The sequence below is a fragment of the Nocardioides taihuensis genome (genome assembly GCF_042657275.1).
In the GTDB taxonomy this organism is placed as follows: Bacteria; Actinomycetota; Actinomycetes; order Propionibacteriales; family Nocardioidaceae; genus Nocardioides; species Nocardioides taihuensis.
This window is the reverse complement of sequence record NZ_JBHSKD010000027.1, coordinates 565,763-790,451: the sequence shown is the minus strand read 5'-3', so window position 1 is coordinate 790,451 and position 224,689 is coordinate 565,763. Positions and strand designations below refer to the sequence as shown.

At 73.9% G+C, this 224,689-nt stretch carries 223 protein-coding genes and 4 tRNA genes (2 of these 227 cut by a window edge); 160 read left to right on the top strand and 67 right to left on the bottom strand.

Features of this window, described 5'->3' with window-relative positions:
* The 3 genes in view from ACFPGP_RS21810 to arcC are tightly spaced (at most 19 nt apart) and all read left to right on the top strand, a layout consistent with a single transcriptional unit that may run on beyond the window.
* On the top strand, nt 1-1,229 hold the 3' portion of the coding sequence (locus tag ACFPGP_RS21810; protein WP_378593377.1) for an arginine deiminase. It extends 34 nt beyond the left edge of the window; 1,229 of the gene's 1,263 nt are visible here — the last part of the coding sequence; its start codon lies off the left edge, out of view; the stop codon is at nt 1,227-1,229.
* 19 nt (nt 1,230-1,248) lie between these two features.
* Entirely contained in the window at nt 1,249-2,253 is a 1,005-nt protein-coding gene (locus ACFPGP_RS21805) for an ornithine carbamoyltransferase (RefSeq protein ID WP_378593375.1), read from the top strand.
* Between the two features lie 13 nt (nt 2,254-2,266).
* Nucleotides 2,267-3,190, top strand: a complete 924-nt coding sequence (gene arcC, locus ACFPGP_RS21800; RefSeq protein WP_378593373.1) for a carbamate kinase — start codon at nt 2,267-2,269, stop codon at nt 3,188-3,190.
* Nucleotides 3,191-3,257: 67 nt separating this feature from the next.
* Here the strand turns inward: arcC and ACFPGP_RS21795 are convergent, their stop codons facing one another.
* Both ACFPGP_RS21795 and ACFPGP_RS21790 read right to left on the bottom strand, forming a co-directional pair.
* On the bottom strand, nt 3,258-5,564 hold the full coding sequence (locus ACFPGP_RS21795; protein ID WP_378593371.1) for a putative Ig domain-containing protein: 2,307 nt from the start codon (nt 5,562-5,564) through the stop codon (nt 3,258-3,260).
* Between the two features lie 159 nt (nt 5,565-5,723).
* Nucleotides 5,724-7,169 carry an aminopeptidase P family protein gene (locus ACFPGP_RS21790; protein WP_378593369.1) on the bottom strand — a complete coding sequence of 482 codons (1,446 nt, stop codon included), beginning with the start codon at nt 7,167-7,169 and terminating at the stop codon, nt 5,724-5,726.
* Nucleotides 7,170-7,225: 56 nt separating this feature from the next.
* Here ACFPGP_RS21790 and ACFPGP_RS21785 point away from each other — a divergent pair, with 56 nt between their 5' ends.
* The 6 genes from ACFPGP_RS21785 to ACFPGP_RS21760 all read left to right on the top strand — a co-directional run bounded on the left by ACFPGP_RS21785 (nt 7,226) and on the right by ACFPGP_RS21760 (nt 15,240).
* Nucleotides 7,226-8,347, top strand: coding sequence for a PrsW family intramembrane metalloprotease (locus ACFPGP_RS21785; RefSeq protein ID WP_378593367.1), 1,122 nt, complete (start codon nt 7,226-7,228; stop codon nt 8,345-8,347).
* A complete protein-coding gene (locus tag ACFPGP_RS21780) occupies nt 8,344-10,107 on the top strand; it encodes a dynamin family protein (RefSeq protein ID WP_378593365.1) in 1,764 nt (587 codons plus the stop codon). Before ACFPGP_RS21785 ends, ACFPGP_RS21780 begins: the two co-directional genes overlap by 4 nt.
* Nucleotides 10,108-10,188: 81 nt before the next feature.
* Nucleotides 10,189-11,814 (top strand): GTPase, encoded by a 1,626-nt coding sequence (locus ACFPGP_RS21775; protein WP_417624517.1) that lies wholly within the window; start codon nt 10,189-10,191, stop codon nt 11,812-11,814.
* A gap of 176 nt (nt 11,815-11,990) precedes the next feature.
* Nucleotides 11,991-12,416, top strand: coding sequence for a single-stranded DNA-binding protein (locus tag ACFPGP_RS21770; protein WP_378593361.1), 426 nt, complete (start codon nt 11,991-11,993; stop codon nt 12,414-12,416).
* Between the two features lie 30 nt (nt 12,417-12,446).
* Nucleotides 12,447-14,129 (top strand): energy-dependent translational throttle protein EttA, encoded by a 1,683-nt coding sequence (ettA, locus tag ACFPGP_RS21765; protein ID WP_378593359.1) that lies wholly within the window; start codon nt 12,447-12,449, stop codon nt 14,127-14,129.
* Nucleotides 14,130-14,169: 40 nt separating this feature from the next.
* Complete coding sequence (locus ACFPGP_RS21760) at nt 14,170-15,240, top strand: DNA adenine methylase (RefSeq protein WP_378593357.1); 1,071 nt, start codon at nt 14,170-14,172, stop codon at nt 15,238-15,240.
* A gap of 16 nt (nt 15,241-15,256) precedes the next feature.
* On the opposite strand, the gene ACFPGP_RS21755 is transcribed toward ACFPGP_RS21760, so the two are convergent.
* From ACFPGP_RS21755 to ACFPGP_RS21720, 8 genes are all read right to left on the bottom strand, one after another.
* On the bottom strand, nt 15,257-15,751 hold the full coding sequence (locus ACFPGP_RS21755; protein WP_378593355.1) for a MarR family winged helix-turn-helix transcriptional regulator: 495 nt from the start codon (nt 15,749-15,751) through the stop codon (nt 15,257-15,259).
* A gap of 22 nt (nt 15,752-15,773) precedes the next feature.
* Nucleotides 15,774-17,462 carry an ELWxxDGT repeat protein gene (locus ACFPGP_RS21750; protein ID WP_378593354.1) on the bottom strand — a complete coding sequence of 563 codons (1,689 nt, stop codon included), beginning with the start codon at nt 17,460-17,462 and terminating at the stop codon, nt 15,774-15,776.
* A 120-nt stretch (nt 17,463-17,582) separates the two neighbouring features.
* Nucleotides 17,583-18,800, bottom strand: a complete 1,218-nt coding sequence (locus ACFPGP_RS21745) for an acetyl-CoA C-acetyltransferase (protein WP_378593352.1) — start codon at nt 18,798-18,800, stop codon at nt 17,583-17,585.
* A gap of 201 nt (nt 18,801-19,001) precedes the next feature.
* Complete coding sequence (locus tag ACFPGP_RS21740; RefSeq protein WP_378593350.1) at nt 19,002-20,252, bottom strand: HNH endonuclease signature motif containing protein; 1,251 nt, start codon at nt 20,250-20,252, stop codon at nt 19,002-19,004.
* A gap of 93 nt (nt 20,253-20,345) precedes the next feature.
* On the bottom strand, nt 20,346-21,149 hold the full coding sequence (locus ACFPGP_RS21735; RefSeq protein WP_378593348.1) for a TIGR02569 family protein: 804 nt from the start codon (nt 21,147-21,149) through the stop codon (nt 20,346-20,348).
* Between the two features lie 50 nt (nt 21,150-21,199).
* The gene (locus ACFPGP_RS21730) at nt 21,200-21,499 is read right to left on the bottom strand and encodes a hypothetical protein (protein ID WP_378593346.1); all 300 of its coding nucleotides are present in this window, start codon (nt 21,497-21,499) and stop codon (nt 21,200-21,202) included.
* A gap of 55 nt (nt 21,500-21,554) precedes the next feature.
* Nucleotides 21,555-22,169, bottom strand: coding sequence for a hypothetical protein (locus tag ACFPGP_RS21725; RefSeq protein WP_378593344.1), 615 nt, complete (start codon nt 22,167-22,169; stop codon nt 21,555-21,557).
* 79 nt (nt 22,170-22,248) lie between these two features.
* Nucleotides 22,249-22,917: a TetR/AcrR family transcriptional regulator gene (locus tag ACFPGP_RS21720; RefSeq protein ID WP_378593342.1), complete on the bottom strand. Its 669-nt coding sequence runs from the start codon at nt 22,915-22,917 to the stop codon at nt 22,249-22,251.
* A gap of 120 nt (nt 22,918-23,037) precedes the next feature.
* Here ACFPGP_RS21720 and ACFPGP_RS21715 point away from each other — a divergent pair, with 120 nt between their 5' ends.
* A complete protein-coding gene (locus tag ACFPGP_RS21715; RefSeq protein WP_378593339.1) occupies nt 23,038-23,220 on the top strand; it encodes a hypothetical protein in 183 nt (60 codons plus the stop codon).
* 77 nt (nt 23,221-23,297) lie between these two features.
* On the top strand, nt 23,298-24,161 hold the full coding sequence (locus ACFPGP_RS21710) for an acyl-CoA thioesterase (RefSeq protein ID WP_378593337.1): 864 nt from the start codon (nt 23,298-23,300) through the stop codon (nt 24,159-24,161).
* Here ACFPGP_RS21710 and ACFPGP_RS21705 read toward each other — a convergent pair.
* Together ACFPGP_RS21705 and ACFPGP_RS21700 are read right to left on the bottom strand one after the other, a co-directional pair.
* Nucleotides 24,158-24,619, bottom strand: coding sequence for a hypothetical protein (locus tag ACFPGP_RS21705; protein ID WP_378593335.1), 462 nt, complete (start codon nt 24,617-24,619; stop codon nt 24,158-24,160). The genes ACFPGP_RS21710 and ACFPGP_RS21705 overlap by 4 nt on opposite strands.
* A 44-nt stretch (nt 24,620-24,663) precedes the next feature.
* Nucleotides 24,664-25,056 (bottom strand): globin, encoded by a 393-nt coding sequence (locus tag ACFPGP_RS21700; protein WP_378593332.1) that lies wholly within the window; start codon nt 25,054-25,056, stop codon nt 24,664-24,666.
* Nucleotides 25,057-25,167: 111 nt separating this feature from the next.
* On the opposite strand from ACFPGP_RS21700, the gene ACFPGP_RS21695 reads away from it, so the two are divergent.
* Nucleotides 25,168-25,593 carry an OsmC family peroxiredoxin gene (locus ACFPGP_RS21695; protein WP_378593330.1) on the top strand — a complete coding sequence of 142 codons (426 nt, stop codon included), beginning with the start codon at nt 25,168-25,170 and terminating at the stop codon, nt 25,591-25,593.
* A 12-nt stretch (nt 25,594-25,605) separates the two neighbouring features.
* Here the strand turns inward: ACFPGP_RS21695 and ACFPGP_RS21690 are convergent, their stop codons facing one another.
* Nucleotides 25,606-26,658 (bottom strand): mechanosensitive ion channel family protein, encoded by a 1,053-nt coding sequence (locus tag ACFPGP_RS21690; RefSeq protein ID WP_378593328.1) that lies wholly within the window; start codon nt 26,656-26,658, stop codon nt 25,606-25,608.
* Nucleotides 26,659-26,759: 101 nt separating this feature from the next.
* On the opposite strand from ACFPGP_RS21690, the gene ACFPGP_RS21685 reads away from it, so the two are divergent.
* Entirely contained in the window at nt 26,760-27,131 is a 372-nt protein-coding gene (locus ACFPGP_RS21685) for a hypothetical protein (protein ID WP_378593326.1), read from the top strand.
* Entirely contained in the window at nt 27,118-27,498 is a 381-nt protein-coding gene (locus ACFPGP_RS21680; protein ID WP_378593324.1) for a DUF5130 family protein, read from the top strand. Before ACFPGP_RS21685 ends, ACFPGP_RS21680 begins: the two co-directional genes overlap by 14 nt.
* Nucleotides 27,499-27,560: 62 nt before the next feature.
* On the opposite strand, the gene pepN is transcribed toward ACFPGP_RS21680, so the two are convergent.
* Complete coding sequence (gene pepN / locus ACFPGP_RS21675; RefSeq protein ID WP_378593322.1) at nt 27,561-30,122, bottom strand: aminopeptidase N; 2,562 nt, start codon at nt 30,120-30,122, stop codon at nt 27,561-27,563.
* Between the two features lie 131 nt (nt 30,123-30,253).
* Between pepN and chrA the strand changes: the two genes are divergently transcribed.
* The 4 genes from chrA (at nt 30,254) to ACFPGP_RS21655 (ending at nt 34,929) form a co-directional block, all read left to right on the top strand.
* A complete protein-coding gene (gene chrA, locus ACFPGP_RS21670; protein WP_378593320.1) occupies nt 30,254-31,627 on the top strand; it encodes a chromate efflux transporter in 1,374 nt (457 codons plus the stop codon).
* Nucleotides 31,628-31,693: 66 nt separating this feature from the next.
* Nucleotides 31,694-32,299 (top strand): mycothiol-dependent nitroreductase Rv2466c family protein, encoded by a 606-nt coding sequence (locus tag ACFPGP_RS21665; RefSeq protein ID WP_378593318.1) that lies wholly within the window; start codon nt 31,694-31,696, stop codon nt 32,297-32,299.
* A gap of 58 nt (nt 32,300-32,357) precedes the next feature.
* Nucleotides 32,358-34,175 (top strand): methionine--tRNA ligase, encoded by a 1,818-nt coding sequence (gene metG / locus ACFPGP_RS21660; protein WP_378593316.1) that lies wholly within the window; start codon nt 32,358-32,360, stop codon nt 34,173-34,175.
* Nucleotides 34,168-34,929 (top strand): DUF3626 domain-containing protein, encoded by a 762-nt coding sequence (locus ACFPGP_RS21655; protein ID WP_378593314.1) that lies wholly within the window; start codon nt 34,168-34,170, stop codon nt 34,927-34,929. The genes metG and ACFPGP_RS21655 overlap by 8 nt, the downstream gene beginning before the upstream one ends.
* On the opposite strand, the gene ACFPGP_RS21650 is transcribed toward ACFPGP_RS21655, so the two are convergent.
* On the bottom strand, nt 34,911-35,264 hold the full coding sequence (locus tag ACFPGP_RS21650; RefSeq protein WP_378593312.1) for a YrdB family protein: 354 nt from the start codon (nt 35,262-35,264) through the stop codon (nt 34,911-34,913). The genes ACFPGP_RS21655 and ACFPGP_RS21650 overlap by 19 nt on opposite strands.
* On the bottom strand, nt 35,261-36,796 hold the full coding sequence (locus ACFPGP_RS21645; protein WP_378593310.1) for an MFS transporter: 1,536 nt from the start codon (nt 36,794-36,796) through the stop codon (nt 35,261-35,263). Before ACFPGP_RS21645 ends, ACFPGP_RS21650 begins: the two co-directional genes overlap by 4 nt.
* A 134-nt stretch (nt 36,797-36,930) precedes the next feature.
* On the opposite strand from ACFPGP_RS21645, the gene ACFPGP_RS21640 reads away from it, so the two are divergent.
* The 15 genes from ACFPGP_RS21640 (at nt 36,931) to ACFPGP_RS21570 (ending at nt 49,597) form a co-directional block, all read left to right on the top strand.
* On the top strand, nt 36,931-37,563 hold the full coding sequence (locus ACFPGP_RS21640; protein ID WP_378593308.1) for a TetR/AcrR family transcriptional regulator: 633 nt from the start codon (nt 36,931-36,933) through the stop codon (nt 37,561-37,563).
* The gene (locus ACFPGP_RS21635) at nt 37,563-38,453 is read left to right on the top strand and encodes an alpha/beta hydrolase (RefSeq protein WP_378593306.1); all 891 of its coding nucleotides are present in this window, start codon (nt 37,563-37,565) and stop codon (nt 38,451-38,453) included. Before ACFPGP_RS21640 ends, ACFPGP_RS21635 begins: the two co-directional genes overlap by 1 nt.
* Nucleotides 38,454-38,466: 13 nt before the next feature.
* Nucleotides 38,467-38,976, top strand: a complete 510-nt coding sequence (locus ACFPGP_RS21630) for a ribose-5-phosphate isomerase (protein WP_378593304.1) — start codon at nt 38,467-38,469, stop codon at nt 38,974-38,976.
* A 9-nt stretch (nt 38,977-38,985) separates the two neighbouring features.
* Nucleotides 38,986-39,840: an Fpg/Nei family DNA glycosylase gene (locus ACFPGP_RS21625; protein ID WP_378593302.1), complete on the top strand. Its 855-nt coding sequence runs from the start codon at nt 38,986-38,988 to the stop codon at nt 39,838-39,840.
* A gap of 54 nt (nt 39,841-39,894) precedes the next feature.
* Nucleotides 39,895-40,992 carry a PP2C family protein-serine/threonine phosphatase gene (locus ACFPGP_RS21620; protein ID WP_378593300.1) on the top strand — a complete coding sequence of 366 codons (1,098 nt, stop codon included), beginning with the start codon at nt 39,895-39,897 and terminating at the stop codon, nt 40,990-40,992.
* An 81-nt stretch (nt 40,993-41,073) separates the two neighbouring features.
* Nucleotides 41,074-42,192, top strand: a complete 1,119-nt coding sequence (locus tag ACFPGP_RS21615) for a PP2C family protein-serine/threonine phosphatase (RefSeq protein ID WP_378593298.1) — start codon at nt 41,074-41,076, stop codon at nt 42,190-42,192.
* A gap of 137 nt (nt 42,193-42,329) precedes the next feature.
* Nucleotides 42,330-42,403 (top strand) — tRNA-Gly (locus tag ACFPGP_RS21610).
* Between the two features lie 45 nt (nt 42,404-42,448).
* Nucleotides 42,449-42,521, top strand: a tRNA-Pro gene (locus ACFPGP_RS21605).
* Nucleotides 42,522-42,604: 83 nt separating this feature from the next.
* Nucleotides 42,605-44,017 carry a trigger factor gene (tig, locus tag ACFPGP_RS21600; RefSeq protein WP_378593296.1) on the top strand — a complete coding sequence of 471 codons (1,413 nt, stop codon included), beginning with the start codon at nt 42,605-42,607 and terminating at the stop codon, nt 44,015-44,017.
* A 59-nt stretch (nt 44,018-44,076) separates the two neighbouring features.
* Entirely contained in the window at nt 44,077-45,213 is a 1,137-nt protein-coding gene (locus ACFPGP_RS21595; protein WP_378593294.1) for an esterase/lipase family protein, read from the top strand.
* Between the two features lie 35 nt (nt 45,214-45,248).
* Nucleotides 45,249-45,734, top strand: a complete 486-nt coding sequence (locus ACFPGP_RS21590; protein WP_378593292.1) for an SRPBCC family protein — start codon at nt 45,249-45,251, stop codon at nt 45,732-45,734.
* Between the two features lie 148 nt (nt 45,735-45,882).
* Entirely contained in the window at nt 45,883-46,503 is a 621-nt protein-coding gene (locus tag ACFPGP_RS21585) for an ATP-dependent Clp protease proteolytic subunit (protein ID WP_378593585.1), read from the top strand.
* Nucleotides 46,504-46,507: 4 nt separating this feature from the next.
* Entirely contained in the window at nt 46,508-47,116 is a 609-nt protein-coding gene (locus tag ACFPGP_RS21580; protein WP_378593290.1) for an ATP-dependent Clp protease proteolytic subunit, read from the top strand.
* A 113-nt stretch (nt 47,117-47,229) separates the two neighbouring features.
* Nucleotides 47,230-48,513: an ATP-dependent Clp protease ATP-binding subunit ClpX gene (gene clpX / locus ACFPGP_RS21575; protein WP_378593288.1), complete on the top strand. Its 1,284-nt coding sequence runs from the start codon at nt 47,230-47,232 to the stop codon at nt 48,511-48,513.
* A 178-nt stretch (nt 48,514-48,691) separates the two neighbouring features.
* A complete protein-coding gene (locus ACFPGP_RS21570) occupies nt 48,692-49,597 on the top strand; it encodes a hypothetical protein (RefSeq protein WP_378593286.1) in 906 nt (301 codons plus the stop codon).
* A 15-nt stretch (nt 49,598-49,612) separates the two neighbouring features.
* Here ACFPGP_RS21570 and valS read toward each other — a convergent pair whose 3' ends face one another.
* On the bottom strand, nt 49,613-52,249 hold the full coding sequence (gene valS, locus ACFPGP_RS21565; RefSeq protein WP_378593284.1) for a valine--tRNA ligase: 2,637 nt from the start codon (nt 52,247-52,249) through the stop codon (nt 49,613-49,615).
* A 77-nt stretch (nt 52,250-52,326) separates the two neighbouring features.
* On the opposite strand from valS, the gene ACFPGP_RS21560 reads away from it, so the two are divergent.
* The 14 genes from ACFPGP_RS21560 (at nt 52,327) to ACFPGP_RS21495 (ending at nt 65,516) form a co-directional block, all read left to right on the top strand.
* Nucleotides 52,327-53,229, top strand: coding sequence for a GNAT family N-acetyltransferase (locus tag ACFPGP_RS21560; protein WP_378593282.1), 903 nt, complete (start codon nt 52,327-52,329; stop codon nt 53,227-53,229).
* 18 nt (nt 53,230-53,247) lie between these two features.
* Nucleotides 53,248-54,612 carry a bifunctional folylpolyglutamate synthase/dihydrofolate synthase gene (locus tag ACFPGP_RS21555; protein ID WP_378593280.1) on the top strand — a complete coding sequence of 455 codons (1,365 nt, stop codon included), beginning with the start codon at nt 53,248-53,250 and terminating at the stop codon, nt 54,610-54,612.
* Nucleotides 54,609-54,980, top strand: coding sequence for a DUF4233 domain-containing protein (locus tag ACFPGP_RS21550; RefSeq protein WP_378593278.1), 372 nt, complete (start codon nt 54,609-54,611; stop codon nt 54,978-54,980). Before ACFPGP_RS21555 ends, ACFPGP_RS21550 begins: the two co-directional genes overlap by 4 nt.
* Entirely contained in the window at nt 54,977-55,681 is a 705-nt protein-coding gene (locus tag ACFPGP_RS21545; RefSeq protein WP_378593276.1) for a pyridoxamine 5'-phosphate oxidase family protein, read from the top strand. Before ACFPGP_RS21550 ends, ACFPGP_RS21545 begins: the two co-directional genes overlap by 4 nt.
* A gap of 22 nt (nt 55,682-55,703) precedes the next feature.
* A complete protein-coding gene (gene ndk / locus ACFPGP_RS21540; protein WP_378593274.1) occupies nt 55,704-56,111 on the top strand; it encodes a nucleoside-diphosphate kinase in 408 nt (135 codons plus the stop codon).
* Between the two features lie 154 nt (nt 56,112-56,265).
* Nucleotides 56,266-56,787, top strand: coding sequence for a hypothetical protein (locus tag ACFPGP_RS21535; protein ID WP_378593273.1), 522 nt, complete (start codon nt 56,266-56,268; stop codon nt 56,785-56,787).
* Nucleotides 56,784-57,116 (top strand): hypothetical protein, encoded by a 333-nt coding sequence (locus ACFPGP_RS21530; protein WP_378593272.1) that lies wholly within the window; start codon nt 56,784-56,786, stop codon nt 57,114-57,116. The genes ACFPGP_RS21535 and ACFPGP_RS21530 overlap by 4 nt, the downstream gene beginning before the upstream one ends.
* Nucleotides 57,104-58,870 (top strand): alpha/beta hydrolase, encoded by a 1,767-nt coding sequence (locus tag ACFPGP_RS21525; RefSeq protein ID WP_378593271.1) that lies wholly within the window; start codon nt 57,104-57,106, stop codon nt 58,868-58,870. The genes ACFPGP_RS21530 and ACFPGP_RS21525 overlap by 13 nt, the downstream gene beginning before the upstream one ends.
* Before the next feature lie 157 nt (nt 58,871-59,027).
* Nucleotides 59,028-60,056 carry a rod shape-determining protein gene (locus ACFPGP_RS21520; protein WP_378593270.1) on the top strand — a complete coding sequence of 343 codons (1,029 nt, stop codon included), beginning with the start codon at nt 59,028-59,030 and terminating at the stop codon, nt 60,054-60,056.
* Nucleotides 60,057-61,028: a rod shape-determining protein MreC gene (mreC, locus tag ACFPGP_RS21515; RefSeq protein WP_378593269.1), complete on the top strand. Its 972-nt coding sequence runs from the start codon at nt 60,057-60,059 to the stop codon at nt 61,026-61,028.
* Nucleotides 61,025-61,546, top strand: coding sequence for a rod shape-determining protein MreD (gene mreD / locus ACFPGP_RS21510; RefSeq protein ID WP_378593268.1), 522 nt, complete (start codon nt 61,025-61,027; stop codon nt 61,544-61,546). The genes mreC and mreD overlap by 4 nt, the downstream gene beginning before the upstream one ends.
* The gene (mrdA, locus tag ACFPGP_RS21505; protein ID WP_378593266.1) at nt 61,543-63,684 is read left to right on the top strand and encodes a penicillin-binding protein 2; all 2,142 of its coding nucleotides are present in this window, start codon (nt 61,543-61,545) and stop codon (nt 63,682-63,684) included. Before mreD ends, mrdA begins: the two co-directional genes overlap by 4 nt.
* Nucleotides 63,681-64,877 carry a rod shape-determining protein RodA gene (gene rodA, locus ACFPGP_RS21500; RefSeq protein WP_378593264.1) on the top strand — a complete coding sequence of 399 codons (1,197 nt, stop codon included), beginning with the start codon at nt 63,681-63,683 and terminating at the stop codon, nt 64,875-64,877. Before mrdA ends, rodA begins: the two co-directional genes overlap by 4 nt.
* A gap of 66 nt (nt 64,878-64,943) precedes the next feature.
* The gene (locus tag ACFPGP_RS21495; RefSeq protein ID WP_378593262.1) at nt 64,944-65,516 is read left to right on the top strand and encodes a TIGR03086 family metal-binding protein; all 573 of its coding nucleotides are present in this window, start codon (nt 64,944-64,946) and stop codon (nt 65,514-65,516) included.
* Here the strand turns inward: ACFPGP_RS21495 and ACFPGP_RS21490 are convergent.
* Both ACFPGP_RS21490 and ACFPGP_RS21485 read right to left on the bottom strand, forming a co-directional pair.
* Complete coding sequence (locus ACFPGP_RS21490; protein WP_378593260.1) at nt 65,506-66,615, bottom strand: calcium:cation antiporter; 1,110 nt, start codon at nt 66,613-66,615, stop codon at nt 65,506-65,508. The two genes, ACFPGP_RS21495 and ACFPGP_RS21490, sit on opposite strands and share 11 nt — an antisense overlap.
* A gap of 49 nt (nt 66,616-66,664) precedes the next feature.
* The gene (locus tag ACFPGP_RS21485) at nt 66,665-67,876 is read right to left on the bottom strand and encodes an amidohydrolase family protein (protein ID WP_378593258.1); all 1,212 of its coding nucleotides are present in this window, start codon (nt 67,874-67,876) and stop codon (nt 66,665-66,667) included.
* Nucleotides 67,877-68,026: 150 nt separating this feature from the next.
* Here ACFPGP_RS21485 and ACFPGP_RS21480 point away from each other — a divergent pair, with 150 nt between their 5' ends.
* The 4 genes from ACFPGP_RS21480 (at nt 68,027) to ACFPGP_RS21465 (ending at nt 72,386) form a co-directional block, all read left to right on the top strand.
* On the top strand, nt 68,027-69,997 hold the full coding sequence (locus ACFPGP_RS21480) for a TIGR03960 family B12-binding radical SAM protein (protein WP_378593582.1): 1,971 nt from the start codon (nt 68,027-68,029) through the stop codon (nt 69,995-69,997).
* A gap of 35 nt (nt 69,998-70,032) precedes the next feature.
* Nucleotides 70,033-70,566 carry a GNAT family N-acetyltransferase gene (locus tag ACFPGP_RS21475; protein WP_378593256.1) on the top strand — a complete coding sequence of 178 codons (534 nt, stop codon included), beginning with the start codon at nt 70,033-70,035 and terminating at the stop codon, nt 70,564-70,566.
* A complete protein-coding gene (locus ACFPGP_RS21470) occupies nt 70,554-71,057 on the top strand; it encodes a GNAT family N-acetyltransferase (protein ID WP_378593254.1) in 504 nt (167 codons plus the stop codon). The genes ACFPGP_RS21475 and ACFPGP_RS21470 overlap by 13 nt, the downstream gene beginning before the upstream one ends.
* Nucleotides 71,058-71,126: 69 nt before the next feature.
* On the top strand, nt 71,127-72,386 hold the full coding sequence (locus ACFPGP_RS21465) for an FG-GAP repeat domain-containing protein (RefSeq protein ID WP_378593252.1): 1,260 nt from the start codon (nt 71,127-71,129) through the stop codon (nt 72,384-72,386).
* 82 nt (nt 72,387-72,468) lie between these two features.
* On the opposite strand, the gene ACFPGP_RS21460 is transcribed toward ACFPGP_RS21465, so the two are convergent.
* Nucleotides 72,469-73,305 carry a DUF4190 domain-containing protein gene (locus tag ACFPGP_RS21460; protein ID WP_378593251.1) on the bottom strand — a complete coding sequence of 279 codons (837 nt, stop codon included), beginning with the start codon at nt 73,303-73,305 and terminating at the stop codon, nt 72,469-72,471.
* Nucleotides 73,302-74,525: an MFS transporter gene (locus ACFPGP_RS21455; RefSeq protein ID WP_378593249.1), complete on the bottom strand. Its 1,224-nt coding sequence runs from the start codon at nt 74,523-74,525 to the stop codon at nt 73,302-73,304. The genes ACFPGP_RS21460 and ACFPGP_RS21455 overlap by 4 nt, the downstream gene beginning before the upstream one ends.
* Before the next feature lie 56 nt (nt 74,526-74,581).
* On the opposite strand from ACFPGP_RS21455, the gene ACFPGP_RS21450 reads away from it, so the two are divergent.
* The 13 genes from ACFPGP_RS21450 (at nt 74,582) to ACFPGP_RS21390 (ending at nt 90,653) form a co-directional block, all read left to right on the top strand.
* The gene (locus tag ACFPGP_RS21450) at nt 74,582-75,751 is read left to right on the top strand and encodes a winged helix DNA-binding domain-containing protein (protein ID WP_378593247.1); all 1,170 of its coding nucleotides are present in this window, start codon (nt 74,582-74,584) and stop codon (nt 75,749-75,751) included.
* 23 nt (nt 75,752-75,774) lie between these two features.
* Nucleotides 75,775-76,500 (top strand): TIGR03936 family radical SAM-associated protein, encoded by a 726-nt coding sequence (locus ACFPGP_RS21445; protein WP_378593245.1) that lies wholly within the window; start codon nt 75,775-75,777, stop codon nt 76,498-76,500.
* 398 nt (nt 76,501-76,898) lie between these two features.
* Nucleotides 76,899-79,880 (top strand): Rne/Rng family ribonuclease, encoded by a 2,982-nt coding sequence (locus tag ACFPGP_RS21440; protein ID WP_378593243.1) that lies wholly within the window; start codon nt 76,899-76,901, stop codon nt 79,878-79,880.
* Nucleotides 79,881-80,055: 175 nt separating this feature from the next.
* On the top strand, nt 80,056-80,358 hold the full coding sequence (rplU, locus tag ACFPGP_RS21435; RefSeq protein WP_378593242.1) for a 50S ribosomal protein L21: 303 nt from the start codon (nt 80,056-80,058) through the stop codon (nt 80,356-80,358).
* Between the two features lie 52 nt (nt 80,359-80,410).
* Entirely contained in the window at nt 80,411-80,668 is a 258-nt protein-coding gene (gene rpmA, locus ACFPGP_RS21430; RefSeq protein WP_378593240.1) for a 50S ribosomal protein L27, read from the top strand.
* A gap of 93 nt (nt 80,669-80,761) precedes the next feature.
* A complete protein-coding gene (obgE, locus tag ACFPGP_RS21425; protein WP_378593238.1) occupies nt 80,762-82,276 on the top strand; it encodes a GTPase ObgE in 1,515 nt (504 codons plus the stop codon).
* A 10-nt stretch (nt 82,277-82,286) separates the two neighbouring features.
* Nucleotides 82,287-83,372, top strand: coding sequence for a glutamate 5-kinase (proB, locus tag ACFPGP_RS21420; protein WP_378593236.1), 1,086 nt, complete (start codon nt 82,287-82,289; stop codon nt 83,370-83,372).
* A 36-nt stretch (nt 83,373-83,408) separates the two neighbouring features.
* Nucleotides 83,409-84,047: a nucleotidyltransferase domain-containing protein gene (locus ACFPGP_RS21415; protein ID WP_378593234.1), complete on the top strand. Its 639-nt coding sequence runs from the start codon at nt 83,409-83,411 to the stop codon at nt 84,045-84,047.
* 45 nt (nt 84,048-84,092) lie between these two features.
* A complete protein-coding gene (locus ACFPGP_RS21410; RefSeq protein ID WP_378593232.1) occupies nt 84,093-85,280 on the top strand; it encodes a cysteine desulfurase family protein in 1,188 nt (395 codons plus the stop codon).
* A 13-nt stretch (nt 85,281-85,293) separates the two neighbouring features.
* Nucleotides 85,294-86,418 carry a tRNA 2-thiouridine(34) synthase MnmA gene (gene mnmA, locus ACFPGP_RS21405; RefSeq protein ID WP_378593230.1) on the top strand — a complete coding sequence of 375 codons (1,125 nt, stop codon included), beginning with the start codon at nt 85,294-85,296 and terminating at the stop codon, nt 86,416-86,418.
* A 244-nt stretch (nt 86,419-86,662) separates the two neighbouring features.
* Nucleotides 86,663-88,870 (top strand): MMPL family transporter, encoded by a 2,208-nt coding sequence (locus ACFPGP_RS21400; RefSeq protein ID WP_378593229.1) that lies wholly within the window; start codon nt 86,663-86,665, stop codon nt 88,868-88,870.
* Nucleotides 88,871-88,975: 105 nt separating this feature from the next.
* Complete coding sequence (locus tag ACFPGP_RS21395; protein ID WP_378593227.1) at nt 88,976-89,629, top strand: hypothetical protein; 654 nt, start codon at nt 88,976-88,978, stop codon at nt 89,627-89,629.
* A 31-nt stretch (nt 89,630-89,660) separates the two neighbouring features.
* Nucleotides 89,661-90,653, top strand: a complete 993-nt coding sequence (locus ACFPGP_RS21390) for a uroporphyrinogen decarboxylase/cobalamine-independent methonine synthase family protein (protein ID WP_378593225.1) — start codon at nt 89,661-89,663, stop codon at nt 90,651-90,653.
* Between the two features lie 61 nt (nt 90,654-90,714).
* Here ACFPGP_RS21390 and ACFPGP_RS21385 read toward each other — a convergent pair whose 3' ends face one another.
* The 3 genes from ACFPGP_RS21385 to ACFPGP_RS21375 form a co-directional block, all read right to left on the bottom strand.
* Nucleotides 90,715-92,361, bottom strand: coding sequence for an MFS transporter (locus tag ACFPGP_RS21385; RefSeq protein WP_378593223.1), 1,647 nt, complete (start codon nt 92,359-92,361; stop codon nt 90,715-90,717).
* 14 nt (nt 92,362-92,375) lie between these two features.
* Nucleotides 92,376-92,960: a TetR/AcrR family transcriptional regulator gene (locus ACFPGP_RS21380; RefSeq protein WP_378593221.1), complete on the bottom strand. Its 585-nt coding sequence runs from the start codon at nt 92,958-92,960 to the stop codon at nt 92,376-92,378.
* Between the two features lie 99 nt (nt 92,961-93,059).
* The gene (locus tag ACFPGP_RS21375) at nt 93,060-93,761 is read right to left on the bottom strand and encodes an alpha/beta hydrolase (RefSeq protein WP_378593220.1); all 702 of its coding nucleotides are present in this window, start codon (nt 93,759-93,761) and stop codon (nt 93,060-93,062) included.
* 67 nt (nt 93,762-93,828) lie between these two features.
* Between ACFPGP_RS21375 and ligA the strand changes: the two genes are divergently transcribed.
* Both ligA and ACFPGP_RS21365 read left to right on the top strand, forming a co-directional pair.
* Entirely contained in the window at nt 93,829-95,937 is a 2,109-nt protein-coding gene (ligA, locus tag ACFPGP_RS21370; protein WP_378593579.1) for an NAD-dependent DNA ligase LigA, read from the top strand.
* 83 nt (nt 95,938-96,020) lie between these two features.
* Nucleotides 96,021-96,650, top strand: a complete 630-nt coding sequence (locus tag ACFPGP_RS21365) for a hypothetical protein (protein WP_378593218.1) — start codon at nt 96,021-96,023, stop codon at nt 96,648-96,650.
* 20 nt (nt 96,651-96,670) lie between these two features.
* On the opposite strand, the gene ACFPGP_RS21360 is transcribed toward ACFPGP_RS21365, so the two are convergent.
* Nucleotides 96,671-97,735: a WD40 repeat domain-containing protein gene (locus tag ACFPGP_RS21360; protein ID WP_378593215.1), complete on the bottom strand. Its 1,065-nt coding sequence runs from the start codon at nt 97,733-97,735 to the stop codon at nt 96,671-96,673.
* Entirely contained in the window at nt 97,732-98,250 is a 519-nt protein-coding gene (locus tag ACFPGP_RS21355) for a SigE family RNA polymerase sigma factor (protein ID WP_378593213.1), read from the bottom strand. The genes ACFPGP_RS21360 and ACFPGP_RS21355 overlap by 4 nt, the downstream gene beginning before the upstream one ends.
* Before the next feature lie 105 nt (nt 98,251-98,355).
* Here ACFPGP_RS21355 and ACFPGP_RS21350 point away from each other — a divergent pair, with 105 nt between their 5' ends.
* From ACFPGP_RS21350 to ACFPGP_RS21310, 9 genes are all read left to right on the top strand, one after another.
* Entirely contained in the window at nt 98,356-98,820 is a 465-nt protein-coding gene (locus ACFPGP_RS21350; protein WP_378593211.1) for a hypothetical protein, read from the top strand.
* Nucleotides 98,821-98,885: 65 nt separating this feature from the next.
* The gene (gene gatC, locus ACFPGP_RS21345; RefSeq protein WP_378593210.1) at nt 98,886-99,185 is read left to right on the top strand and encodes an Asp-tRNA(Asn)/Glu-tRNA(Gln) amidotransferase subunit GatC; all 300 of its coding nucleotides are present in this window, start codon (nt 98,886-98,888) and stop codon (nt 99,183-99,185) included.
* Nucleotides 99,182-100,723 carry an Asp-tRNA(Asn)/Glu-tRNA(Gln) amidotransferase subunit GatA gene (gene gatA, locus ACFPGP_RS21340; protein ID WP_378593208.1) on the top strand — a complete coding sequence of 514 codons (1,542 nt, stop codon included), beginning with the start codon at nt 99,182-99,184 and terminating at the stop codon, nt 100,721-100,723. The genes gatC and gatA overlap by 4 nt, the downstream gene beginning before the upstream one ends.
* Nucleotides 100,723-102,228 carry an Asp-tRNA(Asn)/Glu-tRNA(Gln) amidotransferase subunit GatB gene (gene gatB / locus ACFPGP_RS21335; protein WP_378593206.1) on the top strand — a complete coding sequence of 502 codons (1,506 nt, stop codon included), beginning with the start codon at nt 100,723-100,725 and terminating at the stop codon, nt 102,226-102,228. Before gatA ends, gatB begins: the two co-directional genes overlap by 1 nt.
* A gap of 267 nt (nt 102,229-102,495) precedes the next feature.
* A complete protein-coding gene (locus tag ACFPGP_RS21330) occupies nt 102,496-103,599 on the top strand; it encodes a prenyltransferase/squalene oxidase repeat-containing protein (protein WP_378593204.1) in 1,104 nt (367 codons plus the stop codon).
* Nucleotides 103,600-103,604: 5 nt separating this feature from the next.
* Nucleotides 103,605-104,525 carry a hypothetical protein gene (locus tag ACFPGP_RS21325; RefSeq protein ID WP_378593202.1) on the top strand — a complete coding sequence of 307 codons (921 nt, stop codon included), beginning with the start codon at nt 103,605-103,607 and terminating at the stop codon, nt 104,523-104,525.
* Complete coding sequence (locus ACFPGP_RS21320; protein WP_378593200.1) at nt 104,525-105,643, top strand: energy-coupling factor transporter transmembrane component T; 1,119 nt, start codon at nt 104,525-104,527, stop codon at nt 105,641-105,643. Before ACFPGP_RS21325 ends, ACFPGP_RS21320 begins: the two co-directional genes overlap by 1 nt.
* The gene (locus ACFPGP_RS21315) at nt 105,640-107,244 is read left to right on the top strand and encodes an ABC transporter ATP-binding protein (RefSeq protein WP_378593198.1); all 1,605 of its coding nucleotides are present in this window, start codon (nt 105,640-105,642) and stop codon (nt 107,242-107,244) included. The genes ACFPGP_RS21320 and ACFPGP_RS21315 overlap by 4 nt, the downstream gene beginning before the upstream one ends.
* Nucleotides 107,241-108,038 (top strand): ECF transporter S component, encoded by a 798-nt coding sequence (locus tag ACFPGP_RS21310; RefSeq protein ID WP_378593196.1) that lies wholly within the window; start codon nt 107,241-107,243, stop codon nt 108,036-108,038. The genes ACFPGP_RS21315 and ACFPGP_RS21310 overlap by 4 nt, the downstream gene beginning before the upstream one ends.
* Nucleotides 108,039-108,041: 3 nt before the next feature.
* On the opposite strand, the gene ACFPGP_RS21305 is transcribed toward ACFPGP_RS21310, so the two are convergent.
* From ACFPGP_RS21305 to ACFPGP_RS21280, 6 genes are all read right to left on the bottom strand, one after another.
* Nucleotides 108,042-108,536: an SRPBCC family protein gene (locus ACFPGP_RS21305; protein WP_378593194.1), complete on the bottom strand. Its 495-nt coding sequence runs from the start codon at nt 108,534-108,536 to the stop codon at nt 108,042-108,044.
* Nucleotides 108,533-109,174 carry a TetR/AcrR family transcriptional regulator gene (locus ACFPGP_RS21300; RefSeq protein ID WP_378593192.1) on the bottom strand — a complete coding sequence of 214 codons (642 nt, stop codon included), beginning with the start codon at nt 109,172-109,174 and terminating at the stop codon, nt 108,533-108,535. The genes ACFPGP_RS21305 and ACFPGP_RS21300 overlap by 4 nt, the downstream gene beginning before the upstream one ends.
* Nucleotides 109,171-109,860 carry a hemerythrin domain-containing protein gene (locus ACFPGP_RS21295; RefSeq protein WP_378593191.1) on the bottom strand — a complete coding sequence of 230 codons (690 nt, stop codon included), beginning with the start codon at nt 109,858-109,860 and terminating at the stop codon, nt 109,171-109,173. The genes ACFPGP_RS21300 and ACFPGP_RS21295 overlap by 4 nt, the downstream gene beginning before the upstream one ends.
* Before the next feature lie 90 nt (nt 109,861-109,950).
* Nucleotides 109,951-111,102: a PQQ-dependent sugar dehydrogenase gene (locus ACFPGP_RS21290; RefSeq protein ID WP_378593189.1), complete on the bottom strand. Its 1,152-nt coding sequence runs from the start codon at nt 111,100-111,102 to the stop codon at nt 109,951-109,953.
* Between the two features lie 200 nt (nt 111,103-111,302).
* On the bottom strand, nt 111,303-111,521 hold the full coding sequence (locus tag ACFPGP_RS21285; RefSeq protein WP_378593188.1) for a hypothetical protein: 219 nt from the start codon (nt 111,519-111,521) through the stop codon (nt 111,303-111,305).
* A gap of 94 nt (nt 111,522-111,615) precedes the next feature.
* Nucleotides 111,616-112,479: an EamA family transporter gene (locus ACFPGP_RS21280; RefSeq protein ID WP_378593577.1), complete on the bottom strand. Its 864-nt coding sequence runs from the start codon at nt 112,477-112,479 to the stop codon at nt 111,616-111,618.
* Between the two features lie 67 nt (nt 112,480-112,546).
* Here ACFPGP_RS21280 and ACFPGP_RS21275 point away from each other — a divergent pair, with 67 nt between their 5' ends.
* Genes ACFPGP_RS21275 through ACFPGP_RS21265 form a run of 3 tightly spaced genes read left to right on the top strand, consistent with a single transcriptional unit; the run spans nt 112,547 to nt 115,135 of the window.
* The gene (locus tag ACFPGP_RS21275; protein ID WP_378593186.1) at nt 112,547-113,638 is read left to right on the top strand and encodes a WD40/YVTN/BNR-like repeat-containing protein; all 1,092 of its coding nucleotides are present in this window, start codon (nt 112,547-112,549) and stop codon (nt 113,636-113,638) included.
* A 16-nt stretch (nt 113,639-113,654) separates the two neighbouring features.
* The gene (locus ACFPGP_RS21270) at nt 113,655-114,116 is read left to right on the top strand and encodes an SRPBCC family protein (RefSeq protein ID WP_378593185.1); all 462 of its coding nucleotides are present in this window, start codon (nt 113,655-113,657) and stop codon (nt 114,114-114,116) included.
* Nucleotides 114,113-115,135 carry a hypothetical protein gene (locus ACFPGP_RS21265; RefSeq protein ID WP_378593183.1) on the top strand — a complete coding sequence of 341 codons (1,023 nt, stop codon included), beginning with the start codon at nt 114,113-114,115 and terminating at the stop codon, nt 115,133-115,135. The genes ACFPGP_RS21270 and ACFPGP_RS21265 overlap by 4 nt, the downstream gene beginning before the upstream one ends.
* Nucleotide 115,136: 1 nt before the next feature.
* Here ACFPGP_RS21265 and ACFPGP_RS21260 read toward each other — a convergent pair whose 3' ends face one another.
* Complete coding sequence (locus ACFPGP_RS21260; RefSeq protein WP_378593182.1) at nt 115,137-116,081, bottom strand: phosphotransferase; 945 nt, start codon at nt 116,079-116,081, stop codon at nt 115,137-115,139.
* A gap of 31 nt (nt 116,082-116,112) precedes the next feature.
* Between ACFPGP_RS21260 and ilvD the strand changes: the two genes are divergently transcribed.
* The 9 genes from ilvD (at nt 116,113) to ilvC (ending at nt 125,129) form a co-directional block, all read left to right on the top strand.
* Nucleotides 116,113-117,795: a dihydroxy-acid dehydratase gene (ilvD, locus tag ACFPGP_RS21255; protein WP_378593180.1), complete on the top strand. Its 1,683-nt coding sequence runs from the start codon at nt 116,113-116,115 to the stop codon at nt 117,793-117,795.
* Between the two features lie 115 nt (nt 117,796-117,910).
* Entirely contained in the window at nt 117,911-118,423 is a 513-nt protein-coding gene (locus ACFPGP_RS21250; protein ID WP_378593178.1) for a GNAT family N-acetyltransferase, read from the top strand.
* Nucleotides 118,424-118,460: 37 nt separating this feature from the next.
* Nucleotides 118,461-119,669, top strand: a complete 1,209-nt coding sequence (locus tag ACFPGP_RS21245) for a kynureninase (RefSeq protein WP_378593176.1) — start codon at nt 118,461-118,463, stop codon at nt 119,667-119,669.
* Complete coding sequence (locus ACFPGP_RS21240) at nt 119,666-120,376, top strand: GNAT family N-acetyltransferase (protein WP_378593174.1); 711 nt, start codon at nt 119,666-119,668, stop codon at nt 120,374-120,376. Before ACFPGP_RS21245 ends, ACFPGP_RS21240 begins: the two co-directional genes overlap by 4 nt.
* Nucleotides 120,377-120,380: 4 nt before the next feature.
* Nucleotides 120,381-120,797, top strand: coding sequence for a VOC family protein (locus ACFPGP_RS21235; protein ID WP_378593172.1), 417 nt, complete (start codon nt 120,381-120,383; stop codon nt 120,795-120,797).
* Nucleotides 120,794-121,471: a 4a-hydroxytetrahydrobiopterin dehydratase gene (locus tag ACFPGP_RS21230; protein ID WP_378593171.1), complete on the top strand. Its 678-nt coding sequence runs from the start codon at nt 120,794-120,796 to the stop codon at nt 121,469-121,471. Before ACFPGP_RS21235 ends, ACFPGP_RS21230 begins: the two co-directional genes overlap by 4 nt.
* Nucleotides 121,472-121,720: 249 nt before the next feature.
* The gene (locus tag ACFPGP_RS21225) at nt 121,721-123,514 is read left to right on the top strand and encodes an acetolactate synthase large subunit (RefSeq protein ID WP_378593170.1); all 1,794 of its coding nucleotides are present in this window, start codon (nt 121,721-121,723) and stop codon (nt 123,512-123,514) included.
* Nucleotides 123,511-124,050 (top strand): acetolactate synthase small subunit, encoded by a 540-nt coding sequence (ilvN, locus tag ACFPGP_RS21220; RefSeq protein ID WP_378593168.1) that lies wholly within the window; start codon nt 123,511-123,513, stop codon nt 124,048-124,050. Before ACFPGP_RS21225 ends, ilvN begins: the two co-directional genes overlap by 4 nt.
* Before the next feature lie 50 nt (nt 124,051-124,100).
* On the top strand, nt 124,101-125,129 hold the full coding sequence (ilvC, locus tag ACFPGP_RS21215) for a ketol-acid reductoisomerase (protein ID WP_378593166.1): 1,029 nt from the start codon (nt 124,101-124,103) through the stop codon (nt 125,127-125,129).
* Nucleotides 125,130-125,151: 22 nt separating this feature from the next.
* Here the strand turns inward: ilvC and ACFPGP_RS21210 are convergent, their stop codons facing one another.
* Nucleotides 125,152-125,727, bottom strand: coding sequence for a YdeI/OmpD-associated family protein (locus ACFPGP_RS21210; RefSeq protein ID WP_378593164.1), 576 nt, complete (start codon nt 125,725-125,727; stop codon nt 125,152-125,154).
* A gap of 101 nt (nt 125,728-125,828) precedes the next feature.
* Here ACFPGP_RS21210 and ACFPGP_RS21205 point away from each other — a divergent pair, with 101 nt between their 5' ends.
* Nucleotides 125,829-126,548, top strand: a complete 720-nt coding sequence (locus ACFPGP_RS21205) for a DsbA family oxidoreductase (protein WP_378593162.1) — start codon at nt 125,829-125,831, stop codon at nt 126,546-126,548.
* 77 nt (nt 126,549-126,625) lie between these two features.
* Here ACFPGP_RS21205 and ACFPGP_RS21200 read toward each other — a convergent pair whose 3' ends face one another.
* Nucleotides 126,626-127,306 (bottom strand): hypothetical protein, encoded by a 681-nt coding sequence (locus ACFPGP_RS21200; protein WP_378593160.1) that lies wholly within the window; start codon nt 127,304-127,306, stop codon nt 126,626-126,628.
* Here ACFPGP_RS21200 and ACFPGP_RS21195 point away from each other — a divergent pair.
* The 3 genes from ACFPGP_RS21195 (at nt 127,296) to ACFPGP_RS21185 (ending at nt 129,185) form a co-directional block, all read left to right on the top strand.
* Complete coding sequence (locus ACFPGP_RS21195) at nt 127,296-127,457, top strand: hypothetical protein (protein WP_378593159.1); 162 nt, start codon at nt 127,296-127,298, stop codon at nt 127,455-127,457. The two genes, ACFPGP_RS21200 and ACFPGP_RS21195, sit on opposite strands and share 11 nt — an antisense overlap.
* A 114-nt stretch (nt 127,458-127,571) precedes the next feature.
* A complete protein-coding gene (locus ACFPGP_RS21190; protein WP_378593157.1) occupies nt 127,572-127,928 on the top strand; it encodes a DNA polymerase ligase N-terminal domain-containing protein in 357 nt (118 codons plus the stop codon).
* A 66-nt stretch (nt 127,929-127,994) separates the two neighbouring features.
* Entirely contained in the window at nt 127,995-129,185 is a 1,191-nt protein-coding gene (locus tag ACFPGP_RS21185) for a hypothetical protein (RefSeq protein WP_378593155.1), read from the top strand.
* A 53-nt stretch (nt 129,186-129,238) separates the two neighbouring features.
* On the opposite strand, the gene ACFPGP_RS21180 is transcribed toward ACFPGP_RS21185, so the two are convergent.
* Nucleotides 129,239-130,885 carry an ABC-F family ATP-binding cassette domain-containing protein gene (locus tag ACFPGP_RS21180; RefSeq protein WP_378593154.1) on the bottom strand — a complete coding sequence of 549 codons (1,647 nt, stop codon included), beginning with the start codon at nt 130,883-130,885 and terminating at the stop codon, nt 129,239-129,241.
* A 277-nt stretch (nt 130,886-131,162) separates the two neighbouring features.
* Here ACFPGP_RS21180 and serA point away from each other — a divergent pair, with 277 nt between their 5' ends.
* The gene (gene serA, locus ACFPGP_RS21175) at nt 131,163-132,749 is read left to right on the top strand and encodes a phosphoglycerate dehydrogenase (protein ID WP_378593152.1); all 1,587 of its coding nucleotides are present in this window, start codon (nt 131,163-131,165) and stop codon (nt 132,747-132,749) included.
* A gap of 53 nt (nt 132,750-132,802) precedes the next feature.
* Here serA and ACFPGP_RS21170 read toward each other — a convergent pair whose 3' ends face one another.
* Nucleotides 132,803-134,002: a fibronectin type III domain-containing protein gene (locus tag ACFPGP_RS21170; protein ID WP_378593151.1), complete on the bottom strand. Its 1,200-nt coding sequence runs from the start codon at nt 134,000-134,002 to the stop codon at nt 132,803-132,805.
* A gap of 93 nt (nt 134,003-134,095) precedes the next feature.
* A complete protein-coding gene (yczR, locus tag ACFPGP_RS21165; RefSeq protein ID WP_378593149.1) occupies nt 134,096-135,532 on the bottom strand; it encodes a MocR-like transcription factor YczR in 1,437 nt (478 codons plus the stop codon).
* A gap of 62 nt (nt 135,533-135,594) precedes the next feature.
* Here yczR and yczE point away from each other — a divergent pair, with 62 nt between their 5' ends.
* On the top strand, nt 135,595-136,281 hold the full coding sequence (gene yczE / locus ACFPGP_RS21160; RefSeq protein ID WP_378593147.1) for a membrane protein YczE: 687 nt from the start codon (nt 135,595-135,597) through the stop codon (nt 136,279-136,281).
* A gap of 152 nt (nt 136,282-136,433) precedes the next feature.
* Complete coding sequence (locus ACFPGP_RS21155) at nt 136,434-137,849, top strand: calcium-binding protein (RefSeq protein WP_378593145.1); 1,416 nt, start codon at nt 136,434-136,436, stop codon at nt 137,847-137,849.
* A 61-nt stretch (nt 137,850-137,910) separates the two neighbouring features.
* On the opposite strand, the gene ACFPGP_RS21150 is transcribed toward ACFPGP_RS21155, so the two are convergent.
* On the bottom strand, nt 137,911-138,477 hold the full coding sequence (locus ACFPGP_RS21150) for an O-methyltransferase (RefSeq protein WP_378593143.1): 567 nt from the start codon (nt 138,475-138,477) through the stop codon (nt 137,911-137,913).
* Nucleotides 138,478-138,853: 376 nt separating this feature from the next.
* Between ACFPGP_RS21150 and ACFPGP_RS21145 the strand changes: the two genes are divergently transcribed.
* The 4 genes from ACFPGP_RS21145 (at nt 138,854) to ACFPGP_RS21130 (ending at nt 142,865) form a co-directional block, all read left to right on the top strand.
* Nucleotides 138,854-138,979 (top strand): hypothetical protein, encoded by a 126-nt coding sequence (locus ACFPGP_RS21145; protein WP_378593141.1) that lies wholly within the window; start codon nt 138,854-138,856, stop codon nt 138,977-138,979.
* Between the two features lie 10 nt (nt 138,980-138,989).
* Nucleotides 138,990-140,066 (top strand): 3-isopropylmalate dehydrogenase, encoded by a 1,077-nt coding sequence (locus tag ACFPGP_RS21140; RefSeq protein WP_378593139.1) that lies wholly within the window; start codon nt 138,990-138,992, stop codon nt 140,064-140,066.
* Nucleotides 140,067-140,134: 68 nt separating this feature from the next.
* Nucleotides 140,135-141,208 carry a branched-chain amino acid aminotransferase gene (locus ACFPGP_RS21135; protein WP_378593137.1) on the top strand — a complete coding sequence of 358 codons (1,074 nt, stop codon included), beginning with the start codon at nt 140,135-140,137 and terminating at the stop codon, nt 141,206-141,208.
* Between the two features lie 52 nt (nt 141,209-141,260).
* Nucleotides 141,261-142,865, top strand: a complete 1,605-nt coding sequence (locus ACFPGP_RS21130; RefSeq protein ID WP_378593135.1) for a serine/threonine-protein kinase — start codon at nt 141,261-141,263, stop codon at nt 142,863-142,865.
* Between the two features lie 12 nt (nt 142,866-142,877).
* On the opposite strand, the gene ACFPGP_RS21125 is transcribed toward ACFPGP_RS21130, so the two are convergent.
* Nucleotides 142,878-143,783: a patatin-like phospholipase family protein gene (locus tag ACFPGP_RS21125; protein ID WP_378593133.1), complete on the bottom strand. Its 906-nt coding sequence runs from the start codon at nt 143,781-143,783 to the stop codon at nt 142,878-142,880.
* A 209-nt stretch (nt 143,784-143,992) separates the two neighbouring features.
* Here ACFPGP_RS21125 and cimA point away from each other — a divergent pair, with 209 nt between their 5' ends.
* Nucleotides 143,993-145,588 (top strand): citramalate synthase, encoded by a 1,596-nt coding sequence (cimA, locus tag ACFPGP_RS21120; RefSeq protein ID WP_378593131.1) that lies wholly within the window; start codon nt 143,993-143,995, stop codon nt 145,586-145,588.
* A 7-nt stretch (nt 145,589-145,595) separates the two neighbouring features.
* A complete protein-coding gene (locus ACFPGP_RS21115) occupies nt 145,596-146,405 on the top strand; it encodes a methyltransferase domain-containing protein (protein WP_378593128.1) in 810 nt (269 codons plus the stop codon).
* 87 nt (nt 146,406-146,492) lie between these two features.
* Here the strand turns inward: ACFPGP_RS21115 and ACFPGP_RS21110 are convergent, their stop codons facing one another.
* On the bottom strand, nt 146,493-147,062 hold the full coding sequence (locus ACFPGP_RS21110) for a mycothiol transferase (protein WP_378593126.1): 570 nt from the start codon (nt 147,060-147,062) through the stop codon (nt 146,493-146,495).
* 46 nt (nt 147,063-147,108) lie between these two features.
* Nucleotides 147,109-147,723, bottom strand: a complete 615-nt coding sequence (locus ACFPGP_RS21105; RefSeq protein ID WP_378593124.1) for a TetR/AcrR family transcriptional regulator — start codon at nt 147,721-147,723, stop codon at nt 147,109-147,111.
* A gap of 72 nt (nt 147,724-147,795) precedes the next feature.
* On the opposite strand from ACFPGP_RS21105, the gene ACFPGP_RS21100 reads away from it, so the two are divergent.
* From ACFPGP_RS21100 to ACFPGP_RS21090, 3 genes are all read left to right on the top strand, one after another.
* The gene (locus tag ACFPGP_RS21100; protein ID WP_378593122.1) at nt 147,796-148,347 is read left to right on the top strand and encodes an NADPH-dependent FMN reductase; all 552 of its coding nucleotides are present in this window, start codon (nt 147,796-147,798) and stop codon (nt 148,345-148,347) included.
* Nucleotides 148,348-148,369: 22 nt separating this feature from the next.
* Nucleotides 148,370-148,759: a VOC family protein gene (locus ACFPGP_RS21095; RefSeq protein ID WP_378593120.1), complete on the top strand. Its 390-nt coding sequence runs from the start codon at nt 148,370-148,372 to the stop codon at nt 148,757-148,759.
* Nucleotides 148,760-148,832: 73 nt separating this feature from the next.
* Entirely contained in the window at nt 148,833-149,888 is a 1,056-nt protein-coding gene (locus ACFPGP_RS21090) for a hypothetical protein (RefSeq protein ID WP_378593119.1), read from the top strand.
* On the opposite strand, the gene bioD is transcribed toward ACFPGP_RS21090, so the two are convergent.
* From bioD to ACFPGP_RS21075, 3 genes are read right to left on the bottom strand one after another with little or no spacing between them, the layout of a single operon-like run.
* Entirely contained in the window at nt 149,878-150,570 is a 693-nt protein-coding gene (gene bioD, locus ACFPGP_RS21085) for a dethiobiotin synthase (protein ID WP_378593118.1), read from the bottom strand. The two genes, ACFPGP_RS21090 and bioD, sit on opposite strands and share 11 nt — an antisense overlap.
* Nucleotides 150,567-151,748 (bottom strand): 8-amino-7-oxononanoate synthase, encoded by a 1,182-nt coding sequence (locus ACFPGP_RS21080; protein WP_378593117.1) that lies wholly within the window; start codon nt 151,746-151,748, stop codon nt 150,567-150,569. The genes bioD and ACFPGP_RS21080 overlap by 4 nt, the downstream gene beginning before the upstream one ends.
* Nucleotides 151,748-153,040, bottom strand: coding sequence for an adenosylmethionine--8-amino-7-oxononanoate transaminase (locus ACFPGP_RS21075; RefSeq protein ID WP_378593115.1), 1,293 nt, complete (start codon nt 153,038-153,040; stop codon nt 151,748-151,750). Before ACFPGP_RS21075 ends, ACFPGP_RS21080 begins: the two co-directional genes overlap by 1 nt.
* A gap of 66 nt (nt 153,041-153,106) precedes the next feature.
* Between ACFPGP_RS21075 and bioB the strand changes: the two genes are divergently transcribed.
* Nucleotides 153,107-154,102: a biotin synthase BioB gene (bioB, locus tag ACFPGP_RS21070; RefSeq protein ID WP_378593113.1), complete on the top strand. Its 996-nt coding sequence runs from the start codon at nt 153,107-153,109 to the stop codon at nt 154,100-154,102.
* A gap of 15 nt (nt 154,103-154,117) precedes the next feature.
* Nucleotides 154,118-154,315: a biotin synthase auxiliary protein BsaP gene (gene bsaP, locus ACFPGP_RS21065; protein ID WP_378593111.1), complete on the top strand. Its 198-nt coding sequence runs from the start codon at nt 154,118-154,120 to the stop codon at nt 154,313-154,315.
* Nucleotides 154,316-154,326: 11 nt separating this feature from the next.
* On the opposite strand, the gene ACFPGP_RS21060 is transcribed toward bsaP, so the two are convergent.
* From ACFPGP_RS21060 to ACFPGP_RS21040, 5 genes are all read right to left on the bottom strand, one after another.
* A complete protein-coding gene (locus ACFPGP_RS21060) occupies nt 154,327-154,812 on the bottom strand; it encodes a hypothetical protein (protein ID WP_378593109.1) in 486 nt (161 codons plus the stop codon).
* A gap of 71 nt (nt 154,813-154,883) precedes the next feature.
* Complete coding sequence (locus ACFPGP_RS21055; protein ID WP_378593107.1) at nt 154,884-155,588, bottom strand: M23 family metallopeptidase; 705 nt, start codon at nt 155,586-155,588, stop codon at nt 154,884-154,886.
* Entirely contained in the window at nt 155,585-156,214 is a 630-nt protein-coding gene (locus ACFPGP_RS21050) for a pentapeptide repeat-containing protein (RefSeq protein WP_378593106.1), read from the bottom strand. The genes ACFPGP_RS21055 and ACFPGP_RS21050 overlap by 4 nt, the downstream gene beginning before the upstream one ends.
* Nucleotide 156,215: 1 nt before the next feature.
* On the bottom strand, nt 156,216-156,491 hold the full coding sequence (locus ACFPGP_RS21045; protein ID WP_378593104.1) for a DUF2087 domain-containing protein: 276 nt from the start codon (nt 156,489-156,491) through the stop codon (nt 156,216-156,218).
* Between the two features lie 10 nt (nt 156,492-156,501).
* On the bottom strand, nt 156,502-156,792 hold the full coding sequence (locus tag ACFPGP_RS21040) for a DUF1905 domain-containing protein (protein ID WP_378593102.1): 291 nt from the start codon (nt 156,790-156,792) through the stop codon (nt 156,502-156,504).
* A gap of 117 nt (nt 156,793-156,909) precedes the next feature.
* On the opposite strand from ACFPGP_RS21040, the gene ACFPGP_RS21035 reads away from it, so the two are divergent.
* The 3 genes from ACFPGP_RS21035 to ACFPGP_RS21025 all read left to right on the top strand — a co-directional run bounded on the left by ACFPGP_RS21035 (nt 156,910) and on the right by ACFPGP_RS21025 (nt 158,914).
* Nucleotides 156,910-157,089 (top strand): DUF6767 domain-containing protein, encoded by a 180-nt coding sequence (locus tag ACFPGP_RS21035; RefSeq protein ID WP_378593100.1) that lies wholly within the window; start codon nt 156,910-156,912, stop codon nt 157,087-157,089.
* 80 nt (nt 157,090-157,169) lie between these two features.
* The gene (locus ACFPGP_RS21030) at nt 157,170-157,439 is read left to right on the top strand and encodes a DUF6767 domain-containing protein (RefSeq protein WP_378593098.1); all 270 of its coding nucleotides are present in this window, start codon (nt 157,170-157,172) and stop codon (nt 157,437-157,439) included.
* Nucleotides 157,436-158,914 carry a sensor histidine kinase gene (locus ACFPGP_RS21025; RefSeq protein ID WP_378593096.1) on the top strand — a complete coding sequence of 493 codons (1,479 nt, stop codon included), beginning with the start codon at nt 157,436-157,438 and terminating at the stop codon, nt 158,912-158,914. The genes ACFPGP_RS21030 and ACFPGP_RS21025 overlap by 4 nt, the downstream gene beginning before the upstream one ends.
* Here ACFPGP_RS21025 and ACFPGP_RS21020 read toward each other — a convergent pair.
* The gene (locus ACFPGP_RS21020) at nt 158,857-159,828 is read right to left on the bottom strand and encodes a 3-methyladenine DNA glycosylase (RefSeq protein ID WP_378593094.1); all 972 of its coding nucleotides are present in this window, start codon (nt 159,826-159,828) and stop codon (nt 158,857-158,859) included. The genes ACFPGP_RS21025 and ACFPGP_RS21020 overlap by 58 nt on opposite strands.
* A gap of 25 nt (nt 159,829-159,853) precedes the next feature.
* Here ACFPGP_RS21020 and ACFPGP_RS21015 point away from each other — a divergent pair, with 25 nt between their 5' ends.
* From ACFPGP_RS21015 to ACFPGP_RS20990, 6 genes are all read left to right on the top strand, one after another.
* Nucleotides 159,854-161,221 (top strand): pyridoxal phosphate-dependent decarboxylase family protein, encoded by a 1,368-nt coding sequence (locus tag ACFPGP_RS21015; RefSeq protein WP_378593092.1) that lies wholly within the window; start codon nt 159,854-159,856, stop codon nt 161,219-161,221.
* A gap of 35 nt (nt 161,222-161,256) precedes the next feature.
* A complete protein-coding gene (locus tag ACFPGP_RS21010) occupies nt 161,257-162,066 on the top strand; it encodes a fumarylacetoacetate hydrolase family protein (RefSeq protein WP_378593090.1) in 810 nt (269 codons plus the stop codon).
* Nucleotides 162,063-163,526, top strand: a complete 1,464-nt coding sequence (gltX, locus tag ACFPGP_RS21005) for a glutamate--tRNA ligase (RefSeq protein ID WP_378593088.1) — start codon at nt 162,063-162,065, stop codon at nt 163,524-163,526. The genes ACFPGP_RS21010 and gltX overlap by 4 nt, the downstream gene beginning before the upstream one ends.
* Nucleotides 163,523-164,557, top strand: a complete 1,035-nt coding sequence (locus tag ACFPGP_RS21000) for a CPBP family intramembrane glutamic endopeptidase (protein WP_378593086.1) — start codon at nt 163,523-163,525, stop codon at nt 164,555-164,557. Before gltX ends, ACFPGP_RS21000 begins: the two co-directional genes overlap by 4 nt.
* A 59-nt stretch (nt 164,558-164,616) precedes the next feature.
* Nucleotides 164,617-164,688, top strand: a tRNA-Gln gene (locus tag ACFPGP_RS20995).
* An 87-nt stretch (nt 164,689-164,775) separates the two neighbouring features.
* Nucleotides 164,776-164,851 (top strand) — tRNA-Glu (locus tag ACFPGP_RS20990).
* A 226-nt stretch (nt 164,852-165,077) separates the two neighbouring features.
* Here ACFPGP_RS20990 and ACFPGP_RS20985 read toward each other — a convergent pair.
* Entirely contained in the window at nt 165,078-165,890 is an 813-nt protein-coding gene (locus ACFPGP_RS20985) for a GNAT family N-acetyltransferase (protein ID WP_378593084.1), read from the bottom strand.
* A gap of 332 nt (nt 165,891-166,222) precedes the next feature.
* Here ACFPGP_RS20985 and ACFPGP_RS20980 point away from each other — a divergent pair, with 332 nt between their 5' ends.
* The 3 genes from ACFPGP_RS20980 (at nt 166,223) to ACFPGP_RS20970 (ending at nt 168,896) form a co-directional block, all read left to right on the top strand.
* Nucleotides 166,223-167,791: an AlkA N-terminal domain-containing protein gene (locus ACFPGP_RS20980; protein WP_378593082.1), complete on the top strand. Its 1,569-nt coding sequence runs from the start codon at nt 166,223-166,225 to the stop codon at nt 167,789-167,791.
* Between the two features lies 1 nt (nt 167,792).
* The gene (locus tag ACFPGP_RS20975; RefSeq protein ID WP_378593080.1) at nt 167,793-168,275 is read left to right on the top strand and encodes a methylated-DNA--[protein]-cysteine S-methyltransferase; all 483 of its coding nucleotides are present in this window, start codon (nt 167,793-167,795) and stop codon (nt 168,273-168,275) included.
* 231 nt (nt 168,276-168,506) lie between these two features.
* A complete protein-coding gene (locus tag ACFPGP_RS20970) occupies nt 168,507-168,896 on the top strand; it encodes a hypothetical protein (protein ID WP_378593078.1) in 390 nt (129 codons plus the stop codon).
* 10 nt (nt 168,897-168,906) lie between these two features.
* Here ACFPGP_RS20970 and ACFPGP_RS20965 read toward each other — a convergent pair whose 3' ends face one another.
* Nucleotides 168,907-169,125 (bottom strand): CarD family transcriptional regulator, encoded by a 219-nt coding sequence (locus tag ACFPGP_RS20965; protein ID WP_378593076.1) that lies wholly within the window; start codon nt 169,123-169,125, stop codon nt 168,907-168,909.
* Nucleotides 169,126-169,253: 128 nt separating this feature from the next.
* On the opposite strand from ACFPGP_RS20965, the gene ACFPGP_RS20960 reads away from it, so the two are divergent.
* Entirely contained in the window at nt 169,254-170,204 is a 951-nt protein-coding gene (locus tag ACFPGP_RS20960) for a cation diffusion facilitator family transporter (protein ID WP_378593074.1), read from the top strand.
* 10 nt (nt 170,205-170,214) lie between these two features.
* Here the strand turns inward: ACFPGP_RS20960 and ACFPGP_RS20955 are convergent, their stop codons facing one another.
* Nucleotides 170,215-170,940: an IclR family transcriptional regulator gene (locus ACFPGP_RS20955; protein WP_378593072.1), complete on the bottom strand. Its 726-nt coding sequence runs from the start codon at nt 170,938-170,940 to the stop codon at nt 170,215-170,217.
* Nucleotides 170,941-171,056: 116 nt separating this feature from the next.
* On the opposite strand from ACFPGP_RS20955, the gene leuC reads away from it, so the two are divergent.
* From leuC to ACFPGP_RS20940, 3 genes are all read left to right on the top strand, one after another.
* Complete coding sequence (leuC, locus tag ACFPGP_RS20950) at nt 171,057-172,466, top strand: 3-isopropylmalate dehydratase large subunit (RefSeq protein WP_378593070.1); 1,410 nt, start codon at nt 171,057-171,059, stop codon at nt 172,464-172,466.
* On the top strand, nt 172,466-173,071 hold the full coding sequence (gene leuD / locus ACFPGP_RS20945) for a 3-isopropylmalate dehydratase small subunit (protein ID WP_378593068.1): 606 nt from the start codon (nt 172,466-172,468) through the stop codon (nt 173,069-173,071). Before leuC ends, leuD begins: the two co-directional genes overlap by 1 nt.
* A gap of 339 nt (nt 173,072-173,410) precedes the next feature.
* Nucleotides 173,411-174,043, top strand: a complete 633-nt coding sequence (locus ACFPGP_RS20940) for an HU family DNA-binding protein (RefSeq protein ID WP_378593067.1) — start codon at nt 173,411-173,413, stop codon at nt 174,041-174,043.
* Between the two features lie 51 nt (nt 174,044-174,094).
* Here ACFPGP_RS20940 and cofC read toward each other — a convergent pair whose 3' ends face one another.
* Nucleotides 174,095-174,721, bottom strand: coding sequence for a 2-phospho-L-lactate guanylyltransferase (gene cofC / locus ACFPGP_RS20935; protein WP_378593065.1), 627 nt, complete (start codon nt 174,719-174,721; stop codon nt 174,095-174,097).
* Nucleotides 174,722-174,860: 139 nt separating this feature from the next.
* Here cofC and ACFPGP_RS20930 point away from each other — a divergent pair, with 139 nt between their 5' ends.
* Nucleotides 174,861-175,658, top strand: a complete 798-nt coding sequence (locus ACFPGP_RS20930) for a lysophospholipid acyltransferase family protein (RefSeq protein WP_378593063.1) — start codon at nt 174,861-174,863, stop codon at nt 175,656-175,658.
* Nucleotides 175,659-175,665: 7 nt separating this feature from the next.
* Nucleotides 175,666-176,670, top strand: a complete 1,005-nt coding sequence (locus tag ACFPGP_RS20925) for an NAD(P)H-dependent glycerol-3-phosphate dehydrogenase (RefSeq protein ID WP_378593062.1) — start codon at nt 175,666-175,668, stop codon at nt 176,668-176,670.
* An 88-nt stretch (nt 176,671-176,758) separates the two neighbouring features.
* Here ACFPGP_RS20925 and ACFPGP_RS20920 read toward each other — a convergent pair whose 3' ends face one another.
* On the bottom strand, nt 176,759-177,862 hold the full coding sequence (locus ACFPGP_RS20920) for a trans-sulfuration enzyme family protein (RefSeq protein WP_378593061.1): 1,104 nt from the start codon (nt 177,860-177,862) through the stop codon (nt 176,759-176,761).
* Between the two features lie 57 nt (nt 177,863-177,919).
* Between ACFPGP_RS20920 and ACFPGP_RS20915 the strand changes: the two genes are divergently transcribed.
* Entirely contained in the window at nt 177,920-179,041 is a 1,122-nt protein-coding gene (locus ACFPGP_RS20915; protein ID WP_378593060.1) for a D-alanine--D-alanine ligase family protein, read from the top strand.
* Here ACFPGP_RS20915 and ACFPGP_RS20910 read toward each other — a convergent pair.
* On the bottom strand, nt 179,004-180,137 hold the full coding sequence (locus tag ACFPGP_RS20910; protein ID WP_378593059.1) for an AAA family ATPase: 1,134 nt from the start codon (nt 180,135-180,137) through the stop codon (nt 179,004-179,006). The genes ACFPGP_RS20915 and ACFPGP_RS20910 overlap by 38 nt on opposite strands.
* Before the next feature lie 139 nt (nt 180,138-180,276).
* Between ACFPGP_RS20910 and ACFPGP_RS20905 the strand changes: the two genes are divergently transcribed.
* Nucleotides 180,277-182,442 (top strand): hypothetical protein, encoded by a 2,166-nt coding sequence (locus tag ACFPGP_RS20905; RefSeq protein WP_378593058.1) that lies wholly within the window; start codon nt 180,277-180,279, stop codon nt 182,440-182,442.
* A gap of 6 nt (nt 182,443-182,448) precedes the next feature.
* Here the strand turns inward: ACFPGP_RS20905 and ACFPGP_RS20900 are convergent, their stop codons facing one another.
* The 3 genes from ACFPGP_RS20900 to ACFPGP_RS20890 form a co-directional block, all read right to left on the bottom strand.
* A complete protein-coding gene (locus ACFPGP_RS20900; protein ID WP_378593057.1) occupies nt 182,449-183,258 on the bottom strand; it encodes an SDR family NAD(P)-dependent oxidoreductase in 810 nt (269 codons plus the stop codon).
* The gene (locus tag ACFPGP_RS20895) at nt 183,251-183,718 is read right to left on the bottom strand and encodes a DUF3515 domain-containing protein (RefSeq protein ID WP_378593575.1); all 468 of its coding nucleotides are present in this window, start codon (nt 183,716-183,718) and stop codon (nt 183,251-183,253) included. Before ACFPGP_RS20895 ends, ACFPGP_RS20900 begins: the two co-directional genes overlap by 8 nt.
* 74 nt (nt 183,719-183,792) lie before the next feature.
* Entirely contained in the window at nt 183,793-184,029 is a 237-nt protein-coding gene (locus ACFPGP_RS20890; RefSeq protein WP_378593056.1) for an Lrp/AsnC family transcriptional regulator, read from the bottom strand.
* Nucleotides 184,030-184,144: 115 nt separating this feature from the next.
* Here ACFPGP_RS20890 and ACFPGP_RS20885 point away from each other — a divergent pair, with 115 nt between their 5' ends.
* Nucleotides 184,145-185,092 carry a thiamine-phosphate kinase gene (locus ACFPGP_RS20885; protein ID WP_378593055.1) on the top strand — a complete coding sequence of 316 codons (948 nt, stop codon included), beginning with the start codon at nt 184,145-184,147 and terminating at the stop codon, nt 185,090-185,092.
* The gene (locus tag ACFPGP_RS20880; RefSeq protein WP_378593054.1) at nt 185,077-185,898 is read left to right on the top strand and encodes an LLM class flavin-dependent oxidoreductase; all 822 of its coding nucleotides are present in this window, start codon (nt 185,077-185,079) and stop codon (nt 185,896-185,898) included. Before ACFPGP_RS20885 ends, ACFPGP_RS20880 begins: the two co-directional genes overlap by 16 nt.
* Nucleotides 185,899-185,954: 56 nt before the next feature.
* Here the strand turns inward: ACFPGP_RS20880 and rpmB are convergent, their stop codons facing one another.
* Nucleotides 185,955-186,140, bottom strand: coding sequence for a 50S ribosomal protein L28 (gene rpmB, locus ACFPGP_RS20875; protein ID WP_378593053.1), 186 nt, complete (start codon nt 186,138-186,140; stop codon nt 185,955-185,957).
* 187 nt (nt 186,141-186,327) lie between these two features.
* On the opposite strand from rpmB, the gene ACFPGP_RS20870 reads away from it, so the two are divergent.
* From ACFPGP_RS20870 to smc, 13 genes are all read left to right on the top strand, one after another.
* On the top strand, nt 186,328-187,998 hold the full coding sequence (locus ACFPGP_RS20870; RefSeq protein ID WP_378593052.1) for a DAK2 domain-containing protein: 1,671 nt from the start codon (nt 186,328-186,330) through the stop codon (nt 187,996-187,998).
* Between the two features lie 13 nt (nt 187,999-188,011).
* Nucleotides 188,012-190,288, top strand: coding sequence for an ATP-dependent DNA helicase RecG (locus tag ACFPGP_RS20865; protein ID WP_378593051.1), 2,277 nt, complete (start codon nt 188,012-188,014; stop codon nt 190,286-190,288).
* 52 nt (nt 190,289-190,340) lie between these two features.
* Complete coding sequence (rsmD, locus tag ACFPGP_RS20860; protein ID WP_378593050.1) at nt 190,341-190,913, top strand: 16S rRNA (guanine(966)-N(2))-methyltransferase RsmD; 573 nt, start codon at nt 190,341-190,343, stop codon at nt 190,911-190,913.
* Between the two features lie 45 nt (nt 190,914-190,958).
* Nucleotides 190,959-191,456, top strand: a complete 498-nt coding sequence (gene coaD, locus ACFPGP_RS20855; protein WP_378593049.1) for a pantetheine-phosphate adenylyltransferase — start codon at nt 190,959-190,961, stop codon at nt 191,454-191,456.
* Nucleotides 191,457-191,585: 129 nt separating this feature from the next.
* The gene (locus ACFPGP_RS20850) at nt 191,586-192,122 is read left to right on the top strand and encodes a YceD family protein (protein ID WP_378593048.1); all 537 of its coding nucleotides are present in this window, start codon (nt 191,586-191,588) and stop codon (nt 192,120-192,122) included.
* Between the two features lie 39 nt (nt 192,123-192,161).
* Nucleotides 192,162-192,347 carry a 50S ribosomal protein L32 gene (gene rpmF, locus ACFPGP_RS20845; RefSeq protein WP_135080093.1) on the top strand — a complete coding sequence of 62 codons (186 nt, stop codon included), beginning with the start codon at nt 192,162-192,164 and terminating at the stop codon, nt 192,345-192,347.
* Nucleotides 192,348-192,363: 16 nt separating this feature from the next.
* Nucleotides 192,364-193,122 carry a ribonuclease III gene (gene rnc / locus ACFPGP_RS20840; protein ID WP_378593047.1) on the top strand — a complete coding sequence of 253 codons (759 nt, stop codon included), beginning with the start codon at nt 192,364-192,366 and terminating at the stop codon, nt 193,120-193,122.
* Nucleotides 193,123-193,133: 11 nt separating this feature from the next.
* Nucleotides 193,134-194,024 (top strand): bifunctional DNA-formamidopyrimidine glycosylase/DNA-(apurinic or apyrimidinic site) lyase, encoded by an 891-nt coding sequence (mutM, locus tag ACFPGP_RS20835; protein ID WP_378593046.1) that lies wholly within the window; start codon nt 193,134-193,136, stop codon nt 194,022-194,024.
* A 77-nt stretch (nt 194,025-194,101) separates the two neighbouring features.
* A complete protein-coding gene (locus tag ACFPGP_RS20830; RefSeq protein ID WP_378593045.1) occupies nt 194,102-194,311 on the top strand; it encodes a hypothetical protein in 210 nt (69 codons plus the stop codon).
* Between the two features lie 92 nt (nt 194,312-194,403).
* The gene (locus ACFPGP_RS20825) at nt 194,404-195,672 is read left to right on the top strand and encodes an MFS transporter (RefSeq protein ID WP_378593044.1); all 1,269 of its coding nucleotides are present in this window, start codon (nt 194,404-194,406) and stop codon (nt 195,670-195,672) included.
* An 8-nt stretch (nt 195,673-195,680) separates the two neighbouring features.
* Nucleotides 195,681-197,042 carry an FAD-binding oxidoreductase gene (locus ACFPGP_RS20820; protein WP_378593043.1) on the top strand — a complete coding sequence of 454 codons (1,362 nt, stop codon included), beginning with the start codon at nt 195,681-195,683 and terminating at the stop codon, nt 197,040-197,042.
* Nucleotides 197,043-197,097: 55 nt separating this feature from the next.
* Nucleotides 197,098-198,195: a pyridoxal-phosphate-dependent aminotransferase family protein gene (locus ACFPGP_RS20815; protein ID WP_378593042.1), complete on the top strand. Its 1,098-nt coding sequence runs from the start codon at nt 197,098-197,100 to the stop codon at nt 198,193-198,195.
* A gap of 97 nt (nt 198,196-198,292) precedes the next feature.
* Nucleotides 198,293-201,853, top strand: a complete 3,561-nt coding sequence (gene smc / locus ACFPGP_RS20810) for a chromosome segregation protein SMC (protein WP_378593041.1) — start codon at nt 198,293-198,295, stop codon at nt 201,851-201,853.
* Here smc and ACFPGP_RS20805 read toward each other — a convergent pair.
* On the bottom strand, nt 201,819-202,439 hold the full coding sequence (locus ACFPGP_RS20805) for a hypothetical protein (protein ID WP_378593039.1): 621 nt from the start codon (nt 202,437-202,439) through the stop codon (nt 201,819-201,821). The two genes, smc and ACFPGP_RS20805, sit on opposite strands and share 35 nt — an antisense overlap.
* Before the next feature lie 127 nt (nt 202,440-202,566).
* On the opposite strand from ACFPGP_RS20805, the gene ACFPGP_RS20800 reads away from it, so the two are divergent.
* From ACFPGP_RS20800 to ACFPGP_RS20775, 6 genes are all read left to right on the top strand, one after another.
* Entirely contained in the window at nt 202,567-203,022 is a 456-nt protein-coding gene (locus ACFPGP_RS20800; protein WP_378593038.1) for an acyl-CoA thioesterase, read from the top strand.
* Between the two features lie 67 nt (nt 203,023-203,089).
* The gene (locus tag ACFPGP_RS20795) at nt 203,090-203,284 is read left to right on the top strand and encodes a hypothetical protein (RefSeq protein ID WP_378593036.1); all 195 of its coding nucleotides are present in this window, start codon (nt 203,090-203,092) and stop codon (nt 203,282-203,284) included.
* 19 nt (nt 203,285-203,303) lie between these two features.
* Nucleotides 203,304-204,452: a signal recognition particle-docking protein FtsY gene (gene ftsY / locus ACFPGP_RS20790; RefSeq protein ID WP_378593034.1), complete on the top strand. Its 1,149-nt coding sequence runs from the start codon at nt 203,304-203,306 to the stop codon at nt 204,450-204,452.
* A 179-nt stretch (nt 204,453-204,631) separates the two neighbouring features.
* Entirely contained in the window at nt 204,632-205,954 is a 1,323-nt protein-coding gene (locus ACFPGP_RS20785) for an ammonium transporter (RefSeq protein ID WP_378593033.1), read from the top strand.
* Entirely contained in the window at nt 205,951-206,289 is a 339-nt protein-coding gene (locus tag ACFPGP_RS20780; RefSeq protein WP_378593032.1) for a P-II family nitrogen regulator, read from the top strand. Before ACFPGP_RS20785 ends, ACFPGP_RS20780 begins: the two co-directional genes overlap by 4 nt.
* A gap of 93 nt (nt 206,290-206,382) precedes the next feature.
* On the top strand, nt 206,383-208,596 hold the full coding sequence (locus tag ACFPGP_RS20775; RefSeq protein WP_378593030.1) for a [protein-PII] uridylyltransferase: 2,214 nt from the start codon (nt 206,383-206,385) through the stop codon (nt 208,594-208,596).
* Here the strand turns inward: ACFPGP_RS20775 and ACFPGP_RS20770 are convergent.
* The gene (locus tag ACFPGP_RS20770) at nt 208,583-208,858 is read right to left on the bottom strand and encodes a hypothetical protein (RefSeq protein ID WP_378593029.1); all 276 of its coding nucleotides are present in this window, start codon (nt 208,856-208,858) and stop codon (nt 208,583-208,585) included. The two genes, ACFPGP_RS20775 and ACFPGP_RS20770, sit on opposite strands and share 14 nt — an antisense overlap.
* Before the next feature lie 70 nt (nt 208,859-208,928).
* On the opposite strand from ACFPGP_RS20770, the gene ffh reads away from it, so the two are divergent.
* Nucleotides 208,929-210,506, top strand: a complete 1,578-nt coding sequence (ffh, locus tag ACFPGP_RS20765) for a signal recognition particle protein (protein WP_378593027.1) — start codon at nt 208,929-208,931, stop codon at nt 210,504-210,506.
* The gene (locus tag ACFPGP_RS20760) at nt 210,503-210,880 is read left to right on the top strand and encodes a hypothetical protein (RefSeq protein WP_378593025.1); all 378 of its coding nucleotides are present in this window, start codon (nt 210,503-210,505) and stop codon (nt 210,878-210,880) included. Before ffh ends, ACFPGP_RS20760 begins: the two co-directional genes overlap by 4 nt.
* A 6-nt stretch (nt 210,881-210,886) precedes the next feature.
* Here the strand turns inward: ACFPGP_RS20760 and ACFPGP_RS20755 are convergent, their stop codons facing one another.
* Nucleotides 210,887-212,062: an ROK family transcriptional regulator gene (locus ACFPGP_RS20755; protein ID WP_378593024.1), complete on the bottom strand. Its 1,176-nt coding sequence runs from the start codon at nt 212,060-212,062 to the stop codon at nt 210,887-210,889.
* Nucleotides 212,063-212,245: 183 nt separating this feature from the next.
* On the opposite strand from ACFPGP_RS20755, the gene ACFPGP_RS20750 reads away from it, so the two are divergent.
* Nucleotides 212,246-214,282: a glycoside hydrolase family 3 protein gene (locus ACFPGP_RS20750; protein WP_378593022.1), complete on the top strand. Its 2,037-nt coding sequence runs from the start codon at nt 212,246-212,248 to the stop codon at nt 214,280-214,282.
* A gap of 45 nt (nt 214,283-214,327) precedes the next feature.
* Here the strand turns inward: ACFPGP_RS20750 and ACFPGP_RS20745 are convergent, their stop codons facing one another.
* Nucleotides 214,328-215,386 carry an alpha/beta fold hydrolase gene (locus tag ACFPGP_RS20745; RefSeq protein ID WP_378593021.1) on the bottom strand — a complete coding sequence of 353 codons (1,059 nt, stop codon included), beginning with the start codon at nt 215,384-215,386 and terminating at the stop codon, nt 214,328-214,330.
* Between the two features lie 63 nt (nt 215,387-215,449).
* Nucleotides 215,450-216,598: a class I SAM-dependent methyltransferase gene (locus ACFPGP_RS20740; protein ID WP_378593019.1), complete on the bottom strand. Its 1,149-nt coding sequence runs from the start codon at nt 216,596-216,598 to the stop codon at nt 215,450-215,452.
* A 168-nt stretch (nt 216,599-216,766) separates the two neighbouring features.
* On the opposite strand from ACFPGP_RS20740, the gene ACFPGP_RS20735 reads away from it, so the two are divergent.
* Both ACFPGP_RS20735 and ACFPGP_RS20730 read left to right on the top strand, forming a co-directional pair.
* Complete coding sequence (locus ACFPGP_RS20735) at nt 216,767-217,840, top strand: amidohydrolase family protein (protein WP_378593017.1); 1,074 nt, start codon at nt 216,767-216,769, stop codon at nt 217,838-217,840.
* On the top strand, nt 217,837-218,211 hold the full coding sequence (locus tag ACFPGP_RS20730) for a VOC family protein (RefSeq protein ID WP_378593015.1): 375 nt from the start codon (nt 217,837-217,839) through the stop codon (nt 218,209-218,211). The genes ACFPGP_RS20735 and ACFPGP_RS20730 overlap by 4 nt, the downstream gene beginning before the upstream one ends.
* Here ACFPGP_RS20730 and ACFPGP_RS20725 read toward each other — a convergent pair.
* Nucleotides 218,201-218,857 (bottom strand): hypothetical protein, encoded by a 657-nt coding sequence (locus ACFPGP_RS20725; RefSeq protein ID WP_378593013.1) that lies wholly within the window; start codon nt 218,855-218,857, stop codon nt 218,201-218,203. The genes ACFPGP_RS20730 and ACFPGP_RS20725 overlap by 11 nt on opposite strands.
* A 206-nt stretch (nt 218,858-219,063) precedes the next feature.
* Here ACFPGP_RS20725 and rpsP point away from each other — a divergent pair, with 206 nt between their 5' ends.
* The 9 genes from rpsP to ACFPGP_RS20680 form a co-directional block, all read left to right on the top strand.
* A complete protein-coding gene (rpsP, locus tag ACFPGP_RS20720) occupies nt 219,064-219,633 on the top strand; it encodes a 30S ribosomal protein S16 (protein WP_378593011.1) in 570 nt (189 codons plus the stop codon).
* A gap of 5 nt (nt 219,634-219,638) precedes the next feature.
* Entirely contained in the window at nt 219,639-219,881 is a 243-nt protein-coding gene (locus ACFPGP_RS20715) for an RNA-binding protein (RefSeq protein WP_378593573.1), read from the top strand.
* Nucleotides 219,882-219,961: 80 nt separating this feature from the next.
* Entirely contained in the window at nt 219,962-220,537 is a 576-nt protein-coding gene (gene rimM, locus ACFPGP_RS20710; protein WP_378593009.1) for a ribosome maturation factor RimM, read from the top strand.
* 10 nt (nt 220,538-220,547) lie between these two features.
* The gene (trmD, locus tag ACFPGP_RS20705; protein WP_378593007.1) at nt 220,548-221,684 is read left to right on the top strand and encodes a tRNA (guanosine(37)-N1)-methyltransferase TrmD; all 1,137 of its coding nucleotides are present in this window, start codon (nt 220,548-220,550) and stop codon (nt 221,682-221,684) included.
* A gap of 193 nt (nt 221,685-221,877) precedes the next feature.
* Complete coding sequence (gene rplS, locus ACFPGP_RS20700; protein ID WP_378593005.1) at nt 221,878-222,228, top strand: 50S ribosomal protein L19; 351 nt, start codon at nt 221,878-221,880, stop codon at nt 222,226-222,228.
* Nucleotides 222,229-222,263: 35 nt separating this feature from the next.
* Nucleotides 222,264-223,127: a signal peptidase I gene (gene lepB, locus ACFPGP_RS20695; protein ID WP_378593003.1), complete on the top strand. Its 864-nt coding sequence runs from the start codon at nt 222,264-222,266 to the stop codon at nt 223,125-223,127.
* Nucleotides 223,128-223,131: 4 nt separating this feature from the next.
* Nucleotides 223,132-223,842 carry a ribonuclease HII gene (locus ACFPGP_RS20690; protein ID WP_378593001.1) on the top strand — a complete coding sequence of 237 codons (711 nt, stop codon included), beginning with the start codon at nt 223,132-223,134 and terminating at the stop codon, nt 223,840-223,842.
* Complete coding sequence (locus tag ACFPGP_RS20685; protein ID WP_378593000.1) at nt 223,839-224,147, top strand: DUF2469 domain-containing protein; 309 nt, start codon at nt 223,839-223,841, stop codon at nt 224,145-224,147. Before ACFPGP_RS20690 ends, ACFPGP_RS20685 begins: the two co-directional genes overlap by 4 nt.
* A gap of 198 nt (nt 224,148-224,345) precedes the next feature.
* Nucleotides 224,346-224,689: the 5' portion of a TadE/TadG family type IV pilus assembly protein gene (locus ACFPGP_RS20680; protein WP_378592999.1), read on the top strand. It continues 160 nt past the right edge of the window; the window shows 344 of its 504 coding nt (coding positions 1-344); the start codon lies at nt 224,346-224,348; the stop codon falls past the right edge of the window.

Sequence of the window (224,689 nt, the reverse complement as noted above, 5' to 3'; positions counted from 1 at the left end):
TCTGGTCGGAAGCCGGCCGACTCCGACGGGTGATGGTCTGCTCCCCGGGGCTCGCGCACCTGCGCCTCACCCCGGACAACTGCGACGACCTGCTCTACGACGACGTGATGTGGGTCAGCCAGGCCAAGCGCGACCACTTCGACTTCTCCACGAAGATGCGTGATCGCGGGGTCGAGGTGCTCGAGATGCTCGACCTGCTGACCGACGTCGTCCGCATGCCGCAGGGGCGCGCCTGGATCCTCGACCGCCGGATCACCGAGGCCCAGGTCGGAGCCGGCCTGGTCGAGCCGATCCGGGCCTGGCTCGACGAGATGCCGGCGGAGACGCTGGCCGAGCACCTGATCGGGGGACTCACGTTCGACGAGGTCCCCGACGACGCCGGCGGGCCGTTCCTCGCGGCACTCGGGCGCCAGGAGGAGTACCCGTTCCTGCTGCAGCCCCTGCCGAACACCCAGTTCACGCGCGACATCAGCGCGTGGGTGTTCCAGGGTGTGACCCTGAACCCGATGTTCTGGCCGGCGCGGCGGCAGGAGACGCTGCTCACCGCGGCGATCTACCGGTTCCACCCGGCGATCGCGGGCGAGGACTTCCCGGTCTGGTTCGGGGATCTCGAGCAGCACCCGATCGACTACGGGGCCGCCACGCTCGAGGGTGGCGACGTGATGCCGGTCGGTCACGGCACCGTGGTGGTCGGCCTCGGCGAGCGCAGCTCGCAGCAGGCTGCCACCCAGCTGGCCCGGTCGCTGTTCAAGGCCGACGCCGCCGAGCGGGTGGTCCTGGCGTGCATGCCGCGCTCGCGGGCCGCGATGCACCTCGACACGGTGTTCACCTTCTGCGACCGCGACCTGGTGACGTCGTTCGCGCCCGTGGTCGACCGGATCACCACCCTGGTGCTCCACCGCGACGACTCGGCCCCGCAGGGCATGGCCGTCCGCCGGGACGACCGCGCGTTCACGGACGTCCTCGGTGAGGCACTGGGCATCGAGCTGCGGGTGGTGCCGACCGGCGGTGACCGCTGGGGGGCCAGCCGCGAGCAGTGGGACGACGGCAACAACGTCCTGGCCCTCGAGCCCGGCGTCGTCGTCGGCTACGACCGCAACACCAACACCAACACGCTGCTGCGCAAGGCCGGCGTCGAGGTCATCACCATCGACGCGAGCGAGCTCGGCCGCGGCCGCGGTGGTGGCCGCTGCATGAGCTGCCCGATCCTGCGCGACCCCGTCGACTGAGTCCGGAAAGAGAGACACCATGCGCACCCCGCTCCGTGGCCGGCACCTGCTGAGCCTCGCCCACCACACCCCCGAGGAGATCCGCTACCTCGTGGACCTCTCGCGCGACCTCAAGCGCGCCAAGTACGCCGGCACCGAGCAGCAGCTGCTGCGCGGGCGCAACATCGCGCTGATCTTCGAGAAGACCTCGACCCGCACCCGCTGCGCGTTCGAGGTCGCGGCCTACGACCAGGGCGCCCACGTGACCTTCCTCGACCCCTCGTCGTCCCAGATCGGGCACAAGGAGTCGATCAAGGACACCGCCCGGGTCCTCGGCAGGATGTACGACGCGATCGAGTACCGCGGCTCCTCCCAGGAGCTCGTCGAGACGCTCGCGGCGTACGCCGGCGTGCCCGTCCTCAACGGGCTGACCGACGACTACCACCCCACGCAGATGCTGGCCGACGTGCTCACCATGACCGAGCACACCACCAAGCCGTGGCACGAGATCGCGTTCGCCTACGTCGGCGACGGCCGCAACAACGTGGCCAACTCGCTGCTCATGGTGGGCGCCAAGCTCGGCATGGACGTCCGCATCGGCGCGCCCCGCGACCTGTGGCCCGACGACGCCCTGGTCAAGCGGTGCGAGGAGTTCGCCGCCGAGTCCGGTGCGCGGGTGACCGTCACCGACGACCCGCAGGCCGCCGTGGTCGGTGTCGACTACGTGCACACCGACGTCTGGGTCTCGATGGGCGAGCCGGTCGAGAGCTGGGACCAGCGGGTCGAGAAGTGCCTGCCCTACCAGGTGAACGCCGAGCTGCTGCGGGCCACGGGCAACCCGGGCGTGCGCTTCCTGCACTGCCTGCCGTCGCTGCACAACACCGAGACCGCGCTGGGCACCAAGGTGGCCGCGCGCTTCCCGCACCTCGCGGGTGGCATCGAGGTGACCGAGGAGGTCTTCGAGTCCTCGGCGAACCTCGCGTTCGACCAGGCCGAGAACCGCATGCACACGATCAAGGCGGCGCTGGTCGCCGCCCTGGCGTGACGGGAGGAGTGAGATGCGCATCGTGATCGCGCTCGGGGGCAACGCCCTCCTGCGCCGGGGAGAGCCGCTGACCGCGGAGAACCAGCGTTCGAACGTCCGCACGGCCGCCCGCTCAATCTCCACGGTGGTGCCGGGGAACGAGGTCGTCGTCGCCCACGGCAACGGGCCCCAGGTGGGGCTGCTCGCCCTCCAGGCCCAGGCCTACCAGGCGGTGCGCCCCTACCCGCTCGACGTGCTCGGCGCGCAGACCGAGGCGATGATCGGCTACGTCATCGAGCAGGAGCTCGGCAACCTGCTGCCCAAGGACCAGCGCCTCGCCACCCTGCTGACGATGATCGAGGTCGACCCGCACGACCCGGCGTTCGACGACCCGACCAAGTTCATCGGACCGGTCTACCTCCGTGAGGAGGCGGAGCGTCTCGCCGCGGAGCTGGGCTGGACGGTGAAGCCGGACGGCGGTGCGTGGCGGCGCGTGGTCGCCTCCCCCCGGCCCCGGCGGATCTTCGAGATCGAGCCGATCCGGTGGCTGCTCGAGCAGGGCGTGATCGTGGTCTGCGCGGGCGGGGGCGGCATCCCGACGGTGCTCGACGAGGAAGGCATCCTGCACGGCGTCGAGGCCGTGATCGACAAGGACCTCGCCTCGGCACTGCTGGCCGAGGAGCTCGGCGCCGACCTGCTGGTGATCGCCACCGACGTCGACGGCGTCTACCTCGACCACGGCACCCCCCAGGCGCGCCGCCTCGGCACGGTCTCGCCGGCCGAGCTGGCCCGCCACGACTTCGCCTCGGGCTCGATGGGGCCCAAGGTGGAGGCCGCCTGCGGGTTCGTCGAGCGCACCGGCCACCAGGCGGTGATCGGCTCGCTCGAGGACATCGAGGCGATCGTCGCCGGCACGGCCGGGACGCGGGTCACGCCTGCCGCCGCCATGGTCGGCTGAGCACCGGGTCGTGTGCCCGGGACCACCCTCCAGGGTGGTCACGGGCACACGACCCTCACCCGTCGGTCTACTTCACCGCGATCTTGAAGGTCCGCGACACCGTCGTCCCGTTCCCGTCGACGACCTTCAGGGTGAACGACCACGTGCCCCTCTTGGTCGGCTGCCCCGAGATGGTCGCGGAGCGCCCGGCCACCGAGCCCAGGTTGAGGCCCGGCGGGAGCGTGCCCGACGTCAGCGACCACAGGAAGGCGGCCTGGCCCCCGGTCACCGAGACCGTCGTGGAGTAGGACTTGCGCGTGCTGGCGTTGGGCAGCGTGCTCGAGGTGGCGAACACCAGGGGAGCCGGCGCGACGTCCACGCTGACGACCGCGGTGTCCTGCATGCCGGCGCTGTCCACGGCCACCCCGAACGCGTAGCTGCCGGGGTTGGTCGGCGTGCCGGAGAGCACGCCCGCGGAGGACAGGGTCAGGCCGCCCGGCAGGCTGCCGGAGGTCACCGACCACGCGTAGGTGCCGTCGCCGCCGAGCGCGGTGAGCTGACGGCTGAGGGTGTTGGCGACCTGGGCGTCGCTGACGACCTGGTCGGGCACGTCGACCGGGGCGACGGGAGCCGGGTCGACCACGACCGCCACGGTCACCTGCGCAGTGGCGCCGGCGGCGTCGGTGACGGTGACCGTGACGTTGCTGGTGCCCGCGGTGGTCGGCGTCCCGCTGAGGGTGCCGGTGCCGGGGTCGACCCCGAGGCCGCCGGGCAGGCCGCTCGCGCTCCAGGTGTACGGCGCGACGCCGCCCGTGGCGCTCACGGGCGTGGCCGACCACGCGGTGCCGACGACGGCGTGCGCCGGGTCGGACCCGGTCGCCGCGAGCGGGTCGGTGGCCGTGACGGTGCCCGTGGCGACCTGGACCTGGTAGTTGCCGAGCGAGCCGTAGTCGGAGTACTTGCCGGCCACGAGGGGGTCTCCGGTCCCGACACCGTCGACGAGCACGGTGTACGTCGCGCCGCCCGCGGGCAGCGTGCCGCTCCAGCTCGCGCCGAGACCGGAGGCCTGGGAGGACGTGACGCGGGCCGACGCGGGGTCCACCACGGCGACCGTGGCGCCCGTCGCGTCGAGCACCGTCAGCTGCACGTCGAGGTCGGGCAGCCCCGCCGCCGGGTTGACCGTCACCGAGGTCGCGCCCGCGCCGGTGAACCGGAAGGCGTCGACGTCGGCACGCGTCGTGATCACGCCGTCGACCGTCGGGCTGGCCCCGGTCATCAGGGTTGCCGCACCCGTGGTGTCGCCGTGGTCATCGGCACGCAGCGGCGCGCCGGTCGCGATGATCGCGAGGTCGTCCTGGGTGGTGCTGGCCCCGGAGTACTCGCCCGCCGAGAACTGCGAGACCGGCTGGGAGTAGGCGACGCCCATGATCGGGGCCCAGGGCGAGGCGCCGGCGTAGTAGCTGGTGGTCGCGGTCGCGTCGTGCGACAGGCCGAAGTTGTGCCCGATCTCGTGCGAGGCGGCCTCGCCCATGTTCTTGCCGGTCTTGCCGGTGCCGGCCGAGAACACCCAGGCCGGCTGGTAGTAGAGGTGGCTCGAGCCGGAGTGGTTGAAGACGTTGACGTAGGCGATGCCGCCGCAGCCGCAGCTGGTGTAGATCGGACCGCCGTTCGTGATCACGGCCCGCGCGCCGTACTGCAGGTCCGACGACGAGGTGCGGTCGAGCGCGGCGGTGCCCGGGTCGGCGAGCACGACGTTCACGTCGAAGGGCGCGTAGTCCTCCGCCACGACCTGCCAGGCCTTCTGGATCTCGAGCAGCTCGGCGTCGCTGAAGCTGGTGTCGACCGGGTCGCTGCTCGAGTAGGGCTCGGCGGTGATGGTGCTGCCGTAGGAGCCGTTCCAGGCCGTGCCGGTGAAGGTGCCGCCCTTGAAGTCGAGCCAGATGGTCCGGTTGGCGCCGGGACGCGACTGCAGCGTGAAGGTGTCGGTCAGCGGCACCAGCGCGGTCGCGGCGGCGGTCGCCTGCGGCCCCGAGACGGTCGCGGTCGCGGCCTGCTTCTCGGCGCGGCTGGCCGCCGGGTCGACGTAGAACGCCTTGCCGCAGGTGTCGAGCCACAGGGTGCGGTCACTGCGGGCGGCAGCCGCGAGCACCGCGCCACGGCTGCCGTTGCTCTCCATGGCCGTGCGGAAGCGCTTCGGCATGGTGGTCCGGGCGATGCCGGCGACCACGGGCTCGTCGAAGACGGGCTTGACGCACCCCCCCTGGTGGCCGGGGTGGCCGTCCGGCCGGGCCGCCTCCGCGGGGCTGCCGGCCACCGCCGGCAGCACGGCCGCGAGGGCCAGGGTGAGCAGGGTGGTCAGCAGCGCCGACGGGCGTGGCGTGCGGCTTCCGGTCATCGCAGGGGTCCCTCACTGTCGGTCTCGCCCTCAGGGTGACCGAGAGGGCGACCGATTCTTGAGGAAATCTTGAAAATTGGGACTCAGGTCCTGACCACCCCCGGGCAGGTGGCCCAGTGCGGTGCCCAGTGCGGTGCCCAGTGCGGTGCCCAGTGCGGCTCAGCGGCGGGTGCGCGCCATCCAGTCCTCGAGGTCCGCGGCGGTGCGCGGGAGCGAGGCCGAGAGGTTGCGGTGGCCGTCGGCGGTGACCAGCACGTCGTCCTCGATCCGGATGCCGATGCCGCGCAGCTCCTCGGGCACCAGCAGGTCGTCCTGCTGGAAGTAGAGCCCCGGCTCGACGGTCAGGCACATGCCCTCGGCGAGGGTGCCCTGGGTGTAGGCCTCGTCGGAGGCTCGCCCGCAGTCGTGCACGTCCATCCCGAGCATGTGGCTGACGCCGTGGAGGGTCCAGCGCGAGTAGACCTTGCTGTCGGGGGAGAGCGCCTCGTCGACCGAGACCGGCAGCAGGCCCATCCGGTCGAGACCCTGCGCGAGCACCACCATCGCGGCGTCGTGCGGGTCGCGGAACTTCACGCCCGGTCGCACCACCGCGAGCGCGGCCTCCTGCGAGGCGAGCACGAGGTCGTACAGCTCGCGCTGGAGGTCGGTGAACCGGCCGTCGACCGGCAGCGTGCGGGTGACGTCGGCGGTGTAGAGGTGGTGGCCCTCGACGCCCATGTCGAGCAGGACCAGCTCGCCCGGGGTGATCGGGCCGGAGTTGTCGATCCAGTGCAGCGTGGTCGCGTGGTGGCCGCCGGCCACGATCGAGTCGTAGCCGATGTCGTTGCCCATCGCCCGGGCACGGCGGAAGAACGTGCCCTCGAGCCAGCGCTCGCCGTGGCGGACGCAGTCGTCCCACTCGCGCACGCAGTCCTCGAAGCCGAGGGTGGTGATGTCGCAGGCCTCCTGGAGCTGCTCCACCTCCCACTCGTCCTTGATCAGCCGCATCTCGGAGACCACGCGCGCGAGCTCCTCGTCGCGCGAGTCGTCGCCGGCGACCAGCCCGTCGACGTACGACGAGACCCCGCGGTGCACGCGCGTCTTGCCGCCGCCCTCCAGGGCCGCCGGCAGGTCGTCGACGTGGCGCACGGTCACGCCGAGCGAGGCCTCCATCTCGCCGACCGAGGGGCGCCGGCCGGCCCACAGCTCGCCGTACTGGCGGTCGCGGAAGAACTCGTCGGTCTCGCGCGAGGAGCGCGGGCGCGCGTAGAGCACGGCCTCGCCGTCCTCGACCACGAGCACCGCGTCGCTGGTCTGGTTGCCGCTGAAGTAGGTGTGCGCGGTGTCGGAGCGGAAGCGGTAGTCGGTGTCGTTCGAGCGGACCTTGAACGACCCGGCCGGCAGCACCAGCCGCTCGCCGGGGAACACCTCGGCCAGCCGCGCCCGGCGGGCGGCGGCCCACGGGGTGATGGAGCTGGGCGGCAGGTCGAGCTCGCGGTCGCCCCAGCCCTGGCGCATGAAGCTGCTCCACGCCTCGGGGACCTTGGGGTCGTGGGACTCCGTCTTCGGCCCGTTCGTCGGGTGGGTCTTCGGCCCGGTCGCCTCGGGCGTCGTCTGCTTGCTCACCCGGCCACTCTACGACGCGCGGCGCCCGGGGGAACCCCGGCCGATAGGCTCGCGGCATGCCCGGAGCCCGCCGCGACAGCGTCGCCTTCACCGTCGTCGTGACGGTGGCGGTGGCCCTCGGCGCGCTCCTGATGGTGCTCGTGATCGCGCTCTCCGGAGCCCCTCGCGTGATGGTCCTCGCGACCGGCCTGGCCGCCCTGCCGGTGGTGCCGCTGGTCGCCTGCTACCTGTGGCTCGACCGCTACGAGCCCGAGCCGCGGACCCTGCTCGCCCTGGGCCTGCTGTGGGGCGGGTTCGTGGCCACCGCCGCCGCCCTGCTGCTGCAGGGCATCGGCGGGCTCGTCGTCGGCTTCACCGACGACACCAGCCTCGCGGTGGTCGCGCCGATCACCGAGGAGGCCAGCAAGGGGCTGTTCCTCTTCCTCCTGCTGTGGTGGCGGCGGGCCGAGCTCGACGGCGTGCTCGACGGCATCGTCTACGCCGGGATGATCGGCATCGGCTTCGCCTTCGTGGAGAACATCCTCTACCTCGCCGCCGCCTACAACGGCACCGACGGCATGGGGCCGGGCGGCGCCACCGCGGTGACCGGCACCTTCCTGGTGCGCTGCCTGGTGAGCCCGTTCGCGCACCCGCTCTTCACCACCTTCACCGGCATCGGCGTCGGCATCGCCGTCACGAGTCGGAGCCGGGTCACCCGGGTGGTCGCCCCTCTGGCGGGGTACACCTGTGCCGTGGTCACGCACGCCCTCTGGAACGTCTCGACGCTCTACGGCTTCGAAGGGTTCGTCGGCGCGTACGTCGTGCTGATGGTCCCCGCCTTCCTCGCCGTCTCCGGGCTCGCCCTCTGGTCGCGCCGCTACGAGCAGCGCATGCTCACCACTGCGCTGCTCGACGCCTCCCGGCGCGGGCTGGTGCCCCAGACCGACATCGGCTGGCTGGTCGACCTCCGGGCCCGTCGTACGGCGCGCACGTGGGCGCGGCGGATCGGCGGCCCGTCCTCCGAGCGTGCGATGCGTGACTACCAGCAGGCCGCGATCGAGCTCGGCTTCCTGCACTACCGCTACCTGCGTGGCACCCCGCCCCCCGACTTCGCCGCCCGCGGCCACGACTACGTGGCCCGGATCAACGCGGCCCGTCCCTACGTCTCCTTCCCCGGACAGGTGGTACCCGCCCGATGACCACGACCGAGACCCAGGGCGCGCGGATGATCACCGCGCTCGTGCAGCTGCGCTCCGCGCTGCAGGAGGCGCGCCTGCCCCTGGAGACCGCCGGGGTCGAGGAGCAGCGCTCCTCCCTGCGCGCCATGGTCGACCAGCTCGAGGACTACGTGATCCCGCGGGTGATGACGCTGGAGGCCCCGCTGCTCGCGGTCGTCGGCGGCTCGACCGGTGCCGGCAAGTCGACGCTGGTCAACTCCCTGGTCGGTCGCCGCGTGACCGCGCCCGGCGTGCTGCGTCCGACCACCCGGTCGCCGGTGCTGGTGCACCACCCGGACGACCTGACGTGGTTCGGCCAGGACCGGCTGCTGCCCGACCTGGTCCGCCTCGACCGCGCCACCGACGACCCCGCCGCGCTGCAGCTCGTCGCGGCCGACAGCGTCGGCCCCGGCATCGCGATCCTCGACGCGCCCGACGTCGACTCCATCGAGGAGCAGAACCGCACGCTCGCGGCGCAGCTGCTCGCCGCCGCCGACCTCTGGCTCTTCGTCACCTCGGCGGCGCGCTACGCCGACCAGGTGCCGTGGGACTTCCTGCGCGAGGCCGCCGAGCGCAGCGCCGCGGTCGCGATCGTCCTCGACCGCACGCCCGCCGAGGCCGTCGAGACGGTCTCGACCCACCTGGCCCGGATGCTGGCCAGCCGCGGGCTCAAGGACTCGCCGCTGTTCATCGTGCACGAGGGGCCCGTCTCCGACGACGGCCTGCTCCCGGCCTACGCCGTCGCGGAGGTGCGCGGCTGGCTCGAGGCCCTGGCGAAGGACGCCGACGCCCGCGACCGCGTCGTGCAGCAGACGCTCGAGGGTGCGATCCGCACGCTGACCCGTCGTACGCACGCGGTGGCGGACGCCGCCACCGAGCAGGTCGAGACCGAGGTCCGGCTGCGCGGCGACGCCGAGCGGGCCTACGACGACGCGGTCGCGTCCGTGGCGACCGCCTGCGCCGACGGCACGCTGCTGCGGGGCGAGGTGCTGGCGCGCTGGCAGGAGTTCGTCGGTACCGGCGAGCTGATCAAGAGCCTCGAGCACAAGGTCGGACGGATGCGCGACCGCATCGTCAACGCGGTCAAGGGCAAGCCGCAGACCGCCGAGCGGGTGACGGTCGCCGTCGAGTCGGGCCTCGAGACGCTGATCCTCGAGCACGCGGAGGCCGCGGCCGAGCGGGCCGAGGCCTCGTGGCGTTCCCTGGCCTCGGGCCAGGCCCTGCTCGCCGACGCGGGGGAGGACCTCGGCCGCGCGTCGCGCGACTTCCGGCGCCGTGCCGAGCGCGCGGTGCGCGACTGGCAGCAGGACGTGCTCGACATGGTGCGCACCGAGGGTGCCGACAAGCGCGGCACCGCCCGGTTCCTGGCCTACGGCGTCAACGGGCTCGGCGTCACGCTGATGATCGTGGTCTTCGCCCACACGGGCGGGATGCTGGTCGGGGCCGAGGCCGGCATCGCCGGCGGCTCCGCGATCGTGGCGCAGAAGCTGCTCGAGGCGGTCTTCGGCGACCAGGCCGTCCGCAGCCTCGCCGACCGGGCCAGCCGCGACCTGCAGGCCCGGGTCGCGGAGCTGCTCGAGACCGAGCGGCGTCGCTACACCGACCTGCTCGACAGCCTCGGCCTCACCTCCGACCTGCCCGACCGCCTGCGCGCCGCCTCGCGCCGTGTCGACGACCTCCGGTTCGCCGCGGCGACGCGCGACGACGTACCGGGTACCGAGAGCCCGTCCCCGTCCGCCTAGGCTTGAGGCGCACTTGATGAAGCGTCGAGGTGCCGCCACCCGAGGGAGAACATGACGTCCGTGCTCGAGACGGCCAAGCGAATGGTCGGCCGGGGTTCCGACCTGGCCGACCGCCTCGACGGTCTGGCCACGGCCGTGCAGGCCTCCCGCGGGCGGCTCGACGACGCGGTCGTCGACCCCGCCCAGGAGGTCGCCGAGCGCGCCGCCAGCCGGCTGCGGCTCTCTGCCGAGCACACCGTCGTCGCGCTGGCGGGTGCCACCGGGTCGGGCAAGTCCTCGACGTTCAACGCGCTCACCGGGCTCGACCTCTCGGCCGTCGGCGTCCGCCGCCCGACCACCTCGTGGGCGACCGCGTGCGTCTGGGGGCAGGAGGGCGCCACCGAGCTGCTCGAGTGGCTCGGCATCCCCGCGCGCCACCAGGTGATGCGCGACTCGATGCTCGACTCCGGGCCGGCCGACACCTCGCTCGACGGCGTCGTCCTGCTCGACCTGCCCGACCACGACTCGACCGAGGTCTCGCACCACCTCGAGGTCGACCGGCTGGTGAAGCTCGCCGACCTGCTGGTCTGGGTGCTCGACCCGCAGAAGTACGCCGACGCCGCCGTCCACGACCGCTACCTCGCGCCCCTCGCCTCGCACCAGGACGTGATGGTGGTGGTGCTCAACCACGTCGACACGGTCCCGGCCGGGCAGCGCGACCAGATGCTGGCCGACGTCCGGCGCCTCCTCGACGCCGACGGACTGACCGGGGTGCCGGTGCTGGCCACCAGCGCCCGCGACGGCGACGGGGTCGAGGACCTCAGGCGCCTCGTCGTCGAGCGGGTGGCCGGCAAGAAGGCCACCCGCACCCGCCTCGAGGCCGACGTGAGGGCCGCCGCCGAGCGGCTGCACGCGGTCACCGGCGACGCCCGGCCGCCGCGGCTGTCGGAGGAGCGGGTCGAGGCGCTCGAGGACGCCTTCGCCGATGCGGCCGGTGTGCCGACCGTCGTGGACGCGGTCGAGGAGTCGACCCGGATGCGCGCACAGCGCGCCACGGGCTGGCCGGTGACCGCGTGGTTCTCCCGGCTGCGGCCCGACCCGCTCAAGCGGCTGCACCTCGACCTCGGCAGCTCCGGCCGCGAGCTGACCGGCCGGGCCCGCACCTCCGTGCCGCCGCCGACCCAGGTCCAGCGGGCGCGCGTCGACACCGAGGTCCGCGCGCTGGCCGACGACGTCGCCACCACGCTGCCCGCGCCCTGGGCGCACGCGGTGCGCGCCGCCTCGGTGCGCCACCTGTCCGACCTCGGCGACCGTCTCGACGGCGCGCTCGCCGACGCCGACCTCGGCGCCAGTCGGATCCCCGTCTGGGCCGGCGTGGTGCGCGTCCTGCAGTGGCTGCTGATCGGCGCCGCGCTCGCCGGCGCCGCCTGGTTGGCCCTGCTCTTCTTCCTCTCCTACCTCCAGCTGCCCGACGCCGACCCGCCGCAGGTCGGGGGCTTCCCGCTCCCGACCGTGCTCTTCGTGGGGGGCGTGCTCGCCGGCGTGCTGCTCGCCCTGGTGTGCCGGCTGCTCGTGGGGCTGACCGCCCGCAGCCGGGCACGCACGGCCGACCGGCGCCTGCGCGCGGGCATCGCCGGGGTGACCGAGGAGGTCGTGGTCGAGCCCGTGCGCACCGAGCTGGCGGCGTACGCCGCGGCGCGCGACGGCCTCCAGGCCGCCCTGCGCTGAGCCCCCACGCTGACCCGCCGTTGGTTGACGGCGGGTCAGCGCGAACAGCCCGCGAGACGTGCACAGCGGCGCCCCGCGACACGCTCGTCCACAGGTTGCTCCGTCGGCCCCTCCGGCCGTCGGCGACGCGGCGCACAGTGGTGGCGGTCCACCCACCACGCGAGGAGATGAAGCCTGTGAACGAGTCCCTGATCACCCTGCAGGGCCGGGTCGGCGGCGACGTGTCGCTGCGCCGTGCCGGCGACGCCGAGGTCGCGAGCTTCCGGCTCGCGTGCACGCCCCGGCGCTACCAGCGCAAGACCGACAGCTGGGTCGACGCCGACACCCAGTGGTTCACCGGTTTGGCCTGGCGCGGCCTCGCGGAGAACTGCGACCGCTCGCTGCGCCGCGGCGACGCCGTCGTGGTCCACGGCCGGCTCAACGCCCAGACGTGGGTCAACAAGGCCGGGGTCGAGGTCACCACGTTCGAGATCGACGCCGTGTTCGTGGGGCACGACCTGACCAAGGGCACCAGCGTGTTCACGCGCCCGGCGCGCGAGCCCGACGGGGGAGAGGAGGTGGCGGCCGCGAGCGGGACGGCCGAGGCGGGGGCCGCGGCCTGAGGTGGCCGCCCAGCCCGTAGGCTCGCGGGCATGGCGGATTACGTGTTCACCCTGCGCAACGTGCGCAAGGCCCATGGCGACAAGGTCGTCCTCGACAACGTCACCCTCTCGTTCCTGCACGGAGCCAAGATCGGCGTGGTCGGGCCCAACGGCACCGGCAAGTCGACGCTGCTCAAGATCATGGCCGGGCTCGAGCACGCGAACAACGGTGACGCCATCCTCGACCCCGACGCGACCGTCGGCATGCTCCAGCAGGAGCCCCCGCTGAGCGAGGGCAAGACCGTGCTGGAGAACGTCGAGGAGGCCGTGCACGAGACCAAGGCCAAGATGGCCCGCCTCGACGAGCTCTACATGATGATGGGCGACCCCGACGCCGACCAGGACAAGGTCGCGGCCGAGGCGGGCGACCTCCAGACCGAGCTCGACGCCGCGAACGTGTGGGACCTCGACAGCCGGCTCGACCAGGCGATGGACGCGCTGCGCTGCCCGCCGGGCGACGTGGTCGTCGACCACCTCTCCGGAGGCGAGCGCCGCCGCGTGGCCCTGTGCAAGCTGCTCCTCCAGCAGCCGGACCTGCTGCTGCTCGACGAGCCCACCAACCACCTCGACGCCGAGTCGGTGCAGTGGCTCGAGAACCACCTGGCGAGCTACCCGGGCGCCGTCCTGGCCGTGACCCACGACCGGTACTTCCTCGACAACGTCGCGCAGTGGATCCTCGAGCTCGACCGTGGCAAGACCCACCCCTACGAGGGCAACTACTCCACCTACCTGGAGACCAAGAAGGACCGCCTCAAGATCGAGGGGCAGAAGGACGCCAAGCGGGCCAAGATGCTCGAGCGCGAGCTCGAGTGGGTCCGGTCCAACGCCAAGGCCCGCCAGACCAAGAGCCGCTCGCGTCTCGCGCGGTACGAGGAGATGGCGGCCGAGGCCGACCGGATGCGCAAGATCGACACCTCCGAGATCAACATCCCGGCCGGTCCGCGCCTCGGCGACGTGGTGCTCGAGGCGAAGGGCCTCGGCAAGGGCTTCGAGGACCGCCTGCTCATGCACGACCTGTCGTTCTCGCTGCCGCGGGCCGGCATCGTCGGCGTGATCGGCCCCAACGGCGTCGGCAAGACGACGCTGTTCCGGATGATCACGGGCCAGGAGAAGCCCGACGAGGGCGAGCTGGTCGTGGGCCAGACCGTGAAGATCTCCTACGTCGACCAGAGCCGCGGCGGCATCGAGCCGAACAAGAACGTCTGGGAGGTCGTCTCCGACGGGCTCGACTTCATCAAGGTCGCCAACTTCGAGATGAACTCGCGCGCCTACGTCGCGTCGTTCGGCTTCAAGGGTCCTGACCAGCAGAAGAAGGCGGGCGTGCTGTCCGGCGGCGAGCGCAACCGCCTCAACCTCGCGCTGACGCTGAAGATGGGTGGCAACCTGCTGCTGCTCGACGAGCCCACCAACGACCTCGACGTCGAGACCCTCTCCTCGCTCGAGGACGCGCTGCTCGACTTCCCGGGCTGTGCCGTGGTCACCTCCCACGACCGGTGGTTCCTCGACCGCGTCGCCACCCACATCCTCGCCTGGGAGGGCGACGACGAGGACGACGCGAAGTGGTTCTGGTTCGAGGGCAACTTCGCCTCCTACGAGGAGAACAAGGTCGAGCGCCTCGGCTTCGAGGCAGCGCGCCCGCACCGGGTCACGCACCGCCGCCTCACCCGCGACTGAGGTCCCACCCCGAGCACGGTCGCAGCCCTAGGCTGCGACCGTGCTCAAGTACCTGGGCTCCAAGCGCACCCTGGTCCCGGTGCTCGGCGAGATCGCCACGCGGGTGGGGGCGACGACCGCGCTCGACCTGTTCACCGGCACCACCCGGGTCGCCCAGGAGCTGAAGCGGCGCGGGCTGCACGTCACCGCGCACGACCTCGCGACGTACAGCGAGGTGCTCGCGCAGTGCTACGTCGCGACCGATGCCGCGGACGTCGACCACGCCGAGCTGGCCGAGCACCTCGCCCGCCTCGACGCGCTGCCCGGACGGCGGGGGTACGTCACCGAGACCTTCTGCGAGCGCAGCCGCTACTTCCAGCCGCACAACGGCGAGCGGATCGACGCCATCCGCGACGCGCTGGATGAGTCCCACGCCGGCACGCCGCTCTACCCGGTGCTGCTGACCAGCCTGCTGCTCGCGGCCGACCGGGTCGACTCGACGACGGGTCTGCAGATGGCCTACCTCAAGCAGTGGGCGCCGCGGGCGAGCGGCCGCCTCACCCTGCGCGTGCCGGAGCTGCTGCCGGGGCTGGGTCTGGCGCTGCGCGGTGACGCGGTGGAGTCCACGCGGACGCTGCCGCCGGTCGACCTCGCCTACCTCGACCCGCCGTACAACCAGCACCGCTACTTCACCAACTACCACGTCTGGGAGACGCTCGTCCGGTGGGACGCCCCCGAGGCCTACGGCATCGCCTGCAAGCGCGTCGACGCCCGCGACCCGGCGACGATGAGCGCCTTCAACCGCAAGCGCGAGATGCCGACCGCCCTCGCGGGCGTGATCCGCGACGTCCGCGCCGAGGTGGTCGTGGTCTCCTACAACGACGAGTCGTGGGTCGGCGTGGAGGAGATGACCGGCTGGCTGCGCGACGCGGGCCACGAGGAGGTCGGCGTGCTCGCCTTCGACCGCAAGCGCTACGTCGGTGCGCAGATCGGCATCTTCAACCCGGCAGGGGAGAAGGTCGGTCGGGTCTCCCACCTGCGCAACCAGGAGTTCGTGTTCGTGGCCGGCCCGCGCGACAAGGTCGCGGAAGCGATGGCGGTCGGCGAGGGCGCGGTGCCGGTCGGCGCCTGACCGCCTTCCCGGTCGGCTAGTGACGGCCGCCGATCTCCCGCGCCGGGTGGGCGGAGACCAGGTGGTCGGCGACGGCGTTCATGACCCGGCCGAGCGCTGCGAAGTCGTCGGGGTCCGCGAGGTCGACCAGGTGGGCGCGCACGCCGCGCACGTGGGTCGGCGCCATCTCGACGAGCAGGTCGTAGCCCTTCTCGGTGAGGTGGCACACGATGCCGCGGCCGTCCTCGGGGGAGGCGGCGCGCAGCACCAGGCCGGCCTCCTCGAGCCGCTTCACCGTGTGGGTCACCCGGCTCCTGCTGTGCGCGAGCGACTCGGCCAGTTGCGCCATCCGCAGCTGGTGGTCGGGAGTCTCCGAGAGCCGCACCAGGATCTCGTACTCCGTCATCGAGATGCCGAACTTCTGGCGCAGGTCGTCGTCGAGCCGGTCCTGCAGCAGCGTCATCCCCATGATCAGCCCGCGCCAGGAGCGCTGCTGCTCGTCGTCGAGCCACGGAACCGGGGGAGTCGCCACGGGCGGGAGTCTATGTCGGGCTCTAGCCGCGGACGCGGACGACGAAGGCTTTCGACGTCGAGCGCGCGGCGTCGAAGGATCCGGAGTACGCCGCCTTCAGGCGGGTCTCCCCGACCGGCAGGCGCTTCGCGATCCGCACGCTCGCCTTCCCGCCGGTCAGCGAGGCCTTCCCGACGACCGTGCCGCCCTTCAACAGGCGCACCGTGCCCGTCAGGTCTTGTGCGCCGGTGACCCTGACGGGGACCCGGATCGCCCGCTTCCGCGCCTGCTTCGCGGAGTACGAGTCGGCCGGCGTGGCCGACGTCCGGGAGGCGATCGCGCTCAGCAGCCACGGTTCCGCGCCGAGTGATTCGGTCTCGGCGGCGAACGCCACCGTGTTGCCGACGGCGGTGGGCGGGGTGCCGCAGCACCCGCCGACAGGTCCGGACCAGATGTCCGCGGCGACGTCGGTGCCCGCCTCGGTGCCGTCGCTGCTCCACAGCTCGCTGCCGACGACGCCGTCGTCGGCCTCGAACCACAGCCGGTCACCCACCGTGACCGGGAGCGACATCGAGACGTCTCCTCCCGGCTTGATCTCGTCGACGAGCGTCGTGCCCGCCTCGGTGCCGTCGGATCGCCACAGCTGGAAGGTGGCCGACGGACCAGTGGCCCGGAAGTAGACGAAGCCGTCGAGGACCGTCAGCCCCTCGACGTTGCCGCTGAAGTCGGGGTTGACGTCGGCGACCTGCACGGTGCCGGCGTCCGTGCCGTCGGTGCGCCACAGCTCCTTGCCCGCCGCGTCGGTGGCGGCGAAGTAGGTGAGCCTGCCCAGCCTCGCCGGCCACCCGGGAGTACCGCTGGCGTCGGGAACGTCGTGGACGAGCGCGGTCCCCGCCGTGGTGCCGTCCGTGCGCCAGAGCTCCGTCCCGGCGCCGGACGAGAACGCCGAGAAGTACACCGATCCGTCGCCGGTCGGGAAGAACGCCGTGGTCCCGGTGAGCGGGCTCGGGCTCGACGTGCCGGGTTGCTCGATGTCGAGGACCTGCTGGGTGCCGGCGGCCGTGCCGTTGGTCCGCCACAGCTCCTGACCGTCCGCGTCGGCGGCGGCGAAGACGACCACGTCGCCGACGGCGCTGAAGTAGCGGGGGCCGGAGGACTCAGCGCCGAGGGCGATGTCGGCCACCTGGTGCGTGCCTGCGGCGGTGCCGTCGGAGGTCCACGGCTCGTCGCCGGTGGCGCCGCTCCCGGGGTCGGTGACGGCCGAGAACCACAGGGCGCCGCCCGCGCGAGCGAGGAAGCCCACCCGGTCGCTCCCGTCCGGGTAGGTGTCGAGCAGCACGCGCGTCCCGGCCTCGGTGCCGTCGGAGACCCACAGCTGGCTCTCCACTGTCCCGTAGACGAAGTAGAGCTTGCCCCGGAATGCCGTCAGCTGGTCGATGTACGACGAGTCGGTCCCGGGCGCGAGGTCGGCGACCAGGTGGGTCCCGGCGGCCGTGCCGTCGGACACCCAGGGCTCGTTGCCGTGGTCGGGGTCCGAGGCGATGAAGAACAGCTGGTCGCCGACCCGGGTGAAGTGGTCCGGGTCGGAAGCCGTGTCGCCCGGGTTCGCGTCGAGCAGGACGTGGGGTTGCGGAGCGAAGCCGTCGGCGGCCTGCGCAGGCAGGCCGACGAGTGCGAGCGGCACGGTCGTGGCGAGAGCCGTCACGAGGGTGACGGGAAGGCTGCGGCGCATGGCACTCCTCGGCAGGCTGATCCCCGCGCGCAGCCTCGCGGATATGCCGACAGGGGGAAATGACCCGTACGGACCAGTTCCCGCCGTCGCGGGTCAGACGTCTGTGCGGACCGGCCCGGGTCAGCGCATCCGCTCGAGGATGAGCGCCATGCCCTGGCCGCCGCCGACGCACATGGTGATCAGGCCGGTGCTCTTGTCGTGGAAGTCGAGGGAGTTGAGCATCGTGTTCTGCAGCCGGGCGCCGGTCATGCCGAACGGGTGACCGACCGCGATCGCGCCGCCGTTGACGTTGAGGCGGTCGAGGTCGATGCCGAGGTCCTGGTAGGACGGCACGACCTGAGCCGCGAACGCCTCGTTGATCTCGACGAGGTCGATGTCGCCGATGCTCATGCCGGCGTGGGCGAGCGCGCGCTTGGTCGCCTCGACCGGGCCGAGGCCCATGATCTCCGGCGACAGGCCGCTGACGCCGGTCGCCACGATCCGCGCCAGCGGGGTGAGGCCGAGCTCGCCCGCCTTGGTGTCGGACATGACCACGACGGCCGCGGCGCCGTCGTTGAGGGGGCAGCAGTTGCCGGCCGTGACCACGCCGTCGGGGCGGAAGACCGGCTGCAGCCCGGCGATGCCCTCGAGCGTCACTCCGGCCCGGGGGCCGTCGTCCGCGCTGACCACGGTGCCGTCGGGCGTGGTGACCGGGGTGATCTCACGGGCCCAGAAGCCGTCGGCGATCGCCTTCTCGGCGAGGTTCTGCGAGCGCACGCCGAACTCGTCGAGCTCCTGGCGCGAGAGCCCGCGCAGCCTCGCGACGTTCTCGGCCGTCTGGCCCATCGCGATGTAGACGTCGGGGATCTGGCCGTCCTCGCGCGGGTCGTGCCAGCCGACGCCGCCCTCGGCGGTCTTCGCCGTGCGAGCCTTGGCCTCGTCGTAGATCGGGTTCTGGGTGTCGGGCCAGTGGTCGGAGGTGCCCTTGGCGTAGCGCGACACCGTCTCCACGCCCGCGGAGACGAACACGTCGCCCTCACCGGCCTTGATGGCGTGGAAGGCCATGCGCGTGGTCTGCACCGAGGAGGCGCAGTAGCGGGTCAGCGTCGCGCCCGGCACGTCGTCCATGCCGTTGAGCACGTTGACGACGCGCGCCATGTTGTTGCCGGCCTCGCCGCCGGGCAGGCCGCAGCCGAGGTAGACGTCGTCGACGGTGTTGGGGTCGAGCCCGCCGACCTTGTCGAGGGCGGTCTTGATGATGAACGCCGCGAGGTCGTCGGGTCGGCAGTCCTTCAGCGATCCCTTGTTCGCGCGACCGATCGGCGTGCGGGCGGCAGAGACGATGACGGCCTCGGGCATGGAGGAACTCCGATCTGGCGGGGACGGGGAGGTGCGCACCGGCGCTCTCGTCACCCTAGTTGCCCCTCGCACACCCGTGGGCGAGGCCTTCGTCACGCCGGGTCTGGCCGCGCCGGCCCCTCACCACCGGCTCCTCACCACCGGCTCCTCACCACCGGCTCCTCACCACCGGCTCCTCACCACCGGCTCCTCACCACCGGCCTATCTGCGTCGGTGGAACGCCCACTCACCGTCGCTGCGTCGTCGCAGGTCCCAGCGTGCATCGTGGGCCCGCCGGTGGTGGTGACCGCAGGCGGGGATGGCGCTGGCGAGGTCGGTGCGCCCGCCGCGCGACCAGGGGCGGAGGTGGTGGATCTCGCACCAGGCAACCGGTCGGTCGCAACCGGCGATCGCGCAGGTGTCGTGGACGAGCGAGAGGGCTCGCCGCTGGTTGCCGTCGTGGAGTCGCCGGCGGCGCCCGAGGTCGAGCGGGACGGACGGGCCGCCGAGCACCGCGGGCACCAGCCCTGCCTCGCAGGCAAGGCGGCGCGCGTCGCCGGCGGTGATCCGGACACCGGTGTCGAGTCCCGCCGTACCCAGGCCGGACATGAGGGCGTCGAGCCCGACGGTCACCAGCAGCTCGGTGCTGTTGGGGCCGTGCCCCGTCGTCGGGAGGTGCTCGACGAGCTCGAGGAACGCGGCACCTCGCACCTCGTAGATGTTGGCCCCGGTGTCGGTGCCGAGGGCGGTCGGGTCGGTGACCAGGGTGCCTGCCCGGTCACGCGAGAGCCGGCGCGGGCTGGTCAGCCGGTCGAGCGCGTGGCGCAGCAGCTGGCCGTGCAGCTCCGGGATCAGGAACCTGCCGCTGAAGGTCCCGTTGCCGTTGTCGTGGAGGGCGAAGAAGGTCTCGGCCTCGGCCGAGCGCGTCTCCCGGCCCAGGAGGATCGCTTCGTGCCGGTCGGCGAGCTCGCGGTCGACCGGGTCGAACATGCGACGGGCCACCTGCCGCAGCCGCCGGGCGTCCACGGGCCGCCCCGACCGGGTGGCGTCGCCGGTGGCCCGCGCGACGAGCTGTTCCTCGGCCGCCCGCACCTGCTCGGGCGTCGCCTCGGGCGGCGCCTGCTCGGCGGCGTCGACGATCACCCGCACCTGGGGGAGTCGTAGTCGGCCGGCCGCGAAGGCCTCGCGCGTCGCGTCGTACTTCTCCTGGAGCAGGCGTGCGATCCGCAGCCCGCCGGCCAGTGCCTGCCGCGTGTCGCCGGTCAGCTGCGCCAGCCAGGCGTCGGTGCCGGTGTGGGCCGTCTCGTCGGCCACCCGGCGCGCGTCGGCCTCCGCCGACAGCGACATCCGCAGCGCCACCACCTGCGACTCGAGCGCTGCCAGGGCGGTGATCGCCTCCCCGAGCTCGTCGGTCGCCACCGTCGCGGCCGGCACGGCCGAGGCCTCGCGCACGAGGTCCTGCGCGCCCGCCACCGTCCCGGCGAGGGCCGGGGATGGAGCGCGGTGATGGACATGACGCGATCTTACTCGAACGCGTGTTCGAAGGCAACGCGATCCGACGTCGGCTCAGACGCCGATCGCCCGCGCCGCAGCGTCATAGCGGCGCGCCGCGTCCGCGACGTCGACGCGGGCGCCGTGGTTGGAGCCCGCCAGGCTGGTCGTCGCCATGCGGAAGAGCAGTGCCCGGGCGGTCGCGGCCAGCGGGACGTCGGCGCGGTCCACCAGGGACGGCGGGGTGTCGGGGCGGCAGAGCGCGTCGGCCACGACCACGCCCTCGGCGTACGCGGGCGGACGCCAGTAGGGCGCGATGTCGATCACTGCCGGAGGCAGCGTCGGACTCAGCAGGACGTTGCCGGTCAGGTCGCCGTGCACGACCTGCGCGGCGCCGAGCGGCTCGACGGCGCCCTGCAGCCGCCGACCCACGTCCGCGAGCTCGGGGTGGATCGCCAGGTCTCGTTCTCCCCAGGCCATCCGGTCCGCGACCGCCCACCGGTCGTCGCGTCGGTCGAGGCAGTCCGGTCGGCCCAGGTGCGCGACCGCCCGGTGGAAGGCGCGCCCGGCCTCGATGATCCGCAACCAGGCCGGCAACATGGTGAACGCGGGCTCGCTGCCCTCGACCCACCGGGTCGCAGACCACCCGGCCCACGACCAGGTGCCGAGGCGCGAGCGCACCGGAGCCGCCAGGCGGAAGCCGTCAGGCGTGACGTCCTCGAGCGCCTCGGCGAGCCAGTCGTGCACCGGACCGCCCGTCGGCTTGAGGACCAAGTCGCCGGAGATCCACGAGGTGCCCTGGCCACCGACCAGCGCCCGGGGCGGGTCCACCGCGCCGAAGGCGCGCACGACGCTCGCCGGTGGCGGTGTGGGAGGCATGGGTGCACCGTAGGGCGGTTCGGCGGAGCGACCGAACGCGTTTCCCCGCCTCAGGAGTAGCGGTGGCTCTTCTCGGCGTGGCCCTGCTCGCGCGTGCAGGTCTTGCCGCTGATGGCCCGGTGGCCGCAGAGCCCCTCGGTGGCCGCGGGCCCGGCGGTGGCCGCGGGCCCCTCGGCGGCCGCAGGCCCCTCGGTGGCCGCGGGCCCGGCGGCGGGTTCCGGCACCTCGGGAGCGCTCGGAGCCGGCCGGGCGGCCGGCCTGGGGGCGACGGCAGCTTTCTTGCCGGCGGCAGCGGTCGCCCGCTCGTAGCGTGCCTCGCGCATGGCGCGCAGGTTGTCCATCTTGCTCATCGTCGACTCACCTGCCGAGCGTAGGTCGGGGGACCCCGCGATCCCGGCAGGCGCGTCAGCCGAGGTCGACCCGGATCTCGTCGCCGAGGTGCGCGCCGCGCAGGAGCTCGAGCTCGTCGCCGGACCAGAAGCTGCCGGGGTCGTACCAGTTCGTGGGGCGCTCGCCGTCGAGCAGGCCCATCGCCTGGTAGGTGGCGGCCACGACCTCGGCGCAGTACGTCTCCTCGACCGGCGCCGGGCGACGGAGACGGCCGCGGGCCCAGCGGCCGGCCAGCGCGGCGGTGGCGGGGAAGGGCGTGCCGTCCAGCCGCGCGATCGTCGTCATCACGGCGTCCTCCATCTCGCGGGTCACCTCGGCGGAGAGCTGGCGCAGCCACGCCTGCTGCCCGTAGCGGTGGCCCCACTGCTCGACGGCGGCGCGGAGGTCGTGCAGCTGGACGCCGCGGTGGTGGCTGCCGGTCCACACGTCCACGAGGCCCTGCCCGAGCTCGGCGTGCCACATCAGCGGTGGCAGCTCGTCGAGCACGACCGCCATGCCGACGTGGTTGACCGGGCTGTTGGTCACCGTGCGGATAGCGTGGTCGGCGGCGGAGCGACCCCGGAAGAGCCAGAGGTCGCCGGTCCGGGTCAGGTCGACGGCCTGGTCGAGGGTCAGCACGGAATCGTCCACGGAAGGGATTCTCACCTCGTGAAGCTGTGGAAGGTGCTCGGCCTCGCCGGGCTGGCCGGCGTCGCCGCGACCGGCGCCGTCATCGCCCGCGACCAGCGCCGGCGCGCAGAGCTGACCCCGGACGAGGTCCGGGCCCGGCTGGTGCAGCGGGCCGAGGAGGCTCAGCGCGACCGGGCATCAGGAGGGCCAGCGACGTCGTGACGAAGTCCCGCCGCTCGGGGCGGGGCTTGAGCAGGGCGGCGAGCAGCACGCCGTCGAGTGCGGCCACCAGCATCTCGGCGTCCGGGGCCTGGTCCCGGGCGGTGCCACCGTGCCGGTCGGCCAGCACCGTGGCCACGGCGCCGTTCAGCTGGGCCCGGCTGGCGGCCAGCGACGTCCTGATCTGCGGGTCGCGCGCGGCCAGCAGCGTGACCTCGAGCCGGGCCAGCAGCAGGTCGGGCTGGTCGAGCCAGCGCAGGAACATCTGCGAGGTGAGCCGGACGGCTTCGTCGCCGCCGTCGCCGTCGCAGGTGCCCAGCTCCACGGCGAGCCCCTCGACGTCGGCGGTCGCCCGGGCCGCGACGTACGACGTGAGCTCGCCCAGCAGGGCCGCCCGGGTGCGCAGGTAGGCCGACGTGCTGCCCTCGGGGAGCCCGGCGCGGCGGTCGACGGCCCGGTGGGTGAGGCCGCGCAGCCCGGACTCGGCCGTCACGGCGACGGCGGCGTCGAGCAGCTCGCGACGACGCGGGCTGAGCGAGGCGAGGTCCACGGCGGTCTCCGTCGGTGCGTGTCGGTCGGGGCGGTGACTGCCACCACTGTCCCACGACTTGTCTGCGACCTTCTACAGATGTAGTGTCTGTTCTACAGACGTAGAAACAAGGAGCCCCCCATGACCTTCGAGCTGATGCCCCCCTTCATGCCGTTCGTCGTCGTCTTCTTCGCGGTCGCCCTGCTCGGCGCCGCGATCCTGACCGGCCTGGCGACCGCGGCCCTCGTGAGCAACCGCCGCCTGCGCGTGGCCCGCCAGGAGTCGATCCCCGCGTACTACGGCCGGATGGCCCACGGCCACTGAGCACCTCCCGGCAACCTCCCCGGCAACCCGACCGCGGCCCCTGACGGGGGTGGCGCCGCGTCTGGCAGAGTCGGCGCGTGCGCCACGTCTACGAGTGCCCCATGCGCTGGGCCGACCTGGACCTGCTCGGCCACGTCAACAACGTGGTGTACGTCGACTACCTCCAGGAGGCGCGCGTCGACATGCTGCGCGGCCACGGCCCGACGATGCCGTCGGGCGAGCTGGCCGAGGGCACGGTCGTGGTGCGGCACGCGGTCCACTACGAGGCGCCGCTGCCCTTCCGCTTCCGCCCGGTGACCATCGAGTGCTGGGTCACCGAGATCCGCGCCGCGTCGTTCACGATCGCCTACGAGGTCGTCCAGGACGTCGACGGCGAGCGTCGCGTCTACCTGCGCGCCTCGACCGTGCTCACGCCGTACGTCTTCTCGACCGAGCGTCCCCGCCGCATCCGTGACGAGGAGCGGGCCGTCCTCGAGACCTACCTCGAGCCCGCCGAGCGCACGCCGCGCACGCCGTGGACGACGCCCCGTCACGACGAGGTCGGGCACTACCCGGTGCACGTCCGCTTCTCCGACGTCGACGTCTACGGTCACGTCAACAACGTGAAGTACTTCGAGTTCTTCCAGGAGGCGCGGATCCTCTACACCGCGCGACTGTGGCGCGATGCCCCGCGCGAGCGGATCGCCACGGTGGTCGCCCAGACCGACGTCGACTACAAGATCCCGATCCTCTTCCGCCCCGAGCCGTACGACGGGTGGACTTGGCTCTCGCACGTCGGCCGGCGGTCGATGGTCGTCGAGTCGGAGATCTGCGACGGCGAGACCGTCCTGTCGCGCGCTCGCGTGGCGATGGTCTTCTTCGACCAGGAGACCCAGCGGGCGGTCGAGCCGCCCGAGGAGTACCGGCGCCCCCTGCTCGAGGCGCTCGGCACCTCCCGTTAGCGGTCGTCCCGACCCTGCTGCTGGCCGTGCTCGGGCCGCGCGTCGTGGTGGGCCGCCTGCATGTCGGCGATCGCCTGGTGCCGCGACTCGGGGGAGAGGTGACCGAAGGCCCAGCCGTGGCCGTGCTCCTGACCGGCCTTGCCGTGCTCCTGACCGGCCTTGCCGTGCTCCTGACCGGCCTTGCCGTCCTCGCGGTCGCTCTCGTCCGCGTCCGTGTCCACGTCCGCATCGTCGTCCGTGTCCGCGTCCTCGCCCTGGGCGCGCGCCTGCGCCGCGGTGGACTGCCCGAAGGCGGCGTGCTCGTCGACCGGGTGCCCGTTGACGTTGACCACGGTCGAGCCCGCAGTCCCGTGGCCGGCCTCGGGTCGGTCGTGCCCGGCCGCGGCAGCGGCGACGCCGCCGGCGGTCAGGGCGAGGGCGGCGGCGACGGCGACGGGGGTCCAGCGGGGGAGGCGCATGTCTCGATGGTGCGCGGTTTTACCCGCGCTGTCCCGCAGTTCGCTCAGCCCGCGGCAGGTGGCTCGTCGAAGGAGTTGACCATGAACTGCGCCGCGTGGGTCACGTAGTCCCAGAACTGCGCGTCCTGCTCGGGCGTCAGGTCGGCCGCGTCGAGCCCGGCGCGGAAGTGGGTGAGCCAGTGCTCCTTGGCCTCGGGGGTCACCGCGAACGGCGCGTGCCGCATGCGCAGCCGCGGGTGGCCGCGGGTGTCGGAGTAGGTCGTCGGACCGCCCCAGTACTGCACGAGGAAGAGCAGGAACCGCTCCTCGGCCGGGCCGAGGTCCTCCTCGGGGTAGAGCGGCCGCAGCACCTCGTCGGTCGCGACCCCCTCGTAGAACCTGCCCACGATCGTGCGGAAGGTCTCGAGGCCGCCGACCTCCTCGTAGAACGTGCTCACCCGGCCATTCTGCCGACCGCCCGATGACCGCCGGGCGGCGCCCCACCGGTGGGCGCGCGCGTGCGTGCAAGACTCGCGGGCGTCACCTGCCGTCGACGAAGGAGAGATTGCATGAGCACCACGCGCCACGCGAAGACCCGCTGGGAGGGCAGCCTCATGGACGGGGCGGGCCAGGTCACCTTGGACTCCTCCGGCATCGGGACGTACGACGTGTCGTGGCCGGCCCGTGCCGAGGAGCCGAACGGGAAGACCAGCCCCGAGGAGCTGATCGCGGCCGCGCACTCGGCGTGCTTCTCGATGGCCCTCTCGCACGCGCTGGCCGGCGCCGGCAACGCGCCCACCTCGCTCGACACCCGGGCCGAGGTCGACTTCACCCCGGGCACCGGCATCACCGCGATCCGGCTCAGCGTCGTCGGCGTGGTCGACGGCCTGACCGAGGAGCAGTTCGTCGAGGCCGCGGAGGGCGCCAAGGCCGGCTGCCCGGTCAGCCAGGCCCTCAGCGCCGTCCCGATCTCGCTGACCGCGTCGCTCGGCTGAGCCGGGCGTCGCTCAGCTGGTGGTCGCCGTCTTCGCGGCGGCGGCCACCTGCGGGGAGACCATGACCTTGGCCGGAGCGGGCACGTGGATGCCCTCGTAGTCGAAGCGCGCCTTGATCCGCACCCGCATCTCCCGGGCCACGGCCCACTGCTCCATCGGCGCGGTCTTCAGCGTCACGCGCACCGTGATCCCGTCGGGGGTCAGGCTCTCCACGCCCCAGACCTCGGGCTCCTCGATGATCAGGCCCTTGAAGTCGTCGTCCTCCCACAGGTCGTGCGCGACGTCCTGCAGCACCCCGCGGACCTTGACGAGGTCCTCGTCGTAGGCGACGACCACGTCGAGCACGGTGCGCGCCCAGTTCTGGCTCATGTTGCCCACGCGCACGATCTCGCCGTTGCGGACGTACCAGACGGTGCCGTTGACGTCGCGCAGCCGCGTCACGCGCAGGCTGACCGCTTCCACGGTGCCGCTGGCCTCACCGAGGTCGACCACGTCGCCGACGCCGTACTGGTCCTCGAAGATCATGAACGTGCCGGAGAGGAAGTCGCCCACCAGGCTCTGCGCGCCGAAGCCGAGCGCGATGCCGATGATGCCGGCGCTGGCGATGATGGGGCCGACGTCGATGCCGACCGTGGCCAGCACCATCGTGATCACGATCGCGAGCACGACGCCGGTCACGATGCTCTTGAGCAGGCTGCCCATCGCCTGGGCGCGCTGCACGCGGCGGGTGGCGGTGGCCAGGTCGCGCGGCGGCGCAGTGTCCGAGGACCTGCTGTGACCCAGGGACACCCGGCCGACCCGGTCGGGCAGGACGCCCTTCTCGGCCTTGCTGACCAGCCGGTCGATCATGCGGTGCAGCACCAGGCGCAGCACGAAGCCGACGACGAGGACGATGAGGATCGCCGTGCCGCCGCCGACGACGTGGTCGGTGAACTCCGAGACCGTCTGGTTGCCCCACCAGGCGTAGGTCTGGTCGCACACCCACCCCTGGTCGGCGCAGGGCTCGTCGGCGCTGGGCACCAGGGCGGCGGCGGAGAGCAGGGACGTGATCGGGGGGAACCACATGGGCCCCAGTATGTACAGGCCACCGGGGGCCCTTTCCAGTCGACCGTCCAGCCGACCCCGCCGGGTGTGACCCGACCCTCGCGCACCGATATCCTCCTCCCGTGACCCCGCACCCCACGCCGTCCCCGTCCGGTCGTCGTGCGCGGCTGGCCCGTCCGGCCGCCGTGCTGACCGGCGCCCTGCTCGTCCCGGTGCTCGCCGCCGGTCCGGCCTCGGCAGCGGTCCCGGAGGGGTGGGGCGACCCGCTGCCGCCGATCGACGACCTGGAGGCGATCCTGATCTTCATCGGGATCCCGGTGCTGCTCTTCGTGCTGATCGCGGCGGCCGTCTACGTGCCGGCCGTGGTGCGCGGCGAGCGCATCAACCCCAACCCGCAGGCCGACAGCGAGTGGTTCGGCGGCCCGCGCAGCGACCACGAGCTCGAGTCCGGCGCAGCGCCCGAGGGAACAGGCGGGGCCAGTGCCCGCTGGTGAGTTCAGCGCCGCCGAGCGCTACGAGATCGACCGCACGATCCGCGCCGCCGAGCAGTCCTGCCGCTTCGAGTTCTCGGTCTTCGTCGGTCACGCCGAGGGCGACCCCCACGGCTACGCGACGCGGCTGCACGCCAGCCTGGTCGCGCCCGCGCGCAGCGTCCTGGTGCTCGTCGACCCGGGCGCCCGCGCGATCGAGGTGGTCACCGGCGCCGAGGTGCGCCGCCACCTGAGCGACGTCGAGGTCGAGCACGGCGTGCTGAACATGCGCTCCGACTTCGCCGGGGGCGACCTCGTCGGTGGCCTCAAGCGCGCCATCACCTACCTCGCCGAGCACGCCCGCGCGCCCCAGACCCTCCACGCCGAGTGACGAGCCCGAGATCACGCTGACCCGCCGTTGACCAAACGGCGGGTCAGCGTGATCTCGCGGGTCTAGCGGGCGTCGCGCGCCTGCGCCGCCAGCGCGCGTGCCACGTCGGCGCGGCCCTCGCGCACGTAGCGCTTGGCGGCCGGGTTCGCCGAGCTCGACTCGAGCCACACGTCCACGCGGTCGAGCAGCTCCTGCGAGGCCAGCGGGCGGGGGAAGATGTACTCCAGCGCGGTCGAGGCGCGCTGGGTGCCCTTCTCCTCCCACATGGTGTCGGCCGCGGCGAGGTACTTCTCGACGTACGGCGCGAGCACCTCCTCCTGGCCGTGGCACTGGAAGGCGAGCACGACGGAGCGCTGTGTCTCGTTGGGCACGTCGTCGCGCACCATGGCGATCTCCCACGCGTCGGCCTTGGCCTCGGCGGTCGGGCGCGAGGCCCGGGCGGCCGCGGCGTGCTCCTGGCCCGAGATGGTGTTGTCGCGGTCGAGCTCGGCGTCGATCCGCGCGTCGTCGGCGCGGCCCGCGCGGGCCAGCGACGTCAGCAGCGCCCAGCGCAGGTCGGTGTCGACCGCGAGGCCCTCGAACGACAGCGTGCCCTCGAGCAGCGCGTCGAGCTCGCCGAGCGCGTCGTCGCTGTGCGCCGCCGCGGCGTACGCACGGGCGAAGGTGAGCTGGTGGTCGCTGCCGGGCTCGGCGTCGGCCAGCAGCTTGCGCAGGCCCTGCTCCCAGGTCGTCCGCAGCGAGGCCCGGTTGCCCGGGGCGGAGAACGTGTTGACCGCCTGCGCGCCGTACGCCGGGACCCGGCTCACGCCGAAGGCGTCGGTCTCGGTGCCGATGTTGCCGAGCACCAGCGTCGCGAAGTCGGTCGCGCTCATCTCGGCGTCGCGGGTCATGTCCCACGCGGCGCCCCAGCACAGCGCGCGGGCGAGGGAGTCCTCGAGCCGCGAGAGCCCGTTGACGACGGTGGCCAGCGACCGCTCGTCGAGGCGGATCTTGGCGTAGGTCAGGTCGCCGTCGTTGAGCAGCAGCAGGTCGGGCTGCTTCTCGCCCACGAGGGCGGGGACGTCGGTGAGCTCGCCGGCCACGTCGGTCTCGACCGACGACCGGCGGACCAGCCGCACGTCGCCGTCGGCGTTGGGGACGGCGTCGTACAGGCCGACGCCGATGCGGTGCCGGCGCAGCGTCGGGTAGTCCTCGGCCGCGGACTGCCGGACGCTGAACGATGCGTAGGTGCCGTCCTCGGCGAGCTCGAACTCCGGGGACAGGGTGTTCACCCCGGAGGTCTGCAGCCACTCGGCCGCCCAGCTCTCGAGCTCACGCCCCGAGGAGCGCTCGAGCGCGGCGAGCAGGTCGGCGAACTCGGAGTTGGCGTACTCGAAGTCGCGGAAGTACTGCCGCAGGCCGGCGAGGAAGTTGTCGAGGCCGACCCACGCGACGAGCTGCTTGAGCACCGAGGCGCCCTTGGCATAGGTGATGCCGTCGAAGTTCACCTCGACCGCGCGCAGGTCGACGTTGTCGGCCGCGATCGGGTGGGTGCTCGGCAGCTGGTCCTGGCGCAGCGCCCAGTTCTTGCGGGCGTTGGTGAAGCCGGTCCACGACTCGTCGAACTCGGTCGCCTCGACGGCCGCGTGGTAGCAGGCCCACTCGGCGAAGGACTCATTGAGCCAGAGGTCGTCCCACCACCTCATGGTCACGAGGTCGCCGAACCACATGTGCGCCATCTCGTGGAGGATCACCTCGGCGCGGAACTCGTAGAACGAGCGGTCCTGGCGGCTGCGGGGGAGGTACTCGTCGCGGAAGGTCACGCACCCGGCGTTCTCCATCGCGCCCATGTTGTACTCCGGCACGTAGAGCTGGTCGTACTTGCCGAACGGGTAGGGGTAGTCGAAGGCGTCCTCGAAGAACTCGAAGCCCTGGCGGGTGATCGTGACCAGCTGCTCGACGTCGAGGTGCTCCACCAGCGACTGGCGGCAGTAGTGGCCCAGCGGGATGGTGCCGTGCTTGCCCTCGTAGGTGTCGAGGACCTCGTGGTACTCACCGGCGACCAGTGCGGTGATGTAGGTCGACATCGGCTTGGTGGCAGGGAAGCGCCAGACCGCCACCCCCTCGTCGCCGAGCGGCTCGGGCTGCGGCGTGGGGGCGTTGGAGACGACCTTCCAGGTCGCGGGCGCGGTGACCACGAAGGTGAACGGCGCCTTGAGGTCGGGCTGCTCGAAGGTCGTGTACATCCGGCGGGCGTCGGGCACCTCGAACTGCGAGTAGAGGTAGACGCGGTCGTCGGCGGGGTCGACGAAGCGGTGCAGGCCCTCGCCGGTGCGGGAGTAGGTGCAGTCGGCGCGGACGACGAGCTCGTTCTCGGCCGCGAGGTCGGGCAGCGCGATCCGCGAGTCGGCGTACGACGTGGCGGGGTCGAGGGGGCGTCCGTTCAGCGTGATCTCGTGCACAGTCGCGTCGACCAGGTCGGCCCAGCTCTGGGCTCCCGGCTCGGCGCAGCTGAAGCGCAGCGTGGTCGTCGACCCGAAGGTGGTGGGTCCGGTCGTGAGGTCCAGCTCGATGGTGTACGAGTGGACGTCGAGGAGGGCGGCACGCGCGGCAGCCTCGTCCCTCGTGAGGTTCTTCCCGGGCATGGCAGGCATCCTCGCACCAGGCCGGGTGCCCGCCGCAATCGGGAATGGCCCCCGTCACCGGATCGAGACCTTGCCGCGCAACGCGCCCCCGGGCCGCTGTGTCGACCGAGCCGATGGACATACTGGTGACCGTGCCCGACGCCCCGGAAGGTGAGGAGCTCCGCCATCTCGTCCCCCTGCGGGAGGCGACGAAGGCGTGGTTCCTGATCTCCCTGCAGACCTTCGGCGGGCCCGCCGGCCAGATCGCGGTCATGCAGCGAACGCTCGTCGACGAGCGCCGCTGGATCGGCGAGCGACGGTTCCTCCACGCGTTGAGCTACTGCATGCTGCTGCCCGGTCCGGAGGCCCAGCAGCTGGCCGTGTACACCGGCTGGCTGCTCAACGGCGGGATCGGCGGGGTGGTCGCGGGTGTGCTGTTCGTGCTGCCCGGGCTCCTCGCGATGCTCGCGCTGTCGTGGCTGTACGTCGCGCACGGCGACACCACGCTCGTCACCGGGTTGTTCCTCGGGCTGTCGCCGGCCGTGGTGGCGATCGTCGTGCAGGCGGTGGTGCGGGTGGGCCGCCGCGCCCTCGGGCACGCGGCGATGGTCGGGCTCGCCGCGGCGGCGTTCGTGGCGCTGGCGCTGCTGCACGTGCCGTTCCCTCTCGTCGTGGTCGCCGCCGGGATCGCGGGCTGGGTGCTCGGCCGGCGCTGGCCCGCGACGACCGCCGCCCCCCCGCCCGTCGACGACGGCGGGCCATCGCCCGTCGTACCGGACGACGCCCTGCACCACGCCACGCCGTCGTGGCGCCGCAACACGCTCGTCCTCGGTGTCGGGCTGGTGCTGTGGACGGCGCCCGTCGTGCTGGCGTGGGTGCTGGCCGGCGGGCAGCGCACCGTGCTCGTCGACCAGGGGCTCTTCTTCGGCGGCATGGCGCTGGTGACCTTCGGCGGCGCCTACGCCGTGCTGACCTACGTGGCGCAGGCGGCGGTGCAGACCTACGGCTGGGTGACCGCCAGCGAGATGGTCAAGGGGCTCGGCCTCGCCGAGACCACGCCCGGCCCGCTGATCATGGTCGTGCAGTTCGTGGCGTTCCTCGGCGCCTACCGCGACCCCGGCGGCCTCGACCCGTGGGTGGCGGCCGTGCTGGCCTCGCTGCTGACGGTCTGGGTCACCTTCGTGCCGTGCTTCCTCTTCATCTTCCTGGGGGCGCCGTACGTCGAGCGGCTGCGCGGCAGCGCCACGATCGCGTCCGCGCTCTCCGGCGTGACGGCGGCCGTGGTCGGGGTGATCGCCAACCTCGCGCTCTACTTCGCGATCCACACGCTGTTCTCCTCGACCGCGACCCGCAGCCTCGGGCCGTTGCACGTCGACCTCCCGGTGTGGTCGTCGTACGTCTGGCAGGCGTGGCTCATCGCGGTGGTGGCCGCGGTCCTGCTGCTGGGGCGCGGCTGGTCGGTCCTGCGCACCCTCGGGCTGTCCGCGCTGCTGGGGCTCGCCCTGACGGTGCTCGCTCCCGTGTGACCTTTCTCGCCCCGTGGTGTGGAGGGGACCCCGTTCGGCCCGGGGCCCCCCGGGTAGAGGACCTGCATGGCAGCCACCACCGCGGACTTCTGGTTCGACCCCACGTGCCCCTTCGCCTGGATCACCTCGCGCTGGATGCTCGAGGTGGAGCGGATCCGTGACGTGCGCACCACCTGGCACGTCATGTCGCTCGCCGTGCTGAACGAGGACCGCGACATCCCCGACGACTACCGACGGCGGCTCGCCGACGCGTGGGGCCCGGTGCGCGTGCTGGTCGCCACGGAGCAGCAGCACGGCAACGAGGCGCTGCTCCCGCTCTACACCGCGCTCGGCAACCGGATCCACCGCGAGCAGCGCGACCTCGACCGCACGCTCGTCGAGGAGGCCCTGGCCGAGGCCGGGCTGCCGACCTCGCTGGCCGACGCGAAGGGCTCGACGGACTACGACGAGGACGTCCGCAAGTCCCACCAGGGTGCGGTCGACCTCGTCGGTGACGACGTGGGCACGCCGACGATCAGCTTCGAGGGGACGGCATTCTTCGGGCCGGTGCTCACCTCGATCCCGCGCGGTGAGGACGCCGGCCGCGTCTGGGACGGTGCGCTCGCCCTCGCGTCGTTCCCCCACTTCTTCGAGCTGAAGCGCAGCCGCACCGCCGAGCTCGACTTCGGCTGAGGGGCGAGAGGGGGAACTGCGTCGCGGCCGCGGACGGACCCTCCCTAGGATCCCTCCCATGAGTCATGTCCTGTCCGCCGTCGCCTGGCCGTACGCCAACGGCCCGCGCCACATCGGCCACGTGGCCGGTTTCGGCGTGCCCTCCGACGTCTTCAGCAGGTACATGCGGATGGCCGGCCACGACGTCCTGATGGTCTCGGGCACTGACGAGCACGGCACCCCGATCCTCGTCGCCGCGGACAAGGAGGGCGTCACCGCCCGCGAGCTGGCGGACAAGAACAACGCGGTCATCGTCCAGGACCTCGTCGACCTCGGCCTGTCCTACGACCTCTTCACCCGCACCACGACGGGCAACCACTACCAGGTGGTGCAGGAGATGTTCCGCACCGTGCGGCGCAACGGCTACATGGTCGAGCAGACGACCCAGGGCGCGATCAGCCCCTCGACCGGCCGCACCCTGCCGGACCGCTACATCGAGGGGACCTGCCCGATCTGCGGGTACGGCGAGGCGCGCGGCGACCAGTGCGACAACTGCGGCAACCAGCTCGACGCCACCGACCTCATCGACCCGCGGTCGAAGATCAACGGCGAGACCCCGGACTTCATCGAGACCCAGCACTGGTTCCTCGACCTCCCCGCGCTGGCCGACGCCCTCGGCGAGTGGCTCGACGGGCGTGAGGCCTCCGGCACCTGGCGGCCCAACGTCATCAAGTTCTCCCAGAACATCCTCGAGGAGATCCGCCCCCGGGCGATGACGCGCGACATCGACTGGGGCATCCCCGTGCCCGGCTGGGAGGACCAGCCGACCAAGCGCCTCTACGTGTGGTTCGACGCCGTCATCGGCTACCTCTCCGCATCGATCGAGTGGGCGCGGCGCCTCGGCGAGCCCGAGCGCTGGCGCGACTGGTGGAACGACCCGGAGGCCGTGTCCTACTACTTCATGGGCAAGGACAACATCGTCTTCCACAGCCAGATCTGGCCCGCGGAGCTGCTGGCGTACGACGGTCGCGGCGCGCGAGGCGGCGAGCCCGGCGTCTACGGCGAGCTCAACCTGCCGACCGAGGTCGTCTCCTCGGAGTTCCTCACCATGGGCGACCAGCAGTTCTCCTCCAGCCGGGGGCACGTCATCTACGTCGGCGACTTCCTGGCCCGCTACGGCCCGGACGCCCTGCGCTACTACATCTGCGCGGCCGGCCCCGAGACCTCCGACGCGGCGTTCACGTGGGCCGACTTCGTGACCCGCAACAACTCCGAGCTGGTCGCCGGCTGGGGCAACCTCGTCAACCGCACCGCCACGATGGTCGCGAAGAGCTTCGGCGAGGTCCCGGCCGCCGGCCCGCTCGAGCCGGTCGACGAGGCCGTCCTGGCTGCGGTCCGCGCTGGCTTCGGCACGGTGGGCGACCTCATCGGCCGGCACCGGCTCAGGGCCGCGATCGCCGAGGCGATGCGCGTGGTCGGGGAGGTGAACAAGTACCTGACCGTCACCGAGCCCTACAAGATGAAGGACGAGTCGCAGCGCGAGCGGCTCGGCACCGTGCTCCACGTCGCCGTCCAGTGCGTGCTCGACTGCAACACCCTGCTCTCGCCCTTCCTGCCCCACTCCGCGAACAAGGTGTGGACGACGTTCGGCGGCAAGGGCGAGTGGATGCCGATGCCGCGCATCGAGCAGGTCGAGGAGCTCGACCCCGACCAGGGGGCCGGGGCGCCGTTCTACCCCGTGATCACCGGCGACTACGCCGGGACGCCCGCATGGGCGTCCCGTCCGGTCGACGTGGGCGCCCCGGTCGCGAAGCCCGTGCCGATCTTCACCAAGCTCGACGCATCCGTCGTCGACGAGGAGCTCGCGCGCTTCGCCGGCGGACCGGCGGGTGCCTGAGCACCGCGTCGCGCTGCACTTCCACCCCGACTGGCCGTTCCGCGGCCGGCTGGTGGTGGAGGCGCTCGCCGGCGACGGCCGCTACGTCTCGCAGTTCGTGACCGGCACGTCCAACGGTGGGCTGACGGCGTACGAGGGCGGCGACCGCTGGCGCTGGGAGAGCCGGATCTTCGGCGGTCGCTACGACGACGCCGAGCCCGCCGACCGGCCGGTGTACGGCGCGCTGCTCCTCGGCGACCCGCCCGACCCGTACGGCGCGTCGGTGCGGTTCGGCTCCGCCCACCTGCGGCTGCGCCCCGAGGTCACCGCACGGTCGACCTTCTGCTGGCCCGACTCGGTCTTCGAGCCGACCGAGGTCGGCGGGCCGGACCGGGCGGCCGAGCTGGCCGCCCTGTGCGCCGGCTCCCCGGCAGCCGACCCGCTCGACCACTACGTCGAGGCGCACGTGCACGGGGGAGTGCGGCTCGACGAGGACGTGGAGGCGCTGGTCCTCGACCCGTCGCACCGCGGCGGCCCGGTGGAGGAGGCCGCCGCGCGCCTCGGGTGCCCGGTCGAGTGGCACCCGGGCTTCCGGGTGGGGACCGCCGGGCTGCCCGAGGCCTACCGCGGGCCGGAGCCGCTCGCGCTGGCCCGCGCCCTGGGCCCGGTGCTGACGCCGCCCGTCGTGACTGCGGCGGCCCGCTCCGGTGAGCACGACCCGCAGACCGTCAAGCGGGTCTGGCACCTGCTCGCGCGCTACGGGCGCGCGGGCTGACCGCCCTCGTCGAGGACCGCACGCACCGACGGCAGCTGGGCGGCGCCGTTGACGACGACCGAGAACACCAGCAGTCCCACGCCCCAGCCGGTGTGGCCGGCGGCGACCAGGCCGAGCGAGGCCAGCCCGAAGACCAGCACCTTCACCAGCGGCCGCACCACCGGCCCGCCGTACGGGGCCCTCGGCGAGGCGAAGGTCCACCACACGGCGACCACGGCCAGCGGGGCGCCGGCGGCGAGCACCCACCCGCCGGCGTGCCACCCCCACACGCCGGCGGCTACGGCGGCGAGCACCTCGTCGAGGAAGACCAGGGCCAGCACGGTCCACGCGATCACGATGCCATCACGACGACATCATCCCGCGCGACGTCCTCGGTCGGCGACGGCGCGACGAAGCGACGTCCGGGCAGCGTGGCCACGGCGACGGCCGCGGCGGCGAGGCACAGCGCCCCGACCAGCAGGCAGCCGGCCGCCAGCCCCGACAGGAAGGCGTCCTGGGCGGCCGCCAGCAGTGCCGGGTCGCCGCCGGAGGCCGCGACGGCGGCGGCCACCGAGTCCTGGGCACTGTCGAGCACCCCGGAGGGCGCCGAGCCGAAGGCGCCGTCGGCGAGCTGCGCGGCGTACACCGAGGAGAACAGGGAGCCGACGACGGCGACGCCGAGGGTGCCCCCGAGCTCGCGCGTCGCGTCGTTCACCGCCGAGCCGACGCCCGCCCGGGCCGGCGGGAGCACGAGCATGATCGACTCCGTGGCAGGCGTCGAGACGAATCCGATGCCCAGCCCCATCAGCACCATCTGCGGCACGATCGAGGTCGCGTACGACGTGTCGACCTCGGCCGTGGAGACCCAGAGCATGGCCACGCCGAAGAGCACGAGCCCCGAGGTGACCATGGCGCGGGTCCCGAGGCGCGGGGCCAGGAGGCCGCCGAGCACCGAGGCGACCGCGATGCTCGCCGCGACCGGCAGGATGCGCACCCCGGTGTCGAGCGGGCCGAGGCCGCGCACCAGCTGGAAGTACTGGGTGATCAGGAAGACGAAGCCCGCCAGCGCGAAGAACGTGACCGTCACCGAGCCGCTCGCCGCGCTGAACCGGCGGTCGGCGAAGAGGCTGACGTCGATCATCGGGTGCGCCGCCCGGCGCTCGACCGTGACGAAGAGCGCCACCAGCAGCGCCGTCACCCCGAAGCCGATCACGGTCCAGGGCGAGGTCCACCCGCGCTCCGGAGCCTCGATCACCGTCAGGGTCAGCAGCGTGAGCATGGCGGTGGACACCGCGAGGCCGGGCCGGTCGACCGGCGGGGCGGCGGGGTCGCGCGACTCGGGGACCAGTGCGAACGCCATGACGGCGGCGAGGAGGGCCACGGGCGCCAGCGCCAGGAAGACGCTGTTCCAGGCGTGGTTCTCGAGCAGGACGCCGCCCACGACCGGGCCGAGGGCGACGCCGGCGCCGACCACGGCGCCCCACCCGCCCAGCGCGGCTGCGCGCTGGCGGCGGTCGGGGAAGGCGTTGGTGATGATCGACAGCGTCGTCGGGAACACCACCGCCGCGAAGACGCCCATGCCGATCCGGGCCGCGACCAGCGCGCCCGTCGAGTCGACCAGCCCACCGACCACGCTCGTCGCGGCGAAGCCGAGCAGGCCGAGCACCAGCGCCGGGCGCCTGCCGAAGCGGTCGGAGAGGCTGCCGGCCGCGAGCACCAGCGCGGCGAAGGCGAGGCTGTAGCCGTCCACGACCCACTGCAGGCCGCGGGTGCCCGCGTCGAGCTCGCGGGCGATCGAGGGGAGCGCGACGTTCACGATCGTCACGTCGAGGTTGAGCACGAGCGCGGCCACGTAGGTCGTGGCGAGGATGCCGGCCTTGCGGGACATGGAGGGACCTCCGGAGGGATGGCGATGCGGGTGGGGCGCGACCGGAGACAATGTGGACACCGTCAACATCGCGGTGCGACGAGTGAAGCACCCAATGTGGACACTGTCAACACTGGCTGGCTAGCATGGCCCCCGTGAGCGCCTACCACCACGGCAACCTCCGCGCTGCCCTCGTCGCCAGCGGGGTCGAGCTGGCCCGCACCGAGGGCGCGGACGGGCTGGTCCTGCGCGAGGTGGCGCGCCGTACGGGTGTCTCCCACAACGCCGCCTACCGCCACTTCGCCGACCGCGCCCAGCTCGAGGCTGCGGTCGCCCTCGCCGCGCTCGGCGAGCTCGGCCGGGCGATGACCGAGGCCCTGGCCGACCTGCCCGACGGTGAGCCGGAGGAGCAGGCGCGGAGCAGGCTGCGCCTGCTGGGCGCCGCCTACGTCCACTTCGCGCTGCGCGAGCCCGGGCTGTTCCGGATCGGCTTCTCCAGCACCGCGCACAAGGAGCCGATGGACACCGGCGACGTGCCGCCGGGCACCGATCCCTACAGCCTCCTGGGCGGCGCGCTCGACGACCTGGTGGCGACCGGCGCGATGCCGGAGGAGAACCGGCCCGGTGCCGAGACCGCCTGCTGGTCGGCGGTGCACGGCTTCGCCGAGCTCCACCTCGACGGCCCCCTGGCGCACGACCCCCCGGCCCAGCGCGAGGCCGACCTCGACCTGCTCCTGCGCGCCGTCGAGCGCGCCCTCACCTCGACCCCGACGGAGGTCGGCGCCTGATGGTCCTCTTCCCCGAGTCGGTGCGTGCCCTCGAGGCGGTCGCCGGTGCCCCTCCGGTCGCGGTCCCCGATGCGGAGGTGGCGGCGGTGCAGGAGCAGCGCCGCGCCCAGGCCGCCGCAGAGCCGCGCGAGGACGTCGCGGAGGTCCGCGACGTCGACGCCGACGGCGTCCGCTGCCGGCTCCACCGGCCGGCAGGTCACCGGCACGGCACCGTCGTGCACTGGCACGGCGGCGGGTTCGTCTACAACGACATCGACGTGCACGACGCGTCGGCACGGCGCCTGGCCAACCGCTCGGGGCTGGCGGTGCTCTCGGTCGGCTACCGCCGTCCTCCGGAGCACCCGTTCCCGGCAGCGGTGGACGACTCCGACGCCGTCCTCGCCTGGCTGGCCCGCGAGGGAGCGGGGGAGGGCCTCGCCGGCCCGCTCCTCGCCCACGGCGACTCGGCCGGCGGCAACCTCGCCCTGGTCGCCGCGCTGCGCCACCCGGGCCGGTTCGCCGCGGCGGCGCTGGTCTACCCCTTCCTCGACCCGGAGATGGCCTCGGAGTCGTGGCGCACCGAGACCCAGGGGTTCGGCACCGACGAGGGGCGCTGGTACTGGGAGCGGTACGCCGGGCCGGGCGGCGACCGCACGCACCCCGACCTCGCGCCGCTCCGGTCCGACCGGCTCGGCACCCTGCCGCCCACCCTGGTGACCACCGCCGAGCACGACCCGCTCCGCGACGAGGGCGAGCTCCTGGCCCGGCGCATCGCCGCGGCGGGCGGTGAGGTGGTCGCCACCCGCTACCTCGGTCAGCTGCACGGCTTCTGGCGCCACCCCTCCGCCTTCCCGGCCGCGGAGCCGCTCATGGAGCAGGTGGCCGCGTTCCTCCGCCGGCACGCCGGCTGACACAATCCGCCGCATGCGCGTGCACCTCGGCTGCGACCACGCCGGCCTCGACCTCAAGGACCACCTCGTCGCCTGGCTGGGCGAGCACGGCTACGAGCCCGTCGACCACGGCCCCTGGGAGTACAACGCCCTCGACGACTACCCCGTCTTCTGCCTGCGGGCGGCCGAGGCCGTGGCCGCCGAGCGGGCCGCGGGCAGCGACAGCCTCGGCATCGTGATCGGGGGGTCGGGCAACGGCGAGCAGATGGCCGCCAACAAGGTGGCCGGCGTCCGCGCCGCCCTGGTCTGGTCCGAGGAGACGGCGGTGCTCGCGCGCGAGCACAACGACGCGACCGTCATCGCCGTGGGCGGCCGGCTGCACCCGGTCGACGAGCTCACCCGGCTCGTCGAGGTCTTCCTCGCCACGCCGTTCAGCGGCGACGAGCGGCACGTGCGCCGGATCGGCATGCTCGCCGACTACGAGTCCACCGGTGACCTGCCGCCGCTGCCGGACTCCGCCCTCGGCCACAGCGACGAGGCCTGACCGCGCCCGATGCCCGAGGGGCACACGCTGCACCGGCTCGCCGGTGAGCTCACCACCACGTTCGGAGGCCGCCGCGTCGCCGTGAGCAGCCCGCAGGGACGGTTCGCGACCGAGGCGGCCGAGCTGGACGGCGAGGTGCTGCTCGGCGCCGAGGCGTGGGGCAAGCACCTGTTCGCCGCCTTCCCGGGGGAGCGCCACGTCCACGTCCACCTCGGGCTCTACGGCCGCTGCGACGTCCACCCCGCCGGGCCCGCCCGCGAGGTGCCGCTGCCCGTCGGCGAGGTCCGGCTGCGCCTGGTGGCGGACGGCGACCGCGGCCCGGCCTGGGCCGACCTCCGCGGGGCCACCACCTGTGCGCTGGTCACCACCGCCCAGCGCGACGCCGTCGTCGCCCGCACCGGTCCCGACCCGCTGCGTGCCGACGCCGACCCGGCGCGCGCGTGGGAGCGGGTGCGCCGCAGCCGGGCACCGATCGGCGGCCTGCTGATGCAGCAGGAGGTCCTGGCGGGCGTCGGCAACGTCTACCGCGCGGAGGTGCTCTTCCGGCACCGGATGCACCCGCTGCGCCCGGGCCGCACCCTGCGGTCCGGCCAGTTCCGCGCGTTGTGGGACGACCTGGTCGCGCTGATGGCCGAGGGGGTCCGCACGGGACGCATCGACACCGTCCGGCCCGAGCACACGCCCGAGGCGATGGGGCGCCCCCCGCGGGTCGACGACCACGGCGGGGAGGTCTACGTCTACCGGCGCGACGGGCAGCCGTGCCTGGTCTGCGGGTCGCTCGTGCGCACCGAGGAGCTGCTCGGACGCAACCTCTTCTGGTGCGCGCGGTGTCAGCCGCCCTTCCGCTCGCGCGCCGTACAGTGATCACACCGGTCCCTCGGAGCAGGGTCCCGTGAGAGGCCCAGTGAGGACACCCGCATGACCGTAGGCAACGCGCCGACGCGCGGCGCCCCGCCGCGGCCCCGACCCGAGCGCCGGCCGGCCCGACGGCACACCCCGCACGACGTCGTCCAGCTACGGCTGCTCGTCGTGGGGGCGCTGGTCCTGGCGGTGTGCGTCTACGCCTGGCCCGACAACGTCCCGCTGACCGCGCTGGTGCTGCCGATGCTGGTCGGAAGCCTGATCCTCAGCCCCCGGCACCTCCCGTGGTTCATCGTGTTCAACCTCGTGCTGGTCGTGCTCGCCCTGACCCAACAGGCGGAGATCACCGCCCGCGTGGGCGGCGCGGTGCTGGTGCTCTTCGTCGCCGGCTTCATCATCCTGCTCACCTCCTTCCGGCGCAGCCGCCTCGGCGTCGCCGGCAACCAGGGCGAGTCGATGCTGGTCGACCTGCGCGACCGGATCCTCGGCCAGGGCCGGATCCCCGAGCTCCCCGCGGGCTGGTACGCCGAGTCCGCCCTGCGCTCGGCGGGCGGCACGCCGTTCGCCGGCGACTTCATCGTCACCGCCCGCCCCCTGGGGGGCGACCGGCTCGAGATCGCCGTCGTCGACGTGTCGGGCAAGGGGGAGGGCGCCGGCACCCGGGCCCTGCTCATGTCGGGCGCGCTCGGCGGCCTGCTGGGGGCCCTGCCCCCCGAGCAGTTCCTGCCTGCCGCCAACGACTTCCTGCTCCGGCAGAACTGGGAGGAGGGCTTCGCGACCGCGATCCACCTCTCCCTCGACCTCGCCACCGGCGACTTCGAGCTGCGCAGCGCCGGGCACCCGCCGGCGGCGCAGCGCGCCGCGGGATCCGGCCGCTGGCTCGTCCACGCCCCCGACGGCCCCGCCCTGGGGCTGCTCCCGCACGTCGCGTTCGAGCGCGTCGCCGGCCGGCTCCACCACGGCGACGCGATGGTCCTCTACACCGACGGGCTGGTGGAGTCCCGCGGCCGCGACATCGCGCTGGGCATCGACCAGCTGCTGGGTGAGGCCGAGCACCTGCTCCGCGACGACGTGGAGGCCGTCGCGCGCCGGCTCGTCGACACCGTCGGCTCCCCGAACGACGACCGCGCGCTCCTGCTCGTCCACCGCCGCTGACCCGGCCCGGCGTACCTCGTGACCGGGGGCGCCCGCTGGCCCTACAGTTGCCGTCCGGGTGACCGACCGGGAGGTTCGCTGATGACGCAGCTGCGGGACTCCGCACGCGCGCCCCACCGGCGACCGCTCGACCGGGCGCCCGACTGGCTGGTCGGGCGCGAGGCGCAGACCGATGCCCGCGAGCTGCGGCTGCTGGTCGTGCTGACCGTGGCGCTGGCCGCCTGCGTGTGGCGGTTCCCCGACGCGGTGCCGCTGGGGTCGCTCGTGGTGCCCCTGCTGCTGGCGGGGTTCCTGCTCAGCCCGCGCCGGCTGCCCTGGTTCGTGGTCTTCGTGCTGGTCCTGGTCGCGGTGCTCGCGCTGCGCCTGACCACCGACGACATCGACGAGCGCGACACACTGGCCAACGCCCGCGCCCTCGTCGTCGTGCTCGTGGCCGGGATCGTGCTGTGGCTCTCCCGGCGCCGCGCCCGGCTCGGCGTCGGTGGCGCGCTGGGGGAGTCGATGCTGGTCGACCTGCGCGACCGGATCCTGGGCCAGGGGCGGATCCCCGAGCTGCCCGAGGCCTGGTACGCCGAGACGGCGCTGCGGTCGGCCGGCGGCTCCCCGTTCGCCGGTGACTTCGTGGTGACCGCGCTCCCGCGGCGCAGCGGCCGGTTCGAGGTGGCCGTGGTCGACGTGTCGGGCAAGGGTGAGGCGGCCGGCACGCGCGCCCTCCTGCTCTCCGGTGCCCTGGGCGGCCTGCTCGGGGCGCTGCCGCCGGCCGACTTCCTCCCCGCCGCGAACGACTACCTCGTGCGCCAGGGCTGGGAGGAGGGGTTCGCGACCGCGATCCACCTCTCCCTCGACCTCGGGACGGGCGAGTTCGAGGTGCGCAGCGCCGGCCACCCGCCGGCCGTCCAGCGCATCGCCGGCAGCGGGCGCTGGGTCGCCTTCGACGACCCCGGTCCGGCGCTTGGCCTCTTCGACGACCCGGTCTTCCCCGGGGCGACCGGGCGCCTGCGGTCGGGTGACGCGATGCTGCTCTACACCGACGGCATGGTCGAGCGGAGGCGTCGCGACATCGGCCTCGGCATCGACCAGCTCCTCGGGCGCGCCGAGGACCTGCTGCGCGGCGACGTGACCGGCGGGGCTGCCCGGCTGGTCGAGCAGGTCGGCGCCCGCGACGACGACCGCGCCCTGCTGCTCGTGCACCGCCGGTGACCCGGCCGTGACCACGCAGTGACCAGCGCGGGGCCGGGCGGGCCCCTCGGTTGGGGCCTGCGACCCGCCCTGTGGCACGATGGCCCACGCGGATTTCCGCCTGCCGGCGCGCGTGCGCGGGCCGGGGGGACCGGCGCGCGGATGTAGCTCAATGGTAGAGCCCCAGTCTTCCAAACTGGCTACGCGGGTTCGATTCCCGTCATCCGCTCCAGGGGCCCGGCAGGGCGTCCGCCCGGGCGGCCGACCGGCCTTCTGGCGGGGCGTGGCGTAGTGGCTAGCGCGCCTGCTTTGGGAGCAGGAGATCGCAGGTTCGAGTCCTGTCGCCCCGACGTACGACCCGAGCACGACCTGAGCACGACCAGAGGCACCAACCGAAGCACGACCTGATGCAAGGACTGACAGGAGACAACTGGTGAAGAGCGCCGTCGAGACCTTGAGCCCGACCCGGGCCAAGCTGACCGTCGAGGTGCCCTTCGAGGAGCTCAAGCCGAGCCTCGACGCGGCGTACCAGCAGATTGCCCAGCAGATCAACGTGCCCGGCTTCCGGCGCGGCAAGGTGCCGCCGATGGTCATCGACCGCCAGGTCGGCCGCGGCGCGGTGCTCGACCAGGCCATCAACGACGTCCTGCCCAAGAAGTACGTCGAGGCGCTGCAGTCCAACTCACTCGAGCCGCTGGCCCAGCCGGAGATCGAGGTGACCCGCTTCGAGGACAACGAGGCGCTGGAGTTCACCGCCGAGGTCGACGTCAAGCCCGAGATCGAGGTGCCCGACTTCACGGGCATCGAGGCGCAGGTCGACGACGTGGAGATCACCGACGCGGACGTCGAGGAGCAGCTGCAGAACCTCCGCGAGCGCTTCGGCTCGCTGACCGACGTCGAGCGCGCGGCTGCCGACGGCGACTTCGTGGTGCTCGACCTCGTCGCCACCCAGGACGGCGAGGCCGTCGAGGGCGCCGAGGTCAGCGGCATGTCCTACCAGGTCGGCCGGGGCGGCATGCTCGACGGTCTCGACGAGGCGCTGGTCGGCATGGCCGCCGGCGAGGACAAGACCTTCACCTCCGAGCTCGTCGGCGGCGACCTGGTCGGCCAGGCGGTCGAGGTCAGGGTCACCGTCACGCAGGTGCAGGAGCAGGAGCTGCCCGAGCTCGACGACGAGTTCGCGCAGATGGCCTCGGAGTTCGACACCGTCGAGGAGCTCACCGCCGACGTGCGCGAACGCCTCGGCCGCGGCAAGCGCCTCGAGCAGGCCGCCGCCGCCCGCGACGCCGTCCTCGAGGCGCTGCTGGAGAAGGTCGAGGTGCCGCTGCCCGAGAGCCTGGTCACCGACGAGCTCAACGCCCGCCGCCAGAACATGGAGCAGCAGCTCGCCTTCGCCGGCATCACCATGGAGAAGTACCTCGAGGACGAGGGCCAGACCCAGGAGGAGTTCGAGGCCGACCTCGAGCGCCGGGTCCGCGACGCCGTGGCCGCGCAGTTCGTGCTCGACGAGATCGCCAAGCGCCAGGAGTACGGCGTCGACCAGAGCGAGCTCTCCGCGCACCTGGTCCGCCGGGCCCAGCAGTCCGGCCAGGACCCGCAGGAGTTCGCCAACCACATGTTCGAGCACAACCACGTGCCCGAGCTCGTGCAGGAGATCCTGCGCGGCAAGGCGCTGGCCGCGGTCGTCGAGTCGGCCGTCGTCACCGACGCCTCCGGCAACCACGTCGAGCTGGAGAACCTCCGCCCCGACGGCACCATCGGCGAGCCGGAGCCCGAGGCGTCGGCCGACGCCGAGACCGCTGCCGCGGGCGAGGCCGACACGGCCGCCGAGGAGCGGCAGGACTGACCCGCGCCGCGCCGTACCGGTGAGTGAACAGGCGTTCACTCACCGGGTACGGTGATGTGGTGCAGGTCACCTCGCCGCCGCCCGGGGCGCCCGACGTCTGGGACGCACTGTCCCTGCTGTCGGAGGTCGCCGACGACCTGGTGGTCGGCACCGTCCGCGACACCCACGTCGCCTGGCTCGACCGCGCCGGGGGCGGAGCGCTCCACCGGGGCGTCGCCGGCGCCGTGTACGGCGGCCTCGGCCTCGGGCTGCGCGCCGCCTCGCGCGGGCTCGCCGCCGTGGCCGGCACCGGCCCCCGCCTCGAGGCGCGCCGCGAGGGCCGCTTCGCGGTCGCGGCCGTCAACGGCCTGATCGGGGACCACCTCGCGCAGGAGCGTCCGCGGCTGGCGGTCCCGATGGCCGTGCGCCACGGTGGCTGCGACGTCGACGTCGAGCCCGCCGCGCTCGCCGCCTCCTTCCCGGACGCCCGCGGGCGTCTCGTCGTCTTCCTGCACGGCCTGTGCGAGGACGAGGAGTACTGGGGCCGCGGGCGCGAGCGGCTCGGCACGACGTACGGCGAGATGGTCGCCGGGCTCGGCTGGACCCCGGTCTTCCTGCGCGCCAACACCGGCCTCGGGCTCCGGGAGAACGGGGCGGCGCTCTCCTCGCTGCTCCAGCGGCTGGTCGGCGCGTGGCCGGTGCCCGTGACCCGGGTCGCGCTCGTGGGCCACTCGCTGGGCGGGCTGGTGCTGCGAGCCGCGGGCGCGGTGGCCCACGCCGCCACCGAGCCCTGGACCTCGCTCGTGAGCGACGTCGTCACCCTGGGCACCCCGCACCTCGGCGCCCCGCTCGCCACCGGGGTCGGTCACGGCAGCCGCGGTCTCGGACGGCTCCCGGAGACGGCGGCGTTCGGCCGGATCCTCGACCGGCGCTCCCGCGGCGTGCACGACCTCGTCGCCGGGCTGGCCGAGGACGTGCCCCCGCTGCCGCACGCCCGCTACCGCCTCGTGGTCGCGACGCTGAGCCGCTCGGCCCGGCACCCCGTGGGCCACCTGCTCGGTGACCTGCTCGTGCGTCCCGCCTCGGCGGTGGGCCGCGACCGCCACGGGCGCGAGCTGTTCCCCGGGGCCCACGTGCTCCACGTCGGTGGCACCGGTCACCTCGGCCTGCTCAACCACCGAGACGTCCATGTCGCTCTGCGAGACTGGCTCGGCTGAATCCCCCCAGCAGTTCCGCGACACCGAGGAGCCCCGTGGCCGACCCCAGCCCTCTCGCCGGCACCGTCGAGATCGCCGCGCCGCCCGACAGTGTGTGGGACGTCGTCGCCGACGTGACCCGGATGCCCGACTTCAGCCCGGAGCTGCGCCGGCTGTGGGTGGTCGGCCGCCGGCGCGGCCCCGGCGCGAGCCTGCAGGGTGCGACGCTGCTCGGCGTGAACCGTCGCGGCCTCGCCGTGTGGCCCACCACCTCCCGGGTCGTGCGCTGGGTGCCCGGGCGCGCAGTGGCGTGGAAGACCCGCGAGTCGGGCGCGACCTGGAGCTACGAGCTGGAGCCGACGCCGGCCGGGACGCGGCTGGCGGCCCGGCGCGAGCTGCCGGCGTTCACCCTCGGCACGACCCTGCTCGGCCCGCTCATCGGCGGTGCCGCGGGCCACGACCGCGAGCTGGCCGAGGGCCTGTGGACCACGCTGGAGCGGATCCGCGAGGTCGTCGAGGCCGGGGCCGCCACCCCGGCCTGAACCCGGATCGGGCGCGGCCCGTCGGCGGCCTCGCCCGCACCCCTGTCCACGGCCTCGTCTGCTGTGGGCGAACAGCGGGGGATATGTCGTGGAAGTCGCCGCGCTTGCGGCTAGGGTCGCAGACGTGAACCACACCGACAGCCCCCAGATGAACGGGCCCCAGATGAACGGGGCCGGGTCGATGTACGGCCTCGACGACCACATCTACCAGCGCCTGCTGCGCGAGCGGATCGTCTTCCTCGGCTCGGAGGTCCGCGACCAGAACGCCAACGCGATCTGCGCGCAGCTGCTGCTGCTGTCGGCCGAGGACCCCGAGGCCGACATCTTCCTCCACATCAACAGCCCGGGTGGCTCCGTCGACGCCGGCATGGCGATCTACGACACGATGAACTACATCCCCAACGACGTCGCCACGGTCGGCATGGGCCTGGCCGCGTCGATGGGCCAGTTCCTGCTCTGTGCCGGCACCAAGGGCAAGCGCTACGCCCTGCCGCACGCGCGGATCATGATGCACCAGCCGTCCTCCGGCATGGGTGGCTCCGCTTCCGACATCAAGATCCAGGCGCAGCAGTCGCTGCACATCAAGCAGGTGCTCCTCGAGCTGATCGCCGAGCACACCGGCCAGACCGTCGAGCAGATCACCACCGACGCCGACCGCGACCGGTGGTTCACCGCCGACCAGGCGCGCGAGTACGGGCTCGTCGACCAGGTCATCACCAGCGCCCGCGAAGCGGCCGACGACGGCCGCCCGGCGCGGCAGAAGGACTGAGGACATGAACTACTACATCCCCCAGTGGGAGGAGCGGACGTCCTACGGCTTCCGCCGCATCGATCCCTACGCCAAGCTGTTCGAGGACCGCATCATCTACCTCGGCACCCCGATCTCCGACGACGTCGCGAACGCGGTCATCGCCCAGCTGCTGTGCCTGCAGTCGATGAACCCCGACCAGGACATCAGCATCTACATCAACTCGCCCGGCGGCTCGTTCACCGCCCTCACGGCGATCTACGACACGATGCGGTTCATCCGTCCCGACGTGCAGACCGTGTGCATCGGCCAGGCGGCGTCGGCGGCCGCGATCCTGCTCGCGGCCGGCACGGCCGGCAAGCGGATGGCGCTGCCCAACAGCCGGATCCTCATCCACCAACCCTACACCGAGGGCACGTTCGGCCAGACCTCCGACATCGAGATCCAGGCCAACGAGATCCTCCGCATGCGCGAGCTGCTCGAGCAGATGATCAGCGAGCACTCCGGCCGGCCGGTCGAGGAGGTCAGCCGCGACATCGAGCGCGACAAGATCCTGACCGCCCAGGGGGCGGTCGAGTACGGCCTGATCGACTCGGTCCTCGAGTCGCTCAAGGGCACCCCCGCCCTGACCTGATCGAGCCCCTGACGGACTTTGCTCGTGTCCCGCGCCAAGCGGGGCCCGGGCGAGGTACCGTCAGGGAGCTTCCCAGCACCGCCTGTTGGACTCGAACCGGAGGATGATCGCCCGTGGCACGCATCGGTGACGGTGGCGACCTGCTGAAGTGCTCCTTCTGCGGGAAGAGCCAGAAGCAGGTCAAGAAGCTGATCGCGGGTCCCGGGGTCTACATCTGCGACGAGTGCATCGACCTCTGCAACGAGATCATCGAGGAGGAGCTCAACGAGGGGGCCGAGGTCACCCTCGACGAGCTGCCCAAGCCGCGCGAGATCTTCGAGTTCCTCAACTCCTACGTGATCGGCCAGGAGCACGCCAAGAAGTCGCTCGCCGTGGCGGTCTACAACCACTACAAGCGGGTCCAGGCCGGGCTGCAGACGATCGGCGGGAAGCACAGCAAGGACGAGATCGTCGAGGTCGCGAAGTCCAACATCCTCGTCATCGGCCCGACCGGCTGCGGCAAGACCTACCTCGCCCAGACCCTGGCCCGGATGCTCAACGTGCCGTTCGCGATCGCGGACGCCACCGCGCTGACCGAGGCCGGCTACGTCGGCGAGGACGTCGAGAACATCCTGCTCAAGCTGATCCAGGCGGCCGACTACGACGTCAAGAAGGCCGAGACCGGCATCATCTACATCGACGAGATCGACAAGGTCGCCCGCAAGGCGGAGAACCCCTCGATCACGCGCGACGTCTCCGGCGAGGGCGTGCAGCAGGCGCTGCTGAAGATCATCGAGGGCACCACCGCCTCGGTCCCGCCGCAGGGCGGCCGCAAGCACCCCCACCAGGAGTTCATCCAGATCGACACCACGAACATCCTGTTCGTCGTGGGCGGCGCCTTCGCCGGGCTCGAGCACATCATCGAGCAGCGCGTCGGCAAGAAGACGCTCGGCTTCACCGCGGAGGTGCGCGGCCAGGCCGAGCGTGAGTCCGAGGACCTCCTCCTGCAGGTGCGCCCGGAGGACCTCACCAAGTTCGGCCTGATCCCCGAGTTCATCGGCCGGCTCCCGCTCATCGCCAGCGTCTCCAAGCTCGACCAGGAGGCGCTCGTGCAGATCCTCACCGAGCCGCGCAACGCGCTCGTCAAGCAGTACCAGAAGCTCTTCGAGCTCGACGGCGTCGAGCTCGAGTTCACCCCCGAGGCGATCCAGGCGATCGCGGACCGGGCGCTCGAGCGCGGCACCGGTGCCCGTGGGCTGCGCGCGATCATCGAGGAGGTGCTCCTCCACGTGATGTACGACGTGCCCTCCCGCGGCGACGTCGCCAAGGTCGTGGTGACCTCCGAGGTGGTCACCGACGAGGTGGCGCCGACGCTGATCCCGCGCGAGGCCGAGGCCAAGAAGAAGAAGTCCGCCTGAGGCCTCCCTCCGCGCCCTCCGGGGCTGCGGGCGGCCCGTCCGGGCCCGCCACCCCGGGGTGACCCGTGGTTCGTCGGGCTATCCGGGGTAGTCAATTCGGACTATATTTCGTCAACCGTTCGTCAACGGACCGTCAGGCAGGCAGGATGGACGTGTCCCTCGACGGAAGGCCGGAGCCGTGAGAGCCGAGCACAAGCGACCACTCGTCGCGTTCGTGCTCGTCGGCGTGCTCTGCGCCCTGGTGTTCGCCACCGCGAGCCGCCAGACCGTGCCGAACCTCGCGGGCAACATCGCCGCCACTGCCGTGGGCGTCTGGGAGGATCCCGTCTCGTGGCCGGCCTTCGGCCCCGAGCCCAGCGAGGCGCCGGCCGAGGCGGCTCCGCCGGTCTCGCCGCAGGTGACGCCGGTCGTCCCGCCGAGCTCGCCGGCCCCCGTCGTACCCGCGCCGTCGTCCCCGTCGACCGGGCAGTCCGGCGGGGAGGGCGCGCAGGGCGGCTCGGGCACCGCCGGCGAGGACGTGAGCACGCCCGGCCACCAGGGCTCCGGCCAGCACGGCTCCGGTGGCCCGCAGGGCGGCGACACCACGGTCGACCCCCCGACCCCCGGCAACGGGAACGGCCACGGCAACGGCGTCTCGGACCCGGGCGTCGACAACGGCAACGGCGGCAAGGCCGACCAGGGCGGCCAGGCCGACCCCGGCCCGGCACCCGACAAGGGCGACGGAGCCGGTGGCCCCGGCAACGGCCAGGGCGGGCAGCCCGACAAGAACCCCCCGCCGCCGAAGAGCGACCAGGGCGGCAAGCCCGACCCGGCGCCGGGCAAGGACGGCAACCCCGGCCAGGGCCCCAAGCCCGACCAGCCGCAGCCCCCGGGCAAGAGCGACCAGGGCGGCAAGCCCGACCCTGCGCCGGGCAAGGACAACCCCGGCAAGGGCAAGGGCCAGGACAACCCGGGCCAGTCCCAGGACAACCCCGGTCAGGGCGAGGGCAAGGGCCAGGACAACCCCGGTCAGGGCAAGGGCAAGCCCGGCGCGCCGGTGGCGACGCCCGCGGCCCGCGGGCCGCTCGCGCCGGTCCGGGGCTGACCCGACCGGTCTTCCCTAGACGGGCTCGTGCCCGGTCGGGGCGGGCTCGACCGGGGCCAGCTCGGCGTCCACCGAGATCTCGGTGGCGTCCTCACGCTCGGTCAGCAGCAGCTCGCCGGTGATCTTGCCGGCCTTGCGCAGGTCGTGGGTGGCGGTGCGGACCATGGCCAGCAGCGCCGACGGCCCGGTGATCTCCACCCGGGAGAGCTCGGCGCGCATCGAGACCTTGGCCTGCGACTTGGCGCCGCGGATGCCCACCAGCGCCGCGGCGACGGCGTCGATGGTGGCCGGGTCGGCCGCAGCGGCCGAGCCGAGGTCGGCCGAGACCGGCCACGACGCGCGGTGGATCGACCCCTCCTGCCACCACGACCAGACCTCCTCGGTCACGTAGGGCAGGAAGGGCGCGAGCAGCCGGAGCTGGACGTGCAGCGCGATGGCCAGGGTGGCGCGCGCCGAGTGGGTCGGGTCGCCGCCGTCCTCGTCGTAGGCGCGCTCCTTGACCAGCTCGAGGTAGTCGTCGCAGAACTCCCAGAAGAACTTCTCGGTGACCTCGAGCGCGGTGGTGTAGTCGTAGGCGTCGAACGCGTCGGTGGCCCGGCCGACGACCACCTCGAGCCGCGCCAGCAGGGCGCAGTCGACCGGTTCGCTGACCGCGAACCTGTCGAGCGACGAAGCGCCGATGCTGCCGAGGACGAACTTCGAGGCGTTGAGCACCTTCATCGCCAGCCGGCGCCCGACCTTCATCTGCGACTCGTCGAACGGCGAGTCCATGCCGGGGCGCACGCAGGCGGCCCGCCAGCGGACGGCGTCGGCGCCGTACTTGTCGAGGATCTCGGTCGGCACGACCACGTTGCCCTTGGACTTCGACATCTTCTTGCGGTCGGGGTCGAGGATCCAGCCCGACAGCATCGCGTGGCTCCACGGCGTGACGCCGTGCTCGTAGTGGGCCCGGACCACGCGCGAGAACAGCCAGGTGCGGATGATCTCGTGGGCCTGGGTGCACAGGTCCATCGGGAACACGCGCGTGAACAGGTCGTCGTCGGTGCTCCAGCCGCCCGCGATCTGGGGGGTCAGCGAGGACGTCGCCCAGGTGTCCATCACGTCGGGGTCGCCGATGAACCCGCCGGGCCTGCCCCGCTGGTCCTCGGTGTGCCCGCGCGGGGTGTCGGTCGAGGGGTCGACCGGCAGCTCCGCCTCGCTGGGCAGGAGCGGGTGGTCGTAGTCGGGCTCGCCCTCGTCGTCGAGGGGGTACCAGACGGGGAACGGGATGCCGAAGAAGCGCTGGCGCGAGATCAGCCAGTCGCCGGTCAGCCCACCGACCCAGTTGTCGTAGCGGTGGTGCATGTGCTCGGGCAGCCAGGTGATCTCGCGGCCGTGCTCGAGCATCTCCTCGCGCAGCCCGGCGTCGCGGCCGCCGTTGCGGATGTACCACTGCCGGGTGGAGACGATCTCGAGCGGCTTGTCGCCGCGCTCGTAGAAGTTCGCCATCCGCGTGGTCGGCGTCGGCTCGCCCTCGAGGTCGCCGGACTCCCGCAGCATCGCGACCATCTCCTCGCGCGAGGAGTGCACGGTCTTGCCGGCCAGGCGCTGGTAGGCCTCGTCCGCGCCGGCGAGCCATTCGGGCGTCTCCCGGGCCAGCCGCCCGTCGCGGCCGACGACCGTGCGTACGGGCAGCGCCAGGTCGCGCCACCACTGCACGTCGGTCAGGTCGCCGAACGTGCAGCACATCGCGATGCCGGCGCCCTTGTCCATCTCCGCCGCCGGGTGGGCGAGCACCGGGATCTCGACCCCGAAGACCGGCGAGGTGACCGTCGTCCCGAACAGCGGCTGGTAGCGCTCGTCCTCCGGGTGCGCGATCAGGGCCACGGCGCTGGCGATCAGCTCGGGCCGGGTGGTCTCGACGTGGACCCGGGTGCCGTCGGGGCGGTGGTAGGCGACCCGGTGGTAGTGACCGGGGTACTCGCGCGCCTCGATCTCGGCCTGCGCCACCGCGGTCCGGTCGGTGACGTCCCAGACGGTCGGGGCGTCGTGGAGGTAGGCCTCGCCGCGGGCGAAGTTGCGCAGGAACATGCGCTGGCTGATCTCGCGGGCTCGGCTGCCGGCGGTGGTGTAGGTCTGCGTCCAGTCGACCGAGAGGCCGAGGTGGCGCCAGAGTGTCTCGAAGACCTGCTCGTCCTCGACGACGAGCTGCTCGCACAGCTCGACGAAGTTGGGCCGGCTGATCGGGAGCTGCCGCTTGGGGTCCGGATTCTCCGGCGGGGTGAAGTCGGGGTCGTAGGGCAGCGACGGGTCGCAGCGCACGCCGTAGTAGTTCTGCACCCGGCGCTCGGTGGGCAGGCCGTTGTCGTCCCAGCCCATGGGGTAGAACACGGACTTGCCGCGCATCCGCTGGTAGCGGGCGATGAGGTCGGTGTGGGTGTAGGAGAAGACGTGCCCGACGTGCAGGCTGCCGCTCACGGTCGGCGGCGGCGTGTCGATCGCGTACACGTCCTCGCGCGGCCGGGTGCGGTCGAACGCGTAGGTCTGGTCCTGGTCCCAGCGGGCGCCCCACCGGTCCTCGAGACCCTCCAGGGCCGGCTTGTCCGGTACGACGACGTCGCTGGCGGGCGGCGTCGTCGGCGGCAAGTCGTGGTGCTGCTGGGTCTCGGTCATGTGGAAATCCTAGGGGTGGGTGCTCCCGGGCCGGAAACCAGTTCGGCGGACGGCGACGACGGCTCTAACCTGCGCGGATGCCGACGCTGGACTTCCTCGACGATCCTCGGGACTTCCTCGACGCAGCGGGGGAGCACCTCGCGGCCGATCCGGTGCAGAGCACGGTGGTCGCGACGGTGACCGCACGGGCGGTCGAGGAGGACGCCGCCGGGGTGTCGCTGCCCCTCGGGCTGGACCGCTGGTGGGCGGTCGCGCGCGACGACGCGGGGCGCGTCGTCGGCACGGCCATGCGCACCGCACCGGCCCCGCCGTTCCCCGTCTTCGTCTCCTCGATGCCCGAGGACGCCGCCGCCGCCCTGGGTCGCGCGCTGCTCGCGCGCGGCGCCCTGCTCACCAGCGTCAACGGCGCGCTGCCCGCGGCGCGGACGTGTGCCGAGGAGGTCGCGCGGGCGACGGGCGGCCGGGTCGTCGTGGCCGAGCACACCCGGCTCTTCGAGCTGCGCGAGCTCCGCGAGCCGCGGCCGGTGCCGGGGCGCCTCGTCACCGCGACGGCGGACGACGTGGACCTCGCGGTCGCCTGGTTCGACGCCTTCGCCGTCGACGCCGACCGCCAGGCGGGTCGCGAGCCGGTGCCCGACCCGCTGCGCCACGACCGCCCCGCGATGGAGCGCCGGGTGGCCGCCGGCCGCGTGTGGCTCTGGGAGGACGACGAGGGACGCCGGGTGCACCTGGTCGCCGCGAACCTCCCGGCGTACGGCGTGACCCGGATCGGCCCGGTCTACACCCCCGCTGCCGAGCGCGGGCGCGGCTGGGCCGGCGCGGCGGTCGCCGAGGTCTCGCGCCGGGTGCTGGCGGCCGGGGACCGCCCGGTGCTCTACACCGACCAGGCGAACCCGGTCTCGAACCGCGTCTACGAGCGGCTCGGGTACACCGCCGTGGTGGACCAGGCCAACCTCGAGATCGTGCCCGTGGACGCCTGATCAATAGACTCGGCCCCGATGAGTGAGACCCCCGCCGCCCCGCGCCTCGCCGAGACCTTCGCCGAGGTCGAGGACGCCCTGCTCTCGCGCTGGCCCGAGACCCGGCTGGAGCCGTCGCTCGACCGGATCCGCGCGTTCACCGAGCTGCTCGGCGACCCCCAGCGCACCTACGCCGTCATCCACCTCACGGGCACCAACGGCAAGACGTCGACCTCGCGGATGGTCGACGGGCTGCTGCGGACGCTGGAGCTGCGCACCGGCCGGTTCACCTCGCCGCACGTCGAGCGGATGAACGAGCGGATCTGCGTCGACGGGGAGCCGCTGTCCGACGAGGAGTTCGTGCGCGCCTTCAACGACGTCGCGCCGTACACCCACCTCGTCGACGCCAGCGAGGCCCACCCGCTGTCGTTCTTCGAGACCGTCGTGGGGATGGCGTACGCCGCGTTCGCCGACGCGCCCGTGGACGTCGCGGTGGTCGAGGTCGGCATGGGGGGCACCTGGGACGCGACCAACGTCGCCGATGGTGTCGTGGCCGTGGTGCTGCCGATCGCGGTCGACCACGCCAAGTACCTCGGGGACACGCCGGTCGTGATCGCCGAGGAGAAGGCGGGGATCATCAAGCCGGGTGCCACCGTGGTCGTCGCCGACCAGGAGCCCGATGTCGCCGCGGTGCTGCTCGCCCGGGCGACCGAGGTGGGCGCGACGGTGGCCCGCGAGGGGCTGGACTTCGGTGTCGTCACCCGGGTGCCGGCCGTGGGCGGCCAGCTGGTCTCGCTGCAGGGGCTGCGCGCCCGCTACGACGACGTCTTCCTCCCGCTGTACGGCGCCCACCAGGCTCAGAACGCCGCGCTCGCGCTGGCAGCGGTCGAGGCCTTCGTGGGGGAGGAGCCGCTGGGCGACGAGGTGGTCCGCGCGGCGTTCGCGGCCGCGACCTCGCCCGGACGGCTCGAGGTGGTGCGGCGCAGCCCGACGATCGTGCTCGACGCCGCCCACAACCCGCACGGCGCCGAGGCCACGGCCGCGGCGCTCGAGGACTCCTTCACCTTCTCGCCGCTGATCGGCGTGATCGGAGTGATGGCCGACAAGGACCACGAGGGCGTGCTCGCCGCCTTCGAGCCGCACTTGGCCCACCTCGTCTGCACGCAGGCGTCCTCGACCGACCGGGCGCTCCCGGCCGAGCAGCTGGCCGCCCAGGCGGTCGAGATCTACGGCCCCGACCGCGTGACCGTGGCGCCCCGGCTGGCCGATGCGATCGACCAGGCCGCCGCGCTCGCGGAGGCCGGCGAGGCGCTCGGCGGCGGCCTCGGGTCGGGCGCGGTGCTGGTCACCGGGTCGGTGGTCACCGTGGGCGAGGCCCGCACGATGCTGGGGGGGCGGTCGTGAGCGAGGCTGCGACCCGGTCGCCGCGCCGGGGCATGTGTGCCGCGGTGCTGTCGCTGGAGGCGATCGTGCTCGGGCTGACCACTCCGGTGATGGTGCAGATCTCGGGGGTCGACACCGGCGTGGCCCTGGCGATCGGGCTCGGCCTGGCGGCGGCCGCGCTGGTGCTGGCCGGGATGCTGCGCTCCGAGTGGGCCTACGGCGCCGCCAGCGTGCTGCAGCTCTTCGCGGTGGCCCTGGGCCTCGTGGTGCCGCTGATGTTCCTCCTCGGCGGGATCTTCGCGCTGCTGTGGGGCACGGCGTACTTCCTGGGGCGCAAGATCGAGCGCGAGCGCGCCGAGGCGTGGGCGGCCCACGAGGCGCAGTCGTGACCGGGCCGCTCGAGCCCCTCTCGCCCACCGACCGCACGACGGTCAAGCGGGAGCAAGACCACGCCGTCACCGACCGCGCAGCCCTGCACGCGCTGCTGCGCGAGGGACTGGTCGCGCACCTCGGCGTGGTCAAGGACGACCACCCGGTGGTGCTGCCGGTCGCCTACGCGGTCGACCTCGACGGTCCCGACGACCACGGCACGCTCTACGTGCACGGGTCGGTCGCCGCCGACTGGCTGCGCCGCTCGGTCGACGCGACCGTCTGCGTGACGGTCACCGAGCTCGACGGCCTCGTGCTCGCACGGTCGGGCTTCAACAGCTCGATGAACTACCGCTCGGCGGTGGTGATCGGCACCGTCCGCCTCGTCGACGACGTCGACGAGCGCGACCACGCCCTCGACCTGATCGTCGACCACGTCGTCCCCGGTCGCGCCGCGGCACTGCGCCGCCCGACCCGCAAGGAGCTCGCGGCGACCGCGGTGCTCGCGGTGCCGCTGCGCGAGGCGTCGCTCAAGGTCAGCGAGGGCGGTCCCGACGACGAGCCCGAGGACGTCGAGGCCGGCACCTGGGGCGGGCACGTGCCCCTGCGCCGCGTGGCCGACGCCCCGGTGTCCGACCCCGCGACCCCGGGCGAGGTGCCGGAGCACGTGCTGCAGCGGGCCCGCGACCTCGGCTGGGACGGCGGGTACGACGGCGCCTGAGCGCTCCTCTAGGCTGCGCGCCATGACCCAGCGCACGCTCGTCCTGCTCAAGCCCGACGCGGTGCGTCGCGGGCTCGTGGGGGAGATCCTCGCCCGTTACGAGGCCAAGGGCCTGACCTTCGTCGCGCTGGAGCAGCGCACCATCGGCACCGACGTCGCGGACCGCCACTACGCCGAGCACCTCGAGAAGGCCTTCTACCCGCCGCTGCGCGAGTTCGTCACCAGCGGCCCGCTCGTCGCGGTGGTGCTCGAGGGGGACGAGGCGGTCGAGGTCGTGCGCGCGATCAACGGTGCGACGGACGGTCGGGTGGCCGCGCCCGGCACGATCCGCGGCGACCTGTCGCTGTCGAACCGCGAGAACCTCGTGCACGGCTCGGACTCGCCCGAGTCCGCGGCCCGCGAGATCGGGATCTGGTTCCCCGACCTCTGAGCGGTCGTCCGGGGGTGGGCCGGGTCGTGATCCGGGACTGATCCCGGCCTGACCCGACCCGCGGGGCGTCCACAGGCACGCCCCGTGACCGGGGCGTGCACAGGGACGCTGCGCGGCCGCGCTTCCCGGGGGCGGCGCGGGGCAGGCTCGCGCCATGGACCCGCACCTCGCCGCCGACCCGTTCTGGGCGTCGGTCCGCCGCCGGCACCCCGACGTCGACCTCGTCCTGCTCCCGCCGGAGCCACCCCCGGCCGGTCCCCCCACCGACCCGCGGGGGGACGACGAGGCCGCCGCCCTCGTCGCCACCGCCCGCGCGGCGGTCGAGGAGGCCGCCCGGACGCTCCGGCTGCCGCTGGTCGCCGGCGCGCCGCCGCGGGCAGTCGTGGCCTTCGGAACGGTCGAGGGCACGGTGGTGGTGCGGGTCCGCGCCTCGGCCCGGCACGTCGCCGACCCCGGGCTGCTCGCCCGGCTGCGCGAGCAGCTCGAGCAGAGGGGCTGGCACCCTCGGCGGGCCGAGGGGGAAGTCGCCCGGATCGCCGCCGGGAGCGACGGCCTGCGCATCCGCGCGTCCTACGCCGCGGCCTCGGGTGCCTTCCTCGTCGAGGTGGCCTCGGCGCCGCTCGCGGTCGGGCGCGAGCGGGCGGCGGCCCTGGCCGGGGGCGGGGGTCGGTCGTGATCGAGGTCGACCCGGCCCGCCTGACCCGCGTCGCGGGGACGTGGGACGCCGAGCGGCACGACCTCCTCGCCGCCGCCCGCCAGCTGGCCGGCGCTCCGGTCGCCGGCTTCACGCCCGCGGTGGCGGGCACGGCCGCCCGGTTCGCCGGCGCCTGGCAGCGGCACGCGGCCGGCCTGGCGGAGGCTGCCGGTGAGCGCGCCGACCGGCTGCGGCGGGTGCTGGACGACCAGCTCGACACCGACGCGGCGCAGGCCGCCGGGTTGCGCGGGCTGCCCGGGCTGCCCGGGCGGCCCCGGCGGTCCGGGCAGGTGGCGCCGTGGAGCCCTTGACGCTGCCGGCGGCCCCGCCGCCGGTCCCCGCCCTGCGCGCCGACCCGGACGGCATCCGGGCGTATGCCGGCCACCTGCTCGCGGCGTCGGTGCAGGTCGACGACCTGGCAGGCCTCGCCGCCGGTACCGCCCGGCTGGCGGACTGGCGGGGCGCGGCGGCCGACTCCTACCGGGCGGCGCTCGACCCGGTCGGGCGGCGGGCGGACGCCGCCTCGCTGGCGCTGCGTGACGTGGCCCGGCGGGTCGAGGCCCACGCCGACGCGGTGGAGCGGCTGCTCACCGGGCACGCGGACCTCACCGACCGGCGCCGCCACCTCCTCGGCACCATCGACGCGCTGCGTGGGCGGGCCGGTGCCGTCGACGCCGGCCTCGCGGCGGCGTGGCAGGCCGAGGCCGACGCGTGCGCCCGCGAGGTGGAGGTCCTCGCCGCCGACGTGGTGTCGTTCGCCCGGGCGCTGGAGGCCGAGGAGGAGGCCGTGCGTCGGGCGCTCTCAGGGGTCCTGTCGCTGGGCCAGGTGGAGCGGCGGTGGGGCGGTGTGCCCGACCCTGCGGACGCCGCCCTGGCCACGATGCCGGGTGCCGACGCCCCACCCGCGGCCGTGTCGGCCTGGTGGGCCGGTCTCGGCCGTGCCGCCCGCGCGGCAGTCGTCGCGGCGGCGCCCGACCTGGTCGGGTCGCGCGACGGCCTGCCCGCCGGCGTCCGCGACCGGGCCAATCGGCTGGCCCTCGAGCGCGACCTCGCCGACGGGGAGCTGCTGGTCGAGCTGGGCGGCGCCACGACCGAGCAGCGCGCCCGGCTCGAGAACGCCCGGGCCGCCCGCGACGCGCTCGCGGCGGCCGCGGCGACCGTCGACCCGGTCACGGGGGAGCCCGCCGGCGCCCAGCTCTACGCCTACGACCCGACCGCGTTCGGCGGAGACGGCCTGGTGGCGGTGGCGGTCGGGGACCTCGACACCGCGGACGACGTGACGGTCACCGTCCCGGGCCTGGGCACCGACGCCGGCAGCGCCCCCTACCTCGGTGCCCGGGCGAGCACCCTCTACGAGGCGGCCCGCTTCGTCGACGGGTCACGGAGCAACGCCACGCTGGCCTGGCTCGGCTACGACGCGCCCGACAACCTGCCCTGGCAGGCCGACGGCGACGCGAGCGGGGTGCTCGACGAGGGCCTGGCCACCCGGGGCGGCGAGCGGCTCGCCGACACCCTCGACGGGCTGCGGGCCGCCCGGGAGGGCCACCCGGCCCACCTGACCGCGATCGGTCACAGCTACGGGTCGACGACCCTGGGCCACGCCGCCCACGACGAGGGGGTCCCCGTCGACGACCTGGTCTTCGTCGGCAGCCCCGGCGTCGGCGGCGACACCGACGACGTCGGCGACACCGGGGTCGACCCGCAGCACGTGTGGGCCGGTGCCAACAGCCGCGACCCGGTCGCCGACCTCGCCAACCACGGTGCGGTCCACCTCGAGCTGGTCGGAGGGCTCGGCCTGGGCGACGATCCCGCGGAGGACGACTTCGGCGCCCAGCGGTTCCGCGCCGAGTCGACCACCCGGGCCGACGATGCCGACGGGCTCGACGCCCTCGCCGACCACGGCAAGTACTTCGACCACGACACCGAGTCGCTGTGGAACCTCGCCCAGATCGTCACCGACCACCCCGACCGCGTGCTGCTCGCCGAGCCGGTGCACGACCCCTGGTACGCCGGGCCGCAGGACCCCGAGGCCGACCGCCGGCCCACCGCACCGAGGACTCACTGATGCTGCACCTCGTCGTTCCCCGAGGGGTGGGCGACGGTCCGCTGAGCCCCTGCGTGTCCTCCCGGGCTCGGGGCCGAGCCCCTCCTACCCTCGTCACAGGACGTCACACGCGTCCCACCTTCCCCACACGACGCGAGACCCCTGCGAGGCACCGGGTATGGCGAACAGCTTCATCGGCCGTGACATGGCCGTGGACCTCGGCACCGCCAACACCCTCGTCTACGTGCGCCGCCGGGGCGTCGTGCTCGACGAGCCGAGCGTGGTGGCGCTCAACGAGGGCACCGGCGAGATCCTCGCCGTCGGGCACGAGGCCAAGCGGATGATCGGGCGCACGCCCGACAACATCACCGCGATCCGCCCGCTCAAGGACGGCGTCATCGCCGACTTCGAGGCGACCGAGCAGATGCTGCGCTACTTCATCCAGCAGGTGCACCGGCGCCGCTACTTCGCCAAGCCCCGGATGGTCATCTGCGTGCCGAGCGGGATCACCGCGGTCGAGCAGCGGGCGGTCAAGGAGGCCGGCTACCAGGCCGGTGCGCGCCGGGTCTACATCGTCGAGGAGCCGATGGCCGCCGCGATCGGCGCCGGCCTCCCCGTGCACCAGGCCACCGGCAACATGGTGGTCGACGTCGGGGGCGGCACGACCGAGGTGGCCGTGATCTCGCTGGGCGGCATCGTCACCAGCCTCTCCATCCGCACCGCGGGCGACGACCTCGACCAGGCGATCGTGGCCTGGATGAAGAAGGAGTACTCCCTCATGCTCGGCGAGCGCACCGCCGAGGAGGTCAAGATGACCCTCGGGTCGGCGTTCCCGCTGCCCGACGAGCCGGAGGCGGAGATCCGCGGCCGCGACATGGTCACCGGCCTGCCCCGCACGGTCGTGATCTCCAGCGCCGAGGTCCGGCAGGCCCTCGAGGAGCCGCTGCACGCGATCGTGGACGCGGTGCGTGCCACGCTCGACCAGACCCCGCCCGAGCTGGCCGGCGACATCATGGACCGCGGCATCGTGCTCACCGGCGGCGGTGCCCTGCTGCGCGGGCTCGACGAGCGGCTGCGCCACGAGACCGGCATGCCGGTCCACGTCGCCGAGGACCCCCTCACGAGCGTCGCGCTCGGCGCCGGGCGCTGCGTGGAGGAGTTCGAGGCGCTGCAGCAGGTGCTCGTGAGCGAGCCGAGGAGGTTCTAGGTGCCGCGCCTCGACCCCTCCCGCGGGCCGCTGGGCGGCCTGGCCGGGCTCGGCCGCTCCGGTCGTCGCGAGCGCCGCTGGGGCGGCGCCGACGGGGGCCAGCCCGGTGGGCGCGGCCTGCTGGTGGCGCTCGTGCTCGCGTCGCTGTGCCTCATGGTCATCGACCGCCAGGGCGACGACGCCTCGCCGCTCGAGCCGGCCCGCCGCGCCGTCGGCGAGGTGTTCGGGCCGGTGGAGACCGGGACGACCGCGGCGCTGCGTCCGTTCCTGGCGGTGCCCGACTGGTTCCAGACCCACGACGACCTCGAGCAGCAGGTCGACGAGCTCGAGGCCGAGAACGCCCGCCTGCGGGCCCGCGAGGCCACCACCGACTACGACCGCAACCGGCTCGCGGCCTACGAGGGACTGACCACGGCCGCCGGCGACCTCGGCTACGCGCTGGTCCCGGCCCGGGTGGTCGGGGTCGGCCCCGCGCAGTCGTTCTCGCAGACCGTGACCATCGACGCCGGCTCCTCGGCCGGCGTGCAGCCCGACATGACGGTGCTGGACAACGACGGCCTCGTCGGGCGGGTGGTGCGGGTGACCTCGTCGACCGCCACCGTGCTGCTGATCATCGACGCCGACTCCACGGTGGGTGGCCGGCTCGGCAGCAGCATGCAGCTCGGCTTCCTGCACGGGCGCGGCACGCTCGGCGACGACGGTCGCCTCGACCTCGAGCTGCTCGACGAGTCCGTGGTGCCCGCCCGCAACGACACCGTGGTGACGTGGGGGAGCGACGGCGGCGCGCCGTACGTCTCCGGCGTCCCGGTCGGCAAGGTCACCTCCGTCTACAGCAGCGTCCGCGAGTCCACCCAGCGTGCGGTCATCGAGCCGTTCGTCGACTTCGGCAGCCTCGACCTCGTCGGCGTCGTGGTGCCCTCGGGCACCCGCAGCGACCGCGGGGTCATCGAGGCCGACGGGAGCCTGAGATGACCTCCCTCCGGGTCCCCGCCGCCGTCGCGGCGGTCGCGCTCGCCCTGGTCCTCCAGGTCACGCTCTTCCCCCACCTCGCCTGGCAGGGCGTGGTGCCCAACCTCTGCCTGCTGGTCGTGGTGGGGGCCGCGCTCACGCGCGGCCCCCAGTTCGCCGCCGTGCTCGGCTTCGCCGCCGGCGTGGTGCTCGACCTCGCCCCTCCGGCCGACCACGCGGCCGGCCGCTGGGCGCTCGCCCTCGTCGTGGTGGGGTACGTCGCCGGCCGGGTGCGGCCCGAGCACGGCCAGCGCCCGAGCGCCACCACCGTCGTGGCCACGGTCGCGGCGTCGTCGTTCGTCGGCACCTCGGTCTACGCCCTGACCGGCCTGATGCTGCAGGACCCCGCGGTCGGCGTGGGCGACCTGCTGCAGGTGATCGCGATCTCCGTGGTCTGGGACGTGCTGCTCACCCCGCTGGTGCTGCCGCTGGTGATGGGCATGTTCCGCCGCCTCGAGCCCGACCGGGTGGCCCTCTCGTGAGCCGACCCGCCCGCGGCCCCAGCGGCGAGCGCCGGGGCCGGCTCCGGCTCGTCGTGATCCAGGCGCTCGTCTTCTCGCTGTTCGCCACGCTCTTCGTGCGCCTCTACTACCTGCAGGTGGTCAGCGGCGACAGCTACCACGCCCAGGCCGCGTCGCAGTCGGTCCGCGAGGTCGTCGTGCAGCCCCAGCGGGGGCTGATCGTCGACGCCCAGGGCCGCCCGCTGGTCACCAACCGCCCGTCGTGGGTGGTCTCGGTCGACCGCACGCTGCTCGACAAGCTCACCGACCACCAGCGCGACGTGCTGCTCGACCGCCTCGCGGGCGCGGTCGACCTGTCCCGCGCAGCGATCGAGAAGCGGCTGGTCACCTGCGGCGACGCCGGCAGTGCGCCGGGCGTGTGCTGGAACGGCTCCCCCTACCAGCCCGTGCCGGTCGCGCACGACGTGCGGCAGCAGGTCGCGCTCCGGATCCTCGAGCAGCCCGAGGACTACCCGGCGGTGGTGGCCGACCAGCAGAGCGTGCGCGCCTACCCCGAGCCCTTCGGCGTCAACCTCGCCCACGTGCTCGGCTACCTGAGCCCGATCACCGAGGACGAGTACGACACGGCCAAGGAGGACGGCGACCACTCGGTCAACGGCGCCTCCTACGTCGGCCGCGCCGGCGTCGAGAAGGAGTACGACGCGTGGCTGCGCGGGATGCCCGGCTACGAGCGGGTCGCCGTCGACTCGATGGGCCGGGTGATCGGTGACGACGGCGAGGTGGCCGGCAGCCCCGGTGACACGCTCGTCACCTCGATCGACGCCCGGGTGCAGGGCGTGGTCGAGCGCCAGCTCGCGCAGACGATCAGGACCGCGCGGGCCACCCGCGACCCGGTGACCGGCCGCAACTACGTCGCCGACTCGGGTGCCGCCGTGGTGCTCGAGGCGCGCACCGGCCGGGTGGTCGCGATGGCCAGCCAGCCGACCTACGACCCCGGGGTGTGGGTGGGCGGCATCAGCGAGGCGCAGCTGCGCCACCTCTACTCCGCCAGGGCCGGCACCCCGCTGCTGAGCCGGGCCACCCAGGGCCAGTTCGCGCCCGGCTCGACCTGGAAGCCGTTCATGACCGCGGGTGCCCTGACCCACGGCTACTCGCAGGACACCCGGCTCGACTGCTCCTCGGGCTTCACGGTCGGCAACCGGGTGTTCAAGAACTACGAGTCCGACGCCTACGGGATGATCGGCTTCGACCGCGCGCTCGAGGTCTCCTGCAACACCTTCTTCTACCGCGTCGGCTACGACTTCTGGCGCCGCTACGGCTCCGACGAGAGCGACGTCCACGCCCGCGACCCGCTGGTCAAGGAGGCCAAGACCTTCGGTTTCGGCAGCCGCACCGGCATCGACCTGCCGGGCGAGGCGCCCGGCCGGATCGCCGACCGGCGCTGGAAGCTCGCCTACTGGCACTCGATGAAGGACTACTACTGCGGCATCGCGAAGAAGCCGCAGGACGCGAAGACCAGCGACTTCGTCTACACCTACGCCGGCGAGTTCTGCGCCGAGGGCTACGCCTACCGCGCCGGTGACGCCGTGAACTTCGCGATCGGGCAGGGCGACACCATCGTCACGCCGCTCCAGCTGGCCCGGGCCTACGCCGCGCTGTCCAACGGCGGCACCCTCTACGCCCCGCGCGTGGGCAAGGCGGTCGTCGACCCGCACGGCACGGTGCTCGAGCGGATCCCGCCGCACAAGGTCGGCGAGGTCCACGTGCCCCACAAGACGCTCGCCTACATCGACCGTGCGCTCCAGGGCGTCACCCGCGAGGGCACCATGGCCTGGCGGATGGGCGGCTTCCCGCTCGACGACGTGACGGTGCGCTCCAAGACCGGCTCGGCGGAGGTCTACGGCAAGCAGTCGACCTCGTGGGTCGCGTCGTACACCAAGGACTACGTCGTGGTGATGATGGTCTCCCAGGGTGGCACCGGGTCGGGCACGTCGGGCCCGGCGGTCCGCAAGATCTGGGAGGCCCTCTACGGCATCAAGGGCGAGGACGTCGACCCGCGCCGCGCCGCGATCCCCAGCACGGTCGCCCCGGCGTCGCTGCCGATCTTCCTCAAGGACGGCTCGATCCTCCCGCCCGCGGTCCGGAAGGCCGAGCGGTGAGCGGCCGGACGGTCGTGGCCCGCCCCGGCCGCGGCCTGCGGGCCCCGGGCCTCGACTGGGTGCTGATGGCCGCGGTGCTCGCGCTGCTGGTGCTCGGGACCCTGCTCGTCTGGTCGGCCACGTCGGCGCGCGACGCGCTGACCGGCGGTGATCCCACGACCTACCTGCGCAAGCAGCTGGTGAACGTCGCCATCGGCCTGGTGCTGATGGTGATGGTGATGGCCACCGACCACCGCTGGGTCCGGATCCTGGCCCCGCTGGCCTACCTCTGCTCGATCGGCGGGCTGGTGCTGGTGCTGGTCGACGGCGCCACCATCAACGGCTCGCGCTCGTGGATCCAGCTGGGCGGCATGTCGGTGCAGCCGGCCGAGCTGGCCAAGCTGGCGGTCGTGATCGGGATGGCCCTGCTCGTCGCCGAGCGCACCGAGAGCCGCAGCACCCGCCAGGTCAGCTGGGTCGACGTCACCGGGATGCTGCTGATCGCCGGACTGCCCGCCCTGCTGATCCTCCTCCAGCCCGACCTCGGCACCATGCTCGTGCTCTCCGCGACCGTCTTCGGCGTCATCGCCGCGTCGGGGGCACCCCGACGCTGGCTGGTGCTGCTGCTGGGCGGCGCGGTCACCGCGGCGGTGGCGGCGGTCTCGGCCGGGTTGCTCGAGCAGTACCAGGTCGACCGCTTCATGGCCTTCACCAACCCCGACCTCGACCCGCGCGGCGCCGGCTACAACACCGAGCAGGCCCGGATCGCGGTCGGCAACGGCGGGCTCTTCGGCCAGGGGCTCTTCCACGGCTCGCAGACCCGCTCGGGCTTCGTCCCCGAGCAGCACACCGACTTCATCTTCACCGTCGCCGGCGAGGAGCTCGGCCTGGTCGGCGCCGGCGTCCTCATCGCGCTGCTGGCGGTCGTGATCTGGCGGGCGCTGGCGATCGCGTCGCGCACCGACGACACCTTCGGCCGGGTGGCGGCGGCCGGCATCGCCTGCTGGTTCGCCTTCCAGACCTTCCAGAACGTCGGGATGTGCCTGGGCATCATGCCGGTCACCGGCGTCCCCCTGCCGTTCGTGTCCTACGGCGGCAGCTCGATGTTCGCGGCCATGCTCGCGGTGGGCCTGCTCCAGAACATCCACCTGCGCTCGACCTCGGCGATCCCGACCCGCTTCCTGGCGCCGTCGCGGGTGCTCGCCGGCCGCTGAGCGCGCGGACCAGACCGGCGTTCCCCGCGCGGTTTCCCCGGTGCCACCGTGGTCGCGGAGGCCGCCATGGACCTGGACACCCTGTACCGCCGCTGTGTCGAGAGCTGGGCCACCCGCGTCGCCGCGGTGGGCCCGGGCCAGTGGGAGGGACCGACCCCGTGCGCCGACTGGTCGGTGCGCGTGCTGGTGAACCACGTCGTCGGCGAGGACCTCTGGACCGTCCCCCTCGTGCAGGGCCGCACGATCGAGGAGGTCGGTGACTCCCTCGACGGGGACCTGCTGGGCGACGACCCCGTCCGGGCCGCCCTCGAGGCGGCGCGCGCGGCCACCGCGATCGTGGCCGAGGCGCTCCCGGCCGGCGGCACCGTGCACCTGTCCTACGGCGAGGAGCGGCTGGCCGAGTACGTCTGCCAGCTCGCCGCCGACCACCTGGTCCACGGCTGGGACCTCGCCGTGGCGACCGGTGGCGACCCCCGGCTCGACCCGGCGCTGGTGGACGAGGTCGCGACCTGGTTCGAGGAGCGCGAGCAGCTCTACCGGCAGGCCGGGGCGATCGGCGCGCGCGTCGAGGTCGCGGACGGGCCCCAGGCGCGGCTGCTCGGCGGGTTCGGCCGCGACCCGGGGTGGACTACGGGCTGATCGACAGGAAGACGAACGCCGACAGCAGCACCAGGTGGACGCCGCCCTGCAGCGGCTTGGCGCGGCCGGGGACGACGGTGAGGACGGCGACGAGCACCGTCAGCAGCAGCAGCACCATCTGCACGGTGCCCAGCCCGAGCGCCAGCGGCCCGTCGAGCCAGATCGAGGCGAGCGCGAGGGTCGGGATGGTCAGGCCGATCGAGGCCATGGCCGAGCCCAGGGCCAGGTTGAGGCTCGTCTGCACCCGGGCCCGGGAGGCGGCCCGCACCGCCGCGATCGACTCCGGCAGCAGCACCAGCAGCGCGATCACCACGCCGACGAACGACTGCGGGAAGCCGAGCGCGTCGACGCCGTCCTCGATCGCGGGGGACTCGACCTTGGCCAGGCCGACGACGGCGACGAGGGCGACCAGCAGCAGGCCCAGGCTGATCAGCGCGGCCCGGTCGGTCGGCGGGTCGGCGTGCCCGTCGTCGTCCTCGTCGACCGGCCCGTGGTCGGCGTCGGCGCCGGCCTCCACGGGCAGGAAGAAGTCGCGGTGGCGCACCGTCTGGGTGAAGACGAAGAGGCCGTAGAGCGTCAGGGACGCGATCGCGGCGAAGGCGAGCTGGCCGGGGGAGAAGACCGGCCCGGGCTCGGAGGTCGTGAAGCGCGGCAGCACCAGGCACAGGCCGGCCAGGGCGATCACGGTCGCCAGGGCGGCTCCGGTGCCCTCGGGGTTGAAGACGGCGAGGTTGCGCTTGAGCGCCCCCACCAGCAGCGACAGCCCGACGATGCCGTTGACGCTGATCATGACCGCGGCGAACACCGTGTCGCGGGCCAGCGTGGAGGTGTCGCCCTTGCCGGAGACCATGAGGGTGACGATCAGCGCCACCTCGATCACGGTGACCGCGACCGCCAGCACCAGCGAGCCGAACGGCTCCCCGACCCGGTGCGCGACGACCTCGGCGTGGTGGACGGCGGTCAGCACGGCGCCGACGAGCGCCACGGCGACCACCGTGACCAGGAGGGCCTCGGCCACGCCGCCGGGGTGGCGACCCCACGACAGCAGCAGCACGAGCAGGGCCACCGGCGGGAGGACGACGGTCCAGCGCTGGCTCATGCGGTGACCCTAGAACGTGTCTCCCAAGCCGGAGCTTGGGAGACACGTCCTAGGGGACCACGGGTGGCTCGCCCCTCACGAGCACCGCGACCGGACGACCGAGCGCCTCCGGCTCGGCGACGAGGTCGCCGTCGACGACGAGGAGGTCGGCGGCCAGGCCCGCGCGCAGCCGACCGGTCTCGTCCCGGAGCCCGCACGCGTCGGCGGCGTACGACGTCGCGGTGGCGAGCGCCTCGGCGACGGGGAGGTCGGCCAGCAGCAGGTCGACGACGGCGCGCCAGGCCCCGCCGTGCCGCTTCGGGGGAGCGGCGCCCGCGTCGGTGCCGGTGACGAGCCGGACTCCCCGCCGGTGCATCGCCCGCAGCTGCGGGGCGCGGGCGTGCGAGAGCCGGCCGGGCTCGATCCCCAGCCGCTCCACCACCGCCCGCATGTTGGGAGGAAGCTCGTCGAGGGGCAGCACGTGGGCGGGGTCGACCGACAACGTGGGGTCGACCGTGACGCCCCCGGCCACGAGCGCGTCGAGCAGCTCGTCGTCCGGGACGGCGATGCCGGTGGCGGTGAGGCAGGTGCCGTGCTCGAGCCCGTCCACGCCCGCGGCCACGGCGTGGCGCACCCCCGCCAGCGAGTGGGCGTGTGCCAGCACGGCGAGCCCGGCGCCGTGGCACTCCTCGACCAGGGCGTGCAGCTCCTCGGGCGAGAACTGCGCGCCGAGCACGTCGGTGCCGGTCGTCACCATGCCCCCGGACGCCATCACCTTGATGACGTCGACGCCGCGTTCGGTGTGGGCCGACACCGCGGCCCGCACGCCGGCCACGCCCGACGCGGCGCCACCGAGGAAGTGGCAGTGGCCGCCGGGGACCGTCACCGGGGGGCCGGCGGCCACGATCCGCGGCTCCCCGGGCCCGTGCCGGTCGCGGTGTGCGAGCGTGCGGTAGTGGGCGTCCCCCAGGTCACGGACCGTCGTCACCCCGGCGGCCGCGTGCCGGGCCAGGGACGCGCGGATGGTGCGGTCGAGCGTGGCGTCGTCGTCCTGCCCGGCGCGCTCGAGCCCGCCCGGCGTGCCGTCACCGACGAGGTGCACGTGGGCGTCGACGAGCCCCGGCAGCAGGGTGCCGTCCCACGAGGTGACCGGGCAGTCGTGGGGGAGGACGTGGTCGCCGGCCTCGACGCCGGCGATCCGTGCGCCGTCGACGAGCACGGTCACCCCGCCCTCGAGGAAGCGCTCCCCGTCGAAGGCGTGGGCGGCTCGCCAGGCGTGCACGCCCCCAGCGTGCTCGCCCGGGGACCTGATCCGCCAGCCCCGGCGGCTGCTCGCGGAATCGGCAGGCCCGCCCCGCCGCGCGTACGCTGGGCCCTTCGCTCCCGTCCCGTTCCCGAGCCCGCGAGGTGAGTGGTGACCGCCGCCGGTCCCGTGCACGACCCAGCACCCGAGTCCGTCTTCCCCCGGCTGGAGACCAAGCTGCCGTCCGTCTCCAAGCCGATCCAGTACGTCGGCGGCGAGCTGAACTCGACCGTCAAGGACTGGAGCTGCGCGACCGACGGGCCGACCGTGCGCTGGGCGCTGATGTACCCCGACGCCTACGAGGTCGGGCTGCCCAACCAGGGCGTGCAGATCCTCTACGAGGTGCTCAACGAGCGCGACTGGATCCTGGCCGAGCGCACCTACTCGGTGTGGCCCGACCTCGAGGCCGTGATGCGGGCGGGCGACGCCGAGGGGCCGATCCCGCAGTTCACCGTCGACGGCCACCGGCCGGTCGGCGCGTTCGACCTGTTCGGCATCAGCTTCTCCACCGAGCTCGGCTACACCAACCTGCTGACCGCGCTCGACCTCGCGGGCATCCCGCTGCGCGCGACCGACCGCGGCGAGGACCACCCGGTCGTGATCGCGGGCGGCCACGCGGCGTTCAACCCGGAGCCCGTGGCGGAGTTCCTCGACGCGGCGGTGCTCGGTGACGGCGAGGAGGTCGTGCTCGCGATCTCCGAGGTCGTGCGCGAGTGGAAGACCGAGGGCCGTCCGGGCGGACGCGAGGAGCTCCTGCGGCGGCTCGCGGTGAGCGGCGGCGTCTACGTGCCGCGCTTCTACGACGTGACCTACGCGGAGGACGGGCAGATCGAGACCGTCCTCCCCAACCGCCCCGGCATCCCGTTCCGGGTCCGCAAGCACACGCTGATGGACCTCGACGCGTGGCCCTACCCGGCCAAGCCGCTGGTGCCGCTCGCCGAGACGGTGCACGAGCGCTTCTCGGTCGAGATCTTCCGTGGCTGCACGCGCGGCTGCCGGTTCTGCCAGGCCGGCATGATCACGCGCCCCGTGCGGGAGCGCAGCATCGGCACGATCGGCGACATGGTCGAGAACGGCATCCGCAAGTCCGGCTTCGAGGAGGTCGGCCTCCTCTCGCTGTCGAGCGCCGACCACACCGAGATCGGCGACATCGCGACCGGGCTGGCCGACCGCTACGAGGGCTCCAACGTCTCGCTGTCCCTGCCCTCGACCCGTGTCGACGCCTTCAACATCACGCTGGCCAACGAGTTCTCGCGCAACGGCCGGCGCTCCGGCCTGACCTTCGCCCCCGAGGGCGGGTCCGAGCGGATGCGCCGGGTGATCAACAAGATGGTCACCGAGGAGGACCTGATCCGCACCGTCGCCACGGCGTACTCGCACGGCTGGCGACAGGTGAAGCTCTACTTCATGTGCGGCCTCCCCACCGAGACCGACGACGACGTGCTCGCGATCGCCGACCTCGCCAAGCAGGTGATCGCCAAGGGCCGCGAGGTCTCGGGGCGCAACGACATCCGCTGCACCGTCTCCATCGGCGGCTTCGTCCCCAAGCCGCACACGCCGTTCCAGTGGGCAGCCCAGCTCGACCCGGAGACGACCGACGAGCGGCTGCGCAAGCTGCGCGAGACCGTCCGCGACGACAAGCGCTACGGTCGCGCGATCGGCTTCCGCTACCACGACGGCAAGCCCGGCGCGATCGAGGGACTCCTCTCGCGCGGCGACCGCCGGGTGAGCCGGGTGATCGAGGCGGTCTGGCGCGACGGCGGGCGCTTCGACGGCTGGAGCGAGCACTTCTCCTACGACCGCTGGGTGGCCGCGGCCGACGCGGCGCTGGCGGGCACCGGCGTCGACCTCGCCTGGTACACTACCCGCGAGCGCGAGTACGACGAGGTCCTGCCCTGGGACCACCTCGACTCCGGCCTCGACAAGGACTGGCTGTGGGCCGACTGGGAGGACGCCCTTGCGGCCGCCGACGGTTCCGAGGTCGAGGTCGAGGACTGCCGCTGGACTCCCTGCTACGACTGCGGCGTCTGCCCCGAGCTGGGCCTCGACATCCAGATCGGCCCCACCGGCCAGAAGCTCCTGCCGCTGACCGTCGTCTGAGCTCTCGCTGCGGGGTGCTGCGCTAGGTTCCCGCCATGGCCGATCTCGGAACTGTCGCCTGGCCCCCGGCGCCACTGCGGACCGAGCGTCTGGTCCTGCGCGAGGCCGAGGCGCGCGACCGGCCCGGCGTCATCGAGCTGAACGCCTCCCCCGAGGTCCGGGCCCACCTCGGCGGCCCGCAGCCGCGCGAGGAGCTCGAGCGGCAGGTGCCGACGGTCCCCGGCCGGCGCCCCGGCATCTTCGCCGTCGAGCTCGACGGGTCCCTCGTCGGCACGGTCCACCTGGTGCGGCGTGACGCGGAGCGGCCGGGGCACGTGCGCCCCGAGGCCGGCGAGGTCGAGCTGGGCTACCTCTTCCTGCCCGGGGCGTGGGGGCACGGGTACGCCACCGAGGCCTGCGCAGCCGCGCTCGCCTGGGTCGCCGGCGAGCTGCCCGGCGAGCCCGTGCTGCTCTGCACCCAGACCGCCAACACCGCGTCGGTCAGGGTCGCGGGGAAGCTCGGGTTCACCGAGGTGGCGAGGTTCGAGGAGTTCGGCGCCGAGCAGTGGCTGGGCGTGTGGACCCCCTGATCCGCGAGGCGACGTGGGCCGACCGCGAGGTGGTCGCCGCGATGCGTCGCGCCTGGACCGAGGAGAACGCCGGGAAGGCCTTGCCCGACGAGGACTTCCAGGACCGCTTCGACGCCTGGCTCGAGCGGGAGCAGGACCAGCGGGTGACCTGGCTGGCCGAGGTCGGGCGCGAAGCGGTGGGCATGCTCAACGTGCTGGTCTTCACCCGGATGCCACGGCCGGGGCAGGATCGGCCGAGCCGCTGGGCCTACCTCGCCAACTTCTGGGTGCGGCCTGACCAGCGCGGCGCGGGCGTGGGCACCCGGCTCCTCGCGGCCTGCACCGACTGGTGCGACGCCGCGGGCATGGTGCGGGTCGTGCTCAGCCCCACTGAGCGCTCGGTGCCGCTCTACGCCCGCGCCGGCTTCACCCCCGCCCCCTCGCTCCTCGTGCGTCCCGCACCCACCGGCCAGGCACCTCGCGACGGCACGATCACCCCGCAGGTGGGATGACAGGGAGCCGCCGGCCGGCGCACGGTGGAGGGGAGTTCTCGGGAGGACCGGCAGGAAGGAAGTCCTACCGTGCTCACCCTCGCCACGACTGCAGCAGGCATCGCCTCACTGGCCCTCGGCGCCGGACTCGTGGTCGGCGCCCCGTCCGTCGACCCGACCGCGACCTGGACCGCCCTCGACACGGTCCCGGGCTCCGGCCTGGGCGCCACGGTCGAGACCTGGGAGGCCTCGCCGGTCGACTACGACCGCGACGGCGACGAGGACGTCTGGATCGGCTACCACGACCAGGGCGGCAAGCTCTGGCGCAACGACGGCAGTGGCAGCTACACGCTGGCCTACACCTGGCCGCGCCGCAACAGCGAGGGCAAGGTGCCGGACCGCCACGACTGCGCCTGGGCGGACGTCGACCGCAACGGCCTGCCCGACGCGTACTGCGCGGCCGGCCGGAGTGGTGCCAACGTGGTGAAGACGGGCCGGGACAACGAGATGTGGCTGCAGACGTCTCCCGGGCAGTTCACGGACGTCGGCACGCGGTGGGGCATCGGCGACGTGTGCGGCCGCAGCCACTACGTGGCCTTCGTCGACGCCAACCACGATGCCTATCCCGACCTGTTCGTGGGCAACGCCCCACCACGCGACGTCACCGGGGATCCGTGCGACGACCCCGCCAACGGGTTGCCCAGCGAGGAGATGAAGCTCTACCTCAACCAGTCCGGGGCCGGCTTCCAGCAGGTGACCGACTGGGGCGTCGGTGGGTACGGCGGTGCCCGGTTCGCGGAGGTCGCCGATGTCAACGGGGACGGCTGGGACGACCTCCTCGTCAACTACAGCGGTGGGCCCGTCCTCTACCGGCACAACGCGGAGACCGGCTACACCGATGTGGCAGTGGCCAACGGGATCACCGGCAACCCCAGTGACGCGGTCTTCGCCGACCTGGACGGGGACGGCGATCCCGATCTGGTGACCGGCCTGGGTCGGCGGGTGGAGTACCGGCTCAACACCGGCAGCCGGTTCCTGGCGCCGGTCCTGGCCTGGACCGTGCCGTCCGGCGGGGCCGCACGAGCCGTGGCAGCCGGAGACGCCGACGGTGACGGCGACCTCGACATCTACGTGCTGGTGTCGAACCTGACCGCGCACACCAACCCGCGGGACGTCGTCCTTCGCAACACCGGCCTGCAATTCGCGGCTACGCAGGTACCCGCGGCCGGCGGCATCGGCGACGCGGTCGCGACGCTCGACGGCAACGGGGACGGCCGGGCGGAGTTCCTCGTGCTCAACGGAGTGGAGACCGGCGGTCCGATCCAGCGGATCGAGCTCCGCTTCCAGTGACGCGAGGCGCCAGGTCGACCGAACGTGTCGACCGAACGTGAAGACCGGTCGGTGTGGCCCCGGCCGACGTGGCACAGACGGGCTACCGACGGCTGTCCTCGAGGGTGCCGGTGGTCTTCTCGTCCGGGATGCCGACCAGGCAGACCACGGCCCGGTCGTCGAGGAGGTCCCAGCTGCGCTCCTGCGGGTAGTAGGTCCAGAACTCGGCCTCGGACGAGCGGTAGCTGCGGCCGACGAAGTCCGCGAAGCCCTGCAGGCAGCCCAGCGTCGCCCGCCGGACGACGGCCCGGCGGCCGGGGTAGGCGTCGCCCTGGAGGTCGAAGACCCGGTAGGCCTCGAGGTCGTGGGCCTGCCCGCACGGCACGGCCTGGGCCTGCGCCACCTCGATCTGGTCGCCACCGGCGGCCATCAGGGCCGGGTCGTCGACGCAGTCGCCCTCGCGGATGTCGAAGGTGCTGATCTCGTGCCGCTCGGTGACCCTTCCCTGCGAGTCGCGCTCGGGCGAGGTCGGGATCGAGGCCACGCCGATCACGACCAGCACGGCGACGATGGCCACGAGCACGACGCCGTCGATGACGAGCGCCGCGATCGCCATGCCCCGGCCGCGGTCGCGGCCGTCGCGCGACTGCACGAGGGTGACGATGGCGAGGACGACCGACACCAGCGTCGCGAACGGGAGGCAGAACGCGATCGCCAAGCCGAGCGCCCAGCCGCCGAGCGCCCTGGACTGCGGCGGACCGGAGGGGACCCGGCCGTAGGGGGCCTGGCCGTACGCCGCCGGGGGGTACGCACCCTGGCCGTAGGGGCTCTGACCGGAGGAGCCCTGGCCGGACGACGCGTACGGCGCGGTCGGTGGTGGGTCGGAGGGGTTCGGCCCGTCGGGGCCGTACGGCGTCGGTGGTGGCGGCGGCTGGGTCACACGGGCTCCCGAGAAGCTCGGTGCAGCTGGTCCTCGACGGCCGCGGGGCGCGACACGTAGGAGCCGAGGAGCAGCTGCGGGACGGTCAGGGCGATGAGGAAGAGCAGGGGCACGGTCCACCCGTCGGTCGCGTCGTGCAGCACGCCGACCGAGAACGGGCCGAGTGCGGCGAGCAGGTAGCCCGCCGACTGGGTGAAGCCCGACAGCGCGGCGGTGCCCCCGGGCGTGCGGGCCCGGAGGCCGATCAGCGTCAGGATCAGCGGGAAGGTGCAGGTGCCGACCCCGACCACGACCGCTGCAGGGAGCGCGAGGTCGTGCGGCGCCAGGATCAGCGCGACGTAGGCGAGGGGGTAGCAGGCGATCACGGCGAGCAGCACGCCGCGCGGGTGCTCCTGCCGGGCGACGACGCGGGGCAGCCACAGCGAGAGCGGGATGCTCGTCGCGGCGACGATGCCGACCAGCACCCCGGCGGCGGTGGGGGAGTAGCCGGCGTCGCGCCACAGCTGGGCGAACCAGCCGAAGATCGCATAGGCCTGCATCGACTGCAGCCCGAAGAAGAGCGCCATCGCCCACCCCAGCCGGGTGCGGGCGACCTGACCGAGGGTGACGTCGTGCACCGGCTGGTCGGGCCGGCGGTCGTGGGCGACGAGCCACAGCCACGGCACGGCGGCCAGCAGCGCCGGCACCGCCCACGCGCCGAGGCCCCAGCGCCACTCCTCGCCGCCACGGGCCAACGGCACGGTGAGCATCAGCGCCGCGGTCAGGCCGACCGAGAGTGCCCCGGTGTAGAGCGCGGTGACGCGGCCGATCCGGTCGGGGAAGTGCAGCTTGACCAGCGAGGGCAGCAGCACGTTGGCCATCGCCATCCCCGACAGCGCGAGCATCGAGAGGACCAGGAACGTCGCCTCGCCGGGGGCGAACGCCCGTCCGGCGAGCCCCGTCACGAGCGCCAGCAGCGCCATCATCGTCGTCCGGTGCACGCCCACCCGCCGTGCCACGGCCGGCGCGGCGGCGCCGAAGGCCGCGAACGCGAGCACCGGCAGCGAGGTCAGCAGCCCCGCCTCGCTCGCCGAGAGCGACAGCCCGGACCGCACCTCGGCGAGGACCGGCCCCACGCTGACCGCGGCGGGTCGCAGGTTCACCGCCAGCAACAGCAGGCCGGCGAGCAGCAGCAGCCGGGCGCCCGGGCGTGACCACCGGGAAGGGGAGGGCAGGGACATCGCCCGGGAAGGATAGTCGTGACCGCGATGTCGGCAGGGTCCGGCAGGATCGGGCCATGCGCCACCTGCACGACGTCGAGCGCCGCACCCGCCTGGCCCGCCGCCACGCGGTGTCGCCCGCGCACCGGGCGCCGGACCCGCTCGCCGCCACCCGGGCGATGACCGTGCTGCACGCGACCGAGCCGGCCACCGTCCACCTGTCCCTGCAGGCCCGGGTCGACGGCCTGACGGTGGCGGACGTCGACCGGGTCCTCTACGACGAGCGCACGGTGGTCAAGCAGCTGGCGATGCGCCGCACGCTGTTCTGCTTCCCGCGCGAGCTGCTGCCGGCGGCCTGGGGCAGCGCCAGCGCCCGCGTCGCGGCGCAGCTGCGACCCCGGCTGGCCAGGGAGGTCGAGGCCGGCGGCCTGGCCGACGACGGTGCGGCCTGGCTCGACGCGGCGTGCGCGGCGGTGCTGGCCCACCTCGCCGACGGGCGCGAGGCCTCCGCCCAGGCGATCCGGGAGGCACTGCCCGAGCTGACCGGCCGGATCGACCTGGCGGTCGGCAAGTCGTACGGCGCGAACGTCTCGATCGCCCCGCGGGTGCTCACCCAGCTCGCGGTCGAGCACGCCCTGGTCCGCGGTCGCAACGGCGGCCACTGGCGGGTCTCGCGGCCGCAGTGGACGCTGATGTCGCACTGGCTGGGCGAGGAGCCCACGCCGTTGCCCGAGCGCGAGGGGTACGCCGCGCTCGTGGCGGCCTGGCTGCGCGCTTTCGGCCCCGGCACCCGCGCCGACCTGCAGTGGTGGCTCGGCTCCACCGTCGGTGCGGCGACCCGGGCGCTGGCCGACGTCGGCGCGGTGGAGGTCGCGCTCGACGGGGGCGAGACCGGCTGGGTGCTGCCCGACGACCTCGACGCGGAGCCCGAGGTCGAGCCCTGGGCGGCGCTGCTCCCGGTGCTCGACCCGTCCGTGATGGGCTGGAAGCAGCGCGACTTCTTCCTCGGTCCGCACGCCGCGGCCCTCTTCGACCGCAACGGCAACGCCGGCACCACCGCCTGGTGGGACGGTCGCGTCGTGGGCTGCTGGGTGCAGGACGACGCCGCCACCGTCGAGGTCCGGCTGCTCGAGGACGTCCCGCCCGCCGGGCGCGCCGCCCTCGACGCCGAGGCGGCGCGGCTGACCACCTGGCTCGACGGGGTGCGGGTGAGCACGGTCTACCCCAGCCCCGCCATGAAGGGCTGAGCCCGCTGGGGGAGACTGGGGCGGTGCGTGACCAGCCCGAGCAGCAGGCCCCGCCGGTGCAGCGTCTCCGGATCCGCTACGCCAAGCGGGGGCGGCTGCGCTTCACCAGCCACCGCGACTTCAGCCGGGCGTTCGAGCGCGCGGTCTTCCGCGCCCGGGTCCCGATGGCGTACTCCTCGGGCTTCAACCCGCACCCCCGCATCTCCTACGCCGGCGCCGCGCCGACCGGGTCGGCCAGCGAGGCGGAGTTCCTCGAGATCGCCCTGGCCGAGGTGGTCGACCCCGCCGACATCGCCGCCTCGCTCGCCGAGGCGCTGCCCGACGGCCTCGACGTGCTCGCCGTCGTCGACGTGGCCGCGACCGCGCCGGGCTCGCTGTCCGACCGGCTCGAGGCCAGCCACTGGCGCCTCGACCTCGCCTGCACCCCCGACGACGCGGCGGCCGCGGTCGCGCGCTTCCTGGCCACCGACGAGGTGCTCGTGGAGCGGATGACCAAGAAGGGCCTGCGCTCCTTCGACGCCCGGGCGGCGGTGGTGGCGCTCGCCGTGGACGACACGCCGGGCGGCGGAGCAGCACTCGACCTGGTGCTGCGGCACACGGTCCCGGCCGTGCGACCCGACGACGTCCTGTCCGCCCTGCGCCGCGTGGCCGACCTCGACCCCGGCGAGGCCCCGCTGCTCACCCGCCTCGCCCAGGGCCCGCTCGACGCCGCGACCGGCGAGGTCGGCGACCCGCTCGCCGCGTCCTGAGGCACGCCCCCGGGCGGCCGGACGCCGGCGCCGTGCAGCCCGCGCCGCGTCGTCGTGGCCGGGAAGGGGCGGGGTGTGTGCGATACTCGCCACGGTCGACGACGTCCGGGTCCGCCCGGGCTGGTCGACACGACGACGTTCTCGCCGAGGCCCCTGTGGCACCGGCACGGAGGGCGCGATCGATCGCCAGACCGCGACGCGGCCCGGTGGAGCCGGTGACAGCGGCTCCGCGGAAGCCCGGCGACCGCGGCAGGTGAGGGATCGGGCCGGCCGACGCGCACGCGGAGGAGGTCGCCGCCACCCGCAGGCTTCCCGCCGTGCGCCCCCCGGGGCGCGTGACCGGCGGAAACGACCAGCCCGCCCCGCACCCCGGTGCCCGGCGGGCCGAGGAGAGCAGGATGTCCCAGGACACCCCCGAATCCACCACCCCCGCCGGCGATGGAGCGGTCACCGCGGATCCGGTGACCGAGGAGCCGGCCACCGGCGCTCCGGCCCGCAAGACCGCCGCGAAGAAGACGGCGAAGAAGGCCCCGGCCAAGAAGACGGCCGGCAAGACCGCCGCGAAGAAGACGGCGAAGAAGTCGACCACGAAGGCCGCTGCCGCCGACGAGCCGCTCCCCGAGGTCCCGGCCGGGGCCGAGGCCGCCGCCGGAGACCAACCGGCGAAGAAGACCGCCGCGAAGGCGACCGCGAAGAAGTCGACCACCCGCAAGTCCGCGGCGAAGAAGTCGACGTCGAAGAAGGCGGCGCCGGCCGAGCCCACTGCCGCCGAGGGCGCCTCCGCGACCGAGGCCGAGGCCGCGGCCGCAGCGGAGACCGCTGCCACCGCACTGCTGTTCCAGGCGCCCGAGGCGACCGCGCCGGCCAGGAAGTCCGCGTCTCGGGCGAAGTCCGGCAAGGCGAAGAAGTCGGCCGCGCCCGGGGAGGCGGGTGAGCAGACGCCCGCCGCCGAGGAGCCGACCGCCGAGGAGCCGACCGCCGAGGAGCACACCGCCGAGGAGCCGACCGACGCCGCCGAGACCGACGAGTCCGCCGGCGAGACCGGCGAGGGTGAGGGTGGGGGCTCCTCGAGCAGCCGCCGGCGCCGTCGCCGCGGTGGTCGTCGCCGGCGCAAGCCCGGCGAGGGCGGCGAGGGCGGCGAGGGCGGCGAGTCCGCCGAGGGCGCCGAGGGCGCCGACGAGTCCGACGCGGCCGCGGCCGCCCGCGACGCCGCCACCGACTCCGGTGACGGCGAGGCGAAGGACGAGGAGGGCGGCGGCTCGTCGTCCTCGCGCCGCCGACGCCGCCGACGCCGCTCCGGCGACGACGGCGACGGCTCCGGCGGGGACGACCCCGCGAACACCGTCACCCGGGTCCGGCAGCGCCGGGCGGCCGAGGACCAGATCACCGCCGTCTCGGGCTCGACCCGGCTCGAGGCCAAGAAGCAGCGCCGTCGCGAGGGCCGCGAGGCCGGCCGGCGCCGCGCCCCGATCGTGAGCGAGGCGGAGTTCCTCGCCCGCCGCGAGGCCGTCGACCGCGTGATGGTGATCCGCCAGCGCGACGAGCTCACCCAGATCGCCGTGCTCGAGGACAAGGTGCTCGTCGAGCACTACGTCGCCCGCGAGTCGCAGACCTCGCTGATCGGCAACGTCTACCTCGGCCGCGTGCAGAACGTGCTGCCCTCGATGGAGGCGGCGTTCGTCGACATCGGCAAGGGCCGCAACGCCGTCCTGTACGCCGGTGAGGTCAACTGGCAGGCGCTCGGCCACCGCGACGGGCAGCCGCGCAAGATCGAGTCGGTGCTGTCCTCGGGCCAGTCGGTCCTGGTGCAGGTCACCAAGGACCCCGTCGGCCACAAGGGCGCACGGCTCACCAGCCAGATCAGCCTGGCCGGCCGGTTCCTCGTCTACGTGCCCGACGGCACCACCAGCGGGATCTCGCGCAAGCTGCCCGACACCGAGCGCAACCGCCTCAAGGCGCTGCTCAAGGACATCGTCCCCGACACCGCCGGCGTGATCGTGCGCACCGCGGCCGAGGGCGCGGCGGAGGACGAGCTCACCCGTGACGTCGAGCGGCTCAAGGCGCGCTGGGAGGACATCGAGAAGAAGGCCAAGGGCAGCGCCCCGCAGCTGCTCTACGGCGAGCCGGACCTCACCCTCAAGGTGGTCCGCGACCTCTTCACCGAGGACTTCAGCAAGCTCGTCATCGAGGGCGACGAGGCGTGGGAGACCGTGCAGAGCTACGTCCAGCACGTCGCCCCCGACCTCGAGGAGCGGCTCGAGCGGTTCTCGCCCGACAACGGCCGCGACGCGTTCGCGACCTACCGCATCGACGAGCAGATCGCCAAGGGCCTCGACCGCAAGGTGTGGCTGCCCTCGGGCGGGTCGCTGGTCATCGACCGCACCGAGGCGATGACAGTCGTCGACGTCAACACCGGCAAATTCACCGGCTCCGGCGGCAACCTCGAGGAGACCGTCACCAAGAACAACCTCGAGGCGGCCGAGGAGATCGTGCGCCAGCTCCGGCTGCGCGACATCGGCGGCATCATCGTGGTCGACTTCATCGACATGGTGCTCGAGTCCAACCGCGACCTGGTGCTGCGCCGGCTGGTCGAGTGCCTCGGCCGCGACCGGACCCGCCACCAGGTCGCCGAGGTCACCTCGCTGGGCCTGGTGCAGATGACCCGCAAGCGGATCGGCACCGGCCTGCTCGAGGCGTTCAGCGAGACCTGCGACCACTGCCAGGGCCGCGGCGTGCTGGTGCGCGAGACGCCCGTCGAGCCGCGCAAGGGCGACGACGAGCCGCGCCGCAGCAGCAGCCGCCGTCGTGGCGGCCGCGGACGCGGCGAGAACGACGACAACGGGGCGGGCCGGCCGGGCGACAAGCAGGAGGCCAAGGCGCCGTCGCCGGCCGACGTGGCCGCGATGGCCCGCGAGCACGCTGCCGAGACGTCCGGGACGCCCGCCGACGAGACGCCCGCCGACGAGACGGCCGCCGACGAGACGGCCGCCGACGAGACGCCCGCCGACGAGACGGCCGGCACGGAGGCGACGGGCACGGACACGGCCGCACCCGAGGCTCCCGCGGAGGAGACCCCGGCCGAGCCGGCTCCCGCCGTGGAGCAGGAGCCCGCTGCGGAGCCTGTCGAGGAGCCCGCCGTCGAGGAGCTCGCCTCGCCGGAGCCCCCGGCCCCCCCGAGCAAGCCGACCGTGGTCACCCGCACCCGCCGCCGGTCGGCCAGCCGTCCGGCCGGTCCGCCCGCGGGCGCCGACACCCCCGCCTCGGAGCCCGTCACGTCGGGCCAGATCGGCGCGCCGGTCGAGTCCGGCGCGGTCGAGCCGGGCACCGCCGTGGCGGTGGAGCACGTGCCGGTGAAGAAGAAGGGCTCGCGCAAGCGGTGACGCCCGCGTGACCCGCGGGGTGCACCGTTTTGCGGCGTACCCGTCGGATCCGTACTATTGACCCTCGGTGCGCTCAGGCGCGCCTCTCTGCCCGGCACCCCCGCTCGTCACTGGCGTCCGGCGTGCCGCAGACCCGCAGCGACAACCAGGCAGCGAACAGACGAAGGAGACCGCGGTGTACGCGATCGTGCGCGCAGGCGCCAAGCAGCAGAAGGTGGCCGTCGGCGACGTCATCGAGATCGACAAGATCGCGACGGCGGTCGGCGAGTCCGTGACGCTGCCCGTGGTCATGGTCGTCGACGGCGAGACGGTCACCGCCACCGGGCTCGACAAGGCCGCCGTGACCGCCGAGGTCCTCGGTGCCACCAAGGGTCCCAAGATCGTGATCCAGAAGTACAAGAACAAGACCGGCTACAAGAAGCGCCAGGGCCACCGCCAGAAGTACACCCAGGTCAAGGTCACCGACATCTCCCTCTGAGCACCGCGCTCGAGGCACCCAGCACTCCCAGGATCTCGAAAGAGGAACCGTCATGGCACACAAGAAGGGCGCGGCCTCGACCAAGAACGGTCGGGACTCCAACTCCCAGCGGCTCGGCGTCAAGCGGTACGGCGGCCAGGTCGTCAACGCCGGCGAGATCATCGTCCGCCAGCGTGGCACCCACTTCCACCCGGGCGCGGGCGTCGGTCGCGGTGGCGACGACACCCTGTTCGCCCTCGTGGGCGGTGCCGTCGAGTTCGGCACCCGCCGCGGGCGCCGCGTCGTGAACGTCGTCCCGGCGGGCGAGTGACGACGCTCCGCACCACCACCAGCAGCTGAGGCGAAGGGCGTCCCCGAGGGGACGCCCTTCGTCGTTGTCAGGCCCAACCCGAGAGGACCCCCGATGGCCGTCCCGACGTTCGTGGACCGGGTGACGCTCCACGTCGCCGCCGGCCGCGGCGGCAACGGCGTCGCGTCGGTGCACCGCGAGAAGTTCAAGCCGCTCGGCGGTCCCGACGGCGGCAACGGCGGGCCGGGGGGCTCGGTGATCCTGCGGGTCGACCCCGACGTCACCACGCTCGTGAACTACCACCACAGCCCGCAGCGCCGCGCCGAGCACGGCGGGCACGGCGCCGGCGGGCACCGCAACGGCGGCCACGGCAGCGACCTCGTGCTGCCCGTGCCCGACGGCACGGTGGTCTCCACCGTCCACGGCGAGGTGCTCGCCGACCTCGTCGGCCCCGGCACCGAGATGATCGTCGCCCAGGGCGGCCGCGGCGGCCTCGGCAACGCCGCGCTTGCCTCGAGCAAGCGCAAGGCTCCCGGTTTCGCGCTGCTCGGCGAGCCCGGCGACGAGCTCGACATCGTGCTCGAGCTCAAGGTCGTCGCCGACATCGGGCTCGTCGGCTTCCCGAGCGCCGGAAAGTCCAGCCTGATCGCGGCCGTCTCGCGGGCGCGGCCCAAGATCGCCGACTACCCGTTCACCACCCTGGTGCCCAACCTCGGGGTGGTCACCGCCGGCGACACGACGTTCACGGTCGCCGACGTGCCCGGTCTGATCGAGGGCGCCAGCGAGGGCCGCGGCCTCGGCCACGACTTCCTGCGCCACATCGAGCGCTGCGCGGCGCTGGTGCACGTCGTCGACACCGCCACCATGGAGCCGGGCCGCAACCCGGTCGAGGACCTCGACATCATCGAGCACGAGCTCAGCCGGTACGGCGGGCTCGAGGACCGGCCCCGGCTGGTGGCGCTCAACAAGGTCGACGTGCCCGACGGCCGCGAGATCGCCGAGATGGTGGTCGAGGAGCTGCGCGAGCGCGGGCTGACCGTGATCCCGGTGTCGGCCGCGTCGGGCGAGGGCCTGCGTGAGCTGACCTTCGCGATGGCGGCAGTGGTCGACGCCGCGCGCGCTGCCCGGCCGCTCGTGGAGGCGACCCGGATCGTGATCCGGCCCCCCTCGGCCGACGGCGGCGGCGACTTCTCGGTCACCTCCTCGCCCGAGGGCTGGCGCGTGGTCGGCACCAAGCCGGAGCGCTGGGTGCGGCAGACCGACTTCAGCAACGACGAGGCCGTGGGCTTCCTGGCTGACCGGCTCAACCGGCTCGGCGTCGAGACCCGGCTGCTCGAGCTGGGTGCGGTCGAGGGCGACACGGTGCTGATCGGCGACCCCGACGACGCGGTCGTCTTCGACTTCAAGCCCGGCATCGACGCCGGCGCGGAGGTGCTGAGCCGCCGTGGCGAGGACCAGCGCTTCGAGGAGAGCCGCCCGGCGGCCCGGCGCCGGCGCGAGATCGAGGCCGCGATGGACGAGCGCGCCGAGGGCGAGACCCGGGCCGACGTCGCGCGGCGCCACGACCGCTCCACGGGCTTCGGCCCGATGTCGTACGAGATCGGCAGCGACGACGACCCGGACGCGTGAGGAGCCGCACGTGAGGATCGTGGTCAAGGTCGGCTCGTCGTCGCTGACCACCGCCGCTGGCGGGATCGACCCGGTTCGCGTCGCGCGCCTGACCGACGCCCTCGCGGGGGCCCGCTCCGCCGGCCACGAGGTGGTGCTGGTGTCGTCGGGTGCGATCGCCGCGGGCCTGGCCCCGTTGGGGCTCAAGCGCCGCCCGCGGGCGCTGTCCGCCCAGCAGGCGGCCGCGTCGGTGGGGCAGGGGCTGCTGGTGCACCGCTACACCGAGGAGCTGGCGCGGCACGGGCTGGTGACCGGCCAGGTGCTGCTGACGGTGGACGACGTGACCCGGCGCTCGCACTACCGCAACGCCTACCAGACGTTTGCCAAGCTGCTCGAGCTCGGCGTGCTGCCGATCGTCAACGAGAACGACACCGTGGCGACCACCGAGATCCGGTTCGGCGACAACGACCGCCTGGCCGCGCTGGTGGCGCACCTGGTGCACGCCGACCTGCTCGTGCTGCTCTCCGACGTCGACGGGCTCTACGACGGCGACCCCGCCGACCCCGGCTCGTCGCTGATCCCGGAGGTCGCGGCCGGCGACGACCTCGCCCACGTGCGGATCGGCAAGGCCGGCACGGCGGGGGTCGGCACCGGCGGGATGCAGACCAAGCTGGAGGCGGCCCGGATCGCCACCGGCGCCGGCATCCCGGTGCTGCTCACCGCCGCGGACCTCGTCGCCGAGGCGCTCACCGGCGCGCGGGTCGGGACGCGGTTCCACGCGACCGGCAAGCGCCGCCCGACCCGGCTGCTGTGGCTGGCGCACGCGACCGAGCCCCGGGGCCAGGTCGTGCTCGACGCCGGCGCGGTGCGCGCGGTCACCGAGCGCCGGGCCTCGCTGCTCGCCGCGGGCGTGGTCGGCGTGCACGGCTCGTTCGTGGCCGGCGACCCGGTCGACCTCGTCGACCCCGACGGCAGGCCGGTCGCCCGCGGGCTGGTCAACTTCGACGCCGAGGAGATCCCCGCGCTGCTGGGTCGCTCCTCGCACGAGCTCAAGCGCGAGCTGGGCGCGGCGTACGAGCGCGAGGTCGTGCACCGCGACGACCTCGTCGTGCTGTGATGGCCCGGTGACCGGTCGGGTGGAGGTGGCGCGCTGATGGCCGAGATGGACGACGAGGAGTTCTTCCGCTGGTACGGCGCGTGGGCGCCGCTCGACCCGCCCGGCCTGGCGGCGGTCATGGCCGGGTTCGAGCGGCCGTGGTGGATCGTCGGCGGCTGGTCGGTCGAGGCGTTCACCGGCGTGCCGCGCGAGCACGAGGACGTCGACCTCTCGATCCTGGCGTGCGACATCCCGGCCTTCCGCGAGCACCTGGGTGACGCGTGGACCCCCTGGAGCAACCACGGAGGGACGCTGCGCCCCCTGAGCGAGCGGTTCCCCGAGGTCCTCGACGTGCAGAGCCAGATCTGGCTGCGGCGCAGCGCGCACGACCCGTGGGAGGTCGACCTGCCGATCACGCCCGACCGCGACGGCCTGTGGACCAGCAAGCGCGACCCCGACCACGTCGTGCCGCTCGAGGAGGCGACGTGGGTCGCGGGCGACGGCATCCGCTACCTGCGGCCCGAGATCGCGATCCTGTACAAGGCCGTGCTGCACCGGCCCAAGGACGACGCCGACCTCGCCGTCGTGTGGCCGCGGCTCGACGCCCCGGCGCGGGCCTGGCTGCGCGACAGCATCGCCCGCCTCTACCCCGGGCACCCCTGGCTCGGTCTGGTCGGGGAGGGGTCCCCGGGCTGAGCGGATTCCGGACGCGCGCCCCCGCGCCGTACGCTGGACCCCGCCATGCCCGACCCGACTGTCTACCTCGACCACGCCGCCACGACGCCGATGCTGCCGGCGGCGGTCGAGGCGATGACGCGGCAGCTCGCGGCGGTCGGCAACCCCTCCTCGCTGCACGCCAGCGGCCGGCAGGCCCGGCGGGTCGTCGAGGAGTCGCGCGAGACCATCGCGCAGGCACTCAACTGCCGCCCCGGCGAGGTCGTGTTCACCTCCGGCGGCACCGAGTCCGACAACCTCGCGCTCAAGGGGATCTACTGGGCGCGCCACGCCGGTGACCCCGACCGCCGGCGGGTGCTCTCGACCGCGGTCGAGCACCACGCCGTGCTCGACCCGCTGCACTGGCTGGCCGCCGCCGAGGGCGCCGAGGTGGAGCTGCTTCCGGTCGACGCGCGCGCCCGGCTCGACGTCGACGCGCTGCGCGCCAGCGTCGAGCGCGACCCCGGCTCGGTCGCGCTGATCTCCGTGATGTGGGGCAACAACGAGGTCGGCACGCTGCAGCCGCTCGACGAGGTCGTGGCGCTCGCGGCCGAGCACGGCATCCCGGTGCACACCGACGCCGTGCAGGCGGTCGGGGCGGTGCCGGTCGACTTCGCCGCGTGCGGCGTCGACGCGCTCACCCTGACCGGGCACAAGGTCGGGGGCCCCTACGGCGTCGGCGCGCTCGTCGTACGACGCGAGGTCGACGTGACCGCGCTCGTGCACGGAGGCGGCCAGGAGCGCGACATCCGCAGCGGCACCATCGACGCCCCGGCGATCGCCGGCTTCGCGGCCGCCGTGGAGCTCTCGGTCAAGCAGCAGTCCGAGCACGCGGCCCGGGTCGGTGCGCTGCGTGACGACCTGGTGGCCCGGGTGCTGGAGGCCGTCCCCGACGCGCACCTCCACGGCGCCGAGCTCGACCCGCTCGGCGTGCACCGGCTGCCCGGCAACGCCCACCTCGGGTTCCCCGACTGCGAGGGCGACTCGCTATTGATGCTGCTCGACGCGCGCGGCATCGAGTGCTCGACCGGCTCGGCCTGCTCGGCCGGGGTGCCGCAGCCCTCGCACGTGCTGCTCGCGATGGGCTGCACCGTGGAGGCCGCGCGACACTCGCTGCGCTTCTCGCTGGGCCACACCAGCACGCCTGCCGACGTCGACGCCCTGGTCGAGGCGATCGGCCCGGTCGTCGAGCGGGCGCGGGCCTCGCGCCGGTGACGGGGTCGGCGCAGTGAAGGTGCTCGCCGCGATGTCGGGTGGCGTCGACTCCGCCGTCGCGGCCGCCCGCGCGGTCGAGGCGGGCCACGACGTCACCGGCATCCACCTCGCGCTCTCGCGCAACCCCGCGTCGTACCGCTCGGGCGCGCGCGGGTGCTGCACGATCGAGGACAGCAACGACGCCCGCCGGGCCGCCGACGTGGTCGGGATCCCCTTCTACGTCTGGGACCTGTCCGACCGCTTCCACGCCGACGTGGTCGAGGACTTCATGGACGAGTACGCCGCCGGGCGGACCCCGAACCCCTGCCTGCGGTGCAACGAGAAGATCAAATTCGCCGCGGTGCTCGACCGGGCGCTGGGCCTGGGCTTCGACGCCGTCGCCACCGGCCACTACGCGCGCCTCGAGACCGGCGCCGACGGCCTCGTCGAGCTGCACCGCGCCGCGGACCACGCCAAGGACCAGTCCTACGTGCTCGGCGTCCTCACCCAGCAGCAGCTGCGGCACTCGCTCTTCCCCCTCGGGGGCACACCCAAGCCGGAGGTACGGCGCGAGGCCGAGGCGCGCGGGCTGCGGGTCGCGGACAAGCCGGACAGCCACGACATCTGCTTCGTCGCCGACGGCGACAACGCGGGGTGGCTGCGGGAGAAGCTCGGCGACCGGGCACCCAACCACGGCGGTGACGTGGTCGACGACGCGACCGGCGAGGTGCTCGGCACCCACGAGGGCACCTACGCCTTCACGATCGGCCAGCGCCGCGGCCTGCGGCTCGGCCGGCCCGCGCCCGACGGCCGGCCGCGGTTCGTGCTCGACATCGAGCCCGTCTCCGGCACGGTGCGGGTGGGACCGCGTGAGGGCCTCACGGTCGACCGGCTGACCGCCGACCGCCCCCGCTGGTGCGGCACCGTGCCGAGCCACCTCGAGGGCACGGTGCAGCTGCGCGCCCACGGAGCGGAGCACCGGGCCACCGTGCGCGTGCTCGGGGCCGACGGCGGGCCGGGCGGGGAGCGGGTCGAGATCGACCTGCTCGACCCCGCCCAGGGCATCGCCCCCGGCCAGGCCGCGGTCGTGTACGACGGGTCCCGCGTCGTCGGCTCCGCCACGATCACCGCGACCGCGCGGGTGCGCACCGGCAGCTGAGCGCGCTCTCAGGCGGACGCGCGGCGGGCGCCAGCACACCCTGTCCTGCTGGCGCCGCGGCTCGACGGCGGGCGACACGGTCGGCGGCGGCGCCTCCGACCAGCTGTTCGGCGCCCTCTGGCAGGTCGGCGTCGACCTCGGGTAGCCGCGGTCCCGGGGACGGGTGACCTCCTCGGGACGTTCGCCTCTGCCGCCCCCACCCCCTCCGCCGAAGACTCGGTGGATGGGACCCCGGGGAGGTCGCATGGACGACAGGCAGAACCTCGCCGCCACGATCTGCGGCTGGAGCGTGCGTCACCGTGTCGCGGCCGTCGTCGGCTGGATCGCCTTCGTCGCCGTCTCGATGGTGCTCGGCGGCTACGCCGGCCAGGTCCAGATGACCGAGGACCAGTACACCGCCGGGGAGTCGGCACAGTTCGAGCGGGTGCTCGACGAGCACGGGCTGCGGACCCCGGCGAGCGAGCTGTTCCTGGTGACCACCGACCAGCCGGTCACCACCCCGCAGGCGCGCGCCGTGGTGACCGACCTCGTCGACCGCCTGCGCTCGGCGTCCGGCGTGGAGGACGTCCTCGACCCCTACGCGAACCGGCTGGTCTCCGCCAACGGCCGGGCGGTGCTGGTGCGGGTGACGCTGTCCGGCGACCCGATGACCGCTGGTGACCGGGCGCAGCCGCTGCTCGACGTCGCTGCCGAGACGGCCGCCGCCCACCCCGACGCCCGCATCGACGAGTTCGGCGACGCGTCGGCCAACCACTGGTTCGACGAGACCATCGGCAAGGACTTCCAGCGGGCGGAGTGGACCGCCGTGCCGTTGGCCATCGGGATCCTGGTCGTGGCGTTCGGTGCCCTGCTCGCCGCGGTGCTGCCGGTCGGGCTGGCGCTCACGTCGTTCCTCGCCGCCAACGGCCTGCTGGCCGTCGTGAGCCACCGCCTGCACCTCGACAGCTCCACCAGCTCGGTGATGCTGCTGGTCGGCCTCGCCGTCGGCGTCGACTACTCCCTGTTCTACCTGCGCCGCGAGCGCGAGGAGCGGGTGCGCGGCCGCGACCCGGCCACCGCGCTGCGGATCGCGGCAGCGACGTCCGGACGCTCGGTGCTGGTCTCCGGGCTGACCGTGGTGGCGGCCATGTCGGGCATGTTCCTGTCCGGCATGCTCCTCTTCGAGGGCTTCGCGGCCGCCACGATCCTCGTCGTCCTGATCGCCGTCGTCGGGTCGGTCACCGTGCTCCCCGCGGTGCTGTCGCTGCTCGGTGACCGGGTCGACGCGGGCCGCGTCCCCGGCCTGGGCCGGATGCGCCGCCCGGGCGCGGAGAACCGCTTCTGGAAGGCCGTGCTCGCGCGGGTGCTCCACCGCCCCTGGGTCTCCGTGGTCGCGGCGGCGGGCTTCCTCGCCCTGCTCGCGGTGCCGGCCGCCGGGCTGCACACGGAGAAGCTGAGCCTCGACCAGCTGCTGCCCGCGGACGCCAGCATCATGCAGAGCTACGGTCGGATCACCGAGGCGTTCCCGGGCGGTCCCAGCCCCGCCCGGATCGTGGTCACCGCCCCGGACGTGCAGGGCAGCGAGCTGACCGCCGCGATCGACGACTTCCGCAGCCGCGCCGTGGAGGTGGGCGCCCTCCAGCACCCCGTGCTGGTGACGCCGCACGCCGCCGCGGGCGTCGTGGAGATCTCCGCCCCGCTGGCCGGCAGCGGCGCCGACGCCACGTCGGTCCGGGCGATCGAGACGCTCCGCTCCGAGGTCGTCCCCGAGACGCTCGGCCAGGTCCCCGGCGCACGGGCGTACGTCGGCGGCAACCTGGCCTTCTCCGAGGACTTCAACGCCCAGCTCGAGCACTCGATGGCCCCCGTCGTGGCGTTCGTGCTGGTGCTGGCCTTCCTGTTGATGCTCGTCGCCTTCCGGTCGGTGACCATCGCCCTGGTGTCGGTGGTGCTGAACGTGATGTCGATGGCCGCCGCCTTCGGCGTGATGGTGGCGGTCTTCCAGCACGGCTGGGGCGCCGGGCTCGTCGGCGGCCGCGGCGTCGGTGCGATCGAGTCGTGGGTCCCGCTGTTCTCGTTCGTGATCCTCTTCGGGCTCTCGATGGACTACCACGTCTTCGTCGTCTCGCGGATCCGCGAGGCGCACGACCGCGGCCTCCCGACCCGCGAGGCGGTCGCGCACGGCGTCGCGACGTCCGCCGGCGTGGTGACCAGCGCGGCGGCGATCATGGTGGCGGTCTTCGCGGTCTTCGCCACCCTGTCGATGACCACTTTCAAGCAGCTCGGCGTCGGGCTCGCGGTCGCGATCCTCCTCGACGCCACGGTGGTCCGGGCCGTGCTGCTGCCCGCGGTCCTCTGCTCCCTGGGCGACCGCACGTGGTGGCTGCCGCGCTGGCTCTCGTTCCTGCCGGACAACGCCTACCGTGAGCCGGCGGAGACACCGTCGCCGGACCTCGTGGCCTCGGACCGCTGAGCGGGAAAGGCCCCGGCGTGGGGCTGGCGGGTGACACCGTCGAGGTCTACGGTGATCTGGCAGGTGTCACCACCACGTGCCGGCCGGGTCGAAGAGGGGTCGAACGTGCGCCGACTGCTGGCTGTGGTCTCGGTGCTGCTCGTGCTGTACGCGACGGCCCCGCCGGCGGCCGCTGCCCCGATCGACACGTGGGCCTACCAGCCCGCCACGCACCAGCTGGTCGGGGGCAACGGCACCCTGCCGTTCTCGATCCAGGGCGGTGCGACGTGGTACGCCCCCGATGGCACGGCGGCCATCCAGTTCACCACCGCTCCGTCGCTGGCGACGTCTACGGGCACGGGCTTCTACGCGCCGGGCACGGCGGACTTCACCTACCAAGCGGTGATGTCGATGGACCGGTTGCGGTCGAGGTCCACCCCGAACGTCTTCCAGCTCGGCCTCTACAACGGCCCCCAGATCAAGCTGCAGCTGAGCCAGACCGGCGTACCGACGTGCGTGCTCCACGGCACCGGCGGCCGGATCAAGCTGACGTCGGCCACACCGTCGCTCAACGACGGTGGCCGGCAGCACACCTTCGCGTGCTGGCGCACCGGCGGCACCGTCGGCGTGACGGTCGACGGCGTGACGACCTCGAAGGTGTTCGCACTCGGGAACGTCACCCCGACCGGCCACGCGACCGCGGGCAACCGGTCCTCCACCGGCGGAGCTGCGGACCAGCTCTTCGGGAAGATCTGGCAGCTCAGCGTCAGCATCGGGTAGGCCGCTCCCTGACCTGCCCTAGGGTCGGGGCATGGCGTGGGCGACGGGTGTGGGCTCGATGCCCGGTGAGGACCACGCGGCGTACGCCGAGGCGGTGCGGGTGGTGCTGGGCGAGCTCCCCGACCTGCCCCACGTCCCGGAGCTGCCAGGCCGGGGTGCCCCCGCCGGCATGACCGGCCGGGCGCTGGCGGTCGTCGACGGCCTCGGCGCGGACCTGCAGCCGGCCGGCTGGCGGCTGACCGACAGCCCGGGGGTCGACCACCGGCGCGCACGGAGCCTGCTGGCACAGGACCTCGACCAGGTGGAGGAGCAGGCACAGGACCGCACGGGCGCGTTCAAGCTCCAGGTGGCCGGCCCGTGGACCCTCGCGGCCACGGTCGAGAAGCCGCGCGGCGACAAGGTGCTCTCCGACCGGGGGGCCCGCCGCGACCTCGCCCAGGCGCTGGCCGAAGGGGTCGGCCAGCACGTGCGTGACGTCCGGCGCCGGCTCTCGGGGGTCGATCGCATCGTGGTGCAGGTCGACGAGCCGGCGCTGCCGGCCGTGCTGTCGGGCAGCGTGCCCACGGCGTCCGGCTTCCACCGGCACCGCAGCGTCGACCGGCCGGAGGCCTCCGACACCCTCGCCTGGGTGCTCGACGCGGTCACGGCCGCGGACGCCGAGCCGTGGGTGCACTGCTGCGCCGCCGGGGCGCCGCTCGACCTGCTGCGCGGCGCCGGGGCGCGCGGCCTCTCCGTCGACCTCGCGCTCACCACCGCCGCGGGGCACGACGTCCTCGCCGAGGCGGTCGAGGCGGGGGAGACGGTGGCGCTGGGCGTCGTGCCCTCCACCGAGCCGGCGGCGACGCCGTCCGACAAGGACGTCGTCGAGGGGGTCCTGCGCTGGCTCGACATGCTGGGGCTCGACCCCGGCGAGGTCGCGGGGCGGCTGGTCGTCACCCCGACCTGCGGGCTGGCCGGGTCGAGCCCCCGGTGGGTCCGGCCGGCACTCGCCCTGGCCCGCGACGCCGCCGCCCGCCTCGGCTGACGACGGAACGCACACGGGCCCGGTCGCCCCGTGGCGACCGGGCCCGTGCCCGTGTGTCGGATCAGCCGACGTGGACCGCGACCTCCGGGCCGTCGGTGGCCAGCTCCTCGTGCTTGACGTTGAGCAGCGTCCAGATCAGCAGCGAGGCCAGCGAGATCATCACCGCGCCGGTGAGGAACGCCGCCGTCGCGCCGTCGGTGAACGACGCCTGGAAGGTCGCCGCCTCGAGCAGCGTGATGCCCGTCTGCGGGTCGACCACCTGGTTCGGGTCCCCGCCCGACATCTCGATCGACTTGGCCAGCAGGGGTCCGACGTCGGCCGCCCGCTGGTTGGCGAAGTGCGCCGAGACCGTGGCGAGCGTGGCCAGGCCGAGCGCACCGCCGACCTGCTGCATGGTGTTCAGCACGCCCGAGCCGATGCCGGAGTCCTCCGCGCGCACGTGGTGCACGGCGGTCAGCGTCAGCGGCACGAAGGTCAGGCCCATGCCGATGGACATCAGCAGGATGAACGGCAGGATCGAGGCCCAGTAGCTGACGTCCTGCCCGGCGGGGTCACCGGCGGCCAGCGCGCCGAGCACGGACACCGGGGAGTCGTCGATGCTCAGCCGCGAGAACCCGAACAGGGCCCCGGTGGCCATCAGCGTGCCGACGCCGGCGATGAAGCGCGGGTCGATCGTGGCGACGAGCTTCGACGAGACCGTCGCGCCGAGCACGATGCCCACCGAGAACGGCAGGAACGCGAAGCCGGCGTGCAGCGGGCTGTAGCCCATCACCTGCTGGATGAACAGGCTCAGGAAGAAGAACATCGCGAACATCGCCGCGGGCACCAGCATCATCACCACGAAGCTGACGGCACGGGTGCGGTTGCGGAAGATCCGCGGCGGCAGCAGCGGGTCCTCCTCGCGGGACTCGATGAACAGGAACAGCACGACCAGGGCCACGCCGGCGACGAGCGAGGCGATGGTCCAGGGGTCGCCCCAGCCGGTGTCGGGCTGGCCGGCGCGGGTCAGGCCGTAGACGATGCCGAGCAGGCCCAGGGTGCCGGTCACGGCACCGGGCACGTCGAGCTTGCCGCGGTGGCGGTCGGACTCCGCCAGCAGGCGCGGCGCGAGCAGCGCGGCGGCCAGGCCGATCGGCACGTTGATCAGGAAGGTGAGGCGCCACCCGTCCACGTCGTAGCCGAACACGCTGGTCAGGCCGGTCAGCCAGCCGCCGAGGATCAGGCCGACGGCGGCACCGGCGCCCGACATCGCGGCGTACACCGCGAACGCGCGGTTGCGCTGCGGCCCGGCCGGGAACGTCGTGGTGATCAGTGCCAGGGCGGCGGGGGAGGCCAGCGCGGCGCCGAAGCCCTGCAGGCCCCGGGCGGCGAGCAGCAGCGGCTCGGTCGTCGCCAGACCGCCCAGCAGCGAGGCGGTCGCGAAGATCGTCAGGCCGAGCATGAAGATCTTGCGGCGGCCGTAGAGGTCGCCGAGGCGCCCGCCGAGCAGCAGCAGGCCGCCGAAGGCGAGGGCGTAGCCGGTGACGATCCAGGACAGGTTGGCCTGGTCGATGTCGAGGTCCGCCCCGATGTAGGGCAGGGCGATGTTGGCGATGGTCGCGTCGAGCACCACCATCAGCTGGGCCACCGAGATGAGGACGAGCGCCCAGCCCAGGTGGGCGTGGGAGCCGGAGGTCTTCTCCTCGGTCGGCGCGATCTGTTCGGTCATGGCGTTCCTTCTTCTCAGGGCCTGGCGGCAGGCAGGATGATCTGGTCGATGACGCGGGCGATCAGCTCGCGGGTCGGTGGCTCCCCGAGCATGAAGCTGCGGTGGAGGAGGATCCCGGCGAGAGCCGGGCCGAACAGGGACGGGTCGAGGTCGGCACGCACCTCGCCGCGGGCCAGCGCTCGCTCGTAGATGGCCAGCGACGTCGCGATCTTGGGTCCCACCACGCGGGTGCGGAACTCCGCGGCGAACTCCGGGTCCCGGTCGATCGCGGTGAGCACGCTCGAGAGCGTCGCGACGGTCTTGTGCTCCACGAGGCCGCCGAGGCCGCAGAAGGCCTCGAGCAGGTCGCCGCGGAGGCTGCCGGTGTCGGGGACGGGCGGCGCCTCCTTCTGCGACAGCAGGGCGTCGATCACGAGCGCGACCTTGCTGTTCCACCGGCGGTAGAGCGTGGCCTTGGAGGCCTTCGCCCGGGTCGCCACGGCGTCCATGGTGAGGCGGTCGTAGCCGACGTCGGCGAGCACCTCGAGGGCGGCCTCGAGGATCTCCTGCTCGCGGTCACCCGCGACCCGGGGACGGGTCGAGGCCTCGATGGGAGTCATGGCGGTGAGGGTCTCCGTTTCCTGTTACTCGGATGAAACGAAACTGTTTCGTTTCATCCCGAACAGGCTAGGCGGCCCGACGATTCCCGCGAAATCGATTTACTCCGGACGGTCTGGACCAGTGGCGGCTGGTGGTCCGGGTCGGTCCGTCCAGCGGTCCAGCAGGTCGAGGCTGCGGGTGAGGGCGACCTCGTTCCAGTCGGCGGCGCCGCGGAGCATGTAGTGGCCGAGCCGGCCCATGTCGACCAGGTCCGCCGACGCCGCCACCCGGCGCGCCCGCTCGACGTACGTCGCGGTGGCGCGCGCCGAGGTGATCCGGTCGCGCGACCCGTGCGCCGCGACCAGGTGGCGTCCCGCCAGGGCGGCCACCTCCTCGCCCGGCGGGAGCCACGGCGCCAGCGCGACCACCCCGACCACGCCGGGCTCGTCGGCCACGTGCACCGAGGTGCGGGCGCCCATCGAGTGGCCCAGCAGCACGACCGGCACGTCGCCGTACACCTCGCGCACCTCCCCGAGGGCCCACCGCGCGTCGGCGACGGGGGAGGGGCCGCCGTTCCAGCCGCGCCGGCGGTAGCGGAGCAGGCAGGTGGCCACGCCCGCCTCGTGCGCCCCCGGTGCGATCGCCCGCTGCATCGCCGCACTGCGTCGCCACGACGCGCTGCGGCCGTCGACGGCCTGGCGCGATCGCTCCTTGCCGCCGTGCAGCATCAGCACGACCGCGCGGGCGGTCCCCGCAGGGTCGAGACGGGTCAGTGCGGGCTGGTGCCGGTCCTCGGACTGCACGGGCAGGGCGGTCTCCACGGATCTGGTTCGGAGCCGCCAGTGTGACGGATCGGTGGGCCCCGACCTGTCGGCGCGACCCGGCAAGATGTCCCCCATGAGCACCCCACAGCCGGCGCCCGCCGAGGCCCGTGAGGAGCACCAGGAGCTGGCCGAGCAGGTCGAGGACGCGCGCTGGCGCTACTACGTGCTCGACAGCCCGACGCTCTCCGACGCCGACTTCGACCGGCGCATGCGTCGGCTCGAGGAGCTCGAGGTGGAGTTTCCCGAGCTGCGCACCCCCGACTCGCCGACGCAGAAGGTGGGCGGCGCGGTCTCCACCGAGTTCACGGCCGTCGACCACCTCGAGCGCATGGAGAGCCTCGACAACGCCTTCAGCCACGACGAGCTCGCCGCGTGGCACGCGCGGCTGGCCCGCGACGGCGTGACCGACCCGGCCCTGCTCTGCGAGCTCAAGGTCGACGGCCTCGCGATCAACCTGCTCTACGAGGGCGGCCGCCTGGTGCGGGCGCTGACCCGCGGCGACGGTCGCACCGGTGAGGACGTCACGCCCAACGTTCGCACCATCGACGCCGTACCCCACCGGCTGCGCGGCACCGAGGAGTTCCCGGTGCCCGAGCTGATCGAGGTGCGCGGTGAGGTCTTCCTGCCCGTCGAGGCCTTCGAGCGGCTCAACGAGTCGATGACCGAGGCGGGCCGGCCGGTCTTCGCCAACCCGCGCAACGCGGCCGCCGGGTCGCTGCGCCAGAAGGACCCGCGGGTCACCGCCACCCGCGCTCTCGGGATGGTCTGCCACGGCATCGGGGCGCGCCGCGGCTTCGAGCCCGTCGCGCAGTCCCACGCCTACGCGGCGCTGGCGGCGTGGGGACTGCCCGTGTCGGAGCAGGTGCGGGTGCTGCCGACCCTGGCCGAGGTCGAGGACTACATCCAGCACGCCGGTGACCACCGGCACTCGATCGTGCCCTACGAGATCGACGGCGTGGTCGTGAAGGTCGACGACGTCGCCCTGCAGCGGCGGCTCGGCTCGACCAGCCGTGCCCCGCGGTGGGCGATCGCTTTCAAGTACCCGCCCGAGGAGGTCAACGCCCGGTTGCTCGCGATCGAGGTGAACACTGGGCGCACCGGCCGGGTCACGCCGTTCGGGGTCATGGAGCCGGTCCGCGTGGCCGGCTCCACGGTGGAGCGGGCCACGCTGCACAACGCGCACGAGGTCAGGCGCAAGGACGTCCGCCCGGGCGACACGGTGATCCTGCGCAAGGCGGGCGACGTGATCCCCGAGATCGTGGGGCCGGTGCTGCCGCTGCGTCCGGAGGGCCTCGCGGAGTGGGTGATGCCGACCGAGTGCCCCTCGTGCGGCACCCCGCTGGCGCAGCAGAAGGAGGGCGACAAGGACCTCCGCTGCCCCAACACCCGGGCCTGCCCGGCCCAGCTGCTCGAACGGGTCTACCACGTGGCCAGCCGCGGCGCGTTCGACATCGAAGGCCTCGGCTCGGAGGCGGCGCACGCGCTGCTCTCTGCCGGCGTCATCTCCGACGAGGGCGACGTCTTCGACCTCGACCGCGACAAGCTGCTGCGCACCGACCTCTTCACCCGCGCGCCGAAGAAGGGGGAGGAGGGCCCGCAGCTCAGCGCGAACGGTGAGGGGCTGCTCGCCCACCTCGCCGAACGCAAGCAGGTGCCGCTGTGGCGGGTGCTGGTCGCGCTGTCGATCCGCCACGTCGGGCCGACCGCGGCCCGGGCGCTGGCCCAGGAGTTCGGCTCGATGGCGGCGATCCGCGCCGCGACCGAGGAGCAGCTCGCGGCGGCCGAGGGCGTGGGCCCGACCATCGCCGAGGCGGTGATCGCGTGGTTCGAGGTCGACTGGCACCGCGCGATCGTCGACAAGTGGGAGGCGGCCGGGGTCGCGATGGAGGACGCCCGCGACGAATCCGTCGCCCGCACCCTCGAGGGCCTCACGGTCGTGGTCACAGGGTCGCTGGTCGACTTCAGCCGCGACTCGGCGAAGGAGGCGATCCTGGCGCGCGGCGGCAAGGCCGCGGGCTCGGTGTCGAAGAAGACCGACTACGTCGTCGTCGGGGAGAACGCCGGCTCCAAGGCCGACAAGGCCGAGCAGCTCGGTGTGCCGGTGCTCGACGAGGACGGCTTCAAGCGGCTGCTCGACTCCGGGCCCGAGGGCGGCGTCGGGACCGGGGCCTGAGCCGGGGCGTGCCGTCCCTCATCTGGGTGAGGCGAGGTCTGGACCGGGAGTCCCGCACGCCCGCGGACGCCTAGTCTGGCCGGGTGTCCGGTCGGCACAGCCAGCGTGCGGCGTGGCGCCCCCAGCGGCTCGCGCCGGTGCTGGCGGTCGCCGTGGCGCTCGTCGCCTGGGCCGCCGTCTCCCTCGCCCTGCTGCTCACGCCGGCCGGCACGACCCCGGATGCGCACGGCTCGCTGGCCGGCACCGTCGTCCGCGACGCCGTGCCGCCCGCCGCCGTGCCGCCCCGGACCCTGCGTCTTGCGCCCACCGCGGCCGTGGACGCCACCCCGTCCGACCGTCGTGCCGGAGCGAGCCGGGCGATCGTCCGCGTCGCCATCGCCGCGACTGCCGCCGCCTCGGCCGGCGACCCCGCCACCGGGTCGCCGGCCGGGGGCGGCGACCCGGCGGCCGGCCCGGTGGGCGACGGCGGAGGCGCCGGCGGGACGAGCGCCACCACCGGTGGGAACGGCGGCGACCCGGGCACGCCGACGACCGGCCCGACGACCGGCCCGACGACCGGTCCGCCGACCAGCGACCCGACGACCGCCCCGACCAGCACGAGCGACCCCACCTCCAGCGACCCGACGACCACGACGACCACCCCGACGGGGTCGACGTCGCACGGACCGCCGTCCACCCCGCCGGGGCACACGCACACCCACAGCCCGCACTAGAGACGGACCCCGGCATGCACCTAGCTCTCGTAGGTGCGACCGCCGAGGCGGGGGAAGGCGTCCCGTGGCAGGGGCGGCGTCAGTGCGTCGTCCGTGCACTCCGCGGTCGTCGCGTCACAGGTCGTGACGCGGTCGCCGGCCACGGCGAACAGGTCGCCGCCGCTGGTCCAGCCCCAGTCGGACCCGGTGCTCGGCAGCGTCGTCGTCGCGCCGGTGGACACGTCGAGCACCTGGTCGCCGAGGAGCAGGAGGCTGCCGTCGGGCGAGAGGACGGGCCAGGCGCCGCCCGCGAGGGTGAGGAGCGTCTTCCCGCTCACCACGTCGAGCACGGCGTCCTCACCGCCCTGCCGGGCGACGGTGTGCCCTCCGGCGACGGCGGGCATGCCGCCGCCCAGCCCGTCGACCGGGCCACCCTCGCCGGTCGCGATGTCGAGGGCCACGGTCTGGTTGCGGTAGCCGACGTACAGGGTGTCGCCGTCGAGCCCGAGCGGCGGGACCTCCCAGTAGCTCGGCGGGAGGTCGGGCAGCGGCACCTTCCGTGCCACGTCCCCCGTCTCCACGTCGCGCACGACGGCGACGAAGCCGTCGCCTGCGGGCTCGGCGAGCGCGTAGACGTCCTCGTCGGGGTCGGTGGCCGGCCCGACGCCCTCCGGCACGGTGCCGAGGTCGACCGTGGAGCCGTCCCAGCGCACGAGCGTCAGCGACTCGGGGCCCGAGCCGTCGGACGCGCCGTCGTGGGGGTTGCTGCGGACCAGCACGCCGGCCGCGGTGTAGTGCAGCGAGTGGACCGTGTCGGGCACCTGCGCCGTGTGGCCGTCGACGTGGACGTCGGAGCCCACGGCCCAGGCTGCGTGGTCGTCCGTGGTCGCGGGGTCGACCGCGCGCGACCCGCCGTCGCCGGCGACGACCACGACGCCGACGGTGGCGGCGACGAGGGCGGCAACGCCGGCCGCGGCGAGGCCGGCGGTGACCCGCTGGCGGCGGCGCAGCCGGTGCCCCTCGGCGAGGACGGCGGCGGTGTCGGGGACGGGCGGCACGAGGTGCGTCGCCTCGTCGTGCAGCAGCTGGCTGAGTCGTGCGGTCATGACGTGCTCCCGGAGCTGAGGGGGACGACGGAGTCGCCCAGGTGTGACCGGAGGACCTTCAGCGCGTCGTGCGTCTGCGACTTGACGGTCCCCTCGGAGCAGCCGAGGACCCGCGCGGCCTCCGCGACCGAGAGGTCCTCGTAGTAGCGCAGCACCACGACGGCCCGCTGGCGCGGGGCCAGCAGGTCGAGCGCGGCCACCACGGTGGGGCGCAGGCTGGGGTCGGCCCCCTCCACCTGCGGCTCCGTGAGGGTCTCGGTCGGCAGCTCGCGCCGCCACGACCGCTTGCGGATCCACTCGGCGGCGGTGTTGACCAGTGTGGTGCGCGCGTACGCCGGCGCGGCCCCGACGTCGCGGACCCGGCGCCAGGAGGCGTAGGTGCGGGCGAGCGCCGTCTGCACCAGGTCCTCGGCCAGCCCGTGGTCGCCCAGGATCAGGTACGCCGTGCGGTACAGCGAGCCCCAGGTGGCCGCGACGAGCTCGGCGAACTCGTCGTCGGTCGGGGATCGGGTCATCGGTCCTCCTCGAGATGGGTGTACCTGCAGAGATGGCCGCCAGGGGGCGTGGGGTTGGGTGGCCGCCGAGTTGCGTGTGGTGCGGACCGGTCTAGTCTGGTCCGGATGTCCGGCAAGCACGTCAAGCGGGTGGCGTGGCGTCCTCGACGCCCCGCCCCGCTGCTGACCCTGCTCGCGGGGTTCGGCACGTGGGTGGCGCTGGCCGCCGTGCTCGTGCTGCTGCCGTCCACCTCGCCGGCCGACGTGCACGGCCCGATCGGCGGGCAGACGCACGACCGGGGCGACGACGACGTCGCCGTCGTACCCCCGCAGACGCTGAGCACCGGGTCCGTGAGCCCGTCAGACCCGACGCCGTCGGGCGGCGCGGCCCGCGTCTCGAGGGACGCTCCCGGCACGACGGAGCAGGACGCCGCGACCAGTGATCCGACGACGAGCGCGCCGACCGGCGAGCCCACCGGCGACCCGACGACCGCGGACCCCGCCCCGGCGCCGACCTCCCCGCCGGGGCAGGCCAACGGCCACGACCACGACCACCCCGGGCAGGGGCACGGACCACCCGGGAAGCCCTGAGCCCGAGGGCTCAGCCGGCTTTCCTAGGATGGGCGTCATCCCGACCCCCGGCAGGAAGCCTGCGCATGCCTGAGATCACCCGTGACGAGGTCGCCCACCTGGCGACGCTCGCCCGGATCGACCTGTCCGACGCGGAGCTCGACCAGCTGGCACCCCAGCTGAGCGTGATCCTCGAGTCCGTCGCCTCGATCACCGGTGTGGCCGGTGACGACGTCCCGCCGACCTCGCACCCGCTGCCGCTGACCAACGTCTTCCGCGACGACGTGGTCACCCCCGGCCTCACCGCGGAGCAGGCGCTGTCGGGTGCCCCGGAGCAGGAGCAGCAGCGGTTCAGCGTCCCGCGGATCCTGGGGGACGAGCAGTGACCACCTCGGAGCACAGCGACCTGACCCGCCGCACCGCCGCCGAGCTCGCCGACGCGCTGGCGGCGGGGGAGACCTCCTCGCAGGAGGTCACCCGCGCCCACCTCGACCGCATCGGCGAGGTCGACGGCGCGGTGCACGCCTTCCTCCACGTCGACGCCGAGGGCGCCCTCGCGCAGGCCGCCGCGGCCGACCGGCGGCGCGCGGCGGGCAAGGCCGCCTCCCCGCTCGACGGCGTCCCGATCGCGGTCAAGGACGTGATGACCACGGCCGGGCTGCCCACGACGTGCGGCTCGAAGATCCTCGAGGGCTGGGTCCCGCCGTACGACGCCACCGTGGTCGCGCGCCTGCGCGCGGCCGGGCTGCCGATCCTCGGCAAGACCAACATGGACGAGTTCGCGATGGGCTCCTCCACCGAGCACTCCGCCTACGGCCCGACGCACAACCCGTGGGACCTCGACCGGATCCCCGGCGGCTCGGGCGGCGGCTCGGCCGCGGCGGTCGCGGCCTTCGAGGCACCCCTCGCGATCGGCACCGACACCGGCGGCTCGATCCGCCAGCCCGGCGCGGTCACCGGCACCGTCGGCGTGAAGCCCACCTACGGCGGCGTCTCGCGCTACGGCCTGGTGGCCCTGGCCAACTCGCTCGACCAGGCCGGACCCGTCACCCGCACGGTCCTCGACGCGGCGCTGCTGCACGAGGTGATCGGCGGCCACGACCCCCGCGACTCCACGAGCATCGACCAGCCCCTGCCCGACCTGGTCGCCGCGGCCCGGCAGGGGGCGACCGGCGACCTCTCCGGCGTCCGGATCGGCGTCGTCGAGGAGCTCGGCGGGAAGGGCTACCAGGCCGGCGTCCTCGACCGCTTCCGCGAGTCGGTGGACCTGATGGTCGGTGCTGGCGCCGAGGTCGTCGAGGTGTCCTGCCCGCACTTCGTGCACGCGCTCGCGACCTACTACCTGATCCTCCCGGCCGAGGCGTCCAGCAACCTCGCCAAGTTCGACGCGATGCGCTACGGCCTGCGGGTCGTGCCCGAGGACATCGAGAACCCCAGCGCCGAGGACGTCATGCGCGCCACCCGCGACGCCGGCTTCGGCGACGAGGTCAAGCGCCGCATCATCCTCGGCACGTACGCGCTGTCCAGCGGCTACTACGACGCCTACTACGGACAGGCGCAGAAGGTGCGCACGCTGATCGCCCGCGACTTCGAGGCGGCGTTCGAGCGGGCCGACGTGCTCGTCTCGCCGACGGCTCCCACCACGGCCTTCCGGCTGGGCGAGAAGCTCGACGACCCGTTGGCGATGTACCTCAACGACCTGGCCACGATCCCGGCGAACCTGGCCGGCGTCCCGGGCATCTCGGTGCCCAGCGGGCTGGCCGACGAGGACGGCCTCCCGACGGGGCTGCAGGTGCTCGCGCCGGCCACCGCCGACGAGCGCGTCTACCGCGTGGGCGCCGCCGTCGAGACCCTGCTGCGCGACGTGTGGGGCGGACCCCTGCTCGACCGTGCTCCCGACCTGGCCACGAGCGGAGCCCGCTGATGACCTCCACCTCCACCCCCGCCGAGCTCCTCTCCTTCGAGGAGGCGCTGGCGAAGTTCGACCCGGCCCTCGGCCTCGAGGTGCACGTCGAGCTCAACACCGCCTCGAAGATGTTCTGCGGCTGCCCGACCGCCTTCGGTGCCGAGCCCAACACCCAGGTCTGCCCGACCTGCCTCGGCCTGCCCGGCGCGATGCCGGTGGTCAACGCCATCGCGGTCGAGTCCGCGATCCGGATCGGTCTGGCGTTGAACTGCCAGATCGCCGAGTGGTGCCGCTTCGCGCGGAAGAACTACTTCTACCCGGACATGCCGAAGAACTTCCAGACCTCGCAGTACGACGAGCCGATCGCCTTCGACGGCTGGACCGAGGTCGACGTCGACGGCGAGACCTACCGGATCGGCATCGAGCGCGCCCACATGGAGGAGGACACCGGCAAGTCGCTGCACGTCGGCACCTCGGGCCGCATCCACGGCGCCGACTACTCGCTGGTCGACTACAACCGGGCCGGCATCCCGCTCATCGAGATCGTCACCAAGCCGATCACCGGCACGCGCGAGCAGGCGCCGCCCGTCGCCCGGGCGTACGTCGCGCAGCTGCGCGACCTGCTGCTCGGCCTCGGCGTCTCCGACGTCCGGATGGAGCAGGGGTCGCTGCGCTGCGACGTCAACCTCTCGCTGGCGCCGGCCGGGTCCGACGTGCTCGGCACCCGCACCGAGACCAAGAACGTCAACTCCCTGCGCTCGGTCGAGCGGGCGGTGCGCTACGAGGTGCAGCGCCACGCCGCCGTGCTCTCGCGGGGGGAGTCGATCCTCCAGGAGACCCGCCACTGGCACGAGGACACCGGCGTCACCACGAGCGGCCGGGAGAAGTCCGACGCCGAGGACTACCGCTACTTCCCCGAGCCCGACCTGGTGCCGGTCGCCCCGAGCCGTGAGTGGGTCGAGGCCCTGCGCGCCCAGCTGCCCGAGCCGCCGCACGAGCGGCGGGCGCGGCTGCAGGCCGAGTGGGGCTTCTCCGACCTCGAGATGCGCGACACCGTCGGCGCCGGCGCGCTCGGGCTGGTCGAGCGCACCATCGTGGCCGGCGCGACCCCGCAGGCGGCGCGCAAGTGGTGGCTGGGCGAGCTGGCCCGCCGGGCCCGTGAGGACGGCGTCGAGCTCGAGGACCTTTCCGTGACCCCGGGCGACGTGGCCGGCGTGCAGGCGCTGGTCGACGCCGGCACGATCAACGACAAGCTGGCCCGCCAGGTCCTCGACGGGCTGCTCGCCGGCGAGGGCTCACCCGAGGAGATCGTGGCCGCGCGCAACCTCGCGATCGTCTCCGACGACGGGGCCCTCGGCGCGGCGGTCGACGCCGCGATCGCCGCCCACCCCGAGGTCGCCGACAAGATCCGCGACGGCAAGGTGGCCGCCGCCGGCGCGCTGATCGGCGCGGTGATGAAGGAGATGAAGGGCCAGGCCGACGCCGGCCGCGTGCGCGAGCTGATCCTCGAGCGCCTGTCCTGATCCCGCACCCCCGGCCGCCCGGCGCCACGGCGTCCCGGGTGGAGTAGTCTGCGCGAGCACACAACCCGTCACACGCCCGCCGTGGGGGAAGCCGGTCCAAGTCCGGCGCTGACCCGCAACCGTAGGCCGCCACCGTCCCCGACGGTGGCAGCGAGCCGGAGCACCCGCAGCGACGCGTCCTGAACACACGCTGTCGTGGAAAGCAGCGGGTGGACACCCGGGGGTCCCCTCGGGCGCACCGCCCGCTGTCGCAGCGGGAAGGAACTCATGCGCCACCCGTCCCCCGTCTCCCGTGCCGCCGCCGTGGTCGCGGCCGGAGCCCTCGCCCTCGGTGCCGTCGGTGCCGCCACCCCGGCCCAGGCCGGACCCGCGCCGGGCTCCGCCGAGTCCGCCGCCGACTGGCTGGTCGCCCAGACCAACGCCGAGCACCTCGTCCACAACGACCAGTTCGACTTCGACGACTACGGCCTCACCGCGGACATCGTGCTCGGCCTCGACGGCCTCGGCCTCGCGTCGTACGCCGCGCCGATGGCCGACGCGCTGGCCGGCCACGTCGACGACTGGACGACCTACAAGCGTCAGGTGTTCGCGGGCTCGGTCGCCAAGGCCGTCGTCGTCGCCCAGGAGAACGGCTACGACCCGACGTCGTACGGCGGCGTGGACCTGGTCAGCCGGCTCGAGGCCCGGGTCAGCAGCGACAAGCCGATCGTCGGACGGGTCGAGGACAAGGCCCCGGACGACTACGTGAACGTGGTCGGTCAGGCCTTCGCCACGCAGGCGCTGGGCGTCGCGGGCTCGGACCGGGCCGCCCAGGTGCGCGGCTACCTGCTGAAGCAGCAGTGCAGCGCCGGCTACTTCCGGCTCAACCTCCCGGGCAAGGCCAAGCAGGACCAGTCGTGCGACGCCGGCAGCCGCACCGGGATCAGCGCGCCCGACACCGACGCGACCGCCCTGGCGGTGCTCTCGCTGCAGGCGCTCCCGGCCGGTGCCACCACGACGAAGGTGCGTGCCGCGATCACGGACGCCCTGACCTGGCTGAAGCGCCGGCAGAAGGACAACGGCAGCTTCGGTGGCGGGACCTCGACCGAGGCGAGCAACGCCAACAGCACCGGCCTCGCGGGCTGGGCGCTGGGTGAGGCGGGCGCCTGCCGGGCCGCCGACAAGGCCGCTGCGTGGGTGTCGAAGCTGCAGGTTCCGGCCGATCAGGCCGGTCCGCTGGTGGACGACCCCGGCGCGATCGCCTACGACCGGGCGGCCTTCGACTCCGCCGTCGGCACCGGCATCACGGTCGAGGCGCGCGACCAGTGGCGTCGCGCGAGCGCGCAGGCGGCGCCGGCGCTGCAGTACGACCTCGTCTCGTGCCAGGCCTGAGGCCGGTGCGTTCCCGACAGCTCCTCACGCCCCTCGCCGCGGCCGCGCTGGCCGCGGCGGCGGGGCTGCTGCTGCCGGCTGCGCCCGCGACCGCGGCGACGTGCTCCGGTGACACCGGGGTGAGCGTGGTCGTCGACGGGTCGGGAGAGCAGGGCGGGGTGCGGACCTCGTGCGTGAGCGACGGGGGAGGTGACACCGCCGCCGACCTGTTCGCGGTCTCGCACACGCTCACCCGGGTGCAGAACTTCCCGGGCGCGGTCTGCAAGGTCGACGGCCTTCCCGAGGACGCGAACTGCACGCGGATGCCGCCGGCCAACGCCTACTGGGGGCTGTTCTGGTCCGACGGCTCCGGGTCGTGGACCTACTCCAGCGAGGGCGTGGACTCCCTCGACGTGCCCGACGGCGGCGGGGTCGCCTTCGTCTGGCAGGACGGCGGCGACCAGGACTACCCGGCCGTGGACGCGCCGGGCTCCGAGCCCGCCCCGACCACGAGCACGACCGGGTCCGGCGGCTCCGGGTCCGGGGGCCCAGGGTCCGGCGGCTCCGGGTCGGGCGGCTCGGGCGGCTCCGGCACCACGGGCGGCTCCTCCACGACGGGCGGGACGACCAGTGGCGCCGCCACCGGCGGTCGCGACCGGCAGCGCACGGGTTCCGACGCTGATGGAGCACGCGACGAGCAGGGCCGGCAGCGCGACGAGCGTCGCGCCGACCGCGATCGGGTCGGCCAGGACGACGGGCCGAGCGACCCGACGTCCGGACCGACCGACGCCGCGACCGACGGGGCCACCGACGACGCCACCACGGCCGACCCGCCGGCGACCGGCGCCGAGCAGGGCCTGCCGGTCTGGTTGCCGCCGAGCCTGGCGGGCGGGCTGTTCGTCGCTGCCGGCGCCGTGGCCCTCGCCCGTCGGAGGCATGCCGGCTGATGTCCGCTGCGCGGCTGCCCCGTGACCTGCACCCCGTCGCCTGGTGGGTGTGGGCACTGGGGCTTGCCGCGGCGGCGTCGCTGACCACCAACCCGCTGGTGCTGCTGACGGTGGTCGCGGTCGCGGCGCTCGTCGTGTCGGCGCGGCGCTCGGAGCAGCCCTGGGCGCGCTCGTTCCGGCTCTACTGCTGGATGGGCGTGGTGATCGTGGTGATCCGGGTGGCCTTCCGGATCCTCTTCGGCGGTGGTGGCGAGATCGTGCTGCTGCCCCTGCCCACGGTGCCGCTGCCCGACTGGGTCGAGGGCTTCACGCTGCTCGGGCCGGTGACCCTCGAGTCGCTCCTCGCCGGGCTGTACGACGGGCTGCGGCTGGCCGCGATCGTGATCTGCGTCGGCGCCGCGAACGCCCTGGCCAACCCCAAGCGACTGCTGCGCTCGGTGCCGCCGGCGCTCTACGAGGTCGGCACCGCCCTGGTGGTGGCGGTCACCGTGCTGCCCCAGTTCGCCGACAGCCTGCGCCGCGTGCGGGCCGCCCAGGCGCTGCGCGGGGGCGAGTCCGGCCGGGTGCGCGGGCTGCGCCGGCTGCTGGTGCCGGTGCTCGAGGACGCCCTCGAGCGCTCGCTCGCCCTCGCCGCCGGCATGGACGCCCGCGGCTACGGCCGCGCCGCCGGGCTCAGCCCGGCCGACCGGCGTCGTACCGGCGCCCTCATGCTCGGCGGGCTCCTCGGCATCTGCGTGGGCACCTACGCCCTGCTCGACCGCACCGCGCCGCGGCTGCTGGCCCTGCCCATGCTCGGGCTCGGCGTCGCGGTCGCGGTGGCGGGCCTGGCCAGCGCCGGGCAGCGGGTCGAGCGCACCCGCTACCGCCCCGACCCGTGGCGCTGGCCGGAGCTGGTCGTGATGGCCTCCGGCGTCGTCGCCGGCGCCACCGGCTGGTGGGTCTCGACGCACCAGGTCGCGCTGGCCTACCCGGCCCTCGACGCCTGGCCGCAGGTCAGCGGCGTCGCCCTCGCCGGGCTGCTGGTCGCGCTCGGCGGCGGGCTGTGCGCCCCACCGCCCGCGGTCCCGCGGACGCTGCGCGAGCTGCCGACCGACGTCCCCGAGGCGGTGGCGGCGTGATCGAGCTGCGCGACATCGGCTTCGCCTACGACGAGGAGCGGGTGCTCGAGGACGTCCACCTGACGCTGGAGGAGGGCGAGCTGGTCGTGGTCTCCGGCCCGACCGGCGTCGGCAAGTCGACGCTGCTCGGGGTGGTGACCGGTCTGGTGCCGCGGTTCTCCGGCGGGGCGCTGCACGGCGACGTCCGGCTCGACGGCGAGAGCATCGTGCGCCGGCCGCCGCGCGAGCGCGCGCACGTCGTCGGGTACGTCGGTCAGGACCCCGCCGCGGGTTTCGTCACCGACACGGTCGAGGAGGAGCTCGCCTACGGCATGGAGCAGCTCGGCCTGCCGGCCGCCACGATGCGCCGCCGCGTCGAGGAGACTCTCGACCTGCTCGGCATCGCCGCGCTGCGCGACCGCGACCTGACCACGCTGTCGGGCGGCGAGCAGCAGCGGGTGGCGATCGGCTCGGTGCTGACCATGCACCCGCGGGTGCTGGTGCTCGACGAGCCCACCTCGGCGCTCGACCCGACGGCGGCCGAGGAGGTGATGGCCACCCTCGCGCGGCTCGTGCACGACCTCGGCATCTCGGTGCTCATGGCCGAGCACCGGCTCGAGCGGGTGGTGCCGTTCGCGGACCGCATCGCCCTGCTGCGCGGCGACGGGTCGGTCGTGGTCGGCGAGCCCGCCGCGGTGCTCGCCACCTCACCCGTCGTACCCCCGATCGTCGAGCTCGGCCGCGCGGCCGGCTGGGACCCCCTGCCGCTGACGGTGCGGGCCGCCCGCCGCCTGGCCCGCGGCCTGGCGGAGCGGCTCCCGCAGCAGCCGGCGCGCGTCGAGGGCCCGCCGTCGGCAGGCCCGGTGCTCAGCGCCCGGGGCCTGACCGTGACCCACGGGCGGACGGTGGCGCTGCGCGAGGTGGGCGTCGACCTGCGGCCCGGCGCCGTCACCGCGCTGATGGGGCGCAACGGGTCGGGGAAGTCGACGCTGCTGTGGACCCTCCAGGGCACGACGCGGCGGCGCGGTGGCACGGTCGCCGTCGACGGCCAGGACCCCGCCTCGCTCGAGCCGGCCCAGCGCCGCTGCCTGGTCGGGCTGGTGCCGCAGACGGCCGCCGACCTGCTCTACCTCGAGACCGTCGACGACGAGTGCCGGGCCGCGGACGGCGGCTCGGGTGCCGCGCGCGAGGCGCTCGACCGCCTGGCCCCCGGCATCCCCGGCGACCGGCACCCGCGCGACCTCTCCGAGGGCCAGCGGCTGGCGCTCGCGGTGGCGCTGGTGCTGTCGGCCGCGCCCCGGGTGGTGCTGCTCGACGAGCCGACCCGCGGCCTCGACTATCCGGGCAAGGCGGCGCTCGCGGCGATGCTGCGCGAGCTCGCGGCCACCGGGCACGCGGTGCTGGTCGCCACCCACGACGTCGAGTTCGTGGCGCAGGTGGCCGACGACGTGGTCGTGCTGGCCGAGGGCGAGGTCGTCTCCTCCGGACCGGTGCTGCGGGTGGTGGCCGAGTCGCCGGCCTTCGCACCCCAGGTGACCAAGGTGCTCGGACCGCCCTGGCTGCGTGTCGACCAGGTCGCGCCGCTGCTCGCCGCGACCGCGCCCGGCGGTGCGGCCTCGTGAGCACCCCGACCGCCGCCGTCCGGCTGACCCCCCGCTCCGCGGCCGTGCTCGGCACGGCGTCGCTGGCCGGGCTGATGATGCTCGGCTGGCCCCTGCTGCTGCGGGTGGGCGACACGACGCGTGTGGACCCGCCGTTCGTCTTCCTGGCCCTGCTGCCGGTCGTGGTCGCCGTGGTGCTCGCCGAGGTCAGCGAGGGCGGGCTCGACCCGCGGGTGCTGGCCATCCTCGGCGTGCTGTCGGCGGCCAACGCCCTGCTGCGCGGACTCTCCGCCGGCACTGGGGGAGTCGAGCTCGTCTTCTTCCTGCTGATCCTCGCCGGGCGGGTGTTCGGGCCGGGCTTCGGCTTCGCGCTCGGCTGCACCTCGCTGTTCGCGTCGGCCCTGATGACCGCCGGGGTCGGGCCGTGGCTGCCCTTCCAGATGCTGGTGTCAGCGTGGGTCGGGATGGGCGCGGGCCTGCTGCCGCGCCGCTTCACCGGTCGCGCCGAGATCGCGCTGCTCGCGGCGTACGGCGTCGTGGCGTCCTACGCCTACGGCCTGCTGATGAACCTGTCGTCGTGGCCCTTCGCCCTCGGCATCCAGGTCTCCGGCGAGCAGGGTTCGCTCGCGTACGTCGCCGGCGCCCCGCTCGCCGAGAACCTCCACCGGTTCCTCGTCTACACGCTGCTGACCTCGACCGGCTCCTTCGACACCGGCCGCGCGATCACCACCGCCGTCGCGATCACCCTCCTCGGCCCGGCGATCCTCACCACCCTGCGCCGGGCCTCGCGGCGGGCGCTGGTGACGACCCCCTGACTCTCAGGCGCCCGCATCGGCAGCAGCGACCTCGCCGATCCGCTCGAGGTCGGCGCGCAACCCGGCCGAGCGGTCGAGGTGCGGCGGCACCACCCGGGCGACCAGCCACGCCCACCACGCCGGGCACCGGACCACCTCGTAGGTCTGCACGATCCGCGTGCCGGCCCCGACCGGCTCGAGCGTGATCCGCCACACGGTGCTGTCGACGTAGCGCCAGGTCGGGACGGTCCGCCACGTGAGCGACCGCCCGTCCTCGACGGCGAGCACCTCGCAGGTGCGGTGCCAGCGCCAGACGGCTGCCTTGTTGGCGCCGCGGAACCGCGCGCCGGGTCGTGCCCCGACGGCGCCGTCGAGCCAGCCGACCTCGTGGCACTCGTGGCTCCACTCGCCGGTGCGCGTCGGGTCGGCGACGACGGCCCACACCGCCTCCACCGGGGCGGCGACCTCCGCCTCGACCCGGCACGTCCACGGCACATCGCGCCGCGCGCCCGCGCTCATGCCTCCTCCGGGTCGGCGAGGAGTCGCAGGATGCTGTCGGCCAGCCACGCGACGTACTGCTCGTGGCTCCACCCGCGCAGGTCGGTCAGCAGGCGGTAGGGGCCGACGTCGACGACGACCCAGAGCCCGTCGACGACCTCGGGGGAGACCTCGCGGCCGGCGACGAGCGCCGCGGCCGTCGCCACGTTGTGGCGGCGGCCTTCCTCGCGCTGGCGCATCAGCCCGTCGAGCGTGGGGTCGGAGGCCGCGGCCTCGCGCAGCGCGAGGTTCACGCCGAGGGTGCGGAGGTGGATGTCGGCGGCGAGGACCGCCGCGGCCCGTGCCCGGTCCGTCCGGGTGCCCTGCGCGAGCCCGGCGAACTGCGGGCGCTCCTCGAGCGGGACCGGCGCGGCGTCCCCCACCACCGCCACGTCGAGGGCCGCCATGAGCAGGTCGGCCTTGGTGCGGAAGCCCGCGTAGACGGTCTCCACCGAGACCCCCGCCTCGCGGGCGACGTCGCGCATGCCGGTCGCCGCCCACCCGCGCTCACCGAAGAGCCGGGTCGCGGCCTCCACCACGGCGGCGCGGGTCTCGGCCGCCTGCTGCTGTCGCCGCGGGGAGCGGTAGGGACGCCGCGTGGGCGCCTGGTCGGTGCTCACGCCACGGGCGCCGTGCGCTCGGCGGGGTCGGGCTGCCACACGGCCGCGCAGTGCCGCCGGTAGCGGCGCCGGAACCCGTGCAGCAGCACCACCCGGACCGGCGCCGGCACCGTGTGGACCACCACGTCGCGGCCCTCGGGGTCGAGGTCGTCGAGCAGCCAGTGCCCCTCGAAGCCGAGCTCGCGGACCGACTTCGGCCGGACGTGGTGCTCCTGCTCGATGGCGTCCCACTCCGCGCGGGTGAGGGCGCGCGACACCACCGGCATCGCCTCCTCGACCTCGCGGTCGAGGTGGGGGAAGAGCACCTCGCCGAGGTCGTCGAGCGCCGTGACCAGGGCCGTGCGGGCGTCGTCGTCCGTGGTCGCGGCGTACCGCTCCGCCGCGGCCCGCAGCGCGGTGGCCGCGGGTTCGATGTGCCGGTGGTCCTGCTCGAGCGAGTCGAGGAGGGCGCCCGCCGACGGGTCGCGCTCGCGCACCGCCGGCCACAGCCCCTCGTCCTCGCCGGTGTGGTGGCCGTGGAGGAAGTCCATCAACCACACGACGTGCTCGCCGAGGGCCCGCCGCTGGCGTCCGCGCGGGTACGGCGGGTCGGCCACCGCCTCGCGGGCCCGCAGCAGGTCGCGTCGCAGCGCCCCGTGCACGATCCCCATCATCCGCGTGTCCGCCGGTCCGTCGGCCCTCGTCATCGCTCGGCCCTCCCGTGGTTGCCGTGGGCTCCACGGTAGAACGGCGGCGGTTTCAATACAAGAGCGTTCCGGCCAATTTCTGGCGCACAGTCAGCGGAGCTCCACCCGGAGGATGCGGTCGTCGGCGGCAGCCGGCGTGCCGCGACCGTCGCGGTTGCTGGTGGTGACCCAGAGCGAGCCGTCGGGGGCGGGCACGACGGTGCGCAGCCGGCCGTACTCCCCGACGAAGAAGTCGGTCGGGTCGGTCGCCCTGCCGCCGTCGGTGACCGTGATCCGCCACAGCCGCTCACCGCGCAGCGCCGCCAGCCAGAGGTGGTCCTCGAGCCAGGCCAGGCCGCTGGGGGAGGCCTGGGCGGTCTCCCAGACGACCTGCGGGTTCGTGTACGCCGGGTCGTCCCCCCGGCCCTCGACCTCGGGCCAGCCGTAGTTGTCGCCCTTCTCGATCAGGTTGAGCTCGTCGAAGGTCTGGTCGCCGAACTCCGAGGCCCACAGCCGCCTCTCGTCGTCGAAGGCGAGGCCCTGCACGTTGCGGTGGCCCCACGTCCACACCGGCGAGCCGGGGTCGGGGTTGCCGGGCGCGGGCTCGCCGTCGGTGGTGATCCGCAGGATCTTGCCGGCCAGCGTGCCGCGGTCCTGGGCGAGCGCGGAATCGCCGGTCTCCCCGGTGGAGGCGTAGAGGTAGCCGTCGGGGCCGAAGGCCAGCCGCCCGCCGTCGTGGATGAAGCCGGCCGGGATGCCGTCGAGCACGACCGAGGTCGGCCCGAGCCGGCGCCCGTCGTACGGCGCGCGCAGGATGCGGTTGTCGGACGTGGTGGTGACGTAGAGGAAGACGTCGTCGCCGCGCGACCAGTCGGGCGGGACGGCGATGCCGAGGAGGCCGGCCTCGCCCTGCGGCGCCGCCTCCTCGACCAGGCCCACCTCGCGCACGCGGCCGGACGGCGCGATCGCGAGCACCCGGCGGGTGTCGCGCTCGGTGACCAGCGCGGTGCCGTCGGGCAGGAAGGCCACGCCCCACGGGACGGCCAGGTGGTCGGCGACCACCCCGACGACCTCGGGGACCGGGTCGCGCCCGCCCTGCTCGCCACCCGGTGCCCCGCCGGTCGGGAGCGCCGCCGACGACGTGCCCGGACTGGCGGTGACCGTCGGCGGGCCCGCCCCGCCGTCGTCGTCGCTGCAGCCGGCGAGCAGCGCGAGGCCCAGGCACCCGGCGGTGCCGACGGCGGCGAAGGCGGAGCGGCGCACGGCTCAGGCCACCCGGTCCAGGAGCGCCAGCAGCAGCCCGGGCGCCCGGTCCGCCGTCGCGGCCCAGGAGGGGCTGGAGGGGGTGGAGGGAGCCATGGGCTCCAGTCTGCCGGAGCGCCGGACGTCGTCCCGGGGAGGCGACCGGCCCCGCCGTCGGGAGGGAGGTGACGGCGGGCCCGATCGCCCCCCAGGGCACTGCCCTAGCCGCCTGCCCCGGCGACGCTGGCGGTGCTCCCCGGGAGCGAGGGCTCCCGGAGGGCGGCGAGGTACTCCTCGACCTCGATCAGCTCTGCCCGTCGCTGCGTGAGCGCTGTCAGGGCGATCATGGCGTTGCGGCGGGAGACCTGCTGGGACCCCACGGCCCAGCGCTCGAGCCACGACCCCAGCACGGAACCCAGCCCGGTGTCCGGTCGTGGCATCGACGTCTCCCTCCTCGGCGTACGCCACGAACCTAGGGGCGGTGCGGGTCGGGGCGGTCACGCCCGTGTGACGTCTGCGTGAACTCCCGCGTCGTCAGTTCGGCGCAGGCTCTGCGGCCGGGGCCGGGGGTGCTGTGCGCGTCGCCCCGATGCTGGCGGCGACCACGCACGCCATGGCCAGCCACTGGCTCGGCTCGAGCACCTCGCCGAGCACGAGGAACCCCGCGAGCGCGGCAGCGGCGGGCTCGAGGCTCATCAGGATGCTGAACACCGCGGGGCTCAGCGTGCGCAGCGCGGTGATCTCGAAGCTGTAGGGGATCACCGAGCTGAGCAGGCCCACGGCCGCGCCGAGCAGCAGCACGTGCGGGTCGAGGAGGTCGTCGCCGCCCGACGGGATCGCGAACGGCGTGAGCAGCAGCGTCGCCACGACGCTGGCGACGGCGAGCCCGTCGAGGCCGGGCCACAGGGAGCCGGTGCGCGCGCTGAGCAGGATGTACGCCGCCCACGCGGCGCCGGCGAGCAGCGCGAGGAGGACGCCGAGCAGGTCGAGGTCGGCCGGCTCGAACCCCAGCAGTCCGACGCCCACGGCGGCCAGACCGACCCAGACCAGGTCGCGCGGTCGCCGGGAGCCCAGGACGGCGAGGGTGAGGGGGCCGACGAACTCGATGGTCACCGCGATGCCCAGCGGGATCCGGGCGAAGGACTGGTAGATCGCCCAGTTCATCAGCCCGAGGCTCGCGCCGAACCCGGCCACGACGGTCCACTCCTGGCGGGTGCGGCCGCGCAGCGCCGGCCGGGCGACGAGGCCGAGCACCACCGCGCTGGTGAGCAGCCGCAGCCACACCAGCCCGGTCGGCGAGACCTCGTCGAAGAGGTCCTTGGCGAGCCCGGCGCCCAGCTGGACGGACGCGATGCCGCCCAGCACCAGCCAGATCGCCCGTGTCCGCACGGGGACCATCCTCATCGACCGACCGGGACGGGAACGCGGTGGCCCCTGTCGGCGAGCCCGTCTAGGGTCCCGGAGCATGACATCCACGCTGCTGATGGTCGGGACCCGCAAGGGGCTGTGGATCGGCTCCTCCGACGCCGCCCGGGAGGACTGGCACTTCACCGGGCCGCACTTCGACATGGAGGAGGTGTACTCCTGCCTCGTCGACACCCGGGGCCAGCGGGTGCGGCTCTTCGCCGGCGCGTCGTCGTCCTGGCTGGGCCCTCAGGTCTGGCGCAGCGACGACCTCGGCGCGAGCTGGCAGGAGACCCCGGGCGGGGCGGTGCGGTTCCCCGAGGGCACCGACGCCAAGGTCGAGCGCGTCTGGCAGCTGGTCGCGGGCGCCGAGCCGGGCGTCGTGTGGGCCGGCACCGAGCCGGGGGCGGTCTTCCGGTCGACCGACAACGGCGAGACCTTCGAGCTCGAGCGGGCGCTGTGGGACCACCCCCACCGCCCGCAGTGGAACGCCGGCTTCGGCGGGCAGGCCTTCCACACCGTGCTCCCGCACCCTGACGACCCCGACTCGGTCACCGCCGCCCTCTCCACGGGCGGCGTCTACCAGACCAGCGACGGGGGCGCCTCCTGGGAGCCGCGCAACCAGGGGATCCGCGCGGAGTTCCTGCCCGAGGGTCAGCAGTACCCCGAGTTCGGCCAGTGCGTGCACAAGGTGACCCGCCACCCCAGCCGCCCCGAGAGGCTCTTCCTCCAGAACCACGGCGGCGTCTACCGCTCCGACGACCACGGCGCGACGTGGCAGTCGATCGCCGACGGGCTGCCCGCCGAGTTCGGCTTCTCGATCGTGTCCCACCCCCACGAGCCCGACACCGTCTACGTCTTCCCGATCAACGGCGGCGACCGCCGCTACCCGCCGGAGGCCCGGGCGCGGGTGTGGCGCTCGCGCGACGCGGGCGAGTCGTGGGAGGAGCTCGGCGACGGGCTGCCCGACCACTTCTACGTCGCGGTGATGCGCGACGCGATGAGCACCGACGGCCACGACCCGGCCGGGGTCTACTTCGGTGCGCGCAACGGCAGCGTGTGGGGCTCGGCCGACGCCGGCGACACGTGGCGCTGCCTGGCCGCCGACCTGCCCGACGTGATGGTGGTGCGCGCGGCCACGATCGCGGACTGAGCCGGAGGCACCCGACGTGAGCAGCTACGAGGTCGTCCGGATGACGACCGTCGATGCCGATCCGGCCACCGTCCACGGCCTGATCGACGACCTCCGGCGGTGGCCCGCGTGGTCGCCGTGGGAAGACCTCGATCCCGACCTGACCCGCAGCTACACCGGCGCCGAGGCCGGCGTGGGCGCGCGCTACGCCTGGAAGGGCAACCGCAAGGCCGGCGAGGGCAGCATGGAGATCACCGCCTCCACGGTCGAGGAGGTCGAGCTGGCGCTGGCGTTCGTCAAGCCGTTCCGCTCCACGAGCACGGTCACCTTCGAGCTCCTGCCGACGGCGGCGGGCACCGACGTCACCTGGCGGATGACCGGCGAGCAGAAGGGCGCCGCGGCGCTCTTCGGCAAGGTGGTCAGCATGGACAAGCTGGTCGGCAAGGACCTGGAGAAGGGACTCGCGCGGCTCAAGGCCGTCGCCGAGTCCGGCGCGTGACGGCGCTCGAGGCCGCCGCGGCAGCGCTCGGGGTGCCGTCGCTGTCGGTGGTGGACACCCTCGGCGGGAGCGCCCGCAGCGAGGTCTGGCGGGTGTCCGCACCCGACCTCCCCCGGGGCACGGCGATCGTCAAGCACCACCTGCAGCCCGAACGACGGACCTGGGTGCGCGAGTCGGCCGGCCTCGCCGCCGCCGCCGGCACCCGCACGCCACGCCTGCTCGCCGTGGTCGACGACCCGGCCGTGGTGGTGATGAGCGACCTCGGTGACGGGCCCAACCTGGCCGACCTGCTGCTCGGCACCGACCCGCGGGCCGCGGCGGACGGCGTCCGCGACTGGGCGGAGGCGGTGGCGCTCGTGCAGGAGGAGACCGTCGGACGGGTCGGCGACTTCGCCGCGGCCCTCGGCGACCTCGCCGCGCACAGCACGATGGCCGAGATCGACGCGCTCCCCGCGACCCTGGAGGAGACGGCAGCGCGACACGCCCTGCCGTGGTCCGACCGCGTCACCGCGGCGCTGGGCGAGCACGCCGCCCCGCTCGACGACCCGGCCGCCCAGCGGTTCAGTCCCGGCGACACCTGTCCTGACAACAACGTGCGGACCCCCGCCGGGCTGCACCTGATCGACCTCGAGTTCGCCGAGGTGCGCCACCGCGCCTGGGAGGCGGCCTACCTCCGCGTGCCGTGGCCCACCTGCTGGTGCGCCTGGGCGATCCCCGACGAGGTGGCGCTCACCGCGGCTGCGCCGTTCGAGGCGTCGGCCGACGACGTCGACCGGGCCACGCTGCTGTGGTGCCTGCTGAGCGTGTCGTGGTTCCTGGCCGGGGCGCTCGACCCCACCTCTGTCAACAGCGACACCGAGCGTCGCCCGGGCCGGTGGACGCTGGTGCTGTCGCGGCTCGACCTGGCGGCGCGGCTGCCCGGCCCGGCCGCGCTGACCTCCTGGGCCGCGGCGCTGCGCGACGAGCTCGCCGCACGGTGGGGCGAGCACCCGCTCGTGCTCGCGCCCGCCTTCCGCTGACTCAGCCGTCGACGGCGTCGAGCACGGCCGTCACGGTGTCGCGGGTGAAGGGCTCGTCGAGGAACTCCGCGACCCAGGCCTCGTTGTCGGCGCGGTCGTCGTCGGTGGTGGCCGCCAGCCAGCGCCGGCAGCCGACCCGCACGATCTGGCCCTGCACGGCGAGCAGCAGCGTGAAGTCGCGCGGCTCACGCAGGCGGGCCGGCCCGCCTGCCCCGACGTACACCGCGTGCAACGCCCGCCACCGCGCGGGGTCGCCGCGACCGAACTCGAGCACCAGCTGGGCGAGCTCCTGCGCGGGCTCGGCCGCGCCGGCGTTCTCCCAGTCCAGGGCCATCAGCCCGCCGGCGGGGGTGGCGCGCAGGTTGTCGGCCCACAGGTCGCGGTGGCAGGCGACCAGCTCGCGCGGGCGGTCGTCCATGAGTGCCTCGGCGTCGAGCAGCGACGGCACCAGGGCCCCGAGGCGGGCCGCGAACGGAGCGCCCGCGGACCCGAGCGCGGCGACGAGCTCCGACCACCCGGCGGCGCCGACGGGCTCGGTGAACCACGGGTCCACGGGGCCCGACGCCGGCGGGGCCGACCGGTGCAGCAGGGCGAGCAGCCCGCCCACGGCCGCCGGGTCGAGACCGCGGTCCTCGGGAAGCACGTCGACCCAGGTGTGCACCCGCAGCGGCACGCCGCCGACCTCGGCGAGCACGGCGCCGTCGGTCGTGCGCACCGGCGCAGGCATCGGCACGCCGGCCCCGAGGAAGTGCTCCTGCAGCGCCGTGTCGGCGTCCACCTCGGCGACGTCGGGCCGCTCGCGCCAGGTCTTCACGGCGTAGCTGCCGCGCCCGGTGTCGAGGCGCCAGATCTCGCCGACCCGCCCGCGCGCCACCGGGCCGGCGAAGGAGGTGACCTCGCCGAGCCCGAAGCGGGCCGCCGTCTCGGCGGCGTGGGACCCCAGCACCCGCCCAGCGTAGGAGGAATACGCTCGGCGCATGAGCGAGCAGCCCGACATCAAGCCCCGGTCGCGCGACGTCACCGACGGTCTCGAGCGCGCAGCGGCCCGCGGCATGCTGCGCGCCGTCGGCATGCAGGACGAGGACTTCGCCAAGCCCCAGATCGGCGTCGCCAGCAGCTGGAACGAGATCACGCCGTGCAACCTCTCGCTCGACCGGCTGGCCAAGGCGGCCAAGAACGGCGTGCACGCCGCCGGCGGCTACCCGCTGGAGTTCGGCACCATCTCGGTGTCCGACGGCATCTCGATGGGCCACGAGGGCATGCACTTCTCGCTGGTCTCGCGCGAGGTGATCGCCGACTCCGTCGAGACCGTGATGATGGCCGAGCGCCTCGACGGCTCGGTGCTGCTCGCCGGCTGCGACAAGTCGCTGCCCGGGATGATGATGGCGGCGGCCCGCCTCGACCTCGCGTCGGTGTTCCTCTACGCCGGCTCGATCATGCCCGGGCAGGTCGACGGCAAGGACGTCACGATCATCGACGCCTTCGAGGCCGTCGGCGCGTGCCTGGCCGGCAAGATCAGCCGCGAGGAGGTCGACCGGATCGAGCGCGCGATCTGCCCCGGCGAGGGTGCCTGCGGCGGCATGTACACCGCGAACACGATGGCCTCGGTCGCCGAGGCGATCGGGATGTCGCTGCCCGGGAGCGCCGCTCCGCCCGCCGTCGACCGGCGGCGCGACGGATTCGCCCACCGCTCCGGTGAGGCGGTCGTCAACCTGCTCCGCCACGGCATCACCGCCCGCCAGGTGATGACCCGCGAGGCCTTCGAGAACGCGATCACCGTGGTGATGGCGCTGGGTGGCTCGACGAACGCCGTGCTGCACCTGCTCGCGATGGCCCGCGAGGCCGAGGTCGACCTGTCGCTCGACGACTTCACCCGGATCGGCGAGCGGGTGCCGCACCTCGGTGACCTCAAGCCGTTCGGCCGCTACGTGATGAACGACGTCGACAAGATCGGCGGCATCCCGGTCGTGATGAAGCTCCTGCTCGACGCCGGCCTGCTGCACGGCGACTGCCTCACCGTGACGGGGAAGACGATGGCGGAGAACCTCGCCGACCTCGACCCGCCCCGTGCGGACGACGACGTGATCCGCGACCTGAGCCGGCCGATCCACCGCACCGGCGGGATCACCATCCTCAAGGGCTCGCTCGCCCCGGAGGGCGCGGTCGTGAAGTCGGCGGGCTTCGACGACGAGGTGTTCGAGGGCCCGGCCCGCGTCTTCGACGGGGAGCGCGCGGCCATGGACGCCCTCGAGGCCGGGCAGATCCAGCACGGCGACGTGGTGGTGATCCGCTACGAGGGCCCCAAGGGTGGCCCCGGCATGCGCGAGATGCTCGCGATCACCGGTGCCATCAAGGGCGCCGGGCTCGGCAAGGACGTCCTGCTGATCACCGACGGCCGCTTCAGCGGGGGCACCACCGGGCTCTGCGTCGGCCACATCGCCCCCGAGGCGGTGGACGCCGGACCGATCGCGTTCCTGCGTGACGGCGACCGGATCACCCTCGACGTCCGCCACGGCCTGCTCGACGTCGCCCTCCACGACACGGAGCTCGCGGCCCGCCGCGACGGCTGGGAGCCGAACCCGCCGAAGTACACCCGCGGGGTGCTCGGGAAGTACGCCAAGGTCGTGCAGAGCGCCGCCCACGGGGCCGTCTGCGGGTAGCCGGACAGCGGCGCGGTCTGGACCGCACTGGTCCGAATGCCGGGCACGGGACCGTCCCCGGTGGCAGGCTAGAGGGGCCATCCGCCCGCCGGGCGGCCTTCCCCGAGGGGCACCCATGCACGCTTCCAGGCAGACAGGGCCGAGCCTGACGCTCCGGCCGACCGGGCCGGGCGACGAGGACTTCCTGCGTTCGCTGTTCTTCGAGGCCAAGGCCGAGGAGCTCGCCGACGCCGCCGGCGGCGAGGCCCTCGACACCCTCGTCGCCCTGCAGTACGACGCGCGGGCGCGGCACTACGCCGCCGCCTACCCCGGCGCCGTCGACCAGGTCGTGGAGCTCGACGGGCAGCCCGCCGGGCGCATCCTCGTGCTCGAGCGCGACCGCGACCTGCTCGTCGTCGACCTCGGCGTGCGCGCCGCGGCCCGCGGTCGCGGCGTCGCCTCGCACGCGGTCGCGCACTGGGCGGCGCTCGCGGACCGGCGCGGCGTACCGATGCTGCTGCACGTGTCGTTCGGGAACCCCGCAGCCGAGGTCTACCGCCACCTCGGCTTCACCGAGGTCGGCGTCGACCAGGGCGGCCTGGTGATGCGCCGGCCCGCCGCCCGCAACGACGAGGCGGCGCTGGGCTGATCCGCCGCGGCGGACCCCGTGGGGTAGGAATGGCCGGGTGACCGACCCGACCCTCCTCGACGCCGACGACCCGCTCGCCCGCCACCGCGACCTGTTCGTCGGTGCCGAGACCCCGCTCGTCTACTTCGACGGCAACTCGTTGGGGCGCCCGCTGCGCCGCACCGGACCGGCGCTGGCCGCGTTCGTCGAGGAGCACTGGGGCGGTCGGCTGATCCGCGGCTGGGACGAGGGCTGGTTCGACCTGCCGCTCACGCTCGGTGACCGCATCGGCCGGGTCGTGCTCGGTGCCGGGGCCGGCCAGGTCGCCGTGGGCGACTCGACCACCGTGCTGCTCTACAAGCTCGTGCGGGCCGCGGTGGCCGCGCGCCCCGGGCGCCGCGAGATCGTGATCGACCGCGACAGCTTCCCGACCGACCGCTACGTCGTGCAGGGCGTCGCCGCCGAGTGCGGCCTCGACGTCCGCTGGATCGAGGTCGACACCGCGGCCGGGGTCACGGCCGGGCAGGTGCGCGGGGCCGTGGGGGAGCAGACCGCGGCCGTGGTGCTCAGCCACGTCGCCTACCGCTCGGCGTGGATCGCCGACGCCGCCGCGATCACCGCGATCGCGCACGACGCCGGCGCCCTGGTGGTCTGGGACCTCAGCCACTCCGCCGGCTCGGTGCCGGTCCGCCTCGACGACTGGGGCGCCGACCTCGCGGTCGGCTGCACCTACAAGTACCTCAACGGTGGCCCGGGCGCGCCGGCGTTCGCCTACGTCGCCGAGCGGCACCTCGACACCGTCGCCCAGCCGATCCAGGGCTGGATGGGCCACGCCGACCCGTTCCTCATGGGTCCCGACTGGACGCCCGCGCCGGGGGTGCGCCGGATCCTCAGCGGCACCCCGCCGGTCGTCGGGATGCTGCCGCTGACCCTCATGCTCGACCTGGTCGAGGAGGTCGGCATCGAGGCCGTGCGCGCGAAGTCGCAGCGACTGACGGCGTACGCCGCCGAGGTCGCCGCGGAGCTGCTCGAGCCCCTCGGCGTGGTCAACGGCTCGCCGCGCGACCCCGACCGCCTCGGCGGGCACGTCACGCTGCTGCACCCGCGGATGCGTGAGGTCACCGCCGCGCTCTGGCAGCGCGACGTGATCCCGGACTACCGCGACCCGGGGGGCCTGCGGGTCGGCCTGTCGCCGCTGTCGACGTCGTTCACCGAGGTACGGCGGGGGCTCGAGGCGACGCGCGAGGTCCTGGTGGTACTGCGGTGACCTCGACCAACGAGCACGGGCAGCCGGTCGGCCGCCCGGTTCCGGGCTGGGAGCCGCGGCTCTTCCCCGCGCTGGTGACGCTGACCGGCCGCCACGTCCGTCTCGAGCCCCTGGCCCCGGAGCACGCGGCGCCGCTCTACGAGGAGCTCTGCGGTCCCGCCGACGCCCCGCTGTGGACCTACCGGCTGAGCGGCCCGCCGGCCGACCTCGCCGCGATGGAGCGCGAGGTGGCGGCCTGGGCCGCGGCCGAGGACGCCCGCACGTTCGCCGTCGTACCGGTGGGGGAGGAGCGGCCGGCCGGCATGACCACCCTGATGCGGGTCGACCCCGCCCACGGGTCGGTCGAGGTCGGCTCGATCATCTACGCCCGACGGCTGCAGCGGACCCCGGTCACCACCGAGGCCACCCACCTGCTGGCCCGTCACGTCCTCGACGACCTCGGCTACCGGCGGTTCGAGTGGAAGTGCGACTCGTGCAACGAGCCGTCACGACGCGCGGCGGCCCGGCTCGGGTTCACCTACGAGGGCCGGTTCCGCAACGCGATGGTCTACCGCGGCCGCAACCGCGACACCGACTGGTTCTCGATCACGGCCGAGGAGTGGCCGGGCATCCGGGCCGCCCACGAGCGCTGGCTCGCCCCCGACAACTTGGACGCCGGCCGCCAGCGGTCGTCGCTCGCCTCGCTGCTGCCCGCGGTGGCAAGGTGACCACATGGACCAGCGCATCAGCTTCGTCACGCTCGCGGTCCGCGACCTCGGGGCCGCACGGGCCTTCTACGTCGACGGTCTCGGCTGGACCCCCGACCTCCACGTCCCCGGTGACGTGCTGATGATCAAGGTCGGCGCCCACGTCGTCCTGTCGCTCTGGGACGAGCGGGCCTTCGAGGCCGAGGTCGGCCCGATCGCGCGCGGTGAGGGGGTCGCGCCGTTCACGATCGCCCACAACGTGCCCACCCGCGACGAGGTCGTCGCCGTGCTCGACACCGCACGCAGCGCCGGCGCCGACCCGGTGAGCGACCCGGTGGAGCGCGAGTGGGGCGGGTTCACCGGCTACTTCGGCGACCCCGACGGCTACCGCTGGGAGGTCGCGTGGAACCCCGGCCCCCTCGGACAGGCGGTGCTGCCGTGAGCGACCCCAGGCAGCTGCTCGGCTACCGGGCCGTCCAGGAGGAGGGGCTCGACGACTGGCGCTTCTTCCTGATGAAGCTGCACGCGAGGTTCGCGACGGGCAGCTTCGTCAAGGGGCTCGAGCTCGTCACCCGGATCACGGACGCCGCCGAGGCGGCCAACCACCATCCCGACGTGGTGCTGACCTACCCGCACGTGGACGTCGACCTGTCCAGCCACGACGTCGGCGGTGTCACCAGCCGTGACATCGACCTGGCCCGGCAGATCTCGGCCGTCGCCGCCGAGCTCGGCGTCGAGGCCGTCCCGCGCGAGGTGTCCACCCTCGAGCTGGGGCTCGACGTGCCCGCCGCCGACGAGGTGGCGCCGTTCTGGGCCGCGGTGCTCGGCTACGACGTCCGCGCGCGGTGGCCCGAGGTCTTCGACCCGGGCGGGCGCAACAACACGCTGTGGTTCCAGACCTCGCCGGGGGCGACCGGCGAGGTCCAGCAGCGGTTCCACCTCGACATCGTGGTGCCCCGCGAGGTGGCCGAGGAGCGGCTGCAGGAGGCGCTCGCCGCCGGCGGCACCCTGGTCACCGACGGGCACGCCCCGGCGTTCTGGGTGCTCGCGGACCGGCACGGCAACAAGGTCTGCATCTGCACCGCCGACGGGCGCGAACCGGACGAGGACGCCTAGGCAGCGGGCCCCGGCTGGCTCCAGCATCCGGACTCGCTGTCCAGATGGCGGGACGCGTGGCAGACTGACTTGACGTCGGACGAGCGTCACGGAGACCGTAGGCGCATGCGCACAGACCTTCTCGTACGCACCCGACGCGTGAGCTGAGGCCCCCGGGCCCGCACGCTCCCGCGTCATCCCCTCGTCGCCGTCCCGGCCGGGGGGTTTTTTGTTGGGTTGGTCCAGACGGTGGAGACGAGGAAGGCGACGATGACCGACAGCCAGGGGCAGGGCCCCGCGGCGGGCACCCCGATGACCGGCGCGCAGAGCCTGATCCGCGCGCTCGAGGCGGCGGGGACCGAGCACATCTTCGGCATCCCGGGCGGCGCGATCCTCCCGGCGTACGACCCGCTGATGGACAGCTCGATCCGGCACATCCTGGTGCGCCACGAGCAGGGCGCCGGGCACGCCGCCCAGGGGTACGCCGCGGCGACCGGACGGGTGGGCGTGTGCATGGCGACCTCGGGCCCGGGGGCCACCAACCTGGTCACCCCGATCGCCGACGCGCACATGGACTCCGTGCCGCTGGTGGCGGTCACCGGTCAGGTCGGCGCCAAGTCGATCGGCACCGACGCCTTCCAGGAGGCCGACATCCGCGGCATCACGATGCCGATCACCAAGCACAACTTCCTGGTCACCGACCCTGCCGAGATCCCGCGCACCGTGGCCGAGGCCTTCTACCTCGCCTCCACCGGCCGGCCGGGTCCCGTGCTCGTCGACATCGCCAAGTCGGCGCTGCAGGCGATGACCACCTACGCCTGGCCGACCGAGCTCAACCTGCCCGGCTACCGGCCGGTGACCCGCCCGCACTCCAAGCAGATCCGCGAGGCGACCCGGCTGGTCCTCGAGTCGCGGCGCCCCGTGCTCTACGTCGGCGGGGGCACGATCCGGGCCCGCGCCTGGCAGGAGCTCAAGGTGCTCGCGGAGTTCACGGGCATCCCGGTCGTGACCACCCTGATGGCACGCGGCGCCTTTCCCGACTCCCACCCGCAGCACCTCGGCATGCCCGGCATGCACGGCACCGTCGCGGCGGTGGCCGCGCTGCAGCGCAGCGACCTGATCATCAGCCTCGGCGCCCGCTTCGACGACCGGGTCACCGGCAACCTCGACTCCTTCGCCCCCGGCGCCCAGGTGATCCACGCCGACATCGACCCCGCCGAGATCGGCAAGAACCGCGTCGCCGACGTCCCGATCGTCGGGGACTGCCGCGAGGTGATCAGCGACCTCGTCGTGGCGCTGCAGGCCGAGGCCGACGCCGGTCACACCGGCGACTACGAGGCCTGGGTGGACTTCCTCGCCGGGGTGAAGAAGAAGTACCCCCTCGGCTACGACGCCCCCGACGACGGCACGCTCGCCCCGCAGCTGGTGATGGAGCGCCTCGGCGCGCTGGCCGGCGACGACGCGATCTACTGCGCCGGCGTGGGCCAGCACCAGATGTGGGCCGCGCACTTCGTCGGCTACGAGCGGCCGCGCACATGGATCAACTCGGGCGGCCTCGGCACGATGGGCTTCGCCGTCCCGGCGGCGATGGGCGCCAAGGTCGGCTGCCCCGACACCCCGGTCTGGGCGATCGACGGCGACGGCTGCTTCCAGATGACCAACCAGGAGCTCGCCACCTGCGCGATCAACGACATCCCGATCAAGGTGGCGGTGATCAACAACGAGTCGCTGGGCATGGTCCGCCAGTGGCAGACGCTGTTCTACAACGAGCGCTACTCCCACACCGACCTGCACAGCAAGCGGATCCCCGACTTCGTGAAGCTGGCCGAGGCCTACGGCTGCGTCGGCCTCTCGTGCGACAGCCCGGGCGACGTCGACGCCACGATCGCCAAGGCGATGGAGATCGACGACGTGCCCGTCGTCGTGGACTTCCGCGTGCACCGCGACGCCATGGTCTGGCCGATGGTCGCAGCCGGCACGAGCAACGACGACATCAAGTACGCCCGCGACCTCGCCCCCGACTTCGACCGGGTCGAGGACGACTGGGAGGTGTCCTCGCGATGAGCAAGCACACGTTGTCGGTGCTGGTGGAGAACAAGCCCGGCGTCCTGGCCCGGATCGCGGGCCTGTTCAGCCGTCGCGGCTTCAACATCGACTCCCTGGCCGTGGGCCCGACCGAGCACCCCGAGGTCTCGCGGATGACGATCGTGGTCAACGTCGAGGACTCGCCGCTCGAGCAGGTGACCAAGCAGCTGAACAAGCTGATCGAGGTGATCAAGATCGTCGAGCTCGACGGCAGCGCGTCGGTCAACCGCGAGCTGCTGCTGGTCAAGGTCAAGGCCGACGTCGACACCCGCGGTCAGGTGCTCGACGCCGTCCAGCTGTTCAAGGCCCGGGTCGTCGACGTGGCGCCCGACGCCGTGACCGTCGAGGTCACCGGCAACGCCGACAAGCTCGCCGGATTCCTCAAGGTCGTGGAGCCCTTCGGCATCCGCGAGCTCGTGCAGTCCGGCATGGTCGCCATCGGTCGCGGCAACCGCTCGATCAGCGAGCGCTCGCTGCGGCCGGTCCCGATCCCCGCGCCACCCGCCGCCGGCTGACCGGCGACACCGCAGTTTCCCGAGAAGAAGAGACGAAGGAGAAGCCCGACGTGGCTGAGATGTTCTACGACGACGACGCCGACCTCGCCCTGATCCAGGGCAAGAACGTCGCGGTGCTCGGCTACGGCAGCCAGGGCCACGCGCACTCGCTGTCGCTGCGCGACTCGGGGGTCGACGTCCGCGTCGGGCTGCCCGAGGGCTCGAAGAGCCGGGCCAAGGCCGAGGCCGAGGGCCTGCGCGTGCTCACCCCCGCCGAGGCGGTGGAGGAGGCCGACGTGATCGTGATCCTCGCCCCCGACCACGTGCAGCGGACGCTGTACGCCGAGGCGGTCGAGCCCAACATCACCCCCGGCGACACCCTGGTCTTCGGCCACGGGTTCAACATCCGGTTCGGGTACATCACGCCGCCGGACGGCGTGGACGTGTTCATGGTCGCCCCCAAGGGTCCCGGCCACCTGGTGCGCCGCGAGTACGTCGACGGCCGCGGCGTCCCGGTGCTCGTCGCGGTGGAGAAGGACGAGTCGGGCAAGGCCTGGGACCTCGCGCTCTCCTACGCCAAGGCGATCGGCGGCCTGCGCGCCGGCGGCATCCGCACGACGTTCACCGAGGAGACCGAGACCGACCTCTTCGGCGAGCAGGCCGTGCTCTGCGGCGGCGCCTCCAAGCTCGTGCAGTACGGCTTCGAGGTGCTGACCGAGGCCGGCTACCAGCCCGAGGTCGCCTACTTCGAGTGCCTCCACGAGCTGAAGCTGATCGTCGACCTCATGTACGAGGGCGGCATCGCCAAGCAGCGCTGGTCGGTCTCCGACACGGCCGAGTACGGCGACTACGTCTCCGGCCAGCGGGTGATCACGCCCGAGGTGAAGGAGAACATGAAGGCCGTCCTCGAGGACATCAAGAACGGCTCGTTCGCGCAGCGCTTCATCGACGACCAGGACGCCGGCGCCCCGGAGTTCAAGGCGTTCCGCGCCGCCGAGGAGAAGCACCCGATCGAGGAGACCGGCCGCGAGCTGCGCAAGCTGATGTCGTGGGTGAAGTCGCACGACAGCGACTACACCGAGGGCACCTCGGCACGCTGAGCTGCCGGAGCCGGGGGAGCGTTCAGGGCTGCACCGGGTCGCCGTCCGCGGCACGCGCCGCGGTCGCGGCGACCCGGGCTGCCCGCGTCTCCGGCTTCTTCGCCAGCACGATCCAGGCCAGGGCCTGCTTGCGTGCTGACGGGCGGGCGGCGTCCCAGTGCTCGCGCGCTCCCGGGTGCGCGGCCAGCGCCGCGGCGAGGTCGTCGGGGACGACGAGGTCCTCCACGGGGTCCATCAGCGTCCACATCCCACTCGCCCGCGCGGCCTCGACGGCCGCGATGCCCGAGGCCTCCATCCGGCCCTCGGCCTCGAGCCGGGCCACCCGCTGCTTGTTGTTGCGGGTCCACACGCTGCCCCGGCGGCGCGGGGAGAACCACATCATCGCCCTCTGCTCGTCGAGCGGCCGCACGGTCGAGTCCACCCAGCCCCACCGCAACGCCTCGACCACCTGCTCCTCGTAGGTCACCGCACGATCGGCCTCGCGGCGCGCGGCGACGAGCCACACGCCCGGCCGGTCGCCGTGGTGCTCGGCCAGCCAGGCCGACCACTCCTCGACCGTGGCCGGCTCGATCCGCTCCGCGTCGTCGTGGACTCCCACGGGCCTGATCATGGCAGGGCAGCGACCGGCGGTCAGGCGCTGTTCGCCGGATCACGTCGGGAGCCGGAACACCGCCGGGGTCGTTGAAGGTTGCACCAGTCATGCGCATCGAGATCTGGTCCGACGTCGTCTGCCCGTGGTGCTACGTCGGCAAGCGCCGCCTCGAGCGGGCGCTCGACGGCTTCGAGCACGCCGACGAGGTGGAGGTCGTCTACCGCTCCTTCGAGCTCGACCCGTCCGCGCCGCGCCACGGCCACGAGCTCGCCACCGGCGTGATCGCGCGTCGCTACGGCCGCACCGAGGCCGAGATGCGCGAGTCCCAGCAGCAGCTGATCGACCTCGGCGCCGGCGAGGGCCTCGCGATGCGGCTCCTCGAGAACGTCCACACCAACACCGTGGACGCCCACCGGCTGCTCCACCTCGCCCTGGCCGAGGGCGGCCCCGCGCAGCAGCGCGAGCTCAAGGAGGCGCTGCTCGCGGCGTACTTCCTGCGGGCCGAGGACGTCGGCGACCACGAGGTGCTGAGGTCGGCCGCGCTCTCCGTGGGCCTCGACGCGGGCCGCGTGGACGAGGTGCTGGCCGGCGACGAGTACGGCGACGCGGTCGCCGCCGACGTCGCGCAGGCGCGGGCGTACGGCGCGACCGGCGTGCCCTTCTTCGTCGTCGACGAGCGCTACGGCGTCTCGGGTGCCCAGCCGACCGAGGTCTTCGAGCAGGTGCTCGCGCGCGCCTGGGCCGACCGGACGCCGACGATCCAGGTGGTCGGCGACACCGCCGAGGTGTGCGGGCCGGACGGGTGCGAGGTCCCGGCCTCGAGCTGAGCCGGACCGCCGTCCGGACCGCCGTCCGGGTCGTCATCCTGGGGTCAATTCTCCGGCAACTCGGGCATCGGTGGCCCTCAGCGGGGCACGGGACGACGGAGGACGACCACCTCGCCACGCTCACCACGCGTCGCCGTCGCAGCCCGGGGGGTCGCTGCGACGGCGCCACCGGGAGAGGACGGCACCGTGCGCACCTCGCGATCCGCCCGCACGATCGCGACGGTCGTGGCCGTCGCCGCCACCGGCTCCGCCGGCGCCCTGCTGCTCGCTGGCGGGGAGCCGGGCTTCGCCGCGCCGGGAACCTCCGCGGCAGCGGCCGCGCCGACCACGTCGACGGCGCCGACCCCGACCTCGCCGACGGACACCAGCACCGCGACGTCCGAGCCCACGACGACCGCCACGGAGACCAGCACGGAGACCAGCGGGGAGCCGACGACCACGACCTCGAGCACGACCACCTCCGACCCCACGACGACCGAGCCGACCACCTCGGAGGCGACCGGCACCACCGTCACCTCGACCACCACCCTGACCACCACCAGCTGGACGACCCGGACCTCCGACCCGACGACGACCACCGACCGGGCGGCGACCACCGACCGGGCGGCGACCACCGTCGGCACCACCACGCTCCCGACCGCCCTCGTCAGCACGGTGAGCAGCGCCGTCGGCAGGGCCCTGGGCCCGGACGTCACCGTCGCGACCGGCAGCACCGGGAGCGTCGCCCCGGCCCCGACCGACGTCACGGTGTCCGGCACCCGGGGCAGCGTCCCCGGTGCCGAGGAGCCGGGCGGCGGGGACGGTCCGGTCACCGGGTCGGGCACCGCCGTCCCCGTGGGACTGCTGACCACGGGGCTCGCCGCGGCCCTGGCGGGCACGGTCTGGGCGGGCCGCCACCGCCGTCGCTGAGCCGCTGAGTCCTGCGCGTGGTCGACATGGGTCGGCGGTGATGGGGCACGCTGCACGGGTGCAGACCCACCACGTCGCTCACGCCCCTGACGTCCCGGTGTCCTGCGAGCGCGCATGAGCCGCCGGCCGGTCTTCGTGCTGCACCAGCACGACGAGCCGCGGCCCCACCACGACCTCCGGCTCGAGGAGGAGGGCGTGCTCCGGTCGTGGGCGGTCCCGAAGGGTCTGCCGGACGATCCGCGCCACGACCGGCTCGCGGTGGCGGTCGCCGACCACGACCTCGAGCACGCGACGTACGAGGACGCGACCAAGCGGATCGCGGACGACGGCTGGTGGCAGCTCGAGGACCGCGACGAGCGCCGCTTCGTGTTCGTGCTGCACGGGCGCGCGGGGGCGGTGCGTTACGCGCTGATCGACACGGGGTCCGACTGGCTCCTCCACCGGACCAAGGACCAGCCTCCTCAACCGTAGGGCTTCCTTCTGTCAGCGTTCTGTCAAGGGGGGTGTGGGGGTGGCGGAACCGGGAAACGGCCCCTCGTGACCTCTCCCACGAAGACGCGCCGACTGCTCGCAGCGGCCACCGCGATCACCGCGACCCTGTTCGGCGGCGCCCTGCTGGTGTCGGCCGGCGCACCCAGCTTCGCGACGGCGAGTGGCGGGCAGGTCTGTGCCGGCCTCGACTCCGGCAAGATCGACGTCACGGGCGAGCAGGACTCCGTGACGATCACCGCGCCCGACGGCTACCTGATCGACGGCTACTGCGTGAAGGCCGGCTCGGCCAACCGCGGCGACGGCCCTGAGTACGTGACGGTCGACCCGCCGCAGGAGACGGTGACGATCACCCACTCCAGCGGCAAGGCGATCAGCCACTACTCGTACTCGCTGGTGCCCGACACCACGTCCACCTCGACCACGGACACCACGGACACCGAGTCGACGGACACCGGGTCCACGGACACCGGGTCCACGGACACCGGGTCGACCGACACCGGGTCGACCGACACCGGGTCGACCGACACCGGGTCGACCGACACCGGGTCGACCGACACCGGGTCGACCGACACCGGGTCGACCGACACCGGGTCGACCGACACCGGGTCGACGGACACCGGGTCGACGGACACCGGGTCGACGGACACCGGGTCGACGGACACCGGGTCGACGGACACCGGGTCGACGGACACCGGGTCGACGGACACCGGGTCGACGGGCACCGAGTCGACGGACACCGGGTCCACGGACACGGAGTCCACGGACACCGGGTCCACGGACACCGGGTCCACGGACACCGGGTCCACGGACACCGGGTCCACGGACACCGAGTCCACGGACACCGAGTCGACCGACACCGGGTCCACGGACACCGGGTCCACGGACACCGAGTCGACCGACACGGACACGACGGACACCACCGACACGACGGACACCACCGACACCGAGACCACGACCGACGTGACCGTCGTGCCCAGTGAGGCGACCAGCGACACCGGCGACAACGACGACACCGGCGACAACGACGACACCGGCGGCACCTACCCGTCCGACGTCACCGTGTCGGGCTCGCAGGGCACCGTGCCCAGCGCGGTCGATGCGGGCGCCGGCGGCAACGGTGCCGAGCGCGTCCCGGGTGGCAACGCGACCGTCGGCCTCCTCGGCCTGCTGACCGCGGTGCTCGGCGCCACGCTGGTCGGGCTCGCCTGGGCCGGTCGCTACCAGCGCAGCCACTGACCGCCGGGACCCCCGAGCCGGCCTCGCGGCCGCCTGGTGGCCGGGGAGCGTGCTCAACGCTCCTCGGCCACCATCCCGTCGTCCACGACGAGGGCACGGGTGACGCCGACGGCGTCGAGAAAGGCCTGGTCGTGGCTCACGACGACCAGGGTGCCGTCGTAGCCGGCCAGCGCCGCTTCGAGCTGCTCGACCGCCGTGACGTCGAGGTGGTTGGTCGGCTCGTCGAGCACGAGCAGGTTCACCTGCCGCGCCGCGAAGGTCGCCATCAGCGCCCGGGTGCGCTCGCCGTACGAGAGGCTGCGGGCCTCGCGGTCGACGTGCTCGGCGCCGAGACCGTACTTCGCGAGCAGCGTGCGCACCGCCGCCCGGTCGCTGGTGCCGAGCTCGGCAGCCACCACGTCGGCCACCGTCGCGTCCGTCTCCAGCAGCTCGCGTTGCTGGTCGATCAGCCCCACCCGCACCCGGGCCCCGAGTGACGCCCGACCTGCGGTGAGCGGGAGCCGGCCGAGCAGGGCGCCGAGAAGCGTGCTCTTGCCGCCACCGTTGTCGCCGCCGAGCGCCACCCGGTCGCCGCGGGCGAGGGTCAGGTCCACCGGCCCGAGCCGGAAGCCGTGCCGTTCCACGACGGCCCCGTCGAGGGTCGCGACGACGTCGGACGACGGCGACCCGGCCCTGATCGAGTAGCGCAGCTGCCACTCCTTGCGCGGCTGCTCCACCGCGTCGAGCCGGTCGGCCGCCCGGGCCAGCCGGGCCGACTTCGCGCCCTGCCGGTCGGCCCGGGCCCGGAACTTCTCGCGCTGGTGCTTGTCCGGCTCGTCGCCGCGGGCCACCTGCCGTCGGCCCTTCTCGGCCCAGTCGGCGCGCTGGCGGGACTGCGCGACGAGCTGTGCGCGCTGGTCGGCGTACGCCTCGAACGCCTCCTGCGCCTGCCGGCGGGCCAGCGCGCGGGCGGCGGTGTGGTCCGACCAGCCGCCGCTGTAGTGCGCGACCCGGCCCTGGGCGAGGTCGAGCTCGACGACCGCGGTGGCGACCCGGTCGAGGAACGCGCGGTCGTGGCTGGCCACCAGCACCGGCCCGTCGTGCTCGGCCACGAACGACGCCACCAGGTCCTGACCGCGGGCGTCGAGGTCGTTGGTGGGCTCGTCGAGCAGGAGGACGTCGTAGCGGCTGAGCAGGACGGCGACCAGCGTGGCGCGGGCGGCCTGGCCGCCGGAGAGGGTGCCGAGGGGACGTGCCGGATCGACGTCGAGCCCGACCCTCGCCGCGACTTCGGGCAGGCGGTCCTCGAGGTCGGCAGAGCCGAGGGCGAGCCACCGCTCGAGGGCCTCGGCGTAGGCGTGGTCGGCGCCGGGGTCGCCTGCGGCGAGTGCCTCGCTCGCGTCGTGCAGGGCGGCCTCGGCGTCCGCGACGCCGGTGCGACGCCGCGCGTAGCCGAGCAGCGACTCGCCGACGTCGGGCGGGACCTGCGGCATCCAGCCCACGGTCGCGTCCGCGGGGGAGAGCCGGATGCTGCCGTCCTCGGGCACGAGCTCGCCCACGATCGTGCGCAGCAAGGTCGACTTGCCCGAGCCGTTGGCGCCGACGACCGCCGTCACGTCGCCGTCGGCGACGACGAGGTCGAGGCCGGTGAACAGCGTGCGCGGCCCCGCGCCGCAGGCGAGGCCGGCGAGGGTCAGGGTGGTGGACCGGGTGGTGGACACAGTGGCTCCGGGGACGGGTCGGGACGGGCCCGGCGAGCGGGCGGGGACGGCGTCAGGAGAGATCCACGAGCACGATGCTAGCCACGGAGGACGCGCCCGTGCACGCACTTTTCGGTCGGTGCCCGGCGCCCCCCGGACCGGCCGGCGAGCGTCCCGGCCGAGCCCGTGGGGAGTTCGGACACCGTCCGTGCGGCCCGGACGGGTCGGGTAGGCTGGCACGGCTCGCACAGCGTCGTGCACCCATCCGTCGCACACCCACAGATCGAGGGACATCGCTGTGAGCAAGCCCGTCGTACTCATTGCCGAGGAGCTCAGCCCGGCCACCGTCGAGGCACTCGGCCCCGACTTCGAGATCCGCAGCTGTCACGGCGCCGACCGCGCCGACCTGCTCGCGTCGATCGTCGACGTCGACGCCATCCTGGTCCGCTCCGCCACCAAGGTGGACGCCGAGGCACTGGCCGCCGCGCAGCGGCTCAAGGTGATCGCCCGGGCCGGTGTCGGCCTCGACAACGTCGACGTCAAGGCCGCCACCCAGTCCGGCGTCATGGTCGTCAACGCCCCGACCTCCAACATCGTCTCGGCCGCCGAGCTGGCCGTGGCGCTGATGCTCGCCGCCGCCCGCCACGTCTCGCCCGCCCACGCGGCGCTGAAGAACGGCGAGTGGAAGCGGTCGAAGTACACCGGCATCGAGCTCTACGAGAAGACCGTCGGCATCGTCGGGCTCGGCCGGATCGGCGTCCTCGTGGCGCAGCGGCTGACGGCGTTCGGCATGAAGGTCATCGCCTACGACCCCTACGTCCAGGCCGGCCGCGCCGCGCAGATGGGCGTGCGTCTGGTCGACCTCGACACGCTGCTCGCCGAGTCCGACTTCATGAGCGTGCACCTGCCGAAGACCCCGGAGACCCTCGGCCTGATCGGCGCCGACCAGCTCGCCGCGGCCAAGCCGAGCCTGGTGCTGGTGAACGCCGCCCGCGGCGGGATCGTGGACGAGGCCGCGCTCTACGACGCCCTCAAGACCGGGCGGATCGCGGGCGCGGGTCTCGACGTGTTCGCCTCCGAGCCCTGCACCGACAGCCCGCTCTTCGAGCTCGAGAACGTCGTGGCCACGCCCCACCTCGGCGCCTCCACCGACGAGGCGCAGGAGAAGGCAGGCATCGCGGTCGCGAAGTCGGTGCGCCTCGCGCTCTCGGGCGAGCTGGTGCCCGACGCGGTGAACGTGCAGGGCGGCGTGATCGCCGAGGAGGTGCGCCCCGGCATCCCGCTGACCGAGAAGCTCGGCCGGATCTTCACCGGCCTCGCCGGCGAGATCGCCCAGCAGATCGACGTCGAGGTGCGCGGCGAGATCACCGACTACGACGTCAAGGTGCTCGAGCTCGCCGCCCTCAAGGGTGTCTTCAACGACTTCGTCGAGGACCAGGTCTCCTACGTCAACGCTCCGCTGCTCGCCGCCGAGCGCGGCACCGCCGTCCGCCTCGTCACCGACCCGGAGAGCCCCGACCACCGCAACCTGATCACGATCCGCGGCACGCTGGCCTCGGGCGACCAGGTGTCGGTGAGCGGCACCCTGGTCGGCATCGCCCAGCGCGAGCGGATCGTCGAGGTCAACGGCTTCGTCATCGACATCGAGCCCACCGACCACCTCGCGTTCTTCAACTACATGGACCGCCCGGGCATGGTCGGCACCGTCGGCCGGATCCTGGGCGACTCGCGCGTGAACATCGCCGGCATGCAGGTCTCCCGCGACAGCAAGGGCGGCTCGGCGCTCGTCGCCCTCTCCGTCGACTCCGCCATCCCGGCCGAGGCGCTGCAGGAGATCGCCGAGGCCATCGACGCCATCTCGGCCCGCTCGGTCGACGTCGCCTGACACCCCCGCGCTGACCCGCCGTTGGTCAACGGCGGGTCAGCGTGATTGTGGGGTCAGGGGCGTGCCCGCAGGGTGCTCTTCGCCGACCACGGGCCGTGCCCGGCCTTCGAGGTCGCCCGCACCCTGCAGGAGTACGCCGTGCCGGAGCGTAGTCCGGTGACCTTGAGCGGGCTGGCGTTGCCCTTCACCGAGCCCGTCACGCTGTCGCCGTGCGCCGGCACGCAGCGGGCCTGGTAGCCGGTCACCCGCGCGCCCCGCGCCTTCGCGAGGTCGTAGGACAGCCGGCCCGCGTGGGTCGTCGTACGACGCGCGACGAGGTTGCCGGGTCGCGTCGGCACGATCGTCCCGGTGCTCACCTCGAGCCGGCGCTTGCTGAAGGTGATGTCGCTGATCCTGATCACCACCGGGTCGCTCGGCGAGGCCTTGGTGACCGTCGTGGTCGACACGGGCCCGCCCCCGCCGACGGCGAGGGAGGCGGGAGTCATCGTGGTCGGGCTCGGGATGAAGAAGTTCTCGTGCAGGAAGTCGTTGGGGAGCACCATCTCGAAGTGGCCGTGGTACTCGGTCGTCCCGTCGCTGAGGAAGTGGGGCGCCGCGACGTCGAGCACCATCCGTGCGGAGTTCGTGGCCTCGTCCGCGAAAACGTTGGGCGGGAAGCTGTTCACCTCGATGTTGGTCCAGAAGTCGACGCCGAAGAACGCCTTGCGCTGCGTCACGTCCGTCCAGTTGTCCCACGCGGTGACCTCGGCCGCGAGGAAGGTCTTGTCGGCCACGGCGTTCGTCGGGCAGGTCCACGGCACTGAGGAGTTGTCGCAGCCCTGGGCGACCAGGGTCGGATGGGCGGTCGTGCTGACGTGCCAGGTGCCGTCGCCGTCGTCGATGCGGCTCACATCGCCGTTCTGCCCGATCCCGTAGACCACGCGCGGGACGACGGCCCCGGTGTCGAGCACCACCGTCCACGCGCCCGCGGCGGCGGAGGTGAGGTCGTAGTCGCCGCTCTCCATCAGGTTCCACATGTACTCGTAGCCGGACCCGAAGTCGGCCAGCTGGACCTGGAAGGTCGGGTCGGTCTTGGGCACGGGCGTGCCGTCGTGGGTGACGGACTCGATGCAGGGCGCGGGCTGGTCGCTGCACCAGTTCGACGGCACGAGGGCAGGCGGGGCCCCGACCGAGGCGGGGGAGCCGGCGGCCACGCCGACGCCGGTGGCGGCGGTGACGAGCGCGATGACGGCCAGACGGTGGGCGCTGGACATGGAGCACCTCCTGCGAGGGGCACGCGAGGCCGTGCCCGGGCAGTCCGCATTCTTGCCCCGGAGGGGCTCGGCGCGTGGCGGAACGCCGCAGGGTCAGGCGACCATCACGCGGGTGGTCGGGTCGCTTCCGCCGGGGCGGCGGTCGCGGACGACGTCCCAGGCGCGGGCGACGCGGCGTACGGCCTCCTCGAGCTCCTCGACCGGGCGGGTCCACGGCAGGCGGACGAACCGGCCGAGACCGCCCTCGACGGCGAACACGGGACCCCCGGCCAGGATCACGCCGAGCCGCTCGGCCTCGGCGACCAGCGGCGTGGCGAGCGCGTCGGGGAGCTCGCACCACAGCGCCAGTCCGCCGCCGGGCCGTCGGAACCGCCACTGCGGCAGCTGCTCCGTGACCGCGGCGACGAGCACGTCGCGCTGCTCGCGCAGCCGGGCCCGGTGCGCCTCGACGACGGGTGCGGGGTCGGCCATCAGCCGGGCCAGGACCAGCTGCTCGAGCACCGGCGCCCCGAGGTCGAGGCCGACGCGGGCGTGGGTCAGCCGGTCCATCTCGGACCGTGGCGCACGGATCCAGCCCAGCCGCAGGCCGCCCCACCACGTCTTGCTGGCGCTGCCGATGGTGATCGTGTCGGGCGCGAAGCACGCGAACGGCGGCGGCATCTCCTGCCCGTCGAGCGCGAGCGCCTGGTGGGCCTCGTCCACCACCGCCACGGTGCGGGTGCGGCGCAGGGCGGCGGCGTAGCGCTCGCGCTGCCCCGCGGTCATCACGTGGCCGGTCGGGTTCTGGAAGTCGGGGATCAGGTACGCCAGCCGCGGCGAGGTCTGGCGCAGCACGGCGTCAGCGGCGTCGAGGTCCCACCCGTCGGGGTCGACGGGGGAGGCCACCAGCCGGGCGCCGGCGTGCCGGATCGCCAGCGTGGCGTTGGGGTAGGTCGGCGACTCGACCACCACACGGTCGCCCGCGCCGGTGAACGCCTGGGCCACGATCGAGGCCGCGCTCAGGGCGCCCGGAGTCACCAGCACCTGGTCGGGATCGGTCGGCAGCCCGCGGGCGTCGTACGACGCGGCGATCGCCTGCTGCAGGGCGGGCACCCCGGCCGGGAAGTAGCCGTGGCCACCGAGGTGCGCGGGCAGCTCGGCCAGCGCGTCGTCGTAGGCCGCGAGGAGGCCGGGCGGCGCCGACGTGGCGGCGCAGTTGAGGTCGATCGCGGCGCCGTCGCCCGGGCGGGGGAGCAGGGCCCGGTCGTGCGCGCGCGCGCGGCCACCCGGCACCCGCGTGAAGGTGCCGGCCCCGACCCGGGCCTCGGCGTACCCGAGGTCGCGCAGGCGCGCGTAGGCACGCGCCACGGTGGTGCGCGAGACGCCGAGCGCCTCGGTCAGCTCGCGCTCGCTCGGGAGGCGGGCGCCGAGGCCGATCCGCCCGTCGCCGATCAGCAGCACCAGGGCGTCGGCGAGGCCGACGTATGCCGGGTCACGGTCGAAGCCGTCCACCAGAGTGGCCGTGCGGGAGGCACTGATCGCGGTGCTCATGCAGGCCACTGTTCCACGATTGGCTATTTCAGGGAAGGCCAATCTGCGTCAGGCTCTCCCGCATGACCCTCGTCGCCTCCGCGCCGCGCGGTGCCGCCCGCCCGGGCCTCGTCGACCTTGGCCCCGTAGCGCAGCTGCGCGCCGGCCGGCTCGGGCGCCGGCTGCCGCAGCTCTACGTCGGGCTCGTCCTGTACGGCGTGTCCCTGGCCGCCATGGTCCGCGGCGACCTCGGCCTCGCGCCGTGGGACGTGCTGCACTCCGGCCTGACCGGCTACCTGCCGCTCACGCTGGGTCAGGTGCTGATCGGGGTCAGCTTCCTGGTGATGCTGCTGTGGATCCCGCTGCGCGAGAGCCCGGGGCTCGGCACGGTCTCCAACGCGGTCGTCGTCGGCCTCTCGGCCGACCTCACGCTCGCGCTGCTCGACCGGCCGGAGCCGCTGGCCGCCCGGGTCGCGCTCACGGTGTTCGGCGTGGCCCTGTGCGGCCTGGCCTCGGCGCTCTACATCGGCGCCCAGCTCGGCCGCGGCCCGCGCGACGGGCTGATGACCGGCCTGGCCCGTCGTACCGGCCTCTCCCTGCGCCTGGTCCGCACCGGCCTCGAGGTCCTCGTCGTCGTCCTCGGCCTCCTGCTCGGCGGCGTAGCCGGCCTCGGCACCGTCGCCTACGCCCTCCTCATCGGCCCGCTCACCCAGCTCCTCCTCCCGTACCTCACCGTCGAGGTGGGAGAAATGGCGACGCGAGGTGGCTGAAATGGCGACGCGAGGTGGGAGAGATGGCGATCCCCGTGGCGGTGCGATCGCCATTTCTCCCACCTCGGCGTTGCCACGGCGTGATCGCTGCGCCACGCTGGCCACGCCGTCCGGGCGGCGTCGGCGTCCCCCGTGTGGTCCGGAGGTGTGTCATGGGTCCAGGTGCTGTTCTGCGTCGGTGGTCGCGCGGGCTGGTGCTCGCGGTGCCGGCCGTCCTCGCCCTGCCCGTCCTGGCGGCCCCACCCGCCTTGGCGGCGGCCTCCTGCGACGGACGGACCGCGACCGTCGTGGGGAGCGGAGCGATCAACGGAACCGCCGGCAACGACGTCATCGTCGGCTCCGGGGAGAAGGACACCATCAACGGCCGGGGCGGGAACGACCGCATCTGCGGCCTCGCCGGCGCGGACACGATCACCGACGGCCCGGGCGACGACCACGTCCTGGCAGGTGGGGGAGCAGACACGTTCCTGCAGGGAGCGAGCGCCGACGGGGCCGACGTCCTCGAGGGGAACGCCGGCGCCGACACCGTCAGCTACGCGTCGCGGACGGCCCCGGTGACCGTGACGCTGGCGGCGAGCGACCCTGACGGCGGGACCGCCGAGGGCGACGTCGTGTACAGCACCGAGCGAGTCACGGGTGGCAGCAGCACCGACCACCTCAGCGGCACGCAGGGTGCCGACGTGCTCCGTGGTGGCGCCGGCAACGACGTGCTGGACGCCCTCGGGGGCGCGGACGTGCTGCAGGGGGATGCGGGCGACGACCACGAGAACGGCGGCCTCGGGCAGGACGCGTTCGACCAGGGAACCGCCGCCGATGGCACCGACACCCTCGACGGCGGCGGCTTCGACCCCGGTGCCGTCGACCTCGTGGACTACAGCGGCCGCACCGGCGACGTGACGCTGTTCGGCGCCGTGGGGAGCGGCGAGGTCGGCGAGGGCGACACGATCACCGGCGAGATCGAGGACTTCCGGTTGGGCGGCGGCAACGACACCGCGTTCGGCAACTCTCTCGCCAACGCGATCGACGGCGGTCCGGGGAACGACGACCTGCAGGGGCGCAGCGGCAACGACACGCTCACCGGCGGCCCGGGGGACGACGTGCTCACCGGGGGCCTGGGCTTCGACGCCCTGTCGACCGGAGACGGTGCGGACTCGGTGGTCATCGACTTCACCACGGCGTCGAACCAGGAGGCTGTGAGCGACTTCGCCGCCGGCACAGACGTCGTCGCGTGCGACATGTCCGCCATGGCCGTCGGCAACGGTGACACGGTCGTCACCTCCACCGTCTCCGCCGGGATCTGGAGCGCGTCGGCCGAGCTGTTCATCGACACCAGCGACCTGAGCTCGGCGACCTCGGCGTCGGCCGTCGGCGCAGAGCTGAGCTCGGCCAGCGCGGCGATCCCGGTCGGCGCGAGGAAGATCCTGGTCGCCGACGACGGGACCAGCAGCGGGGTCTGGTACTTCGTCTCCGACGGGGACGCCGACGTGGAGGGCTCCGAGCTGACCCTCCTGGCAGGGCTCGCGGCCACGCCGACGACCGGCGCGACCGACTACGCGTTCATCCCCTGACCCTGCCACGTCGGAGCGCCATTTCTCCCACCTGGAGTCGCCATTTCTCCCACCTCGGCGGTCAGCGGCGGGTGGCGATCAGCGTGGCGGCGTCGGCGGCGACCATGACCTCGACGGTGGTGAAGCGGTCGTCGGTGAGCCACTCCTCGCGCAGCGTGTCGACGCGGCCGTGGAAGACCGGCGGCCACTGCTCGCACGGGGTGAAGTCGTCGAGCACGACGATGCCGCCCGGGTCGACGAGGTCGGCGACGGCGTCGACGCGCACCGCCGACGGGTCGCCGGAGTCGAGGTAGAGCAGCGAGAACGGTCCCTGGTCGAGCAGCGTGGCCCAGTCGGCGGCCAGCACCTCGACCTGCGGGTCGTCGACGAAGATCTCGGCGGCCGCGCGGGCCAGCGTGGGGTCGAGCTCGGCGGTGACGATCCGGACGTCGTCGCGCACGCCCGAGCGCAGCCAGGCTGTGCCGACACCGGTGCCGGTGCCGAACTCCGCGAGCGTGCCGGTGCGGGTCGCCGCGAGCATCGCGAGCAGCCGGCCGGTCTCGTTGCGGCAGAACGAGACGTACCCGGCCCGCCGCGACACGTCGAAGGCGCGGGCGACCACGTCGGGCAGGTCGGGCGGTGCGGACATGCCGTCGAGTCTTCCATCCCGGGACGCCGGTCTCGCATCGTGGGCGGATCGGGAAATCTGCTGCCACCCGGCCGTACCCGGCGTACGGTGGTCGCCATCATGCGGAGCGTGTTCGTACTCATCGAGCGCCGCGGCGAGGCTTCTTAGAGGAGCCACCTCGCCGCGGTGGTCGGCGTTGCGGCTCTTCACCTCGAACTTCTTCGAACATCTGCCTCCGCGGCGGGTACGCCGGTTCACGCGCGACCCGCACTCTCCTGGTCCAGGTGCCCGAGCCGTCGCACGCGATCCGTCCGGCGCAGGCGCACCGCCCGCCGCGGGGGCACGGCACCACCACCATCCCCGCAGCAGCACCACGAATTCCAGGAGAAGCAGACCGATGTACGACATGTACCCCGATTGGGGCCCCGCCCAGCACCAGCCCGAGAACCCCCGCAGCCACGAGGCCGTGCAGGCCGCGCTCGACCTGCGGGACAACGGCGGCGAGCGCCCCGACGACAACTAGCCTCGACCGCATGAGCGACGCAGCAGCAGGCACCGTCCGCCTCGCCGTGATCCCCGGTGACGGGATCGGGCCCGAGGTGACGGCCGAGGCGCTCAAGGTCCTCGAAGCCGCGGCCCCGGCCGGGGTGAAGTTCGAGGGCACGCGCTACGACCTCGGTGCCGAGCGCTACCTCGCCACCGGCGAGGTGCTGCCCGACTCGGTGCTCGCGGAGATCCGCGACCACGACGCGATCCTGCTCGGCGCGGTCGGCGGCCGGCCGGGCGACCCGAAGCTGCCGCCCGGCATCCTCGAGCGCGGCCTGCTGCTCCGGCTGCGCTTCGAGCTCGACCACTACGTGAACCTGCGGCCCTCGCGGATCTTCCCGGGCGTCACCTCGCCGCTGAGCGACGCGGTGCTCGCGCAGGGCGACGTCGACTTCGTCGTCGTCCGCGAGGGCACCGAGGGTCCCTACACCGGCAACGGCGGCTCCGTACGCGTCGGGACGCCGCACGAGGTGGCCACCGAGGTCAGCCTCAACACGGCGTACGGCGTGGAGCGCGTCGTGCGCGACGCGTTCGCCCGCGCGGACCGCCGCCCCCGGCGCCGACTCACGCTGGTCCACAAGACCAACGTGCTCGTGCACGCCGGCAAGGTGTGGAGCCGCCTGGTCGACGAGGTGTCGCGGGAGTTCGCCGACGTCACCGTCGACTACCTGCACGTCGACGCGGCCACGATCTTCCTGGCCACCGACCCGGCCCGGTTCGATGTGGTCGTCACCGACAACCTCTTCGGCGACATCATCACCGACCTCGCCGCCGCCATCACCGGCGGCATCGGGCTCGCGGCCTCGGGCAACATCAACCCCGACCGCACGGCGCCGTCGATGTTCGAGCCGGTGCACGGTTCCGCGCCCGACATCGCCGGGCAGCAGAAGGCCGACCCGACGGCGGCCGTGCTCTCCGCGTCGCTCCTGCTCGACCACCTCGGCCACGTCGACGCGGCCGCGGCCATCGAGGCCGCGGTGCTCGCCGACCTCGCCGCCCGGCAGCCCGGCGCGACGCGCACCACCGCCGAGGTGGGCGACGCGATCGCCGCCCGGCTCGCTTGACGCGAGCCCCCGACCCCGCACCCCACGACCCTCGCGTGACCCCGGTCACGGCGCGATAGGTTTCCCGTATGGACATCCGCACCACCCTCTCGACCGACCTCGTCGAGGACGCCCGGCTCGCCGAGATCCTGGCCAACCCCGGCTTCGGCACCTACTTCACCGACCACATGTTCACGGTCGAGTGGACGCCCGACGCCGGCTGGCACGCCGCGCGGATCACGCCGTACGGCCCCCTCACGCTCGACCCGGCGACCGCGGTCCTGCACTACGCGCAGGAGACCTTCGAGGGCATGAAGGCCTACCGCCGCGACGACGGCTCGGTGTGGACCTTCCGCCCCGAGGAGAACGCCGCCCGGATGGTGCGCTCCAGCCACCGGCTGGCCTTCCCGGAGCTCCCGGTCGAGGACTTCGTGCAGGCCGTCGACGCCCTGGTGACCGTCGACCAGCGCTGGGTGCCCGACGCCGAGGGCGAGAAGAGCCTCTACATCCGGCCGTTCATGATCGCGACCGAGAAGTTCCTCGGCGTCCGCCCGTCCCAGCACGTCACCTTCATGGTCATCTGCTCGCCGGCCGGCGCCTACTTCAGGAGCGGCGTGAAGCCGGTGACCCTGTGGCTCACGACCGAGTACACCCGCGCCGGCCGCGGCGGCATGGGCGCGGCCAAGACCGGCGGCAACTACGCCAGCTCGCTCGTCGCCCAGCAGGAGGCCACCGCGCAGGGCTGCGACCAGGTCGTCTTCCTCGACGCCCAGGAGCTGACGTACGTCGAGGAGCTCGGCGGCATGAACATGTACTTCGTCTACGACGACGGGCACATCGTCACGCCCGCGACCGGCACGATCCTCGAGGGCATCACCCGCTCGAGCATCATCGAGCTCGCGGGCAAGCTCGGCCACAGCGTCGAGGAGCGGAAGTTCTCGATCGACGAGTGGCGCGACGGCGTCTCCTCCGGGGCGATCACCGAGGTCTTCGCCTGCGGCACGGCGGCCGTGGTGACGCCGGTGGGTGCGCTGAAGTGGGAGGGGGGCGAGACCCCGGCCCCGGCGTCCACCGACCTGACCATGCGGATCCGCCAGGCGCTGGTCGACGTGCAGTACGGACGCGCGGAGGACACCTTCGGCTGGATGCACCACGTCTGCTGAGCCGTGTCGCGTCGTGGCGGGCCCGAGCCGTCGGCGCAGGTAGCCTCGGCTCGTGACTTCTCCGTCCGCGGCCCCGCAGCAGCCGCCGCCCGGCCTGACGGTCGGCGGCTACGAGCTGCTCGCGCGCCTCGGCGAGGGAGGCATGGGCGTCGTGCACCTGGCCCGTCGTCCGGGCGGGCCGCGGGTCGCGCTCAAGGTGCTCCGCCCGCACATCGTGGGCGACGACGAGGCGCGGCGCCGGCTGGAGCGCGAGGTCGGCTCGCTGTCGCGGATCCGCAGCCGCTGGGTCGCCGAGATCGTGGACGCCGACCCGTGGGGGCCGATCCCGTACGTCGCCACCCGCTACGTGCCGGGCCTCTCCCTGCACGAGCTGGTGGCCGAGGAGGGCCCGGTCGCCGGCGAGGACCTCTGGTGGCTGGCCCGCTGCCTGGCCGAGGGGGTCGCGAGCGTGCACGCCGCCGGGGTGCTGCACCGCGACGTGAAGCCTTCCAACGTCCTGATGGAGGGCCGCACCCCCATCCTGATCGACTTCGGGCTGGCGCGGGTCGCCGACGACCCCCGGCTGACCCACACCGGCTGGCTGCTGGGCACGCCGGGCTACCTCGCGCCCGAGATCCTGCACGGCCAGGACGCCACCGCCGCCTCCGACGTCCACTCCTGGGGCGCCACGGTCGCCTACGCCGGGACCGGCGGCCCGCCGTTCGGCCGGGGCCCGTCGATGGCGGTGATGGACCGGGTCCGCCGCGGCGAGCACCAGGTCGAGGGGCTGCCGCCCGGGCTGCACGAGCTCGTCACGGCCGCCCTCGACCCCGACCCACGGCGCCGGCCCACCCTGGCCGCGCTGCTGGCCCGTCTCGACGACCGCGGCCCGGCCCCCGTCGCACCCGCCCCGGTGTCCCACGACGAGTTCACCCTGCCGCTTGCCCTCGCCGCCGCGGCGCACGAGCCGACCACACCCCTCGGTGACGGCCCGCCGCCGACGGCGGGGCACGCGCCGGTCTCGGAGCTGCGCCCTGCCACCCGGCTGATCACCGACGCGTGGGAGGAGGAGCCCTACGACCCGGTCTGGCCCCCCGAGCAGAAGGTGCCGGCCGCCGAGCGGGCGCGCCGGCTCTCGGTGCTCCTCGCCGCGGCGTTCGCCGCCGGCGCCGCGGTCACCGCCTTCCCGTGGGTCGCCCTCGGCGTGCTGCTCCTGCTCTGCTGGCTGCTCCGCTCCGCCTCGCTCGCCGCGACCGCCACGGGCGACCGTCGGCGGCTGCGGGGCGTGAAGTGGTACGACCCGGTGATCTACCTCGTCGGCGCCCCGTGGCACGTCGTCCGCGCCCTCCCCGGCACCCTCATGCTCGCGCTGTGGAGCCTCGGCCTGGCCCTCGCGGCCGCCCTGCTCTGCTACGCGACCGCCGCCAGCACGTCCACCACGCTGTGGGCGACCGGCCTGGCGTTCGCGGCCTCGCTCTGGCTCGGCCCGGGCGGCTCGCGGGTGCGCTCGCCCCTGCGCCGGGTGGTCAACCCGCTCGCCGCCGACTCGGGCGCCTGGGTCACCGCGATCCTGGTGCTGGTCGTCGTCGGGAGCTTCCTGTCCTACCTCGCCTCGCAGTCCGGGCCGACCTGGACGCCCGCCGACGGCGCACCGTTGTCGTCGCTGCACCTGCCCTGAGGGACCGCGACCTCAGTGCGGCCAGTGCTCCGCCACGCGCGGGGCGAGCCGCCGTCCCTGCGCCCAGCCGGCCCGGGCCGCCGGGGTCCGGCGGGTGGGGTCGAGCACGTTGCGCCCGATCGCCTCGAGCGCCTGGCGGTCGGGGGCGATCACCAGCCGGTGCCGGGCGCCGGTGCGCTCGAGCTGGACCCGCACCCGGTGGTGCCGGCTGACCGAGCGCAGCAGCGGCGCCACGGCGACGACGACCTCACAGCCGGTGGCGAGGTCGGCGTTCGCCGCCGAGCGCATCCCGCCGTCGACGTACGACCGGCCGTTGATCGCCACCGGCGGCCACACCAGCGGGACGGCGCAGCTCGCGGCCACCGCGTGCAGCAGGTCGACCCCGGAGTCGCGGTCGAAGACGGTGAACGAGCCGGAGTCGGCGTCGACCGCGGTGATCCGCAGGTCGCGGTCGGGCCAGGCCAGGGGAGCACCGTCCGGGCCCCGCAGCCGGGCCTCGATCACCGCGATCCGCTCCGAGCCGTCGCCGGGGTGCGCCCGGCGGGCTGCCCGGCCGATCCGCTGGCGCCTGACGCGGCCGTCCCCGGGGAGCACCATCCGCACCCCGAGGCTGAGCGCGGTGCGCAGCGGGAACGCCGCGCCGATCTCGTGGTCGGGTGGCGCGAGCTGCTCCTCGTACCACTGGTCGAGGTCGACCGCGCTCGTCACCTGGGCGCCGACGACCGAGCCGGCCGAGGTGCCGACCACGGTGTCGGCGCCGGTGAGGTCGAGGCCCTCGGCCCGCAGGGCGGCCAGGACGCCGAGCTCCCAGGCGATGCCGGTGACGCCGCCACCGCCGAGGACCAGGCCCGTGCGTACGCCGTCGCCCGCCCCAGAAGTCGCCCCAGAAGTCGCCCCAGCAGTCGCCCCGTCAGCCATGGCCCCGAGGCTGCCAGCCCCGACCGGATCGCGAGATCCCGCGACCACGGGGCGAGACGTCGTGCGACACTCGTGGGGTGCAGCAGCGCACCCTCATCATTGACTAGCGCGACGCCGGCTCCCCGCCGACCTCGCGCCGACCTTCCGTGACCCGGGAGGTTTTTTTGTTGCCCGACCCGAACCGACCCCCAGAGCGGAGGAAGCTGGCCATGGACCTCCACGGCGCCTTCCACGTCTACGACACCACCCTGCGCGACGGCGCGCAGCAGGAGGGGCTCAACCTCTCCGTGGCCGACAAGCTGAGCATCGCCCGCCAGCTCGACGACCTGGGCGTCGGCTACATCGAGGGCGGCTGGCCGGGGGCGAACCCCAAGGACACCGAGTTCTTCCGGCGCGCGGCCGCCGAGCTCGACCTGCGTCACGCCAGGCTCGCGGCGTTCGGTGCCACGAGGCGGGCCGGCGTCCGCGCTGCCGACGACCCGCTGGTGGCCGCGCTGCGCGACAGCGGCGCCCCGGTGGTCACCCTCGTCGCCAAGTCGCACGACCGCCACGTCGAGCTCGCCCTGCGCACCACGCTGGAGGAGAACCTCGCGATGGTCCGCGACACCGTCGCGCACCTGCGGGCCGAGGGGCAGCAGGTCTTCCTCGACGCCGAGCACTTCTTCGACGGCTACCGCGACAACCGCGACTACGCCCTCGAGGTGCTGCGCACGGCCGCAGAGGCGGGTGCGGACGTCGTCGCGCTGTGCGACACCAACGGCGGGATGCTGCCGGCGTGGGTGGCCGACGTCGTGCACGACGTCGTCGAGACCACCGGCGCCCGGGTCGGCATCCACTGCCACAACGACACCGGCTGTGCGGTCGCCAACACCCTCGCCGCGGTCGACGCCGGCGCGAGCCACGTGCAGGGTACGATCAACGGGTACGGCGAGCGCACCGGAAACGCGGACCTGATCTCGGTCGTGGCCAACCTCCAGCTCAAGCTCGACCGCGCGGTCCTGCCCGACGGCCTGCTGTCGGAGGCGACCCGCATCGCGCACGCCGTCGCGGACGTGACCAACTTCCCGCCCGCCTCGCGGCAGCCCTACGTCGGCACCTCGGCGTTCACGCACAAGGCGGGGCTGCACGCCAGCGCGATCAAGGTCGACCCGGCGCTCTACCAGCACCTCGACCCGGTGGCCGTGGGCAACGACATGCGGCTGCTGGTCAGCGACATGGCCGGTCGCGCCTCGATCGAGCTCAAGGGGCGCGAGCTCGGCTTCGACCTCTCGGGCGACTCGGCCGAGGACAGGGCGCTGGTCACCCGGGTCACCGAGCGGGTCAAGGCGCTGGAGTCGCGCGGCTACACCTTCGAGGCCGCTGACGCGTCGTTCGAGCTGCTCCTCGTCGAGGAGGTCGACGGCGTGCGCCCGTCGTACTTCGACGTCGAGTCGTGGCGGGTGATCACCGAGACCCGGCCGGGTGACGAGGCGGTCTCCGAGGCGACGGTCAAGCTGCGCGCGGACGGCGTGCGGTACGTCGTCACGGGGGAGGGCAACGGCCCGGTCAACGCGCTGGACCAGGCGCTGCGCGAGGCGATCGGGCAGGCCTACCCGGAGGTGGCCAAGCTCGAGCTGATCGACTACAAGGTGCGGATCCTCGACCAGGGCCACGGCACCGACGCGATCACCCGGGTGCTGATCGAGACCTCCGACGGGCGCTCGTCGTGGGTCACGGTCGGTGTGGGCCACAACGTGATCGAGGCGTCGTGGGACGCGCTGGTCGACGCCGTGACCTTCGGCCTGCGTCGCCACCACCAGTCGTGAGCCGGCCGTGAGCCCCGACGACGTCTACACCCACGGCCACGCCGAGCCGGTGCTGCGCTCGCACCGCTGGCGCACGGCGGAGAACTCCGCCGGCCACCTCCTGCCGCACCTGCGCGAGGACGCCCTGGTGCTCGACGTGGGCTGCGGCCCCGGGACGATCACGGTCGACCTCGCCCGCCGGGTGCCGCGCGGCCGGGTGGTGGGTCTCGACCGGTCGGCGGACGTGGTCGCGCAGGCGGCCGAGGAGGTCGCTCGCAGCGGGGTGCCGAACGTCGAGGTGACCACCGGCGACGTCTACGCGCTGGCCCACGACGACGACACCTTCGACGTCGTGCACGCCCACCAGGTGCTGCAGCACCTGACCGACCCGGTGGCGGCGCTGCGCGAGCTCGGACGTGTGTGCCGGCCCGACGGGCTGGTCGCCGTGCGCGACAGCGACTACGCGGCGTTCACCTGGTGGCCGGAGGCCCCCGGGCTCGACGAGTGGCTCGACGTCTACCGCCGCGTCGCCCGCGGCAACGGCGCCGAGCCGGATGCCGGACGCCGGCTCAAGGCGTGGGCGCGGGAGGCCGGCCTCGAGGTGGTCGCGGCGACCGCGGGAGTCTGGTGCTACTCCTCGCCCGACGAGGCCGCCTGGTGGGGCGGTCTGTGGGCCGACCGGTTGGTCGGCTCCGCGCTGGCCGACCAGGCCGTGGAGCAGGGGGTGGCGACCGCCGACGACCTCGCTCGGCTGGCCGCGGCGTGGCGCGAGTGGGCGACGTCCCCGGACGCGTGGTTCGTGGTGCCGCACGGTGAGGTGCTGGCCCGGCCGTCCTGACACCCCTCGGCGTGCGCTGGAGCGATAGGTGCATGTGCACCTATCGCTCCAGCGCAGTGCCGGGCACCTCCGGCCGGCGCGGCCGGATCAGGGCTGCCAGCCCGGCGGCGGGTCCTCCCCGGTCAGCCCGTCGGCCGCCTCGCGCAGGAGGTCGGCGTGGCCGGTGTGCCGGCCGTACTCCTCCACGAGGTCGAGGAGCAGTCGTCGCAGGCTGGCGTGGTTGCCCTCCTCGTCGGCGGCATGGACGGGCTGGTCGAGCCCTCCTGCGACGGGGAACGACGCCAGGCGCTGCCGCGCCCGCGCGACCGCGTCGTCGTACAGCGTGTAGAGGTCGGCGGGGGAGTCCTCGACCGCCGAGGACAGCTCCCAGTCGTTGCTGCCGTCCCACCCCCAGCCGGCCCACGGCTCGCCCAGCGGTACGCCGGTCAGCTTCACGGTGGTGGCGTAGTCCTCCTGCGCGGCGAGGTGCTTGAGCAGCCCGGCCAGCGTCAGCGTCGACGACGCGGTGCGGGCGCGCAGGCCAGCGGCGTCGAGTCCGCCGGCCTTCCAGCGGAACGTCGCCCGCAGGCGGTCGAGCGCGCCCAGCACCTGCTCGACCTCGCTGCCGGCCAGCGGCGGCTCCCACCAGGTCTCCTCGGTCGTGTCGTCGTCGGTCATGCCGTCGACCCTAGGACCGTTCCCGGACGGTCGGCGTCCGGAAGCCTCAGGCGCCGATCCGCGGCGGGTTGGCCACGACCCGGCGGGCCAGGTCGACCCACCCGTGGTAGACCCGCTCGACGTCGATGCCCTCGACCCGCACCTGCTGGTCGAGCACCGACGCCTCGAGGGGCGCCATCAGGGCGGTGGCGAGCAGCGGGAGGTCGCCGCTGACGCCGAGCTCGGTGAGCAGGTAGCGCACGTGCATCGCCGCGAACGAGTACGCCGCGTAGGACCGCATCCCCGCCCGCCCCGCGTGGCGGATCAGGTCGGCGTGCAGCAGGGTCATCTCGATGCGGCTGTGGCCGAAGGCGAGCAGCCGGTCCCACGGCGGGGCCCCCGGCCCGAGCGGCGGCGGGCCCGAGATCACCGAGGCCTGCCACTCGGTCTCGGTGTGGTCGAGCATCGCTGCCATCAGGCCCTCGCGCGAGCCGAACCGGCGGAAGACCGTGCCCTTGCCGACACCGGCCTCGGCGGCGACGGCGTCCATCGTCACCCCGTCGAGCCCGCACCGCTCGACGAGCCGCTCGCACGCCTCGAGCAGGGCGGTGCGGTTGCGCACGGCGTCGCGGCGCACGCGGGGTGCACCGTCGACGACGGGGAGGAGCCGGGGCTCGGACATGACGGCGCTCACTCTAGGGATCAGCGGGCGTCCCGTGCCCGCCGGAATGGAACCGGACCACAGTCCGTTTAGATGTCCATGACGACGAACATCCTGGTCCTGCTCGGTAGCCTGCGTGCCGGGTCCGTGAACCGCCGTGCCGTCGAGCACGTCCGCGACCACGCGCCGGAGGGCGTGCAGCTCACGATCGCCGATGGTCTGGGCGACCTGCCGTTCTACGACGCCGACCTCGACACCGACACCCCGCCGGCCACCGTCGCGGCCCTGCGCGAGGCGGTCGCCGCGGCCGACCGTGTGCTCGTGGTGACCCCTGAGTTCAACGGCACCATGCCCGCTGTCGTGAACAACGCCATCGACTGGCTCTCCCGCCCCTTCGGCGCGGGCGCCCTCCGGGGCAAGCCCCTGGCCGTGGCCGGCGCGTCCTTCGGTCGCTACGGCGGCGTCTGGGCGCACGACGACGTGCGACGCTCCGCCTCCGTCGCCGGCGCGCAGGTCCTCGAGGACGTCAAGGTCTCGGTGCGCCCGGAGGGCGAGGACCCGGCCCTGGACCCTGCCCTGATCGGTGCCGTCACCGAGGCGGTGCGCACCCTCGCGGCGTTCGACGAGGCGGCCGCGGCCGCCTGACCGCCGGGTTACCGTCGGTCGCATGGCCGACGCGCTCACGCCCTACCTGTCCGTCGCCGATGCCCGCGCGGCCATCGACTGGTACGCACGGGTGCTCGGGGCGGAGGTGACCTACGAGCCGATCGTGACGCCCGACGGACGGGTCGGGCACGTGGAGCTCGATGCCGGCGGCGCCCGCTGGATGATGGCGGACGCGCATCCCGAGATCCGGAGCCCGGCCCCGACGCCCGGGGCGGGCAGCCCGGTCACCCTCCACCTCACGGTGGACGACGTGGACGCCGTCATCGAGCGCGCCCGCGCCGCCGGTGCGGACGTCGACCGCGAGCCCGGCGACAACCCCGGCGTGGGTCGCATCGCGGTGTTCCGTGACCCGTTCGGGCACCGCTGGATGCTCAACCACCCGGTGGACTAGCGCACCCGGCGCGGCCACCCCGACCGCCCTACGCTGCCACGGACAGGGCCCGACGTCGACGAGGCGGTCTTCCATGCTGCACCTGGCGCGCGTACGACGGGCAGCGGTCCTGGCCGCGACCCTCACGGTGGCGATGGGCGCGGCCGTCACCCTCACGCCGGTGCCCGCGGCCCACGCGGTGGTCGAGGGACTGCTCGACGTCACGGTCCAGGGCCCGGACGGCTCGCCCCTGAGCGGCGCCGGCGTGACTCTCTACCAGGCCAACCAGGTCAACCCGGACCCGATCACCGACCCCGACTGGCACCCGGTGGTCATCGGGGGAGGCACCAGTGGTGACGACGGTGTCGCCCACCTCGCGCAGGAGATCCCGCTGGGCCAGACGGTCCTGGAGGTCCGGGTCCTCGTGGAGAAGGCGGGCTACTTCCCGCAGTGGTACCAGGCGGCCGCCAACTACACGAACGCCAACAACGTCTCGATGTCCGACGGGAACCTCGCCGAGGTGAGCGTGGCGCTCTCCCAGAAGCTGCGCATCGTCGACGTCTACGTCTACGACCCCGTCTCCGAGGCCGACCTGGGCAACACGACGGTCGGCCTCTTCGCCGTGGACGGCGACGGTGTCACCCCGACCCTGACGCGGACGACCAACGGCAGCGGGGTCGCGCAGTTCAAGCTCGGTGTCGCCGCCCTCGACCCCAACTTCTACCGGATCAGGGCCACGCGGGCGGGCTACCTCGACCAGTGGTGGGTCGACCCGCCCGGCAGCTCCACGAACACCTTCGACGGGGCCACCTCCCTCGACCTCACGGGCGAGACCGGGTCGTTCCCGGTCAACATCGCCATGACGGCCGGCGACCCCGTCCCCTTCGCGGCCGCCCCGAAGCCCACGATCGCCGGCAAGGCGCGCAAGGGCGAGACGTTGAAGGCCCGGCCGGGTGACTGGGACCCGATCCCGACGTTCCGGTTCCGCTGGTACCGCGGGTCGCACGCGATCGACGGCGCGACGGCGAAGTCGTACACCCTGCGCAAGGCCGACGTCGGCAAGCGGATCTCGGTGAAGGTGAAGGGTTCGCGGGACGGCTACGTCACCACGACCCGCACCAGCGCGAAGACGGCCACGGTCAAGCCGTAGCGTCGGCGAACCAGCCCGGAGCCGCCGCGACGAAGGCGTCGCGCGACAGCGAGCCGGCGCCGGCGGGCAGGACGCCGAGCAGCGGCACTCCGCTCACCCGCGGCAGGTCGTCGCGGTTGCAGCGCTCGGCGAGGTCGGGGTCCTCGGGCCAGGAGCCGATCACCACGCCGGCCGGCTCGAGGCCGCGTGCGCGGGCCGCCTGCACCGTGAGCTCGGTGTGGTTGAGGGTGCCCAGGCCCGCCGCGGCGACCACGACCAGCTCGACCTCGGGACCGTTCGGGTGCGCCGCGAGCAGCGCGGCGAGGTCGAGCAGCGTGCCGCCCGCGGTGTCGAGGCGCACGAGCAGCCCGCCGGCTCCCTCGACCAGCACCGTGTCGTGGAACTCCGCCAGCACCCGCACCCGGTCGGCGTGCTCCTCCACCGACGGGACCTCCACCCCTGCCAGCCGTGCGGCCGTGTCGGGAGCCAGCGGGTCGGCCAGGCGCGTGTGCTCCTGCACGGCGCAGCCGGACAGGTCGTGGACGACGTCGGCGTCGCCGGGGTCGTCGTGGCCGACGCCCGTCTGCACGGGCTTGACCGCGATCACGGTGCCGGCGGCGCGCGCCCGGACGGCGAGGGCGGCGGTCGCGACGGTCTTGCCGACCTCGGTGCCGGTGCCGGTCACCACGACGACGCGGCTCACCGGGCCCCCTGCTCCCCGGGGCCCGGTGAGCCGGCGCCCAGCTCCTTGGCCACCTGGCCGACCACGCCGGCTGCCCGCGCCCAGTCGGCGTCACCGAGGCCTGCGGTCGCGGTGACCCGGAGACGGGAGACGCCGTCGGGCACCGAGGGTGGGCGGAAGCAGCCGACCAGCACGCCCTCCTCGCGGGCGGCGGCCTGGGCAGCGAGGGCGGCCTGCGGCGACGGCATCGGTACCGACAGCACCGCGCCGGCAGGCACCTCGACCCCCAGCGCGCCCGCCAGCGCGGTGATCCGGTCGTGGACCAGCGCCGGCAGCGCGGGCTCGCGGCGCAGCACCTCGATCGCCGCCAGCGCCCCGCCCGCGGCGGCCGGAGCGAGGCCGGTGTCGAAGATGAAAGGTCGCGCCCGGTTCACCAGGTGCTCGACCACCGCGGGGGAGCCGAGCACCGCGCCGCCCTGCGCGCCCAGCGCCTTCGACAGCGTGGCGGTGACCACGACGTGCTCCTGCTGGGCCAGCCCCTCCTGGTGCACCAGTCCCCGGCCGTCGGTGCCGGCCACGCCGAGGCCGTGTGCCTCGTCGACGACCAGCAGTGCGCCGTACGACGCACAGACGCCGGCGAGCTCGAGCAGCGGCGCGGCGTCCCCGAGCACGGAGAACACCGACTCGGTCAGCACCATCGCGCGCCGCCCGTCGGCGCCGGCCAGGGCGGCCGAGACCGCGGCGACGTCGGCGTGGGGCACGACCGCGACCTCGGCGCGCGAGAGGCGCGCGGCGTCGACCAGGGACGCGTGGACGTGGGCGTCGGAGACGACCAGAGCGTCGCGGCCGGCGAGCGCGGTCACGACCGCCAGGTTGGCCTGGTAGCCGGTCGACGTCACCAGCGCCGCGGGCCGGCCGGTCAGGTCGGCGAGCGCCGTCTCGAGCTCGTCGTGGAGCGCGAGGGTGCCGGTGACGAGGCGCGAGGCTCCCGCGCCGGCGCCCCAGGTACGTGCGGCCGCGGCCGCCGCGGCGACCACCTCGGGGTGACGGCCCAGGCCGAGGTAGTCGTTGCCGGCCAGGTCGAGCAGGTCGTCGTCGGCGGGCCGCGGCCGCAGCGACCGCTGCAGCCCGGCCGCGGCGCGCTCGGCGGCCTGCGCCGCGAGCCACTCGGGCCAGGAGGACCCGCCGGACGCCGCCATCAGGCCACCGCCGCCGCGGCCGCGACGCCGGCGCAGATCCGCGCAACGTCGTCGTCGGTGCAGACGTAGGGCGGCATCGTGTAGACGAGGTCGCGGAACGGGCGCAGCCACACGCCCTCGTCGAGCGCGGCCTGCGTGGCCTTGCCGGTGTCGACCGGGTGGTCGAGCTGGACGACGCCGACCGCGCCGAGCGTGCGCACGTCGGCGACGCCGGGCAGCCCGCGGCACCCCGCCAGGCCGGTCGCCAGCCCGGAGCCGATCCGCGCGACGTCGGCGCGCCAGGCCCCGGTGGCGAGCACGTCGAGGCTCGCGAGCGCGACCGCGCAGGCGAGCGGGTTGCCCATGAAGGTCGGCCCGTGCATGAGCACGCCCGACTCCGAGGCGGACAGGTCGCGGGCGACCCCGTCGGTGCACAGCACCGCCGCCAGCGTGAGGTAGCCGCCGGTCAGAGCCTTGCCGACGCACAGCACGTCGGGGGACACGCCGGCGGCCTCGGCGGCGAAGAAGGTGCCGGTGCGCCCGAACCCGGTCGCGATCTCGTCGAGCACCAGGAAGAGCCCGTGCTCGTCGGCCACCTCGCGCATCACCCGCAGGCACGCGGCGTCGTACACGTGCATCCCGCCGGCGCCCTGCAGCAGCGGCTCGACCACGATCGCGGCGAGCTCGTGGGCGTGGGCGCTGGCCAGGGCGCGGAAGGACTGCGACCAGCGCTCGACGGCGGCGGCGTCGCCCGGGGCCGGTGGCCGGTCGGCGAAGACGTGCTCGGGCAGGACGTCGCGGAACATCGTGTGCATGCCGCCCACGGGGTCGCACACGGCCATCGCGCCGAACGTGTCGCCGTGGTAGCCGCCGCGCACCGTCAGCAGCCGGGTGCGCTCGGGACGGCCGCGCCCGCGCTGGGCCTGGAGCACCATCTTCAGCGCCACCTCGACGCTCACCGACCCGGAGTCGGCCAGGAACACGCGCTCGAGCCCGTCCGGCGCGACCTCGACCAGCCGCGCGGCCAGCCGGACGGCCGGCTCGTGGGTGAGGCCGCCGAACATCACGTGCGCGAACTCGTCGACCCGGCTCCGCAGCGCCGCGTCGAGCGCCGGGTGGCGGTAGCCGTGGATCGCCGCCCACCACGACGACATCCCGTCGACGACGCGGCCGGCGTCGGCGAGCTCGAGGTGCGCGCCGGACGCGCCCGTGACCAGCCGGGTCGGCGCCGGGTCGTTCATCGACGCGTAGGGGTGCCAGACGTGGGTGCGGTCGAGCGCGAGGAGTGCGGCGGCGGGGTCGGGGGAGGCCATCGCGGCTGAGTCTACGAGCGTGGACCGGGGGCGGGCGCCGGGCGTCCGGGCGCTAGCCTCGTCGGCGTGACGGACATCCTCGAACGCGCCCGCCAGCAGGTCCTCGACGACGGCGTCGGACTCGCGTACGACGACCTGGTCGAGGTGCTGCGCCTCCCGGACGACCGGATCCCCGAGCTGCTCGACCTCGCCCACGCCGTGCGGATGGCGCACTGCGGTCCCGAGGTCGAGGTCGAGGGGATCATCAGCCTCAAGACCGGCGGCTGTCCGGAGGACTGCCACTTCTGCAGCCAGTCGGGCCAGTTCACCTCGCCGGTGCGCTCGGTGTGGCTCGACGTGCCGCAGCTGGTGCAGGCGGCCAAGGAGACCGCCGCGACGGGCGCGACCGAGTTCTGCATCGTGGCGGCGGTGCGCGGCCCCGACGAGCGGCTGATGTCGCAGGTCCGCGAGGGGGTCGCGGCGATCCAGGAGGCCGTCGACATCAACGTCGCCTGCTCGCTGGGGATGCTCACGCAGGAGCAGGTCGACGAGCTGCGGGCGATGGGCGTGCACCGCTACAACCACAACCTCGAGGCGGCGAAGTCCTACTTCCCCTCCGTGGTGACGACGCACTCCTACGAGGAGCGCTGGGACACCTGCCAGATGGTGCGCGAGTCGGGCATGGAGCTGTGCTGCGGCGGCCTGGTCGGCATGGGTGAGACGCTGGAGCAGCGGGCCGAGCTCGCCGCGCAGCTCGCGGAGCTCGACCCGCACGAGGTGCCGCTGAACTTCCTCAACCCGCGCCCCGGCACGCCGTTCGGTGACCTGCCGCTGATGGGCTCCGCCGACGCGCTGCGCACGATCGCGGCCTTCCGGCTCGCGATGCCGCGCACGGTGCTCCGCTACGCCGGCGGCCGCGAGCTCACCCTCGGCGACCTCGGCACCCGCGACGGCCTCCTCGGCGGCATCAACGCCGTCATCGTCGGCAACTACCTGACCACGCTGGGCCGCGACGCCGACGAGGACCTCGCGCTCCTCACCGAGCTCAAGATGCCCATCAAGGAGCTCGCCAAGACCCTCTGAGGTCGCGGCAGCGTCATGACCGAGCCGACGACCGGGGAGTACTGCGGCCACTGCGGGCAGCCGCTCGCCGCCGAGGACCACGCCACCTGCCGCACCCGCCTCGCGATGGAGCCGCCGCGCTTCTGCACGCGCTGCCGGCGCCGGATGAAGGTCCAGGTCACCCCCCGCGACTGGACGGCCACCTGCGTCGAGCACGGCACCGTGAGCGGATAGCCGGGAGCGGCTCAGTCGGCCGCCGGGAAGGGGTCGAAGGTGAGCGCGGTCACGGGTTCGACCAGCTCGCCCGACTCGAGCAGCCAGGTCAGGACGTTGGCCATCCCGCCGGTGACCACGACCGCGTTGTCCGAGTCGCGCGGCAGCACGACGCACCGGTCGGGCGCGCTGTCGACGAAGCACACTTCGTCACCGTTGAACGTGTCCGCCACGAGGACACCCCGGGCCTGGAGCTGCTCGCGCGTGACCCCGGTGCCCTCGGTCTCCCAGAACCAGTACTCGCGCACCCGCTCGCGCCACTCGTGGGTCATCTCCACGACCCGGTCGGGGCCGTACACGCGCACGATGTCGCCGACGGCTCCCGAGCCGAAGCGTTGCGCGAACTCCCCGTAGCCCGCCGGGAAGCGGGTCCCGAGCGTCCTGGCGGCGCCTGCCACCTCGGCCGCAGAGGCAGCGGAGAGCGGGGGCGAGGTCGGCTGCAGGGCGTCGAGGTCCATGGGCGCAGTGTGCCCCAGGTGGGCACGGCGCGACCCGTCTTCGACCACCCGGGTCGGCGCGGGCCACCGGCTCACCCCAGGTCGAGCAGGCGCTCCGGGGCGACGGCGGTGGTGTAGTCGCCGCCGGCAGGGCGCACCTCGAAGTGCAGGTGGCAGCCGTCGGGGGCGCCGCTGTCGCCGACGCGGGCGAACAGGTCTCCCCGGGCGAGCCGGTCGCCGGGCCGGACGAACACGCGGGTGGTGTGGCCGATGACGACGTCGCGGGCGCCGACGCGCAGCAGCACCGGGTCGACGCCGTACGCCGGGCCGAGCGTGTCGTGCGCGAGGACCAGCGCCGCACGGCCGACACGCAGCGGGACGCCGCACGGCATGGCCACGTCGACGCCGTGGTGGAAGCCCTGGCCGCCGGGGCAGCCGGGGTCGGAGTCGTAGTAGGGCGCGGGCGTGCAGCCGAACGGGATCATCACGCGGTGCCGCCCGGCGAACCACGGCGACGACCAACGGGTGCGGTCGTCGGTGAAGAACCGCCAGCGCGGGTCGGACGGCCGCGGCGTCCGGGTCGCCGTCGGGGAGGGCGCGGGGGAGGGCGGCTCCGCGGCCGGGGCGCTGTGGGTGGCCGACGGCGTCGGCTCGGGTCCGCTGGGGCTCGACACGGCTGGCGGCCCCGCGCCGCCCGGCGTCGAGAACAGCGGTTCCTCGGGGGAGCTGCAGGCGGCCAGGCCGGCCGGGCCAGCCAGGGAGACGGCAACGAGCAGGGGCAGCGCCGCGAGCCTCACTCGCCGACCCCGGCCCCGGCGTCGACCACGGCGCCGTGCAGCTCGGCCAGCTGCACCGCGCCGACGAGATCGAGCCGGGTGTTGCGCAGCCGCGCGGCGCGCAGGTCCACGCCGGGCAGGGAGGCCCCGCGCAGGTCGGCGTCGGTGAGGTCGGTGTCGTGGACGGTCGCGCCGTCGAGGCGTACGTCGCGCAGCACGGCGCCGCTCAGGTCCGAGAGCGACAGGTCGGCCTCGGAGAGGTCGACACCGGTCAGGTCGAGCCTGGCCAGGGTGGTGCCGCGCACGGTGACGCCCCGCCACTGGCCGCCGCGCACGGTGAGGGGGCGCATCGTGCACTCCGCGAACACGGACCCGACCAGCTTGCAGCCGTCGAGCGTGGCGTCGAAGAAGCTGCTGCGGCGGAAGTCGCAGGCCACGAACGCCGTCGCGGTGTGCACCGAGGAGTTGAACCGGCAGCCGCGGAACGTGCACGACTCGAAGGTCGCGCCCGAGGTCCTCGCCTCGGTCAGGTCGACGTCGTCGAAGGTGCAGTCGGTGAACCGCGCGGCGCCGAGGTCCTCGGCGTACCAGTCCTCGCCCCGGAAGGCGCGTCCCTCGGCCGGTGGCCGGGCCCCCTGTGACGTCACCTCAGACCTCGAACGTCCCACCGCTGCGCCAGTACCGGCCCTCCTCGCGGGTCAGGAACTGGTTCTCCACCAGGTAGCGCCGCAGCGCGGCGTAGTCGGGGTGGAAGCGCAGCAACGTCTCGTTGACCTCCGCCTCGGCGTAGGTCCGCCCGGGCTCGAACTCCTGGGACAGGCGGTCGAGCACGACCAGCAGCTTGGCGTGCTTGGTCGGGATCGTGTGCAGTCGCCCGTCGGCGCTCATGAAGTTGCTGAGGACCCTCTCCGACGCCTCGTTCATGCGGCGCAGACTAGCCCGAGCCGAGCACGCGCAGGCGCACGGTCACCGGCTCCCCGACCTCCACGTCCTCGGCGCGGCGCACGGCCTTCTTGACCGGCAGCACGAAGCACCCGCTGGCGGCGTCCGGGAACACCGAGGTCCGCCAGGTCGTGGCGCCGACCTCGACCTCGACGCGCACCGACCCGAAGCCGCGGGGCTCGCCGGCGAGCAGGCGGACCTCCTCGGAGACGTCGGCGGGCACGGTCACGAAGACCCACGCGCCCTCGCCGTGGTGCTCCCACAGGGGGGAGGTGAACTCCATGCCGCGATCCTGCCCGCACCCGCCGACAGGGCGCGAGGGGGCGGCCACGTCCTCGAAACTGGTGAACAGCACGCTGGTCCCGGCGCCGGGACCAGGCGACCTGCCTACGGTGGTGTCGTGAGGAAGGGCGCTGCCGCCGTCGAGGCGACCGGAACTGCTGAGCCCTGCCCGGTGCGGCCCGGGGACCTGTGCACGCGCTGCGTGCCCGGCGTCGCCGGCCCGTCCGACTGCGGGCTGGTCTGGCTGATGGGGCACAGCCCCGACCTGCACGTCGAGTCCTCCGTGGACCGCCTGTGACGTGCTGCGCGGCTCGTTGTCCCGTGCCCGCGGGACCTTTGTCCCTGCGCCGCACTGCCCCGGCCTCCTAGCGTGGCGGTGTGGGAGGAGCAGCAGGCGGCCCGCGAGGCCGCGCGCGGGGCGCCGGCGGCCGGGCCGCGCCCCGGTGCCCGGTGCGCCCGGGTGACGCCTGCACGCTCTGCTTCCCCGGCGCGACCGGCCCCGAGGACTGCGGCCTGGTCTGGCAGGTGATGCAGGACGCCGATCTGCGCGCCCGCCTCGCCGAGCTCCGGGCCGAGCACCAGGCCGAGCAGCGGGCCGAGCAGCGGGCCGCGCTGGACGCCCGGCTGGCCGGGCGGAGCCGGCCGTGAGCCCGCACCCCGACCCGACGGCGCTCGACGCGCTCGAGGGACGCCGGCTGCGCCGCCTCTTCGACCATCTCCCAGCGCTGGTGGCCTTCTGGGACCGGGACCAGCGCAACGTCGTGGCCAACCAGGCGTACGTCGAGTGGTTCGGCGTCTCGCCGGACGCCATGCGCGGCGTGCACATCCGCGAGGTCCTCGGCGAGGAGGTCTACGCCAAGAACCTCCCCCACATCCTCGGCGCGCTCGCCGGGGAGGAGCAGCTCTTCACGCGCACCCTCGTCGATCCCACCGGCCGGGTGCGGCACAGCCAGGCGTCCTACGTGCCCGACGTGGTGGACGGCGAGGTGGTCGGCTTCTTCGTCCTGGTCACCGACGTGACGCCGCGGGTCGAGGCGCAGCGCGAGCTCGACACGGCGCAGGAGATGGCCAAGGCCGGCAGCTGGGTCTTCTACCCGGGCACCGGCGAGACCACCTGGTCGGCCGAGATGTACCGCATCCTCGGCTACGACCCGGCGGCCCGGCCCGGGGAGGCGGGCTGGGTGCAGCCCGCTGCCGAGACCCACCTGGCGCGGGTGCACCCGGAGGACCAGGCCCGGGTGACCGCGCTGCGGGAGCGCCTCACGAGCCTGGACGAGGGCTACGACGCGGCCTACCGCCTGCTGCTCCCGAGCGGCGAGGTCAGGTACGTGCGCAGCGTCGGGCGGGTGGAGCGGGACGCCGCCGGCGCCGTCGTCCGCGTCACCGGCACCACCCAGGACGAGACCGAGCTCCGTCGGGCCGCCGAGGACCTGGCCGTCGCCAACCAGCAGCTCAGCGAGGCGAACGGCGCGCTCGGCGACATGATCGGCATGCTCGGGCACGACATCCGGCAGCCCCTCCAGGGGGTCCTCGGGTTCCTCCAGGTCTCGCTCCGCCAGTGGGACGGCGCATCGCCTGACACGCTCCGGGACCTCGTGGTCCGCGCGGAGCGCTCGGCCCGCCGCATCGACGCGCTGGTGCACGACATCCTGACGCTGGTGAACGTCGACACCGGGACGCTCATGAGCCGCCCGGTGCGGACCCGCCTCTCCTCGCTCGCCGAGGACGCCGCAGCGGCGATGGAGGACGTCGACGTCGTGGTCGACCTCTCCGGCGACGCGGAGGTCGACGTCGACGCCGTCCAGGTCCGGCAGGCCCTGGTCAACCTCCTCGCCAACGCCGTGCGCTACGGCCGACCGCCCGTCGTGCTCACCACCGGCACCGACGGCTCCGAGGCATGGCTGGCGGTCACGGACCACGGCGAGGGAGTGCCCGAGGAGTTCGTCGGCGAGTTGTTCCAGCGGTTCGCCCGGGCGAGCCCCGGGGTCGCCGGGCGGCACGCCGGTACGGGCTTCGGCCTCTACCTCGTCCGGCGGCTGGCGGAGGCCAACGGGGGCCGGGTCGGTTACGTCCGCGCACCGGGCGGCGGCGCCTGCTTCACGCTCACGCTGCCCGTCGCCTGAGCCTCCGGGCCCGGCCCGGCGGCCAGCAGGAGCCGCTCGCACTCCTCGACCAGCCGCTGCCGCAGCGGTGCGCCGCGCTCGGCGAAGCCGCGCTGCGCCGCGACGTACTCCTGCTTGCCCTCGGGGGTCTCGATCCGCACCGGCTCGAAGCCGAGGTCGCGCAGGTCGTACGGCGCGGCCCGCATGTCGAGCTCGCGGATCGCGCGGGCGAGCTCGAAGCAGTCCGCGACCAGCTCCGAGGGCACCAGTGGTGTCAGCCGGAAGGCGTGCTTGTAGAGGTCCATGCCGGCGTGCAGGCAGGCCGGCTGCTCGTACGCCGCGCGGTCGTCGCGGCCGGGCCGCAACCGGTTGAGCGGTCGCGCGGTCGGGGTGAAGAACCGGTAGGCGTCGAAGTGGGAGCAGGCGATGCGGTGCGACTCGACGACCTCGTCGGTGCCGGCGCGGCCCAGGCGCAGGGGCCAGGAGTGCCGGGTCTCGTCCTGGCCGTGCACCATCGCCCACTCGTGCAGACCGAAGCAGCCGAGCTGCGGCGCCCGTCCCGCGGTCGCCACGAGCAGCGCGTGGATGCCCTCGACGAGCGGCCGCTGCGACGCCAGGTGGCTGCGCGAGACCGCCCGTGCGGGTCGTGTGCCCGAGGCCACCCCGGAGGGTGGTGTGGGGCACACGACCCGTTCCTCGTAGCCCTTCAGCCCGGCGTACTCCTCCGCCCCCGCGAGCGCCACGCCCCACCCGGGGTGCCAGCGTCGCAGCTGCGCCGGGCGCTGGGAGTAGTAGGTGAACAGGAAGTCGTGGACGGGGTGCTTCTCGCCGTGGCGACGCCGGGCGAGGTGCGGGGCGACGAGGGCGTCGACCCGGGCGGCGTGCGCCGCGGCACGCGACCGCCAGACCTCCTCGGACAGGACCTCGACCACCACCGGTCGAGGGTAGGACGATGGGCCGATGGACCCCGAACCCGGGGCGCTCGACCGCGCCTGTGCCCACGCCGTCGACTGGCTCGACTCCCTGCCCGACCGTCCGGTGCCGCCGCGCGCGTCGGTCGCCGGCGTCGCCGACGCCCTCGGTCGCGAGCTTCCGGACGGCCCGACAGACCCCGCCGACGTGGTGGACCTGCTGGCCACGGCGTCGGAGCCCGGGCTCACGGCGATGCCCGCGGGCCGGTTCTTCGGATTCGTGATCGGCGGCACCCACCCGGCCGCGCTCGCCGCGGACTGGCTGGTCTCCGCCTGGGACCAGAACGCGGGCCTGCGCACGGTCACCCCGGCTGCCACGGCGGTCGAGGACGTCGCCGAGGCGTGGGTCGTCGACCTCCTCGGGCTCCCCGCCGGTGCGGCGGTCGGGTTCGTCACCGGCGGCACCATGGCCAACTTCACCTGCCTCGCCGCCGGCCGGGACGCCGTGCTGCGCCGCGCCGGGTGGGACGTCGCGGCCCGCGGCCTGGTGGGTTCGCCGGGCGTCCGCGTGCTCGTGGGGGAGGAGCGGCACGACTCCGTCGACCTGGTGCTGCGCTACCTCGGCCTCGGCGAGCCCGAGCCGGTCGCCGCCGACGACCAGGGCCGCGTCGTCGTCGACGCGCTGCGCGCCGCCCTCGAGGACGGCGACCCGCGCCCGACGGTCGTCTCGCTGCAGGCGGGCAACGTCCACTCGGGCGCCTTCGACCCCTTCGCCGAGGCGATCACGGTGGCCCACGAGCACGGCGCCTGGGTCCACGTCGACGGCGCCTTCGGGCTGTTCGCGGGCGCGTCCGCGTCGTACCGGCACCTCGTCCGCGGCTACGAGGACGCCGACTCGTGGGCCAGCGACGCGCACAAGACCCTCAACGTGCCCTACGACTGCGGGCTCGCGATCGTCCGCGACCCCGCCGACCTGCGCGCCGCGATGTCGATGGTCGGGCCCTACCTCATCCAGGACGCCGCCGGCGACCCGTTCGAGAAGGTGCCCGAGCTGAGCCGGCGCAACCGCGCCGCGACGGTGTGGGCCGTGCTGCGGGCCCTCGGCCGCTCCGGGGTCGAGGAGCTGGTCGACCGGATGGCCGGCCACGCCGCGACGTTCGCCACCGGCATCGCGGCGCTGCCGGGCGCCGAGGTGCTCCACGACGTGGTGTTCACCCAGGTCTGCGCCTCGTTCGGCGACGACGACCGCACCCGCGGCGTGGTGGCGCGGATGCTCGAGGACGGCACGGCCTGGACGTCCGGCTCGACGTGGCACGACCGCGCGGTGCTGCGGCTGTCGGTGAGCAACTGGTCGACGTCCGACGACGACGTCGCCCGCACGCTCGACGCGCTCGGCCGGGCGGCCGCCACCGGCTGAGCCCGCGCCGCGCGGTGCTCGCTAGGCTCGCGGGCGTGCGCATCGCGAGATTCACCACCGGCGGGGACCCCCAGTACGGCGTCGTCACGGGCGAGCTCGACCAGTTCGGCCAGCCGTCCGAGGACGCCCGGGTCGTGGCGCTCGCCGGCGACCCGCTCTACGTCGGGCTGAAGCTGCTCGACGAGGAGCACCGCCTCGAGGACGTCCGGCTGCTCGCACCGGTGCTCCCGCGCAGCAAGGTCGTCGGCATCGGCCGCAACTACGCGGCGCACGCCGCCGAGCTCGGGCACGACCTGCCCGCCGAGCCGTTGATGTTCCTCAAGCCCAACACCAGCGTGGTCGGCCCCGGCGACCCGATCTTCTACCCGCGCCAGACGCAGGAGCTGCACTTCGAGGGCGAGCTGGCGGTCGTGATCGGCCGGATCTGCCGCGACGTCCCTCCCGAGCAGGCCACCGACGTGATCCACGGCTACACGATCGGCAACGACGTGACCGCGCGCGACCTGCAGCGCTCCGACGTGCAGTTCACCCGGGCCAAGGGCTTCGACTCCTTCTGCCCGCTGGGGCCGTGGATCGAGACCGACCTCGATCCGCAGGCCTTCGTCGACGGGGTCGCGGTGCAGACCCACCTCAACGGCGAGCTGAAGCAGGACGGCAACACCCGCGACCTGATCTTCGACATCCCGACCCTGATCGCCCACGTCACCAGCGTGATGACGCTGCTGCCCGGCGACGTGATCCTCACCGGCACCCCCGAGGGTGTCGGACCGATGGAGGTGGGCGACGAGGTCGAGGTCTCGATCGCCGGCCTCGGCTCTCTCACGAACAAGGTGGCCCAGCGTTGAGCAACGTCCGCGTCCGTTTCTGCCCGTCCCCGACCGGATCGCCGCACGTCGGCCTGGTGCGCACGGCCCTCTACAACTGGGCCTTCGCGCGCCACCACGGGGGCTCGATCGTCTTCCGGATGGAGGACACCGACAAGGAGCGCAGCACCCAGGAGTCCTACGACGCGATCCTCGACCTGTGGCGCTGGCTCGGCCTCACCTGGGACGAGGGCATCGAGGTCGGCGGCCCGCACGGCCCCTACCGGCAGAGCGAGCGCGGAGAGATCTACGCCGACGCGCTCGCGCGGCTGCGTGACTCGTCGTACACCTACGACTGCTTCTGCACCAACGACGAGGTCGAGGCGCGGCGCAAGGCGTCGGGCTCCAAGGTGATGGGGTATGACGGTTTCTGCCGCGAGCTCTCCGCCGGGCAGCGCGCGGCCTTCGAGGCCGAGGGGCGCCGGCCGGTCGTGCGGTTCCGGATGCCGGAGGGCTCGATCACGTGGACCGACCTGGTCCGCGGCGACATCACCTTCGAGACCGAGCACGTGCCCGACTTCGCCCTGTGCCGCGCCAACGGAGACCCGCTCTACACGCTGGTCAACCCCGTCGACGACGCGCTGATGCAGGTCACCCACGTGCTGCGCGGGGAAGACCTGCTCTCGAGCACCCCGCGCCAGATCGCGCTGTACGGCGCGCTGACCGAGCTCGGCATCGCGCAGCGCACCCCGGAGTTCGGCCACCTGCCCTACGTGATGGGGGAGGGCAACAAGAAGCTCTCCAAGCGTGACCCGCAGGCCGACGCCCTGGCCTACCGGGAGCAGGGCTTCGTGGCCGAGGGCCTCCTCAACTACCTCGCGCTGCTGGGCTGGGCCATCGGCCCCGACCGCGACGTCTTCACGCTCGACGAGATGGTCGCGGCCTTCGACATCAAGGACGTGAACCCCAACCCGGCGCGCTTCGACCTCAAGAAGGCCGAGGCCATCAACGCCGACCACGTCCGGTTGCTCCCGGTCGAGGAGCTCACCCACCGCGTGCTGCCGTTCCTCAAGAAGGCAGGGGTCGTCGGCGACCCGGTGCACGACAGCGACGCCCAGCTGCTCGAGCTGGCGATGCCACTGGTCTGCGAGCGGATGAACAAGCTGACCGAGGCCGTCGACATGCTCGGCTTCCTCTTCGTCGACGAGGCCGACTTCACCCGCGACCCCGGCGACGTCGAGAAGCTGCTCGACGAGGCCGGGCGCGGGGTGGTGCAGGCCTCGCTCGACGCGCTCGCGGACCTGCACCCGTGGTCGGCCGGCGCCATCCAGGAGGCGCTGCAGGGAGCCCTCGTCGACGGGCTCGGGCTCAAGCCGCGCCACGCCTACGGTCCGGTGCGGGTGGCCGTCACCGGCAGCCGGGTCTCGCCGCCGCTCTTCGAGTCGCTCGAGCTGCTCGGACGCGACCGCAGCCTCGGCCGGCTCCGGGGCGCTCTGGCATGACCACCCCGCCGGAGCCGCCGGGCCAGCCGCCGTACCCGCCCCCGGCGTACCCCCAGCCCGTGCCGGCGGCCACCGGCCCGCGCGCGTGGCTGGAGTACCACCTGCTGCTGCGCGCCGGCGAGCGCGGACAGTGGCGCTACGCGGTGGGGCTGTTCGTGCTGGCCGTGCTCATGTACGTCGTCGCCCCGATCGTGCTGATCATCCCCTTCGTCGTCTGGTACGTCGTGCAGTCCGGCGGCGACGGTGCCGTGCTGCGCAGCGACCTCGAGGCCCTGGTCGACACCACCGACCCCACGCCGGCCACGCTGGCCTACCTGCTGCTGAGCCTCTCGGCCGCGATCCCGCTGACCTGGCTGGTGGTCCGCACGCTGCACGGGCTCAAGCCGCGGTGGCTGGCCTCGGTGCGCCCCCGCATCCGGTGGCGCTTCCTGCTCGCCTGCGTCGGGCTCTCGGTGGTCGCGCTGCTCGTGAACTTCGTGCTCTCCGCGGTGGTGCCCGCACCTGCCGCGGGCGGCGACGTCTCCGGAGACCCGAACGCCTGGTCGCCGACGATGCGCGACTTCCTGCTCGTGATCCTGCTGCTGACCCCGCTGCAGGCGGTGGGGGAGGAGTACGCGTTCCGTGGCTACCTCACCCAGGCCTTCGGCGGCCTGTTCGGCAGCCGCGCCGCCGCGGTGATCGGGCCGGCGGTGCTGTTCGCGCTCGCCCACGGGCTGGGCCAGAGCGTGCCGATCTTCATCGACCGCCTCGCCTTCGGCCTCGTCGCGGGGGTGCTCGTCATCCTCACCGGCGGGCTCGAGGCGGGGATCGCCTTCCACGTGCTCAACAACTGGGTGGCGTTCACGCTGGCGGCGGTCTACCTCGACATGGGCGACGCCCTCAACCCCACCGGCGGCTCGTGGTGGGACATCCCGGTGACCGTGGTGAAGTCGCTCGTGTACGTCGGTCTCGCCGTGCTCGTGGCCCGTCGGATGGGGCTCACGACGACCGCGGACCCAGCCGTTTTGGAGGCCTCCCGGCGTCGCGTGTAAGGTTTCTCCCCGGTCCGCCAGAGGTGCTCACGAGCAGCTCGCGAGCGGTCCGAACCCCTTGGGATATGGTGTAATTGGCAGCACGACTGGTTCTGGTCCAGTTAGTCTAGGTTCGAGTCCTAGTATCCCAGCGAGTCCCGGTCCATCGGTTCGAGAAGGCCGGGATTTGGTGCGAAAGAAGCGGTGTCGCTAGGCTTTCGCCCGCTGTTGAAGGACATGCCCCCGTTGTGTAGCGGCCTAGCACGCCGCCCTCTCAAGGCGGTAGCGCCGGTTCGAATCCGGTCGGGGGTACCAATGCAAGAAGGGCCCAGGTCTCGCGCGTAGCGCGGACCGGGGCCCTTCTTGCATTGGTGAGACGAGACCGGATGGAGGCGACCCGTCCGAAACCGACGCGAGCGGAGCGAGGGTTGGGCTTCGGACGGGTCGGCGAGGTGTCCACGGCGGCGGAGCCGGCAGCGGACCAGAGGAGCGCCGCGAGCGCAGCGAGCAGGCGCGGCGGCGAGCAGCCGCAGCCGCGACCTCAGGCACCCCGCCGGGCGTCGAGCACGTACGGCGTCGTGTCGGCCACGTGCCGCAGACCCAGCCGGGTCAGGATCGGTCGCGAGTCGGGCGTGGTGTCGAGGCGCATGAACCGGAAGCCGCGGTCGCGGGCCAGCTGCGCCCGGTAGGCGACGGTGGCGCGGTAGAGGCCCTTGCGCCGCCACTGCGGCAGCGTCGAGCCGCCCCACATGCTGGCGAAGTCGGTGCCGGGCGAGTAGCGCAGCCAGGCGGCACACAGCACCGGCCCCTCGGGTGACTCCTCGACGACGACCACGTCGAGCGCCTCGGGATCGGCGCGCATCTCCCGGGTCAGCGCGCCGTCGTCGCGGCCGGGTCCCCAGATGGTCCTCATCAGCTCGTCCACCCGGCCCAGGTCGTGGTCGCTGTCGACCTGGCGCAGCTGGACGCCCGGCGGCAGCTCCACGTCGTGGATCAGCCCCTCCACCTCCCCCAGCAGGAGCGCCTCCCGGTCCTCCGCCACGAAGCCGGCGCGGGCCAGCCGCTCGGTGAGGTCGGCGGGCTCGTCGTAGGAGTAGGTCTTCCACTCGACCTCCTCGCCGCGACCGGTGAAGAAGTCGACCTGGCGTCGGATCCAGTGGTCGGGGTCGTCGCCGAGGCCGCGCGGGGACTCGATCATGCAGTACGACGTGCCCGGCTCCTGCGGGTAGCGGCGGGCCACCGGCCCATCGGTGTCGCGCACGATGCCGGGGGCCGGCTCGTCCTCGCGGCCGCTGAGCCGGATCTGGCGGTGGAAGGCGTCGAGGAGCTCGGCGTCGGTCAGTTCGGTGGTCATCGGTCCGGAGCGAACCACCCCGCCCGCGGCCGCCGCAAGTGGATTGGTGCGGTGCGCCGGACGGGTCGAGGGTGATCCCGGCTGTGGCGGCGCGGGTCGCCTGCCCGGGCTCGTGCCATGGGACCTGGCGACCTGGCCGTGACGGAGATCTGGGTGAGCGAGCACTACTGGCCGGGCCTGGCGGTGGAGCTCGTGACCGCGCAGGCACAGCGTCTCGCACGGATCGCAGGACGTGCAGGGGGCGCTCGTCGTCGTCGGGCGCGGCGGCCGTCGGTGCGGTGTGGCTGCTGTGGGGGCAGGGCCGGGGCGGGGACCTCGCCCGAGGCAGGGCCGTGTCCGATTCCCGCCAGATGTGGTCGGTGTCCTCCGGCATGATGGTCGCCATGACCCCTCTCGACCACGAGTCCTGCTACCGGGCGGTGAAGGCGCGCGACCGCCGCTTCGACGGGGTCTTCTACACCGCGGTCCGCACCACCGGCATCTACTGCCGCCCGTCGTGCCCGGCGCGCACGCCCGCGCCGGCCAACGTCTCCTTCCACCCGAGTGCCGCGTCCGCCCAGGGCGCCGGCTACCGCGCCTGCAAGCGCTGCCTGCCCGACGCCACGCCCGGCAGCCCCGACTGGGACGTCGCGGCCGACGTCGCCGGTCGCGCGATGCGGCTGATCTCCGACGGCGTGGTCGACCGCGAGGGCGTCCCGGGCCTGGCCGCCCACCTCGGCTACACCCCGCGCCACCTCACCCGCCTGCTCACCGCCGAGCTCGGCGCCGGGCCCCTCGCCCTGGCCCGCGCCCGCCGCGCGCAGACCGCCCGCGTGCTGATCGAGACCACCGACCTCACCTACGCCGACGTGGCATTCGCCGCGGGCTTCTCCAGCGTGCGGCAGTTCAACGACACCGTGCGCGAGGTCTACGCGACGACGCCGTCCGAGCTGCGGGGGCACCGCTCCGCCGAGGGACCGGGGGCCGCGGGCACCTCGATCACCATGCGCCTCGCGGTCCGCACGCCGTACGCCGCCGACGCGCTGCTCGACTTCCTCGCCCACCACGTGGTGCCGGGCGTCGAGGCGGTCGGCCCCGGCTGGTACGCGCGCACGCTCGACCTGCCCCACGGCCCCGGCACGGTCCGGCTCGACCTCGCCGCGGCGCAGTCGACGACCCCGGGGGAGACGGCGTTCGTCCCGGCGACGTTCGAGCTGACCGACCTGCGCGACACCACGGCCGCGGTCGAGCGGGCCCGCCGGCTCCTCGACGCCGACTGCGACCCGGTGGCGGTCGACGCCCACTTCGCGGGCGACCCCGTCGTCGGCCCGCTCGTGCGCCGCCACCCCGGCCTGCGCGTCCCCGGGCAGGTCGACGGCGACGAGGTCGCGGTGCGCACGGTCCTCGGCCAGCAGGTCAGCGTCGCCGGTGCGCGCACCGTCGCCGGCCGGCTGGTCGCCGCGCACGGCCGTCCGGTGGGCTCGGCGGTCCCCGGGCTGACCCACCTGTTCCCCGACGCAGCCACGCTCGCGGATGTCGACCCGGAGGCGCTGCCGATGCCGCGGGCCCGCGGCCGGGCGCTGGTCGCCCTGGCCGAGCGCCTCGCCGACGGCTCGATCGCCCTCGACCGCGGCCGCGACCGCGCCGCCGTCCGCGACGCCCTGCTCGCGCTGCCCGGCATCGGCCCCTGGACCGCCGACTACGTCGCCATGCGCGCGCTCGGCCACCCCGACGTGTTCCTGCCCACCGACCTCGGTGTCCGCAACGCGCTCGTCGGTCTCGGCCACGACCCCGCTCTGGTCGTCGCGGCCGCCGAGGAGTGGTCCCCGTGGCGCTCCTACGCCCTCCTGCACCTGTGGCAGACCCTGATGCCCCCCGTCCCGGCGGCCGAGCCGCCGCCCGCCCGACCCGAGGAGACCTGACATGTGGACCGTGATGGACAGCCCCGTCGGCGAGCTGCGGCTCGTCGAGCACGGCGGTGCGATCACCGCCATCGAGTTCGCGCCGTTCCGCCCCAGCGTCGACGGTCGACCACTCGGCCAGCGCGACGACGACCACCCGCTGCTGCGCGAGTGCCGCAGCCAGCTCGAGGCCTACTTCGCCCGCGAGCTCAAGGAGTTCGACCTCCCGCTCGCGCCGCACGGCTCGGCCTTCCAGCAGCGCGTGTGGGACGCGCTGCTCGGCATCGGGTACGGCGAGACCGCGTCCTACGGCCAGATCGCCCACCGGCTCGGCATGACCAACGCCGCCTCGCGGGCCGTCGGCCTGGCCAACGGGCGCAACCCGATCCCGATCGTGATCCCGTGCCACCGGGTGATCGGTGCCGACGGCACGCTGACCGGCTACGCCGGCGGGCTCGAGCGCAAGCAGCTGCTGCTCGGCCTCGAGCAGGACGCGCTGTTCTGAGCGCCGTCCCCGAGGCCGTCTGGTACGCCGGCTACGGCTCCAACCTCGACCCCGAGCGGTTCGGCCGCTACCTCACCGGCGGCCGGCCGGACGGCGCGACCCGCGCCTACTCCGGTGCCCGCGAGCCCGGTCCGCCGCTCGACGCGCGGCCGGTCACGCTGCCGGGCAGCCTGGCCTTCGCGTGGGAGTCGCCGACCTTGGGGCGGCGGCATCGCCTTCCACGACCCCGACGTGCCCGGCGAGACCCTGGCCGCGGCGTACCTCGTGACCCCGCGGCAGCTCGCCGACGTGCTCGAGCAGGAGATGTGGCGCGAGCCCGGCGCCGACCACGACCTCACCGCCGTGCTGACCAGGCGGCGGCTCGCGGTCGGGCTCGGCCGCTACGAGACGCTCCACCGGGCCGGCGAGCTCGACGGCCGGCCGGTGCTGACCTTCAGCGCGCCCGACGTGGCGGCGCTGGGACTGAGCCCGCCCGCGGCGCCGTACGTCGCGACGATCGCGCGCGGTCTGCGTCGCACGCACGGGCTCGACGACGCCGCGATCGTCGACTACGTGCTCGGGTGCCCGGGCGTGACGCCCGGCTGGACGGACGCGAGCCTCGCCGAGGCCGTCGCGCCCTGAACCGGTGGGCCTACAGCTTGCCCATCTTGGCGTAGGGGCTCGTCACGCGAACCACCTTCGGGCGGAAGTCGACCGTCACGGCGCCGGCCTCCACGCCGACGACACGGCCCACGCCGTGGGTGTCGTGCGAGACCAGCTCGCCGACCTCGAACTCCTCGATGACGGGCTCGGGGTCGGGCTGGAACGGACTGCTGGCGAGACGTCGGGGGCGTGCAGGTGTGGTTGCCATCACCACCAGTATGCGCCTCGAACGCGCAAGAAGTGGAATGTCTGTGCCACACGCGTTCGCGCAGGGTTGCGCGGGCCGCTCACGGGGAACAACGGAGCAGTCCCGCCCCCGACCCCGAAGGCGACTCCATGGCCGAGCACGACGAGTCCACCGGCACCGTGCTGCTGGCCGGTGGCGCCAACCTCGCGATCGCGGTGGCGAAGCTGATCGGTGGACTGATCTCCGGGTCGGCGGCGATGCTCGCCGAGGCGGCGCACTCCTTCGCGGACACGCTCAACCAGGTGTTCCTGCTGACCGCGCTGCGCCGCAGCCAGAAGCCGGCGGACGCCCAGCACCCCTTCGGGTACGGCATGGAGCGCTACTTCTGGTCGCTGCTGGCCGCGGTCGGCATCTTCGTGCTCGGCGCGGGCTACTCGATCATGGAGGGTGTGCGGGCGGTGCTCGAGCCCGAGGAGCTCGGCACCCTGACCATCAGCTACGTCGTGCTCGGCATGTCGTTCGTCTTCGAGGGCATCTCGTGGCTCAAGGCGGTGCGGCAGCTCGGCCGCGAGGCCGACGAGCACGGCCGCGGCTTCTTCCACCACCTGCGGGTCACGCCCGACCCCACGGCCAAGACCGTCGCCTTCGAGGACACCGCCGCGCTGGTCGGCATCGTGCTCGCGGCCCTCGGCATCTTCCTGCACAGCACGACGGGGCAGGGCTGGTGGGACGGCCTCGCGTCGATCTCGATCGGTCTCCTGCTCGTCGTGGTCGCGTGGTCGCTGGGCCAGCAGAACAAGAGCGCCCTGATCGGCCAGGCGCTCCCGGAGGAGACCCAGGTCGAGCTGCGGCAGACGATCCTCGACTCCCCGGGCATCGACAGCGTCGTCGAGCTGATGACCATGCGGATGGCGCCCGACGAGGTGATCGTCGCGGCGCGGGTCGACCTCGACGACAGCGCCACCGTCGACGAGCTCGAGCAGGCCGCCGACGAGGTCGAGCGCCGTCTCCGCCAGGCGCACCCCGAGGTGCGTCACGTCTTCCTCGACCCGACCGACGAGCCGGACGAGCCGGACGTCCGCGTCGGGGTGGACGGGTAGCTGCTCCCGCCTACTCTGCCGCGGCGGCCCGCCGCAGCGACTCCGAGAGGCGCTCGGCGGCCGCCAGCACGGCGGGGGCGTGCATCCGGCCGGGCTGGCGCGAGAGCCGCTCGAGCGGCCCGGAGACCGACACGGCGGCGATGATCTTGCCCCCGGGGGAGCGGACCGGTGCGGACACCGAGGCGACGCCCTGCTCGCGCTCGCCGACGCTCTGCGCCCAGCCGCGGCGGCGGATGCCGGACAGCGCGGCGGCCGAGAAGGCGGCGTTCTGCAGGCCGCGGTGCATGCGCTCGGGGTCCTCCCACGCGAGCAGCACCTGGGCCGCCGAGCCCGCCCGCATGGTCAGCTGGCTGCCGACGGGGATCGTGTCGCGCAGGCCGCTGGGGCGCTCGGCGGCGGCCACGCAGACGCGGACCTCGCCCTGGCGGCGCCACAGCTGGGCCGACTCGCCCGTGATGTCGCGCAGCCGGGCCAGCACCGGGCCGGCGGTGGCCAGCAGGCGGTCCTCGCCGGCGGCCGCCGACAGCTCGGCCAGCCGCGGGCCGAGCACGAAACGGCCCTGCATGTCACGGGCCACCAGGCGGTGGTGCTCGAGCGCCACGGCCAAGCGGTGCGCCGTGGGGCGGGCCAGGCCCGTGCCGGAGACCAGGCCCGCGAGGGTCGCCGGGCCGGACTCGAGGGCGGTGAGGACCAGGGCGGCCTTGTCGAGGACGCCGACTCCGCTGGTGTTGTCCATATGGCAATACTGCCGTCTCAGATCATGGGATGCAACCGCTACGGTGTGTGACGTGGCCCGGACGCGGCCACGACCGGTCTGCCGCCGGTCCGCAGGGAGTCGCGAGGGAGGTCGCCATGGGCAGGACCCTGGCCGAGAAGGTCTGGGACGAGCACGTCGTGCGCGCGGGGGAGGACGGCGGCCCCGACCTCCTCTACATCGACCTGCACCTCATCCACGAGGTGACCTCGCCCCAGGCGTTCGACGGGCTGCGCCTCGCCGGCCGCCGCGTGCGGCGTCCGGACCTGACGCTCGCGACCGAGGACCACAACGTCCCGACGCTCGACTGGGACAAGCCGATCGCCGACCCGGTGAGCCGCACGCAGGTCGAGACCCTGCGCCGCAACGCCGAGGAGTTCGGCGTCCGGCTGCACCCGCTCGGCGACGTCGAGCAGGGCATCGTGCACGTCGTCGGCCCGCAGCTCGGCCTGACACAGCCCGGCATGACCATCGTCTGCGGCGACAGCCACACCAGCACCCACGGCGCCTTCGGCGCGATCGCCTTCGGCATCGGCACCTCCGAGGTCGAGCACGTGCTGGCCACCCAGACGCTGCCGCAGGCCCGGCCCCGGACCATGGCGGTCACCGTCGAGGGCAGCCTGCCCCCGGGCGTCACCGCCAAGGACCTCGTGCTCACCCTGATCGCGCACACCGGCACGGGCGGTGGCCAGGGCTACATCGTGGAGTACCGCGGACCCGCCATCGAGGAGCTCTCGATGGAGGCGCGGATGACGATCTGCAACATGTCGATCGAGTGGGGCGCCAAGGCCGGGCTGATCGCCCCCGACCAGACGACGTTCGACTACCTCGAGGGCCGCCCCGAGGCCCCGCGGGGCGAGGCGTGGGTCGAGGCCGTGGAGCACTGGCGCAGCCTGGTGACCGACGAGGACGCCGAGTTCGACGAGGAGATCGTCCTCGACGCCTCGACCATGACGCCGTTCGTGACCTGGGGCACGAACCCCGGTCAGGGCGTACCGCTGGGCGGCCGGGTCCCGAGCCCGGAGGACTACGACGACGCGAACGACCGCATGGCGACCGAGAAGGCCCTGGCCTACATGGGTCTCGAGGCCGGCACCCCGATGCGCGACATCGCCGTCGACACCGTCTTCGTCGGCTCGTGCACCAACGGCCGGATCGAGGACCTGCGCGCCGCCGCCGCTGTCGTGAAGGGCCGCAAGGTCGCCGACGGCACGCGGTTGCTCGTCGTCCCCGGCTCGGTGCGGGTGCGGCTGCAGGCCGAGCAGGAGGGCCTCGACGTCGTCTTCAAGGAGGCCGGCGCCGAGTGGCGGGGCGCGGGTTGCTCGATGTGCCTGGGCATGAACCCCGACCAGCTCGCGCCGGGCGAGCGCAGCGCGTCGACGTCCAACCGCAACTTCGAGGGCCGCCAGGGCAAGGGCGGTCGCACCCACCTCGTGTCGGTGCCGGTCGCCGCGGCGACCGCGATCCGCGGCACCCTGTCGTCCCCCGCCGACCTCGAGGAGAAGTGATGGACGCCTTCACCACGCACACCGGCGTCGGCGTCCCGCTGCGGCGCAGCAACGTCGACACCGACCAGATCATCCCGGCGGTCTACCTCAAGCGGGTCACCCGCACCGGCTTCGAGGACGGCCTGTTCGCCGCGTGGCGCGGCGACCCCGACTTCGTGCTCAACCGCCCCGAGTACGCCGCCGGGTCGGTGCTCGTCGCCGGACCCGACTTCGGCACGGGCTCCTCGCGCGAGCACGCCGTCTGGGCGCTGCAGAACTACGGCTTCCGCGTCGTGATCTCCCCGCGCTTCGGCGACATCTTCCGCGGCAACTCCGGCAAGGCGGGGCTGCTGGCGGCGCAGGTCGACGAGAAGGTCGTGCAGCGGCTCTGGGACCATCTCGAGTCCAACCCGGGTGCCACGGTCACCGTCGACCTCGAGTCGCGCACGGTGCGTGCGGGTGAGGGGCCGGGCGCCGTCGAGGACTCCTTCGACATCGACGACTACACGCGCTGGCGGCTGCTGCAGGGGCTCGACGACATCGGTCTGACCCTCGGGCACGAGGCCGACATCGCGACGTTCGAGGCGAGCAGGCCCGCCTGGAAGCCGGTCACGCAGAGAAGCTAGGCGATCGCCCCGCGACGACCTGAGCAGGATCATCTCCGTGCCCACGCTGTCGACGTCCTCGACTGACGTGGCGTGGCGTCGACAGGCCGGAATTCCCTTGTCTGCAAGGGGATTCCGGCATGTCCCGGGCATTCCACATGGCCCTTCAGAAGGGTCGGGAACGGCGAATTGGCCCGTCCTGAGCGGGTTCCGGGCCCGGAGGAATGTGTCTGTACCGCGAAGAAATGCTGTGCGTGTTTCGGCGTGGTCATTGTGGGTTGGCCGCGAAACTCCTAACTTTCCTAGGGAATCGTCGAGCTAGGGGCTCGACGCCGAGCGTTCAAGAGGGATGGGAAGTCCGTGAACAAGTCACAGCTGATCGACGCGCTGTCAGCGCGTTTCGAGGGGAACAAGAAGGCCGCGGCACATGCGCTCGACGCCGTGCTCGACACGATCACCCGCGAGGTCGCCAAGGGGGAGAAGGTCGCGATCACCGGCTTCGGCTCCTTCGAGAAGCGCGTCCGCGAGGCCCGTTGGGTCCGCAACCCGCAGACCGGGGCGCGCATGAAGGCGAAGAAGACGGCGGTGCCGAAGTTCAGCCCCGGCCAGGACCTGAAGAACGTCGTCTCGGGTGCCAAGAAGCTGCCGAAGCTGACGGTCGCTGCGGCGGCCCCGGCCGCCAAGAAGGCGACTGCGGCGGCCAAGAAGACGACCGCCAAGAAGACCACGACGGCCAAGGCTCCGGCCAAGAAGGCGCCGGCGAAGAAGGCGCCGGCCAAGAAGGCTCCTGCGACGAAGGCGGCTCCGGCCAAGAAGGCCCCGGCCAAGAAGACGACCGCGGCTGCCAAGAAGGCGCCGGCCAAGAAGACCACGACGGCGAAGAAGGCGCCCGCCAAGAAGACGCCGGCCAAGAAGGCCCCGGCCAAGAAGACCGCCGCCAAGAAGGCGCCGGCCAAGAAGGCTCCGGCGAAGAAGACGGCCAAGAAGGCCTGACCGCGCCACAGCTCCACCGGTGAGGGTGGGTCGCCTCCGGGCGGCCCACCCTCACTGCTGTGCTGGGAGGACCGCCCGGGTGCGTGCGCCGAGCCCCAGGGCCGTCGCCCGGGCCAGGTCGTCGAGATCGTCGACGTCCTGCCGCAGGCTCGCCAGCTCGCCGGGCACCTCGGCGGCGCCGACCGCGAGGTGGGCCGCGCGCGAGCCCGGCCCGAAGTGCGGGTCGAAGTCGTCGTACGGCGCGGCGTACAGGGTGGTGCCGGTGCCGGCGGCGTCCGCGACGAACGCGGGTGCCGATCCCGGGAGCGCGGCCAGCGCCCGGCCCAGGTCGTCGGGGCGCAGCGCGGGGAGGTCGGCGCACAGCGCGACCGGGTGGAGTCCGGGCCACCGGCGCCGGGCCTCGGCCACGGCCTGCCGCAGGCTCCCGTTGAGGTCGCCGGTGACGCCGTCAGGCACGACGGCGCAGCCCGCGGCCGCGAGACGCACGGCGAAGGCCGCGTCGTCCGTGACCGCCAGCACCTGCGCCACGACGGGCGTGTCCAGGCACGCGGACACGGTGTCGAGGGCGAAGGCAGCAGCGAGGTCGCGGCGTTGCTCCTCGGTCAGCCCGACCAGCCGCGACTTGCCGTGCGCGGGTGGCTTCACCGGCACCACGACGACGTGCTCGAACGACTCCATCACCCGCGATCCTCGCAGGCCCGCGGACCGCGCGGCCACGGTGTCGCGTCGCGGGCCGGACACGGTCGCCGACCGAGTAACCTGCACTCCGACGCAGGGCGCGTCAGGCCGCTCGCGGCCCGTCACCACCAGGAGCGGCGTGACCGTCAGGAAGCTGCACCAGCCGCGGGGCTGGGCCTTCGGCCTCGGGGTCGTGATCCTCAAGCCCACGCTGCTTGCTGCGACGTCGCGCACCTGGATCGACGGGGAGAAGATCCCGGCCACGGGCGGCTGCCTGGTCGTGCTCAACCACATCTCGCACCTCGACCCGCTGTTCGCCGCACACTTCCTCTACGACCACGGCCGGCTGCCCCGCTACCTCGCGAAGTCGGGGCTGTTCTCCAACAAGGCGCTCGGCACCTTCCTGTCGGCGGCGGGCCAGATCCCGGTCGAGCGTCTGTCGCGCTCCGCGGCCGGTGCGTACGACGCCGCCGTGGCGGCGGTCCGGTCCGGTGAGTGCGTGGTGGTCTACCCCGAGGGCACGCTGACCCGCGACCCGGGGATGTGGCCGATGACCGGCAAGACGGGTGCGGCCCGGATCGCGCTCGAGACCAGCTGTCCCGTGATTCCCGTCGGCCAGTGGGGGGCGCACGAGGTGCTGCCGCCCTACGCCCCGCGCCCCGACCTGCTGCCCCGCAAGAACGTCACGATGAAGGCCGGCGACCCGGTCTCGCTCGACGACCTGCGCGCGGAGCCGCGCACGCCCGAGGTGCTGGCCGAGGGTACCGAGCGGATCATGGACGCGATCACGGCGATCGTCGCCGAGCTGCGCGGCGAGGAGCCGCCGGCCCAGCGCTTCGACGCCAAGCAGGCGGGCGTGAAGCCGACCGGCAACCCGTACGAGGACGCGCACGAGAAGAAGCACGAGAAGCACGAGAAGAGGAAGGGGCGGCGGTGATCGGCCGATGAGCGGCAAGGTCGCGGTCTTCAGCGCCGGGTCGTGGGGCACGGCGTTCTCGATCGTGCTCGCCGACGCCGGCAACGACATCGTCCTCTGGGCGCGGCGCGAGGAGCTCGCGAAGTCGATCAACGAGAACCGCGAGAACCCCGACTACCAGCCCGGCATCGAGCTGCCGGCGCGGGTCTCGGCCACCCACGACGTCGAGCAGGCGCTCGCCGGCGCCGACCTCGTCGTGCTGGCCACGCCGTCGCAGACGCTGCGCCAGAACCTCACCGGGTGGGCGCCGTACGTCGAGCGCGACGCCGTCCTCGTCTCGCTGATGAAGGGGGTCGAGCTCGGCACCCTCGAGCGCATGAGCGAGGTGATCGCCCAGGTCACCGGCGCCGGCCCGGAACGGATCGCGGTGGTCAGCGGCCCCAACCTCTCGCCCGAGATCGCCCGCCGCGAGCCGGCCGCCTCCGTCGTCGCGTGCGCCGACGAGGACGTCGCGCGGATGCTGCAGAAGCGCTGCCACTCACCGGCCTTCCGGCCCTACACCAGCACCGACGTGCTCGGCTGCGAGCTCGGCGGCGCCTACAAGAACGTCGTCGGGCTCGCGGTCGGCATGGCGGTGGGGCTCGGCTTCGGCGACAACACCACCGCGTCCGTGATCACCCGCGGCCTCGCCGAGACCGCTCGGCTCGCCACCGCCCTCGGCGCCAACCCCCTGACGCTGATGGGCCTCGCCGGCCTCGGTGACCTCGTCGCCACCTGCTCCTCGCCGCTGTCGCGCAACCGCAGCTTCGGCGAGAAGCTCGGCCAGGGCATGACGACCGAGGAGATCCTGGCCAGCACCCGGCAGGTGGCCGAGGGCGCCAAGTCGTGCGCCTCGCTGCACGAGCTCGCGATGCGCACCGGCATCGACGCCCCGATCGCCGAGCACGTCACCGAGGTCGTCGCCGGCCAGATCACCGCCCGCGACATGATGAGCTCCTTCATCGCCCGCGACACCAAGGCCGAGACCGACTGAGCCCGGGCTCCGCGCCTGCGTCATACGTTCCGGCGGTCAGGACCGGCGAACCGTATGACGCTACGAGTACGGCGGGCCGGCGTGGCCGCTACGCCAGGTCGTCGAGGGCGGAGCTGAGGTCGGCCCAGAGGTCCTCGACGTCCTCGATGCCGACCGACATCCGCACCAGGCCCTCGGGGATCGTGGTCGGCTCGGTCTTCCAGCGGCGGCGTCGCTCGAAGGTCGACTCGACCCCGCCGAGCGAGGTCGCGTGCACCCACAGGCGGGTCTTGTGGGTGAGCAGGTCGGCCGCCATCGCCCCCTGCGCGAGCACGATCGAGATGATCCCGCCGAAGCCCGGGTAGCGGAGCTCGGCCAGCGCCGGGTGCCCCTCGAGGCGGCGCACCAGCTCCTGGGCGTTGGCCTGGGCACGCTCGACCCGCAGGTGCAGGGTGCGCAGGCCGCGCAGCGCGAGCCAGGCCTCCATCGTGCCGGGGATCGCGCCGACGAGGTCGCGGCGACCCTTGAGCACGGTGTGCAGCTCGTCGTCGCGGGTGACCACGGCGCCGATCACGGCGTCGCTGTGGCCGGCGAGGTACTTGGTCGCCGAGTGGAGCACCAGGTCGGCGCCGAGATCCAGCGGCTGCTGGAGCAGGGGGGTGGCGAAGGTGTTGTCGACGACGACGTACGCGCCGGCGTCGTGCGCGGCCGCGATCAGCCGGGGCAGGTCGGCGACCTCGAGCGCCGGGTTGGTCGGTGACTCGATCCAGAGCAGGGCGGCGTCGTCGAGCTCGGCGATCACGGCGTCGGTGTCCGCGATGTCGACCAGCACCGCGGTGACCCGGCCGCGGGCCTCGAGGTCGGCGAGCTGGCCGATGCTGCCGAGGTAGGCGTGCCGCGGGGCCACGACCTTGCTGCCCAGCCCGACGAGGTCGAGCAGCGTCGACACGGCCGCGAGGCCGGAGGAGAAGGCGAGGCAGCGGCCGCCCTCGAGGGCGCCGAGGGCCTCCTCGAAGGCCGTCCACGTGGGGTTGGTGTAGCGGCCGTACTCGAGGTCGCCGCCCGCGACGTACACCGACGCCATGGTCAGCGGCGCGTTGAGCGGCGCGTCGGGCTCGTGCGCCGGACGGCCGGCGGTGACGGCGACGGTGGCCGGCCGGCGCTGGCCTGGGGTGTCGGCGGTCTCCGCGGTCGGGGGGTTCTCCTCGGGCATGGTGCGAGCCTAGGGGGAGCCCCGCACGGCGCCGCAGGGCCGCTAGGGTCGTGGACGATGAACGAGCCACGACGCAAGCCCCGGGTCGCCGTCGTCTTCGGGGGCCGCTCCAGCGAGCACGCCATCTCCTGCATCACCGCCGGCAGCGTGCTGCGCGCGATCGACCGCGAGGCGTACGACGTCGTCCCGGTCGGCATCGCGACCGACGGTCGCTGGGTCCTGGAGGCCGACGACCCGGAGCGCCTCGCGCTCGGCGGCAGCGGCGAGCTGCCCGCCGTCGACGGCGAGCGGGCCGCGATCGTGCTCTCGCCCGACCGCGAGCACACCGACCTGGTCGTCAGCGAGCCCTCGGAGCCACCGCGCACGCTCGGCGAGGTCGACGTGGTCTTCCCGCTGCTGCACGGCCCGTGGGGCGAGGACGGCACCCTGCAGGGCATGCTCGAGATGGCCGGTGTCCGCTACGTCGGCTCGGGCGTGCTCGCCTCGGCGGTCAGCATGGACAAGGCGTACATGAAGGTCGTGCTCGCCGCCGCCGGGCTGCCGGTGCTGCCGTCGGTCACCGTGACCCGCCACGACTGGGAGCGCGACCAGCTCGGCTGCCAGGCGCGTGCCGAGCAGATCGGCTACCCGCTGTTCGTGAAGCCCGCGCGCGGCGGCTCGAGCATCGGCATCTCCAAGGCCCACGACGCCTCCGAGCTGGCGGGGTGCCTCGAGGAGGCCTTCCGGCACGACCCGAAGGCGCTGCTGGAGACGTTCGCCGACGGCGCCCGCGAGGTCGAGTGCGGGGTGCTGCAGTCGCTGGACGGACCGCCGGAGACCAGCGTGCCGGCCGAGATCAGGATCGGCGGCGACCACGAGTTCTACGACTTCGAGGCCAAGTACCTCCCCGAGCAGCACACGGAGCTCGACGTCCCCGCCGACCTCCCGGAGGAGGTCGCCAAGGAGCTGCGCACGCTCGCGGCCCGGGCCTTCGAGGCGGTCGGCTGCGAGGGCCTGGCCCGGGTCGACTTCTTCGTCATGCCCGACGGCTCGCTGGTGGTCAACGAGCTCAACACCATGCCCGGCTTCACGCCGACATCGATGTTCCCGCTGATGTGGGAGGCCACGGGGCTCGACTACCCGGCGCTGGTCGACCGGCTCGTCAAGCTCGCCCTGGCGCGCGACACCGGGCTGCGCTGAGCACGGCCGCGCCGGCCTCGTCCACGGTCAGGTCGCTGGTGTCGAGGTCGGTCACGTCCGGGTGGGGGAGCGTGGCCTCCTGGGTGCGCAGGGAGCGGCGGACGACGTCGTCGACCTCGTACCCGGGGAGCCCGACGAGGTGGTCGCCCGCCAGCCGGGCGCCCTCGCCGCGGGCCCGCGCCCTCACCCGCTCCGCGACGGCCCCGGGGCCGGCCGCCAGGCGCACCGCGGTCAGCGGCGTGCCCTCCAGCACGCGCTCGTAGTCCGCGACGAGGTCGAGGTCGTCGACCACGCCGTTGAGGAACAGCATCCGCGCACCCGCCCGGCGGAAGACCGGCCAGACCGCTCCGGTGGTCGCGGCCTGCAGCCGGTGGTCGACGGGGCCCCCGGCCGGGCCGAGGAAGCCGAGCTGGCGGAGGTCGACGAACGCCGTCGGCACCGTGCCCTCCCACGTCGACGCGAACGCCGACCAGGCGACCGTCGACTTGCCCACCGCCTCGGCGCCGGTCACGAGCACGGCCCGGGTGCCGTCGAGCCCCGGGAGGTCGTCGGGCCGGGCCTCGCGCGGCCGGAGCGGCACGAACCGGGCCCGGTCGAGCACCTCGGCGGCGACCCGGTCCGGCGGCCCCTCGGGTACGACGACCGGGTGCGGCAGGGCCGCTTCCTCCAGGTCGCGGGCCTCGGCCTCGACGTCCGCCCAGTCCTCGGCGTCCGCCCCGCGCGCCGCCATCCGCCGCCGGAGCTCGGGCAGCGCCACGGCCAGGCGCACGAACCCCAGGTCGTGGGCCGCGAGCCAGACGTCGTACTCACCCAGCAGCCCGGGGTCGAGCACGCCGGAGACCACCAGCGTGGTCGCGCCGTGCGCGGCGTACACAGGAGCGACCGCCGCCAGCGCCCGCGCCTTGAGCCGGTGCGCCCACGCCCACTCGTCCTCGCCGTCGGGCGCCGGCACGAGCATGCCGAGCTGGTCGATGTCGACGTACGCCGTCGGCTCGCCCGGTGCGAGCCGCTCGAGCACCTGCCACGCCGTCGTCGACTTCCCGACCCCCGCCGGTCCGTGAACCCACAGCACCCGCACCGTCGCAGCGTCGCCCACGGAACCTGCAGCGGCAACCTGTTTCCGGACGCTCGTGACCAAGTCCTCTGGCCACGCGGGACGTCCGGCCGCCACGGTGAAGGTAGTCCGGCGGCCGGTCCCGGGCGGTCGCGCGCATCGAGGAGGACGGAGCGCGCTCATGACGACGACATCCCCCGCCACCCCGCGCCGCCCGCGCAGGGCGGTCGCAGCCCTGGTGGCTGCCGGATCCCTCCTCGTCGCGGCCCTGGCCACGCTTCCCGGTGGAGGTCCGGCGCTCGCAGACGGTCGCGGCGACGAGGGAGTGGTTCGGCGCCCGGGCACGCCTGCCATGAAGTGGGGTCCGGTCAGCCCGGTCTCGCCCGGCGGTGAGACGGTCGGCGGAGCACCCGCCGTGTCGGACGACATGCGGGGCGACGTCGCCGTCGTCTGGTTGGGGTGGGACGGCGCGAGCTGGCGGGTGCGGTACAGCGAGCACCACCCCCGTTCGCCGTGGACCGACCCCGTGTGGGTGTCGCCCGCGGGACAGGACGCCGTCGACCCCCAGGTGTTCTCGCAACGTGCCCTCGCGCGTGGCGGTGGACCGGTGCGTCTCGTCACCTGGCTGTCCGAGGAGGGCGGTCATGCGGTCGTCCGCGCGTCGGTCAGGGGTGACGAGCGGCGCTGGTCGCGCCCCACGACCGTCTCGGACCCGGCCAAGGACGCCGCCGACGCCACCCCCATGGTGCTCGGCGGGGCACCTGTGGTCTTCTACCGCAGCCGCGGCGCGAGCTGGCGGCTGGAGCAGGCCGTGCTCGACCTGCAGGCGGTCGTGACCGAGCGGCTCCACCTCTCGCCGGCAGGCGCGGAGGTGCACGACTTCGCGGTCACGGGGCGCGGTCGCAATGACAACTTCCGGCTCGCCTTCAGCGAGTGGGACGGCACCTACTTCCGCGCTCGCTGGTACGACGTGCAGTGGTGGCGGGCCCTGGTCGCGCAGGACCAGCCACACACCGTGACCGGGTACGACGAGGACATGTTCACCCCGGTCGTCCGCGGCGGAGCCCTGACCTGGACCAACGTGGTCGACGGCGTGACCCGGTTGCGCGGCGATGCCGGATGGGCGGGCGAGCCCGGCCCGGCGCCGCCCGAGACACTGTCGGCGCCGGGCAGCGACGTCACCGACGTGCGGGGCGACGATCCCGCGACGCGGGTGTGGCTGGAGTCGTCCGGCGGCGTCCACCGCCTCGTGATGAGCGTGGCGTCCGGCGGCGGCTGGGGACCCGCGCGCTACCTCTCGCCGGCCGGCGTCGACGCGACGGCCGCCGTGGTGCGGCTGACGTCCAAGGCCTGGGGCGTGCGCCAGGTCACGTGGGCCGAGCAACGGGCGGACGGGAGCGAGGGCTGGTCGGTCGTGACCATGCCGACGAGCGGCTACGGCGACACCGCGCTGCCCACCCAGCGGCTCGACATCTCCGGGCAGCCCCTCGCGATCACCGCGTCGGCGCCCTCGCTGCGTCGTCCCAGCTGGGCCGTCGTCTGGCAGGGCGACGACGGTGGCGTGCACGCCGTCGGCCTGGACCCCTGGCTGCCCTCGGCGGTGGTGGGCGTACACCCACGGTTGGCACGCCGGCAGGCTCCGCGCCAGGTCGCCGTCACGCTCCGACCGCGCGACAGCTGGGTGCCTGCGAGGAGCTACCAGCTGCGTGAGTGGGTCTCACCCGACTACGCGCCGACCGAGGACCACGTCACGAGGACCGTCGAAGTCGGATCTCGCGACACCGTGCGCCTGTCGTTGGTCCGTGACAGCTTCCGCCCGGGTCATCGCTACTGCTACCAGGCGCGGGAGACCGATGCCACGGGCGTCACGGGACGCTGGGAGGGCGGCTCCTGGCAGTGCCTCGAGCTGCCGTACGACGACCGGGCCTTCGACGCGTCCCCGGGATGGCACCGCATCACCGGACCCCGCTTCTACGGCGGCAGCGCGTTGGTGACCACTGATCGCGGTGCGACGCTCAGCTTCGACCGGCAGCAGGGCTACTTCGGTCGGATCGAGTTCCTCGCCGCACGCGGACCCGGTGCCGGGGCGATCAAGGTCACCGGTGCCGAGTCCTACCCAGGAGACGCGACGAAGCCCGTCTCGCTGGCCCAGTCGAAGCGCCGGCCGGCCTCGCTCGTCCGGTGGTTCTACTCGCACAACTTGTTCTTCACCGACGAGCCGGTCCGTGTCCGGGTGGTCACCTCGGGGCGCCGCGTGGTGATCGACGGGATCGTGTTCGCCCAGCTGCCGAAACCGTGCTGGATAGGCGAGCAGGAGGGGTGGGGCGACAGCTGCTGGCCCGACTGACCGGCGTCAGCGCAGTGCGCGCTCCTCGGCGACGCTGTTGCCGCCGTCGACGACGAGGCACTGCCCGGTGACGTACGACGCGCCGGGGGAGGCGAGCCAGGCGACGGCGGCGGCGACCTCGTCGGGCGTGCCGCTGCGGCCGACGGGGGTGGTCTCGCCCTCGAGCACCTCGTGGGCGGTCTGCGAGGAGGTGGCGATCCAGCCCGGGGCGACGGCGTTCGCGGTGATGCCGCCGTCGGCGAGGTCGACGGCGAGCCCGCGGACCAGCCCGACCACGCCGGCCTTGCTCGCGGCGTACGCGACGTCGGCGCGCATGCCCATGACGGGGCCGGTGACACTGGCGACCATCACGACCCGGCCCCAGCCGCCGCGGCGCAGGTGCGGGACGGCGGCGCGGGTGACCAGGAAGGCGGTGTCGAGGTTGCGGCGCAGCGAGGCCTGCCAGGTCGCCAGCGGCATCTCCTCGACCGATCCCTCCTGGTAGGACGGGTCGCTGGCCGAGGTCATGCCGGCGTTGTTGACCACCACGTCGAGCCGCCCCCAGCGGGTGACGGCGGTGCCGACGAGGTCGGCGGCGGCCTCGGGCGCGGTCAGGTCGCCGACCACGCCGGCCGCCTCGACGCCGAGCGCCTCCAGCGCGGCGACGCGCTGGAAGACCCGGTCGGTCGTCGCACCCAGCACCACCCGGGCGCCGAGGCGTCCGAGGTGGGCCGCGCACGCGACGCCGATGCCGTCCGGGCTGCCGGCGCCGGTCACCACGGCGACGCGGCCGGTGAGGTCGAGGGACGGGGGCAGGGAGGGAGCGGGGTCAGCCACAGCGGTCCACCTTCTCGAGGTCGTCCTTGACGGGATCGGCCAGCTCGACCAGCGCGGTCGAGGACGTCGGGCCGCGCAGGTCGGCGGGCACGAGCAGCGAGACCCGCGGCCGGGTGCCGATCGTGGTCATCAGCACGTCGCCCCCGGGGTCGTCGAGCTGCTCGGGCGGTACGAACCAGTCCACGCCGTCCACCACCTGGCAGCTGGCGAACTCGTCGAGCCCGGCGGGCTCCGCGACGCCGCAGGTCAGCACCAGCGCCGGGTCGCCCCACGCCGCGGCGGGCGCGGAGCCGGGCGACACCTCGCGCGCCTCCTGGCCGGCCAGCGTGGCGGGGAGGTCGTCGAGCAGCGACGCGCACGCCGCGGCGTCGGCGCCCGCGAGGTCGGGCGCCTCGACCTCGACCGGTCCACCACCGTCGCCCCCGTCGCCACCGCCGCAGCCGACGAGCGCGGGGCCCAGCAGGACGGCCAGGGCGCAACCGACAGCGCCCCGGACCCAGCCGGGTCCGGGGCGCCGTACGACGTCGTGCGTGCTCAGATGTGCACCACCGGGCAGGTCAACGTCCGGGTGATCCCCTCGAGGTTCTGCACCTTCGAGACCACCAGCTTGCCGAGCTCGTCGACGTTGCGCGCCTCGGCGCGCACGATCACGTCGTAGGGGCCGGTGACGTCCTCGGCGAGCGTGACGCCCTTGACCTGCGCGATCTCGCGGGCCACCTCGGCGGCCTTGCCGACATCGGTCTGGATCAGGATGTACGCCTGGACGACCATCGTTCGCTCCTCAGTGCTGCGGACAGGTACCGCGGTCAACCTACCCGGTCCCCGGGGCGCGCCGTAACCCGTGCCCGCCGCCCGGGACGCCCAGGCATCTGGTGGGATGGACCGCATGGCGTTCCCCCCCGACGCGACCCTGTCCGACGCCGGCGAGTTTGGGCTGATCGGCGCGCTCACCGCGCTGTTCGACCAGCCCGAGGACGTGCTCGTCGGGCCGGGCGACGACGCCGCGGTGCTGCGGGTCCGCAGCGGGCACGTGGTGGTCTCGACCGACCTGATGGTCGAGGGGCGCCACTTCCGTCGCGACTGGGCCTCTGCCGAGGACGTCGGCCACCGCGCCGCGGCCCAGAACCTCTCCGACGTCAACGCGATGGGCGGGCGGGCGACGGCGCTCACGATCGGCCTCGCGGCGCCCGCGGACCTGCCGGCGCAGTGGGCGCTCGACCTCGCCCGCGGCTTCGCCGACGAGTGCCGCCCGCTCGGCGCCACCGTCGTCGGCGGTGACCTGGCCCGCGCCGACGAGGTGGTGATCGCCGTGACCGTGCTCGGCGCCTGCACGGTCGCGCCCGTGCTGCGCTCGGGGGCCCGACCCGGCGACGTGCTCGCGCTGTGCGGCCGGCAGGGCTGGGCCGCGGGCGGGCTGGCGGTCCTCGGCCGGGGCTTCCGGTCGCCGCGGGTGCTGGTCGAGGCCTACCGCCGCCCCGACCCGCCGTATGACGCCGGGCGGATCGCCGCCGAGGCCGGCGCCACCGCGATGATCGACGTCTCCGACGGGCTGGTCGCCGACGCCGGGCACCTCGCCGCCGACTCCGGCGTCGCGATCGACGTCCGTACCGCCGGCTTCGAGGTGCCCGAGCCGCTGCAGGCGGTGGGGGCCGCCCTGGGCGCCGACCCCCTCCAGTTCATCCTGGGCGGCGGCGACGACCACGCCCTGCTCGCGACGTTCGCCGAGGCCGACGTGCCCGAGGGCTGGCAGGTGATCGGCGCCGTCGCCGACGGCGAGGGCGTCACGGTCGACGGAGCGCCCTACGAGGGCCCGAGCGGATGGACCCACTTCTGATGGCGCGCCCCGGCACCGTCGGCGTCGTCTTCCGCCCGCAGCAGCCGCCCGAGGACCTCGCGGGGGTGGTCCGCGACGTCGATGCCGCGGGCGTGCCCGAGCTGTGGCTCTGGGAGGACTGCTTCCTCGAGGGCGGTCTCACCACCGCAGCGGCCGCGCTGGCGTCCTCGACGCGCGTGAGGGTCGGCGTCGGCCTGCTGCCGGTGCCGCTGCGCAACCCGGCCCTCGTCGCGATGGAGGTGGCCACGCTCGGACGGATGTTCCCGGGCCGGTTCACCGCCACCCTCGGCCACGGGGTGGGCGACTGGATGACCCAGGTCGGCGCCGGGGTCACCTCCCCGATGACGCTGCTGCGCGAGCACGCCGACGCCGTCCGCGCCCTGCTCGACGGCGAGCACGTGACGGCCACCAGACGCTACGTCCGCCTCGACGACGTCGCCCTGGACTGGCCGCCGCCGCAGCGCCCCACGCTGCTGGTCGGCGCGCGTGGCCCGCGGACCATCGCGCTGGCCGGCGAGGTCGCCGACGGCGTGCTCCTCGACTCGGTCACCGACCCCGAGACCGTACGACGGGCCCGCGGCATCGCCGACGACGCCCGGGCCGCCGCGGGCCGGGGTGGCCCGGCGCTGGTCACGGCGTACACCGAGCTCGACCCGGCCGCCGACCACCTGTCCGAGCGGGTCGCGGAGCGCGTGGCGAGCCTGCACGAGGCGGGCGCCGACACGGTCGTGCTGCAGGGGACGGGCGAGCGGCCCGACCCGCGCCCGCTGGTCACCGCTCTCTCGGACGCCGGCCTCCTGCCCTGAGCCCGAAATGACGCTGACCCGCCGTTGACTAACGGCGGGTCAGCGGAAGAGCTGGGTCAGCGGGTGACCTTGCCGGCCTTGATGCAGCCAGTGCACACGTTGAGGCGCTTGCGCGTGCCGTTCACCGTGGCGCGGACGCGCTGGATGTTGGGGTCGAAGCGACGCTTCGTGATCTTGCGCGACCACGGGCGGTTGTTGCCGAAGCCGGGCTTCTTGGCGCAGATGTCACAGACGGCAGCCACCGTGCACTCCTGAAAGTTCGAGGTCCTGTCTCGTCGCCCACCGGGCAACCGAAAGAGAGTATCCGATGCCCCCGGCACCCGACGAATCGTGCGCGGACCGCCCCCGGCCACGCACTACTCTGTGGCACCACCCGCCGCCGGCGGGGCGCGCGCCGGGCGGAGCCGGCGACGGACGAGAGGGTAGTCGATGCAGGCACCGCAGGCCGGCGGCGCGATCTCGCTCCCCGTGGTCGCCCGCTTCGTCGACATCGCCGTCGACGCCCTGGCCGGGGCCCGCGAGGAGATCGACGCGCTCAACGTCTACCCGGTGCCCGACGGGGACACCGGCACGAACATGTACCTCACCATGTCGGCGGCCCGCGACGCGCTGCGCGAGGCGACGGGCGTCGCCGGCCGCCCGCACGCCGACGTGCCGGGTGACCTCGCGGCCGGTCCGGCGCTGGCCGCCTTCAGCCGCGGAGCCCTGCTCGGCGCCCGGGGCAACTCCGGGGTGATCCTCAGCCAGATGCTGGGCGCGATCGCGCACCGCATCGCCGCCCAGCAGCCCCACGAGCGCAACGCGGTGGTGATGGCGCAGGCGCTGCGCGAGGCCACCGACGCCAGCTACGCCGCCGTGGGCGTGCCGGTCGAGGGCACCATGCTCACCGTCGCCCGGGCCGCGGCCGAGAGGGCCGAGGAGCGGGCCCGGGACGACGGCGTGAGGGCCCGCGACGTGCTCGCGGCCGCCGCCGCGGCCGCCCGCGAGGCGCTGGCGCGCACCCCCGACCAGCTGGCCGCGCTCCGCGAGGCCGGCGTGGTCGACGCCGGCGGCCGCGGGATCAGCGTGATCCTCGACGCCGCCGAGACCGTGCTCACCGGCCGCCGCCCGACGCCGGTCACCGCGCCCCTGGGGACCCACCACATCCCGGTGCCGCTGCCGACCGGCGACCTGACCGAGCACGGGCCGGCGTACGAGGTGATGTACCTCCTCGACGCCGACGACGACCGGGTGCCGGCCCTGCGCGCCGAGCTCGCCCCGCTCGGCGACTCGCTGGTCGTGGTCGGGGGCGAGGGGCTCTTCAACGTGCACGTCCACGTGGACGACGTCGGTGCGGCCGTCGAGGCGGGGATCCGCGCCGGACGCCCACACCGGATCCGGGTCACCCACTTCGCCGAGCAGGTCGAGTCCGCCCGCCGCCGGGTCGGCCACCGCGCAGGACGCCGGGTGGTCACGGTCGCCGCCGGCCCCGGGCTGCGCGCGCTGTTCGAGGAGGCCGGGGCGGTCGTCGTGGACGGCGGGCCAGGCCGCCGTCCGTCCGCCGGCGAGCTGCTCGCCGCGATGACCGGCTGCGGCGCCGAGGAGGTCGTCGTGCTGCCCAACGACGGCGACTCGGTGCGCGCCGCCGAGGTGGCGGCCCGCACCGCGGAGGAGGACGAGGGCCTGCGGGTCGCGGTCATCCCCACGCAGGCGCAGGTGCAGGGCCTCGCTGCGCTCGCCGTGCACGAGCCTGGCCGCAGCTTCGAGCAGGACGTGCTCGAGATGACCGCCACCGCCCGCCACGCCCGCCACGGCGCGGTCACCGTCGCCGCCCGGCAGGCGATCACGATGGCCGGGCCGTGCGAGCCCGGCGACGTGCTGGGCGTGGTGGCCGGCGACTTCGCGGTCGTCGGCTCCGACCTCTACGACGTCGCCCTCGACGTGGTCGAACGGCTCCTGGCCGGTGGTGGCGAGCTGGTGACAGTCGTGGCCGGGCAGGGCGACCCGTCCGACCTGGCCGCCCGCACCGCCGCGGCGGTGGAGGAGCGGCACCCGGCTGTCGACGTCGTGGTGTACGACGGTGGGCAGGAGCGCTACCCGCTCCTCGTGGCCGTCGAGTGACCGGGAGGGCAGCGTGATCAGCCTCGACTCGCCGGTGACCACCGTGCTGGGGTCACGCGGCAAGAAGACCGACGCGGTCGTCGACAAGCTCGGCCTGCGCACCGTCGGCGACCTGCTCGACCACTTCCCGCGGCGCTACCTCAAGACCGCCGAGCTCACCGACGTCAGCGAGGTCGAGGAGGGCCAGCAGCTCGTCGTGGTCGGCGAGATCCTCAGCAGCACGCTGCGCACCTACACCGACCGCCGCACCGGCCGCACGGCCTACCGGGTCGAGACGATGCTGCGCACCGGTGGCGGGCCGTCGCTGCAGATGACGTTCTTCGCCAAGCGCCGGCAGGTCGCCGAGTTCTTCGCCGACCAGGTGCCCGAGGGGCAGCGGGGCCTGTTCACCGGCCAGGCCAAGGTCTTCAAGAACCAGTGGCAGCTCACCAACCCCCGGATGATGGTCTTCGGGGCCGTCCAGGGCCCGGACGGCGAGCTCGACGAGGCCACCCGCGCCACGCTGGCCAGCCTGCGGGGGCTCTACCCGATCTACCCGCTGACCAAGGGCGTCGAGTCCTGGGACCTCCAGCGCGCGATCAGCTTCGCCCGCACCGTGCTCGACGAGGTGCCCGAGCTGGTCCCCGAGGAGGTCCGCCGCGAGCACGACCTGCTCGACGCCCGCACGGCGTACGACTGGATCCACGCGCCGGAGGACCACGGCGAGGTACGCCGCGCGCAGCGGCGGTTCCGCTTCGAGGAGGCGCTGGTCACCCAGCTCGTGCTCGCCCGGCGGCGGCGGGCCCTCGCCGTGCTCGGCGCCCAGGCACGACCGGGCCGCGCCGGAGGCCTGCTCGACGCCTTCGACGAGCGCCTGCCCTTCGAGCTCACCCGGGGCCAGCGCGAGATCGGCGAGCAGCTCGAGGCCGAGCTCGCCCGCCCGCACCCGATGAACCGGCTGCTGCAGGGCGAGGTCGGCTCCGGCAAGACCGTGGTGGCGCTGCGGGCGATGCTGCGCGTCGTCGACTCGGGGGGCCAGGCGGCGCTGCTGGCGCCGACCGAGGTGCTCGCCCAGCAGCACCACCGCTCGATCACCGGCCTGCTGGGCGACCTCGCCGCCGGCGGCATGCTCGGCGGTGCGGCCGACGGCACCACCGTGGCGCTGCTCACCGGCTCGATGACCAAGGCCCAGCGCCGTGAGGCGCTCCTCGGCATCGCGAGCGGCGAGGCCGGCATCGTCGTCGGCACCCACGCCCTGCTCGAGGAGCACGTCAGCTTCGCCGACCTCGGCCTGGTCGTGGTCGACGAGCAGCACCGCTTCGGCGTCGAGCAGCGCGCGGCCCTGACCGACAAGGCCGGCAGCCCGCCCCACGTGCTGGTGATGACCGCGACCCCGATCCCGCGCACGGTCGCGATGACGGTCTTCGGCGACCTCGAGACCTCGACGCTGGCCGAGCTGCCCGCCGGCCGCGCGCCGATCCAGACCAACGTGGTGCCGGTCGCCGAGCAGCCGCACTGGATCGACCGGGCCTGGGAGCGCGTCCGCGAGGAGGTCGGCAAGGGCCACCAGGTCTACGTCGTGTGCCCGCGCATCACCGGCGACGTGCAGGAGCAGGGCGAGACCGACCAGGTCGACCTCGACGACGAGGGCAACCCGACCTCCCCGCCCCGCGGGGGGCCCGACCCGGCGCGCCCCGAGTCGCTGACCGCGGTCGAGGAGCTGGTCGAGGAGCTGCGCGAGGGCCCGCTCGCCGGGCTCCGGGTGGAGCCGCTGCACGGCCGGCTCACGCCCGACGACAAGGACCGCACGATGCGCACCTTCGCCGCCGGCGAGATCGACGTGCTCGTCTCCACGACCGTGATCGAGGTCGGCGTCGACGTCGCCAACGCCACGATGATGGTGGTCATGGACGCCGAGCGCTTCGGTGTCTCCCAGCTCCACCAGCTGCGCGGTCGGGTCGGCCGCGGCGGCCTGCCCGGCCTCTGCCTGCTCGTCACCCGGTCGTGGCCCGGCAGCCCGGGGCGCACCCGCCTCGACGCCGTGGCCGGCAGCACCGACGGCTTCGAGCTCAGCCGCGTCGACCTCGAGCAGCGCCGCGAGGGGGACGTGCTCGGTGCCTCGCAGTCCGGCTACCGCTCCAGCCTGCAGACCCTGCGGGTGCTGCGCGACGAGGAGACGATCGTCGCCGCCCGCGGCGCCGCCGCGGCGCTGCTCGACCGCGACCCCGAGCTGGCCGGGGCTCCGCTGCTCGCCGAGGCGGTGGCACGGATGGACCGATCCGGGCAGAGTGGCTTCATGGAGAAGTCGTGAGGCAGCCGGCCGTGCAGGTGCCGGGTGGCCCGGTGGGGGGTCCGGCACGAGGATGACGCGCATCATCGGTGGATCGGCCGGGGGGCGACGGATCACCACACCACGCGGCTCGGCGACGCGTCCGACCAGCGACCGCGTGCGCGAGGCGCTGTTCTCGGCCGTCGAGTCGTGGTGCGGCTCGCTGCACGGCCTGCGCTTCCTCGACCTCTACGCCGGGTCGGGCGCGGTCGGGCTCGAGGCGTGGTCGCGGGGCGCCGGCGTGGTGACGCTGGTCGAGCACGACCGTCGCACCGCCGCGCTGATCGCGCGCAACGCCGTCAGCCTCGGCTTCGCCCGCGCCGACGTGGTCACCGGTCCGGTCGGGGCCACGCTGCGCCACGCCCCGGCCGCGCCGTACGACGTGGTGTTCCTCGACCCGCCCTACGACCTGGGCGACGACGACCTCGCCGCCGACCTCGCCGCCCTGGTCGACCACGGCTGGCTCGTGCCGGGCGCGCTGGTCGTGGTCGAGCGCTCCGCCCGCAGCCCCCAGCCGGTCTGGCCGTCCGCCCTCGACGGGCAGCGCGAGCGCCGCTACGGCGAGACGGTGCTCTGGTACGTTCACGCGGCGTCCCCGGCACCCTGAGCCCGGTCCCGGTCCGCCCGTGAACGACACCTGAGGAGGAGCCCCGTGCGTCGCTGCGTCTGCCCCGGGTCGTTCGACCCGGTCACCCTCGGGCACCTCGACATCGTGCAGCGGGCCACGACCCTGTTCGACGAGGTCGTCGTGGCCGTGGGGGTCAACGCGTCGAAGAACCGGCTCTTCTCGGCCGACGAGCGCCTCGACATGCTGCGTCGCGCCTGCGCCGACCTGCCGACGGTGCGGGTGGAGGGGTTCACCGGGCTGCTCACCGACTTCTGCCAGGCCCAGGGCGTGCGTGCGATCGTCAAGGGGCTGCGCGCGGTCAGCGACTTCGACTACGAGCTGCAGATGGCGCAGATGAACGCCTCGCTGGCCGACGTCGAGACGGTCTTCGTGCCCACCAGCCCCGAGTACTCCTTCCTCGCCTCCAGCCTGGTCAAGGAGGTCGCCGCCTTCGGCGGCGACGTCTCCGCGCTGGTCCCCGGCTTCGTCAACGACCTCCTGGTGGCGCGGCTCGCCGAGCGCCGGGGGAGTGGTCCCGCCTGACCACCGCGCCGCGGTACGGGTGTCCGCTTTTGCAGTGGTCCGGTCCGCACGGTTACGATTCCCGACGATCTGTCTGTGCCCGGTACCGGAAGTGATCTCCTGAGCATCCTGGACCCGAGAGCGCCGCTCGTGCTCGACACCCGCGAGCTCGGCCGCCGCCCGGGGTCCCAGCGCGAGGTGACGCGGACGGTGCCGGCTCCGGCAGATCTGGGCATCGAAGTCCTTCGTGTCCCCGAGGGTGCGCCGGTCGAGCTCGACCTGCGCCTCGAGGCGGTCATGGAGGGGGTGCTGGTCACGGGCACGGCCACGGCCGCGCTCGAGGGCGAGTGCGTGCGGTGCCTGGAGCCGGTCTCCGACGAGATCGAGGCCCGGTTCCAGGAGCTGTACGTCTACGACGACCAGGGCCACACCCACCACGGCAGGGACAAGGCCGAGGAGGGGGACGACGAGACCAGCCGGCTCGAGGACGACCTGCTCGACCTCGAGCCACTGCTGCGGGACGCGGTGGTGCTCGCACTGCCGTTCCAGCCGCTGTGCAGGGACGACTGTCCCGGCCTGTGCCCCGAGTGCGGGGCGCGCCTGGCCGACGACCCGGACCACACGCACGACGCGGCGGTCGACCCTCGGTGGGCCAGGCTGGCCGAGCTCAAGCAGGGCGACGAGTGACCCACGGCCGCACCGCGGCCCGAATCGAGGAGAAGAGAAGTGGCTGTTCCGAAGCGGAAGATGTCGCGCAGCAACACGCGCCACCGTCGCTCGCAGTGGAAGGCCGTCGCGCCGTCCCTGGTGACGTGTGCCAACCCTGCCTGCGGCGCGAAGCACCTCCCGCACCGTGCGTGCGGCGAGTGCGGTCAGTACGGCGCGCGCGCCGACCGTCGTCAGGTTCTCTGAGACCGGCCGAGGTCTCGTGACCAGCGCTCCTGAGCCCCACTACCCCGAGCTGCGGGCGGCCCTGGGGGACCCCGTTCTCGACGTGGAGCTGCTCGAGCGCGCCCTCACGCACCGGTCGTACGCCTACGAGAACGGCGGGCTGCCGACCAACGAACGGCTCGAGTTCCTCGGCGACGCGGTGCTCGGCGTCGTGGTCACCGAGAAGCTCTACCGCACCCACCCGGACCTCTCCGAGGGCCGGCTGGCCAAGCTCCGCGCGGCTGTGGTGAACGCCCGCGCCCTCGCCGAGGTCGGTCGCGAGATCGGCCTCGGTGAGCACGTCAAGCTCGGTCGGGGCGAGCAGTCGACCGGCGGTCGCAACAAGGCCTCGATCCTCTCCGACACCGTCGAGGCGGTGCTCGGCGCGATCCACCTCTCCGGCGGCTTCGAGGCCTCGGCCCCGGTCGTCCACCGGCTCTTCGACCCGCTGATCGACGCGGCGTCCGCCCTCGGCGCCGGCCTCGACTGGAAGACCTCGCTCCAGGAGCTCTCCGCCGAGCACGGCCTCGGGGTGCCCGAGTACGTCATCGAGGACGAGGGCCCCGACCACATGAAGACGTTCACCGCCCAGGTGCGGGTCGGTGAGTCGCTCTACGGCAACGGCGTCGGCCGCTCCAAGAAGGAGGCCGAGCAGGCCGCCGCGGAGACGGCGTACGGCGAGATCGCCTCGGAGCTCGGCGTGGAGGACCCGGCCACCAGCGCGGCCACCAGCGCGGCCACCGCCGTCAAGGACTGAGCGGCGGCCCGTTGCCCGAGCTGCCCGAGGTCGAGACCGTCCGCGCCGGCCTCGCCCGGCACGTGCTCGGCCGCACCATCACCCACGTCGACGTCCTGCACCCGCGCCCGGTCCGCAGGGACCCGCGCGGCCCCGAGGGCTTCGCGCTCGCGCTCACCGGGCGCCGGATCGTCGATGCCCGGCGCCGCGGCAAGTACCTCTGGCTCCCGCTCGACGACGGCGACGCGCTGCTCGGCCACCTCGGGATGAGCGGCCAGCTGCTGGTGCAGCGGCCCGGCGCGCCCGACGAGCGGCACCTGCGGGTGCGGATGGTGCTCGCCGGCCCGGACGACGTGCTCGAGCTGCGTTTCGCCGACCAGCGGATGTTCGGCGGGCTCTCGGTCTCCGAGGGCGGCGCCGAGCTGCCGCCGGAGATCGCGCACATCGCCCGCGACCCCCTCGACCCGGCGTTCGACGACGAGGAGTTCGTGGCCAGGGTGCGGCGGCGCCAGGCCGGCGTGAAGCGCCTCCTGCTCGACCAGGGCCTGATCTCGGGCGTGGGCAACATCTACGCCGACGAGTCGCTGTGGCGTGCCCGCCTGCACGGCGAGCGGCCGGGCGACCGCCTGACCCGTCCGCAGGTGCGCCTGCTGCTCGGCCACGCCCGCGAGGTGATGACCGACGCGCTCGGCCAGGGCGGCACGTCGTTCGACGCGCTCTACGTCAACGTCAACGGCGAGTCCGGCTACTTCGACCGCTCGCTCGACGCGTACGGCCGCGAGGGCGAGCCGTGCCGCCGGTGCGGCACCCCCATCCGCCGCGTCGCCTTCATGAACCGCTCGTCGTACTTCTGCCCCCGCTGCCAGCCCGTGCCCCGCCGACCCCGCGTTGTGGGGCCCGGCTTGGTCCGGTCCGGCAGTTGACCCACCGACAGGTCGGTGGGACTCTTGAAGACGGCCCCCCACCCCGGGGCCGACCCCACACCCCGGAAGGCTCGTCCATGGCCAAGGCGCTGATCGGCTACATGCACAGCGACCTGCGGACCCCCGCCCACCTCACCGCCGAGAACACTCGGCTGCGTGCCCGGGTGAGCGAGCTCGAGGCGCTGGTGCTGCGCCTGTCGCAGGAGAACGACGCCCTGGCGGCAGCGAACGCCGCCGACCTGCTCGACCCGGAGCTCGAGCCGCTGCAGGAGATGCAGCCCGCCTGAGCCCGACCCCGCCACCGGCGCCACCCCTCCCGGGTGTCGACGCCGGATATGCGGATGACCGCCGACCCCGTCGGCACCTAGCCTGACCCCTCGTGAGCCGCCTCCTCGAGACCGTGGCGCCCGCCCGGATGGGGGTGGGCTTCCGCTGGCTGCTCGCCTCCTCCTGGACCACCAACCTCGGCGACGGCCTGATGATGGCCGCTGGGCCGCTGCTCGTCGCCTCGCAGACGCACGACCCCGTCCTGGTGGCGGGAGCGGCCGTCGCCCTGCAGCTGCCGTGGCTCCTCTTCGGCCTGCTGGCCGGGGCGCTCGCCGACCGCCTCGACCGCCGCCGCCTCGTGATGGCGGTCGACGGGCTGCGCGCGCTGGTGCTCGCGGGCCTCTGCGCTGTCATCGTCACCGGCCAGGTCAGCATCTGGCTGGTCCTGGTCGCGATGTTCCTGCTCGGGACCGCCGAGGTCTTCGCCGACACCACGTCGACGACGCTGCTGCCGATGCTGGTCGACAAGGCCGACCTCGGCATCGCCAACGCCCGGATCATGGCCGGCGCCATCACCGTCAACCAGCTGGTCGGCCCGGCGCTCGGTGCCGTTCTGTTCGCGGTCGGCACCGCGCTGCCGTTCACCGTGCAGACGGTGTGCGTCGCGCTGGGCGCGGTGCTGGTCTCGCGGATCGGAACGCCGCGGGGCGGCGTGCGCGAGGTGGTCGACACCCACGTGCGGCAGGACATCGCCGAGGGCGTGCGCTGGTTGCTCGGCAGCCCGCCCGTGCGCACGCTCGCGCTGGTGATCGTCAGCTTCAACATCACCTGGGCGATGCCGTGGTCGGTGCTGGTGCTGTGGGCGCTGGAGCGGGTCGGCATCCACGAGGCCGGCTTCGGCCTGCTCACGACGGTGTCCGCCCTCGGCGGGCTGGTGGGCACGGCGATGTACGGCCGGCTCGAGCGCACCGTGCCGCTGGCGGTCCTGATGCGCACCGTGCTGGCCTGCGAGGTGGTCTTCCACCTGCTGATGGCGCTCACCACGACGCCGTGGACGGCGTACCCGCTGATGTTCTTCTTCGGCGCCTACGCCTTCGTCTGGGGCACGCTCTCCAACGCCGTGCGCCAGCGCGCGGTGCCGGCGGAGTTCCAGGGTCGGGTCGGCTCGGTCTACATGATCTGCGTGATGGGCGGGATGCTGCTCGGCTCGCTGCTCGGCGGCCTCGTGGCCGGCCAGTGGGGCGTGGGCGCGCCGTGGTGGGTGGCGTTCGTCGGCTCCGCGGTGACCCTGGCACTGGTGTGGCGGGCGCTCGGGCAGATCGCGCACGCCGACGAGGCGGCGCAGGCCGACACCGCGGGGGAGGTGACCATTCGTGATTGAGTGGACGCATGGACGCGCTGTCCCTCCTCGTCTCGGCCCTCCCCGACGGGGTGGTGGTGACCGATCCCGACGCGGTGGAGAAGTACCGGTTCGACTGGTCGCGTGACCTCCTCGCGGGTCACCCGCTGGCCGTGGTCCGCGCCGAGGACGCCGCCCAGGTGCAGACGACGGTCCGGTGGGCCGCCGAGCACCGGGTCCCGGTGGTGCCGCGCGGCGCCGGCAGCGGTCTCTCGGGCGGCTCGACCGCGGTCGACGGCGGCATCGTGCTCAGCCTCGAGCGGATGCGGGCGATCGAGGTCGACGTCGAGTGCCGGGTCGCGGTCGTCGAGCCGGGTGCGCTCAACGCCGAGGTGAAGGCCGCGTGCGCGGAGCACGGGCTGTGGTACCCGCCCGACCCCTCGTCGTACGAGATCTGCTCGATCGGCGGCAACGTCGCGACCAACGCCGGCGGCCTGTGCTGCGTGAAGTACGGCGTCACCACCGACTACGTGCTCGGCCTCGACGTGGTGCTGGCCGACGGCACGCTGGTCACGCTCGGCGGCAAGCGGATCAAGGACGTCGCGGGCCTGAGCCTGCTCAAGCTGTTCGTGGGCAGCGAGGGCACGCTCGGCATCGTCACGAGGGTGCTGCTGCGGCTGGTCCCGGCGCAGGCGGCGCGCTCGACCCTGGTGGCGTCGTTCCCCGACGTCGGCTCCGCCGCCGAGGCGGTGGTCGACGTCGGCCGCACCCTGCGCCCCTCGATGATGGAGCTGATGGACAACGCCTCGATCAACGCGGTCGAGGACTACCGCTCGATGGGGCTCGACCGCACCGCGGGTGCGCTGCTCGTGGCCCAGTCCGACGCGCCGGGGGCGGCGCGTGCCGAGGAGATGACCCAGATCGCGGCGGCGTGCGAGCTCGCGGGCGCGACCGCGGTCTTCTCGACCGACGACCCGGCCGAGGGCGAGATGTTCGTCGAGGCCCGGCGGCTGGCGTTCCCGGCGATCGAGGCCCGGGGTGCGCTGCTGCTCGAGGACGTCGGGGCGCCGGTGCCCCGGCTGCCCGACCTGCTCGCCGCCATCGCGGCCATCGCCACCGAGCACGAGGTGGAGATCCCCGTCGTCGCGCACGCGGGCGACGGGAACACCCACCCGATCATCGTCTTCGACGCCGGCGACCCCGCCTCGGAGAAGCGGGCCCGGCTGGCCTTCGAGGCGGTGATGCGCGCGGCCATCGACCTCGGCGGCACGATCACCGGCGAGCACGGCGTGGGGCGGGCCAAGAAGGGCGCTCTGCCCGACCAGCTCGGCCCGGAGGTGATGGCGCTCAACCAGCGGGTCAAGGACGCCCTCGACCCGCACGGGATCCTGAACCCGGGCGCGGTCCTGTGACCGGCCGTGCAGCGGGGGTGGGGTCCGGGCGGGGTCATGGCCTAACGTCGCGCGCATGAGCATCCTCGAGCGACGTCTCTTCGGGCCCGGACCCTCGAACCCCTACCCGGAGGCCACCGCGGCCCTCGGGCTGCCGCTGCTCGGCCACCTCGACCCGGCGTTCATCGCGCTCATGGACGAGACCTGCGACATGCTGCGCACCGTCTGGGGGACCGACAACGCCCGCACCCTGCCGATCTCGGCCACGGGGTCGGCGGGCATGGAGGCGGCGTTCGTCAACACCGTCCACCCCGGCGACGTCGTCGTGGTGGCCGTGAACGGGCTCTTCGGCCAGCGGATGACCGACGTCGCGGCACGCTGCGGCGCCGAGGTGGTCGCCGTCGAGCACGAGTGGGGTCAGCCCGTGGACGTCGAGCGGGTGCTGGGCGCGCACCCGTCGCCGGCGATCATCGCCGCCGTCCACGCCGAGACCTCGACCGGGGTCCGCTCCGACATCGCCGCGCTGGGCGCCGGGAAGGGCGACGCGCTGCTGCTCGTCGACGCCGTCACCAGCATCGGCGGCATCGAGCTGCGCGCGGACGACTGGGGCGTCGACATCGGCTACGCCGGCACCCAGAAGTGCCTCGGCGTCGCGCCGGGGCTGGCGCCGTTCACGATCAACGACCGGGCGTTCGCGCGCCGGGTGGAGAAGCCGCACTCGTGGTACCTCGACCTCGGGCTGCTGGGCGGCTACGTCGGCGAGGCCGAAGGGCGGGGCGGGGGGAGGACCTACCACCACACTGCCCCGGTCGCGATGGTCGCCAGCCTGCACGCCGGGCTCGCCCGGATCCTCGACGAGGGGCTGGAGGCGGTCTGGGCGCGGCACGAGGCGGCCGGGCGGCTGCTGCAGGACGGCCTGGAGAAGATGGGCCTGGAGCTGTTCGCCGCCGAGGGCCACCGGCTGCCCGAGCTGACCACCGTGAAGGTCCCCGAGGGCGTCGACTCGGCCGCCGTGCGCCGCTACCTCCTCGAGACCCACGACATCGAGATCGGCGCGGGCGCCGGCGCGTACGCCTCGTCGGTCTGGCGGATCGGCCTGATGGGCCGCAACGCCCGCCCGGACGCGGTGCTGCTGGTGCTCGCGGCCCTCCAGGACGCGCTCGACCACGCATAGACGGGGTCCGCGGGGGCGGGGGCCGGGGCAGGTAGGGTGAGGCCCGCTGAGCTTCCCCACGTTTCAGTACCTGTTCGTCGTTGGTGAGGAGCCCGCGTTGTACCTGAAGAGCCTGACCCTGAAGGGGTTCAAGTCCTTCGCCTCCTCGACCACCCTGCAGCTCGAGCCGGGCATCACCTGCATCGTCGGGCCGAACGGGTCGGGCAAGTCCAACGTGGTCGACGCGCTCGCCTGGGTGATGGGCGAGCAGGGTGCCAAGTCGCTGCGCGGCGGCAAGATGGAGGACGTCATCTTCGCCGGCACCTCCGGCCGCCCGCCGCTGGGCCGCGCCGAGGTGCTGCTCACCATCGACAACTCCGACGGTGCGCTGCCGATCGAGTACGCCGAGGTCACGATCAGCCGGACCATGTTCCGCTCCGGCGGCTCGGAGTACGCGATCAACGGCAACCCCTGCCGCCTGCTCGACGTGCAGGAGCTGCTCTCCGACTCCGGCATCGGCCGCGAGATGCACGTGATCGTCGGGCAGGGCCAGCTCGACACGATCCTGCACGCGACGCCGGAGGACCGGCGCGGCTTCATCGAGGAGGCCGCGGGCGTCCTCAAGCACCGCAAGCGCAAGGAGAAGGCGCTCCGCAAGCTCGACTCCACCGAGGGCAACCTGACCCGGCTGGGTGACCTGCTGAGCGAGATCCGGCGGCAGCTCAAGCCGCTCGGACGCCAGGCCGAGGTGGCCCGTCAGGCCGCGACCGTGCAGGCGGACGTGCGAGACGCCCGGGCGCGGCTGATGGCCGACGACCTGGTGCAGGCGCGCACGGCGCTGGAGCAGGAGCTCGCCGACGAGACGATCCTGGTCGAGCGGCGCTCGGAGGTGGAGGCCGCGATCGCCGCCGCCCGCGACACCGAGGCGCGGCTCGAGGCGGCGCTGCGCGAGGACCTGCCCGCGCTGTCCCGGGCGCAGGACACGTGGTTCTCGCTGAGCGGGCTGCGCGAGCGGCTGCGCGGCACCGCGTCGCTGGCCGCCGAGCGCGTCCGCAACGCCGGCGCGGTCGAGGAGGTCGTCGACACCGGCCGCGACCCCGACGAGCTGGAGGCCGAGGCGGCCCGGGTGCGCGAGCAGGAGCAGGCGATCTCGGCCGAGGTCGACCAGCACCGCACCGCGCTCGAGCAGGCCGTCGTGGCCCGGCGCGCCGCGGAGGACGCCGCGGCCGAGGAGGAGCGCCGGGTGGCCGCCCTGGTCCGCGCCGCCGCCGACCGGCGCGAGGGCCTGGCCCGGCTGCACGGCCAGGTGAACGCGCTGCGCTCGCGGGCGCGCGCGGCCGACGAGGAGGTCGGCCGGCTGGGCGACGCGCGCCAGGAGGCGCAGGCCCGGGCCGACCGCGCCCAGCGCGACTTCACCGCCCTCGAGACCCGGATCGCCGGCCTCGACGCCGGGGAGGAGGGGCTCGACGCCGAGCACGAAGCCGCCAGCGCGGTCCTCGACGACCTCGAGGAGCGGCTGATCAAGCTGCGCGAGGAGCAGCAGCAGGCCGAGCGTGACCGCGCCTCGCTGATCGCCCGTCGCGACGCCCTGCAGCTCGGCCTCAACCGCAAGGACGGCGCCGGCGCGCTGCTCGCCGCCTCCGACCGGGTGTCCGGCCTGCTCGGGTCGGTCGCCGCGCTGCTGTCGGTGCGCTCGGGCTACGAGACGGCCGTCGCCGGCGCGCTCGGCTCGGCCGCGGACGCCGTCGTGGTGCGCGACAGCGAGGCCGCCGTCGCGGCGATCGCCCACCTCAAGCTCGACGACCTCGGCCGCGCGGGGCTGCTGCTCGGCGGCGGTCCCGGCTCCGACGACCGTGCGGACACCGGCTGGCCCGGCCTGCCCGGCCACGCGTCGTACGCCGTGGACGCGGTGGAGTGCCCGGCCGACCTGCGCGGCGCCGTCGCGCGGCTGCTGCACAAGGTCGCGGTGGTCGACGACCTCGCTGCGGCCCGGGCACTGGTGGCCGAGCTGCCCGACGTGACGGCGGTGACGCGCGAGGGCGACGTGCTCGGCGCCCACTTCGCCTCCGGCGGTTCGTCGAGCCAGCCGTCGCTGATCGAGGTGCAGGCCGCGGTCGACGAGGCCGAGACCATGCTCGCCGAGGCCGTGGCGAGCACCGAGCGGCTCGGCTTCGACATCTCGCGCCTCGAGGCCGAGCGGCTCGAGGCCCAGCAGCGGGTCGACGTGGCGCTGGCGAAGCTGCACGAGTCCGACGCGACGCTGGCGGCCGTGGCCGAGGAGCTCGGACAGTACGGCTCGCAGGCCCGCTCGGCCCGGGCCGAGGCCGAGCGCATCGCCCAGGCGATCGCCAACGCCGAGGAGGCCCGCGACCGCGACCTGGCCGGGCTCGCCGAGCTCGAGGCTCGGCTGACCGCCGCGGAGGAGTCGCCCGAGGAGGAGCCGGACACCTCCGAGCAGGAGCGCCTGGTCGCCGCGGCCCGGGACAGCCGCCAGGCCGAGATGGACGCTCGGCTCGGGCTGCGCACCGCCGAGGAGCGGGCGCGCGCGCTGCACGGCCGGGCCGACGCGCTGACCCGGGCGGCGACCGCCGAGCGGGAGAACCGTGCCCGCGCGATCGAGCGCCGCGAGCGGCTGCTCCGCGAGGGTCGTGCCGCCGAGGCGGTCGGCGTGGCCGTCGGCGTCGTCCTCGGCCGGCTCGAGGTGTCGCTGCACCTGGCCACGGAGGCCCGCGCCGCGGTCGAGGCGGCCCGGCAGGGCCGCGAGCAGGACCTGATGGCGGTCCGCACCCGCCTGCGCGACCTCGCCCGCGAGCACGACGAGCTGGTCAACTCCGTCCACCGCGACGAGATGGCCCGCACCCAGCAGCGGATGCGGATCGAGCAGCTCGAGGAGCGCGCGCTCGAGGAGCTGGGGCTCGACGTCGACGCGCTGGTCGCGGAGTACGGGCCCGACCAGCTCGTTCCCCACTCCGGCCAGCTCGAGGAGGGTGCCGAGGAGCCCGAGCCGGCGCCGTACGTCCGCGAGGAGCAGCAGAAGCGGCTGCGCGCCGCGGAGCGCGCGCTGTCGATGCTGGGCCGGGTCAATCCGCTCGCGCTCGAGGAGTTCTCGGCGATGGAGGAGCGGCACAAGTTCCTCACCGAGCAGCTCGAGGACCTCAAGCAGACCCGCAAGGACCTCCTCGACATCGTCCGCGAGGTCGACTCGCGCGTGGAGGAGGTCTTCACCGCGGCGTACGCCGACGTGAGCAAGGCCTTCGACGCGACCTTCGCCCGGCTCTTCCCGGGCGGCGAGGGCCGCCTCGTGCTCACCGACCCCGGCGACATGCTCGCCACCGGCGTCGAGGTCGAGGCGCGCCCGCCCGGCAAGAAGGTCAAGCGGCTGTCGCTGCTCTCCGGCGGCGAGCGCTCGCTCGTCGCGGTGGCCTTCCTGGTGGCGCTGTTCAAGGCCCGGCCCTCGCCGTTCTACATCCTCGACGAGGTCGAGGCGGCGCTCGACGACACCAACCTCGGCCGCCTGCTGGAGATCTACGAGGAGCTGCGCGAGAACTCCCAGCTGCTGGTGATCACCCACCAGAAGCGGACCATGGAGGTCGGCGACGCCCTCTACGGCGTGACCATGCGCGGCGACGGTGTCACGACGGTGATCAGCCAGCGGTTGCGCGAGGCCGAGCCGGCCTGACCGGGCGCAGGTGCCGTGGCGGCACCGGACCGAGCACCGGCAGGCCGGTCGTCCGGCGGTGCCCCATCGGCGCGCTCCAGCGGCACCGCCAGAAGAGCAGCGGCTCGCCGGGCCCGGCCGGGACGCGGGTGTCGCTGAAGGCGTCGAACCAGTCGCCGGGCTCAGCGAGCTCGAACGTCGTGGCCTCCGGGGTGTGCCGGCCGTCGATGACCTCGGCCCCGCCCAGCACGAACCCCGCCACGGTCGCGACCAGGGGCACGGGCCCGGTCGAGCGCATGACGAGCAGGACGAGCACCCGGGAGAACGCCAGCCGCCACGGGCCCGAGGCCAGCTCTCGCCAGGCGCCCGGCTCGGCGCCGCGTGGGTCGACGCGCGCCAGCAGCACCCCGTCACCGCAGGCCGGCGGCAGCGGCGTCTCCTCCGTGACCAGCGGGCGGTCGCGCAGCGCGGCGACCGCTGCCGCGTCGTACAGCACCGACCGGCCGCGACGGTGACCCGGCCCGGCGAGGCCGGAGGCGAGCAGACGGGTGGTCTGGGACTGGCCGAGACCCAGGATCTCGCCCACCTCGCGACCGCTCACGTCCATGCCGGGACCGTAGGCCTGGCCGCCGACAGGGGTGGTGTCCTGCACTGGAGCGATAGGTGCACATGCACCTATCGCTCCAGCGCAGCCGGGCACCCCCTCGGCAGGCCGGCTCTGGCACCATGCTCCGGTGACCGACGCCAGCGCGCCCCGCCCACCGCGCCCCACGCGTGCCGACTTCGTGCACTGGGAGCGGGTGACCACCCGCTGGGCCGACATCGACGTCTACGGCCACATGAACAACGCGCGGTACTTCGAGCTGATCGACACCGTGGTCAACAACCACCTCGCGGAGGCGATCGGCCGCGACGTCCGCGGGCTCGACGCGATCGGGGTCGTGGCCGAGGTGTCGTGCCGCTACTTCGCGGAGGTCGGCTACCCCGATCCCGTCGACGTGGGAGTCGTCGTGGACCGCGTGGGCCGCTCCTCGGTGGTCTACCGGGTGGGCCTGTTCCAGGGCGAGGAGTACGCCGCGGCCGAGGGCCGTTTCGTGCACGTCTACGTCGACAACAGCGACCCCGCGCGCCCCGTCGTGGAGATGCCGGACGAGGTGCGACGCGCCGTGGAGCCGCTGCTCGGTGGCTGACGCCGGTGTGCGAGAGTGGAGGAAGACCGGCTCGTCCGCCCACCTTCCTCGGGAGAGTGCTTTCCTGGTGTTGCTCCTCATCCTGGCCATGCTGGCGATCATCGTCGTGGCCGTCCTCGTGGTGACCTACGTGGCCTACCCGCACCGCGGCGAGGAAGTGCCGGGAGCGCCCTGGCTCGGCGAGGCCATGACCAGGGGCGTCGACTCCCTCCCGACCCTCGAGGACGACGAGGTCGAGCACCACCACCGCAACGCGTCCTGACGCGCTGCCCTCTGGTTGGATGAACGCCATGGGTGACTGGCTCTACCTCGTCATCGGCATCGCCGTCCTCGCGGTCGTCCTGGTCGCGGGTCTGCTCACGGTCGGCAAGCGCCGCCGTCCGCCGACCCCTCCGCCGACCCCGTCGGTCGAGGCGCCGCCGTCGGTCGGGCCTGTCGAGACCACGGCCCCTCCGTCGGTCGAGGCACCGCCGTCGGTCGAGCACGTCGAGACCACGGCCCCCACGCTCGAGCGCCCCGAGAGCACCGCCACCCGCCTGACCCGCCTGCGCCAGCGTCTCGCCGGCTCGCAGGGCGCGTTGGGTCGCGGGCTGCTCTCGCTGCTCAGCCGCGACCGCCTCGACGAGGACACCTGGGAGTCGATCGAGGACACCCTCCTCGCCGCCGACGTCGGCGTGGCCCCGACCCAGGAGCTGGTCGAGCACCTGCGCACCCGCCTGCGCGTGGAGGGCGAGGCCGACCCCCGGGCCGTGCTCCGCGAGGAGCTGGTCAACCTCGTCGGCCCCGACCTCGACCGGCGGCTGCACGTCACCGGCGAGGACGGCAAGCCCGGCGTCGTGCTGGTGGTCGGCGTGAACGGCGCCGGCAAGACCACCACCGTGGGCAAGCTGGCGCGGATCCTCGTCGCCGAGGACCGCTCGGTGGTGCTCGGCGCGGCCGACACGTTCCGCGCCGCCGCGGTCGAGCAGCTCACGACCTGGGGTGAGCGGGTGGGCGTCGAGGTCGTCCGCGGCCCGGAGGGCACCGACCCGGCCAGCGTCGCCTTCGAGGCGGTCAAGGAGGGCATGGTGCACGGCGTCGACACCGTCGTCGTCGACACCGCCGGCCGCCTGCAGAACAAGGCCGGCCTCATGGACGAGCTCGGCAAGGTCAAGCGCGTCATCGAGAAGCAGGCACCGGTCACCGAGGTCCTGCTCGTCCTCGACGCCACCACCGGCCAGAACGGCATGATCCAGGCCCGGGTGTTCAGCGAGGTCGTCGACGTCACCGGCATCGTGCTCACCAAGCTCGACGGCTCCGCCAAGGGCGGCATCGTCGTCGCCGTGCAGCGCGAGCTCGGCGTCCCGGTCAAGCTCGTCGGCCTCGGCGAGGGGGCCGACGACCTCGCCCCCTTCGACGCGGGCGCCTTCGTCGACGCCCTCCTCGGCTGACAGCCCGCCGGCGTTCACAGTCCCGTAACAAACGCCGGGAACTCGTTTCCTGACCGCAACACGCGACGGCGTACGTCGAAACCTCCGCGGCCGAGAGTGATCGGCACGTGGGGCGGACGCGGGTCGACAGCGTGGTCGGCGGCGTCGACGCCCTCCCGAGACTGCTCCCTGGAGGTCCTGTGGACGGCTATTACGCCTTCATGATCGTCGCCACGCTGCTCGTGCTGATGATGACGACGCCCGCACTGGCGTTGTTCTACGGCGGCATGACGCGGTCCAAGTCCGTGCTGAACATGATGATGATGTCCTACATCGCGATGGGCATCGTCGGCATCGTCTACGTGCTGTGGGGCTGGTCGGAGTCCTTCAGCGACGGCTTCAGCGGCGACGGCAAGCTCTTCGCGAACCCCTTCGACCAGTTCGGGCTCGACGGGGTCACGACCGACAACTACATCTTCGTGATGTTCCAGCTCACCTTCGCGGTGATCACCGCGGCGCTGATCAGCGGTGCGATCGCGGACCGGGTCAAGCTGTCGGCGTGGGTCGTGTTCCTGCCGCTGTGGGTGACGCTGTCGTACTTCCCGCTGGCCCACATGGTCTTCGGTGGCGGCCTCATCGGCGGCAGGATCGGCGCCCAGGACTACGCCGGCGGGACCGCGGTCCACATCAACGCCGGTGTCGCCGGCCTCGTGCTGGCGCTGCTGATCGGACGACGCATCGGTTGGCCGAGGGACCCCGCCCGGCCGCACAACCTGACGCTGACCATGCTCGGCGCGGGCCTGCTGTGGGTCGGCTGGTACGGCTTCAACGTCGGCTCGATCGTCCTCACCCCCGAGTCGCTCGCCGACGAGGGCGCCCTCACCTCGCAGTTCATCAGCGAGACCGGCCGCACCTTCGCGAACACCACGCTCGCCACCATGGCCGCGATGCTCGCCTGGCTGCTCGCCGAGCGGATCATGCACGGCAAGGCGACCACGCTCGGCGCCGCGTCGGGCATCGTGGCCGGCCTGGTCGCGATCACCCCGGCCTGCGGGGCGGTCGACATCTCCGGCGCGATCGCGATCGGTGCCATCGCCGGCGCGGCCTGCGCCTGGGCGGTGGGCCTGAAGTACAAGCTCAAGATGGACGACTCGCTCGACGTGGTGGGCGTCCACCTCGTCGGCGGCATCGTCGGCACGATCCTGATCGGGTTCTTCTCGACCTCGGAGGGTGCCGGCGGCATCGACGGGCTCTTCTACGGCGGCGGCTTCGGCTCGCTGGCCGACCAGACCCTCGGCGTGCTGGTGGCCGTCGCCTGGTCGGGCTTCTTCACCCTGCTCGTCGGCCTGGCCATCAAGTACACGATGGGCTGGCGGATCGACGGGGAGGACGAGGTGGACGGCATCGACCTCGCCCAGCACGGGGAATCGGCCTACGACCTGCACACTGGTGTCGGCAGCAGCGGCAGCACCGGTGTGCTCGCCCCCAAGCCGGTCACCGTCACGGAAGGAGCGAACGCGTGAAGCTCGTCACCGCGGTGATCAAGCCGCACAAGTGGGAGGACGTCCGCGAGGCCCTCGAGACCTTCGGCGTCACCGGGATGACCGTCTCGGAGGTCAGCGGCTACGGCCGGCAGAAGGGCCACACGGAGGTCTACCGCGGGGCGGAGTACGACATCGCCCTCGTGCCCAAGATCCGGATCGAGATCGTGGTGGACGACGCCGACGTCGATGATGTGGTCGGGATCGTGGTCAAGACCGCGCAGACCGGACGGATCGGCGACGGCAAGGTCTGGGTCAGCCCCGTCGACACGGTGGTGCGCGTGCGCACCGGCGACAAGGACGAGGCCGCCCTCTGACGCCGGACCAGTGAAGGGCGTGCGGCCGCGGCCGTCGGTCGAGCAAGTCGAGACCACGGTCGCGGCCGTTCGCCGTGCCCACCAGGAGGACCGATGACCGCTGCCGAGCGGCAGCGCCGCACCGACGAGGCGGACCGCCTCTGCGCCGAGGCGTACGCCGGGTGCGGCGGGCCCGACACGGGGGTGGCGCTGGTGGCGGTCGGCGGCTACGGGCGGCGCGAGCTGGCGCCGTACTCCGACCTCGACGTGGTGCTGGTGCACGCCGACGGCGTCGATCCGGGGCCGTTGGCGGAGCAGGTCTGGTACCCGCTCTGGGACGCCGCCCGGCTCGACCACGCGGTGCGCAGCCTCGACCAGATGGTCGCCGCGGCCGCAGGAGACCTCAAGGTGGCGCTCGGGCTGCTCGACGTGCGCCACCTGGTCGGCGACCCGAACCTCACCCTGCGCCTGCGCGGGGCCGTGCTCACGGCGTGGCGCCGCGACGCCCGCGACCGGCTGCCGGCGCTGCGCGAGCTGGTGCGCTCCCGCCACGACCTGCTCGGGGAGCTGGCGCACCTGTCGGTCCCGGACCTCAAGGAGGCCGAGGGCGGCCTGCGCGACGCGACCGTGCTGAAGGCGCTGGTCGCGAGCTGGCTGGTGGACGTCGCCCACGGCGACCTCGAGCGCAGCCGGCAGGCCCTGCTCGACGTCCGCGACGTGCTGCAGGGCGTGGCCGGCCGGCCCACCGACCGGATCGCGCCCGAGGTCTGGGACGACCTGGCCGCCGGGCTCGGGCTCCCCGACGCGGCGGCCGCGCAGCGCCACGTGCGCGAGCACGGCCGGCGGATCGGGCACCTGTCGCGCCTGACCTGGCGACGGGTCGACGCCGTCGTCTCCCGTCCCGTACGACGTGGCCCGCGACGCCCGGAGCTGGTGCCGGTGGCTCCGGGCGTGGCGCTCTCGCGAGGCGAGGTGGTGCTCGACGGCACCGTCCGCCCCGAGGACGAGCCGCTGCTTCTCCTCGAGGCGGCCGTGGCGGCCGCGGAGCGCGACGTCGTGCTGGCGCCGGCCACGGCCGCCCGGCTGGTGCACGACGGCGCGTCCCTCCCCGAGCCCTGGCCGCCGCCGGCGCGCCAGCTGCTGGTGCGCCTGCTCGCCTCCGGCCGCGGCCTGCTCGGGGTGTGGGAGACCCTCGACGAGACCGGTGCGCTGCACCACCTGCTGCCCGAGTGGGAGCGGATCCGGCTGCTGCCGCACGCCAGCCCCATCCACCGGTTCACCGTCGACCGGCACGTGGTGGAGACCTGCATCGAGGCCTCGGCCCTGATCCGGCAGGTCGCCCGCCCCGACGTGCTCATGGTTGCCGCCCTGCTGCACGACATCGGCAAGGGCGGGCTGAGCGCACACAGCGTCGAGGGCGAGCCGATCGCGCGCCGGATCGCCGAGCGCACCGGCTTCGACGCCTCGGCCGTCGACCTGGTCGGCACCCTCGTGCGCTGGCACCTGCTGCTCGCCGAGACCGCGACCACCCGCGACCCCGACGACCCCGCGACGGCGGCCGCCGTGGTGGAGCGGCTCGGGGACCCGGCAGCCCTCGACCTGCTGGTGGCGCTGACCGAGGCCGACGCCCGGGCCACCTCCGCCAAGGCGTGGTCGACGTGGCGCTCCGGACTGGTCCGGACCCTCGAGCGCCGGGTGGCGGCGGCGTTCGTGGGCAGCCCTGCCGTGGCTCCGGAGGTCATCCCGGACGACGTGGCGGTGCCGCGCACGGCGCGCCGCGGCGGGATCGCGCTCGAGGTGGTGCCGGGCGACGACGGGTCGACCGTGACCGTCGTGGCCCCCGACCGGGTCGGCCTGCTCGCTGACGCCGCCGCGGTGTTCGCCCTGCAGCGCGCCTCCGTGCGCGCGGCCCGCGCCTGGAGCCAGGGGGAGTACGGCGTGTCGGTGTGGGACGTCGCGGAGACCCACCTCGACCCCGCGGTCCTGCGGCAGCGGTTCGAAGCGATCGCCGAGGGGCGGCTCGACGCCACGGCCCGGCTGCGTCCGGCGGACGCCGGGGTGCTCGCGCCGACCGTCGTCGTCCGGCCCGAGGCCTCGCACCACGCGACGGTGCTCGAGGTGCGCGCCGCCGACCGCCCCGGCGTCGTCCACCTCGTCTGCGCCGCGCTCGCGCGGCTCGACCTGACCGTCCGCTCGGCCCACGTCGACACGCTCGGCCCGCAGGCGGTCGACGTCTTCTACGTGCAGGAGAACGCCGCCGGCGGGCTCTCCGACAGCCGGGCGGCCGAGGCCGCGCACGCGGTCCGCGACGCCCTCAGCGGAGCCTGATCCGGGCCGTACCGCGCTGCAGGTCGACCTGCGAGCGCTGCTCGTCGTCGTCGGGGGAGGGCACGACGGCGCCCATGTGCCGGCGGCTGGCGAGGTCGCGGTCGGCTCGCGCCCGGGCCGGGTCGAAGACGTCGATGAAGCTGCCGAGCGCGTCCGCCGTCCCGGACGTGCCGGACCGCGGGGCCATGAGCGACCGGTGGCCAGCCCAGAGGGCGAGTCCGAGCACGGCGACGCCGGCGAGGAGGAACACGACGGGTTCCATTTCAACAGCGTAGGGGTCGCCGACTAGGGTGAGGGGGTCCACCTGACTCCCGGCCCGTAGGACGACGCACTTGTTCGCCACTCTCTCCGACCGCCTCGCCGACACCTTCAAGAACCTCCGGGGCAAGGGCCGGCTCTCCGAGGCCGACATCGACGCCACCGCGCGCGAGATCCGGATCGCGCTGCTCGAGGCCGACGTCGCGCTGCCGGTCGTCAAGGAGTTCGTGGCCGCCGTCAAGGAGCGCGCCCGCAGCGAGGAAGTCAGCCAGGCGCTGAACCCCGCGCAGCAGATCGTGAAGATCGTCCACGACGAGCTGGTCGAGATCCTCGGCGGCGAGACGCGGCGCCTGCGCTACGCCAAGTCCGGGCCCACCGTCATCCTGCTCGCCGGCCTCCAGGGCGCGGGCAAGACCACGCTCGCCGCGAAGCTCGCCCACTGGCTCAAGGAGCAGGGCAAGTCGCCCCTGCTTGTCGCCGCCGACCTCCAGCGCCCCAACGCGGTCAACCAGCTGCAGGTGAACGGCGAGCGCGCCGGCGTCACGGTCTTCGCACCCGAGCCGGGCAACGGCGTCGGCGACCCGGTCGCGGTCGCCCGCGGGGGCGTCGAGGAGGCGAAGCGCACGCTGCACGACGTCGTCGTCGTCGACACCGCTGGTCGACTCGGCGTCGACGCCGAGATGATGCAGCAGGCCGCCGACATCCGCGACGCCGTCCAGCCCGACGAGGTGCTGTTCGTCGTCGACGCGATGATCGGCCAGGACGCCGTCACCACCGCCCAGGCCTTCCTCGACGGCGTGGGCTTCGACGGCGTCGTCCTCACCAAGCTCGACGGCGACGCGCGCGGCGGCGCGGCGCTCTCGATCCGCTCGGTGACCGGACGGCCGGTGATGTTCGCCTCGGCGGGCGAGAAGGTCACCGACTTCGACCTCTTCCACCCCGACCGGATGGCCTCGCGGATCCTCGACATGGGTGACGTGATGACCCTGATCGAGCAGGCCGAGAAGACCTTCGACCAGGAGCAGGCCGCCAAGGCTGCGGCCAAGCTCACCGGTCAGGGCGGCGAGTTCACCCTCGACGACTTCCTCGAGCAGATGCAGCAGGTGCGCAAGCTCGGCTCGATGTCGAAGATCATGGGGATGCTGCCCGGGATGGGGCAGTTCCGCGAGCAGCTCGAGAACTTCGATGAGCGCGAGATCGACCGCATCCAGGCAGTCATCCAGTCGATGACCCCGGCGGAGCGGGCCAACCCCAAGATCATCGACGGCTCGCGCCGCGCGCGCATCGCCCGCGGCTCCGGGCGCCAGGTCTCGGACGTCAACCAGCTCGTCGACCGGTTCTTCGAGGCCCGGAAGATGATGATGCAGATGGCCAAGGGCGGCGGCCTGGCCGGTGTCCCCGGCATGCCGGGCCTCCCGATGGGTGGCAAGCGGGGCAAGTCCAAGCAGCAGCCGAAGAAGGGCAAGGGGCGCCGGGTCTCGGGCAACCCCGCCAAGGCCGCGCAGGAGAAGGCCGCCCTGCAGAAGGCAGCCCAGGAGAAGGCGGCCTCGGCCAACCCGTTCGGCACGCCGAAGGGCGAGGAGGGCGTGGACTACGAGCAGGCGGCCGCCGCGCTCGACCTGCCGAAGGACTTCTCCAAGTTCCTGAAGTGAGCCACACCCTCGTGGTCGACGCCGCCAACGTCGTGGGCGCCCGCCCCGACGGCTGGTGGAAGGACCGGGCCGGCGCGGCTCGCCGGCTCCACGAGGGCCTGGTGACCGCCGACCTGCCGCACGACCGGATCGTGCTGGTGCTCGAGGGCGCGGCCAAGGGCGGGCCGCGGCCGGGTCGCGACGGGCACGTGCAGACCGTCCACGCGCCCGGCGCGGGGGACGACACGATCGTGGCCCAGGCGCGGCGGGCGGTCGAGGCCGGTGACCGCGTCACCGTGGTCACCGCGGACCGGCTGCTGCGCGGCAGGGTCGAGGCGGTCGGCGCCCGGACCGCCGGTCCGCAGTGGCTCCTCGACGAGATCGACGGGGGCTGACCCGCCTCAGCCGTGCGCCTCGGCGCCGTGCCGGGCCAGCGCGAGGGCGACCGCGCCCACGACCTCGGCCGACTCGCCGAGCGACCCCGCCAGCACCCGCACGGCCGCAGCGGTGTCGGGCTGGGAGAACCGGTCGAGCGAGGTACGCACGCCCTCGGCCAGCGCAGGGGAGGCGCCGAGGGGCCCGCCCAGCACCACGGCCTCGGGGTTGAGGCTGTTGCCGAGGTCGGCCAGCGCCCTCCCGACCACGCGCCCGGCGTCGCTGAGGATCCGGCGCACCCCGGCGTCGCCGGCCGCCTCGAGCGCGAGCACCCGCTCGAGCGTGAGCACGTCGTCGTACGCCGGCTGGAGCAGGGCCAGCAGCCGCGGCGTGGCGACGAGCGTCTCGAGGCAGCCGCGGTTGCCGCACCGGCACACGTGGCCTCCCTCGTCGATCTGGACGTGGCCGAGCTCCCCGGCGGCTCCGGTGGCGCCGCGGTGCAGCCGTCCGCCGAGCACGATCCCCGCGCCGACGCCACTGGCGATCTTGACGAACACCACGTCGGACAGCCCCACGGCCGCACCCCGGCTGAGCTCGCCCAGTGCCCCGAGGTTGGCGTCGTTGTCCGCGACGGCGGGGACGCCGAGCCGGCGCTCGAGCTCGGCGCCGGGGGAGAGGCCGCGCCAGCCGGACAGGATCCCGGTCCGGATCCGGGCCGAGCGCCGGTCGACGGGCGCGGGGACGCACATGCCCACGGCGCGCAGCTGGTCGCGCGCGATCCCGGCTGCCCGCAGCGTGGTGCGCACCATGGTCGCCGCGCGGTCCAGGGTCTGCGGGCCGTGCTGGTCGACGTCGACCGGTTCGCGCACCTCGCCCAGGGTCGCTCCGCTGCCGTCGGCGACCACGACGTGCACGTGGTGGTGGCCCACGTCCACGCCGGCCACGACGCCCGACGGCGTGGCCAGGGCGACCAGCAGCGGCGGCCGGCCGCTCCCGCCCTTGTGGGGACGCCCGCGGTCGGTGGTCGCGACGACGGCGCCCGAGGCGACCAGGTCGCTCACGAGGGTGCTCACCGTGGTGCGTGACAGGCCGGTGCGGCGGGCCAGGTCGGCACGGCTCATCGGCCCGCCGGCGGCCAGTGCCGCGGTGATGGCCCGGCGGTTCTGCTCGCGCAGCCGTTCCAGGGATCCCGAGATCGCCATGCTCCGGGAGCGTAGGGCCATTCGTCCGGGACTCGCACTAATGATCGGCCGCACGGCGGTCCTTCCTCATTGACCCGGAGGTTTCGGCGTTCCTACGTTGGCGAAGGGCACCGTCCGGCGCCCCCCGGGGCCCGACCCCATGCGCGGCTCCGGCTTCTTGACTCGGCAAGGAGACACCACGTCATGCCCAGCAACCCCTGCCCACGCTCGCCGCGGCGCCGCCGCCGCGCCGCACTCGGGTCCCTCGCGGCCGTGCTGGCCGCCGGCCTCGTGCCGCTCGCCACCGTCGCGACGGCCCCGGGCGCCGCGACCGCCGCGTCCGCTCCGCAGGCCGACCGCCGCCTGCCCTACCAGGACCCGCGCCTGTCCACGGCCGCGCGCGTCGACGACCTGCTCGGCCGGATGACGCTGGCCGAGAAGGTCGGCCAGATGACCCAGGCCGAGCGGGCGGACATCGACGCCGACCCCGCGCAGATCACCGAGTACGGGCTCGGCAGCGTGCTGTCGGGCGGCGGCTCGGTGCCCGACCCCAACACCCCCGAGGCGTGGGCCGACATGGTCGACCGCTACCAGCGGGCCGCCCTCGACACCCGGCTCGGCATTCCGCTGATCTACGGCGTCGACTCGGTGCACGGCCACGGCAACCTCCAGGGCGCCACCGTCTTCCCGCACAACATCGGGCTCGGCGCCACCCGCGACCCGCGCCTGGTGGAGCGGATCGCACACATCACCGCGGAGGAGACCCGGGCCACCGGGCCGCAGTGGGCGTTCGCGCCGTGCGTGTGCGTGGCGCGCGACGACCGGTGGGGCCGCACCTACGAGAGCTTCGGCGAGACGCCGGAGCTGGTGATCCGCATGGAGACGGCGATCGACGGGCTGCAGGGTCGCCCCGGCCAGCTCGACCGGCCGGACCGGGTGCTCGCCACCGCCAAGCACTTCGCGGGCGACGGGCTGACCTCGTACGACGAGTCGAAGGCCGGCACCGGCGCCTACCCGATCGACCAGGGCGTCGACCAGGTCAGCCGCGAGGAGTACGCCGATCTCGCGCTCGCGCCGTACTGGCCGGCCGTGCAGGAGCACCACGTCGGCAGCGTGATGCCGTCGTTCAGCAGCGTCGACTGGACCGAGGACGGCCTGGGCAACCCCGTCAAGATGCACGGCAACCACGAGCTGATCACCGACGTGCTCAAGGGCGAGATGGGCTTCGACGGCATCGTCGTGTCCGACTGGCAGGGACTCCGGCAGCTGCCCGGCACCTACGCCGACCAGGTCGAGACCTCGGTGAACGCCGGCGTCGACATGTTCATGGAGCCGTACTCCGGCAGCAGCACCGGCTACCCGCAGTTCACCGAGACCCTCACGCAGCTGGTGCAGGACGGACGGGTCAGCCACGCCCGCATCGACGACGCCGTCTCGCGGATCCTGACCGCGAAGTTCGAGCTCGGCCTGTTCGAGCACCCGATGACCGACCGCCGGTTCATCGACCAGGTCGGCAGCACGGCCCACCACCGGGTCGCCCGGCGGGCCGCCGCGGAGAGCCAGGTGCTCCTGCGCAACGAGCACCGCACGCTGCCGCTGCGGTCGTCGCAGGACGTCTACGTCGCGGGCAGCAACGCCGACAACATCGGCAACCAGGCCGGCGGCTGGACGCTCACGTGGCAGGGCGGCTCCACCAACGTGATCCCGGGGACCACCATCCTCGACGGCATCGAGTCGGCCGCGTCCGGTGACGTCACGTTCAGCGAGGACGCCAGCGAGCCGGTCCCGGCCGGAGCCGCCGGCGTGGTCGTCGTCGGTGAGACGCCGTACGCCGAGGGGTTCGGTGACGTGGGCGGCCCGCAGTGGGCCTACGACCCGGGCGACCACGGGGTGGCGCGGCCGGCGAAGACGATGCAGCTCTCCGAGGCCGACACCCGCGCGGTGGAGACGGTCTGCGCGGAGGCGGCGTCGTGCACCGTCCTCGTCGTGTCCGGCCGCCCGATGGAGATCTCGCCCGACCTCCTCGGTCAGATCGACGCCCTGGTGGCGTCGTGGCTGCCGGGCAGCGAGGGGTCGGGTGTCGTCGACGTGCTCTTCGGCCGGCAGCCCTTCACCGGCCGGCTGCCCGTCACCTGGCCGCGGACCGTGGAGCAGGAGCCGATCAACGTCGGGGACGCCGACTACGACCCGCTCTACCCCTACGGGTTCGGCCTGCGCACGCACGGGCACGCGCACCGCTGACCCAGACGCCGGCCCGCTGCCCCGGCCGGGGTGGCGGGCCGGCGGTCAGAGCAGGTCGTGGTCGACCGCCCACGCGGCGGCCGCGGCCCGGGTGGGCACGTCGAGCCGGGTGCGGATGTTGGCGACGTGCCGGTGCACCGTGTGCACGCTCAGCACCAGCTGCCGGGCGATCTCGGCGTCGGTGCAGCCGCGGGCGACCAGCCGCAGCACCTCGACCTCGCGGTCCGACAGCGTGGTCTCCGCTTCCCGAGGACGGGCGGCGACCGCTGCCGGGTCGCGTCCGGTGAGGAACAGGTCGACGGCGGTCGCCACGGAGGTGCTGTCACCCCGCCAGGGAAAGTGGTCGTCGCCGGCCAGCTCCACGAAGGTCGAGCGCCGCAGCCGGTCGGCGAGGTCGCGGCCGAGCGCGAAGGGGATCGCCCGGTCCCCGCGTCGGTGCAGCACCAGGGTCGGGGCCTGCACCCCGGCGAGGCGGTCGGTGGCGTCGAGGGCGTAGACCGTGCGCAGTGCCTCGGCCGCCATCTCGCGCGAGGCCGAGCGGCGCTGGAAGCGCGCGAACGCGTCGCGCTCCCGCGGGGTCGCCCCCGGCAGGAAGACGTCGGCGAGCACGCGTGAGCCGAGGCCCCAGTGGGCCTGCACGAGCTCGACCATCGAGTCGCGGGCCGCCGGCGAGGCGATGTCGGCGCCGCGCGCGTAACCGCCGTACAGGACGAGACGGTCGACGCGGTCGGGCGCGGTCGCGGCGTACGCCGCCGCGACCGGGCACCCGGACGACGCGCCCAGCAGGTGCACCTGCCCGACGCCGAGCTGGTCGACGACGTGGTCGACGACCCCGGCCAGGACACCGGCCTGGTCGTCGAGGTCCGCCGGCACGGCACCGGCGCGGTCGGAGAGGCCGGCTCCCGGACGGTCGAAGCGGACCACCCGGCAGCGTCGGGCGAGCAGCCCGACGAAGTGCCGGAAGGTCGGGTCCTCCCAGTCGAGCTCGAGGTGGCTCGACCACCAGCCGCCGATCACGAGCACGGGGCCGGTGCCGACCGAGGACCAGGCCACCGCACGGCCTCCGACGGAGGCGTGGCGGACGACCTGGTCCTCGGGGTGCACGCGTCGCAGTCTAGGAACGAGGTGTGCGGTCCGGCCCCCCATTTCCGGGGCTCTGGGCGCCACTCAGCCCAGCCGGTAGAACCGCCAGAACGGGTGCTCGACCGGCAGCACCTCGGGCCGCCCGAACCCGGCGGACTCGGCCCACGAGGTCATGGTGTGGCCACGGAGCACGGTGCCGTTGACCACGCTGTCGGACTCCGCCCAGGTCGCCGGCAGGCAGTGCAGCACGCTCATCGCGAGCTGGCGGCGCTCGTTCTCGTCGGCAGGCGCGGCCTTGCTGTCCTCGCCGTGCTCGTCGGCGACCAGCACGGCACCGCCGGCGGCGAGCAGGGCCCGGAACCCGGCCAGTGCCCGCACCGGCTCGCCCATGTCGTGCAGGGCCTGGAACACCGTCACCAGCGTCACCGGCTCCTCCGTGAGCTCGTGGAGGAGGTCGGGCTCGGCGGCGTTGGCGCGCCACACGCTGACGCGTCCCTCGAGGCCGGCTCGGGCAACGTGGTCGCGCGCGGCCCTGACCGAGTCGACGTCGAGGTCGACGGCCACGACCCGGGCGTTCGGGAAGGCACGGGCCAGCCCGATGCTCGACCAGCCCTCGCCGCACCCCGCGTCGAGGATGACGCCGCCGGACTCGAGCCGGGCCGCGACGTCGGGCAGCTGTGCCACCCAGTCGCTGATGCCGAGCGCGAATCCCGGGCGGTTGAGCTCGGCGATGCCGAAGCGCAGCTCGTGGCCGAAGTCGGCGTACTCCACGCCGGTGCCGGTGGCGAACGCGTCGGCGACGGCCGGGAGCGACGCGGCCACGGCGCGTGCCAGCGGCGCGGCGCCGACGAGGTACGCCGGGCTGCCGGGGTCGAGCAGCACGGCCTGGTGGCCGGCCGGCAGCGCGAACAGCCGGGCTCCGGACAGGTCGTGGCCGACGACGTCGACGATGCCGGCGGCGGCCTGCTGGTCGAGCCACTCCAGCGCGTAGCGCGGGGCGATCGAGGCTGCGGCAGCGAGCTCGACCGCGGTGACGGCGCCGCTGCCGGCGAGCACGGGGTAGAGGCCGAGGCGTCGGCCCAGCTCGACGGTGAACAGCTCGACGGCCCCGCTGAACTGGTCGAGCAGGCGCAGGGCGAGCTCCTCGGCCCGCTCCGCGTCGGTGCGGTCCCCGGTGCCGGCGGAGCCGTGGTCGGTGCTGGTGTCGGCCTCGGTGATGAGGTCGGTGGACATGGTTCTTCTCCTTGCGGTGTGGTGGGCCGGCCGGCGGCCGGCTCCTCGGTCGTGCCTCACCAGTGCACCGCCGCCAGCCGGGCCGCCACATCGCCGGAACCGGCCAACCCCGGTGGCCGGATCCGGCCATCCACGACGGCCCCCGGACGGGCGATAACGTCGGGCGGCATGACGGCGCTGAGGTTCACCGGACCGGTCCTGCCCGACGGCGAGAGCCGCGACCTGTACGTCGTGGACGGGCGGGTGACCTACGAGCCCGTCGCCTCGGCCGAGCTGGTCGCGAGCGGCTGGATCGTGCCGGGCCTGGTCGACGCGCACTGCCACGTCGGGCTCGACGCGCACGGCGGGGTCGACGAGGCCACCTGCGAGGAGCAGGCGGTCGCCGACCGCGACGCCGGCGCGCTGCTGCTGCGCGACTGCGGGTCACCGGTCGACACCTCGTGGATCCACGACCGGGAGGACCTGCCCCGGCTGGTCCGCGCCGGCCGCCACATCGCGCGCACCCGGCGCTACATCCGGGACTACGCCCACGAGGTCGAGCCGGAGGACCTGGCCGCACACGTCGCGCAGGAGGCGCAGCGCGGCGACGGCTGGGTGAAGCTCGTCGGCGACTGGATCGACCGCGAGGTCGGCGACCTCGCGCCGTCGTTCCCCGCCGGGTCGTTCGCGGAGGCGATCGCCGTCGCCCACGCCCACGGCGCGCGCGTCACCGCCCACTGCTTCGGCGAGGACGTGCTGCCGGGGCTGATCGGGGCCGGCATCGACTGCATCGAGCACGGCACCGGCCTGTCGGTCGACCTGGTCGACGCCATGGTCGAGCACGGCACGGCGCTGGTGCCGACCGTCGTGCAGCTCGACAACTTCCCGCAGTACGCCGAGGCGGCGGCGGAGAAGTTCCCGGCGTACGCCCGGCACATGCTCGACCTGCACGCCCGCCGGCGCGACACGATCATGGCGGCGCACGAGGCCGGGGTGGCGATCTACGCCGGCACCGACGCGGGCGGCGTCCTCCCGCACGGCGGCATCGCCGGCGAGGTGCTCGAGCTCGCGGCGTACGGCATGAGCCCGGCCGACGCCCTGGGCGCGGCGAGCTGGAGGGCGCGGGCCTGGCTCGGCCACGACCCCGTCCTCGAGGAGGGGGCGCCCGCGGACTTCGTGGTGCTGCCGCGCGACCCGCTGGCCGACCTGACCGCCCTGCGCGAGCCGTCCCGGGTGGTGCTGCGCGGAAAGGTCGTGGCGTGACGCGGACCCCGATCCGCTGGACCACCGTCTGCCTCGACTGCCCCGACGCCCACGCCGCCGCGGAGTTCTACTGCCGCCTGCTGGGGTGGGAGACGACGGTCACCGAGCCCGACTGGGTGCTCGTGCGCGACCCGGCCGGCGGCGTCGGGCTCTCGTTCCAGTCCGAGGAGCAGTACGTCGCGCCGACCTGGCCCGAGGCACCGGGGGAGCAGCAGAAGATGATCCACCTCGAGGTCCTGGTCGACGACCTGCCGGCGGCCGTCGAGGCCGCGCTCGCCGCCGGTGGCCGGCTGGCCGACCACCAGCCCCGCGAGGACCTGCGGGTCGTGCTCGACCCCGCGGGCCACCCGCTCTGCCTCTTCACGCAGTGACGGCAGGCTGATCCGGCTCGTGTCGGGGGCGGCCGGTGGCGAACAGGATGCCGGTCACGACCAGGACGAGCAGCCCGGTGACGCCGAGCACCAGCGGCAGCAGGATGCCGAGCAGCAGGCCACCGACGAAGCCCTCGGTCGAGGGGACCACCCCGACGCGGACCCGCCCGCCGGGGAAGCCCTCGCAGGTGAGCGACAGGTCGCCGTCCCCGGTGTCGAAGCGCGAGACCGCGCGCCACTCGTTGTAGGTGAAGTCGCCCGAGACCGGCCGCTGGTCGATCACCGCCCCGGAGCCGTCGGTGATCTCGCAGCGGGCGGCGCTGCCGATCTCGCGGTAGAGCGCCCGCTCCTCGCCGGCGGGGAGGCTCACCGCGGTGGTGCTGCCGTCGGCCGGGACCACGGCGTCCTCCTGGGCCAGCGGGCGCAGCGTGAGGAACAGCGAGAGCGCGAACACCACGGGGGCCAGCACGACCAGCACGCCGCCGACGACGAACCACGCCACCGACGGGCGACGCCGGCGGGGCGTCGGGGGAGTCGGGTGGCCGGGCGGGTACGGCGTGGGCGCGCCGCCCCACGGCTGCCCGGGCGGGTACGGCTGCCCGGGCGGGTACGGCTGTCCGGGCTGGTCCGGCGGCAGCTGGCTCATGCTCGCCAGTTTCGCGTGCCCGGGCAGCCACCGGGCTGATTTCCGGCTCGTGGCCCCCGTCTGGCAGACTCTGCCAGCGAGTCCTGTCCTGCCCGGACCCTCTCACCCGGGCGGCGGCACGGCCCATCGAGGCCCCTCGGTCGGTGTTCCCCACCTGGTCCGAGGGCGCCCCACCACCACACGAGCGTCAAGGAGACACCACAGACGTGGCCGTCAAGATCCGTTTGAAGCGCCTGGGCAAGGTCCGGGTGCCGCAGTACCGCATCGTCGTCGTCGACTCGCGCAAGAAGCGCGACGGCAGGGTCCTCGAGGAGATCGGGAAGTACCACCCCAAGGAGGACCCCTCCTACATCTCCGTCGTCTCCGACCGGGCGCAGTACTGGCTCGGCGTCGGCGCGCAGCCCAGCGACGCGGTGGCCGCGATCCTCAAGATCACCGGCGACTGGCAGAAGTTCAAGGGCCTGCCGGGCGAGGAGGGCACCCTCCAGGTCGCCCCGGCCAAGCGCGACAAGATCGACGTCTTCAACGACGCGCTCAAGGACGCCCACAGCGAGGCCCGCGGCGAGGCCGTGACGAAGAAGTCGGCCGCCAAGAAGGCCGAGAAGGCCGAGGAGAAGCCGGCGGACGAGAAGCCCGCCGAGGAGAAGCCGGCCGAGGCCGCCGCCGAGGCCCCGGCCGAGGTGCCGGCCTCCGAGACCCCGGAGGGTGCGGCCGCCGAGGCCGAGACCGCCGAGGCCGCCGAGGTCGACGCCGAGAAGAAGTCCGAGGACGCCTGAGCATGATGCTCGCCGAGGCCCTCGAGCACCTGGTGCGCGGCGTCGTCGACCACCCGGACGACGTCTCCGTGCGCGACAAGCAGCTGCGCCGCGGCTCGCTCCTCGAGGTGCGGGTGCACCCCGACGACCTCGGCAAGGTGATCGGCCGCGGAGGTCGCACGGCGACCGCGTTCCGCACCGTGATCTCGGCGCTCGCCGGTCGCGGCGGGGCGCGGATCGACTTCGTCGACGTCGACCGCGGCCGCTGAGCCCAGCTCGTCCACCACGGGTGCCGTCCCCACCGGGGCCGGCACCCGTCGTGCATCCGGATGTCAGGAGGATCCAGATCGTGGTCTCGACAAGCTCGACCGACGGTGACGCGGACCGCACCGTGGAGGTCGTGGTCGGCCGGATCGGCAAGCCCCACGGCGTGCGCGGCGAGGTGACCGTCGAGGTCCGCACCGACGAGCCGGAGCGCCGGTTCACCGCCGGGGCCGTGCTCGACGTACGACGCCCGCACGACGTCGCCGCCCCCGTCCCGGTGCTCACCGTGCGCGGTGTCCGCTGGCACCAGGGCGTCCTCCTGCTCACCTTCGAGGAGGTCGAGGGCCGTGAGGCCGCCGAGGCGCTGCGCGGGTGCCTGCTGCAGACCGAGGTGCCCGCCGACGCGCGCCCCGACGACCCCGAGGAGTTCTACGCCCACCAGCTCGCGGGCCTCGCGGCGTACGACGTCGACGGGCGCGAGCTGGGCACGGTGACGCGCCTGGTCGGCGGCGGCGCCCAGGACCTCCTCGTCGTCCGCACGCCCGACGGCCGCGACGCGCTGGTCCCGTTCGTGGCTGCACTCGTGCCCGAGGTCGACCTCGACGGCGGCCGGGTCGTCATCGCCGACCGCCCGGGCCTGGTCACCCCGCTCGAGGACTGACGGGGCAGCCGTGCGCGTCGACGTCGTCACCATCTTCCCCGAGTACCTCGCGCCCCTCGGGCTGTCGCTGGCCGGCAGGGCCCGCGACGCGGGCCTGCTCGACGTGCACGTGCACGACCTGCGGAGCTGGACCCACGACCGCCACCGCACCGTCGACGACACCCCCTACGGCGGCGGCGCGGGCATGGTGATGAAGCCCGAGCCGTGGGGCGAGGCGCTCGACGCCGTGCTGCCCGACGGCGCCACGCTCGTCGTGCCCTCGCCCTCGGGTGAGCCGCTGCGCCAGGCGCTCGCCCGCGAGCTCGCCGGCCGCGAGCACCTCGTGCTCGCCTGCGGCCGCTACGAGGGCATCGACCAGCGGGTGGTCGAGGACGCCGCGACCCGGGCGGAGGTCCGGGAGGTGTCGGTCGGCGACTACGTGCTCAACGGCGGCGAGGCCGCCGCCCTGGTGATCGTCGAGGCGGTGGCCCGCCTGCTGCCCGGCTTCATGGGCAACCCCGACTCGCTGCTCGAGGAGTCGCACGAGGACGGCCTGCTCGAGTACCCCGTCTACACCCGGCCCGCCACCTGGCGCGGCCGGGAGGTCCCGCCGGTGCTGCTCTCGGGTGACCACGGGGCGATCGCGGCCTGGCGCCACGAGCAGGCCGTACGCCGCACCGCCGAGCGCCGCCCCGACCTCGCCCACCCCGCGCGGGCGGTCACGTCCGGTGACCTCGAGGGCCACCTCGCCCGGGCGGTCCCGGCGGACGTCGGGGAGCTGCAGACGCTGCAGTGGGCCTGCTTCCCGCCCGAGCTGCACGAGCCGGCCGAGGCGCTGGCGCACGACCTCGTCGAGGAGACCGGCGTGGTCCTGCGCGTGGGCGGGCGCCTCGTCGGCGCCGTCGCCGGCCGGCTGCACGACGGGGGAGCGACCTGGGAGCCGCGGCTGCTGATGGTCGCCCCCGACCTCCGCGGCCGGGGGATCGGGCGCTTCCTGCTCGCCCACGCCGAGGCGATCGCGCCGCCGGGCGTCACGTCGTACGTCCTGAAGACGGCGGCGACCGCCGAGGGCACCCAGCGGATGTACCGCAAGGCGGGCTACCGGCCCGCGGGCGAGGAGGCTCCGGGCGTGGTCCGGATGGTGAAGCCGCGGATTTCCACGGCCTGACGGGCCTGTGGCAGACTTGCCGATCGGCCCTCGCCGGCCAAACAGGGATCGTCCGACGACGCGTTCGGCGGAGATCCGCACCAGCTCCTGCCACAGGGGGAGCATGGTGCCGCCGGCCACTCGCGCGGGAGCCGCACAAGTGCATCCACCCGATCCGTACCGCGGCTGACCTGTGGCACTCGCGAGGAGAACCATGAGCAACGTCATCGCCGAGCTCGGCAACTCCCTCAAGCGCGACGACGTCCCGGCCTTCCGCGCCGGCGACACCATCAAGGTCCACGTCAAGGTCGTCGAGGGCAACCGCGCCCGTGTCCAGGTCTTCCAGGGCGTGGTGATCCGCATCCACGGCTCCGGCGTCGGTCGCACCTTCACCGTCCGCAAGGTCTCCTTCGGCGTCGGCGTCGAGCGCACCTTCCCCCTGAACTCCCCGATCTTCGAGGAGATCGAGGTCGTCACCCGCGGTGACGTCCGCCGCGCGAAGCTCTACTACCTGCGCAACCTGCGCGGCAAGAAGGCCAAGATCAAGGAGCGCCGCGAGGCCTGACCGGCCCCCGCCCACCTGCTCGTTACGCTCTGCGCGTGACCCCCGATGACCGCGACCCGTCGGTGCCCGTCGTGAACGACGAGCCCGCGTCGCGGTCGTCGCACGTCGGGGGTCCGACCACTCCGGAGGATGCTGACATCGACGCCCCCACCGCCGACACCGACGCCCACCGCGACACGGGCGGCAAGAAGAAGCACATGCCGCTGTGGCAGGAGACGATCCTGCTCCTCGCGATCGCCCTGGTGCTCGCGGTCGTCATCAAGGCGCTGTTCGTGCAGGCGTTCTACATCCCCTCGGAGTCGATGGAGCCGGGGCTGATCAAGAACGACCGGATCCTGGTCGAGAAGGTCTCCTACTGGGGCGGTGGCAGCCCGCAGCGCGGCGACGTCGTCGTGTTCGAGGACCCCGGCGGCTGGCTCAACGCCGCCGAGTCCGCCGGGCCGACCAACCCCCTGGCCAAGGCGATGGCCAAGGTGGGCCTCTACCCCCAGGGCGGCCACCTGGTGAAGCGGGTGATCGGCGTCGAGGGCGACGTCATCCACTGCTGCGACGACAAGGGCCGGATCGAGGTCAACGGCCAGCCCCTCAACGAGGACGACTACGTCAACCACCCCGACCAGGTGAAGTGTCGCGGTCCGATGACCGGCAACTGCGAGTGGACGGCGGGGCCGGTGCCCGCGGGGCACATCTTCGTGATGGGCGACAACCGCAACCGGTCCGCCGACTCCTCCGCCCACCTGTGCACGGACGACGAGACCGACTGCAACCAGAACCCCTACGTCCCCGTCGACCTCGTCGTCGGCAAGGTCTTCGTGCTGCTGTGGCCGGCCGACCGGTTCGGCTTCCTGCACCGGCCCGACACCTTCGACGACGTCCCCGACCCCGAGCCCACCGGCTGACCCGGTGACCGCGCTGCCCCGGGGCTCGACCGTCCGGCGTGACGCCGGGCTGTACGGCTACGAGCGTGCCCTGCACCGGGTCGGCCTGCACCCCATCGCCGGGGTCGACGAGGCCGGCCGTGGTGCGTGCGCGGGGCCGTTGGTGGCGGGGGCGGCGATCCTGCCGCCGGGCCGGGCGGGCATCGTCCCGGGGCTGGCCGACTCCAAGCTGCTCACCGAGGCGGCGCGCGAGCGCGTCTATGCCCAGGTGGTGCGGCGTGCCGTGGCCTGGTCGGTCGTGGTGATCGAGCCCGAGGAGTGCGACCGCCTCGGCATGCACGTCGCGAACGTCGAGGCGCTGCGCCGCGCCGTCGCGCTGCTCGACGTGCCCCCGGCGTACGTGCTGACCGACGGGTTCCCCGTCGACGGGCTCGGCGTCCCCGGCCTGGCGGTGTGGAAGGGCGACCGGGTCGCGGCCTGCATCGCGGCGGCGTCGGTGCTGGCCAAGGTCACCCGCGACCGGATCATGGTGGGGCTCGACGGCTCGTGGCCGGAGTACGACTTCAAGACCCACAAGGGCTACGTCACCGACGTGCACCAGGCGGCGCTCACCGCGCACGGGCCGTGCCCGATCCACCGTCAGCGGTTCGTCAACGTGCGGCGTGCCGCGGGCCGGGAGCCTGCCGTGGCGCCCACCGGGGTGGAGAATGGCCGCATGCAGGAGAGCAGCCGATGAGCGCGGAGGACCTCGAGAAGTACGAGACCGAGATGGAGCTGACGCTCTACCGCGAGTACCGCGACGTCGTCGGCATCTTCAAGTACGTCGTGGAGACCGACCGGCGCTTCTACCTCTGCAACCAGGTCGACGTGAAGGCCCGCACCGAGGCGGGCGAGGTCTTCTTCGAGGTCACGATCAGCGACGCCTGGGTCTGGGACATGTACCGGCCGGCGCGGTTCGCCAAGAACGTCAAGGTGCTCACCTTCAAGGACGTCAACGTCGAGGAGCTCAGCCCCGCCGACATCGACCTCCCGAAGTCCTGACGGATCGGCCGCCCCGGGGCTGACCCGAGGAGTCTTGGCGAGGCCCCGCCGGGGCCGCGATGGTCTGGACAGGTCGTTCAGAACACTCCCAGCGTTCGGCAAAGAATCCAGAATTCGGCAATTCCGCCGCTGGCACCGCCCTACGATTCGCAAGGAGTCCCGTCTGCCACGGGCGGGGGCGAAGAGGAGTGTGCCGGCATGAAGTGCCTGAGGCTCGACTGTGCGCGACGGAGGTCCCAGCGGGGCGCCGCCGCGGTCGAGTTCGCCCTCATCATGCCGATCCTGCTGATGCTGGTCTTCGGCGCGATCCAGTACGGCATCTACTTCTGGTCGTCCCAGGGCGGCAGCGACGCCGCCCGCTCCGCGTCGCGCTCGGCAGCGACGACCGAGCCGGTGGCGTGCGACGCGTTCCGCGACGCGGTCGTCGCCCAGATCAACCCCTACCGCAGCGACGGCACCCGGGTGACGATCGAGCGGCACTACTACCAGCAGGCCAACCCGACCGTGCCGGTCGCGGCAGCCACCGACGTGGCTGTCGGCGA

What these genes read in the sequence shown, in the direction of transcription:
- bsaP (WP_378593111.1), top strand. Translation starts at nt 154,118, where the DNA reads ATGACCGAGCCGACGACCGGGGAGTACTGCGGCCACTGCGGGCAGCCG.
- rplS (WP_378593005.1), top strand. Translation starts at nt 221,878, where the DNA reads ATGAGCAACGTCATCGCCGAGCTCGGCAACTCCCTCAAGCGCGACGAC.
- ACFPGP_RS21000 (WP_378593086.1), top strand. Translation starts at nt 163,523, where the DNA reads ATGACCACCCCGCCGGAGCCGCCGGGCCAGCCGCCGTACCCGCCCCCG.
- ACFPGP_RS21735 (WP_378593348.1), bottom strand. Translation starts at nt 21,149, where the DNA reads ATGCCTCCCACACCGCCACCGGCGAGCGTCGTGCGCGCCTTCGGCGCG.
- ACFPGP_RS20915 (WP_378593060.1), top strand. Translation starts at nt 177,920, where the DNA reads ATGAACGAGCCACGACGCAAGCCCCGGGTCGCCGTCGTCTTCGGGGGC.
- ACFPGP_RS20740 (WP_378593019.1), bottom strand. Translation starts at nt 216,598, where the DNA reads ATGTCCACCGACCTCATCACCGAGGCCGACACCAGCACCGACCACGGC.
- ftsY (WP_378593034.1), top strand. Translation starts at nt 203,304, where the DNA reads ATGAACGCCATGGGTGACTGGCTCTACCTCGTCATCGGCATCGCCGTC.
- ligA (WP_378593579.1), top strand. Translation starts at nt 93,829, where the DNA reads ATGTCCCCCATGAGCACCCCACAGCCGGCGCCCGCCGAGGCCCGTGAG.
- ACFPGP_RS21805 (WP_378593375.1), top strand. Translation starts at nt 1,249, where the DNA reads ATGCGCACCCCGCTCCGTGGCCGGCACCTGCTGAGCCTCGCCCACCAC.
- ACFPGP_RS21380 (WP_378593221.1), bottom strand. Translation starts at nt 92,960, where the DNA reads ATGACTCCCATCGAGGCCTCGACCCGTCCCCGGGTCGCGGGTGACCGC.
- ACFPGP_RS21110 (WP_378593126.1), bottom strand. Translation starts at nt 147,062, where the DNA reads ATGACCGACGACGACACGACCGAGGAGACCTGGTGGGAGCCGCCGCTG.
- ACFPGP_RS21635 (WP_378593306.1), top strand. Translation starts at nt 37,563, where the DNA reads ATGGTCCTCTTCCCCGAGTCGGTGCGTGCCCTCGAGGCGGTCGCCGGT.
- ACFPGP_RS21630 (WP_378593304.1), top strand. Translation starts at nt 38,467, where the DNA reads ATGCGCGTGCACCTCGGCTGCGACCACGCCGGCCTCGACCTCAAGGAC.
- ACFPGP_RS21620 (WP_378593300.1), top strand. Translation starts at nt 39,895, where the DNA reads ATGACCGTAGGCAACGCGCCGACGCGCGGCGCCCCGCCGCGGCCCCGA.
- ACFPGP_RS21225 (WP_378593170.1), top strand. Translation starts at nt 121,721, where the DNA reads ATGACCGACAGCCAGGGGCAGGGCCCCGCGGCGGGCACCCCGATGACC.
- ACFPGP_RS20925 (WP_378593062.1), top strand. Translation starts at nt 175,666, where the DNA reads ATGAGCGGCAAGGTCGCGGTCTTCAGCGCCGGGTCGTGGGGCACGGCG.
- ACFPGP_RS21280 (WP_378593577.1), bottom strand. Translation starts at nt 112,479, where the DNA reads ATGGTCCCCGTGCGGACACGGGCGATCTGGCTGGTGCTGGGCGGCATC.
- ACFPGP_RS21585 (WP_378593585.1), top strand. Translation starts at nt 45,883, where the DNA reads ATGAACGGGCCCCAGATGAACGGGGCCGGGTCGATGTACGGCCTCGAC.
- ACFPGP_RS21140 (WP_378593139.1), top strand. Translation starts at nt 138,990, where the DNA reads ATGAGCGACGCAGCAGCAGGCACCGTCCGCCTCGCCGTGATCCCCGGT.
- ACFPGP_RS21275 (WP_378593186.1), top strand. Translation starts at nt 112,547, where the DNA reads ATGACATCCACGCTGCTGATGGTCGGGACCCGCAAGGGGCTGTGGATC.
- ACFPGP_RS20755 (WP_378593024.1), bottom strand. Translation starts at nt 212,062, where the DNA reads ATGGCGATCTCGGGATCCCTGGAACGGCTGCGCGAGCAGAACCGCCGG.
- ACFPGP_RS20725 (WP_378593013.1), bottom strand. Translation starts at nt 218,857, where the DNA reads ATGAGCCAGCTGCCGCCGGACCAGCCCGGACAGCCGTACCCGCCCGGG.
- ACFPGP_RS21475 (WP_378593256.1), top strand. Translation starts at nt 70,033, where the DNA reads ATGGCCGATCTCGGAACTGTCGCCTGGCCCCCGGCGCCACTGCGGACC.
- ACFPGP_RS21715 (WP_378593339.1), top strand. Translation starts at nt 23,038, where the DNA reads ATGACCTTCGAGCTGATGCCCCCCTTCATGCCGTTCGTCGTCGTCTTC.
- ACFPGP_RS20890 (WP_378593056.1), bottom strand. Translation starts at nt 184,029, where the DNA reads ATGGTCGTCCAGGCGTACATCCTGATCCAGACCGATGTCGGCAAGGCC.
- ACFPGP_RS21015 (WP_378593092.1), top strand. Translation starts at nt 159,854, where the DNA reads ATGGACCCCGAACCCGGGGCGCTCGACCGCGCCTGTGCCCACGCCGTC.
- ACFPGP_RS21295 (WP_378593191.1), bottom strand. Translation starts at nt 109,860, where the DNA reads ATGACGAGGGCCGACGGACCGGCGGACACGCGGATGATGGGGATCGTG.
- ACFPGP_RS21490 (WP_378593260.1), bottom strand. Translation starts at nt 66,615, where the DNA reads ATGAGCCAGCGCTGGACCGTCGTCCTCCCGCCGGTGGCCCTGCTCGTG.
- ACFPGP_RS20830 (WP_378593045.1), top strand. Translation starts at nt 194,102, where the DNA reads ATGGCCAAGGCGCTGATCGGCTACATGCACAGCGACCTGCGGACCCCC.
- ACFPGP_RS21305 (WP_378593194.1), bottom strand. Translation starts at nt 108,536, where the DNA reads ATGAGCGCGGGCGCGCGGCGCGATGTGCCGTGGACGTGCCGGGTCGAG.
- ndk (WP_378593274.1), top strand. Translation starts at nt 55,704, where the DNA reads ATGACCCAGCGCACGCTCGTCCTGCTCAAGCCCGACGCGGTGCGTCGC.
- ACFPGP_RS20820 (WP_378593043.1), top strand. Translation starts at nt 195,681, where the DNA reads ATGGACGCGCTGTCCCTCCTCGTCTCGGCCCTCCCCGACGGGGTGGTG.
- cofC (WP_378593065.1), bottom strand. Translation starts at nt 174,721, where the DNA reads ATGGAGTCGTTCGAGCACGTCGTCGTGGTGCCGGTGAAGCCACCCGCG.
- ACFPGP_RS21555 (WP_378593280.1), top strand. Translation starts at nt 53,248, where the DNA reads ATGAGTGAGACCCCCGCCGCCCCGCGCCTCGCCGAGACCTTCGCCGAG.
- obgE (WP_378593238.1), top strand. Translation starts at nt 80,762, where the DNA reads ATGGCCGTCCCGACGTTCGTGGACCGGGTGACGCTCCACGTCGCCGCC.
- ACFPGP_RS21250 (WP_378593178.1), top strand. Translation starts at nt 117,911, where the DNA reads ATGCACGCTTCCAGGCAGACAGGGCCGAGCCTGACGCTCCGGCCGACC.
- ACFPGP_RS20885 (WP_378593055.1), top strand. Translation starts at nt 184,145, where the DNA reads ATGGCGTTCCCCCCCGACGCGACCCTGTCCGACGCCGGCGAGTTTGGG.
- valS (WP_378593284.1), bottom strand. Translation starts at nt 52,249, where the DNA reads ATGACCGAGACCCAGCAGCACCACGACTTGCCGCCGACGACGCCGCCC.
- ACFPGP_RS21690 (WP_378593328.1), bottom strand. Translation starts at nt 26,658, where the DNA reads ATGTGGTTCCCCCCGATCACGTCCCTGCTCTCCGCCGCCGCCCTGGTG.
- ACFPGP_RS20805 (WP_378593039.1), bottom strand. Translation starts at nt 202,439, where the DNA reads ATGGACGTGAGCGGTCGCGAGGTGGGCGAGATCCTGGGTCTCGGCCAG.
- ACFPGP_RS21665 (WP_378593318.1), top strand. Translation starts at nt 31,694, where the DNA reads ATGGCAGCCACCACCGCGGACTTCTGGTTCGACCCCACGTGCCCCTTC.
- ACFPGP_RS21495 (WP_378593262.1), top strand. Translation starts at nt 64,944, where the DNA reads ATGGACCTGGACACCCTGTACCGCCGCTGTGTCGAGAGCTGGGCCACC.
- ACFPGP_RS21190 (WP_378593157.1), top strand. Translation starts at nt 127,572, where the DNA reads ATGAGCCGCCGGCCGGTCTTCGTGCTGCACCAGCACGACGAGCCGCGG.
- ACFPGP_RS21645 (WP_378593310.1), bottom strand. Translation starts at nt 36,796, where the DNA reads ATGTCCCGCAAGGCCGGCATCCTCGCCACGACCTACGTGGCCGCGCTC.
- mreD (WP_378593268.1), top strand. Translation starts at nt 61,025, where the DNA reads ATGACCTCCCTCCGGGTCCCCGCCGCCGTCGCGGCGGTCGCGCTCGCC.
- ACFPGP_RS21795 (WP_378593371.1), bottom strand. Translation starts at nt 5,564, where the DNA reads ATGACCGGAAGCCGCACGCCACGCCCGTCGGCGCTGCTGACCACCCTG.
- ACFPGP_RS21355 (WP_378593213.1), bottom strand. Translation starts at nt 98,250, where the DNA reads ATGACCCGATCCCCGACCGACGACGAGTTCGCCGAGCTCGTCGCGGCC.
- ACFPGP_RS21730 (WP_378593346.1), bottom strand. Translation starts at nt 21,499, where the DNA reads ATGAGCAAGATGGACAACCTGCGCGCCATGCGCGAGGCACGCTACGAG.
- ACFPGP_RS20880 (WP_378593054.1), top strand. Translation starts at nt 185,077, where the DNA reads ATGGACCCACTTCTGATGGCGCGCCCCGGCACCGTCGGCGTCGTCTTC.
- ACFPGP_RS20870 (WP_378593052.1), top strand. Translation starts at nt 186,328, where the DNA reads ATGCAGGCACCGCAGGCCGGCGGCGCGATCTCGCTCCCCGTGGTCGCC.
- ACFPGP_RS21150 (WP_378593143.1), bottom strand. Translation starts at nt 138,477, where the DNA reads ATGTCCGCACCGCCCGACCTGCCCGACGTGGTCGCCCGCGCCTTCGAC.
- ACFPGP_RS21560 (WP_378593282.1), top strand. Translation starts at nt 52,327, where the DNA reads ATGCCGACGCTGGACTTCCTCGACGATCCTCGGGACTTCCTCGACGCA.
- ACFPGP_RS21785 (WP_378593367.1), top strand. Translation starts at nt 7,226, where the DNA reads ATGCCCGGAGCCCGCCGCGACAGCGTCGCCTTCACCGTCGTCGTGACG.
- ACFPGP_RS20735 (WP_378593017.1), top strand. Translation starts at nt 216,767, where the DNA reads ATGACGGCGCTGAGGTTCACCGGACCGGTCCTGCCCGACGGCGAGAGC.
- ettA (WP_378593359.1), top strand. Translation starts at nt 12,447, where the DNA reads ATGGCGGATTACGTGTTCACCCTGCGCAACGTGCGCAAGGCCCATGGC.
- ACFPGP_RS21040 (WP_378593102.1), bottom strand. Translation starts at nt 156,792, where the DNA reads ATGGAGTTCACCTCCCCCCTGTGGGAGCACCACGGCGAGGGCGCGTGG.
- ACFPGP_RS21205 (WP_378593162.1), top strand. Translation starts at nt 125,829, where the DNA reads ATGCGCATCGAGATCTGGTCCGACGTCGTCTGCCCGTGGTGCTACGTC.
- cimA (WP_378593131.1), top strand. Translation starts at nt 143,993, where the DNA reads ATGGACCTCCACGGCGCCTTCCACGTCTACGACACCACCCTGCGCGAC.
- ACFPGP_RS21105 (WP_378593124.1), bottom strand. Translation starts at nt 147,723, where the DNA reads ATGTCCGAGCCCCGGCTCCTCCCCGTCGTCGACGGTGCACCCCGCGTG.
- ACFPGP_RS21330 (WP_378593204.1), top strand. Translation starts at nt 102,496, where the DNA reads ATGCGCCACCCGTCCCCCGTCTCCCGTGCCGCCGCCGTGGTCGCGGCC.
- ACFPGP_RS21520 (WP_378593270.1), top strand. Translation starts at nt 59,028, where the DNA reads ATGGCGAACAGCTTCATCGGCCGTGACATGGCCGTGGACCTCGGCACC.
- ACFPGP_RS20750 (WP_378593022.1), top strand. Translation starts at nt 212,246, where the DNA reads ATGCCCAGCAACCCCTGCCCACGCTCGCCGCGGCGCCGCCGCCGCGCC.
- arcC (WP_378593373.1), top strand. Translation starts at nt 2,267, where the DNA reads ATGCGCATCGTGATCGCGCTCGGGGGCAACGCCCTCCTGCGCCGGGGA.
- ACFPGP_RS21455 (WP_378593249.1), bottom strand. Translation starts at nt 74,525, where the DNA reads ATGTCCCTGCCCTCCCCTTCCCGGTGGTCACGCCCGGGCGCCCGGCTG.
- ACFPGP_RS21440 (WP_378593243.1), top strand. Translation starts at nt 76,899, where the DNA reads ATGTCCCAGGACACCCCCGAATCCACCACCCCCGCCGGCGATGGAGCG.
- ACFPGP_RS21385 (WP_378593223.1), bottom strand. Translation starts at nt 92,361, where the DNA reads ATGACCGAACAGATCGCGCCGACCGAGGAGAAGACCTCCGGCTCCCAC.
- ACFPGP_RS20960 (WP_378593074.1), top strand. Translation starts at nt 169,254, where the DNA reads ATGGCCGAGCACGACGAGTCCACCGGCACCGTGCTGCTGGCCGGTGGC.
- ACFPGP_RS20685 (WP_378593000.1), top strand. Translation starts at nt 223,839, where the DNA reads ATGAGCGCGGAGGACCTCGAGAAGTACGAGACCGAGATGGAGCTGACG.
- ACFPGP_RS20965 (WP_378593076.1), bottom strand. Translation starts at nt 169,125, where the DNA reads ATGGCAACCACACCTGCACGCCCCCGACGTCTCGCCAGCAGTCCGTTC.
- ACFPGP_RS21285 (WP_378593188.1), bottom strand. Translation starts at nt 111,521, where the DNA reads ATGCCACGACCGGACACCGGGCTGGGTTCCGTGCTGGGGTCGTGGCTC.
- ACFPGP_RS21100 (WP_378593122.1), top strand. Translation starts at nt 147,796, where the DNA reads ATGTCCATGACGACGAACATCCTGGTCCTGCTCGGTAGCCTGCGTGCC.
- ilvD (WP_378593180.1), top strand. Translation starts at nt 116,113, where the DNA reads ATGAGCGAGCAGCCCGACATCAAGCCCCGGTCGCGCGACGTCACCGAC.
- ACFPGP_RS21580 (WP_378593290.1), top strand. Translation starts at nt 46,508, where the DNA reads ATGAACTACTACATCCCCCAGTGGGAGGAGCGGACGTCCTACGGCTTC.
- ACFPGP_RS21060 (WP_378593109.1), bottom strand. Translation starts at nt 154,812, where the DNA reads ATGGACCTCGACGCCCTGCAGCCGACCTCGCCCCCGCTCTCCGCTGCC.
- ACFPGP_RS21095 (WP_378593120.1), top strand. Translation starts at nt 148,370, where the DNA reads ATGGCCGACGCGCTCACGCCCTACCTGTCCGTCGCCGATGCCCGCGCG.
- ACFPGP_RS20715 (WP_378593573.1), top strand. Translation starts at nt 219,639, where the DNA reads ATGCTCGCCGAGGCCCTCGAGCACCTGGTGCGCGGCGTCGTCGACCAC.
- ACFPGP_RS21625 (WP_378593302.1), top strand. Translation starts at nt 38,986, where the DNA reads ATGCCCGAGGGGCACACGCTGCACCGGCTCGCCGGTGAGCTCACCACC.
- ACFPGP_RS21155 (WP_378593145.1), top strand. Translation starts at nt 136,434, where the DNA reads ATGGGTCCAGGTGCTGTTCTGCGTCGGTGGTCGCGCGGGCTGGTGCTC.
- ACFPGP_RS21780 (WP_378593365.1), top strand. Translation starts at nt 8,344, where the DNA reads ATGACCACGACCGAGACCCAGGGCGCGCGGATGATCACCGCGCTCGTG.
- ACFPGP_RS20975 (WP_378593080.1), top strand. Translation starts at nt 167,793, where the DNA reads ATGTGGACCGTGATGGACAGCCCCGTCGGCGAGCTGCGGCTCGTCGAG.
- gatC (WP_378593210.1), top strand. Translation starts at nt 98,886, where the DNA reads ATGCCTGAGATCACCCGTGACGAGGTCGCCCACCTGGCGACGCTCGCC.
- ACFPGP_RS21235 (WP_378593172.1), top strand. Translation starts at nt 120,381, where the DNA reads ATGGACCAGCGCATCAGCTTCGTCACGCTCGCGGTCCGCGACCTCGGG.
- metG (WP_378593316.1), top strand. Translation starts at nt 32,358, where the DNA reads ATGAGTCATGTCCTGTCCGCCGTCGCCTGGCCGTACGCCAACGGCCCG.
- ACFPGP_RS20920 (WP_378593061.1), bottom strand. Translation starts at nt 177,862, where the DNA reads ATGCCCGAGGAGAACCCCCCGACCGCGGAGACCGCCGACACCCCAGGC.
- ACFPGP_RS20815 (WP_378593042.1), top strand. Translation starts at nt 197,098, where the DNA reads ATGAGCATCCTCGAGCGACGTCTCTTCGGGCCCGGACCCTCGAACCCC.
- ACFPGP_RS21075 (WP_378593115.1), bottom strand. Translation starts at nt 153,040, where the DNA reads ATGGCCTCCCCCGACCCCGCCGCCGCACTCCTCGCGCTCGACCGCACC.
- leuC (WP_378593070.1), top strand. Translation starts at nt 171,057, where the DNA reads ATGGGCAGGACCCTGGCCGAGAAGGTCTGGGACGAGCACGTCGTGCGC.
- ACFPGP_RS21170 (WP_378593151.1), bottom strand. Translation starts at nt 134,002, where the DNA reads ATGTCCAGCGCCCACCGTCTGGCCGTCATCGCGCTCGTCACCGCCGCC.
- ACFPGP_RS21450 (WP_378593247.1), top strand. Translation starts at nt 74,582, where the DNA reads ATGCGCCACCTGCACGACGTCGAGCGCCGCACCCGCCTGGCCCGCCGC.
- ACFPGP_RS21415 (WP_378593234.1), top strand. Translation starts at nt 83,409, where the DNA reads ATGGCCGAGATGGACGACGAGGAGTTCTTCCGCTGGTACGGCGCGTGG.
- ACFPGP_RS20905 (WP_378593058.1), top strand. Translation starts at nt 180,277, where the DNA reads ATGACGACGACATCCCCCGCCACCCCGCGCCGCCCGCGCAGGGCGGTC.
- ACFPGP_RS21410 (WP_378593232.1), top strand. Translation starts at nt 84,093, where the DNA reads ATGCCCGACCCGACTGTCTACCTCGACCACGCCGCCACGACGCCGATG.
- yczE (WP_378593147.1), top strand. Translation starts at nt 135,595, where the DNA reads ATGACCCTCGTCGCCTCCGCGCCGCGCGGTGCCGCCCGCCCGGGCCTC.
- ACFPGP_RS21535 (WP_378593273.1), top strand. Translation starts at nt 56,266, where the DNA reads ATGGACCCGCACCTCGCCGCCGACCCGTTCTGGGCGTCGGTCCGCCGC.
- gatB (WP_378593206.1), top strand. Translation starts at nt 100,723, where the DNA reads ATGACCTCCACCTCCACCCCCGCCGAGCTCCTCTCCTTCGAGGAGGCG.
- ACFPGP_RS21390 (WP_378593225.1), top strand. Translation starts at nt 89,661, where the DNA reads ATGGCGTGGGCGACGGGTGTGGGCTCGATGCCCGGTGAGGACCACGCG.
- ACFPGP_RS21745 (WP_378593352.1), bottom strand. Translation starts at nt 18,800, where the DNA reads ATGCCCGAGGCCGTCATCGTCTCTGCCGCCCGCACGCCGATCGGTCGC.
- leuD (WP_378593068.1), top strand. Translation starts at nt 172,466, where the DNA reads ATGGACGCCTTCACCACGCACACCGGCGTCGGCGTCCCGCTGCGGCGC.
- ACFPGP_RS21135 (WP_378593137.1), top strand. Translation starts at nt 140,135, where the DNA reads ATGGACATCCGCACCACCCTCTCGACCGACCTCGTCGAGGACGCCCGG.
- pepN (WP_378593322.1), bottom strand. Translation starts at nt 30,122, where the DNA reads ATGCCCGGGAAGAACCTCACGAGGGACGAGGCTGCCGCGCGTGCCGCC.
- ACFPGP_RS21360 (WP_378593215.1), bottom strand. Translation starts at nt 97,735, where the DNA reads ATGACCGCACGACTCAGCCAGCTGCTGCACGACGAGGCGACGCACCTC.
- ACFPGP_RS21045 (WP_378593104.1), bottom strand. Translation starts at nt 156,491, where the DNA reads ATGAACGAGGCGTCGGAGAGGGTCCTCAGCAACTTCATGAGCGCCGAC.
- ACFPGP_RS21400 (WP_378593229.1), top strand. Translation starts at nt 86,663, where the DNA reads ATGGACGACAGGCAGAACCTCGCCGCCACGATCTGCGGCTGGAGCGTG.
- ACFPGP_RS20985 (WP_378593084.1), bottom strand. Translation starts at nt 165,890, where the DNA reads ATGACCACCGAACTGACCGACGCCGAGCTCCTCGACGCCTTCCACCGC.
- ACFPGP_RS21350 (WP_378593211.1), top strand. Translation starts at nt 98,356, where the DNA reads ATGTCCGGCAAGCACGTCAAGCGGGTGGCGTGGCGTCCTCGACGCCCC.
- ACFPGP_RS21320 (WP_378593200.1), top strand. Translation starts at nt 104,525, where the DNA reads ATGTCCGCTGCGCGGCTGCCCCGTGACCTGCACCCCGTCGCCTGGTGG.
- ACFPGP_RS21145 (WP_378593141.1), top strand. Translation starts at nt 138,854, where the DNA reads ATGTACGACATGTACCCCGATTGGGGCCCCGCCCAGCACCAGCCCGAG.
- ACFPGP_RS20770 (WP_378593029.1), bottom strand. Translation starts at nt 208,858, where the DNA reads ATGGAACCCGTCGTGTTCCTCCTCGCCGGCGTCGCCGTGCTCGGACTC.
- ACFPGP_RS21775 (WP_417624517.1), top strand. Translation starts at nt 10,189, where the DNA reads ATGGTCGGCCGGGGTTCCGACCTGGCCGACCGCCTCGACGGTCTGGCC.
- ACFPGP_RS21695 (WP_378593330.1), top strand. Translation starts at nt 25,168, where the DNA reads ATGAGCACCACGCGCCACGCGAAGACCCGCTGGGAGGGCAGCCTCATG.
- ACFPGP_RS21125 (WP_378593133.1), bottom strand. Translation starts at nt 143,783, where the DNA reads ATGGCTGACGGGGCGACTGCTGGGGCGACTTCTGGGGCGACTTCTGGG.
- ACFPGP_RS21705 (WP_378593335.1), bottom strand. Translation starts at nt 24,619, where the DNA reads ATGCGCCTCCCCCGCTGGACCCCCGTCGCCGTCGCCGCCGCCCTCGCC.
- ACFPGP_RS20775 (WP_378593030.1), top strand. Translation starts at nt 206,383, where the DNA reads ATGACCGCTGCCGAGCGGCAGCGCCGCACCGACGAGGCGGACCGCCTC.
- rsmD (WP_378593050.1), top strand. Translation starts at nt 190,341, where the DNA reads ATGACGCGCATCATCGGTGGATCGGCCGGGGGGCGACGGATCACCACA.
- ACFPGP_RS21750 (WP_378593354.1), bottom strand. Translation starts at nt 17,462, where the DNA reads ATGCGCCGCAGCCTTCCCGTCACCCTCGTGACGGCTCTCGCCACGACC.
- yczR (WP_378593149.1), bottom strand. Translation starts at nt 135,532, where the DNA reads ATGAGCACCGCGATCAGTGCCTCCCGCACGGCCACTCTGGTGGACGGC.
- ACFPGP_RS20955 (WP_378593072.1), bottom strand. Translation starts at nt 170,940, where the DNA reads ATGGACAACACCAGCGGAGTCGGCGTCCTCGACAAGGCCGCCCTGGTC.
- ilvN (WP_378593168.1), top strand. Translation starts at nt 123,511, where the DNA reads ATGAGCAAGCACACGTTGTCGGTGCTGGTGGAGAACAAGCCCGGCGTC.
- ACFPGP_RS21615 (WP_378593298.1), top strand. Translation starts at nt 41,074, where the DNA reads ATGACGCAGCTGCGGGACTCCGCACGCGCGCCCCACCGGCGACCGCTC.
- ACFPGP_RS21080 (WP_378593117.1), bottom strand. Translation starts at nt 151,748, where the DNA reads ATGGCGGCGTCCGGCGGGTCCTCCTGGCCCGAGTGGCTCGCGGCGCAG.
- rpmA (WP_378593240.1), top strand. Translation starts at nt 80,411, where the DNA reads ATGGCACACAAGAAGGGCGCGGCCTCGACCAAGAACGGTCGGGACTCC.
- ACFPGP_RS21090 (WP_378593119.1), top strand. Translation starts at nt 148,833, where the DNA reads ATGCTGCACCTGGCGCGCGTACGACGGGCAGCGGTCCTGGCCGCGACC.